The sequence below is a fragment of the Methylocaldum szegediense genome (assembly GCF_949769195.1).
GTDB classification, from domain to species: Bacteria; Pseudomonadota; Gammaproteobacteria; order Methylococcales; family Methylococcaceae; genus Methylocaldum; species Methylocaldum szegediense.
In genome coordinates, this window is record NZ_OX458333.1 from 1,613,905 (window position 1) to 1,844,590 (window position 230,686).

General features: G+C 58.1%; 204 protein-coding genes, 1 tRNA gene, 1 other RNA gene and 3 pseudogenes (2 of these 209 running past the window's edge). 108 read left to right on the forward strand and 101 right to left on the reverse strand.

What is annotated here, in order from left to right; genetic code table 11:
• The 6 genes from QEN43_RS06845 to asd all read left to right on the forward strand — a co-directional run.
• Positions 1-510 carry the end of an amidase gene (locus tag QEN43_RS06845; RefSeq protein ID WP_026610207.1) on the forward strand. It extends 810 nt beyond the left edge of the window, so only the last 510 of its 1,320 coding nucleotides appear in the window; its start codon lies beyond the left edge, outside the window; it ends in the stop codon at positions 508-510.
• Positions 511-607: 97 nt separating this feature from the next.
• Positions 608-1,792, forward strand: coding sequence for an alanine--glyoxylate aminotransferase family protein (locus QEN43_RS06850; RefSeq protein WP_026610206.1), 1,185 nt, complete (start codon positions 608-610; stop codon positions 1,790-1,792).
• A 151-nt stretch (positions 1,793-1,943) separates the two neighbouring features.
• Entirely contained in the window at positions 1,944-2,915 is a 972-nt protein-coding gene (locus QEN43_RS06855; protein WP_026610205.1) for a 2-hydroxyacid dehydrogenase, read from the forward strand.
• 4 nt (positions 2,916-2,919) lie between these two features.
• A complete protein-coding gene (locus QEN43_RS06860; protein WP_317963868.1) occupies positions 2,920-3,879 on the forward strand; it encodes a hypothetical protein in 960 nt (319 codons plus the stop codon).
• A 14-nt stretch (positions 3,880-3,893) separates the two neighbouring features.
• Positions 3,894-5,084, forward strand: a complete 1,191-nt coding sequence (locus QEN43_RS06865; RefSeq protein ID WP_026610204.1) for a pyridoxal-phosphate-dependent aminotransferase family protein — start codon at positions 3,894-3,896, stop codon at positions 5,082-5,084.
• A gap of 34 nt (positions 5,085-5,118) precedes the next feature.
• Positions 5,119-6,018, forward strand: coding sequence for an archaetidylserine decarboxylase (gene asd / locus QEN43_RS06870; RefSeq protein WP_036268220.1), 900 nt, complete (start codon positions 5,119-5,121; stop codon positions 6,016-6,018).
• 40 nt (positions 6,019-6,058) lie between these two features.
• Here the strand turns inward: asd and QEN43_RS06875 are convergent, their stop codons facing one another.
• Positions 6,059-7,660: a glycerol-3-phosphate dehydrogenase/oxidase gene (locus QEN43_RS06875; protein ID WP_235726572.1), complete on the reverse strand. Its 1,602-nt coding sequence runs from the start codon at positions 7,658-7,660 to the stop codon at positions 6,059-6,061.
• A 407-nt stretch (positions 7,661-8,067) separates the two neighbouring features.
• Between QEN43_RS06875 and QEN43_RS06880 the strand changes: the two genes are divergently transcribed.
• On the forward strand, positions 8,068-8,928 hold the full coding sequence (locus QEN43_RS06880; RefSeq protein WP_036268217.1) for a thermonuclease family protein: 861 nt from the start codon (positions 8,068-8,070) through the stop codon (positions 8,926-8,928).
• A gap of 57 nt (positions 8,929-8,985) precedes the next feature.
• Here the strand turns inward: QEN43_RS06880 and QEN43_RS06885 are convergent, their stop codons facing one another.
• Together QEN43_RS06885 and QEN43_RS06890 are read right to left on the reverse strand one after the other, a co-directional pair.
• The gene (locus tag QEN43_RS06885; RefSeq protein WP_026610201.1) at positions 8,986-9,843 is read right to left on the reverse strand and encodes an isocitrate lyase/PEP mutase family protein; all 858 of its coding nucleotides are present in this window, start codon (positions 9,841-9,843) and stop codon (positions 8,986-8,988) included.
• 59 nt (positions 9,844-9,902) lie between these two features.
• The gene (locus QEN43_RS06890) at positions 9,903-10,514 is read right to left on the reverse strand and encodes a DUF502 domain-containing protein (RefSeq protein ID WP_026610200.1); all 612 of its coding nucleotides are present in this window, start codon (positions 10,512-10,514) and stop codon (positions 9,903-9,905) included.
• 1,109 nt (positions 10,515-11,623) lie between these two features.
• Between QEN43_RS06890 and QEN43_RS06895 the strand changes: the two genes are divergently transcribed.
• From QEN43_RS06895 to QEN43_RS06915, 5 genes are all read left to right on the forward strand, one after another.
• On the forward strand, positions 11,624-12,589 hold the full coding sequence (locus tag QEN43_RS06895; protein WP_317963299.1) for an IS481 family transposase: 966 nt from the start codon (positions 11,624-11,626) through the stop codon (positions 12,587-12,589).
• 203 nt (positions 12,590-12,792) lie between these two features.
• A complete protein-coding gene (gene grxC / locus QEN43_RS06900) occupies positions 12,793-13,077 on the forward strand; it encodes a glutaredoxin 3 (RefSeq protein ID WP_026610198.1) in 285 nt (94 codons plus the stop codon).
• Positions 13,078-13,429: 352 nt separating this feature from the next.
• Positions 13,430-14,014, forward strand: a complete 585-nt coding sequence (locus tag QEN43_RS06905; RefSeq protein WP_026610197.1) for a hypothetical protein — start codon at positions 13,430-13,432, stop codon at positions 14,012-14,014.
• A 91-nt stretch (positions 14,015-14,105) separates the two neighbouring features.
• The gene (locus QEN43_RS06910; protein ID WP_026610196.1) at positions 14,106-15,866 is read left to right on the forward strand and encodes a multicopper oxidase domain-containing protein; all 1,761 of its coding nucleotides are present in this window, start codon (positions 14,106-14,108) and stop codon (positions 15,864-15,866) included.
• A gap of 14 nt (positions 15,867-15,880) precedes the next feature.
• Positions 15,881-16,756, forward strand: a complete 876-nt coding sequence (locus QEN43_RS06915) for a cupredoxin domain-containing protein (RefSeq protein ID WP_084161873.1) — start codon at positions 15,881-15,883, stop codon at positions 16,754-16,756.
• Between the two features lie 581 nt (positions 16,757-17,337).
• On the opposite strand, the gene QEN43_RS06920 is transcribed toward QEN43_RS06915, so the two are convergent.
• The 3 genes from QEN43_RS06920 to QEN43_RS06930 all read right to left on the reverse strand — a co-directional run bounded on the left by QEN43_RS06920 (position 17,338) and on the right by QEN43_RS06930 (position 19,798).
• Complete coding sequence (locus tag QEN43_RS06920) at positions 17,338-17,628, reverse strand: hypothetical protein (RefSeq protein WP_036268214.1); 291 nt, start codon at positions 17,626-17,628, stop codon at positions 17,338-17,340.
• 235 nt (positions 17,629-17,863) lie between these two features.
• A complete protein-coding gene (locus QEN43_RS06925) occupies positions 17,864-18,604 on the reverse strand; it encodes a ferritin-like domain-containing protein (RefSeq protein WP_026610195.1) in 741 nt (246 codons plus the stop codon).
• 30 nt (positions 18,605-18,634) lie between these two features.
• Positions 18,635-19,798, reverse strand: a complete 1,164-nt coding sequence (locus QEN43_RS06930) for a hypothetical protein (protein ID WP_026610194.1) — start codon at positions 19,796-19,798, stop codon at positions 18,635-18,637.
• Between the two features lie 494 nt (positions 19,799-20,292).
• Between QEN43_RS06930 and QEN43_RS06935 the strand changes: the two genes are divergently transcribed.
• The gene (locus tag QEN43_RS06935) at positions 20,293-20,670 is read left to right on the forward strand and encodes a hypothetical protein (RefSeq protein ID WP_026610193.1); all 378 of its coding nucleotides are present in this window, start codon (positions 20,293-20,295) and stop codon (positions 20,668-20,670) included.
• A 165-nt stretch (positions 20,671-20,835) separates the two neighbouring features.
• Here QEN43_RS06935 and typA read toward each other — a convergent pair whose 3' ends face one another.
• The 10 genes from typA to def form a co-directional block, all read right to left on the reverse strand.
• Positions 20,836-22,656 carry a translational GTPase TypA gene (typA, locus tag QEN43_RS06940; protein WP_026610192.1) on the reverse strand — a complete coding sequence of 607 codons (1,821 nt, stop codon included), beginning with the start codon at positions 22,654-22,656 and terminating at the stop codon, positions 20,836-20,838.
• A gap of 447 nt (positions 22,657-23,103) precedes the next feature.
• A complete protein-coding gene (locus QEN43_RS06945; protein ID WP_026610191.1) occupies positions 23,104-23,502 on the reverse strand; it encodes a rhodanese-like domain-containing protein in 399 nt (132 codons plus the stop codon).
• A gap of 50 nt (positions 23,503-23,552) precedes the next feature.
• Positions 23,553-24,140, reverse strand: coding sequence for a class I SAM-dependent methyltransferase (locus QEN43_RS06950; protein ID WP_026610190.1), 588 nt, complete (start codon positions 24,138-24,140; stop codon positions 23,553-23,555).
• A gap of 8 nt (positions 24,141-24,148) precedes the next feature.
• A complete protein-coding gene (gene trkA, locus QEN43_RS06955; RefSeq protein ID WP_026610189.1) occupies positions 24,149-25,522 on the reverse strand; it encodes a Trk system potassium transporter TrkA in 1,374 nt (457 codons plus the stop codon).
• 61 nt (positions 25,523-25,583) lie between these two features.
• Positions 25,584-26,948 carry a sigma-54-dependent transcriptional regulator gene (locus QEN43_RS06960; RefSeq protein ID WP_317963869.1) on the reverse strand — a complete coding sequence of 455 codons (1,365 nt, stop codon included), beginning with the start codon at positions 26,946-26,948 and terminating at the stop codon, positions 25,584-25,586.
• 3 nt (positions 26,949-26,951) lie between these two features.
• A complete protein-coding gene (locus tag QEN43_RS06965) occupies positions 26,952-29,138 on the reverse strand; it encodes a sensor histidine kinase (RefSeq protein ID WP_051331603.1) in 2,187 nt (728 codons plus the stop codon).
• Positions 29,120-29,677 (reverse strand): DUF4390 domain-containing protein, encoded by a 558-nt coding sequence (locus tag QEN43_RS06970; RefSeq protein ID WP_051331602.1) that lies wholly within the window; start codon positions 29,675-29,677, stop codon positions 29,120-29,122. The genes QEN43_RS06965 and QEN43_RS06970 overlap by 19 nt, the downstream gene beginning before the upstream one ends.
• 2 nt (positions 29,678-29,679) lie before the next feature.
• Complete coding sequence (rsmB, locus tag QEN43_RS06975; RefSeq protein ID WP_036268212.1) at positions 29,680-30,972, reverse strand: 16S rRNA (cytosine(967)-C(5))-methyltransferase RsmB; 1,293 nt, start codon at positions 30,970-30,972, stop codon at positions 29,680-29,682.
• The gene (fmt, locus tag QEN43_RS06980) at positions 30,972-31,895 is read right to left on the reverse strand and encodes a methionyl-tRNA formyltransferase (RefSeq protein ID WP_317963870.1); all 924 of its coding nucleotides are present in this window, start codon (positions 31,893-31,895) and stop codon (positions 30,972-30,974) included. The genes rsmB and fmt overlap by 1 nt, the downstream gene beginning before the upstream one ends.
• Before the next feature lie 120 nt (positions 31,896-32,015).
• Positions 32,016-32,555, reverse strand: coding sequence for a peptide deformylase (gene def / locus QEN43_RS06985; RefSeq protein ID WP_026610185.1), 540 nt, complete (start codon positions 32,553-32,555; stop codon positions 32,016-32,018).
• Between the two features lie 202 nt (positions 32,556-32,757).
• On the opposite strand from def, the gene QEN43_RS06990 reads away from it, so the two are divergent.
• The 7 genes from QEN43_RS06990 to QEN43_RS07020 all read left to right on the forward strand — a co-directional run bounded on the left by QEN43_RS06990 (position 32,758) and on the right by QEN43_RS07020 (position 40,662).
• Positions 32,758-33,783 (forward strand): LysM peptidoglycan-binding domain-containing protein, encoded by a 1,026-nt coding sequence (locus QEN43_RS06990; RefSeq protein WP_026610184.1) that lies wholly within the window; start codon positions 32,758-32,760, stop codon positions 33,781-33,783.
• Positions 33,780-34,892, forward strand: coding sequence for a DNA-processing protein DprA (dprA, locus tag QEN43_RS06995; protein WP_036268210.1), 1,113 nt, complete (start codon positions 33,780-33,782; stop codon positions 34,890-34,892). The genes QEN43_RS06990 and dprA overlap by 4 nt, the downstream gene beginning before the upstream one ends.
• Before the next feature lie 41 nt (positions 34,893-34,933).
• Positions 34,934-35,401 (forward strand): DUF494 family protein, encoded by a 468-nt coding sequence (locus QEN43_RS07000; protein ID WP_026610182.1) that lies wholly within the window; start codon positions 34,934-34,936, stop codon positions 35,399-35,401.
• A gap of 83 nt (positions 35,402-35,484) precedes the next feature.
• On the forward strand, positions 35,485-37,785 hold the full coding sequence (gene topA / locus QEN43_RS07005; RefSeq protein ID WP_026610181.1) for a type I DNA topoisomerase: 2,301 nt from the start codon (positions 35,485-35,487) through the stop codon (positions 37,783-37,785).
• 32 nt (positions 37,786-37,817) lie between these two features.
• Entirely contained in the window at positions 37,818-38,372 is a 555-nt protein-coding gene (locus tag QEN43_RS07010; RefSeq protein ID WP_026610180.1) for an L-threonylcarbamoyladenylate synthase, read from the forward strand.
• Between the two features lie 1,179 nt (positions 38,373-39,551).
• Positions 39,552-40,574 carry an octaprenyl diphosphate synthase gene (gene ispB / locus QEN43_RS07015; protein WP_026610179.1) on the forward strand — a complete coding sequence of 341 codons (1,023 nt, stop codon included), beginning with the start codon at positions 39,552-39,554 and terminating at the stop codon, positions 40,572-40,574.
• Positions 40,575-40,585: 11 nt separating this feature from the next.
• A tRNA-Pro gene (locus QEN43_RS07020) sits at positions 40,586-40,662 on the forward strand.
• Between the two features lie 282 nt (positions 40,663-40,944).
• Here QEN43_RS07020 and QEN43_RS07025 read toward each other — a convergent pair.
• The 6 genes and pseudogenes from QEN43_RS07025 to QEN43_RS07050 all read right to left on the reverse strand — a co-directional run bounded on the left by QEN43_RS07025 (position 40,945) and on the right by QEN43_RS07050 (position 48,325).
• Complete coding sequence (locus QEN43_RS07025) at positions 40,945-41,367, reverse strand: hypothetical protein (protein ID WP_026610177.1); 423 nt, start codon at positions 41,365-41,367, stop codon at positions 40,945-40,947.
• Positions 41,368-41,923: 556 nt separating this feature from the next.
• Positions 41,924-43,300 (reverse strand): annotated as a pseudogene (locus QEN43_RS07030) (IS1380 family transposase).
• A gap of 634 nt (positions 43,301-43,934) precedes the next feature.
• Positions 43,935-44,582 (reverse strand): NUDIX domain-containing protein, encoded by a 648-nt coding sequence (locus tag QEN43_RS07035; RefSeq protein WP_051331601.1) that lies wholly within the window; start codon positions 44,580-44,582, stop codon positions 43,935-43,937.
• On the reverse strand, positions 44,579-46,312 hold the full coding sequence (locus QEN43_RS07040) for an NAD+ synthase (protein ID WP_051331600.1): 1,734 nt from the start codon (positions 46,310-46,312) through the stop codon (positions 44,579-44,581). Before QEN43_RS07040 ends, QEN43_RS07035 begins: the two co-directional genes overlap by 4 nt.
• Complete coding sequence (pncB, locus tag QEN43_RS07045) at positions 46,309-47,622, reverse strand: nicotinate phosphoribosyltransferase (protein WP_235726570.1); 1,314 nt, start codon at positions 47,620-47,622, stop codon at positions 46,309-46,311. The genes QEN43_RS07040 and pncB overlap by 4 nt, the downstream gene beginning before the upstream one ends.
• A 10-nt stretch (positions 47,623-47,632) precedes the next feature.
• Positions 47,633-48,325, reverse strand: coding sequence for a nicotinamidase (locus QEN43_RS07050; RefSeq protein ID WP_084161870.1), 693 nt, complete (start codon positions 48,323-48,325; stop codon positions 47,633-47,635).
• A 60-nt stretch (positions 48,326-48,385) separates the two neighbouring features.
• On the opposite strand from QEN43_RS07050, the gene QEN43_RS07055 reads away from it, so the two are divergent.
• From QEN43_RS07055 to QEN43_RS07075, 5 genes are all read left to right on the forward strand, one after another.
• Positions 48,386-48,967, forward strand: a complete 582-nt coding sequence (locus QEN43_RS07055) for a nucleotidyl transferase family protein (protein ID WP_026610174.1) — start codon at positions 48,386-48,388, stop codon at positions 48,965-48,967.
• The gene (locus tag QEN43_RS07060; protein ID WP_051331599.1) at positions 48,964-49,632 is read left to right on the forward strand and encodes an NUDIX domain-containing protein; all 669 of its coding nucleotides are present in this window, start codon (positions 48,964-48,966) and stop codon (positions 49,630-49,632) included. Before QEN43_RS07055 ends, QEN43_RS07060 begins: the two co-directional genes overlap by 4 nt.
• 481 nt (positions 49,633-50,113) lie before the next feature.
• On the forward strand, positions 50,114-51,121 hold the full coding sequence (locus QEN43_RS07065; RefSeq protein ID WP_317963871.1) for an IS481 family transposase: 1,008 nt from the start codon (positions 50,114-50,116) through the stop codon (positions 51,119-51,121).
• Between the two features lie 24 nt (positions 51,122-51,145).
• Positions 51,146-51,445 (forward strand): hypothetical protein, encoded by a 300-nt coding sequence (locus QEN43_RS07070; RefSeq protein ID WP_026610173.1) that lies wholly within the window; start codon positions 51,146-51,148, stop codon positions 51,443-51,445.
• 820 nt (positions 51,446-52,265) lie between these two features.
• Positions 52,266-53,276: a class I SAM-dependent methyltransferase gene (locus QEN43_RS07075; RefSeq protein ID WP_084161867.1), complete on the forward strand. Its 1,011-nt coding sequence runs from the start codon at positions 52,266-52,268 to the stop codon at positions 53,274-53,276.
• Positions 53,277-53,332: 56 nt separating this feature from the next.
• Here the strand turns inward: QEN43_RS07075 and QEN43_RS07080 are convergent, their stop codons facing one another.
• A complete protein-coding gene (locus tag QEN43_RS07080; protein WP_268870471.1) occupies positions 53,333-53,464 on the reverse strand; it encodes a hypothetical protein in 132 nt (43 codons plus the stop codon).
• Between the two features lie 644 nt (positions 53,465-54,108).
• Here QEN43_RS07080 and QEN43_RS07085 point away from each other — a divergent pair.
• Positions 54,109-55,098: a hypothetical protein gene (locus QEN43_RS07085; RefSeq protein ID WP_026610170.1), complete on the forward strand. Its 990-nt coding sequence runs from the start codon at positions 54,109-54,111 to the stop codon at positions 55,096-55,098.
• A gap of 654 nt (positions 55,099-55,752) precedes the next feature.
• Here QEN43_RS07085 and QEN43_RS07090 read toward each other — a convergent pair.
• The 3 genes from QEN43_RS07090 to QEN43_RS07100 form a co-directional block, all read right to left on the reverse strand.
• Complete coding sequence (locus QEN43_RS07090; RefSeq protein WP_317963872.1) at positions 55,753-56,469, reverse strand: hypothetical protein; 717 nt, start codon at positions 56,467-56,469, stop codon at positions 55,753-55,755.
• Positions 56,470-56,604: 135 nt separating this feature from the next.
• Positions 56,605-56,874, reverse strand: a complete 270-nt coding sequence (locus tag QEN43_RS07095; RefSeq protein WP_026610167.1) for a hypothetical protein — start codon at positions 56,872-56,874, stop codon at positions 56,605-56,607.
• A gap of 52 nt (positions 56,875-56,926) precedes the next feature.
• Positions 56,927-57,052 (reverse strand): hypothetical protein, encoded by a 126-nt coding sequence (locus QEN43_RS07100; protein WP_268870470.1) that lies wholly within the window; start codon positions 57,050-57,052, stop codon positions 56,927-56,929.
• Positions 57,053-58,015: 963 nt separating this feature from the next.
• Here QEN43_RS07100 and QEN43_RS07105 point away from each other — a divergent pair.
• From QEN43_RS07105 to QEN43_RS07120, 4 genes are all read left to right on the forward strand, one after another.
• Positions 58,016-59,599 (forward strand): efflux transporter outer membrane subunit, encoded by a 1,584-nt coding sequence (locus QEN43_RS07105; protein ID WP_051331597.1) that lies wholly within the window; start codon positions 58,016-58,018, stop codon positions 59,597-59,599.
• Between the two features lie 76 nt (positions 59,600-59,675).
• Complete coding sequence (locus QEN43_RS07110; protein ID WP_026610164.1) at positions 59,676-60,878, forward strand: efflux RND transporter periplasmic adaptor subunit; 1,203 nt, start codon at positions 59,676-59,678, stop codon at positions 60,876-60,878.
• On the forward strand, positions 60,875-64,030 hold the full coding sequence (locus QEN43_RS07115) for an efflux RND transporter permease subunit (protein ID WP_317963873.1): 3,156 nt from the start codon (positions 60,875-60,877) through the stop codon (positions 64,028-64,030). The genes QEN43_RS07110 and QEN43_RS07115 overlap by 4 nt, the downstream gene beginning before the upstream one ends.
• 116 nt (positions 64,031-64,146) lie before the next feature.
• Positions 64,147-64,431: an SDR family NAD(P)-dependent oxidoreductase gene (locus QEN43_RS07120; protein WP_317963874.1), complete on the forward strand. Its 285-nt coding sequence runs from the start codon at positions 64,147-64,149 to the stop codon at positions 64,429-64,431.
• A gap of 10 nt (positions 64,432-64,441) precedes the next feature.
• Here QEN43_RS07120 and QEN43_RS07125 read toward each other — a convergent pair whose 3' ends face one another.
• On the reverse strand, positions 64,442-64,858 hold the full coding sequence (locus QEN43_RS07125; protein WP_026610162.1) for a hypothetical protein: 417 nt from the start codon (positions 64,856-64,858) through the stop codon (positions 64,442-64,444).
• 129 nt (positions 64,859-64,987) lie between these two features.
• Positions 64,988-65,638, reverse strand: a complete 651-nt coding sequence (locus QEN43_RS07130) for an FAD-binding oxidoreductase (protein WP_026610161.1) — start codon at positions 65,636-65,638, stop codon at positions 64,988-64,990.
• Positions 65,639-66,553: 915 nt separating this feature from the next.
• On the opposite strand from QEN43_RS07130, the gene QEN43_RS07135 reads away from it, so the two are divergent.
• Entirely contained in the window at positions 66,554-66,829 is a 276-nt protein-coding gene (locus tag QEN43_RS07135) for a hypothetical protein (protein WP_036268192.1), read from the forward strand.
• A gap of 190 nt (positions 66,830-67,019) precedes the next feature.
• Entirely contained in the window at positions 67,020-68,015 is a 996-nt protein-coding gene (locus tag QEN43_RS07140; RefSeq protein WP_317963875.1) for an IS481 family transposase, read from the forward strand.
• 40 nt (positions 68,016-68,055) lie between these two features.
• On the opposite strand, the gene QEN43_RS07145 is transcribed toward QEN43_RS07140, so the two are convergent.
• From QEN43_RS07145 to QEN43_RS07155, 3 genes are all read right to left on the reverse strand, one after another.
• On the reverse strand, positions 68,056-68,328 hold the full coding sequence (locus QEN43_RS07145; protein ID WP_156912708.1) for a hypothetical protein: 273 nt from the start codon (positions 68,326-68,328) through the stop codon (positions 68,056-68,058).
• Between the two features lie 368 nt (positions 68,329-68,696).
• A complete protein-coding gene (locus tag QEN43_RS07150; RefSeq protein WP_026610158.1) occupies positions 68,697-69,800 on the reverse strand; it encodes an enolase C-terminal domain-like protein in 1,104 nt (367 codons plus the stop codon).
• A gap of 90 nt (positions 69,801-69,890) precedes the next feature.
• Entirely contained in the window at positions 69,891-71,687 is a 1,797-nt protein-coding gene (locus QEN43_RS07155) for a thiamine pyrophosphate-requiring protein (protein WP_317963876.1), read from the reverse strand.
• A gap of 442 nt (positions 71,688-72,129) precedes the next feature.
• Here QEN43_RS07155 and QEN43_RS07160 point away from each other — a divergent pair, with 442 nt between their 5' ends.
• The 3 genes from QEN43_RS07160 to QEN43_RS07170 are packed head-to-tail and all read left to right on the forward strand — an operon-like array spanning position 72,130 to position 73,374.
• Entirely contained in the window at positions 72,130-72,588 is a 459-nt protein-coding gene (locus QEN43_RS07160) for a glycogen debranching N-terminal domain-containing protein (protein ID WP_026610156.1), read from the forward strand.
• The gene (locus tag QEN43_RS07165; protein WP_317963877.1) at positions 72,501-73,235 is read left to right on the forward strand and encodes a hypothetical protein; all 735 of its coding nucleotides are present in this window, start codon (positions 72,501-72,503) and stop codon (positions 73,233-73,235) included. The genes QEN43_RS07160 and QEN43_RS07165 overlap by 88 nt, the downstream gene beginning before the upstream one ends.
• Positions 73,213-73,374 (forward strand): hypothetical protein, encoded by a 162-nt coding sequence (locus QEN43_RS07170; protein WP_156912707.1) that lies wholly within the window; start codon positions 73,213-73,215, stop codon positions 73,372-73,374. The genes QEN43_RS07165 and QEN43_RS07170 overlap by 23 nt, the downstream gene beginning before the upstream one ends.
• A 238-nt stretch (positions 73,375-73,612) precedes the next feature.
• Here QEN43_RS07170 and QEN43_RS07175 read toward each other — a convergent pair whose 3' ends face one another.
• The 3 genes and pseudogenes from QEN43_RS07175 to QEN43_RS21725 all read right to left on the reverse strand — a co-directional run.
• A complete protein-coding gene (locus tag QEN43_RS07175; protein ID WP_026610154.1) occupies positions 73,613-73,948 on the reverse strand; it encodes an IS110 family transposase in 336 nt (111 codons plus the stop codon).
• A gap of 12 nt (positions 73,949-73,960) precedes the next feature.
• Positions 73,961-74,116, reverse strand: coding sequence for a hypothetical protein (locus tag QEN43_RS07180; protein WP_156912706.1), 156 nt, complete (start codon positions 74,114-74,116; stop codon positions 73,961-73,963).
• Positions 74,117-74,291: 175 nt separating this feature from the next.
• A pseudogene (locus QEN43_RS21725) lies at positions 74,292-74,666 on the reverse strand (IS110 family transposase); the annotation flags it as partial.
• Positions 74,667-75,126: 460 nt separating this feature from the next.
• Between QEN43_RS21725 and QEN43_RS07190 the strand changes: the two are divergent.
• Entirely contained in the window at positions 75,127-75,750 is a 624-nt protein-coding gene (locus tag QEN43_RS07190) for a TVP38/TMEM64 family protein (protein WP_162144286.1), read from the forward strand.
• 279 nt (positions 75,751-76,029) lie between these two features.
• On the opposite strand, the gene QEN43_RS07195 is transcribed toward QEN43_RS07190, so the two are convergent.
• The gene (locus QEN43_RS07195) at positions 76,030-76,356 is read right to left on the reverse strand and encodes a Uma2 family endonuclease (protein ID WP_202901099.1); all 327 of its coding nucleotides are present in this window, start codon (positions 76,354-76,356) and stop codon (positions 76,030-76,032) included.
• Positions 76,357-77,084: 728 nt separating this feature from the next.
• Here QEN43_RS07195 and QEN43_RS07200 point away from each other — a divergent pair.
• The 18 genes from QEN43_RS07200 (at position 77,085) to QEN43_RS07285 (ending at position 96,430) form a co-directional block, all read left to right on the forward strand.
• Positions 77,085-77,741 carry a cytochrome c3 family protein gene (locus QEN43_RS07200; protein WP_026610151.1) on the forward strand — a complete coding sequence of 219 codons (657 nt, stop codon included), beginning with the start codon at positions 77,085-77,087 and terminating at the stop codon, positions 77,739-77,741.
• Positions 77,738-80,761, forward strand: a complete 3,024-nt coding sequence (locus tag QEN43_RS07205; protein WP_317963878.1) for a TAT-variant-translocated molybdopterin oxidoreductase — start codon at positions 77,738-77,740, stop codon at positions 80,759-80,761. Before QEN43_RS07200 ends, QEN43_RS07205 begins: the two co-directional genes overlap by 4 nt.
• Positions 80,745-82,109 (forward strand): NrfD/PsrC family molybdoenzyme membrane anchor subunit, encoded by a 1,365-nt coding sequence (nrfD, locus tag QEN43_RS07210; RefSeq protein ID WP_317963879.1) that lies wholly within the window; start codon positions 80,745-80,747, stop codon positions 82,107-82,109. Before QEN43_RS07205 ends, nrfD begins: the two co-directional genes overlap by 17 nt.
• Positions 82,106-82,645 (forward strand): DUF3341 domain-containing protein, encoded by a 540-nt coding sequence (locus QEN43_RS07215; protein ID WP_026610150.1) that lies wholly within the window; start codon positions 82,106-82,108, stop codon positions 82,643-82,645. The genes nrfD and QEN43_RS07215 overlap by 4 nt, the downstream gene beginning before the upstream one ends.
• The gene (locus tag QEN43_RS07220; protein ID WP_317963880.1) at positions 82,632-83,195 is read left to right on the forward strand and encodes a c-type cytochrome; all 564 of its coding nucleotides are present in this window, start codon (positions 82,632-82,634) and stop codon (positions 83,193-83,195) included. The genes QEN43_RS07215 and QEN43_RS07220 overlap by 14 nt, the downstream gene beginning before the upstream one ends.
• On the forward strand, positions 83,192-84,301 hold the full coding sequence (locus QEN43_RS07225) for a hypothetical protein (RefSeq protein ID WP_051331595.1): 1,110 nt from the start codon (positions 83,192-83,194) through the stop codon (positions 84,299-84,301). Before QEN43_RS07220 ends, QEN43_RS07225 begins: the two co-directional genes overlap by 4 nt.
• Positions 84,294-84,698: a hypothetical protein gene (locus QEN43_RS07230; protein ID WP_026610148.1), complete on the forward strand. Its 405-nt coding sequence runs from the start codon at positions 84,294-84,296 to the stop codon at positions 84,696-84,698. Before QEN43_RS07225 ends, QEN43_RS07230 begins: the two co-directional genes overlap by 8 nt.
• A 4-nt stretch (positions 84,699-84,702) precedes the next feature.
• Positions 84,703-85,656 (forward strand): cytochrome c oxidase subunit II, encoded by a 954-nt coding sequence (gene coxB, locus QEN43_RS07235; RefSeq protein ID WP_036268180.1) that lies wholly within the window; start codon positions 84,703-84,705, stop codon positions 85,654-85,656.
• Positions 85,653-87,281, forward strand: a complete 1,629-nt coding sequence (gene ctaD, locus QEN43_RS07240; protein WP_317963881.1) for a cytochrome c oxidase subunit I — start codon at positions 85,653-85,655, stop codon at positions 87,279-87,281. Before coxB ends, ctaD begins: the two co-directional genes overlap by 4 nt.
• Positions 87,241-87,915 carry a cytochrome c oxidase subunit 3 gene (locus tag QEN43_RS07245; protein ID WP_051331594.1) on the forward strand — a complete coding sequence of 225 codons (675 nt, stop codon included), beginning with the start codon at positions 87,241-87,243 and terminating at the stop codon, positions 87,913-87,915. The genes ctaD and QEN43_RS07245 overlap by 41 nt, the downstream gene beginning before the upstream one ends.
• A complete protein-coding gene (locus QEN43_RS07250; protein ID WP_026610145.1) occupies positions 87,908-88,576 on the forward strand; it encodes a c-type cytochrome in 669 nt (222 codons plus the stop codon). The genes QEN43_RS07245 and QEN43_RS07250 overlap by 8 nt, the downstream gene beginning before the upstream one ends.
• 197 nt (positions 88,577-88,773) lie before the next feature.
• Positions 88,774-91,263: a glycoside hydrolase family 65 protein gene (locus QEN43_RS07255; RefSeq protein WP_084161858.1), complete on the forward strand. Its 2,490-nt coding sequence runs from the start codon at positions 88,774-88,776 to the stop codon at positions 91,261-91,263.
• A 627-nt stretch (positions 91,264-91,890) separates the two neighbouring features.
• Positions 91,891-92,553: a response regulator gene (locus tag QEN43_RS07260; protein WP_317963882.1), complete on the forward strand. Its 663-nt coding sequence runs from the start codon at positions 91,891-91,893 to the stop codon at positions 92,551-92,553.
• Positions 92,550-93,938: an ATP-binding protein gene (locus tag QEN43_RS07265; RefSeq protein WP_317963883.1), complete on the forward strand. Its 1,389-nt coding sequence runs from the start codon at positions 92,550-92,552 to the stop codon at positions 93,936-93,938. Before QEN43_RS07260 ends, QEN43_RS07265 begins: the two co-directional genes overlap by 4 nt.
• Before the next feature lie 110 nt (positions 93,939-94,048).
• Entirely contained in the window at positions 94,049-94,396 is a 348-nt protein-coding gene (locus tag QEN43_RS07270; RefSeq protein WP_317963884.1) for a YgiW/YdeI family stress tolerance OB fold protein, read from the forward strand.
• 76 nt (positions 94,397-94,472) lie between these two features.
• Positions 94,473-95,240, forward strand: coding sequence for a DUF2490 domain-containing protein (locus QEN43_RS07275; protein ID WP_317963885.1), 768 nt, complete (start codon positions 94,473-94,475; stop codon positions 95,238-95,240).
• A gap of 87 nt (positions 95,241-95,327) precedes the next feature.
• Positions 95,328-95,810, forward strand: a complete 483-nt coding sequence (locus QEN43_RS07280) for a cytochrome b (RefSeq protein ID WP_317963886.1) — start codon at positions 95,328-95,330, stop codon at positions 95,808-95,810.
• 356 nt (positions 95,811-96,166) lie between these two features.
• Positions 96,167-96,430, forward strand: a complete 264-nt coding sequence (locus tag QEN43_RS07285; protein WP_026610140.1) for a cytochrome b/b6 domain-containing protein — start codon at positions 96,167-96,169, stop codon at positions 96,428-96,430.
• A 157-nt stretch (positions 96,431-96,587) separates the two neighbouring features.
• Here QEN43_RS07285 and zwf read toward each other — a convergent pair whose 3' ends face one another.
• The 6 genes from zwf to QEN43_RS07315 all read right to left on the reverse strand — a co-directional run bounded on the left by zwf (position 96,588) and on the right by QEN43_RS07315 (position 106,936).
• The gene (zwf, locus tag QEN43_RS07290; RefSeq protein ID WP_317963887.1) at positions 96,588-98,084 is read right to left on the reverse strand and encodes a glucose-6-phosphate dehydrogenase; all 1,497 of its coding nucleotides are present in this window, start codon (positions 98,082-98,084) and stop codon (positions 96,588-96,590) included.
• A gap of 549 nt (positions 98,085-98,633) precedes the next feature.
• A complete protein-coding gene (locus tag QEN43_RS07295; protein ID WP_317963888.1) occupies positions 98,634-100,028 on the reverse strand; it encodes a TolC family protein in 1,395 nt (464 codons plus the stop codon).
• 28 nt (positions 100,029-100,056) lie between these two features.
• Positions 100,057-103,233, reverse strand: a complete 3,177-nt coding sequence (locus QEN43_RS07300; RefSeq protein WP_317963889.1) for an efflux RND transporter permease subunit — start codon at positions 103,231-103,233, stop codon at positions 100,057-100,059.
• 22 nt (positions 103,234-103,255) lie between these two features.
• Positions 103,256-104,341, reverse strand: a complete 1,086-nt coding sequence (locus QEN43_RS07305; RefSeq protein WP_317963890.1) for an efflux RND transporter periplasmic adaptor subunit — start codon at positions 104,339-104,341, stop codon at positions 103,256-103,258.
• A gap of 379 nt (positions 104,342-104,720) precedes the next feature.
• On the reverse strand, positions 104,721-105,212 hold the full coding sequence (locus QEN43_RS07310) for a hypothetical protein (protein WP_026610135.1): 492 nt from the start codon (positions 105,210-105,212) through the stop codon (positions 104,721-104,723).
• Between the two features lie 23 nt (positions 105,213-105,235).
• On the reverse strand, positions 105,236-106,936 hold the full coding sequence (locus tag QEN43_RS07315; protein WP_317963891.1) for a SulP family inorganic anion transporter: 1,701 nt from the start codon (positions 106,934-106,936) through the stop codon (positions 105,236-105,238).
• 429 nt (positions 106,937-107,365) lie between these two features.
• Between QEN43_RS07315 and QEN43_RS07320 the strand changes: the two genes are divergently transcribed.
• The 7 genes from QEN43_RS07320 to QEN43_RS07350 all read left to right on the forward strand — a co-directional run bounded on the left by QEN43_RS07320 (position 107,366) and on the right by QEN43_RS07350 (position 110,734).
• Entirely contained in the window at positions 107,366-107,647 is a 282-nt protein-coding gene (locus QEN43_RS07320) for a hypothetical protein (protein ID WP_026610133.1), read from the forward strand.
• A gap of 14 nt (positions 107,648-107,661) precedes the next feature.
• Positions 107,662-107,886, forward strand: coding sequence for a hypothetical protein (locus QEN43_RS07325; RefSeq protein ID WP_026610132.1), 225 nt, complete (start codon positions 107,662-107,664; stop codon positions 107,884-107,886).
• Positions 107,887-108,297 carry a PIN domain-containing protein gene (locus QEN43_RS07330; protein ID WP_156912704.1) on the forward strand — a complete coding sequence of 137 codons (411 nt, stop codon included), beginning with the start codon at positions 107,887-107,889 and terminating at the stop codon, positions 108,295-108,297. It abuts the gene before it with no gap.
• 10 nt (positions 108,298-108,307) lie between these two features.
• Positions 108,308-108,496 (forward strand): hypothetical protein, encoded by a 189-nt coding sequence (locus tag QEN43_RS07335; RefSeq protein ID WP_026610131.1) that lies wholly within the window; start codon positions 108,308-108,310, stop codon positions 108,494-108,496.
• Positions 108,497-108,522: 26 nt separating this feature from the next.
• Positions 108,523-108,930: a hypothetical protein gene (locus QEN43_RS07340; RefSeq protein WP_026610130.1), complete on the forward strand. Its 408-nt coding sequence runs from the start codon at positions 108,523-108,525 to the stop codon at positions 108,928-108,930.
• Between the two features lie 74 nt (positions 108,931-109,004).
• Positions 109,005-109,646, forward strand: coding sequence for a 3'-5' exonuclease (locus QEN43_RS07345; protein WP_026610129.1), 642 nt, complete (start codon positions 109,005-109,007; stop codon positions 109,644-109,646).
• Between the two features lie 467 nt (positions 109,647-110,113).
• Positions 110,114-110,734 (forward strand): glutathione S-transferase family protein, encoded by a 621-nt coding sequence (locus tag QEN43_RS07350; protein ID WP_026610128.1) that lies wholly within the window; start codon positions 110,114-110,116, stop codon positions 110,732-110,734.
• A 458-nt stretch (positions 110,735-111,192) separates the two neighbouring features.
• On the opposite strand, the gene QEN43_RS07355 is transcribed toward QEN43_RS07350, so the two are convergent.
• Positions 111,193-113,160, reverse strand: coding sequence for an AsmA family protein (locus QEN43_RS07355; protein ID WP_317963892.1), 1,968 nt, complete (start codon positions 113,158-113,160; stop codon positions 111,193-111,195).
• Positions 113,161-113,448: 288 nt separating this feature from the next.
• On the opposite strand from QEN43_RS07355, the gene QEN43_RS07360 reads away from it, so the two are divergent.
• The gene (locus QEN43_RS07360) at positions 113,449-113,769 is read left to right on the forward strand and encodes a hypothetical protein (RefSeq protein WP_036268173.1); all 321 of its coding nucleotides are present in this window, start codon (positions 113,449-113,451) and stop codon (positions 113,767-113,769) included.
• A gap of 620 nt (positions 113,770-114,389) precedes the next feature.
• Here QEN43_RS07360 and QEN43_RS07365 read toward each other — a convergent pair.
• The 6 genes from QEN43_RS07365 to QEN43_RS07390 form a co-directional block, all read right to left on the reverse strand.
• Positions 114,390-115,541 carry a baeRF3 domain-containing protein gene (locus QEN43_RS07365; RefSeq protein WP_026610124.1) on the reverse strand — a complete coding sequence of 384 codons (1,152 nt, stop codon included), beginning with the start codon at positions 115,539-115,541 and terminating at the stop codon, positions 114,390-114,392.
• A gap of 134 nt (positions 115,542-115,675) precedes the next feature.
• Positions 115,676-116,374, reverse strand: coding sequence for a PepSY-associated TM helix domain-containing protein (locus QEN43_RS07370; protein ID WP_026610123.1), 699 nt, complete (start codon positions 116,372-116,374; stop codon positions 115,676-115,678).
• On the reverse strand, positions 116,374-118,521 hold the full coding sequence (locus tag QEN43_RS07375; RefSeq protein WP_084161852.1) for a TonB-dependent receptor: 2,148 nt from the start codon (positions 118,519-118,521) through the stop codon (positions 116,374-116,376). The genes QEN43_RS07370 and QEN43_RS07375 overlap by 1 nt, the downstream gene beginning before the upstream one ends.
• 54 nt (positions 118,522-118,575) lie before the next feature.
• Positions 118,576-119,004, reverse strand: a complete 429-nt coding sequence (locus QEN43_RS07380) for an ExbD/TolR family protein (RefSeq protein ID WP_026610122.1) — start codon at positions 119,002-119,004, stop codon at positions 118,576-118,578.
• Positions 119,004-119,750 (reverse strand): MotA/TolQ/ExbB proton channel family protein, encoded by a 747-nt coding sequence (locus QEN43_RS07385; protein ID WP_036268171.1) that lies wholly within the window; start codon positions 119,748-119,750, stop codon positions 119,004-119,006. Before QEN43_RS07385 ends, QEN43_RS07380 begins: the two co-directional genes overlap by 1 nt.
• 4 nt (positions 119,751-119,754) lie before the next feature.
• Positions 119,755-120,504 (reverse strand): energy transducer TonB, encoded by a 750-nt coding sequence (locus QEN43_RS07390; protein WP_026610121.1) that lies wholly within the window; start codon positions 120,502-120,504, stop codon positions 119,755-119,757.
• Between the two features lie 349 nt (positions 120,505-120,853).
• Here QEN43_RS07390 and hppD point away from each other — a divergent pair, with 349 nt between their 5' ends.
• From hppD to QEN43_RS07425, 7 genes are all read left to right on the forward strand, one after another.
• Positions 120,854-121,909 carry a 4-hydroxyphenylpyruvate dioxygenase gene (gene hppD, locus QEN43_RS07395; protein WP_026610120.1) on the forward strand — a complete coding sequence of 352 codons (1,056 nt, stop codon included), beginning with the start codon at positions 120,854-120,856 and terminating at the stop codon, positions 121,907-121,909.
• Positions 121,909-123,027, forward strand: a complete 1,119-nt coding sequence (locus QEN43_RS07400) for a homogentisate 1,2-dioxygenase (RefSeq protein ID WP_026610119.1) — start codon at positions 121,909-121,911, stop codon at positions 123,025-123,027. Before hppD ends, QEN43_RS07400 begins: the two co-directional genes overlap by 1 nt.
• Positions 123,028-123,029: 2 nt before the next feature.
• Entirely contained in the window at positions 123,030-124,010 is a 981-nt protein-coding gene (locus QEN43_RS07405) for a fumarylacetoacetate hydrolase family protein (RefSeq protein WP_026610118.1), read from the forward strand.
• Positions 124,010-124,654 (forward strand): maleylacetoacetate isomerase, encoded by a 645-nt coding sequence (gene maiA / locus QEN43_RS07410; RefSeq protein ID WP_235726568.1) that lies wholly within the window; start codon positions 124,010-124,012, stop codon positions 124,652-124,654. The genes QEN43_RS07405 and maiA overlap by 1 nt, the downstream gene beginning before the upstream one ends.
• A gap of 175 nt (positions 124,655-124,829) precedes the next feature.
• Positions 124,830-125,765, forward strand: coding sequence for a hypothetical protein (locus QEN43_RS07415; RefSeq protein ID WP_036268170.1), 936 nt, complete (start codon positions 124,830-124,832; stop codon positions 125,763-125,765).
• Between the two features lie 46 nt (positions 125,766-125,811).
• Positions 125,812-127,767, forward strand: a complete 1,956-nt coding sequence (locus QEN43_RS07420; protein ID WP_202901097.1) for an acetoacetate--CoA ligase — start codon at positions 125,812-125,814, stop codon at positions 127,765-127,767.
• A 132-nt stretch (positions 127,768-127,899) separates the two neighbouring features.
• Positions 127,900-128,994 (forward strand): tryptophan 2,3-dioxygenase family protein, encoded by a 1,095-nt coding sequence (locus tag QEN43_RS07425; RefSeq protein WP_026610114.1) that lies wholly within the window; start codon positions 127,900-127,902, stop codon positions 128,992-128,994.
• 339 nt (positions 128,995-129,333) lie between these two features.
• Here the strand turns inward: QEN43_RS07425 and QEN43_RS07430 are convergent, their stop codons facing one another.
• Both QEN43_RS07430 and QEN43_RS07435 read right to left on the reverse strand, forming a co-directional pair.
• On the reverse strand, positions 129,334-131,760 hold the full coding sequence (locus tag QEN43_RS07430) for an AAA family ATPase (RefSeq protein ID WP_026610113.1): 2,427 nt from the start codon (positions 131,758-131,760) through the stop codon (positions 129,334-129,336).
• An 11-nt stretch (positions 131,761-131,771) separates the two neighbouring features.
• Positions 131,772-132,956 carry an ATP-binding protein gene (locus QEN43_RS07435; protein WP_026610112.1) on the reverse strand — a complete coding sequence of 395 codons (1,185 nt, stop codon included), beginning with the start codon at positions 132,954-132,956 and terminating at the stop codon, positions 131,772-131,774.
• A 766-nt stretch (positions 132,957-133,722) separates the two neighbouring features.
• Between QEN43_RS07435 and QEN43_RS07440 the strand changes: the two genes are divergently transcribed.
• The 4 genes from QEN43_RS07440 to QEN43_RS07455 all read left to right on the forward strand — a co-directional run bounded on the left by QEN43_RS07440 (position 133,723) and on the right by QEN43_RS07455 (position 137,509).
• Positions 133,723-134,661 (forward strand): thermonuclease family protein, encoded by a 939-nt coding sequence (locus QEN43_RS07440; RefSeq protein WP_317963893.1) that lies wholly within the window; start codon positions 133,723-133,725, stop codon positions 134,659-134,661.
• 617 nt (positions 134,662-135,278) lie between these two features.
• Positions 135,279-135,692, forward strand: coding sequence for a nucleoside diphosphate kinase regulator (gene rnk, locus QEN43_RS07445; protein ID WP_026608701.1), 414 nt, complete (start codon positions 135,279-135,281; stop codon positions 135,690-135,692).
• Between the two features lie 73 nt (positions 135,693-135,765).
• Positions 135,766-136,476, forward strand: coding sequence for a class I SAM-dependent methyltransferase (locus QEN43_RS07450; protein ID WP_026608700.1), 711 nt, complete (start codon positions 135,766-135,768; stop codon positions 136,474-136,476).
• A 271-nt stretch (positions 136,477-136,747) separates the two neighbouring features.
• Positions 136,748-137,509, forward strand: coding sequence for an HAD family hydrolase (locus QEN43_RS07455; RefSeq protein WP_317963894.1), 762 nt, complete (start codon positions 136,748-136,750; stop codon positions 137,507-137,509).
• Between the two features lie 36 nt (positions 137,510-137,545).
• Here the strand turns inward: QEN43_RS07455 and QEN43_RS07460 are convergent, their stop codons facing one another.
• The 7 genes from QEN43_RS07460 to QEN43_RS07490 all read right to left on the reverse strand — a co-directional run bounded on the left by QEN43_RS07460 (position 137,546) and on the right by QEN43_RS07490 (position 145,516).
• Complete coding sequence (locus tag QEN43_RS07460) at positions 137,546-138,400, reverse strand: universal stress protein (RefSeq protein WP_051331356.1); 855 nt, start codon at positions 138,398-138,400, stop codon at positions 137,546-137,548.
• A complete protein-coding gene (locus tag QEN43_RS07465; protein WP_084161533.1) occupies positions 138,397-140,772 on the reverse strand; it encodes a glycoside hydrolase family 65 protein in 2,376 nt (791 codons plus the stop codon). Before QEN43_RS07465 ends, QEN43_RS07460 begins: the two co-directional genes overlap by 4 nt.
• Positions 140,773-141,038: 266 nt before the next feature.
• Positions 141,039-141,392, reverse strand: coding sequence for a BON domain-containing protein (locus QEN43_RS07470; protein WP_051331355.1), 354 nt, complete (start codon positions 141,390-141,392; stop codon positions 141,039-141,041).
• 368 nt (positions 141,393-141,760) lie between these two features.
• Positions 141,761-142,468, reverse strand: coding sequence for a hypothetical protein (locus QEN43_RS07475; RefSeq protein WP_156912598.1), 708 nt, complete (start codon positions 142,466-142,468; stop codon positions 141,761-141,763).
• 115 nt (positions 142,469-142,583) lie between these two features.
• Positions 142,584-144,209 carry a SulP family inorganic anion transporter gene (locus QEN43_RS07480; RefSeq protein ID WP_317963895.1) on the reverse strand — a complete coding sequence of 542 codons (1,626 nt, stop codon included), beginning with the start codon at positions 144,207-144,209 and terminating at the stop codon, positions 142,584-142,586.
• A 521-nt stretch (positions 144,210-144,730) separates the two neighbouring features.
• The gene (locus QEN43_RS07485; RefSeq protein WP_026608697.1) at positions 144,731-144,958 is read right to left on the reverse strand and encodes a hypothetical protein; all 228 of its coding nucleotides are present in this window, start codon (positions 144,956-144,958) and stop codon (positions 144,731-144,733) included.
• A gap of 183 nt (positions 144,959-145,141) precedes the next feature.
• The gene (locus QEN43_RS07490; RefSeq protein ID WP_026608696.1) at positions 145,142-145,516 is read right to left on the reverse strand and encodes a VOC family protein; all 375 of its coding nucleotides are present in this window, start codon (positions 145,514-145,516) and stop codon (positions 145,142-145,144) included.
• A gap of 303 nt (positions 145,517-145,819) precedes the next feature.
• Between QEN43_RS07490 and glyQ the strand changes: the two genes are divergently transcribed.
• The 4 genes from glyQ to QEN43_RS07510 are packed head-to-tail and all read left to right on the forward strand — an operon-like array spanning position 145,820 to position 150,130.
• Positions 145,820-146,746 carry a glycine--tRNA ligase subunit alpha gene (glyQ, locus tag QEN43_RS07495; RefSeq protein WP_026608695.1) on the forward strand — a complete coding sequence of 309 codons (927 nt, stop codon included), beginning with the start codon at positions 145,820-145,822 and terminating at the stop codon, positions 146,744-146,746.
• Positions 146,739-148,814 carry a glycine--tRNA ligase subunit beta gene (glyS, locus tag QEN43_RS07500; RefSeq protein WP_317963896.1) on the forward strand — a complete coding sequence of 692 codons (2,076 nt, stop codon included), beginning with the start codon at positions 146,739-146,741 and terminating at the stop codon, positions 148,812-148,814. The genes glyQ and glyS overlap by 8 nt, the downstream gene beginning before the upstream one ends.
• 13 nt (positions 148,815-148,827) lie before the next feature.
• On the forward strand, positions 148,828-149,370 hold the full coding sequence (gene gmhB / locus QEN43_RS07505) for a D-glycero-beta-D-manno-heptose 1,7-bisphosphate 7-phosphatase (protein ID WP_026608693.1): 543 nt from the start codon (positions 148,828-148,830) through the stop codon (positions 149,368-149,370).
• A complete protein-coding gene (locus tag QEN43_RS07510; RefSeq protein WP_026608692.1) occupies positions 149,357-150,130 on the forward strand; it encodes a lysophospholipid acyltransferase family protein in 774 nt (257 codons plus the stop codon). Before gmhB ends, QEN43_RS07510 begins: the two co-directional genes overlap by 14 nt.
• 92 nt (positions 150,131-150,222) lie before the next feature.
• Here QEN43_RS07510 and QEN43_RS07515 read toward each other — a convergent pair whose 3' ends face one another.
• Both QEN43_RS07515 and QEN43_RS07520 read right to left on the reverse strand, forming a co-directional pair.
• Complete coding sequence (locus QEN43_RS07515) at positions 150,223-151,401, reverse strand: polysaccharide deacetylase family protein (RefSeq protein WP_036267572.1); 1,179 nt, start codon at positions 151,399-151,401, stop codon at positions 150,223-150,225.
• Between the two features lie 135 nt (positions 151,402-151,536).
• Positions 151,537-151,875, reverse strand: a complete 339-nt coding sequence (locus QEN43_RS07520; protein ID WP_051331351.1) for a hypothetical protein — start codon at positions 151,873-151,875, stop codon at positions 151,537-151,539.
• Positions 151,876-152,144: 269 nt separating this feature from the next.
• Here QEN43_RS07520 and QEN43_RS07525 point away from each other — a divergent pair, with 269 nt between their 5' ends.
• On the forward strand, positions 152,145-153,566 hold the full coding sequence (locus QEN43_RS07525; protein WP_084161531.1) for an alanine/glycine:cation symporter family protein: 1,422 nt from the start codon (positions 152,145-152,147) through the stop codon (positions 153,564-153,566).
• Positions 153,567-154,685: 1,119 nt separating this feature from the next.
• Here QEN43_RS07525 and QEN43_RS07530 read toward each other — a convergent pair.
• Positions 154,686-157,610, reverse strand: coding sequence for a ribonucleoside-diphosphate reductase subunit alpha (locus QEN43_RS07530; RefSeq protein ID WP_026608691.1), 2,925 nt, complete (start codon positions 157,608-157,610; stop codon positions 154,686-154,688).
• A gap of 257 nt (positions 157,611-157,867) precedes the next feature.
• Between QEN43_RS07530 and QEN43_RS07535 the strand changes: the two genes are divergently transcribed.
• Positions 157,868-159,010, forward strand: coding sequence for an AI-2E family transporter (locus tag QEN43_RS07535; protein ID WP_084161528.1), 1,143 nt, complete (start codon positions 157,868-157,870; stop codon positions 159,008-159,010).
• 58 nt (positions 159,011-159,068) lie between these two features.
• Here the strand turns inward: QEN43_RS07535 and rlmE are convergent, their stop codons facing one another.
• Entirely contained in the window at positions 159,069-159,695 is a 627-nt protein-coding gene (gene rlmE / locus QEN43_RS07540; protein WP_026608690.1) for a 23S rRNA (uridine(2552)-2'-O)-methyltransferase RlmE, read from the reverse strand.
• A 47-nt stretch (positions 159,696-159,742) separates the two neighbouring features.
• Between rlmE and yhbY the strand changes: the two genes are divergently transcribed.
• Positions 159,743-160,015 carry a ribosome assembly RNA-binding protein YhbY gene (gene yhbY / locus QEN43_RS07545; RefSeq protein ID WP_026608689.1) on the forward strand — a complete coding sequence of 91 codons (273 nt, stop codon included), beginning with the start codon at positions 159,743-159,745 and terminating at the stop codon, positions 160,013-160,015.
• 1 nt (position 160,016) lies between these two features.
• Here yhbY and greA read toward each other — a convergent pair whose 3' ends face one another.
• The 7 genes from greA to QEN43_RS07575 all read right to left on the reverse strand — a co-directional run bounded on the left by greA (position 160,017) and on the right by QEN43_RS07575 (position 167,932).
• Complete coding sequence (greA, locus tag QEN43_RS07550) at positions 160,017-160,493, reverse strand: transcription elongation factor GreA (protein ID WP_026608688.1); 477 nt, start codon at positions 160,491-160,493, stop codon at positions 160,017-160,019.
• A 19-nt stretch (positions 160,494-160,512) separates the two neighbouring features.
• The gene (gene carB, locus QEN43_RS07555; protein ID WP_026608687.1) at positions 160,513-163,737 is read right to left on the reverse strand and encodes a carbamoyl-phosphate synthase large subunit; all 3,225 of its coding nucleotides are present in this window, start codon (positions 163,735-163,737) and stop codon (positions 160,513-160,515) included.
• A gap of 60 nt (positions 163,738-163,797) precedes the next feature.
• Positions 163,798-164,958 (reverse strand): glutamine-hydrolyzing carbamoyl-phosphate synthase small subunit, encoded by a 1,161-nt coding sequence (gene carA / locus QEN43_RS07560; protein WP_026608686.1) that lies wholly within the window; start codon positions 164,956-164,958, stop codon positions 163,798-163,800.
• Positions 164,959-165,121: 163 nt separating this feature from the next.
• Positions 165,122-165,358 carry a CDGSH iron-sulfur domain-containing protein gene (locus QEN43_RS21730; RefSeq protein WP_084161526.1) on the reverse strand — a complete coding sequence of 79 codons (237 nt, stop codon included), beginning with the start codon at positions 165,356-165,358 and terminating at the stop codon, positions 165,122-165,124.
• 196 nt (positions 165,359-165,554) lie between these two features.
• Positions 165,555-166,625: a homoserine O-succinyltransferase MetA gene (gene metA / locus QEN43_RS07565; RefSeq protein WP_026608685.1), complete on the reverse strand. Its 1,071-nt coding sequence runs from the start codon at positions 166,623-166,625 to the stop codon at positions 165,555-165,557.
• A gap of 34 nt (positions 166,626-166,659) precedes the next feature.
• Positions 166,660-167,499 (reverse strand): nucleoside/nucleotide kinase family protein, encoded by an 840-nt coding sequence (locus tag QEN43_RS07570; RefSeq protein WP_026608684.1) that lies wholly within the window; start codon positions 167,497-167,499, stop codon positions 166,660-166,662.
• 31 nt (positions 167,500-167,530) lie between these two features.
• The gene (locus tag QEN43_RS07575) at positions 167,531-167,932 is read right to left on the reverse strand and encodes a group II truncated hemoglobin (protein ID WP_036267571.1); all 402 of its coding nucleotides are present in this window, start codon (positions 167,930-167,932) and stop codon (positions 167,531-167,533) included.
• A gap of 284 nt (positions 167,933-168,216) precedes the next feature.
• Between QEN43_RS07575 and QEN43_RS07580 the strand changes: the two genes are divergently transcribed.
• Positions 168,217-168,945, forward strand: coding sequence for a helix-turn-helix domain-containing protein (locus QEN43_RS07580; RefSeq protein WP_026608682.1), 729 nt, complete (start codon positions 168,217-168,219; stop codon positions 168,943-168,945).
• Between the two features lie 176 nt (positions 168,946-169,121).
• Here the strand turns inward: QEN43_RS07580 and QEN43_RS07585 are convergent, their stop codons facing one another.
• The 4 genes from QEN43_RS07585 to smpB form a co-directional block, all read right to left on the reverse strand.
• On the reverse strand, positions 169,122-169,565 hold the full coding sequence (locus tag QEN43_RS07585; RefSeq protein WP_051331350.1) for a plastocyanin/azurin family copper-binding protein: 444 nt from the start codon (positions 169,563-169,565) through the stop codon (positions 169,122-169,124).
• Positions 169,566-170,213: 648 nt separating this feature from the next.
• The gene (locus tag QEN43_RS07590) at positions 170,214-170,432 is read right to left on the reverse strand and encodes a hypothetical protein (RefSeq protein ID WP_202901058.1); all 219 of its coding nucleotides are present in this window, start codon (positions 170,430-170,432) and stop codon (positions 170,214-170,216) included.
• 100 nt (positions 170,433-170,532) lie between these two features.
• On the reverse strand, positions 170,533-171,771 hold the full coding sequence (locus tag QEN43_RS07595; protein ID WP_162144231.1) for a D-alanyl-D-alanine carboxypeptidase: 1,239 nt from the start codon (positions 171,769-171,771) through the stop codon (positions 170,533-170,535).
• 111 nt (positions 171,772-171,882) lie between these two features.
• Positions 171,883-172,362 carry an SsrA-binding protein SmpB gene (gene smpB, locus QEN43_RS07600; RefSeq protein WP_026608680.1) on the reverse strand — a complete coding sequence of 160 codons (480 nt, stop codon included), beginning with the start codon at positions 172,360-172,362 and terminating at the stop codon, positions 171,883-171,885.
• Positions 172,363-172,470: 108 nt separating this feature from the next.
• Between smpB and QEN43_RS07605 the strand changes: the two genes are divergently transcribed.
• Both QEN43_RS07605 and QEN43_RS07610 read left to right on the forward strand, forming a co-directional pair.
• Positions 172,471-173,823 carry a sodium-dependent transporter gene (locus tag QEN43_RS07605; protein ID WP_026608679.1) on the forward strand — a complete coding sequence of 451 codons (1,353 nt, stop codon included), beginning with the start codon at positions 172,471-172,473 and terminating at the stop codon, positions 173,821-173,823.
• Between the two features lie 35 nt (positions 173,824-173,858).
• A complete protein-coding gene (locus QEN43_RS07610) occupies positions 173,859-174,128 on the forward strand; it encodes an RnfH family protein (RefSeq protein WP_026608678.1) in 270 nt (89 codons plus the stop codon).
• A gap of 27 nt (positions 174,129-174,155) precedes the next feature.
• On the opposite strand, the gene QEN43_RS07615 is transcribed toward QEN43_RS07610, so the two are convergent.
• Positions 174,156-174,608, reverse strand: coding sequence for an outer membrane protein assembly factor BamE (locus tag QEN43_RS07615; protein ID WP_036268305.1), 453 nt, complete (start codon positions 174,606-174,608; stop codon positions 174,156-174,158).
• Between the two features lie 77 nt (positions 174,609-174,685).
• Between QEN43_RS07615 and fur the strand changes: the two genes are divergently transcribed.
• The 3 genes from fur (at position 174,686) to lolD (ending at position 177,114) form a co-directional block, all read left to right on the forward strand.
• Positions 174,686-175,117: a ferric iron uptake transcriptional regulator gene (fur, locus tag QEN43_RS07620; RefSeq protein WP_026608677.1), complete on the forward strand. Its 432-nt coding sequence runs from the start codon at positions 174,686-174,688 to the stop codon at positions 175,115-175,117.
• A 76-nt stretch (positions 175,118-175,193) separates the two neighbouring features.
• Positions 175,194-176,441 carry a lipoprotein-releasing ABC transporter permease subunit gene (locus tag QEN43_RS07625; protein ID WP_026608676.1) on the forward strand — a complete coding sequence of 416 codons (1,248 nt, stop codon included), beginning with the start codon at positions 175,194-175,196 and terminating at the stop codon, positions 176,439-176,441.
• On the forward strand, positions 176,434-177,114 hold the full coding sequence (lolD, locus tag QEN43_RS07630) for a lipoprotein-releasing ABC transporter ATP-binding protein LolD (RefSeq protein ID WP_026608675.1): 681 nt from the start codon (positions 176,434-176,436) through the stop codon (positions 177,112-177,114). The genes QEN43_RS07625 and lolD overlap by 8 nt, the downstream gene beginning before the upstream one ends.
• 148 nt (positions 177,115-177,262) lie before the next feature.
• Here the strand turns inward: lolD and QEN43_RS07635 are convergent, their stop codons facing one another.
• A complete protein-coding gene (locus QEN43_RS07635) occupies positions 177,263-177,904 on the reverse strand; it encodes a DUF2062 domain-containing protein (protein ID WP_317963897.1) in 642 nt (213 codons plus the stop codon).
• Between the two features lie 74 nt (positions 177,905-177,978).
• Between QEN43_RS07635 and QEN43_RS07640 the strand changes: the two genes are divergently transcribed.
• The gene (locus QEN43_RS07640) at positions 177,979-180,315 is read left to right on the forward strand and encodes a DNA internalization-related competence protein ComEC/Rec2 (RefSeq protein ID WP_235726493.1); all 2,337 of its coding nucleotides are present in this window, start codon (positions 177,979-177,981) and stop codon (positions 180,313-180,315) included.
• A 27-nt stretch (positions 180,316-180,342) separates the two neighbouring features.
• Here the strand turns inward: QEN43_RS07640 and cysN are convergent, their stop codons facing one another.
• Positions 180,343-181,995, reverse strand: a complete 1,653-nt coding sequence (gene cysN, locus QEN43_RS07645; RefSeq protein WP_026608674.1) for a sulfate adenylyltransferase subunit CysN — start codon at positions 181,993-181,995, stop codon at positions 180,343-180,345.
• A 77-nt stretch (positions 181,996-182,072) separates the two neighbouring features.
• Positions 182,073-182,981 (reverse strand): sulfate adenylyltransferase subunit CysD, encoded by a 909-nt coding sequence (gene cysD, locus QEN43_RS07650; protein ID WP_026608673.1) that lies wholly within the window; start codon positions 182,979-182,981, stop codon positions 182,073-182,075.
• A gap of 168 nt (positions 182,982-183,149) precedes the next feature.
• On the opposite strand from cysD, the gene QEN43_RS07655 reads away from it, so the two are divergent.
• The 3 genes from QEN43_RS07655 to ssrA all read left to right on the forward strand — a co-directional run bounded on the left by QEN43_RS07655 (position 183,150) and on the right by ssrA (position 185,541).
• Positions 183,150-184,268: a multicopper oxidase domain-containing protein gene (locus QEN43_RS07655; protein WP_036267566.1), complete on the forward strand. Its 1,119-nt coding sequence runs from the start codon at positions 183,150-183,152 to the stop codon at positions 184,266-184,268.
• Between the two features lie 184 nt (positions 184,269-184,452).
• Positions 184,453-184,923, forward strand: a complete 471-nt coding sequence (locus QEN43_RS07660; RefSeq protein ID WP_026608672.1) for a hypothetical protein — start codon at positions 184,453-184,455, stop codon at positions 184,921-184,923.
• A 258-nt stretch (positions 184,924-185,181) separates the two neighbouring features.
• Positions 185,182-185,541: a transfer-messenger RNA gene (gene ssrA, locus QEN43_RS07665) on the forward strand.
• A 254-nt stretch (positions 185,542-185,795) separates the two neighbouring features.
• Here the strand turns inward: ssrA and QEN43_RS07670 are convergent.
• Complete coding sequence (locus QEN43_RS07670) at positions 185,796-186,608, reverse strand: tyrosine-type recombinase/integrase (RefSeq protein ID WP_317963898.1); 813 nt, start codon at positions 186,606-186,608, stop codon at positions 185,796-185,798.
• On the opposite strand from QEN43_RS07670, the gene QEN43_RS07675 reads away from it, so the two are divergent.
• The 3 genes from QEN43_RS07675 (at position 186,607) to QEN43_RS07685 (ending at position 188,503) form a co-directional block, all read left to right on the forward strand.
• Positions 186,607-187,536: an IS481 family transposase gene (locus tag QEN43_RS07675; protein WP_317963899.1), complete on the forward strand. Its 930-nt coding sequence runs from the start codon at positions 186,607-186,609 to the stop codon at positions 187,534-187,536. The genes QEN43_RS07670 and QEN43_RS07675 overlap by 2 nt on opposite strands.
• A 333-nt stretch (positions 187,537-187,869) precedes the next feature.
• The gene (locus tag QEN43_RS07680; protein WP_317963900.1) at positions 187,870-188,103 is read left to right on the forward strand and encodes an AbrB/MazE/SpoVT family DNA-binding domain-containing protein; all 234 of its coding nucleotides are present in this window, start codon (positions 187,870-187,872) and stop codon (positions 188,101-188,103) included.
• The gene (locus tag QEN43_RS07685; RefSeq protein ID WP_317963901.1) at positions 188,090-188,503 is read left to right on the forward strand and encodes a PIN domain-containing protein; all 414 of its coding nucleotides are present in this window, start codon (positions 188,090-188,092) and stop codon (positions 188,501-188,503) included. Before QEN43_RS07680 ends, QEN43_RS07685 begins: the two co-directional genes overlap by 14 nt.
• Positions 188,504-188,563: 60 nt before the next feature.
• Here the strand turns inward: QEN43_RS07685 and QEN43_RS07690 are convergent, their stop codons facing one another.
• From QEN43_RS07690 to QEN43_RS07745, 12 genes are all read right to left on the reverse strand, one after another.
• Positions 188,564-188,878, reverse strand: a complete 315-nt coding sequence (locus QEN43_RS07690) for a hypothetical protein (protein WP_026608670.1) — start codon at positions 188,876-188,878, stop codon at positions 188,564-188,566.
• Positions 188,879-188,890: 12 nt separating this feature from the next.
• The gene (locus QEN43_RS07695) at positions 188,891-189,694 is read right to left on the reverse strand and encodes a DUF7146 domain-containing protein (RefSeq protein ID WP_051331348.1); all 804 of its coding nucleotides are present in this window, start codon (positions 189,692-189,694) and stop codon (positions 188,891-188,893) included.
• A gap of 24 nt (positions 189,695-189,718) precedes the next feature.
• Entirely contained in the window at positions 189,719-189,973 is a 255-nt protein-coding gene (locus QEN43_RS07700; RefSeq protein WP_202901057.1) for a primase-helicase zinc-binding domain-containing protein, read from the reverse strand.
• A gap of 225 nt (positions 189,974-190,198) precedes the next feature.
• Positions 190,199-190,351, reverse strand: a complete 153-nt coding sequence (locus QEN43_RS07705; protein WP_317963902.1) for a hypothetical protein — start codon at positions 190,349-190,351, stop codon at positions 190,199-190,201.
• Between the two features lie 168 nt (positions 190,352-190,519).
• Positions 190,520-190,945 (reverse strand): hypothetical protein, encoded by a 426-nt coding sequence (locus tag QEN43_RS07710; protein WP_317963903.1) that lies wholly within the window; start codon positions 190,943-190,945, stop codon positions 190,520-190,522.
• Between the two features lie 81 nt (positions 190,946-191,026).
• Positions 191,027-191,512 (reverse strand): RadC family protein, encoded by a 486-nt coding sequence (radC, locus tag QEN43_RS07715; RefSeq protein ID WP_317963904.1) that lies wholly within the window; start codon positions 191,510-191,512, stop codon positions 191,027-191,029.
• 105 nt (positions 191,513-191,617) lie between these two features.
• Positions 191,618-192,058: a hypothetical protein gene (locus QEN43_RS07720; protein ID WP_317963905.1), complete on the reverse strand. Its 441-nt coding sequence runs from the start codon at positions 192,056-192,058 to the stop codon at positions 191,618-191,620.
• A 111-nt stretch (positions 192,059-192,169) separates the two neighbouring features.
• Entirely contained in the window at positions 192,170-192,634 is a 465-nt protein-coding gene (locus tag QEN43_RS07725; protein WP_036267514.1) for a hypothetical protein, read from the reverse strand.
• A gap of 347 nt (positions 192,635-192,981) precedes the next feature.
• Positions 192,982-194,781 (reverse strand): nitric oxide reductase activation protein, encoded by a 1,800-nt coding sequence (locus tag QEN43_RS07730; RefSeq protein ID WP_317963906.1) that lies wholly within the window; start codon positions 194,779-194,781, stop codon positions 192,982-192,984.
• Positions 194,782-194,853: 72 nt separating this feature from the next.
• Complete coding sequence (locus QEN43_RS07735; protein ID WP_317963907.1) at positions 194,854-195,930, reverse strand: DUF3150 domain-containing protein; 1,077 nt, start codon at positions 195,928-195,930, stop codon at positions 194,854-194,856.
• Positions 195,931-196,053: 123 nt separating this feature from the next.
• Positions 196,054-196,791: a hypothetical protein gene (locus tag QEN43_RS07740; RefSeq protein WP_317963908.1), complete on the reverse strand. Its 738-nt coding sequence runs from the start codon at positions 196,789-196,791 to the stop codon at positions 196,054-196,056.
• 1 nt (position 196,792) lies between these two features.
• Positions 196,793-197,737: an AAA family ATPase gene (locus tag QEN43_RS07745; RefSeq protein WP_317963909.1), complete on the reverse strand. Its 945-nt coding sequence runs from the start codon at positions 197,735-197,737 to the stop codon at positions 196,793-196,795.
• Positions 197,738-197,903: 166 nt separating this feature from the next.
• On the opposite strand from QEN43_RS07745, the gene QEN43_RS07750 reads away from it, so the two are divergent.
• Positions 197,904-198,113, forward strand: coding sequence for a hypothetical protein (locus tag QEN43_RS07750; protein ID WP_026608657.1), 210 nt, complete (start codon positions 197,904-197,906; stop codon positions 198,111-198,113).
• Here QEN43_RS07750 and QEN43_RS07755 read toward each other — a convergent pair.
• The 12 genes and pseudogenes from QEN43_RS07755 to QEN43_RS07810 form a co-directional block, all read right to left on the reverse strand.
• Positions 198,084-198,371 carry a hypothetical protein gene (locus tag QEN43_RS07755; RefSeq protein ID WP_026608656.1) on the reverse strand — a complete coding sequence of 96 codons (288 nt, stop codon included), beginning with the start codon at positions 198,369-198,371 and terminating at the stop codon, positions 198,084-198,086. The two genes, QEN43_RS07750 and QEN43_RS07755, sit on opposite strands and share 30 nt — an antisense overlap.
• Before the next feature lie 312 nt (positions 198,372-198,683).
• Positions 198,684-198,815: a hypothetical protein gene (locus QEN43_RS07760; RefSeq protein WP_268870446.1), complete on the reverse strand. Its 132-nt coding sequence runs from the start codon at positions 198,813-198,815 to the stop codon at positions 198,684-198,686.
• 657 nt (positions 198,816-199,472) lie between these two features.
• Positions 199,473-200,462 (reverse strand): S49 family peptidase, encoded by a 990-nt coding sequence (locus QEN43_RS07765; protein WP_051331342.1) that lies wholly within the window; start codon positions 200,460-200,462, stop codon positions 199,473-199,475.
• The gene (locus QEN43_RS07770) at positions 200,459-201,463 is read right to left on the reverse strand and encodes a hypothetical protein (RefSeq protein ID WP_317963910.1); all 1,005 of its coding nucleotides are present in this window, start codon (positions 201,461-201,463) and stop codon (positions 200,459-200,461) included. Before QEN43_RS07770 ends, QEN43_RS07765 begins: the two co-directional genes overlap by 4 nt.
• Before the next feature lie 64 nt (positions 201,464-201,527).
• A complete protein-coding gene (gene traN / locus QEN43_RS07775; RefSeq protein ID WP_317963911.1) occupies positions 201,528-204,242 on the reverse strand; it encodes a conjugal transfer mating pair stabilization protein TraN in 2,715 nt (904 codons plus the stop codon).
• A 3-nt stretch (positions 204,243-204,245) separates the two neighbouring features.
• On the reverse strand, positions 204,246-204,461 hold the full coding sequence (locus QEN43_RS07780; protein ID WP_317963912.1) for a TraU family protein: 216 nt from the start codon (positions 204,459-204,461) through the stop codon (positions 204,246-204,248).
• Positions 204,462-204,619: 158 nt separating this feature from the next.
• Positions 204,620-205,996, reverse strand: a pseudogene (locus tag QEN43_RS07785) (IS1380 family transposase).
• A 610-nt stretch (positions 205,997-206,606) separates the two neighbouring features.
• Positions 206,607-207,518 carry a tRNA (adenosine(37)-N6)-dimethylallyltransferase MiaA gene (gene miaA, locus QEN43_RS07790; RefSeq protein WP_051331639.1) on the reverse strand — a complete coding sequence of 304 codons (912 nt, stop codon included), beginning with the start codon at positions 207,516-207,518 and terminating at the stop codon, positions 206,607-206,609.
• A 32-nt stretch (positions 207,519-207,550) separates the two neighbouring features.
• Complete coding sequence (gene mutL, locus QEN43_RS07795) at positions 207,551-209,335, reverse strand: DNA mismatch repair endonuclease MutL (protein WP_026610355.1); 1,785 nt, start codon at positions 209,333-209,335, stop codon at positions 207,551-207,553.
• A gap of 413 nt (positions 209,336-209,748) precedes the next feature.
• Complete coding sequence (locus QEN43_RS07800; protein WP_051331638.1) at positions 209,749-211,074, reverse strand: N-acetylmuramoyl-L-alanine amidase; 1,326 nt, start codon at positions 211,072-211,074, stop codon at positions 209,749-209,751.
• Positions 211,075-211,260: 186 nt separating this feature from the next.
• Positions 211,261-211,716, reverse strand: a complete 456-nt coding sequence (tsaE, locus tag QEN43_RS07805; RefSeq protein ID WP_026610354.1) for a tRNA (adenosine(37)-N6)-threonylcarbamoyltransferase complex ATPase subunit type 1 TsaE — start codon at positions 211,714-211,716, stop codon at positions 211,261-211,263.
• Positions 211,713-213,200, reverse strand: coding sequence for a bifunctional ADP-dependent NAD(P)H-hydrate dehydratase/NAD(P)H-hydrate epimerase (locus tag QEN43_RS07810; protein ID WP_026610353.1), 1,488 nt, complete (start codon positions 213,198-213,200; stop codon positions 211,713-211,715). Before QEN43_RS07810 ends, tsaE begins: the two co-directional genes overlap by 4 nt.
• A gap of 77 nt (positions 213,201-213,277) precedes the next feature.
• On the opposite strand from QEN43_RS07810, the gene queG reads away from it, so the two are divergent.
• The 14 genes from queG to QEN43_RS07880 all read left to right on the forward strand — a co-directional run.
• Positions 213,278-214,363 carry a tRNA epoxyqueuosine(34) reductase QueG gene (gene queG / locus QEN43_RS07815; protein ID WP_026610352.1) on the forward strand — a complete coding sequence of 362 codons (1,086 nt, stop codon included), beginning with the start codon at positions 213,278-213,280 and terminating at the stop codon, positions 214,361-214,363.
• Between the two features lie 113 nt (positions 214,364-214,476).
• Positions 214,477-214,863 (forward strand): hypothetical protein, encoded by a 387-nt coding sequence (locus QEN43_RS07820; RefSeq protein ID WP_026610351.1) that lies wholly within the window; start codon positions 214,477-214,479, stop codon positions 214,861-214,863.
• 120 nt (positions 214,864-214,983) lie between these two features.
• Positions 214,984-215,613 (forward strand): DUF2760 domain-containing protein, encoded by a 630-nt coding sequence (locus QEN43_RS07825; protein ID WP_026610350.1) that lies wholly within the window; start codon positions 214,984-214,986, stop codon positions 215,611-215,613.
• Entirely contained in the window at positions 215,610-217,607 is a 1,998-nt protein-coding gene (locus QEN43_RS07830) for an Hsp70 family protein (RefSeq protein ID WP_026610349.1), read from the forward strand. Before QEN43_RS07825 ends, QEN43_RS07830 begins: the two co-directional genes overlap by 4 nt.
• 50 nt (positions 217,608-217,657) lie before the next feature.
• Positions 217,658-220,450, forward strand: coding sequence for an Hsp70 family protein (locus tag QEN43_RS07835; RefSeq protein ID WP_026610348.1), 2,793 nt, complete (start codon positions 217,658-217,660; stop codon positions 220,448-220,450).
• 143 nt (positions 220,451-220,593) lie between these two features.
• Positions 220,594-221,007, forward strand: coding sequence for a hypothetical protein (locus QEN43_RS07840; RefSeq protein ID WP_156912732.1), 414 nt, complete (start codon positions 220,594-220,596; stop codon positions 221,005-221,007).
• A 147-nt stretch (positions 221,008-221,154) separates the two neighbouring features.
• Positions 221,155-221,451, forward strand: a complete 297-nt coding sequence (locus QEN43_RS07845; RefSeq protein WP_156912731.1) for a PepSY domain-containing protein — start codon at positions 221,155-221,157, stop codon at positions 221,449-221,451.
• A 90-nt stretch (positions 221,452-221,541) separates the two neighbouring features.
• Entirely contained in the window at positions 221,542-222,225 is a 684-nt protein-coding gene (locus QEN43_RS07850) for a response regulator transcription factor (protein WP_026610347.1), read from the forward strand.
• Complete coding sequence (locus QEN43_RS07855) at positions 222,222-223,598, forward strand: ATP-binding protein (RefSeq protein ID WP_026610346.1); 1,377 nt, start codon at positions 222,222-222,224, stop codon at positions 223,596-223,598. Before QEN43_RS07850 ends, QEN43_RS07855 begins: the two co-directional genes overlap by 4 nt.
• Positions 223,599-223,774: 176 nt before the next feature.
• Positions 223,775-224,986, forward strand: coding sequence for a toxic anion resistance protein (locus QEN43_RS07860; RefSeq protein WP_026610345.1), 1,212 nt, complete (start codon positions 223,775-223,777; stop codon positions 224,984-224,986).
• 134 nt (positions 224,987-225,120) lie between these two features.
• Positions 225,121-225,627 (forward strand): Hsp20/alpha crystallin family protein, encoded by a 507-nt coding sequence (locus tag QEN43_RS07865; protein WP_026610344.1) that lies wholly within the window; start codon positions 225,121-225,123, stop codon positions 225,625-225,627.
• 483 nt (positions 225,628-226,110) lie between these two features.
• On the forward strand, positions 226,111-227,307 hold the full coding sequence (locus QEN43_RS07870; protein ID WP_051331636.1) for an HlyD family secretion protein: 1,197 nt from the start codon (positions 226,111-226,113) through the stop codon (positions 227,305-227,307).
• A gap of 423 nt (positions 227,308-227,730) precedes the next feature.
• Positions 227,731-230,481: an ATP-binding cassette domain-containing protein gene (locus tag QEN43_RS07875; RefSeq protein ID WP_036268774.1), complete on the forward strand. Its 2,751-nt coding sequence runs from the start codon at positions 227,731-227,733 to the stop codon at positions 230,479-230,481.
• Positions 230,482-230,616: 135 nt separating this feature from the next.
• A protein-coding gene (locus QEN43_RS07880) for a tetratricopeptide repeat protein (protein ID WP_051331634.1) crosses the window boundary here: on the forward strand, positions 230,617-230,686 show its beginning. The gene runs 1,109 nt beyond the window's last position; 70 of the gene's 1,179 nt are visible here — the first part of the coding sequence; the start codon lies at positions 230,617-230,619; its stop codon lies off the right edge, out of view.

A 230,686-nucleotide genomic window follows, 5' to 3' on the forward strand; every position in this document is an offset into this window, starting at 1 on the left:
GATGTACCGGCGTTTCCCGATTTCGAAGAACTCTATCGCTGGCATCACTGCCTGGTCGCTGCCGAAGCCGCTCAGGTACACGCTAATTGGTATCGACATTACAAACCGCTTTACCGTCCGGAAACCGTGGAACTCATTGAACGCGGTCTCAAAGTTTCGGCCACCGATCTCGCGACCGCCCGAGCGGTTCGACAACGCCAACGTGAGCGCCTTACCGCGCTGATGCGCCAATACCAGGTCCATGCTTGGGTCTCGCCTTCCGCAACCGGTCCTGCTCCGCATGGCTTAAGCAGCACTGGCGATTCAGTCATGCAACTCCCTTGGACTCAGGCCGGCGTTCCGCTCCTTACGGTTCCCACCGGCTTTATTGGCGGGTTGCCCGTCGGAATCCAAATCGCTGGCTCATGGGGGGCGGACGAAACACTCGTCCGCTGGGGGCGCGGGATCGAGTCCTCGCTTGCCTGCCCGTCTACTTCCCACCTTGAAGGCGGCTTCCCCCCTGTGGCATGATTACTAGCTGTTTTTGGGCGGTTTTCGGCGGTCTACATCCGGTTTCTGCGCGTTTTCGTACCGTTCCAAGATAACCACGTTCCAAAGGGTGAAGTTAATGCCAGGTCGCACTCATCTCTACGTTCCCGGTCCCACGAACATACCCGACTCCATATTGAGCGCTATGCACGTGCCGATGGAAGACCACCGGCGCCCGGATTTTCCTGAATTGATCCAGCCGCTGTTGGAAGATCTGAAGAAAATCTTTCAGACCAAATCCGGCCAGTGCTTCATTTTTCCGGCCACCGGCACGGCCGGCTGGGAAATCGCCCTGACCAACACTCTGTCGCCCGGCGATAAGGTTCTCGCCTATCGCTTCGGTCAGTTCAGCCACCTGTGGATCGACATGGCGCGCCGCCTCGGCTTCGACGTGGAATACGAGGAAGTTCCGTGGGGTGAGGGCGTCCCCTTGGATCGTCTGGAGGCGCGGCTCAAAGCCGATACGAAGCACGAGATCAAGGCTCTCCTGATTTGCCACAACGAAACTGCCACCGGCGTCACCAGCGATTTGGCGGGCGTACGTAAAGCCTTGGATGCGGCCAATCATCCCGCGATGTTTTTCGTGGATGGGGTCAGTTCGATCGCCAGCATCGATTTCCGCATGGACGAATGGGGCATCGACATCGGCCTGGCCGGATCACAAAAAGGCTTCATGCTGCCCGCGGGGCTCGCATTGCTGTGCTTCAGCCAGAAAGCCTTGGAGGCGCGCCATACGGCCAAGAGCCGTCGCTGTTTCCTGGACATTCAGGATCATATAACCAACAACGCTAGCGGCTATTTTCCTTATACGCCGTCGATTCCCCTGCTCTACGGGCTGCGAAAAGCCATCGATTTGCTGCTCGAGGAAGGTCTCCAGAACGTCTTTGCCCGTCATCAACGGCTCGCCGAGGGCGTACGCCGCGCGGTCAAAGCCTGGGGACTGGAGTTGTGCGCCCGCGATCCGAAATGGTACTCGAACACCGTGTCGGCCATTGTCGTTCCGCAAGGCTATGACGCCCGTGACGTCATGCATTATGCATATCACCGCTACAATCTCTCTCTCGGCGCCGGCCTGAGCGAAGTCGCGGGCAAAGTATTCCGCATCGGACACTTGGGCGACCTCAACGAGCTCATGCTGTGCAGCGCGATTGCCGGCGCCGAGATGGCAATGCGCGACGTCGGCATTCAGGTAACGCCGGGCAGCGGGGTTGCGGCGGCTTGCGAGTACTGGCGCGAGACAGCCCCCGCCGTCAAGCCGCGCTGACCGGCGTTCGCCCAAACGCCCTCGCCTCGAAGAAACCGCGAGAGTGTCGCACAGACCGGAGCGGCCCTGCTTATGCCTCTCTCCGGTGGAAAAGCACGAAATCCGAGTTAAGGTGGGCACAGCCCACCTTACCTAGTTTGGAGCCTGCAACATGAGCAAACCGAAAGCCTTAGTGACACGGCGCTGGCCCGAGGCCTGCGAAGCCAAGCTTAAGGAGCTGTTCGACGTTACCTTCAACGAGGATAACCATCCAATGACCGCAGAGGAATTGAAAGACGCTCTGCGGAATTACGATGTCGTCATGCCCACGGTGACCGATCCCATCACCGCCGATGTGTTGAGTGCCGAACCGTTGCGTTGCAAGATCCTCGGCAACTTCGGCGTGGGCTTCAACCATATCGATATCGAAGCGGCCAAGGCGCGCGGCATCACGGTCACCAATACGCCGGACGTGCTCACCGACTGCACCGCCGACATCGCCATGTTGCTCATGCTGATGGTCGCCCGGCGTGGCGGCGAAGGCGAGCGCCACGTTCGCAGCGGCGAGTGGACCGGTTGGCACCCCACCCACATGATGGGCACCAAGGTTACCGGCAAAACTCTAGGTCTCATCGGTTTCGGCCGCATTGCTAGGGCCATGGCCAAAAAGGCGCACTTCGGCTTCGACATGCCGATCATCTTCTTCGACCCCTATCCACCACCACGGGAAGTCATCGAGTCGCTAGAAGCCGAACAATGCAGCAGCATCGAGGACGTGCTGCGCCGCGCAGATTTTGTCGCCCTACACTGTCCCGGCAGCAAAGAAAATCACCACCTCATCAACGCCGAACGCCTTGCCCTGATGAAGCCAACGGCTTTTCTCATCAACACTGCTCGCGGAGACGTGGTCGACAATGTGGCCCTACTCGAGGCTTTGAGGAACAAAACCATCAAGGGCGCCGGCCTGGACGTGTACGAAGGCGAACCCAATCTAAACAAAGGCTTCCTCGAACTGGACAATGTCGCGCTTTTGCCACACCTCGGCAGTGCTACCCTAGAAACCCGCGAAGCCATGGGCATGCGGGTCATCGAAAACGTTACGGCTTTCTTTGCCGGACAGACACCGCGGGACAAGGTGGTCTGACACCGTGTCCGCTATCGTTACCCGCTCGATCTGGCCTGCCGAGATACTGCCGCCGGCCGAATTCGACCAGCTCTGGGAGCGCATTCGGCCGGCTTTCATGGAGCGCCTGCGCACCCATCGGATCGACGAGAACTCAGCGACGACGCTCGCTGCGGTCTATCTTCCGCTTGCCGCCTGGGTGCGCCGACAGAAATCGGCCGACACGTTGGTGCTGGGCATCAACGGAGCGCAAGGGTCTGGAAAATCCACACTATGCGACTTTCTCCAACTGGTCCTTGGTACAGGATTTGGTTTCCACGTCGCCGGATTTTCCATCGACGACATTTATAAGACGCGGGCCGAACGGGAACGCTTGGCCCGCGAGGTTCATCCGCTCTTGCTGACCCGTGGCGTGCCCGGTACCCACGACACCGAACTCGGGCTCAACACCCTTCGTTCCTTGAAGACGGCCGACCCCGAAACACTGACGCCATTACCCGCTTTCGACAAGGCACGTGACGACCGCAAACCGTCTACAGAATGGCCCGTGGTACGTGGGCGCCCCGATATCATCATTTTCGAAGGCTGGTGCGTCGGCGCGCTACCACAGTCGGACGATGCACTCGCCCTGCCGATCAACGAATTGGAAAAAAACGAAGATCCCGATGGTAGCTGGCGCCGCTATGTCAACGATCAGCTGAAAGGTGATTACGCCACTCTGTTCGGGGAATTAAATCGGCTGATCATGCTCAAAGCCCCCGGAATGGACAGCGTCTTCGAATGGCGCAGTCTGCAGGAGCGGAAACTGGCGGAAAAAACCGCTTCCAATGAACCGCACCGTTTGATGGATGCCGCCGCCTTGCGGCGCTTCATCATGCACTACGAGCGCCTGACCCGACATACGCTCGCCGAAATGCCGAGTCGCGCAGACCTCACGCTTTACCTCGACGAACACCATCAGTTCACTCACGCACACATAAAATAAAACGACATAAAACCATGAGCATCCGATCCTTCCACCCGCCCGTCCGCACCTTGATGGGCCCCGGCCCTTCCGATGTCCATCCGAGAATTCTGGAGGCCATGGCGCGACCTACGATCGGCCATCTGGACCCCCGCTTCATCGACATGATGGATGAAATGAAGGCCTTGCTGCACTACGCCTTCCAGACCCAAAACGAACTGACCTTACCGGTTTCCGCCCCGGGTTCCGCCGGAATGGAAACCTGTTTCGCCAATCTCGTGGAACCGGGCGATACGGTGATCGTCTGTCAAAACGGCGTTTTCGGCGGACGTATGAAGGAGAACGTGGAACGTTGCGGCGGCAAAGTCGTCCTGGTGGAGGACGAATGGGGCATGCCCGTCGATCCGAACAAAGTCGCCGAAGCGCTCAAAGCCCATCCCGAAACCAAGATCGTCGCCTTCGTCCACGCCGAAACCTCCACCGGCGCCTGCTCGGATGTCGAAACGCTCGCCCGTCTTGCCCATGAGCACGGCTGCCTGGTGATCGTGGATGCCGTGACCTCGCTCGGCGGGTCTCCGCTGAAAGTCGACGAGTGGAACGTTGACGCCATCTACTCCGGCTCGCAGAAATGCCTTTCCTGCACGCCCGGTCTCTCGCCGGTCAGCTTTAACCAGCGCGCGGTCGAGACCATCCAGAAGCGAACGAGCAAGGTGCAAAGCTGGTTCCTCGATCTCAGCCTGGTGATGAATTATTGGGGCGGCGGCACGAAACGCGCGTATCACCACACCGCGCCGATCAATGCACTCTACGGCTTACATGAGGCTTTGGTGCTTCTGCAGGAGGAAGGGCTGGAAAATGCCTGGCGACGGCACCAAAACATGCATGCTGCGCTGAAGGCCGGCCTCGAGGCAATGGGACTTCACTTTATCGTGCCGGCAGCGGCTCGATTGCCCCAGCTCAACGCGATCGCGATTCCAGAAGGCGCGGACGACATCCAAGTCCGCTCAACCCTGCTGAAACGCTACGGCCTCGAGATTGGAGCGGGGCTGGGCGCTCTGGCGGGCAGAATCTGGCGCATCGGACTCATGGGATATAGCGCGTCCCCGAAGAACGTACTGCTTTGCTTGAGCGCGCTCGAGGCCGTGCTGACCGAAAGCAAAGCCTCTATCAATCCCGGTGTGGCCGTGGACGCCGCGCAAACGGTTTTGGCGGAACGCGGTTATTGATTTTCTCCATCCGGAGAACCGGCAGAACCCTAGCATGTCCATCTCGCAAAAACTCTTCGCGCTCGCCCAGCACGCGCTGCCCCAGCACCCGCTGTCCAGGCTGATGGGCGTGATCACCCGGTGTCGGTGCAGCGCGTTCAAGAATGCGTTGATTCGTTCATTCATCAAGGTGTACGGCGTCGACATGAGCCAGGCTCTCGAACCCAAGCCGACCGCCTATGGGTGCTTCAACGAGTTTTTCACCCGTGCCCTGAAGCCGGAAACCCGTCCGATCCCATCCGACCCCGATATCGTGGTCTGTCCCGCGGACGGCACCATCAGCCAAATCGGAACGATCAGCAAAGGGCGTGTCATCCAAGCGAAGGGAAAAGATTTCAGTGTGGTCGAGCTCTTCGGTGGGCGCGCGGAAAATGCCGAACCTTTCGTCGACGGCCGGTTTGCGACGATCTATCTTTCGCCGCGGGACTATCACCGACTCCACATGCCTCTGGACGGAACACTCAGGGAGATGATCCATGTTCCCGGCAAGCTATTCAGCGTCAACGGAGCGACTACCGCCAACGTACCGAATCTGTTCGCCCGCAATGAACGCGTCATTGCGCTGTTCGACACCGCGGCCGGCCCCATGGCATTGGTGCTCGTCGGAGCGATCTTCGTCGCTAGTATCGAAACAGTTTGGCACGGTGTCGTTACCCCGCCCACCGGCACGGCCGTACGAACCTGGCATTATCCGGACAATCCCCCGGTTCTTTCCCGCGGCCAGGAAATGGGACGCTTCAACATGGGCTCTACCGTGATCGTCCTGTTCGGGAATGACGTCGTCGAGTGGAACGAATCCTTGACGGCCGACACCATCGTCCGCATGGGACAATCCCTGGGTAGGCTTGTCCGTCAAGCGGAGCTGAAATCCGGCCAACTTCAGCGGAGAAGTTGAAAACCGGCGGTAAGCCGATCGGTTCATCGAAAAGCGGCGATTACGACCCTTCTCGGAACTTGGGACGCTGCGCCAGACACCTGTCGACCTCGAGTCGCTGTCGCGCCTTGTCCCATCCGAGAATGGAAGCGACATCGGCGGCGATGGCATTTATTTCCTCGACGGGAAAACGGTGCAGAACGAGCAACGGCAAGCGACGCCGCAGCAAATCGTCCAAATGGACGATCATTTCATTTGCGGCGCAATGATAGAGATCGGCGACAAGGAACGGCAAATCCGACAGAATGCGAGAGCCGCGCGTTTTGTCCCGTTCGATTCCTCTGAAAATCTCTTCGATCCGCCTGCCATGGCGGAACCTCAGCCAGCGGATCTCCTCCTCGCCGAGCCCTAAGTTTCGGCCTCGCTCTACGGTACCCGTAACCCATTCCGAATACGTCCGGTCCGGAGCCCAGGGGAAAGCCAAATCCGTCGTCGTGCAGGCGCGGCGGACACCCAGCTTTCGGCAAACCTTGTCGACGATCACCGCCGCGTCGTAACGCGCAGATGTGAACTTGCCACCTATCGAGACCAACATACCATTCTTCAGCTCGTGCAGGGTCCATTCGCGGCTCAGTGCCGAAGGCGAAAGTCGTTTGCTACCCCGCAACACGCGAAGGCCTGCGAATCCGCCCAGAATATCCTGTTCGCTCCATTGCACGCCTCCAAGCACCTCGTTCGCCGATCGCAGCAAATAAACGACATCTTCAGGCTCCACCGCGACATACGCAGGGTTTCCAACATAATCCGTGTCGGTCGTACCCAGCAGCGTGAGGCCATACCACGGCACGAGAAAAATCACCCGCCCATCCGTTTTCGAAAAAAACAGCATGGCATCCTTTCCGGGTAACCCGGGCAAGATGAGATGAACACCTTTGCACAACCGGAATGTCGTGGACGAGAAATCCGGTATGTCCTTCGCCCATGCGCCTGTGGCGTTGACCACGCAGCGGGCCCGGACTGGCGCCTGTTCTCCCGTTACTTGATCCTTGACGATGACATCCATCACTCGTCCGCGCCGCTGTTCATATGCAATGGCCCCGCAATAGTTGATTACGACCGCGCCTGCAGCTGCGGCGCCATCCACCAACTCCAGCACGAACCGGGCATCGTCGGTCTGTGCGTCCGTGTAAACCCATCCGCTGTCCAAATCCGTTGCGCGCAGCCACGGAAAACGCAGAGCGAAGGCCGACGCATCCAGGTGCTCATGACGCATTCCGGTCCCGGCGCTACTGCCCAACCGGTCGTAGATCCAGAGCCCCAAACGGAGCTGCCACGACCTGAAGCGGTCTCCCCGATAAACCGGGATGCCGAAACGGAGCGCTTTGACCCGATGCGGACAAAGACGCATCAGACGCTGCCTTTCGCTCAGCGTTTTTCGCACCAGGCCAAAATGCCCCTGCGCGAGGTAACGCAACCCGCCGTGGATCAGCTTGGTGGAGGCCGACGAAGTGGCTCCCGCCCAGTCCCCCTTGTCGATCAAAGCCGTCGCCAATCCACGCAAGGCCGCGTCGTAAGCGGTCCACGCGCCATAAATGCCACCACCGACGACCAATAAATCGAAGGTCTTGTTCTTGAGATCAGAAAACCGCCGCTGCATGATCATGATCGCGTTGCTCCCGGATTGACGAGGCCGGTAAAGGAAGGTCTGACATCAACGGATTCCATCCATGTCCTCTTCGACAAGCTCACCCTAGACCGAACCGGCCACCTTGATCTCTTCGACCACGCTGTGGACAGCCCTGACCAAAGACTCAACCAGAGCGTCCAAAACTCCCTTCCGGTATTTTTCTAGTCGCAGTCAGCCCCTGGCTCACGCGGCTTGCCACCGCGTTCGATCAACCCGGCCTATATTTTTAGGCGCAGGCTAGGATCGCCTTTCGATGGATTGCACATCACCATTGGGTGCTACCACTGGTGGAGATTACCGCCGCGCCTGACTGTGTACAAACAACCCGATTCCTTTCCGTAAGACGTACGGTTGCCGTTTAGCGCTACCTGTAATCGCTCTCCATGACGACATCACTTATGACTCGGCTGCGTATCGCGGTCTTTATCGTCGCTGCTTCAGTGGCGTTGTCCCCCCATCCAGCCAGAAGCAACGACGTTTTTCGCTGGAAAGACGACCAAGGTCGGATTCACTATTCGGATCACGGCCCTGAAGGCGCCGAGCCGACAAAATTAAAAGTAGCTACGGCGCCGGCGGTCCACACTGTAAAAGCGGTGTTCGACGGGGACACCATCCTGCTAGACAACGGCGAGAGGGTCCGGCTGCTCGGAATCAATACACCCGAGGCGGACGGTCCAAACAAGAAAGGCGAGCCCGGGGGCAACGAAGCCAAACATTGGCTTCGGCGACGCCTAATGGGGCGGGTAGTGCGCCTGGAACAGGATAAAGAACCACGGGATCACTACCAGCGCCTATTGGCCCATGTATTCGCAGACAACGGAGAACATATCAACCTCACCTTGGTCGAGTCGGGCCTGGCTTTTCTGAACCTTCATCCGCCTAATCTCAAGCATGCCCAGGTTTTGATTCAGGCACAGAACAGGGCGGAGCAGGCAAAGCGCGGTATTTGGGGAATGCCGGATTACCAACCACGACCGGTGGAAACGCTCAATGTCCGGCCGGTACTGCGCGGCTGGCAACGCCTCATGGGCTCACCGTTCGCCATCGTCGAGAAAAACCGTTATTTGAGTTTGCGGTTTTCCGATCGGTTCGAAGTTCGAGTCGCTAAAGAAAACCTTAAGCTGTTTCCTTCCTTGGAGACTTATCTGCACAGGCGCGTAGAAGCACGGGGGTGGCTATCCCAGCGGCGAGGCAGATACTCGATTTTTGTCAGGCACCCGAGCGCCCTCATCGTCCAAAAATGACCCGGAAGGTTTGAGCTGACCGCAGTTTCGCCACGGATAACACTGCCGCGCGGGTGATCAATACCGGTAGCGTTTTTCCTCCTCGTAATATTGAGGAAATCCGACGGCCGATTTCAGCTCCTCGAATTCCAGGATGTTCCCCGGCATCCGACCCTGCTTAAGACTGCTCAAAGCCTCGCGCATCGCGCGAATGCTCGCGTTCAGCAAAGTCAGCGGATAAACCGCTATCTTATAGCCAATCGCTTCCAGCTGGTCCGGCGGCAACACCGGCGTCTTGCCATACTCGATCATATTAGCCATTTTGGGTCCCTCGACCTCAGCGCAATAGTGCCGCATCTCTTCGACGCTTTCCGGCGCTTCCAAAAACGTGATATCGGCCCCTAATTCGCGGAATAATCGGCAGCGCGCGATGGCTTCCTCGAGCCCCAGGACCGCACGAGCGTCGGTGCGTGCCATGATGAGTATGTCGGCGCCGGCATCGCGCGCGTCGACTGCCGCACGGATTCGCATTGCGGCTTCTTCCCGGCTCACCACTGCTTTTCCCTGGGTGTGACCGCAACGCTTGGGAGCGAGTTGATCTTCGATCATGATGCAGGCGAATCCCGCACGAGCGTAACCCCACACGGTACGTTTCACGTTAAGTGCATTGCCGAAGCCAGTATCGCCATCGCCGAACATCGGAATAGAAACGGCACCACAAATATTCCGGCCCTGCTCGACCAATTCCCCGTAGGAAATCAAACCGGTATCGGGCAGGGCCAAGCGAGCCCCGGACACCGCGAAACCGCTCATAAACCCCATCTCGAAACCCGCTTCCTCAATCAGCCTGGCCGACATGGCGTCGTGGCACCCCGGCATGATACGAATGCCGGGTGCCGCAAGGAGCTCTTTCAGACGAGTGGTTACCGAGGCCATGTTTTGTTCTCCTCGAAATCAGTTGGTGAATGGAAAACCGAAAGGAGCGGAAACGGCAGCTACGAGGACACCTTCTCGGTAACCCGCTCGAGCTGCGTGGCTTCGTTCGGTCTCGGGAAATCGACGCCGAGACTGATCACGAAACTCGAGGCCTCCTCGATGCTCATCTCGGACGCCCGGACTCTCGACTCGTGAACGATGACCGTAAAACCCGAAGTTGGGTTCGGCGACGTAGGAACGTACAAGACCAAGTGTTGGTCGACGCGGTTGGTAATATAGGCCGGCACCCAAACGCCGTCCTTAGGATATTCGATGTAAACCACATCGCGCAGCTTCTCCTTTTCGTCGCCACGGAACAGATTCAGTATTTTCTTGGTAACTCGGTATATCGTGCCAAGCACAGGGATGCGGTTGAGCAATCTCTCCAGGTAGTACCAGACATGAGCCTTGTCCTGTTTGAGCAGATAGCCGAAATATGTCAGGAACAGAATAGCGATCGTAAATAACATTATGGGAATAAAGAAGTTTTCATAACGTCCGAAAATACTTAGAAAAAAATCCCGAAGCAGCCCTTCGACGGCAATTACGATCTGAAGGATGATGACAATGGGCAAAAAGCCCAAAACACCGATAAGAAAATAATCAAAGAATTTCTGGAACTTCTTCTTCATATTATTACCAATAACTCTAATGGCTTATCTGAATTCCGAAACAAACCGACCAGAGGAGTGAAATCCCCGCAGAGCTTCCTCGGATCCTACGTAAGTTCTTCGGAATAGAGTACATAAAGAATAATATCAGCCTGGCACGCAACGACAGCGGAACCTTTTTCTACGGCCGAATCAGCCTACTGCCGGGCACCTCAATAAATGTTGAGGCCCGCGATCATTGTTCAACGGAGCCCGCGGGTACCAGAACGGCTTCGGCGTCAACTAAGCTCGACCTTATCCCCTGACACCCGGTTTCCCGGGATTCTTGGAAAACGAAAGCATCAGATGTCAACCGTGTACACGTGACCGCTCTTGCCCGAACCCATTGCTCTGTTCTCATCGCGCTCGACGGGCAGGTTTTGATCGCCGCTCGGACCAGATGCTCTCTCGCTATGGCCGGGCATTCGTTGGATTCCATCTTCGAGGTTCCTTATCCGGGGATCCTTGGCTTGCTCCCAACGCCCCCATCATGACCGACCATCAGCATTGACCTAGTGTCCCCCCGATCCGACGGGATTTTCAACATTCAGGGCAATGTATACGAAGAAATCGTTCGCCTTTTATTACCATGCACACGAAGATGCTTCTTCAGTGTTGCAACAGGCCTCAGGAAACAGCGCACCCACATCCGGTGAATTTTTCCCCTTATCTTGACTGTCGAGTGCGCCGCATTGGGATCAGGATTGAACCCCGGTTATTCCAAGCCCATGGATCCCAATCTCTTCAGAATGGCGTACAACGGGCGAATGTCCGTTCGTCCGCTCTGATAAATTGGTCCCAAATACGGTAAACCCAAAGCCAGTTGTTGTTTACGAATATCGGACTCCCTTCTGTGCCGGCCGCCAACGACAGCAGGCCCAATGAAGGCGAAAATTCGCACTAAAAGTGTGTAATTTCTGTCTAGCTTATGTTAGTATTCGCTAATATATGAAGTCTGAAGCCGTGATGAGGCTCACGCTTGCTGATTGTCGCGTCTCGTATGATTATTTACCCAGAAGGAGTTATGCTCTGTTCGAAGCCCGGAGCCTTCTCCAGGAGATATTCGGTTCGTCCAAGTGAGGTTTCTCTCCATGCAGATTCGTCTTCATAAGAACGCCCGTACCACCCCGGCCGTTCGGCAGGCCATTCAAGCGTCCACGTTGAGCGAGCGCGCCTTGGCCCAAAAGCATGGCATTAGCCGAACGACCGTCCGCAAGTGGAAACACCGCTCCTCGGTCGAAGATGCCTCACACCGGCCCCACACCCTCAGAACCACGCTCACGCCCGCCCAGGAAGCCATCGTGGTCTACCTCCGCCAAGCTCTGCTCCTCCCCTTGGATGATCTCCTGGCCGTGACCCGGGAATTTCTCAATCCCGCCGTGTCCCGTTCCGGGCTAGACCGCTGCCTGCGCCGCCACGGGGTGGCGTCCCTCAAGACCCTGCTTCCGCCTACAGAGAAGGCGAAGGTCAAACCCTTCAAGGCCTATGAGCCCGGCTTCCTTCACCTGGATGTTAAGTACTTGCCCGCCATCGACGGCGAACCCCGCCGATACCTGTTCGTCGCCATCGACCGCGCCACCCGCTGGGTCTATGTCGCCCTCAAGCCCAACCGCACCGCCTTAAGCGCAAAGGACTTCCTCAAAGCGGTGATTCAGGCCGCGCCTTTCCGCATCCAGAAATGCCTGACCGACAACGGCTCGGAGTTTACCGACCGTTTCCTGACCCGAACTCGGCAGCCCTCGGGGACGCATGAGTTTGACCGCCTCTGTACTGAACAAGGCATCGAACATCGCCTGATTCCGCCGGGCCGGCCCCAAACGAATGGCCTGGTGGAACGCTTCAATGGCCGCATCGAGGAGGTGTTGCAAACCCATCACTTCGATTCAACCGCCGATCTGGACACCACCCTGCACCGCTATGTCGAGCTGTACAATCATCACATTCCCCAAAAGGCCTTACGCCATCTCACCCCGATCCAGGCTCTCAAAAACTGGCAACTGTCCCATCCTCATCTTTTTCGAAAGAAGGTTTACGATCTTGCGGGACTTGACAGCTGATGACCTTCAGGCCGTCCATAACGTATTCGATGTTGCACATGCGCCTGGAAGTAACGTCGAGAACTGACGTTTTCGGGACCGATTCGACGACCAATGTGGTCAATTTCTACCTATCAGCCCTGGAAGACACAGAATGGTCAGCGTCAAGGTGTGTTGGTGACACCCCGGAATTCCAATCAGTCGACCTGCGGAAAACGACAAATATGGCTCAGGTGATCATGTACAGCTCTACTTTCTGCCCCTACTGCGTCATGGCGGAGCGTTTGCTTTTAAAGAAGGGCGTCCAACGCATTCATAAGATAATGGTCGACCTGGAACCGGACCGCCGCGAGGAAATGATGGAAAAGACCCGGCGGCGAACGGTGCCTCAGATTTTCATCGGCGAGGTTTACGTGGGCGGTTACGACGAGCTCGCGGCACTAGACCGTCTCGGACAACTCGATCGCTTACTGACGAGCGATCAAGAGCAGGACCATGAATTGCAATGATGTCTCATGGGCTCGTTCGGCTTCCGATCGACATTCGTCCAAGGCGAAGAGCTAGCGGACAACTGTTCGAATCGGACTTACTTTTGATCTTTATCAAAACTAAATTCTGGAATATCGGTCTTTAATAAGGATTTGCTCTGCTCCCGGTCCGTGGTAATCCGAAAAACCTACAGCGGCATCGCGTCACGCTTTGACCGAAACATTGTATGGGACACCCTGCTTATGTATATTTACCTATTCCTTTCGCTCATTCGGAGGCGCGAGGAAGGCGACAAACCACGGGCTTTTTTTCGGGCTCGCATCAACGACTTTATTACAAAAATCTGATAACCCACCAAGTGAGGGAAGAGATATGCGTAAACTAATTTGCTTTAAGAATCATTTGCTCGCCTTGAGTTTGGTCATTTCGGCCGTGATCCCCGTCTCCGGCTGGGCGCACGGAGGCGCATCGGGCGTCGATGTGGACGCGTGCCGTATTCCAGTCGGCCCACACTGGGTACACTTCACCGCTTATCAACCGCAACTGACCGGTACCACGGAGTACTGCAATAGCATCCCGGAAATCGGTTCGACCACCTTGGTGTTTGACTACGAAGGCAAGGCACTGCGGAACATGACAGTTGAATTCGAAGTGACCAAGGAACCGGAAGGAACGCGCATCTTCTACAAAGAACCGTCGACCTACCCGACCGGATCCGCCAACACGACCATCAACTTCACCGAACCCGGCAGTTACCTCGCACACGTAACACTGGTCAACGAAGGGCAAAAAGTGGACGCCCACGTACCTTTCACCGTCGGAACGTCGGCAGGCGGGCCGTCGACCAGCACCTATATCATCGTGGCAGTCATTCTGATCGCAGGCGGCTACATCTTCTATCTTTCGAATGCCTCGTTCAAAGGCGCCGTGGATCGCATGCTCAAAAAACAGTCTTAAGGAACTTTCATGTGGGATCGCGTAACTAAGCGCCAAGTCGACCGGGCGCTTTAGCCGATTCTCCGAAATTTTGTTCCCAACGGTACTCAAAATGCAGACACGTCCCCTCGTATTCTTGATTGGGTCCGCCTTATTGATGTTGATGGCGTCAATGAGTGCCGGAGCCGTCACTTCTCCACCACCCAGCGCCAAAGTCCCGATGGGCAAAGCCGAACCCTTCTGCGACAACGGGGTTCCCAAAGAATGGCGCGAGGCACAGACTATTGAAGGCGTTACCATTCAAGAATCGAGGGTCTGCAACCCCGACAACCCAGCCGATATCGCGGCCTTCGTCAAAGGGACCAACAACATATCCATGGAGACTCTCATGGATACGTCTAACTTGGCCGCAGACGCGATCACGAAAACCAACGACATGGACGGAGACGGGGATCCGGACCATATCATCATCAAACTCGAGATCATGGAATTGAACGGGCGCTCGCCCGATTTCGCTGGCGTCGTGCCGACCTTCGATATCGCGCCAGGCATACAGCCTAGCTTCTGGGTCTTCACGCCGAAAACACGCGACATGTCGACAAGGAGTTTCGCTAGCGTGGAAGCGAACCCCATGTTGCGTATGCCTTCCCCGACTATCCGTGTCGAGCAGGGAGACGTGGTTTGGCTGGTTCTCGAAAACACCCATTACTTCCCTCACTCGATACACCTTCATGGCGTCGATCACCCCTTCATGGACCACGGCGGCGAAGGCAACGACGGCGTTGGCCAAACCAGTCAAATGGATGTCATGCCGGGCCAACGTAAGATTTACGTGATTCGGCCGCGTCAGCCCGGAACCATGTATTATCACTGCCATGTCCAGCCTCATACACACATTCCTATGGGGCTCGCGGGCATGCTCATCGTCGAAGAGAACCGTCCGAATAACTGGGTCCAGACTTTCAACGTCGGTAACGGTCAGGTCCGTCACCCTTCCGTGGCGGTATTGGAAAAATACACTCAGGAATACGACTTACACTACCAGTCAGTTGACAAAGAGCTGCATAGACTTCCGCAGTTAGCCAACGATCCGCGCCTGATCGCGCGAGCGATGAACCGCGAATACGACATCACCGATGCGACTGATGATTATTTTCTCTTGAACGGACGCTCCTTCCCGTACACGCTTCGAGAATCCCTGATCACGGTCAATCCGAACGAGAAGATCAAGCTGCGCATTCTCAATGGTCATACCGAAACGCTTGCTCTTCATACGCACGGACACAAGGGCACGGAAACGCACTATGACGGGGTCGAGCAGAATCCCAACGCTCAGATTACCCGCGATGTCTACATGATGGCTCCAGCTCAAAGACTGGATTTGTCGATCGACACGACCGATGACGGCTTGCATAGCTTCGGGCCTGGGATCTGGATGTTCCACGATCATGTCGAAAAGGCCTTCACTACCGACGGCGTGGGCGAGGGTGGCAGCATCAGCTTGATCGTGTACAAGTCCTACCTGGATGAAAACGGCATGCCCAAGACCCATGGCATGGACCTCGCGCCGTACTTCACCAAGGAATACTGGGAGAGAAAAATACCGATATGGCAAGACTGGGCAGATGACTGGGGCAGCTTAGGCGAACCTGCAGCCGTCCAAACCGTGGCTGCTACCAATACAAGCGAGGTAACCAGTGTTAACACCAGGGCGGATACGGTTACAACCGATACCGAAACATCGTCCAGCCCGCTCGGTAGCCTTTTCAATGGATTGCTGTTCGGTATCGCTGGTTATGTCCTCTACCTTTACCGAGAGCGCGTACTGGCTGTCATCGGCCAACTCACGTCCCAGCTCAAAGGCAAGCATTGAGGCACTCGATCGTCATGTCAAAGTTCACGCATTTAATCGTTCTTAGTGCTGTTCTGACCGCGTCTTCGGCTTATGCGGCAAAGGAGCAGGAAATCGTAGAACACAACTTATTGATGGATCACGGCGATGGCCATCTCATGGACATGGATGGCGGTATGGTGATGGGCCAGAACAAGGACAAACTGCCTGCAGGCTGCGATAAGATCAGCGAAGACGTGGAAATCACCGTACGGGCCGGCCATAAATATTCAAAGAAATTCCCCGGCACCATGTTCGCTTTCGACCAGCAGGAGTGGCGCGTCAAGCCCTGTACTCGTCTCACCGTACATTTCATCAACGAGGACAATATTCGCCATCAGTGGATGATGCATGGTCTGCCGAAGTTTATGTATGACAAGGGCATGTTCCACTTGGAAGTGACTGGCCCCGGCAAGATAAGCGGAACGCTGATACTGCCCAAGGAAGACAAGACCTATCTTGTGCACTGCGACATTGCTCAACATATGGAGAAAGGAATGAAAGGACAACTGGTCGTGGGTAAAGGTAGCGGTACGTTCCCCAGCATTCCCGGTCTAACCGATTTCGCCGTCCCCGATAATTACGCACCGATGGAGACGGTAGCGGCTACATCCGTACAACCGGTGGCGTCAGCTCAGCCAGCGGTCAACCAACCGTCAACTACACCTGAGCCCCAGTCAAACACCGGTATATTTCTTATCGGCCTAGCACTCGGCTTGTTCGGCACACCATTTGCCGTCAGCAATTTCAGACAGCGTTTCAAAGGAATGAGCTCGAAAGACGTTGTCCTCTACGGAGCCAATCTCGGCAAGAGCTTGTTTGATCAAGCGGTCCATTTCATCGTCTCCACCTACCGCAGCTTTAAAAAGTAAGAAGCGGACCGCAGTCCCCGTTGCGAGGTTCTCTTTCAGGTTAGAAGAGAACCTCGCAAACAGGTAGAGTTCTCTCGCCTTCTCCTTCCAAAGCGCAAAGCTATTGGTTTTAGCCCTTGGGCCGCATCGGCTTCGTTCATCGACAGCTGGCTTGCTTTAGCTTCTAATATCGCGGTTGCGATGGCGTAGCGCCTCCAGAAAATTTTTCAGACACGCCTAATTGATCACCCGCGGCAAGAAGCTGTGTTCGTCCGGTTCCACATCCGATAGTCCACGATCGTACCAGTGCTGGTCAGTTTCCCCGTCGATGCCATCAATTATCGGGGTGGACAAACGCCCTCCTCCGGCACACCCAACTAGCGCGCCCTATACACCCGTCGGCGATTTTCCGTATCCATCGCTCCCGAGCGGCATCGACATCACTAGTCTCGCCGATAGCATGCCGACTCGATAACGCTCCTACACGCTCGGCAACAAGCGATGCAGCACCACCGCCGTATATCGCCGAGGTGCCAGCGGAGACAGTCATTTGTTGGATATTTCCGTTAATTGAAGTGATTTTCATTGACACCTCTGATGTTTTAGTCCTGGAAGCCCTCCAGAACCTTAAGGGTTTTAGCCTTCACTGCGGCGGTGTGTCCCGTTTTTGCCAGCGTCACGCATGCACGGACGAAACCTGCTCCGATGAGCCTGGTGCCGCACGTGGCTGGCTGTTTTTGCAATAGTCCCACGAAGAGGTCAAGCGCTGACTCCGACACCTTCCAGTCATCACGGAGTCTTGCATGCGAGGCATTCAGCCACTCGCCGAAGTCCTCTGCCGATATGTCGGAACCGCTCCACTTGCGCAGCCGGGAGAGCAATGGTGAGGTCATTAATATCGAGCTGAAGCAAACCGCGTAATTTTCTCAAAACTGCAACGTCCAAGGACGCTCTACTCCGCGCCATCGGAAACTCCGAGCGGATCAGGAGATTCACCGGAGCTATGACGCCAACCGGGCGATAGCGAATTTCTTCGACAAGGCAGTCATCCATGCCGGCTTGCAGCCGCTCCCGAGTTCGGCCTTTCCGTGTGCGAAAAGCCGAACCCGAGACCGCCGCACGGCGCTGCTAGGTCACCGATACTCCGGCCTGCGCCAACGCGGACTGTTCGTGCCAGTACCGTACTTGCCTCAGATGATCGTCTTCCTCGGCTAATGCCGTCCGAAAATCGGTCGCCATTTCGTCGAGGCCCAACTCGCCCGCCAGCCGGATCAGCATTTCCCAGCCCGCGTGATCTACCAGTTCGGCGGTAAGCATCGCTTCCAACGACTGATCTACAGAGGTGCGCGGATCGCTCAAAACCTTGAGCACCCCACTTGACGCGACCGCGCTAACATCCGCCCCGGGCGTCTGAGTCGTCGGATCGGCGCCTAACGATTCCAGTGCCTTGGCCACCAGCTTGAAATGCTCGGCCTCTTCACGCCGAAAACGTTTGAGCGTGTCGATGGAAACCGGCGAACCGACCTCCGCAGCGGTTTCACACTTGTTAATGAGATAGTCATAAAGGCGTGTACCGGTACGCTCGAATGCCAAGCGTTCGCCCAGTTTATCGATCAGGACCTCCGGATGTTTGCCGGTCAGTTTCTGGAGAGTTGCCTGAGCCATTCCCTTCAGCGTACCCGGTGCCGGCACCGAACCGATGGGTTCCGATTCCCGAATGTAGGTGCTATCGAGCGCTGCAAGCGCCGATTCGTCGCCGGACGAACTCGGCGGGACCGATTGTGCTGCATCGATCATCCGCTGGCTGTCTGCCGGTGACATGGCGATGCCGGTACGATTCTTGGTGCTCATCTCCACTGATTTTTCCATAGTTCCACTCCTCCTGCGGTTTCTTGCGGTTCAGGCGACCCTTCGATTCAGCTCGGTGCCGGGAGACCACTGGTATCCCGCCGCCACCGTTTGTGAAGGCGACCCTTCCGAATTCATCTGGCGCCGGTATTCCAAGGACGCGGCGTCCTCCTGGGCCTTGTCGACGAATTGCGTACCCCGCGTGCGCAAATCGAGTTCTTGGTCGAGTACCTTGCGTACGAACTCGCGGTTGCTCTTGAATGGGATCGGATCCGGAAGCGTGTCTGAAATCACCTCGGCCGGATCCCGTCTTTCATACGTCTTGAACAGTTCCGACACATAGGCGAAGTGTCCAAGCTCATAATCCAGGAAACGCTCCCAGATCGCTTTGATACGCGGATTGGATTCCTGTTCCACGCAGCTGTAGTAGTTATAGGCTTCGGTCGCTTCGTGCAATAACCATTTTTCGAGCCAGGCTTCGGTCGGATCGATGATCGACTCATATTGGGTGACATGTTGCTCCTCGATCGAGGCGATTTCCGCGTACAGCTGCCGCGCGACCGGATCCGCATAGGTGGGTCCGATGTTGGCGTAGAAATCATGGGTTTGATATTCCGCAGCCATGATCGTAGTGGCGTGCAGCTTGCTGATCGCGGCGGCCTTGGTTCGATCGTAGTGCTCGCGCAAATCGTTCTCCGGCGCTCGATGCTCGTCCACGGTCGGCCTTCCCGGAATGATGTCCGTGTGGGACTGCAAAATGTTGTTCGCGTCCTTGCCCTCGAGCCTATCGAGCAGCGCCGCATAGCGGTAAAGGTGGTCGAAATCTTCCAGTAACCCGAAGCGGTAAACCTGAGCCAAATAGCTGTCGGGCTCGTTCTGCGCAACGGCTGCCGTTACTTCGACCGCGACTTGCTCGTAGGCGATCGTTGTCTCCAACGGCGAATGATCCGCGGAGATGAGCCAATTGACAGTTGTCTGCTGATGCTGTTCCGTGCGCCTGACCTTTGCCAAGGGTACCTGTAAGTCTTTGTTCATGCGTGCGCACATATGCTGAAAACGTAGCGCCTCGGTTTCTAATCCGTTCATAAGGATGATCCTGACCCGAGTGAATGCCTCGTCATCAAGCTTGCTGATGGGCTTCTGAACAATGTCTTTCCATGTGAACTTCTGCTTTTCAAGGGGAACTCCCCTCGAATCGAAAAGTTTTACGGCCATAACGCCTCCTGTCCAAATGTAGGTAGGTCCGTACTGAAGTATGGCGTTTCGTTTTCGAAACACTCTTGAGTATGACTGTGGTGAAATGAACGGATTCAGGCGTTTGTCCTACGTGTATTCACCTACCGGGAACGACCGACCGCTCGTTTTCGGCTGTTGAAAAGCTTATCTGTGTGGGCCGTCCGCTCTGCACCTGGCTGCTTCGGCTACCGATCCTCCGGCAGCCTGTTACCAAAGCTTCCCTCGGGTATAGGCCAACTCCTCGCCTGGCCACGTTGCACCCATCAAAAGTTCCACCACCCGCTACCTGACCGTAGCGAATTGGACCGGGTACCTGTAAACTGGCACGCCCGGGAGGAGGGGTGGCGCTTTCTTGCGCCTTAGGAGCAACGAGGAAGCTTGCTGGTGGATCCATAGGATCGACCAGACGATTAGGCAGACATTTTTGTGCGGCAGTTCGAGAACCGAGGCGCTAAAGATTTAGGGGATCAACTATGAAAAAAGCCGGGTTGATCGCTGTGGGATTGCTCGCAGCAATATTTTGGGGCGATGTACTGCTGGATGCTTTTGTTACGGCGGTCGAACTTTTGCTCGAGACCGTCGAATTGATTACCGAGCATGCCCTGGAGGCTCTCCTTGCCCTCACCCCGTACGAAGCCCAAGCGGTTACCGCATGGCTCGGGCTCGGAATCCTAATCGTCGTTCTTTTTTTCGCATTCAAGAAGCTGAATTTGGTCTATCAGCGCGCCAAGTCGTTTTTTCCCGTTTGGTGGCAAGCTCAAAGAGAGCGGGTCCGGTTCAGCTGGACCGGAATAACCTGGCAGCTCGCTCTGACAGGAATAACACTGATGCTCCTGCTCCTTTACTTTTAGGGCATTTTCATCCCGCTGTTCTGAGCAGCCAAGGCGATCACCCATCGGGTTCGACCGCCGCCGCGATACGTGATACTGCTCCAGCGGGATAATCGACTGGTGGGCTCAGAATTTTCGACCGTCTGCGCAGGTACGGGCAGCCGCGAATGGTGCCTCACGGCCACTTCAGGCTCCCGCTGCGCGGCTGGCCTTCCTGCGCTCGTGCTCCAGGAGCAGCTTTTTTCTAAGGCGGATCGATTTCGGCGTCACTTCCACCAGTTCATCGTCATCGATGAATTCCAGAGCCTGTTCCAGGGTCAGCTTGATGGGCGGAGTCAAGATAATGTTCTCGTCGCTGCCCGCGGCACGGATGTTGGTCAGCTGCTTGGCCTTGGTGGGGTTCACCACTAGATCGTTGTCGCGGGAATGGATGCCGATAATCATGCCCTCGTAGACTTCCGTGCCGTGTTCGATGAACAGCCGTCCGCGCTCCTGCAGGTTGAACAGCGCATAGCCCAAGGACTTGCCCGTCACCATGGAAATCATTACGCCATTGGTACGCTGTCCGATCTCGCCCTTCTTGACCGAACCATAATGGTCGAAGACATGATATAGAAGCCCAGTGCCCGAGGTGGCGGTCATGAACTCGGTCTGAAAACCGATGAGCCCGCGTGACGGGATCATGTATTCCAGCCTTACCCTGCCCTGCCCATCCGGCATCATGTTCAGAAGATCGCCTTTGCGCTCGCCCAGTTTCTCCATCACGGTGCCCTGATTCGCTTCCTCCACCTCGATGGTAACGAATTCATAAGGTTCGCAGAGTTCGCCGTCGATTTCCTTGATGATGACCTCGGGACGCGACACCCCAAGTTCATAGCCTTCGCGCCGCATGTTTTCGATCAGAATGGAGAGATGCAGTTCGCCGCGTCCTGAAACTTTAAATTTGTCCGGATCCGACGTCTCTTCCACACGCAAGGCGACGTTGTGCAGCGTCTCGCGCTGCAAGCGTTCACGAATTTGGCGCGACGTGACAAATTTGCCCTCCTTGCCCGCAAAAGGCGAGTTGTTGACCTGGAAGGTCATGCTGACCGTAGGCTCGTCCACGGCTAAAGGCGGCAGCGGCTCGACGCAGTCGACGGCACACACGGTATCGGAGATTTCCAGAGCATCGATGCCGGTGAAGGCGATGATGTCGCCGGCATTGGCCTCGGGCACCTCGATCCGCTCCAGCCCCTTGAACCCGAATACCTGCAGGATGCGCGCGTTGCGCTGCCGGCCATCGCGGCTGACGACGGTCACTGGGGTATTGGTCCTGATCGTACCGCGCTGAATACGGCCGATCCCGATCACGCCGACATAGGAATTGTAATCCAGCTGACTGATCTGCATCCGGAAGGCACCCTCCGTGTCGACCACGGGTGGCTGCACCTTGTCGATGATGGTTTGGAACAGGGGGTCCATATTGCCTTCCCGGATTTCCGGGCTGAAACCCGCGTAGCCGTGCAGAGCCGAGGTGTAAACCACCGGAAAATCCAGCTGTTCCTCAGTCGCTCCCAGCCGGTCGAACAGATCGAAAGTCTGGTCCAGCACCCAGTTGGGACGGGCACCGGGGCGGTCGATCTTGTTGATAACCACGATGGGCTTTAAGCCCAAAGCGAATGCCTTTTGCGTCACGAAACGGGTCTGCGGCATGGGTCCGTCGACCGCATCGACCAGCAGCAGCACCGAATCCACCATGGACAACACACGCTCCACTTCGCCACCGAAATCGGCGTGTCCCGGGGTGTCGACGATATTGATGTGATAACCCTTCCAATCGATAGCGGTATTCTTGGCCAGGATGGTAATCCCGCGCTCCCTTTCCAGGGCATTCGAGTCCATGACCCGTTCTTCCACTTTTTCGTGCGCGGCGAACGTGCCGGATTGCTGGAGTAGCTTATCGACCAGCGTGGTCTTGCCGTGGTCTACGTGGGCGACGATGGCGATATTGCGTAGTTTTTCGACCATAAATCTGGAAAGGCAGATAAACGCGGGGGAGCTAAGTAAAACTCGCTATTTTACCAGATTAGCGGCTTTCTCAGTTCCGAGCGACGTTTTTCCACATAATGCTGGAGTTGCGACCACTAGCCCCGTCCAGTTTGCGCTACGTGGGACATTACGTCGGATAAGGAAACAAACAAATACTAGATAGGGTGCTTTTCAGTTTGATAGCTTGAGTGAGCCCGGGAAGCCGGCGGCTTGCGACGATCTCCGCGGTTCCGTCGTCACCGGAGCCGACTAGGCCAAGACGGCGGTCATCGGGCGGGACGCAAAAAAATTCCCGATATCCCTTCTTCGTTCAGCGTCAACTGATCGCATGCCCAGCAGCGTTCGCGTCGGCGATGCGCCTCCCGGAAGCGGGCTTTCCCCAGCTCCGAGGGGCGTATCGTATGGAAAGTCGGGCTCCCTCCCCTCTCAGCTCTGCTCCCAGGGAAGGCCGTGATAACGCCATCCGCCCACGCTGCTCCGGTGCTTGTGCTCGTCCAGAGGACCCTCGAAGCCTTGTTCGATATTTGTCACATCCGAGTAACCGGCACTCGCTAGCACCTTCGCGGCTTCAAGCGAGCGCTGTCCGCTACGGCACAGAACGAACAGCGGCGTATCGGCATTCGGAACGGCTTGGCGGACGCGCTCGACGAAATCCGGGTCGGGTTTCCAGTCCGGAGCTCTTTTCCACGGAATATTGACCGCGCCACGAGGATGCCCCACGTAGGAAAACTCCAAGGGATCGCGGACATCCAAGAGCACAGCTTCAGTTCTTTTTTGGAGAACATCCCACGCTTCGGGCGGCGTGAGGCTTTTTACGGTTGACATCGATTCACTCCTTCTGGTTCAAACGGACCGGACACACGTCTCGAAATCCACTATGTCTTCCGGCCTACGAAAAAAGCCTGGTTGCGGGCGCCACGAGCGGGATCGCCGATTTGCCCCTCTTCTCGATAAAACACCAGCCTGAGACTTGAGAACAAGCGCAGCAATTCATTCGTATCGAGCAGGAAAGCCGGGTTTGTCGGCCCGACCTCCGCTACCTTTTCACGCGTGTAAGTCTGATAAAACAGTAAGCCGCCGGGCTTCAATGCCGCACTGATGGCAGGCGCCAAGGATCGTTCCAGAAAACGGCTGACGACGATGACATCGAACGATTCCTCCACCGGTGGGCATTCCATGACGTCCCGAATCTCGCTGCGAAGAGCCACACCAAGCCGCCGGGCATAAGCGTTCAAACGGCGGATCGCTTCCGGAGAAATATCCCAGGCATGGGTGTCCAGCCCTTGCTGCGCCAAGAATAGTGCGTTTCCACCCAGCCCACAGGCAAAATCCAAGGCAATCCCGGCAGCCGGAAGAAGATGGGCGTTGTCCGCCAGGACCGGCGCCGGTTCCGGAATTGCATCACCCGTTTCGCGGTAGATGCGGTCCCATTTATTGCGAATCGCTGCTCCGCCTTCGTTCATACAAGCGATTAAAACGGTGGTTCGGTCGCCTGAAAGATTTGTTCGACCGTGGGGATCAGTTTCTTGTCGAGCAGGAACATGATGACATGATCACCCTCCTCGATCACCGTGTCATGGTGAACCTGGATCACTTCGTCGCCCCGAACAAGCGCACCCATGACCACGCCTGGCGGAATCTTGATCTTATTGATGGGAATGCCAACCACCTTCGAACTGCCCCGCCTCCCGTGAGCGACCGCCTCAATCGCTTCCGACGCACCGTGCCGTAGCGAGTGGACCTGAACGATGTCACCACGCCGAACGTAACGCAGTAAAGCACTGATCGTCGCTTGCTGCGGGGACAGGACCAGATCTACGAGCGAAGAATCGACGAGGTCTGCATAGGCGCTCTTGTTCACCAGGCTGATCACCCGGCGGGCGCCTAGGCGTTTGGCCAGCATGGCCGACAAGATATTCGCCTCGTCGTCGTTGGTAATGGCGCAGAAAATGTCAGTGTTCTCGATATTCTCGCTGAGCAGAAGTTCCTTATCCGAAGCATCGCCGGCCAAGACCACGGTATTGCTCAGGTCGGCGGCGATCTTCTGGGCTCGCTTATAGTCTTTTTCGATCAGCTTGACCTGATAACGTCCTTCCAGCGCCTGAGCCACACGCTTGCCAATATGTCCACCGCCGGCGAACATCAATCGCTTGTAAGGTCGTTCGAGCTCCCTGAGTTCGCTCATAACCGCTTTGATTTCCTCGGACGAGGCGGCGAAGAAGACCTCGTCACCCGACTGAATGATCGTCTTCCCGTTGGGAATGACCGGCTGGCCGTTGCGAAAGATCGCCGTGATGCGCGCGTGCACATTGGGCATGTGCTGATGAAGTTCGCGAATCTCCCGGCCGACCAGAGGCCCTCCCTGATGAGCCTTGACCGACACCATCCGGACCCGCCCTTCGGCAAAATCCAGCACCTGGGAAGCTCCCGGATATTCGAGCAGCCTCTGGATGAACTGGGTGATGATCTGCTCCGGGCTGATGACCACATCGATCGGAATGGTTTCGGGCGAAAAAATGCCGGGATAGCTGAAATATTCGATGGCGCGGACGCGGGCGATTTTTCGCGGAACCTTGAACAGAATATCCGCCATCAAACAGGCCAGCATATTGGTTTCATCATCGCTGGTCACAGCAATGAGCATATCGGCCTCATCCGCCCCGGCGCGCTTCAACACCGTGGGATGCGCCGCATTGCCCTGAACCGTGCCGATGTCGAAGCGGTCCTGCAAGTCCTTCAATATGGCCGGCTGCGTGTCGACCATGACGATATCGTTCGCCTCGCTGGCCAGGCTGGCGAGCACGCTGCTTCCAACCTGCCCGGCGCCTAGGATGATGATTTTCATTATCGAGAGCAGGAACTGAGACGACGAAAACGGTTAGCGGCAAACGCGAGAACCACCGAGGCTACCGCTTTTCTCGAAATTTGATCCCCAAAGCATTGAGCTTCCGATACAGGTGGGTGCGTTCGAGACCGATCGCATGAGAAAGGCGGGCAACGCTTCCGCTGTATTTTTCCAGGTGATATTCGAGATATGCCTTTTCGAACCTTTCGCGCGCCTCCTTGAGCGGCAGGTCGTAAAAATCGGGTTGGCCGGCAACCGCGTCGGCTTCTCCCAAGGACTCGCCCAGAGCGGCTTTCACTTCGTCCAGCTCGACCTCGTCCCCGCTACCCAGGATCAACAGGCGTTGCACGAGGTTCTTGAGCTCGCGAATGTTGCCATGCCACGGATAGTGCCGCAAAAAATTCTGAACCGGCACGGGAAACTTTCGGAATGGAAGTTTCTCCCGGCTCACGAAATAATCCACATAGAACCGCAGCAGCTCCGGTATGTCCTCGCTATGTTCGCGCAAGGGTGGAACCTTGAGCGTGACGATGTTCAAAAGATAATAGAGCTCACGCCGAAAACGGCCGGCCCGAACTTCTTCCTCCAGCGACTTCCGGGTCGACGCGATGATGCGCACGTCCACGGTGATCAGCTCACTCCCGCCGACCCGCGAAAACGAGCTCGACTCCAAGGCGCTGAGAAGGCGCAACTGGGTTTCACCTTCCATGTCGGCCACTTCGTCCAGGAATAGCGTTCCGCCGTGCGCCTGCTCCAGCAATCCGTAGTGAATCCGGCCATCTTCCACCCGGCCGAAAAACTCCTCCGCGGAGTACTGCGGTGCGATCGTACCCACCCCCACGTCTATGAAAGGACCGTCGCGCCGCGGGCTGTTGGCATGTAGATAACGAGCTAGGGTTTCCTTTCCGGTGCCTGGTTCGCCCACGAACAGCACCCGCGCATCATGCTGAGCCAGACGCTTGATTTGGTCGCGCAAACGCTCCATGGCCGCGCTCTTGCCGACCGGTTCAATCGGGATGTCGACGCGCCGCTTTAGCCCGATGTTTTCCCGCTTGAGTCTGGCGTTTTCCAGTGCCCGGTCTACGGTAACCAGCAGCTTGGCCATCGACAGCGGTTTTTCGAGAAAATCGTAAGCCCCGAGCCGCGTGGCTTCGACCGCCGTCTCGACCGTCGCGTGGCCGGACATCATGATGACGGGGCACAACTGGTCTTCCTGAAGCCATTCTTTCAGTAAGGTGATGCCGTCCTCGTCCGGCATCCAGATATCCAGCAATATCAGGTCCGGCATGCGCTCCGCCCTGCACTTGCGCGCGGCGCTCGCGTTTTCGGCTACGGCAACCTGATACCCCTCGTCTTCCAGAATTTCCTGAAGCAGTTGGCGGATGTCCGGCTCGTCGTCCACCACCAGAATGTTCGCTTTGACCACCTCTCAAACCTCCACCGCCATCCCGTGCGCCGCCGTCGATTCGGTCGCTATGGGTAGTCGTATGAGGAAGCGCGCGCCTTCGCCGCGCTCCGAAATCAGCCGTATGGTTCCGCCATGTTCCTCGACGATCTTCTTCACAATTGCCAATCCCAATCCGGTACCTTTCGATTTGGTCGTCACATAAGGCTCGAAAATCCGGTCGGCTTGCTCGGGTGGAATACCGGGACCCGAGTCGTGCAGCTCGATTTCCACGTAGCAGTGGCGGTTTTCTTCGACCTTTCGCGTCTTGATGTTCATTTTACCCAACACACCAGGGGCAATGGCCTCCTGAGCGTTCTTGATCATATTGTGCAGAACCTGCCGGATTCTGACGGGGTCTACATAAATCGGAGGCAAGGCCGGCACCAGATCGAGCTCGAATTCCAAACCGGATTGAGGCGGATAAAGCGCCACTACCTCCTCGATGAGCATGTCGATATCGATACGCTGCAATTGAATGATCGACGGCTTGGCGTACTCCGAGAAAGCATTGACCATCGTTTTCATTGCCTCGACCTGTTGCACGATGGTCCGGGTGGCGCGGTCCAGCACCTCGGCTTCTGCCGTTTCCAAGCTCTTCGACAGCTTGTGCTTGAGACGTTCGGCCGAAAGTTGAATCGGCGTGAGTGGATTCTTGATCTCGTGCGCCAAACGTCGAGCCACTTCACTCCACGCGGCCTGACGCTGAGCCTGGATCAGCGCAGTCACATCGTCGAACACTACGACGGCGCCTTGTGATTCACCGTCCGGACCGAACAGCGGCGTTCCCCGGCACAATAATTCCTGGCGACCTTTTGGCCCAACAAAGGGAATTTCTTCGCGCCAGATGCTTTTCTCTTTTTCCAGCCTGTTTCCCACGATCTGCATCAAATCGGTTAGATGCGGCTGTGCTTTCGTCAACTCATCGATCGTCGCGCCGACGCTCTTGTCGAGCTCGGCGTGAAGAATGGCGTTTGCCGCTTGATTGGCGGTCAGTAATCTCATCGATCCGTCGAAGCTCAACACGCCGGAAGATAGATTAGCCAATACGGTTTCCAGATAAGCGCGCTGGCGTTCCACCTCCTGCCGGGAGTGCTGCGCCTCGTCCCGCGCCTGGGCGATTTTCTGCGTCATCGCGTTGAACGACTCCACCAAGAAGCCGAGTTCGTCCTTGCGTCTCACCGGCAAGCGCTTCTCGTAATTGCCTTGAGCCACGGCTCTCGTGCCTTGGGCGAGATAGCGGACTGGGGCGACGATGCGGCGAATGCTGAGAAAAGCCGACCACATGGCCGCCAAGAGACTCAAAAGCAGCACCAACGACAGAGTCAGCGAAAATGTCAGCTTCAAGGATCCGCGCAGAAAGGTAAGCTCTTTGTAATGAACATACGCGTCCTCCACGGTTTTCGCGAGATCCGCCACACGCAAAGGCACTGGGTAAATGCCTTGCAGGTATTGCGCATCGTCTCCGGCAACGGACACAACCGCCCTGATCTGCAAGCCGTTGCCAACGTCGGATTCGAGCCCCACGTAGGATTTACCCTGCTTGACTTGGAGTAGGACGGCGGTTTCCGGAAAATCCGGAATGATTCTTCCGGTTTGGCTCCCGATAAACGCGATGATGCGTCCTTGCTTGGAAAAAACCGTTAGCTCTCCCTCTTCCGCATGACTGCGCAGTTCCGCCAAACGTATCGGCACCAGCCCTTCCGGCGACCCTTCCAAGCGTTGGGCCATCTGTTCGGTCTGCTTCAAAACGGCGCGCATACGTTCGTCCAAAGCCGCCTGCCCCAATTGCAGAGCGTCCTCCATGGCCTGGTCGATGCGAACGTCGAACCAACTGTCGATACTCTGCTGAAGGAACTGCATGGAGTAATGAAACACGATGGTGGCCGGGGCCAAGCTCAGCAGCGTGAACAAAAAGACCATGCGCAGCGTGAGATTGTAACCGGCCGCTTTCCGCTTCAACTGCTTCAGCAGCCAATAGACATTGGCACCCACCAACCCCAAGAGCAGCACCGATCCCAGCGAGTTGATCAAGACCAGCCAGGAATACATTTTTCCGAGCTGGGAGGCGTCTTGGGTCGCGGTGCTCATAAGATGAAGCGACACCAGAAGTGCCGAAAACAGCACCAGGATCGTCAGACTCAGCGGCGGTCTCAGTCTGCGACGCGCCATCGGTACCAGGAACTCCCGAGATACCAACTTGGAGAAACGTAGGCGACCGGTCGCAAAGGAAGCGGCAAGGACTCTATATCCAGATTCACCGACAGGCTCGCGTCGTATCGATTGCCCTTGACGATGCGATCGCTTGACAAAGCGAACCAGCCCCTGACCGCCCCCATAGCTTCCAGCAGAGCCCTCAGGCTCGCAAAGCTCTCAGTGTTTCCGCCATCGTGGATGATCTGGAACGACCTGCCCAGGGGATGATACAGAATCCGGAACCTACGGCTTTCGCTTAGGATCGTCTCATCCAGCCAGTAATGGCGGTGACGTTTGATCTTCAGCCGCATGACGAGCGTTAAAGGCACTCCGTGCTTTAGGGCTTCGAGGGCGGACTCGCTGAAACGATAATCGATATCCGCATTCAACGTGTAAATTTGCCCGGACGGTACGAACTCGGCGCGTATGATGCGGAACCCGTAATCCGCGCAAACGGCATCGAAGGCCAACAACAGGCCGACAAGAAAGCCCCATTGACGCAAACGGTGGAGCACTATCAGATTTTCGCTATACGAGCATAATAAAAACCGTCCATCCCCTGGTCTCCGGTCAATATCTGACGGCCATGGCTGACGGCCTCCCCCCACGTCGCCTTGATCGGCACATCCAACGCATCAGAGTGGGTCTTAAGAAACTCGGCGATTCTCGCTTCATTTTCCTGACGTAAAACGGAACACGTCACGTAAAGCAGTCTTCCGCCGGGCGCCAACAGCGGCCAGACGGCATCCAAAATTCGCCGCTGCAGGTCTTGCAATCCGACAAGGTCGTCGGGCGTACGCAATACCTTGATATCCGGATGGCGGCGTATCACTCCGGTGGCGGAACAGGGCGCATCCAACAAAATCCGATCGAAGGCCCGACCGTCCCACCATGCGCTAGGATTTGTCGCATCGGCAGTTAGCACTTTGGCAGTCAGACCGGCGCGCGCGAGGTTGTCGTGAATCCTCACGACCCGCTCCGGAGAGACGTCGACCGCGACGACTTCTTTCAAATCGGGACAAGCTTCGAGAATATGCATCAATTTGCCGCCCGGAGCCGCACAAACGTCGAGCACACGCAAACCGGACTCCAGCTCCAGCAACGGTGCAGCTAATTGAGCGGCAGCATCCTGCACAGATACCCAACCTTTCGCGAAACCCGGCAGATTCTCGACCGGCACCGGGCTTTCCAAAACCACGGCCGTATCGCCTATCGGAGAAGCATAGGCCGAAATGCCTGCCCGGGCCAATTGATCCAGATAGGCAGCCCGCGTGATCGTCCGGCAGTTCACCCGCACAACCATGGGTGGTGCCAGATTGTTTTGCCGCAGAATCTCTGCATAACGGTCCGGCCAGTCCTGCTGTAACGCAGAAACCAACCATTCCGGATGAGCTTCCGCGATCGCCTCCCTTTCCGCTGACCGGGCTTCCAGCGTCGCTTGTTCCCGCAGATAACTACGCAAAATCCCGTTCAGAAACGGCTTCGCCCACGATTTTCGTCTTGCCGCCGATACCGTCTCGGTCACCGCAGCGTAGGGCTTCACCCGCATGTACTTCAGCTGATACAGACCGAGCATCGCCAGCATCCGGATGTCGAGATCCTTGACTGGCTTTCGAGTCAGCAGCGCGACCAGATAATCCAGCCGCCAGTACCAGCGCATGACGCCGTAGCATAGCGCTTGTACAAACGCACGGTCGTTTTCCCGAGGAATCTTGGGCAGGGTGGATTCGAGCGCCTGGTTAAGGGTTTTCCGTTCTCCGACAACCTGAACGAGCACATCGGCCGCGAGTGCACGTGAATTCAACTCCATCAGCCCAAGCGTTCCAATTTGACTGGATGAGCGTTCAAGAACGCCTGCGCCGACATCCGCTTCCCACCTGGAAGCTGCACTTCCAGTAGCCGTAGCACACCCTGGCCGGTCGCGACATCCAGCGTCCGATCGCGTTCCAGAAGCGTTCCAGGCTCGGCCGATGCTGGCTCATCCAGGCTTTCCGCCCGCCAAATTCGTAAGGTCTGCCCGCGGTAAGAGGTTTCGGCTACGGGCCAAGGATTGAACGCTCTGACGCGGCGTTCCAGCTCTACAGCCGGCATGTTCCAATCCAGACGCGCCTCATGCTTTTCGAGCTTCGCCGCATAGGTGACTTGGGTTTCATCCTGAACCTCCAGCCTCACCGTCCCGGCCTCGATCGCAGGCAATACCTCCGCCAGCGCTTCCGCACCGAGCCGAGCCAAGCGATCGTGCAGTTCTCCGGCCGTTTCCAAAGGCGCTATTCTGCAGATCTTCTTATGCAACATCGGACCCGCATCCAGCCGTGGTTCCACCTTCATAATGGTAATGCCCGTCGTCTCGTCGCCCGCCAGAATCGCCCGCTGTATGGGTGCGGCCCCTCGCCACCGCGGCAGCAAGGACGCATGGACATTGACGCAACCCAGCCGGGGAATCTCCAAAATCGGTTGGGGCAGGATAAGCCCGTAAGCCACCACCACCATCAAATCTGCTTTGAAAGATCGTAGCCGCTCCTGCTCCTCAGGGTCCTTCAGCGTCACGGGCTGATAAACGGAAACACCGCGCGACTGCGCCACCTCCTTGACCGGGCTCGGCTTGAGTTTCCACCCTCGACCTGCAGGGCGATCGGGTTGGGTATAGACCGCACAAACATCGTGCGGACTCTCCAAAAGCATTTCGAGGGTAGGAACAGCGAACTCCGGCGTACCGGCGAATACGATCTTCATAAGTGGAAACGGTGAATGGCTACGACGCAAGAGCGCGACCTACGCCGTCGCGCAGTTCATAGGCAGGACCCACTCTGCCTGGAGCGAATCCTTCTCCCGGCAAAATCGGGATATCCGGAATCAGACAGCCGCTCGTGCTTTTTTCTGCGGCTGTTGAGAAGCTCTCTGCCGCTGCTCCTTTTTCAGTTTCTTACGGATAAGCTGCCGTTTCAACGGCGAGAGATAATCGACGAACAACTTTCCATCCAGATGATCGATCTCGTGCTGGATGCACACGGCGAGAAGCCCATCGGCTTCCAGCTCAAAAGCGTCGCCATTTCGGTCCAATGCGCGAACCTTGACCGTTTCGGCTCGGGTTACCTTTTCAAAAACACCGGGGACCGATAGGCAGCCCTCGTCCATTTCCTCGCTTCCACTCTTCTCCACGATCTCGGGATTGATCAGGCAGACCGGGTTGTTCTTCTCCTCGGACACATCGATGACCACGATGCGTTTTTGGACATTAACCTGCGTTGCGGCAAGACCCACGCCGGGAGCCGCATACATCGTTTCGAACATGTCGTCCACCAGGCGCTTGATCGACTCGTCGACCTCTGCTACGGGAGCCGCCTTCTTGCGGAGCCGGTCATCGGGAAATTCGAGAATGGTTAAGATGGCCATAACAATAATTGTGGACGCAAAATGCGTAAGTCCAATTCAATGGAATTCTAACGAAATTCAACTAGACTTTGAACGCCGTCCATTAAGACTCGGTTCCTTTTTGAAAGTTGCACACACCCTATCGCAAACCGGGGCGTGCAGCGGGTCCGGCACTTCCCCACGCGAAAACGGTGGCGTACGCATGCGGCGAGCAGGAGAAAAGATGACGCTTCGAAGCTTTATGAGTATTGGTTTATCGTTCGTCGTCGGTACGGCGTTGGCCGATCATATTCAGCTCAATCCCGATCATCCCGACCGTTACACTGTAGTGCGGGGCGACACGCTCTGGGACATTTCTGGCAGATTCCTGAGCAAGCCGTGGCAATGGCCGGAGATTTGGCACAACAACCCGCACATCCAGAACCCCCATCTGATTTATCCTGGCGACGTGATTGCCCTGAGTTACGTGAACGGCGAGCCGCGCCTGCAAGTCGAGACGCCGTCCGAGGTTCGTCTGAGCCCGGAAGTCCGAGTCAGCCCTATCGAGCGAGCCATACCCGTCATCCCGATGGACGCGATTCGCCAATTCCTATCTCGACCTCGCGTGGTCAGTGAACGCGAATTGAGAGAAGCACCATACATCGTGGACTTCGTCGACGAGCATATCGTCGGCGGAAATGGAGACCGGGTATACGTGCGCGCCATCGAGGAAGGAACAACCCAGGCATTCACCGTGTTTCGACCGGGCACGCCATACAGGGACGCCGTCACCGGAGACATTCTCGGTTACGAAGCGGTTTACGTGGCCGACAGCCAACTGGAACGCGCCGGTGATCCAGCGACGCTACTGTTGACCCGCGGCGAGCGCGAAGCAATCATTGGCGACCGGCTCCTGCCGGTCGAGCAAGAAAAAATCCAGCTTCGGTTCGAGCCACATGCGCCCGATCGCCCCATGGAGGCTCACATCATCGGCGTCCTAGACGGCGTCTCGCAGATCGGTCAATACCAGGTCGTGGTGATCGATAAGGGGACTGCCGACGGCATAGAAACCGGCCATGTCCTCGACATCTATCAGAAAGGACGCCCAATACGGGACATCGTTAGCCAAAGACCCGGTGAAACCGTGATGTCACCTCCGGAACACGCCGGCACGCTGATGATCTTCCGGCCGTTTGAGCGCGTCAGCTATGCGCTGATCATGAAAGCAACGCGCGCGATTCACGTCTTGGACCTCGCTGCGAACCCTTGACACCGGGCTCTCCGCCAAACCGCGAAGAACTGCGTTACTGGTTGGCTCTGCACAGAGCGCCTCTTATCGGCAGCAGGCGGTTTTGTGCCATTCTTGCCCACGTTCACTCCCCCAGGGTGCTTTTCGAAACCAAGGCTGCCGATCTGGCCGCCTTGGGTCTCAAGGAACCAACGATCTCGTATCTCTGCCGGCCAGATTGGCAAGCCGTGGAAACTGATCTCCACTGGCTAAGCGCCTCCGGCCATGATTGCCTGATCCTGCACGATCCCCGATACCCACCACTGCTCCGCGAAATCCCCGACCCACCGCCGCTGGTGTTCGTCAGGGGCGATATCTCCGCTCTATCGACTCGTCAGATCGCGGTCGTTGGAAGCCGAAATCCTTCACCATCGGGCCGGCGAATCGCGCGAGACCTCGCCAGAGGTCTGGTTTCCGCCGGTTTCACCATCACCAGCGGACTCGCATTGGGAATCGATGCTGCCGCGCATTCCGGCGCGCTCGAAGCGGACGGTATCACCATAGCCGTAGCGGCCACCGGGCTGGATCGCGTCTATCCGCGTCGACACCAGGAATTGGCGGAGACAATCGTCGAGCGGAGCGGCGCTCTCATATCCGAGTTCCCGACCGGCACCGGTCCCAAAGCAGAACATTTTCCGCGCCGCAACCGCATTATCAGCGGTCTCTCCCTGGGTACCGTGGTCGTCGAGGCAACGTCTCGGTCGGGATCCTTGATCACGGCCCGCTTTGCGGCGGAGCAGGGGCGCGAAGTGTTTGCCGTTCCGGGCTCAATTTACAGCCCGCTCTCTCGAGGATGCAATGAGTTGATAAAAAACGGAGCAAAACTGGTCCAAACGGTCGAAGATATCGTCGAGGAATTCCAGACGCAATCAACCGTCCAAGCCTACGAACCTTCGTTTCAAACCGACTCGGAAACCGATCAGCCCTATATGGAACTCTTGAAATATATTGCGTATGACCCAACCTCTGTGGATACTCTAGTGGCAGCCACAGGAAAAACACCGGAAGTCATCATGTCGATGCTTTTGATGTTGGAACTGCAAGGCCACGTTGCCTCCACCGCCGGAGGACAGTACTTCCGGATCCAGTAAACGTCCTAGCCGCTGCTCCATCCCTTAGTTGAGACCGCTCAATGAAAGAAAACGTATTCGATGTTTTGATCTATCTGTTCGAAAACTACATGGATGATGATGTCGAACTGACACCCGACCCCGACATGATTCGTACAGAGCTCTTGGAAGCCGGATTTCCCCAGACCGAAATCAATAAAGCTTTCGACTGGCTCGAATCTTTAGCTGAGCAAAATTCGATCAAGCCTGCTTCCTCGCCCGCATTTCGCATCTTTTCTACGCAGGAGATGGCGAAACTCGATACTGAATGCCGTGGCCTCCTGCTATTTCTGGAACAAAACGGGATTCTCACGCCGACGAGCCGGGAACTGGTCATAGATCGTGTGATGGCATTCAAGGAAGAAACAATCTCCCTGGAAAACCTGAAGTGGATCGTGTTGATGGTCCTATTCAGCCAACCCAACGAGGAAGTCGCCTTCGCGCGCATGGAAAATCTCGTTTACGGAAACCTGCCTAATTATCTGCATTGATAAGCCATCCGTTTTCTTCGGCACGGAAGAAACCGAAGGATCCTTTTCTGTAAAAACGCAAGTAGTTCGCACGCTTAAGCTCCATGAGTCAAAACCTGGTCATTGTTGAATCACCAGCAAAAGCCAAGACCATTGAAAAATATCTCGGCCGAGATTTTCAGGTCTGCGCGTCCTATGGCCATGTCCGCGACCTTGTTCCCAAAGAAGGGGCTGTTGATCCCGATCACGATTTCGCGATGAAGTACGAGCTCATCGAGAAAAACGAGAAGCACGTACAAACCATCACCAAGGCCGCTCAGAAGGCTGACGCCTTGTTTCTCGCGACCGACCCCGACCGCGAAGGTGAAGCCATTTCCTGGCACATTTACGAGATCCTCAAAGACCGCAAAGTGCTCGATAACAAACCGGTGCATCGCGTGGTCTTCCATGAGATCACCAAGCGCGCCATTACCGAGGCGATTCAAAACCCCAAAACGCTCTCCACCGACCTGATCAACGCACAGCAGGCACGCCGCGCTCTCGATTACCTGGTCGGTTTCAAACTCTCGCCGTTGCTGTGGAAAAAGATTCGGCGCGGCTTGTCGGCCGGACGGGTGCAAAGCCCCGCACTCCGGATGATTGTCGAGCGCGAGATCGAAATCGAGAACTTCAAGAGCCAGGAATATTGGACCCTCGACGCTGAAGCCAATGCCGAAGGTCAGAACTTCCGCGCCCGGCTTATCAGCTTGAACGGCGCCAAGCTGGAACAATTCAGCATCGTTACCGAAGAGCAGGCGACCCATGCCCGAAACGAACTGCTTGCGGCAGCGAACGGCAAGCTCCGGGTGGAAAAAATCGAAGAAAAGGAGCGCAAAAGGAATCCCGCGGCACCGTTCATTACATCCACTCTTCAGCAGGAGGCGGCCCGCAAGCTGGGGTTCACGACCAAGCGCACCATGACGATCGCTCAGCAGCTGTATGAAGGCATCGATCTGGGCGGCGAATCCACGGGTCTCATCACCTATATGCGTACCGATTCGGTCAATCTTGCCAGCGAAGCGGTACAGGAAATTCGCGAACTGATCGCGTCCCGATTCGGCGAGGAAAATCTGCCCAAGCAGCCGCCCGTATACAAGACAAAGAGCAAGAACGCTCAGGAAGCCCACGAGGCGATTCGGCCGACCTCGGCTTTTCGGCTGCCGGAACAGGTCAAACCCTATCTCACTGCTGATCAGTACAAACTTTACAATCTGATCTGGAAACGGACCGTCGCCTGCCAAATGATCCATGCCACCATCAAGACCGTCTCGGTCGATCTGTCCTGCGGCACGAAGGGCGTTTTCAGGGCGACCGGTTCGACGGTCGTGAACCCGGGCTTCATGAGCGTCTATCTCGAGGGTAAGGACGATGTTCCGAGCGAAGACGATGAAAGTTTTCTCCCTGGGCTAAAAGAAGGCCAGTCGGTCGATTTGCTCGATATCGTCACCGATCAGCATTTCACCGAACCGCCGCCGCGGTACACCGAAGCGAGCCTGGTCAAGGCATTGGAGGAATACGGCATAGGCCGACCGTCGACCTATGCGACCATTATCTCGACTCTCCAGCAGCGACGTTACGTCGTCTTGGAAAACAAGCGTTTTCGCCCGACGGATGTAGGACGCATCGTCAACAAGTTTCTGACCGAACATTTCACCCAGTACGTCGATTACAACTTCACTGCCAATTTGGAAGACGACCTCGATGCCGTCTCGCGCGGCGAAAGGAGTTGGATTCCTCTGATGCGGGAGTTCTGGTATCCGTTCAAGTCGCTGATCGATGCCAAGGATGAAAGCCTGAAACGCGCGGACGTCACGCACGAATTGCTCGATGAGACCTGCCCCGAGTGCGGCGGACGACTTTCCATACGCCTGGGACGTAACGGTCGCTTCATAGGGTGCACCAACTACCCAGAGTGCAAATACACCCGCAACATCAACGGGGATGCTATGCCCGCCGCGTCGGAAGTCGTGGAAGGAAGGGTCTGCCCGGAATGTTCCTCGCCGCTGGTAATCAAGACCGGTCGGTTCGGGAAGTTCATAGGCTGCAGCAATTATCCTAAGTGTAAGCACATCGAGCCGCTCGAAAAGCCCGAGGAAACCGGGGTACATTGTCCGGAATGCAAGAAGGGCCAATTGATCAAACGCAAATCGCGCTTCGGGAAGTTGTTCTTCTCCTGCAATACTTACCCGAGTTGCAGCTACGCGGTCTGGAACCCGCCCATTGCCGAGCCTTGCCCAAATTGCGGCTGGCCTATCTTGACACTGAAAGTCACCAAGCGGCGCGGCACCGAGAAAGTCTGCCCCCGTAAGGAATGCGGTTATGTCTCGCCTTATGAAGGCGAGCCGCTGGCCGAAGCTGCAACCTAGCTTTTACCTGTTACCTGCGAGCCCGCAAAGCGATGCCTTCGCGATTTCGCCTGAGGCTCGCGGCGACCCATCTCCGTCGCGGCGGCATCGTCGCTTATCCTACCGAGGGTGTGTACGGGCTCGGGTGTAATCCTCTAGACCGAGAGGCGGTGTTGCGCCTGCTGGCGCTGAAAGAACGCCCCACGACAAAAGGACTGATCCTCATTGCCGCCGAATTCGACCAAATCGAGTCTTATCTCGACATCCCCAACGACGCGATGCAGAGCAGAATCTTGGCCACCTGGCCGGGCCCCGTCACCTGGATCGTCCCTGCGGCCGGATGGGTTCCGAAATGGCTGCGAGGCGAACACGCAAGCCTAGCGGTTCGCGTCACGGCACACCGGGATGCCGCCGCCCTGTGCCGCGCTTTCGGTGGGCCCATCGTATCGACCAGCGCTAACAAAAGCGGCCGCCCGCCTGCCCGCACCCCGACCGCGGTTCGGCGTTACTTTTCGACCGACCAGGTATTGGTCGTCCCCGGGCGACTCGGTGGACTGGGCGGTCCCACCATGATCTACGACGCATCCACCGGCGTTCGGATACGTTAAGAAACCTTTGGATGAGCCTTTTTCTTCTGGGCTTAGCTTTATCCACAAACCCTGGGTAGCGATGGATGATCCAGAGGGAGCGAAATGGGGTTTTAAATCCTTCGCCAGTCCTGTCCTGAGGCTTTCGACAAAGCTCAAGACATACACCCTTCGACGGCATGAGGACACGCTTGTCCAAGTCTCTTATGAACACAATCGAAGGGGCTTGACCCGAATCCTCTTGTTCAGAGCTTCCTTAACATCTAACCCCGAATCCGGATATATCGCTGTCGTCAACAATCGATTGGTCTCGTTTTTGGGGGTGCGCAGCCACTGTTGCCGCCGTGGATCGGAGTCCGGCCGCGGCCTTCAGGTCCGATTCAAGGCAATGGCCATTGCTACCATAGGTAACCGAACTGCGCGAGCCTCGCATTACCGCCAAGCCGCCGTCCACGTAACAGTAGACGCACACCTTGGGCTTTGACGTAGTGGCGACGGTGGCGGTCAACTGGAAGCCGCAAGACGGCCCCAAGAAACGGATATCGTTGTCTTTCCTACTGCGCGTTAACGCTGCTCGCGCAAAACCTGGTCTTGGAAACCACGCAGGAAGCGGACGAAGGCCGAACCGACTTACCGCGCCGTGTGGCCGATTTCCCGATCGAAGACCGTCCGATGGAACCCCTCCGGTCGCCGGGTTGCGTCATTCACGGCGGTGATATCCGTCAGCACCAGTACCTTCAGTAAGCGAGCCTAGGAGGTAGCCAAGGCACACTCGAAACGCCTCATGTTTCGGGCGAGTAGACCGCGGAATTATCTCGACGCGCAACCGCTTCGTTACCTTACGATCAAACCTCGTCCCACCAACTAACCGTTGGTCGTTCAATCCTTGGAGACCCACTTCCCCGTAGCAGTCGAGGTATCGGCGGAACGCCCGCTCACGGCCTTCCAAAGACCGCGTCGCCTCCCTTTTTCCGACATGTATACGTGTTTTCGAACCTCATCAGACTCTTCTGTAGTCGCCCCCTGTCTCTTTCAGCCGTCACCAAGCTTCGTTGAAACCGTACGGATCAGACGCTATAACCCTGGACAGGTATTGGCTTCCAACAATCCGGACGTTTTTAACTTGACACACCGAGTTCTCATCCATAGCATTCCACCATTTTGCAGGACACCGCCGCAGCGAGAGCGACTTCATACTTAATGACCATATCGACTTCGTCACAGATCACGCCGACAGCTTCACAAGATCCAAAAACAGCCTTCGCGAGTATCCGCTGTTTGGTAGAAGAGGAAACTGCGGCTGTAGATCGGCTCATTCTTCGCGAGCTCAGCTCCGATGTGCTACTCATCAATCAGATCGGCCGGTATATCGTAAACAGCGGCGGCAAACGCCTCAGGCCGATGCTGTTGCTGCTGGTCGCCAAAGCCCTGCAGTATCGAGGACAGCAACACATTACCCTCGCGGCGGTTATCGAGTTCATTCACACGGCGACCTTGCTCCACGACGATGTCGTCGACGAATCGACCCTCCGCCGAGGACGAAATACCGTTAACGCGCTCTGGGGAAACGCGGCCAGTGTCTTAGTGGGGGATTATCTATACTCGCGCTCGTTCGAACTCATGGTGAGTGTGCGGAACCTCCGCGTCATGGAGATTCTTTCCCGCACCACTACGGCGATCGCCGAAGGCGAGGTATTACAGCTACTCAATTGCAACAACCCCGCGACAACCGAACACAAGTATCTCGAAGTCATCTCCCGTAAAACCGCAATTCTGTTCAGCGCTGCGGCGCAACTCGCGACCGTATTGACAGGCGCTTCGGAACCGATCGAACTGGCGCTGAAGGACTACGGCCTTCACCTCGGAATTGCCTTTCAACTAATTGACGATGCCTTGGATTACATGGCCAATCCCGAAGAACTCGGGAAAAATCTGGGCGACGACTTAGCCGAAGGCAAGCCGACGTTGCCCCTGATCTATGCCATTGAGCACGGCAACGCGGCCCAAGCCGCAGTACTCCGCAACGCCATCGAGAACGGCGATCGTGATGCATTCCGCGAAGTTTACGAAATCGTTGAATCTACCGACGCAATCGCGTACACTGCACGGCGCGCTAGGGAAGAAGCAGACAAAGCGGTCGAACTGCTCAGCGTTCTTCCCGCATCGGAATATAAAGACGCCCTCGTTCGATTAGCCCACTTATCGGTCGAACGAAGCTATTAAAGTCCACTATTCGGGGTGTAGCTCAGCCTGGTAGAGCACTGCTTTCGGGAGGCAGGAGTCGGAGGTTCGAATCCTCTCACCCCGACCATTTAAATCAAAGTCTTATTCCGCACCCTCACACGGCATTCTCGGCAGCGTAAAACCGCGTTCGCATCCAGTACGGCTACTGCATCCCGCACTGAGCCCGGGAACAGGTGAGCATATAGCCAGTCCGTAATTCGAAGGTCTCGTTCGTGGCTTCGCTTTTCCACGCTAGGGCCGTCGAGGTACAGAACCATCAAACCGTCGAACGTCGGGCCCTTCTTTTTCGGCTTTGGCCCGCTGGGCTTCTCTCCCGCGATTTCTACAGCCCAGCTTGCTCGGATCGCCTTCACTCTCTCCTTTCACGGATCGTCTTCGCGTCGAACTTGAGTAGAGCACCGAACCGTTCGGCCGTTAGCGTCGGTGTAGGTGCACCGCCAGAACGGCGAGTCCGGACGCTCGAAGACGCCGTCTTGATCCCGTTTTCGTTGTTTGCGCTTTGGCATGTGTCATCGAGAATGACCGCGTGGTTTCCGCACTCGCCCGGTGCCGTCTCTACGGCGCCCACAGCACAGGCGCAAAGCGAGACCATAGTGTCGTCCTCGTACGTCACGAGGCCCATTTCTTCGACCGGAAAACCGTCCTCATCAGAGATAGCCAGCATGACATACCCATGGATCAAGAGCCGTGTCAGATAAGCTACTGTGGAAGCGTGTTTCAGCTTGCGCGTCTGTCCCGGCGCTCCGGCAAGAAAATCCCCACGCCCTTCCATACCCTGCAGCTGGCGTAACTTCGCCCCGACCCGAAATTCACGACCACCGAGCGGCTGTCGGCCTTGTCATGGATTTCCCCGATGATTCCGGCTTGCGGGATATCGCCCTGAGCCGCGGCGAGCCACTGGGCGAACGCCTCGGGCTTATCCGCTAGCCATACAAGGCCGTCAACGTCCAGTAGGCACGGCGCGAGCGATCGGCGGGTGGGGTCGAATCGTCCGCGTGTACGATAGGAGAGAAAGCGTTGGTTCCTTACTGTCGCCAGGCAGATCGGGTTTTTCGATCGGCTGCGAGTAGAGACGGAGTCAAAAAACGGCCGGGACTGCAATCCGGGCGATTTCAGGGCCGGATACTGGCCTCTTGGAGAGACCAACGTCGGATTAGCCCGGATATTTCATCAGCTCTTTTCGCGGGCAGGAGTAATGGGGCGGTTGGGTCAACGGCATGCGACTAGGGAAGGCGATCGGGCAAAAACGAAGGGATTTCTGAACAATCGACGCAAGTCCCCCTTACCCCATTGTTTGTCATCGTGCCGGGGACCGCACTCGGACCGGGTCAGGTGGCGAGGATACGGGCGGCGACGAGAAAGGTCTCACGCTGGGGATGATGCGAGGCGAAGAGGATAGGAATGCGGCGCGTATTGCGCACCACCGAAGCGCCGATCTTAAGGAGGTTCACCCGAATCGTCGCGGCGGTTGCCCGCGCCAGCTCGGTACCGGCGAGCGCGATCTCGCGCAGCCGCTGCATCAGCGTATACGCGAGGGCAGCCCACAGCAGGCGCAGCGCGTTGGCGAGAAAATTATGGCCACTGGCGCGGGTGCCGAAGAGGTCCAGTTGTGTTTCCTTGATCCGATTTTGTTCGCCGCCTCCCTACGGCTCACCCCTTCGGGGCTTCCGCTCCCATTCGATCCTATCGAATGGGTCGGCTTCTCCGCGCTGACAGTAGAGCGGATCGTAGAGGGCGTCGGCGTTCCCTTCAAGATTCGTCACCACGAACCTTGGATTGGCGCCTTGGCTGCCAAACTCCAAGCAGGTGATGATGCGCCGTTCGATATTCCAGGAGTCGGCCGCGTAGCGGAATTCGTGAATGCGGCGCTGCTTGAGACCGGTTTCGGCAAAGGCGGCTTTGAGCTCGTCTTCCCAAGCCGCGACGGCCTTGTGCAAGCGCGCATTGCGCACCACACCGATCACATAGCCAACAGCATGGCGTTCGCACCAACGCAAGAGCCTCTGCCGGCAGAAGCCGGAATCGCCCCGGACGATGATGCGAACCTTCGGCCACGCCTGCCGTAAGCGTGTCACCAACAGTTTGATCACCGCCGCCGAATGCTTCGCCCCATCGATCCGGCTGGGCCGCAAAAGACAGATCAGGAGCGCTTGACCACAAAAGACATACAGCGGCAGATAGCAATACTGATCGTAGTCGCCGTGAAATGGGGCGAGTTCCTGATGCCCGTGCAGCGGCACATCGGAGGCGTCGATGTCGAGGATCAGCTCGCGCGGTGTTTGAGGCTGGGACGCGATGAACTGCTCAACCAGCACCCGATTCAAGGCCACCACATCGGCACGGCTGGCACGGGTTTCCAGGCGTGAGAACGTCGGGCTGCTGGCCAGAGCCGTCACCTTGCCCACCGCCGTTTGCAGCAGCGGATCGTGCCGCAGCCGGTCATGATCATTGAGGTCCTCATAGCCGCAACACAGACCCTAAAGCCGTTGGGCGACCAGGTCTTGCAGGGCATGTGTGATGCGGTTCGGAGCCCTCGGATCGTTCAACGCCTGCGCTACCGCCTTCGATAAGCCAAGGCGTCGATCCAGCTGCCGCAAGAGCACGAGTCCGCCATCGGAACTGATCGCTCCACCCCGGAAATTGGCTTCGATGACCCGCCGTCCCAGGCGTCCAAATGTCATCTCATCAGCGCTACAATTTGGCATCGGCACAGCTCCCCACACAATCTGTTTCGCAACCTGATTTTATGCGGGTTTCAACGCTGTGCCGACCCTCCTCATGATGAAATATCCGGGCTAAGCGCAATATCGCTACGAGTGGCTGTGGGTCGTAGCTATCCACTTTGTCCGAAATCAGGTCGCTATTTCGACGACCGGAACCGGAAGTCCCTCGCGGCCGCGGAAGCGCGTGACGAGTTCGTCCGCCGGGGACCCGGGGTCCGGTGCAGGGTCAGATCGGCGACCAGCACGGAAAACTGTTAATGGTGCCGGTGGGGGTTTTCCCGCCAGCGCAGGAAATAGCGGTCCACGCCGTTCTTTACGCTCTAATCGGTGAGGTGCTCGACATAGGGATTCCCGATCGTGCACCCTTCCAGGTCCAGGACGGACAGATCGGTGAGGGGTTTTTCCGATGTCATGCGATAGCCCTGCGGGTCAGACCGCTAGCCGCCAGCGCGGTTCCTTCACCTTGTGCTCGCGCGGCGTCGCGTCCCGGGTGAGGTTGTGCTTCCAGTCTTGGAGGCGTACTGCGGCATGCTCTAAGCGAATCAGCAATTGGAAAACGCGCTATTCCGCCTGTCCAATTCCATCGTTCGCCTCAGCGGCGCTCCTGATAAAGGCGTCAATCCTGCCTGTTACTGCCGAAGCCTTCACTCGACATCCCCTCCCCTAATGCCGACGCTCTCTTCGATATCAGATAAAGCAGCCCGACCGCAGTGTGTTCGGAACGAATCTCGCCATTTCGAAGCATGCTAACGGCATCGTCGAGGGTGACTGTCGCCAGTTCGATGTCCTCATGCTCCTCCGGCACGCCGCCACGCCAACAACGCCCCTCATCCAGGTCCACGATGGCGATCAGATGGTGAATCATTTCCGTGCACGCTCCCGGCGAACTGTAAACCGTCAAGGCAAGCTCTAACGATTTTGCCTGGAGCCCGGTCTCCTCGAAGAGTTCCCGAGCGGCGGCTTGTAAGGGCAACTCGCCTTCGTCCATCAGCCCGGCCGGCGCCTCCCACAGAAAGGGCCGCTGGTCTCCCACCAAAAACGCCCCCGGCCGAAACTGACGCGCCAGCAGTACGAGCTGCTTTGCGGGGTCGAACGTATGCACGACAACGACAGGTCGCCGCTTGACCACCTCCCGGATTACGGTTTGGCGGCCGCCGTCGAAGCGGGGTTGCTCGATCGTCACCCGCGAGAGGCCGAGGAAGCCTTGGTGCAGGCATTCCTCGGAAATCACACGCGCACCTACGGGACATTCATTCGTCTTCATCCGTTATTCCTCACGATATCCGCTACGTTGGGCACAAAGCGTTGCGCCAGGGGCATGCGCCGGCCGAATCCAAAAGCCCTTCGGTGAACGCGAATGATGGGCGGGGCCTGCCAGCGCTTGAATTCGGCGTTCTTGACCATGCGTATGACTTTTTGTTGGACGTCCCGGCTGGCCTTATTGGCCAGAGCCAGGGCTTCGACTCGTTCGTCGGCAGACAGTAAATCGGGCTCCAGTATCAATTTGAGCAACGCATCGAGTACGGGATACGGCGGCAGGCTATCCTCGTCGCGCTGCCCGTCGGCGAGCTCCGCGCTGGGCGCCTTTTCGATGATGGCGCGCGGAATGATATCGCGGCCCGCCTCGGCGTTGATGTGTTCCGCGAGGGCGTAGACTTCCGTTTTCCACAAATCGCCGATGAGATTGAGGCCGCCCGACATATCGCCGTACAACGTGGCATAACCGACGCTCATTTCGGATTTGTTGCCCGTGGTCAGCAACAAATGTCCGAAGTGATTGGCGTATTCCATCAAGATACGGCCTCGAATTCGGGCCTGCATGTTTTCGCGGGTCAGCCCACTGGGCGGCGTTCCGAAAGCACGCTCGAATTCAGCGCAGGCGAGCGCATAGTCGGGTTCGATCGCACGGTAGAGAAGCGGCACTCCCAGTGCCTCACAGAGCGCTTCGGAATCCGTCACGCTGCCTTCGGAACTGTGCCGGCTAGGCATGGTAATGGCGACGACGTTTTGGGGGCCGAGCGCTTCGGCGGCGAGCGCCAGGGTAACCGCGGAATCGATTCCGCCGGAGCTGCCCACAACCACTTTGCCGAATCCACATTTCCGGGCGTAGTCGCGGAGTCCTTGGATGATTTGTGCCTTGAAGAAGCCGGAGCCGCAGGTTGGCGCGGGAGGCGGCACAGTCGAATCACGGCCAAGAACATCGAAACGTCCATCACCGACCGGCACGACATCTACATACCCCAGCCCTTCACCGAACGCCGGTAGGCGGCATACGACGCTAGCTTCGGCGTTCTGAGCGAAGCTGTTGCCGTCGTACTGGATTTCATCGTTTCCACCGACCTGGTTGACGTACACCAGAGGCAGCTTCCAATCGGCGAAGCGACGGAACACCGCCTCGCGTTCGAGCACTTTACCGACGTGACTCGGGGACGCGTTGATGCTGACCACGACGTGCGCACCGGCCGCGGCCAGTGCCTTCACGGGATCGACCGCGTATTCCACACGCCCCTCGACCCCGAGATCGTTCCACAGATCCTCGCAGATGGCGAACGCGAGATTGAGGCCACGGAAGGGGTAAATGCCGTCGCGGGTACCGGGTTCGAAATGCCGATCTTCGTCGAACACGGCATATGTCGGCAGAAGCTGCTTGTGATACTTGAAGACTTCCCGTCCGTCCTCGAACACCGCAAGGCTGTTGTGCAAGGCCTTACCGGTACGCAGCGGATTGCGGTCGACGAAACCGACGACCGCCGCCGCGCGCATTCCCTTGGTTGCAGCCGCGATACGCGCGAGATGAGCCTCTTGGGCGTCGACGAAATACGGCAAGTCCAGGAGGTCCATGGGGTAGTAGCCGGTCAGGCCGAGTTCGCTGAACACGATGAGATCGGCCTGATTCCCGGCGTTTTGGATCACCTCTATCATCTTGTCGGCGTTGCCGGCCAGGCCCCCGACCGTGAAATTGAGTTGCGCTAGGCAAAGCGTCAAGCGTGTCATGCGGCCTGCTCCTCGACACCGAAGACTTGCTTCAGATAAGCGACATAAGCGGCATCCTCGCAGACGGTCTTGCCCGGAGAATCGCTGATCTTCGCAACCGGCTGACCGTTCACCCGCACCACCTTGATGACGATATTGAGGGGGCTCGGTCCGAGGTCGTTGGTCAGGTTGGTACCGATTCCGAACCCCGTGCGCGCACGACAGCCGACGTAACGGAACAGATCGATGGCCTTGGGAACGGTCAGTCCGTCACTGAACACCAGCGTTTTCTGGCTGGGATCGACGCGGTGGCGCTTGAAGTGGCGGATGATTTCGTCCGCCCAGCGATAGGGATCGCCGGAATCGTGACGGACCCCATCGAAGAGCTTGCAGAACTTCAAGCCGAAATCGCGCTTGAAGGCCTCGAGATTGATGACGTCGGTGAGCGCGATGCCTAAATCCCCGTCGTACTCCTTGTTCCAGCACTCGAACGCCGCCTTCTGGCTGTCGACCAGACGATAGCCGAGTGCCTGGAAGGTTTGCAGATACTCGTGGGCCATGGTCCCGATCGGCGTCACACCGTAAGCCTTGGCGCAGGCGATGTTGCTGGTCCCGGCGAAGACCCGCGGGAGCCGCTCTTTCAGCGTCCGCACGACGATATGCTGCCATTGCCGACTGAAGCGTCGACGTGTCCCGAAATCGCTCAGTTGAAAACCGCTTCGAGTCCCGGTCTCCTTCCGAATGAGGTCGATCTTCTCGTTCAGGCGACGCAGTCCTTCGGCACGCGTTTCGGGCGTATCGAAGGCCAGGAAGTACAGTTCGTTGACGATCGACATCAGGAAAATCTCGAAACGCATGACGTGGACTTGCGGCCCCTGTATGCGGATCTCGAGCTGCTCGTCGCCCGCGCGCACCTCGACGAAAGGACGGTGCAGCTGGTAAAGGCGCAGGAAGTGGACAAAATCCGGCTTGATGTAGCGCAGGGTCCTAAGATAGTCGAGTTCCGCCTCGGTATAGCGCAAACGGCAAAGGTGTTCGAGCTCCAGCTCGATGTCCGGAATCAAGGGGCGCAGATCGACGTCTGGGGTCCTACAGACGAACCGATATTCCGCTTCCGCACCGGGGCAATGATGGAGCAGCGCCTGCTGCATAGTGATCTTGTAGAGATCATCCTCCAGAAGCGAGGTCACCACCGGCAGGCGTCCGTGCTCGGCATAGAACTCGTGGACGGAAGCGTGCATCTCCGCATCCGGGCTCTCGGGAACCATGCGAAGATATTGGTCGACACGCGCTTTCAATGACGGTGGGTTATTCGAGGCGGTTTTTTTCATAGTTTTCTTCTCAAACGCGAGACAATTCTGAGGCGCAATTGACGATGGCTATCCCTGCCTCAGCAAACGCATCGAGTGTTGCGGTACAACGGGCTTTGTCCACGGCTCGGCAAGCGGCGAGGTTCACGACGACATCGAAACCGCCCCGACGCAGCTGTAACGCTGTCGTCTTGACGCAGTAATCGAGCGCCAATCCGCCCACCCACACCGTGGTCACCCGTTTTTGCTTGAGAAACTCGATGACGCCGGTGGAGCGGGTTTCGGCTAGATCGTGGTAGCAGGCGCCGTAGGGATGCATGTCGGGTTCGACGCCCTTCCACACGAAGAAGTCGTACTCGACCGGTGAGGGTAGCCCGTCCAGAAGCTCGAAGCCACGAGTTCCGACAATGCAGTGCGGATTCCAGCGCACATCGACATTGGCACCCTCGATCGGGGACAGCATTGGGTGGTTTTCGTCGGCGGCCCAAATGGCCGTGGGCGGATGGGCGTCCTTGGACCCGATGCGCAGGTCCGCCATCGCGGCTTGGCGATTGAGTTCGTCAACGATTTCATGGCCGCCCGGCACCGGCAGTTCGTCCGGACAAAGCGGCGTGAAGCCTTTTTGGGGATCGACGTCGAAAGACGCGATGATATTTGTTCTGGGGAATTCCACGTTGGAGACCTCCGACTCCGGGTTGGCGTTACCGCTACGTGGAAGGATCATAGTTCATGTATAATCATTTTGCAAATTGATTTATAAAAGAGCTACACGCATACTGAGATCATGAAGACGCCACCTCGACGTATCGCCGCCTACGGCACCGCCGCCGATCCGCCGCATCTGGGCCATATGGACTGTCTCGCCCAGCTGCTGGCGCTTGATTATGACCTTGTCTACTTCTTGCTGTCAGCCGGCCATGCTTTCGGGAAAACTATGAAACCCTTCGCAAGCCGTCTCGCCATGGCGCAAATGCTCATTGCTGAGCGCTTTCCGGGCGAACAGCGTATCCGCGTCTCTGGCCTTGAGGGCGAGATCGCTCGCTCCACGCCGGACGAGCGGGTGTATTCCATTGATGTCCTCGAACATCTGCGCAGGCTTCACCCACAGGCCGAACTCCATCTTGCCCTTGGCCCCGACAATGCCGCGCCCGAGGTGCTGCGACGGTTCAAGGACTATCAACGTCTGGCGGAAGAATTCGGGTTAGTCACGCTAGAGGAGCGCGTGCACGTGCGGAGCACCTGGATTCGTGCCGAGCTCGGTCGAGCCTGTCCGGATCGGCAGGCTTTGGAAAGCGCGCTCGGAGTTGCACTGACCGATCACCTGCTGACCACGGGCTTGTACAAAAATAGTGGAATCACCGAATGAGTACCGTTCTTGTGACCGCCGACATGGTCGTCTTCGGCCTCATCAACGAACAATTGCATGTACTCTTGGTGCAGCGCGCGGCCGAACCGTTCAATGGCATGTGGGCCTTGCCGGGCGCTGAGCTACTGCCGGAAATCGATCCGAGTCTGGAGCATGCCGCGCATCGCCGACTCGAGGAAAAAACCGGGCTCGGTGACGTCTATCTCGAACAAGTGATCACCGTCAGCGGCCCCGATCGGGATCCCCGTGGCTATAGCATCTCCACGGTCTTCATGGCGCTGGTGCGTCCAGGCGAGTGCCGACTCAAGGCTGGAGATCGCGTTTCCGACGTGGCGTGGTATCCCATCGATCAAGACAAGGTCAGTGTTCCACTCGCCTTCGACCATGAGGAACTGCTCCGGATAGCCACCCGGCGCTTGCGCGCCAAGGCCGAATATTCGCTATTGCCGGCATTGCTGCTGCCGCCGTTGTTCACGGTACCCGAACTCGAGCGCCTATATCACCACCTTATCGGTGCCCCCTGCCCCAACTACACATTGAGGCGCCGATTGGCTACCGGACCATGGCTCAAAAACGCCGGCAAAACAAAGTTGGTGGGAAAAAAACAGACTCGGTTGTACCAGCTTGACCTTGCCCAACTCGGCACCTTTCTCGACGCCTTGTGATGGTAACCATCTGAACGCTGTTACCTCCCGGCGGGAATGTCTTTCCGAGCATGGTCGCCTTGATCTCGGCGTGCGCATTCACCTCTTCGATACTAGCGCGAAACGTCGCGATTTATGGATCAACCACCGAGCTGAATACGATTTTGCCCGGTCTCATTGGTTAACCGCCGCGAGTCGAATTTCAGCCTAGGGCGTGCCAGTTTATTGCCAATGTTGTAATCCTCTGGCTCGTCTTCGTAGCGAATGAAAGCACTTCGGCTATTTTGGGGAAGTTAACCTACTCCTCAGTGGTCTTCCACAGCTACATGTAAGCCAAGACTTACGAAAAAATCAGCTAATACGGACAAGCCTATTATCTGCGCTTTAGCGAGAATAAGTGTCACATCCCGTATGATTATTTACCGAGAAGGCGTGATGCTTGGTTCGAAGCCCGGAGCCTTCTCCAGGAGATATTCGGTTCGTCCAAGTGAGGTTTCTCTCCATGCAGATTCGTCTTCATAAGAACGCCCGTACCACCCCGGCCGTTCGGCAGGCCATTCAAGCGTCCACGTTGAGCGAGCGCGCCTTGGCCCAAAAGCATGGCATTAGCCGAACGACCGTCCGCAAGTGGAAACACCGCTCCTCGGTCGAAGATGCCTCACACCGGCCCCACACCCTCAGAACCACGCTCACGCCCGCCCAGGAAGCCATCGTGGTCTACCTCCGCCAAGCTCTGCTCCTCTCCTTGGATGATCTCCTGGCCGTGACCCGGGAATTTCTCAATCCTGCCGTGTCCCGTTCCGGGCTAGACCGCTGCCTGCGCCGCCACGGGGTGGCGTCCCTCAAGACCCTGCTTCCGCCTACAGAGAAGGCGAAGGTCAAACCCTTCAAGGCCTATGAGCCCGGCTTCCTTCACCTGGATGTTAAGTACTTGCCCGCCATCGACGGCGAACCCCGCCGATACCTGTTCGTCGCCATCGACCGCGCCACCCGCTGGGTCTATGTCGCCCTCAAGCCCAACCGCACCGCCTTAAGCGCAAAGGACTTCCTCAAAGCGGTGATTCAGGCCGCGCCTTTCCGCATCCAGAAATGCCTGACCGACAACGGCTCGGAGTTTACCGACCGTTTCCTGACCCGAACTCGGCAGCCCTCGGGGACGCATGAGTTTGACCGCCTCTGTACTGAACAAGGCATCGAACATCGCCTGATTCCGCCGGGCCGGCCCCAAACGAATGGCCTGGTGGAACGCTTCAATGGCCGCATCGAGGAGGTGTTGCAAACCCATCACTTCGATTCAACCGCCGATCTGGACACCACCCTGCACCGCTATGTCGACCTGTACAATCACCACATTCCCCAAAAGGCCTTAGGCCATCTCACCCCAATTCAGGCGCTCAAAAACTGGCAACTGTCCCATCCTCATCTTTTTCGAAAGAGGGTTTACAATCGTGCGGGACTTGACACCCCGTTTCGTCTTGAGAGATTCGTTTGGAGAAATCGATACCAATAACTAACCATTCATAGGCAAAGTCGCATGAAATCTTTATTTGCAGGTGTTGTTCTATCAACCTTGGCTTTCAGCGCTGGGGCGGAAGCTTTCGCCACTTTGAACGGTATTCCGGCCGACGCCATGAGCGCCGCCGAGATGCAATTGGTAGAAGGCAAAGGACTAATCGGTGGACTTCTTCTTCCCGCTGTCCTTGGACTGGACAATACGGTGGCTGCGACCCTAGAAGCGAAAAACCTGAACGTACTAGGTCTGATCACCCTCGGTGAACTGGGCCGAGTTTTCAAGGAGCCAGGTAAAATCGAATTTCCAAACATTAAGTTTTGACGTTCACGCCGTCGGCTCACCAAGAGCCGACTGTGTTTTTATCGCCAGAAATCTTCATAGGCGGCCTGACATACCGGCTCTTCTGCTGGCAACCCGACCTCGGTCTGACGATGGTCCGACAGCACGCGCCGATCGTCACAATGCACGATCTGGGACATACACTCGCACTCCGTCATTGGGACGGTAACAGGCCGCTTACGGTTTCGGAGATCTGTGCGCCGCCGGGATACACACCCATGTGCACTGCAATCACTATTAAGCTCGATCACCGCAATGGGCTCGGCCACGCCGTTCGATCTGATCGCCGAATACATCATCGATCCGTGGACACTCGCTGGGATCGGCTCTGCATTGTGATTGGCGGGCTTATTGGCACGCAGCCCGGTGATCCGATTCCCGAAGCCTTCATCAGTGGCATTCTGGAGGGAGTCCTACGCGCCTGTTCGGAGCGAGCTGGATGGATGCTCTCAAGCGCTTCGTCGATTACACCGAGGAGAAGTGGGAGAAACTTCAGCTCTAAATCGTGCACTTTGCCGCAGTGTGTTGTCGGTGTCGGGACCATCCCGCAGGCGCGATAATTCGCCAAAGCTCTCGTAAAAGGTCGCCTGCTCACTACAGGCACCACGCCGAACACGCCGGCAAACAGCAGAATGATCACATCCCGGTGAAGCGCGGTCGGCCTAGCGAGATAGAGAATCCAGGGCAAGGTGATCGTCCGGTGATGGCGCGCTTCGCAAAGCGAAACGAAATACTTGGCCGTTCTTGAGACCGGCGCGGAAACGCGGCCCGGATCATCCGTTTCAGGGTCAGAGCGTTAGTCATGGCGCCTCAGGTGCCGGACCCGTCGAATGCGCCCGCCTACGCGGCTAAGTGCAGGCACAGCAAGCCTCGGCACTTCAGCCAAGGGATTCATGACAGAGATCGTTGCCCGTTACTCCCTGTCACGGATGGATTTTGTGAGACTATCTTTTTAACAACGAAAAATCAGGAGCAAAGTTGGCATATGGCCGGATATTCGGGAAGCAATTACGTATTAGGCCGCTCGGATCAAGAAACGACTCGACTTCAAAACCAGGCTCAATTCTACAATTCCTTTACCCGTTGGATTTTCCAGCAGGCTGGAATTCGTGACGGGATGAAAGTTTTGGACATTGGAAGCGGGGCTGGCGACGTCTCTCTATTGGCTGCGGAACTCGTGGGTCCCGAGGGTTGTGTGGTCGGCGTGGACATCAATAGCGATGTGTTGGAAATAGCACGACGCCGAGCTAAGGCGACCGGTCTAAACAACGTTCGGTTTCAGGCCGGTGACATCCGGGATATTGATCTGGCTGATGACTTCGATGCGGTGGTCGGGCGCTTGGTTCTCATGTACCAAGACGATCCCGTCGCAGGGGTGCGAAAAGCAATCAACCATTTGAAGTCTGGCGGGATCGTCGTCTTCGAAGAGCTCGATGCCCGTATTCCCGTACTCGCTGATCCGCCCTCACCAATACTCGACGCGGCCATACGCTGGGTATGGGCCGTTTTTGAGAAGAGCGGAGCCCGGACTCGGATGGGGCTTAATCTCTACAAGACATTTCAAGCCGCCGGGTTGCCTGCTCCAACCATGCAACTCTTCACGCCGGTAGGCGGTGGTAGCGATTGGGCTGGTTACGATTTACTCGCGGATACACTGCGCAGCCTCCTCCCGAAAATCATGGAATACGGCATCGCCTCTGCCGACGAGGTCGACATCGACAGTTTTGCCGAACGCTTTCGTAACGAATTCGTGCGAACAGGCAGCGTTTCCAACTTGCCAGCGCATGTGGGAGCATGGGCAATAAAGCCTTAAAACGGGGTTATTCCCAATTCCCGCCAGAGAAACCCCAAGGAGACCGGTGAGCGCTGTTAGTCCTTGGCTTGCTGAAGCTCGCCATACTCATAGGTCTGCAGCGGGAACTTCATCGGCCCTAAGCTTTCCTGCGTCGTAATCGCTTCACGCGGCGTTGCGCCGTCCAGTGCGGGCAAAGGCAGGCTCATTGGATTAGACTCTAATGTCGGGGTTCGGCCTCATCGGCGAAGCTGAAAAATATTCATGCCTCCGTAACCCCCGGCTCGCAGAAGCAATGGTGTCGGAAAATAGTCGAGTTCAGCCCTTATCATCCGATCGGTACCATCCAAGACCCGTTGGGTTTCGTGGTGCGTCCATCACCTGTCACTGGAAGTTTCTCTCCCGTCTACCGCTACATAAAAGCCGAGCTGCTGGACCAACTGCCGCTCGGAGCGGATGGCGGGCAAGACTTGGATGAGACTGGCGCGCAGCAGGAGCTCTGGCAGAATCGATTCCGACCGGTCCAAGCATAGAAGGCATCAAATTCCGAACCCGGCGTGGTCAGCGGAATGTGGATTGCGACCCTGAACTTTTGAAGCGATTCGTCTTTCAGAATCTGCTCTTCTAAAGTTCGATCGCTGAAGAGCTCTTCCTGCGGGATGTTAACGCCGCGCATAGAGCCTACAAGAGAATGTCGTTAAGACCACCTGCTGAGCGGGTAGTTTTTTCGGTGGTCCCGTCTATTCTTTCTCACACGCTCTTGCAAGGAGTTCGATGTTCAACAGAAGACTCTCACTCGTAAGCAAATGAGTGACGTGACGAAAAACAATAAGCAGGAATAGGTTAAAGCTCTATGCAACTCGTCCCTATCATATTTGCCGTGACCTTGTCTCTTTTCCTGCCGATCCATGCCCAAGCCGACCGTGCTACCCCGGGCCCCATCGGCTGGGTCGGCGGCGCCGACGAAAACTGGTTCAACCCGGCCAACTGGAGCACCGGCCGCGTGCCCGGCCCTGAAGACGATGTATTGCTGGATGCCGACGACAAGGTCGTGATCGACCCCTCCCTGGGTCCAATGCCGGTTCAGATCCGCGACCTGACCATACGCGGCAGGGCGCGCCTGGAGACCCTGCCGGGCTCCCATCTCATCACCCGCGATGAGTTGGTGCAGGACCATGGCCAGGACATCGGCCGCAGCAACGCTACGGAAGGGGATACCCTCGTCATTTCGACGGCGGCCACGCCCATGTCTCGGCGTGCTGATAAGGGTTCCAGCAATCTAATTCTCAATCCAAAGTCAATATCCAGGCGCGATCTGATTCTCAAAACCGGTGCCACCGTGACGCTTGGCCTGGGCGGACGAGAGCCGGCGAGCCTGAGGCGGTCCGACGCAGGCGTAGAGATTCGAAGCGGCGAGGGACACTACGCCACCCTGACGGCGGATTTGGTGGTGCTGAACAGTGAGCCGGGCGCTGACCGCCCTGCCCCGGCCATCCGGAAGCTGCCGCCCGGCCTCCTCTTGACGCTGCACTACGGTTTCCGGCCCGTCGACGGCGACCGCTTCCAGATCATCACCGTCAATCGCCTGCTCGTGGACCACTTCCGCTATCTGCCCGAAGGCGCATTGGTGGGTTGCACGGACGATAATGTCGGCCTCTACATTTCCTATGTCGGCGGTGACGGCAACGACGTGGTGCTCTACGCGAGGAATACCCCGTACGCCCGATGCTTGTCGCTGCCTGCGATACAAAAGGTGCGCGACGTTGCCGACGCCAGCACGCACATCCGCCCTCCACCGCCTAAACTGCCGGTCGACGCCCCGAAGCCAGATAGCTGGCGATAAAAATAAATGGGGTCTCTGACCCCATTTATTTTTATCTGATTATCTGCGATCAATCTCCGCTCGACTTTATCCATTCAAGCCGTATAACCGCGAGCGAATCGATAAAGCGATTCAGTAAAGGGTTTGGAACTTTTTAACATGTCGGCCTCGTTCGGCGCGGTTGAAAGCTGAAAAACACTCGTGGCTCTATAACCGTCGGTGCGCAGACGCGACGGTGTCGGGAAAAGTCGAGATCAGCTCTTATCGCACCCAATTGACACGACCCAACTCCCTTACGGCTTTGGAACTCGGGCATCCCCGGTGACCGGTCGAACCTCCGCCGTTAGTTGCTCAATCTCTGCCACTATCACGAGATAGTCCTCCAGGCTTTTCACCGTGGCTTCCTTTGAATTCGGTACAATCCAGGCGATAGCTCGGTCATCCCCTCGCATAATCACCTTCCAAAAGGCATCCGAGTTTTTACACCGTCTTAAGTGATAAAAAATCCAGGATTCCGCCTGAAAAAAATCTCTCCGGGATGGATATTCGAATAAGGGGTAGTTTTACACTTAAAATGGCGGTTAGGATTCTCACAGTTCGGCTAGGCCGACAGTCTGACAAAGAATTTTAATGGCTGTTAAATATAGTCGGCACTGTTTCAATGTCTCAATTTAACTATTTTCTCTGGTAAACACCAGAAAAAGATACGTATAAACCGCCGCATTGGCGATTGTCTTCCGCAATGAGAAATCTTCCGACAAGCCGCATCGTAACTTTACATCCGTGTCCAGCGTCGTCGGGATCATCTATTTTGATAATGTTTCCATTCGGTTTTACTTCATAATCAAGTTCACCTTCGTGTGCGTTGTCGTCAGGGCCGTACCAGTTAGCATCACCCTTGATACTCAAAAATTCGTCGGTTTTTCCCGCGCCGATCCTGATCGTGTTTCTGATACGGCTTCTGTAGCCATCACCAGTCCGATCGACGAAATAAGTCCAATCGCCGAGCCAGTCATTTTTCGAGACATCGGTTTTCGTTTCGAGAAACTCCAGTTTATCAACCGCAATCCAACCGACCGTTTCGTAGCCTTTCTTAGGCTGATACAGGCTGCAAGCCCAGTTTCCAAAGGTACGTGATACGATTACTTCATCATCGGGAATAACGTAGCTTTTTTTTCGACAGTTTTCGTTTTCCGGACAATCAGCACGTTCACCGGCGTAAAAAAAGACTTTTTCGCCCTTTTTACCCTTGACTTTAGCAATTCGGTAATTGTCATTCTCGATCGAGAAAAGCTCACCGTTGCAAAGGTTATCCGAATTCCCTTCCAACTGTGCTAAAGCCGGAATTGTAAAAAACAAGATCGGTGTAAATAAACAGAGAATTCTCTTCATCTTACGCTCTCTTTTTCGATTCCCACACGATACTGTTGGGCGTCCCGATACAAATTGAAATTGATAAAAATTCCCTTTGGCTTGACATTCCGGCTTGCAAAATTTTTCCTCTTTCGGTCTCTATCCGTTCTCAATCTAATCGTCGCCGCTTATCTCGGAATCAGTTTCCTTTATAATTTTTTGAATAAATTCGCGAGTTTGATTTTGCGCTCCTTTTTTCGATGTCTGTTTTCGATGTTTTATTTTTATTCCTTTACAAGGACGAGCTCGTTTTTTCGGAATGAGCGCAGCATTACTTGGCCAAGCTTCAGTGTAATAGGTTCGAATATTGAAAACGCACAGCTTGGCGATCGCTTGTTCGCAAACCTCCGTTTTGCGCCCCCAAACACAAAGGACGAAATGCATCCAATGGCAGCGTCGACGGCGTACCAGAGCCAACGTGTTTTTTGCGTGTCCCTCAGCTCCACTGTTCGTGCCGCTGAACCGCTGACGCAGAGAGATGCCTGATGTCTACGGCGATTTCCTGAGACCCGGCATAACAATTCAGCGTGACCACTTCGGTAGGCTTTTTGAGTGTAGACATGACGGTGTTTTTCGCAATCTCGAGAACACGAGCCATATCTCGGATATCACTGCCATGATCAGCGCCAAAATTTCGAACAAATCCAAAGGCGGCTCTCCGCGAATCCGAAATTATGTTCCAGCGGCGTCAAAGGTAGCCCGGAGGCGATGGCGACCACTGCCCGCGAAGTCATGAAGATCAGGGATGCGGGCGGCTATCGATATGGGAATGCCAGTTCGTGACGGAGATGCAGGGTGACTTACTCGTGGTCGCCGCCGATGATTTTCTCCTCCACGCCCCTCTGCAGCAGGCGCGTCAGGGCTTAGCCCGCGTCGGGTTTAGGCGGATCGAAAAAGACGGCAAACCCGGCGAAGCCCAGCTGACTCTCGTCGCTCACGACAGCATGCCGATCGCCCTCTGCCGACGTCTCGAGAAGCGACGGCCAGCACGGGAAATCCTTGCTCGCTCAATCCGGCGAACCGCGCCGCGACCAGACTACGGGCGGCCTCGTCCAGAGGCTGGGCGGTTCCACGATTGTTGGATAGGAAGGAGGTGGACAGATTCGGTCGGAGTGCTGTCATACCGAACCCCTGCCAAGCCTGACACACGCCCCCAGGCTCATGCGGCGGGTCGCCGTGCCCGCCTATATTAGGCCGGTCTAATCAACTAGAGTGCCTTTTTTGATCCAACCAGAACATCGGCGCATAGTCCCGGAGCGCCCGATCAGTCGATCGTCACGGGATCGCCTATACACTCTTCCCGTCCGACACAAAGCCGTAGAGCGAGTTTAAAAACGCTCTATGCTCAAAACTCTGCAGCGCATTCCTGAACAAGCACCTCTGAATCAGCACCGGACCGTGGGGCAGCACAGCACCAGCCAAGGCTGAACTTTGAGACGAAACCCCAGTCATCCATGCAAAGGGAATTTCTTCGGAACGGCTTACGCCGCTTGAATACCGCCTTGCGGTCACTGAGGGAACAACCATGGGCTGGCATCTCGGCTTCGGTAGGCTGCCGACGGTTCTGCTGATTCTTTCTGCGTTTGCGACCGGATGCATCAAGGTCGGCCCGGATTACGCCCAACCTCCCGTGGACACGGCGGCGAACTGGCTGGACGCGCAGGACCCGAGGCTGAAGACGAACGCCATGGAGCAGAGGAACTGGTGGAAGGTCTTTAACGATCCCGTCCTCGACCGGCTGATCGACGCCGCTTATCGTCAGAATCTGCCCTTGCGCGTGGCCGGAATACGCGTCTTGGAAGCCCGAGCCCAACTCGGCATCGTGGTGGGCGAGTTGTATCCCCAAGTGCAGCAGGCATTCGGTGCCTTGCAATACAATCGGCTCAGCGAAAGGGCTGTACAGGGGGCCTTCTCCCGAATATTCAACTACACCCAATCGCAGATCGGCCTGACCGCCAGTTGGGAACTGGATTTCTGGGGCCGGTTCCGACGGGCGGTGGAATCCGCCGATTACACCCTACTCGCCAGCTTGGCGGATTACGACAATACGCTTGTCAGCCTGACCGCCGATGTGGCGCTCGCCTATATCCTGATCCGCACCGCCGAAAAGCGGCTGGAAATCGCCCGGCGCAACCTGGAAACGCAACGGGAAAGCCTACGCATCGCGGAAGCGAGGTTCCGGGGCGGCACGACCTCGCAACGGGACGTGGAGCAGGCCCGAACCGTATTGGCGAGTACCGAAGCCATGATTCCCGCTCTGGACATCACCTTGCGCCAGAGCACCAATGCCTTGAGTGTCTTGTTGGGAATGCCCCCTACGGATTTGACCGAATGGCTGGCGGGCGGTCCGTCGGGTATTCCGGTAGCACCGCCCGTGGTCGCCGTGGGCATTCCTGCCGAACTGTTACGGCGGCGCCCCGATATCCGATTGGCTGAACTCCAGGCCGCCGCCCAGTCGGCCCAGATCGGCGTGGCCAAGGCCGATCTTTATCCGGCCTTTTCCCTGACCGGCCAGTTCGGATTTTTGGCTGCCGACGTAGGTAAGGCATCTCTTTCGGACATGTTCGATTGGCGGAGCCGGTTCGGATCGATTGGGCCAACGGTGCGCTGGAATATCCTCAACTACGGGCAGATCACCAATCGCGTGCGGATGGAGGACGCCCGCCTACAGGAATTGCTGATCCAGTACCAGAACGCGGTCCTGACCGCGCAGCGGGAAGTGGAGGACAATCTCATCGCATTTCTGAAGTCCGGGGACCGAGCCCGGTTCTTGGCGGAGAGCACCGAGGCCGCGCTGCGCTCGCTGGACCTGGCAGTGCTGCAATACCGGCAGGGCATTACCGATTTCACCACCGTGCTGACGGCGCAGCAGGCCCTCTTGAACGAACAGGACAATCTCGCCAACACCTTGGGAGACATCGCGCGCAGCCTGGTCGGGGTGTATCGGGCGCTGGGCGGCGGCTGGGAGATCCGCGAGGGGCAAGACGTGGTGCCCGAATCGGTCAAGCGGGTCATGGCGGAGCGGACCGATTGGGGCAGAATGCTGTCCCCGGCGTTTTACCTGCCGCCCCCGGAACCGAAGCCGCTGGTACGGCCCCCGGATTGGTAGGCGTCAACCCTGAAGTCCACAGTTGTCGCGGCTGTAGGTACGAAGGCATTCCCACCCTCGAGGCGATCCCAGGGCGATGAAAAAACGAAAATCGATTCGCCAACCTAGAGATCTTGGCCTGGTCGTGGCCGGGGCGATGTTGTTGACGATTCTCACTTTTACCTTTGGATGCGGCGACCGGAACACATACGCCCCGCCTCCGCCGCCCGAAGTGACGGTCAGCCAGCCAATCCATCGGCCGGTCACCGGTTATCACGAGCTTACCGGCACCACCCAAGCCATCAACACGGTGCAGCTCACGGCCCGGGTCCAGGGTTACCTGGAAAAGGTCTTTTTCCAGGATGGCGATCTGGTCAAAAAGGGACAATTGCTGTTCCTCATCGAACCGGACATGTACGAAGCCAGACTGCGGCTGGCAGAAGCGCAAGTGCTGCAAGTCCAAGCCCAGCTCGACCACGCCGAGACCGAGCTCGCCCGTTTCAGCAACCTGGTGAAACAAAGGGCCGCGGCGCAGACCGATGTGGACAACTGCCGTTTCCAGAGGGACAACGCCAGGGCTTCGCTGCTGGCGGCACAGGCCAATCGCGATCTGGCCAAGCTCGACCTGAGCTACACGCGGGTCACCGCGCCTTTCGACGGCCGCATCGGCCGGCGGCTCCAGGATCCCGGCAACCTGGTCGGAGCTGGGGAAAATACGGTGTTGGCGGAAATCAACCAGATCGATCCCATCTACGTGTATTTCACGATCAGCGAGACGGAACTGCTGCGACGTATCCAGGCAACCGGCGTCTCGCCGACCGAGGCCGAAAAACTGAAGATACCGGTGTACTTAGGTCTCGCGAACGAGGAAGGCTATCCCCATGAAGGCTATCTCGATTTCACCGGCATTTCCGTCACGCCGACTACCGGCACGCTGTTACTGCGCGGGATCTTTCCCAATCCGGACGGCAAGATTCTGCCTGGGCTCTACGCGCGGGTGCGGGTGCAGAAGCTCGATTCGGAGCGGATTGCCGTACTGGTGCCGCAGACGGCCCTGGGCTACGACCAATTGGGCACCTACATCCTAGTAGTGAACAATCAAGACCTGGTCGAACGCCGAGGCGTCAAAACCGGCGACCAGGTCGGCGACCTCAGCGTGATCGAGGAAGGATTGCAGGGAGACGAATGGATCGTCGTTAGCGGATTATTGCGGGCTATCCCCGGCGCCAAGGTGACACCGCTACGGAAACCAGCCGAGGAGGCAACGGCTGTGGCCCAGCCAGGTAAGGGCTCGCCATGATGTCCGAGTATTTCATCGAGCGGCCCATCTTCGCCAACGTCATCGCCATCATCACAGTGATTATCGGGCTGGTGTGCTTCTATAACCTGCCGGTAGCGCAATATCCCGCCATCGTTCCCCCGACCATTCAAGTTTCCACCCGCTACCCCGGAGCCAGCGCCGAGGTAGTGGCGGCCACGGTCGGGATTCCCATCGAACAGGCGGTCAATGGGGTGGAAAACTCCTTGTACATCCAGTCCACCAGCACCAGCGACGGTTCCTATACCCTGACCATCACCTTCGAGGTGGGCACTGATCTCGATAAATCGATCTCCCTGGTACAGAACCTGGTGAACAGCGCCCAAGCGCAGTTGCCGGCCTCGGTCCAGCCCCAGGGCATCACGGTCCGCAAAGTCTCTACCGATATTCTGCTGGTGATCGGTCTTTACTCCGAGGACGACCGGTTCGACGACACCTATCTGTCCAACTATGCCGTCATCAATCTCCAGTATCCGCTGGCCCGGATACCGGGTGTCGGCCAGGTAACCGTGCGCGGCGCGGGTCCCTACAGCATGCGGATCTGGCTAGACCCCAACCGACTCCATTATTTCGGCTTGACCACCTTGGACGTGGTGAACGCCATCCAAGGGCAAAACGTGCAGGTGGTGGCGGGCCAACTGGGAGCACCTCCGGTACCGCCCGAGCAAGCCTTTCAGTTTACCGTCAACGCCCTCGGCCGATTGTCCGACGTCGAGCAGTTCGAAAACATCATTGTCAAGAGCGCCCGCGGCGAAACAGGGCAGATCGTGCGCATCCGCGACGTGGCCCGCGTGGAACTGAGCCAGCAGAGCTACGCCAACTTCTCCGCGACGCGCGGGCACCGATCGGCCAACATCCCGATTTTTTCATTGCCCGGCGCCAATGCTCTGGATGTTGCCGACAGGGTGCGCGCGGCTATCGCAGACATGAGCCGACAGTTCCCGCCCGGCCTGAAATACGAAATCCGCTACGACACTACGCAGTTCGTGCGGCAGGCCATACACGATGTCTACGTCACCTTGTTCGAAGCCGGCGTGCTGGTGCTCATCGTGATCATGGTGTTCCTGCAAGACTGGCGGGCAACGCTGGTCCCGGCGACCACCGTTCCGGTGACCATCATCGGGGCCTTCGCGGCGATGGCGCTGCTCGGGTTCGGCATCAACCTGATGACCCTGTTCGCCTTAATCCTGGCTATCGGCATCGTGGTCGATGACGCCATCATCATCGTGGAAAACGCGTCGCGTTACATCGAAGAAGGATTTCCGCCGAAAGAGGCGACCATCAAGGCGATGCAAGAGATGACCCGGCCTGTGATCGGGATCACCCTGGTGCTCACCGCGGTGTTCCTGCCGGCCGCGTTTCTGCCGGGCATCACCGGCCAGCTGTTCCGGCAGTTCGCCCTGGTAATCGCCTCCACCGCCATCATCAGCGCCATCAACGCCCTCACCCTCAAGCCTGCCCAGTGCGCGCTCTGGCTGCGTCCGCGGGAACGGCGCAAGCAACCCAACGCGTTCTATCGAGCGTTTAACGAGGCTTATGGGTATGTGGAAGGGATTTACGTTCGACTGATCACCCGGATGGTGTCCCGCCCGGTGCTCATGGCCTTACTGTTCCTGTTTGTGGTGGGCATCACCGGGGTGATCTACGCCTATCATCCGACGGGTTTTCTACCTACCGAGGACCAGGGCTACGCCATCGTGGTCGCCCGGCTGCCGGAAGGGGCATCCCAGCCCCGGGTCATCAGCGTAGTCAAGAAAGTCGACGACATCATCCGCAAAACCCACGGCATCCAAGCCTGGGTGACCATCGGCGGCTTCTCCCTAATCGACGGCGCCAATTTGCCGAATACCTTTACCACCTTCATCGTTTACGATGACTGGGACCAACGCGGTTCCGATTTGACCCAGGACAAGATACTCGGGGATCTCCGCAGCGCTCTGACGTCCTCTATCGAAGAAGCGCAAATCCTGGTGGTGGTGCCTCCGCCTATCCGAGGTTTGGGTCAGTCGGGCGGCTTCCAAATGATGGTCGAGGATCGCCAGAATCTCGGGCTTGAGGAACTGCAGAAAACCGTCATGGAAGTCACCCGCGCAGCCAACGCCCAATCGGGCCTCCGTAACGTCATCAGCACGTTCAGCGCCCGGAGCCCCCAGCTTTATCTCGAGATCGACCGGACCAAGGCGGAATCGCTGAATGTCCCGTTGCCCAATGTCTTTCAGACGCTGCAGTCCTATCTCGGATCGACGTTCGTGAATCTGTTCAACAAATTCAACCAGGTCTTTCAGGTTTACGTACAGGCGGATGCACCCTACCGCCTGACGCCGGAAGACATCAAAAACCTTTATGTGCGGAATGCGCAGGGCGAGATGGTGCCCCTGGGCACCTTGCTGGAAGTGCGTCGGACGCTCGGGGCGGAATTGATCACCCGCTACAACCTGTATCCGTCCGCCCAGATCATCGGGACCACCGCACCGGGCTTCAGTTCCGGCCAGGCCCTCGAGCTCATGGATCTGATCATGCAAAAGACGCTGCCGCGGGGCATGGGCTACGACTGGACGGCGACCTCCTATCAGGAAAAGCAGGTAGGCTATCAGGCTTATTTCATTTACACGCTGTCGATCAGTCTAGTCTTCCTGGTACTCGCCGCGCTCTATGAAAGCTGGGCCAATCCGGCTGCGGTCATCCTGGCGGTCCCCATGGCTTTGGTCGGCGTGCTCCTCGGGCTGGTGATCCGGGATTTCGACAATAATCTGTACACCCAGGTCGGGCTGGTTCTGATGATCGCGCTCGCCAGCAAGAACGCCATTCTGGTGGTGGAATTCGCGCGCCAGTTGCGAGCGGAGGGCATGTCCATCGTCGATGCCGCCGTCGAAGCGACCCGCCGCCGGTTCCGTCCCATCATCATGACCTCCTTCGCCTTCATCCTTGGCGTCGCACCTCTCCTGTTCGCCGCCGGCGCCGGAGCCGCCAGCCGGCAGTCCATCGGCACGGTCGTGTTCGGCGGAATGCTCGCTTCGACCTTGTTGGCCATCCCGTTCGTACCCGTGTTTTACGTACTGACGCAGCGGTGGAGTGAATGGTATGCAACCCGGCGGTTGGACAAAGGTCCGCAGTCAAACGGCTCGGATAGGTGATCGTCAAAGGTCTATTCGAGCAGGCCTTTCATAAGGATATCGATTGCGATCTTCGCACTGCCATCTAAGGAGAGAATCATCATGGCCGTACCAGAAGTCGGAGTGGTCCCCGGAACTTGCGCCGGCATCGGGCTGCCACCGCCGCAGAATTCGCCCGGCGAGGCGCAAGACTGGCCCTGCTGGCCCGGGGCATCGATGGGTTAGAGGCTGCACGGCGAGAGCTCGAACGGGCCGGGAGCCGCGTGCTCGTCGTACCTACGGACATACCCGATCCCGATCAGGTGGATCAGGCCACCGAGCGGGTCGAACGGGAGTTGGGGCCCATCGACATCTGGGTGAATTGCGCCATGGTGACGGTGTTCTCCCCGGTGAGCAGCATGACACCCGCGGAATTCAAGTGAGTCACCGATGTCACCTAATGACCCGGCACATGGGCGGTAGCACCGAGCCCGGATTCCCGAACCTCCCAGACAAGCCGTTCTTCCTTGGGATTATCGAACAGTTTCGTCGGTGGGGCGGCAGCATCCCGCCGGAGGACGTCCATGAGACGTCTAGCCTGTTCGTAGGCCTCCCCTTCGGAGTTTCCGCCGAACTCCACCAGCAGCCATCCGCGCCTTCCAGCAACAGGTCCAGCTCTTCGGGATGCAGACGCATCCTCTGCATGGCCTTAACCAAAAGGTCATCCATGCCTTCCCGGCCGATGGGCCGGTGCTCCAAAATTTCACGTACATGGTCGCCGGCCTGGTAGATGTCCGAGTATCCCAGAACCAGCAGAGAGCGGCAAGGCGGACTCGGCACCAGGCGCAGTTCCGCTTGCAGGACCACCACACAGGTGCCCTCGCTGCCGACCAGAGCACGGGCGACGTTGAAGCCGTTTTCGGGCAGCAGCTCTTCCAGCGCAAAGCCGGAGACGCGGCGGGGAATCTTGGAAAAGCGTGCTCGAATCAGGTCGGCGTACTAGTCGCGTATGGCCTTCAGGCCGGCATAGATTTCGCGGCGCCGGCCGCCGCCGCGAATAATCGCCTCCAGTTCGTCCTCGGAGGTTGGACCGACGGTCATGCGCAGCCCGTCGTAGGTGAGGATATCCAGCGTATGAACGTTGTCGGCGGTCCGTCCCCCCATGACCGAATGCACGCCGCAGGAATTGTTGCCGATCATCCCCCCGAGGGTATTGTGGTCGTGGGTCGACGGGTCGGGACCGAAGGTCAGATGATGTTCCTCGGCCTTGCCGCGCGGGAAGTCCAACACACAGCCCGGCTCCACCACAGCCCGCTGCCGTGCGGGGTCGAGGGATAGAACACCGCGGAGATACTTGGACATGTCGATGATCACGGCGGCATTGCAGCATTGCCCGGCCAGGCTGGTGCCGACGCCGCGGGAGGTAACGGGCGCGCCGTGATGGCGGCAGGCGGCTACGGTCTCGATCACATCATCGAGACTGCGGGGAATCACGACACCGATCGGCACCTGCCGGTAGTTGGACGCATCCGTCGCATACAGCGCCCGGCTACCGTGGTCGAAACGCACCTCACCGCGGACGCGCTTGCGAAGGTCGGCGGCAAGGGCACCTACGACCTCGGTGGGGAAGCTGGGGATTGAGTGGGACATCAAAACCTCCGTGTTGCGTCCCGTGCCCGCCCAGCTGTGCGGCTGTTAAACAGAATTCAGGCAACTCTACCAACTCGGCAGACGGAACTATTCTGCACATCGAGCGGATCGATATGCAGAACTTCAAACTGTTTGACCGGGGATCGTTCGAGTTTCATGCCTTGCGCAATCCGATTGCTGCAATCGATGGGAGCGGGAATACCTTGCTTTTTCGGACAATCGTGAAATCAGTATTCTCGAGCGCGCGGGTTTCGGGTTTTTGCCAGTACTTTTGTTAGGGAAAAGAGTATAAAAATACTCAATGGTGCGTCCATCTATGAAAGTGGTACTTCCGTTTCCTTGCAACTCCGGGAGATGGTCATGGAATCCCCGGCGCAACGGTTTGCGCGAGAGGTTTCGACATTCACCTGTCCATGATCCGGCACAAGAGGCCAACAGCGCCGAAGTTCAAGCTCAACCAGATGGGTCGTTGATACTCTATCTGCCTTGACAACCCCTGCCGCTCTCTTGGTCTGGACGCTTTGCACTATTTTGGCGCGTCCTGCCCCATTCCTGAGCACTCGTTCCGAAGTTTGGAGTCTCGATGCTTGGTATCGCGATTTTTCGCTAGTATCCAATTTACCATTCGGCAACCGACATTCCTGTATTCGCTTAGCCTGCATAGCCCTCCTGCGCAGCGGCCCGAATAATGCCATTAAATCGAAGTAGGCCAACGAACCCCCGCAAAGCTTGGCATGCAATCTGCCTGATAATCATTGAGAGCGGAGTGTCGGACAAAGAGCGTTAAGTCTTGTCTTCAAGTTCTGCGCAGCCTCAAGCGGTACTGTGATTTGGATAATCCGGCTAATCCGGAACGAGGTGACTTGAGTGCGGATGCACTCATTCTGAGCAATTCTCAAAAACCAGGTGAAACATATGAAAATCACGGCACTTGTTCCCGCATTACTAGTACTTACAGCATGCGCTTCCAGCCCTGACAAAGTGGCGATGCACGATGAAAATGACAGGTTATGCGAAAACCACAAGCATGATTTTCAGTATTTTCGAGCCGCCTTTGATAAAGAGCGCGCCGAAACGTGTTCGAATGGATGTATATATACCCCTTCGATGAACAAGAGCTCTGATATGATGGAGCGAATTGCCGGGTTATATTACTTGATGAATTGTGACTACAATCATGGCAGGCTGTGACAACAAGCCCGTATCGGCCTAGGAACGTCACTTTCCGAAGCGCAGGAAATGTCTCTTAAACTCTGCTCGGGTGGAAGTGACCTATGTGTCGCGTCTCGTGTGATTATTTACCGAGAAGGAGTTATGCTCTGTTCGAAGCCCGGAGCCTTCTCCAGGAGATATTCGGTTCGTCCAAGTGAGGTTTCTCTCCATGCAGATTCGTCTTCATAAGAACGCCCGTACCACCCCGGCCGTTCGGCAGGCCATTCAAGCGTCCACGTTGAGCGAGCGCGCCTTGGCCCAAAAGCATGGCATTAGCCGAACGACCGTCCGCAAGTGGAAACACCGCTCCTCGGTCGAAGATGCCTCACACCGGCCCCACACCCTCAGAACCACGCTCACGCCCGCCCAGGAAGCCATCGTGGTCTACCTCCGCCAAGCTCTGCTCCTCCCCTTGGATGATCTCCTGGCCGTGACCCGGGAATTTCTCAATCCCGCCGTGTCCCGTTCCGGGCTAGACCGCTGCCTGCGCCGCCACGGGGTGGCGTCCCTCAAGACCCTGCTTCCGCCTACAGAGAAGGCGAAGGTCAAACCCTTCAAGGCCTATGAGCCCGGCTTCCTTCACCTGGATGTTAAGTACTTGCCCGCCATCGACGGCGAACCCCGCCGATACCTGTTCGTCGCCATCGACCGCGCCACCCGCTGGGTCTATGTCGCCCTCAAGCCCAACCGCTCCGCCTTAAGCGCAAAGGACTTCCTCAAAGCGGTGATTCAGGCCGCGCCTTTCCGCATCCAGAAATGCCTGACCGACAACGGCTCGGAGTTTACCGACCGTTTCCTGACCCGAACTCGGCAGCCCTCGGGGACGCATGAGTTTGACCGCCTCTGTACTGAACAAGGCATCGAACATCGCCTGATTCCGCCGGGCCGGCCCCAAACGAATGGCCTGGTGGAACGCTTCAATGGCCGCATCGAGGAGGTGTTGCAAACCCATCACTTCGATTCAACCGCCGATCTGGACACCACCCTGCACCGCTATGTCGAGCTGTACAATCATCACATTCCCCAAAAGGCCTTAGGCCATCTCACCCCGATCCAGGCTCTCAAAAACTGGCAACTGTCCCATCCTCATCTTTTTCGAAAGAAGGTTTACGATCTTGCGGGACTTGACACCTATGGTGTTCCTGATTGCCAGCACCATTTTTGAAATCGGGTAAATCCTCGATTTTGAGAGGCCGTAAGCCTGTTCACCTGTTGCAGCTGTAGGCACGGGCAATGGCTACGCCATTGAAGGCACCAACGGGAATGAGCCGCTGCCAAACCACATGGGTGGCCCCCAGTTTTTCCGCCTTTCTCAGGGCGGAAGATTTGGCCAGTGGTTGCCAACCGAAATTCTTGCCGTAACCCGACGATCCCTCGACCTTGCCCAGGAAGCGGCAATCCTGTACCGCTGATTCCTGCACCTCAATGGGTTTGGCTATGCCTAGCGTGGTAAAACCGACCACGAGAACAATCGCCATCAAACCTTTCGTTACAACTTTGCGATTAGCTTTACGCGCGACAACCATAGACATGGAAATTACTCCCGTAAAAGATCTAAACATCAGTTCTGCATAGTTTTCGAATTCTGGAATTCCATTCCTTACAGGCTAAAGGCCCGGCCTAAGTAGGAAGTGGGGGGACCTGGAGAGGAATTCTTAGGTCGGGTTTCTAGGCACAGGGAACCCCGGCATCGCGTTTGTGCGGTTTTGCGTGTGCTACTACCGTGCCATACGTTAGAGCTTGGCGATTCAACGATTTATATCCAGAGGCGTGATCGAGATTTGCAGGATGTGGTGGAAATCCACCAAGCCAATGGTGCATCGGAACGTTGCGCTTTTCCCCCTGCCTACACTTTATAGCGCTCCGCCTCCCGCTCCTTCAGTTCCAATCCCATCCCAGGCCGGAACAGGTCGGGATGCAGCACGCCTCGGACCGGCCTCGCCACGCCTTCAAACAGCATTTCCTCGATCCACACATGGTCGTGGAAATATTCGCAATGGCAGACCTTCGGCGCGGCGCAGCACACGTGGAGATGCAAGGCCGGGGCGGTGTGGGCGGAGAGAGGAACATTGAACGCCCAGGCGAGATCGGCGGCGCGGAGGAATTCGGTGATGCCGCCGCAACGGCTGGCGTCAGCCTGGAGCACGTCCACCGCGCCCGCTTCCAGCATGCGGCGGAAATAGAAGGCGTCGTAGCCGTACTCGCCGGCGGCGATGTCCATCCCGGCATGGCCGCAGTCTCGGATCAGGCGGAGTCCTTCCAGATCGTCCGACGACACCGGCTCCTCGAACCAGGAGACGCCGCAGTCGGCGAAACATTCCGCCAGGGCTAACGCCTGTTTGCGGCTGTAGGCTCCGTTGGCGTCCACGAATAGGTCCGCTCCGGAGCCGATAGCATCGGCCGCGAGGCGAACCCGCTCCGGATCGTCCTCCGGGTGAGTGCCGACTTTCATCTTCACCCGGTGAATCCCTGCTTCAACCCAACCGTTGAGTTGCTCACACAGGCGCTCGATCGGGTACGACGTGAACCCGCCGCTGCCGTAGACCGCTATGCCCTCCCGTACCTGACCGAGCAGCACGACCAGCGGCACATCCAGGAGCCTTGCTTTAAGATCCCACAACGCCGCATCCACTGCGGCGATCGCCATGGAACACTGTCCCGGCCGCCCCTGGTTGCGGATCGACCGCACCATTGCGTCCCAACAAGCGGTCACCGCCATGGCATCTCGTCCAATGACGGCGTCCGCTAATGGGTTCTGGATCAACTCGCCAATGGCTCGGCTGCCATAGGTATAGCCCAGCCCGACTTTTTCCCCGCCATAAGCCTGGACGATTACGACCGTGGTCGATTCCCAGGCATACGTGCCGTCCGCTTCGGGATAATCGGTCGGGATGCGATAGGTCTGAACCTCCAGTCGTTCGACGGGAGTATCGATCGTTCTCGTGGCCATGCTTTAATCTCCCGGCACTCGATTTGAAGCCATCTGGCGCTTCGACCGATCCTCGTTTCTGTAGTTGGACATGGATACACGTCAAACCGACTACGGCTTTTCCGTCTCCGGCAAAACCGTCGAAGCGATCTCCTTGGCCGAGGACTTAACCATGCCCCAGGCGTCCGGATCGCCGCCGAACAAGGCGGATAAGTAAGCCTTGGCCTGCTCGAAAGTGATGTGTGGCGGCAAAGGCGGCACGTTGGGGTCGGTGTAAGCTTCCAAGAGCACCGGCCGGTCGGCGGCGAACGCCCGCTCCCAGGCCGGGGCAATGTCCTCCGGCTGGTCCACCTTGATCCCCAGGAAACCCAGTGATTCGGCATAGCGGGCATAGGGGAAGTCCGGCACCTTTTGTGACGCCTCGTACTTGGGATCGCCCGCCAGAGCCCGCTGCTCCCAGGTCACCTGGTTAAGGTCGCGATTGTTCAAGACCAGCACGATAAAGCGCGGATCGCGCCAGGTCTTCCAGTATTTCTCGACCGTCACCAGTTCGGCGTTGCCGTTCATCTGCATGGCGCCGTCGCCCACCAGGGCAATCACGACCCGCTCGGGATAGGCGAACTTGGCGGCAATGGCGTAGGGCACGCCGCAGCCCATCGTGGCGAGCCCTCCCGAGAGCGAGGCCATCATGCCGCGGCGGATCTTCACGTCACGGGCGTACCAGTTGGTGCCGGAGCCGGAGTCGGCGCAAATGATGCAGTTATCGGGGAGGCGCGGCGACAGTTCCCAGAAGACCCGCTGCGGATTGATGGGATCGGCCGTGTTCATGGCGCGGGACTCCAGCACTTGCCACCACTCCCGAATTTCCTGTTCGATGAAGTCTCGCCAGCTGCGGTCGGTCTTCCGTTGCAGCCGCGGGATCAAGGCCCTAAGCGTCTCGGCACTGTCGCCGACTAAATTCACCTCCATGGGATAGCGCATGCTTAGCATCCGCCCGTCGAGATCAATTTGCACGCCGCGGGCCTGACCTTCCTTGGGCAGGAACTCGGTATAGGGAAAACTCGAACCGATCATCAAAAGGGTATCGCAGTCCCGCATCATCTCGTAGCTGGGCAGGGTACCCAAGAAGCCGATGGACCCTGTGACGAAAGGCAAATCGTCCGGCAGCGCCGCCTTGCCCAAGAGAGCCTTGGCAACGCCGGCTCCGAGAATCTCCGCTACTTCGATGACTTCGTCGGTCGCCTGCAGCGCACCCGCGCCGACCAGTATCGCCACCCGCTGCCCCTGGTTCAGCACGTCCGCCGCCTTTTGTAGGTCCTCTTCTCTCGGCACCACACGCGGCGCGGAGTACCCGTATCCGGACAAGATATGACCGTGCTTTCGGGGCGGCGTGATGACCGCGTCCAGTTCCTGGAGGTCGTTGGGAACGACGAGACAGGTGACGGTCCGCTCGCACACGGCGATACGCACTGCCCGGTCCACGAGGTGGCGGATCTGGTCCGGGCTCGAGGCCAGATGAACGTATTCGTGGGCCGCGTCCTTGAATAGCGTCACCAGGTCCACTTCCTGTTGGTAATCACCGCCCAGTGCGCCTCGCGCCTGTTGTCCGACGATCGCCAGCACCGGCTGGTGGTCCAGCTTGGCGTCATAAAGCCCGTTCAGAAGGTGAATTGCACCGGGTCCCGAGGTGGCGAGGCACACGCCCACCTGCCCGGTAAACTTGGCATGGGCACAGGCCATCAAGGCAGCCATTTCTTCGTGGCGCGTCTGGATGAATTGAAACCGCTCCCCGGCCCGGCCGAGCGCGCCGAGAATGCCGTTGATGCCGTCTCCCGGATAGCCAAATATGCGCCGGATGACCCACGCGGAAAGCCGATCCAGCAGAAAATCACTCACCGTGTACGCCATGAGTCGCCTCCTTTCCCGAATGCGTTACCGCTAATTCGCCTGTCCGCCTATCGTTGCTGATCACCGATCGAGGCTGCGGCATGGACGTGAGGTACTTCAAATAAGACCCGTAAGCGTCGAAGAAATTGCCGAACCGGTCAAAATCAAGCGCCGGTTCCCGTACTGTGTCATCTGCCGCTTTTACGAAACCGCGACACAAACGACGAGGTCTTATTTCCGATGTTGGGCAACTATCCCAAGGCCTTGACCCATCTGTCGCTCATCTCCGCCATCGTCGCCCTGGCGGAAATGGAAGCCGGGGAAGAAAGCCCGGCCGGAAGAATCCGATATTGAGACAGAACACCCGCGTGAACGTCGAACAAAATCGCCGAAAAGAACCGACCGTTCGCAATCAACGGCCCGTTCCCGTTTTGTGGGCTGATCGAACCAGGGGCAATCGACGATGACCGATACTCAGCGCAATAACGACCAGTGGTACATCGCCGCAACTACCCCACGGACCCAGGAGGTCATTCGCACCCTCAAGCACGGCGACACCTTCGGCGTGTTCGATTGCCAAGGCGATATTGGCCAGACCGATACTGAAGAACAGGGGCTCTATCACCACGGAACCCGCTTTCTCTCTCAATGGGAGCTACTTATCGACGGCGGCCGGCCCATGCTGCTCGGTTCCATCGCCAGGGAAGACAACAGTCTCCTCATCGTCGATCTAACCACGCCCGACATTATCAGCCGCCTGATGGTCCGGCAGTACCGCTTCGTTCCCCGACCGGAGATGGGCTGGGTGTCAGGCGTGCGTGCTGTTCGAGCGGGGTGGCACGGAAGTGTTGGTGGAGATTTCCACCCAAAGGCGGAGAAATCGCGCTGCGCGCTCGTGGACCGGAGCGGAAAGAGCTGCTGAGCGTCATCGCGGCCGATTTGGATGCCTTGAACGACACCTTCCATGGGCTGCGGGAAAAGGTGAACATCTTGGTGCCCTGTGTGTGCACTCGCTGCCGCACTTTAGCCGAGCCGGAGTTCTTCGAGCAAAAGCGGCTGTTACAACGCAAACGGGACGGCAAGCTGAAGGTGGAATGCCCCGCCAGCTACGAGGACGTGGACGTCCTGGAAATGCTGGACGGCATACGGGTGGACCGGCTGCCGGGCTGGGCCAAGGAGGAATCCCGGCTGAAGGCACCACCGGAACCGGAAAAAGTGGAACGGACCATCAAGATTTTTCTCGCCTCGTCTTCCGAACTCCGGGCCGACCGTGACGAATTCGATCTTTATTTTCGCCAGCAGAACGACACACTCCGCAAACAGGGGATTTATCTGCAAATCGTCCGCTGGGAAAACTTTCTCGACGCCATGTCGGAAACCCGTCTACAGGACGAATACAACAAGGAGATCCGGGCCTGCGATCTTTTCGTCAGCCTGTTTTTTTACCAAGACTGGAAAATTTACCGAGGAAGAATTCGACACCGCCCACCGGCAGTTTCAGGAAACCGGCAAACCGCTCATCTATACCTTTTTCAAGAATGCTCCGGTGAATACTGGAAATATCGATAAGGAAGTTCTGTCTCTGCTGCAATTCAAAGACAAGCTCAAAGAGCTCGGCCACTTTTATACCGGCTACGACAATATCGAGCACCTGAAACGGCAGTTCAAAGATCAGTTGGAAAAGCTTATTGATAAAAAACTTATTTAATGAAAGCCCCTGAAGGTCTTTCCCAAAGAGGCGAATAAATCAGGTGAATCAAGAGCATTTTGGACAATCAGCCGGATATCTTCAGTATCCAGGTTGAACTCGCCGAGGCTCAGAAAGCCCCCGAATTGTGAAAGACCGGTGATGCAGTTGAAGGTAAATTCACAACCTTATTCCGTTTCCCAATCAAAAGGACAGATGTAGGCCGGAAAAAGCTTGTCTTGAGATTCTATGGTTCATGTCAAGCAGTCATTGCGAGCCGTGAAGGATCGAAGCTGGTGTTGTGGCGATACAGAGAAAACGCGATGCGCGCGATTTTGCGGGCGATCACGACAAGCGCAGCGGTGCTCAAAAGCCCTTTGCCTCGGTAGTACTCATACCAAGGTTTCCAGAGTTTGGATTTGCTGGCGGCGGAAGCGGCGTTGTAAAGCAATCGTCGGAGTTCTCCGGGGCCGCGCTTGGACAAACGCCGACGCCCGATCCGCTGGCCCGAGTCCTGAGGACGGGGATCGAGACCGAGGAAGGCGATGAAGGCATCGCCGTGAGTAAACGATACCCGCTCGAGGAGACTGAGCAAGCCTGCAGCGACCTAAGGGCCGACGCCGACGATGGTCTGCAAGCGCCGGTAAGCGGCTTGACGCTCGGGCTGCCGCGTCATCAAGCGTTTGAGTTCCGCATCGATGCGGGCGATCAGCTGATCCAGGTGTTGCAGAAGGGCGTTCAGGTCTGCCTGAAAATCGGCCACCCCCTGCAGGGTCTACCGGAGCGTTCCCTGAACGGTCACCCACTTGGCACGCCGCTGGATGAGCCGTGTCAGGCGACGCTGCTCGGCAGTTGGGGGGCGTGTAGGGGATCAAGTACGGGTGTTCATGTGCGACAAAACGGGCGATCAAACGGGCATCTACCCGATCGGTCTTACCCCGTTGCCCCATGGCCTTCGCATCATGGCGCATATCCTTGGGATTCAACAGAAACACGGTGAAGCCGTGGGCACGGGCCAGATCGGCGAGCCTTTCGTGATAGCTGCCCGTGGCTTCGAGGCCGAGGCGGCTGCCCGGAGGCAAGGTGTTGAGCCAAGCGAGGAGTGCGTTCTTCTCGTTGGGGAGGGACTTCACCGGCCAGGTGCCTTCAGCACAGGCGACAACGATCTCAGTTTTGGCGACATCGACACCGATGTTCAAAACGGTTGACAGGACAGGTCTCCGATCCGGTACCGTGATAGTGCTGGGTGGACGCGCACGGTCGTCAGCTTGCGTCCAAATCGGCGAGTGTGCAGGAAAAGCCGTTAAAACCATACAAGCAAAGTCGAAGTCGTGTCCTCGAATGATGCGGTTCGCTTCGCTCACCGCATCCTACGACCGGTATTTTGTAGGGTGCGGTGAGGAACGAACCGCACCGATCGTATCCGCGAATGATGCCCGTCCTGAGCTCCGCCGAAGTGCCTGTCCTGACCATAGTCCGAAGGGCGGTTCGGTTCGCTCACCGCCTCCCACGGCCTATTAGTAACCCCCGTAGCCTGGATGGAGCGAACGCGGAATCCGGGACACCCCCATTCCCCGCATTCCGCTACGCTCCATGCCGGCTACGAACTTTCTTAAATATCGGCCGGGTTAATCCGGGGAAGGGATTCCCCGGCGCGGCAACAGACCCCGTGAGCCCAGGCCGGGCGTGTACCGGCCTGGGCGGCAGCCCGTGAATACCAGGAGGGTATTTACGGGTCTGATTCATAACGAGCAGACGGGCAAGGGAATGAGCATGCAGGAGACACGAGTCCGCTGGATCATGGGATTAGCGGGTGCGGTAGTGATAGCCGCGCTGGGTGCATGGATTTGGCTTGCCTGGGATCGGGAATTCTTCCTGGCGTGGAAGCGGGAGGCAGGGTCTGGGCCGTTTTTCATCGCGCTGGCGATCATGCCCATGTTCGGGTTTCCGACAACGCCGTTTTTTTTGATGGCTGGAGCAACCTTTGGCGTCGTGGTCGGGTTGGCAGGATCGGCACTGAGCTTGGCGGTCAATCTGGCATTATGCTACTGGATCGCGCGGAGCGGACTGAGACGGGTGCTGGAGGCATGGCTGGCACGCACGCGCTATGAGCTACCCGAGGTGACGCCCGGGAGGGAGTTTCAGTTCACTCTGCTCGTGAAAATGACGCCCGGCATACCAACCTTCATAAAAAATTACCTGCTCGGTCTGAGCGGGGTGCCGTTTACGATCTACTTTGCGGTCTCGTTTACGGTGACTCTAGCCTATGCCGCGGCGTTCATCGTGTTGGGCGAGTCGATGTCTACGCATGATCTGGGCTGGGGCGCATGGGCATTGGCCGCGCTGGCGCTGCTGGGCCTGGCTTTATGGTGGTTTCGCCGCCGGCGGCACCGCTAACGTTATCTCATCCGGCATTCGAGTGAACAGTAATCGTAGGATGGGTAGAGCGAAGCGAAACCCATCGTGGGATAGCCCCTCGGCTCCGCTCAGGACAGGCCCTTCGACTACGCTCAGGGCAGGTCCGAGGTTGCGCGGTGGGTTACGGCCTCGCGGCCTAACCCACCCTACAAAATTAATGCCTTGTAGGGCCTACAGAGCATGTGCCCGACACCGCCCTGGGAGCGGCGAATCGTACCGATGCACCCAGCGTGGTTATCGGCCAAAGCCGTGGAGCCATCACAGCGTCGTGGGCTTATTCTCAAACAGATGAAACGCTACCGCCTCGAACGGCGGCGCCTGGATCGCCTGACCCGGCTCAAACCGGCCGATCGGGCGAAAACTGCCGGCGTCGAGGATCAGCGCTTCGAGCCAGGGCGCGTCCGGATCGATCAGCCAGACGAAAGGCACACTGTGACGGGCATACAGAGGAAGCTTTTCGTTCAGGTCGTAATCGCGGCTCGTAGGTGACAGCACCTCGCAAATCCAGTCGGGCACAACCCGAAACCGATGATCCTCCGGCATCGAGGGAAGCCGCTCGCGCCTCCAGCCCGCCAAATCCGGCACCGTGAACTCGTATTGAGGACGAAATGGACTTCCGGTTCGTCCAGAATCCACCAGCCGCCCGGACCTCCCACACCGTCCTCGAACGGGGCTCCCAAGCGTCGGCCAAGTACACTCGCGCTATGAATGTGTTCGCCCTCGGGGCGCGGCAGCGCGTGAAGACGACCGTTGACGAGTTCCGCCGTGTAGCCGGCCGGCACCGCTTCCAGGTCGGCGTAAGTTGCAGGGCCGGCGGAGACGAAATGGACTCGGGCGCTCATTTGGAGTCAACCATTTAAAGCGTTTTCATCATTCATTGAAAGGCAACCGAGGGGAAAGGAAGTCAGGCAGGACTAACTGGACTCCATACTGGAAGCCATCCGCGAACGGTGCGGTTCGCTTCGCTCACCACACCCTACTTCCACTACAGCTAAATGATTTCAGCAACGTAGATCTACTGTATAAACAAAATGAAAACGCTCTAAAACTTGGGCGTTAATTATTCCATTGAGGCCGGGGCTTTTTCATAGTTTTGCGGTGTCGGTCATCGCTGTTCTCCTTTGAAACACGCTCCAAACGCTAGCCCGCCGACGCATCGGGGTTCTTACCTATAGCTCGCGGAGTCTCCCTGACGCACTATTGCTCGGATGAGGATGCATCGGGCTTTGCGGCGCATCGAAGCGGTCGACCGCCGTTTCTAGGATTTTGGACCGCCGCCTGGATCATTCAGCCGTAAAAGGAGTTGCGCGCTGATGGGACAGATTTTCCGACCGAGAGCCAACAGTTTTGCACGAATCGCGCTCTTGGCGCTGTTTCTCATCATCCTGTTGCCTTTCGGCATTGGTTTCGCGCTGGTCCGCTCTCCTTATCTGACCGGCGTCGACGACGTCCCGCGTCAACCAGTACCCTTCAGCCATCAGCATCACGTCAGCGGTCTCGGCATAGACTGCCGCTACTGCCATGACTCGGTCGAACATGCGGCCTTCGCCGGCATCCCGCCGACCGAAACCTGCATGACCTGCCATTCCCAGATCTGGACCGACGCCGCCATGCTGGAACCGGTCAGGGAGAGCTGGCGGACGGGTAAACCGCTGCGCTGGACCAGGGTCTACGACCTACCCGACTTCGTCTATTTCAATCACGCTGTCCACGTCAGCCACGGCATCGGCTGCACCACCTGCCATGGCCCCGTGGGCCGGATGCCGCTCACCCGGCAAGCCACCCCCTTGTTCATGTCCTGGTGTCTCGACTGCCACCGCGCGCCCGAGAAATACGTCCGGCCGCGGGAACATGTCTTCGATCCCGACTGGATGCCGCCTCAAGATCAATTGGCTCAGGGCCGGCAATTGGTACATGAATACCGGATCCGGGTCGGACAACTGACCGATTGCTCCGTGTGCCACCGATGAAACGGAAAACGCCTGGTACCGATTTCGCCACGCTAAGCACTCTGCCGATACCGGATAACAGCCGTCCTCTGTGGCGCAGCCTGGAGGAATTGGCCGATACCGAGGCTTTCCGGGAATTCGCGAGCCGGGAGTTTCCCGAATGTACGGATCTTTGGCTGACGCCGGTGAAACGCCGCCGATGGCTTAAGCTGATGGCGGCTTCGCTGGCGTTCGGCGGACTAAGCGGTTGCGTCAGGCCGCCGAGAGAAGAAATCGTGCCTTATGTTAGGGCGCCGGAACATATGGTGCCGGGCAAACCGCTTTATTTCGCGACGGCACTGACCCACGGCGGATATGCCCAAGGCGTGATCGTAGAAAGCCATATGGGCCGCCCCACCAAAGTGGAAGGCAATCCGCTGTATCCGGCGAGCCTCGGCGCTACCGACATTTTCTCGCAAGCCGCGGTGCTGAGCCTTTACGACCCGGACCGCTCGCAAACCGTGACCAACGGCGGGCAGATCAGCCATTGGCAGGCTTTCGTCGAGCACTTATCGGCGCAGCGAGAGCAATGGGCGGCCAGGGGCGGGGCCGGGCTCCATATTCTTACCGAGACCTTCACGTCGCCGACGCTCAGCCAGCAGTTCCAAGATTTCCTCCGTGTGTACCCGAACGCGCGCTGGCACCGATACGATCCGGTCGACCGCACCAACGGCCTGGAAGGCGCGCGGCTCGCCTTCGGCCAGAAAGTGGACACGCTGTATCGTTTCGACCGGGCAGCGGTGATTCTGTCACTGGACTGCAATTTTCTGACCGATACCCCGGCCCGCACCCGCTATGGACGCGATTTCATCGAAGGGCGGCGCGTCCGGCACGGCAAGGCCACCATGAACCGCCTTTATGTGCTGGAATCCACGCCGACGCCAACCGGCGCCATGGCGGACCATCGCTTGCCGGTACAAGCAGGGCGCATGGAAGCCGTCGCGCGGTTACTGGCCGCCCGGTTGGGCCTTGCCGATGCTCCGGATAGCGAAGAGATGCCGATACCGGAACGCTGGCTGGACCTCGTGATGCGCGATCTTTCGAATCACCGCGGCGAAAGCATCGTGATCGCCGGGGATCACCTGTCGCCGCCGGTACACGCGGTGGTTCAGGCGATCAATCAGGAGCTCGGCAACTTCGGCCGAACCGTCATCCATATCGACCCCGTAGCCTCGGCGCCCCCAGATTCCGGGGGCTCTCTCCCGGCCTTGTTGGACGAGATTCTCACCGGCAGCGTGCAAACCCTCGTCATCCTCGGCGGCAATCCGGCATACGCCGCACCGGCCGATCTCGAGGTCGAACGAATCTTGCGCCGGGTGCCGCTGCGCATCCATTGGGGTTTGTACGCGGACGAAACCGCCGAGCTTTGCCATTGGCACATCCCCGCGCTGCACGAACTGGAAAGCTGGAGCGACGCCCGGGCTTATGACGGCACCGTCTCTCTGATGCAGCCGTTGATCGCGCCGCTCTACGGCGGCCGCTCGGTGCACGAACTGATGGCGCTGCTGATGGGACAGGCCGGACAGTCGGACCATAACCTGGTGCAGGCTTACTGGCGAAGCCGTTATGGCGGTCCCGATTTCGAGCGTTTCTGGAAAAAAGCGCTGCAAGACGGCATCGTCCCCGATACCGCCGCGACGCCGAAAACCGTCTCGGCCCGCGCCGATGTCGCCAAGACGCTGCCGCCGCGCAAGACTTCCGGCTCCTCGCTCGAAATACGGTTCCAGCCGGACCCGAGCATCGGCGACGGCCGCTACGCGAATAACGGCTGGCTTCAGGAGCTGCCGAAACCGCTCACCAAGCTCACCTGGGAAAATGCTGTGCTGCTCAGCCCGAATACCGCGAAGCGCCTGGATCTTGCGACCGGCGACCTGGCGGAACTCCATTACCGCGAGCGCCGCTTGACGGCCCCGGTCTGGGTCATGCCCGGACACGCCGACGATTCCGCCACGCTTTATCTCGGTTATGGCCGAAGACGAGCCGGACAAGTCGGCAATCATACGGGTTTCGATGCCTATCGGCTGCGGGCCTCCGACGCCCCCTGGTTCGATTACGGCCTAGATCTCCGCAAAGCCTCGCGGCCGCACGGCTGGCTGGGTTCGCTGCTTTCGACCGAAAACGTCGAGTTGGCCACGACCCAGCGTCATCATACGCTGGACGGGCGCGAGCTGGTGAAAGTACTCACGCCGAAGACGCTTGCGTCGGCCGGTACGGAACCCGCCGAGCCCAAGCCGTCGCTCTATCCCGAATACCGATACGAAGGCTACGCCTGGGCCATGGTGATCGACCTGAATGCCTGCATCGGCTGCAATGCCTGCGTCGTGGCCTGCCAGGCCGAGAACAACGTTCCCATCGTCGGCAAGGAGGAAGTGCGGCGCGGGCGGGAAATGCACTGGCTCAGGGTCGACCGGTATTACGCCGGAGAGCCCGAGAACCCCAAGACCTATTTCCAGCCGGTCCCCTGCATGCACTGCGAGAAAGCCCCGTGCGAACCGGTCTGCCCGGTGCAGGCCTCGATCCACGATTCGGAAGGGCTCAACAATCAGGTGTACAACCGCTGCGTCGGCACCCGGTTCTGCCAGTCCAACTGTCCCTACAAGGTCCGCCGCTTTAATTTCTTCGCCTACACGGAAGCGGCCGAAACGAATGAAGGCGCACTCAGTATCCGCGCGGTGCGGAATCCGGACGTGACCGTGCGGAGCCGCGGCGTGATGGAAAAATGCACGTATTGCGTGCAGCGCATCAGCGAGGCGCGTATCACCGCGGAACTGGAACACCGCCGGATTCGCGAAGGCGAAGTTCAAACGGCTTGCCAGGCGGCCTGCCCGACCCAAGCCATTATCTTCGGCGACCTGAATGCGCCCGACAGCCAGGTCGCCGCGCTCAGAGCCGAACCGCACCATTACGCACTGCTTGCGGAACTCAACACCCAGCCGCGCACCACTTATCTCGCGAGAGTGCGCAATCCCAATCCGGAGTTCGACGATGAGCCGGAACATTGACGAACACCCGGAAAATGAAACCGTTCTGCACGCGGACCAGGATTACGCCTCGATCAGCCGCGAAATCAGCGACATCGTGTTGCGGCCCGCGGGCCGAGGCTGGTGGCTGGGCTTTGGCCTGAGCGGCTTGGGCGTCCTGATCTTCTTCGCCGCCGCCGTCTATCTCTTTTACGCCGGGGTGGGCATCTGGGGCGTCAATACCACGGTCGTCTGGGGTTTCGCCATCATCAATTACGTCTGGTGGATCGGCATCGGCAACGCCGGCACCCTGATCTCCGCCATGCTTTACCTCGCCCGCCAGCCCTGGCGCACCTCGATCAACCGGTTCGCCGAGGCCATGACCATCTTCGCGGCCTCAATCGCCGGTTTGTTTCCCATTCTGCATCTGGGCCGACCCTACCTCTTCTACTGGCTGGCGCCCTACCCCAGCACCATGGGCGTATGGCCCCAGTTCCGCAGCCCTTTGGTCTGGGACATGTTCGCCATCCTCACCTATATCATCGTGTCGGTCTTGTTCTGGTATACGGGACTGATTCCGGACTTGGCCACCCTGCGCGACCGTGCCCGCAGCCGCGCCGCGCAACTGGTCTACGGCGCCTTGGCCTTGGGCTGGCGCGGGTCGGCGGCGCACTGGAGACATTACGAGAGAGCCTATCTCATTCTGGCGGCGCTCGCCGTGCCCCTGGTCGTTTCGGTGCACAGCGTGGTCGGCTACGATTTTGCGACCACACTCATGCCGGGCTGGCGCTCGACCATTTTCGCGCCCTACTTCGTGGTCGGCGCGATGTTCTCCGGCTTCGCCATGGTCATCGTCATCACCATCGCCCTGCGCGCCGCCTTCAAGCTGCACGCCTTCGTCACTCCGCGCCATCTGGACGCCATGGCGAAAATCCTACTCGCGGCATCGCTGATCATGGGTTACGCCTACGGCATGGAAGTGTTCATGGCCTGGTACGGCACAGACGCGGACGAATGGCGCCAAACCGTCACGACCGCCACTGGGCCGTATGCGCCCGCCTACTGGGGCATGCTGTTCTGCAACATCGTCGTGCCCCAGCTGTGCTGGTCGGCGCGCATCCGGCGCAACATCCCGGCGCTGCTCATCATCGCCATCCTGGTGAATGTCGGCATGTGGCTGGAGCGTTATGTCATCGTGGTCAACATCCTGAGCCACGGTTTCGTTCCCTCTCAATTCCGGCAGTATTTCCCGACCGTCTGGGACTGGGCCACGATGCTCGGCAGCTTCGCGCTGTTTCTTTGGTTCTTTTTTCTGTTCGTCCGCTTCGTGCCCATGGTGCCCATGCACGAAGTCCGGAGACTCGCCCATAGCCTGGGAGAGCGCTCATGACCCCGAATTCCTCATGGCTGGCCGAATTCGCGACTGCCGAACAGCTCCTTAATGCGATAACCCGAACCCGCATCGCGGGCTATCGCCGCATCGAGGCCTATGCACCGTTCGACGTACCGGGGCTAGCCGAAGAGTTGGATCTGCCCGCGTCCCGCCTGCCGCTATGGATACTGATATTCGGCATTCTTGGCGGCGTATCGGCCTTTTTGCTGCAGGCTTATCTCGCCGCAGTCGACTTTCCCCTCAACGCGGGCGGACGGCCTTATTTCAGCTGGCCGTCCTTTACCCTGGTGAGTTTCGAGTTCACGGTGCTCGGCGCTGCGCTAGCGGGCTTCTTTGGGATGTTGGCGCTCAAGGGTCTGCCCCGTCCCTACCACCCGATCTTCGATGCGGCAAATTGCGACCGGGCGAGTCAGGACCGGTTTTTCCTGATGATCGATTCCGACGACCCAGAATTCGATCCGGATTCCACTCGCCGATTCCTGGAATCGTTGAATCCGATCGCCGTTACCGAGGTGAACCGTGAGGTCAGTTAAGCGCGGCTTCCGCCGTCTCTCGATTCTTCCGGGAATGCTCGTCCCCTTGCTCCTGACCGGCTGCGAACAGGACATGGCCGATCAACCCAAATACGAACCGCTGGAAGCCGCCGCCATTTTTCCGAACGACCAGTCCGCCCGCCCGCTCGTCGAAGGCACCGTGGCGCGCGACACCGTGATCGAACCTCGCCCGGCACGTCCCCCTTTGCCGATGACCGAAGCGGTATTGAAGCGCGGCCGGGAGCGCTACGACATTTATTGCGCCCCTTGTCACGGCCGCGCGGGCGACGGCGAGGGCATGATTCCCGAACGGGGATTTCCGCGGCCGCCGTCCTATCATACCGATCGCTTGCGGAATGCCCCCGACAGCCATTACTACGATGTCATCACCAACGGCTTCGGGGTCATGTTTTCCTATGCCAACCGGGTTGCGCCGGAGGACCGCTGGGCTATCGTCGCCTACATCCGCGCCTTGCAGCTCAGCCAGCATGCGACGAGCGACGATGTTCGCGAGGCGGGATTGGAGGATAAACTCCGGGAGGCCAAGTGACGGAAACCGTGCGCCTACGGATTCGCCCTGTCCTGCTTCTGCTGATCGCAGGCCTTGCCTTGTGCGCTTGCCTTTTGAGACTGTGGTGGGCGCCGGATGCCTTTTTCCGCAGTTATCTTCCGGCCTGCCTGTTCTGGATCGGGCTGCCGTTGGGTTCGCTGGCGCTACTCATGATCCACCGCTTGACGGGAGGCGGATGGGGCGTCTTCATCCGCCCCGTTCTCGAGACCAGCGCGGGCACTCTGCCGGTCAATGCGGTCTTGTTCCTGCCTCTAGCCTTCGGCTTGGCACACCTTTACGCCTGGGCCAGGCCCGATTGGACGGTTCCGGCCACTCCGGGAGGACAGGCGGTCTATTTACAGCCGGGCTTCTTTTTGATCCGCGAAGGAATAGTTTTCGTGCTTTGGCTGGGACTTGCGTCCACGTTGGAGCTCTGGCGCAGCCGTTCCGCCGAGGTCAATCTCAACCGCCGCAGTGCGCTCGGCCTGATCATCCTCGGTCTGACCGTGACCCTATTCGGCATCGATTGGGTCATGTCGCTGGAACCCCGCTGGACCTCGGCCAACATCGGATTTCTCTCGGCCGTCACCCCGATGCTCGCCGCTCTCGCATTCGCCGTAATGGCCCGATGTCTTTTAATGCCAAACGGTCGTAATGCGGCTTTGCGGTTTCAGGATCTCGGCGGCTTGTTGCTGGCTTTCGTTCTGCTCTGGAGCTATCTGGCGTTTCAGGAGTATTTGACGATCTGGTCGGAAAACCTGCCCGACAAGACCATCTGGTATGTTCAACGGCTCAACGCCGGCTGGCGATGGTGGGCTTGGTCCACGGCCGTCATTTGCGGTGCACTGCCGTTTGTACTGCTGCTGTTCCGCACGCTCAAACGCAACCCGAGGCGTCTGATCTGGGCCGCGGGGCTAGTGCTTTCGGGCAATGCGCTCGAATTTTATTGGCTGGTGCTGCCGAGCTTTTACCGGAGCCCGGGCGAACTCAGCCCGCTCGATGCCCTGCCCTTTATCGCGGTCGGTGGATTCTGGCTTTCGGCCTTTCTCCGGGCCTTACCTCGCGCCCTGGCCCGGTCCGAACCGGAGAGAATATCCCATGGCTGAACAAGACCGCGGCATCCCGCCTATCCTGTCCCCCGAAGCGGGCGAAGCCGACATCAGCACCAAGGCGCTGATCGCCGCCGTGATCATCTTCCTGGTGGTGGTGATCGTCGCCAGTGCCGGAGCCTGGCTGTTGATCAAGCGCTGGGCGCATATCGAACCGAGTCCTGCCCTCCCGCCCTCGCCGCAGCCCACCGTCCAGACCGAGCCGCCGCTTCAGATCGCGCCGGCGCTGGACCTTCAGAGCTTACGGCAACGGGAGGATCGCCTGCTTCAGAGTACCGAGTGGATAGACCAGGGCGCCGGCATCGCCCGTATTCCGATCGAGGACGCCATGGCCTTGCTCGTCAAACGCACCGGGCGGAAAGACGAACCGCACACGGACCATCCGAGAGACTGACGCCATGGCCGGTACGGACGCCGTTTCCGATACCCCGCTGCTGCCGGCGGCCTCCACCCTGGCCGAACGGGTGGATACGCTGTTCTTTACCCTGACCGGGCTGGATGCGCTCATGGTCCTGGTCCTGAGCGGGCTCATCATCGGCTTCGCCGTTTACTACCGGCGCAACGCCCGCGTGAACCGCACCACTAACGTCCCGGAAACCAAGACCGAGATCGTCTGGAGCCTCGGGCTTTTGGCGGTCTTTCTCGCTATTTTCGTCTGGGCCGCTCACCTTTACGTCGAGGAGGCCAGTCCCCCCAACAATGCTTTGGAGATCCACGCCATCGGCAAGCAATGGATGTGGAAATTCCAGCACCAAAACGGACGGCGCGAAATCAACGAACTCCATGTTCCCTTGGGGGTGCCCGTGAAAATCGTCTTGGCGACCCAGGACGTCATCCACAGTTTTTTCGTGCCGGCCTTCCGGGTCAAGCAGGATCTCGTGCCGGGGCGCTACCGGACGGTCTGGTTCACCCCCAGCCGGATCGGCCGCTATCACCTGTTCTGTGCCGAATATTGCGGGCTGGATCATTCCCGCATGCGCGGCCAGGTCATCGTGATGGAACCGGCCGAGTACGAAACCTGGCTGGCGGGCGAGGACAGCGCGGAATCTTTGCCGGTCCAAGGCGAAAAGCTGTTTGCGAGCCTCGGCTGCATCAGCTGCCACGGCGCCGGCAGCAGGATCGCGGCGCCCTCGCTGGCCGGCATCTTCGGGAAACCGGTGCCGCTGAAGGGCGGTCAAACCGTGATTGCCGACGAAACCTATATCCGCGATTCGATCCTGACGCCGGAAAAACAGGTGGTCGCCGGTTACGAGCCGATCATGCCGAGTTTCGCCGGGCGCGTGACCGATTCCGATTTGACCCGGCTGATCGCCTACATCAAATCCCTTTCCGGGGAGGAAGGACGCCCATGACCACCGCCGCCGTCAGCCCGCCCAAAAATTACCTCAATCGCGACTACGGCATCGCGTCCTGGCTCACGACCATAGACCACAAGCGTATCGCCTGGCTTTATCTGGTCTCGATCACGGCTTTCTTTTTCTTCGGCGGCGCGGCGGCGACGCTGATCCGCCTGGAACTCGCGACGCCCGCGGCCGATGTGGTGGAAACGGAAACCTACAACCGGCTGTTCAGTCTCCACGGCATCGTGATGGTCTGGTTTTTCCTGGTTCCGTCGATTCCGGCGACGCTCGGCAATTTCTTGATTCCGCTGATGATCGGGGCGCGGGATGTGGCGTTTCCGCGGCTGAATCTCCTGAGCTGGTATTTGTACGTCGTCGGCGGAGTCTTCACCCTCGCCATGGCGGTCGCGGGCGGCGTGGATACCGGTTGGACCTTCTACACGCCTTACAGCAGCTTGTTCGCCAACGGCCAGGTGGTGCTGGCCGTGGTCGGCGTGATCATCACCGGTTTCTCATCCATCCTGACCGGGCTCAATTTCATCGTCACCGTACATAAGATGCGGGCGCCTGGACTCTATTGGACGCGCCTGCCCCTGTTCGTCTGGGCCAACTATGCCACCGCCATCATCATGGTCCTGGCAACGCCGGTCCTGGCCATCACCCTGCTCCTGATCGCTCTCGAGCGGATCTTCGGCATCGGCATCTTCGATCCGAAAGTCGGCGGCGATCCGGTGCTGTTCCAGCATCTGTTCTGGTTCTATTCGCACCCGGCGGTCTACATCATGATCTTGCCGGGCATGGGCGTGGTGAGCGAAATCATCACCTGCTTCGCTCGAAAACGCATCTTCGGCTACGACGGCATGGCCTTCGCGCTCCTCGCCATCGCGCTGATCGGCTTCCTGGTGTGGGGCCATCATTTGTTCGTGGCCGGCGAGTCGGTCTATTCGGGCGTGATTTTTTCGCTGCTCAGCTTCATGGTCGCCGTGCCTTCGGGAATCAAGGTGTTCAACTGGGCCGCAACGCTCTACAAAGGCTCGGTCTCGTTCGAAACGCCCATGCTGTACACCCTCGGGTTCGTCGGACTTTTCACCGTCGGCGGGCTGACCGGGATCACCGTGGCCGCCACGGCGGTGGACGTGCATGTCCACGACACCTATTTCGTCATCGCCCATTTTCACTACATCATGGTGGGCGGCATGGTGATGGCCTATTTCGGCGGATTGCATTTCTGGTGGCCGAAGATGACAGGCCGGATGTATCCCGACCTATGGGGGCGCGTCGCCGCGATCACCATCTTCGTCGGCTTCAATCTCACCTTTTTCCCGCAATTCATCCTGGGCTATCTGGGCATGCCCCGCCGCTACCACACCTACCCGGACGAATTCCAGTTGCTCAACGTGCTTTCGTCGGCAGGCGCGCCGGTTCTGGCGATCGGTTATCTGCTCCCCCTCATTTACCTTCTGTACTCCTTGAAATGGGGTCCCGTCGCCGGTTCCAACCCATGGGACGCCAAGGGTCTGGAATGGCAAACCCCGTCGCCGCCACCGGAACACAATTTCGACCGGCTGCCGGTCGTTACCGAGGAACCTTACGCCTATGGCTTACCGAAGCGCGATTCCGACGCCGCCCGAGGCTGAGGCTAGACCTGCCCCGCAGTTCGACAGCCTGCGCCAGCAGTACGAAGCGGATGCGCTGGGGATCTGGATTTTCCTCGCTTCGGAAATCCTCTTTTTCGGCGGCCTATTCATGACTTATGTCATCTATCGAGCCGCCTATCCGGAGGCTTTCGAAGCCGCCAGCGGCCGTCTCGATCTTTTGCTGGGCGGGATCAATACCGCGATTCTCCTGACCAGCAGCCTGACCATGACTTTGGCCGACGACGCGGTTCTGCCTCGCAACCAGAAAGCACTGGTCGGCTGGCTGGCCGTTACCGCGCTTCTGGGCGCCGTTTTTTTGGCCATCAAAGGCGTCGAGTATTCCCGGGAATTCGACGCGCATCTTGCGCCCATATTCGGCCGGCCTTTCGAATTCCCCGAGCCCCATACCGAGCAGGCACGGCTGTTCTTCAGTTTCTATTTCGCGCTGACCGGCCTACACGCCCTTCATCTTTTCATCGGCATCGTGGTGGTTCTTGTCATGCTGGTGCTGGCGATCCGCGGCGCTCCGCGGCTCGAAGCCAAGGTGACCATCGCCGGGCTGTATTGGCATCTGGTGGATCTGATCTGGGTGTTCGTGTTCCCGCTGCTGTATCTGGCCGCCCGCCATGGATGAGAGGACGCGCCGAAATCACCTCGGAATCTGGCTGCTCCTCCTGAGCCTCCTGGGATTGAACATCGCTTTGTCGTTTCTCGACTTGGGGATTTTCAACACTATCCTCACGATCGCCATCGCGGCCCTCCAGGCATTCATCATCGTCACGTTCTTCATGTACATGCGCTCGGCCGCTCCGGTGCCGAGGATTGCCGCCGCGACCGGATTTTTCTGGCTGCTGCTGATGATCGGCTTGACCCTGACCGATTATCAAACTCGCTTCGAGGACATCGCCCTCGGCCGCCTATTGCCGGAGCCCGGCTGGGAGTCCCCAGGTGTCGGCCAGGTGCCGAATCCCCTGTCCGAATCGGGGTATACGCCCGCGCCCCAACCATCGGCCCCTGGCACGGCTGTCCCCAATCCGGCTTCCGGCGAACAAGTCTATGCGTCGGTCTGCATCGTCTGCCACGGCGGAGGTCTCGGCGGCGCCCCGCGCACGGGAGACAAAGCCGCCTGGCTGAAACGCGCGGAGCAAGGCGTGGACACCCTGGTCGACCATGCGGTCAAGGGCTACAAAGGTATGCCGCCCAAAGGCGGACATCCGGAACTGAGCGAACAGGATGTCCGTAACGCCATCGGCTATATGCTCTACGCCTCCGGCATTGAATTGCAGAGGCGATGAAGCGATTGCGGGAATTGCGGCAAGCCTTCCGGAATCGAATCGGATAAGGAGCAACCGACGATGACGGATATTCAGCGAAGCGACGGGTCCTTCGATGGCGCTCAAGACAAGCCTGTCGAAGAACTCCATCAAAACGTCCCTAACGAACGCCATCCGGCCGGCGTGCCTGTCTGCGGCCGGAATTAAAGGAGCGGAAAGTGATTCGCCGCGAGCCCGTGCTACCGCCGGAATTCATCTATCCCGTCGAGGACTGGCGAATGGTGGAGCGGGAATTCGTCCCGGCGCTTTTGTCCCAAACCGAGAGCATCTTTGCCACTGCCAACGGCTACTTCGGCATGCGCGGCGGTTTCGAGGAGGGAACGCCCGCCTATGAGCACGGGACCTTCGTAAACGGGTTCCACGAGACTTGGCCTATTCCTTACGGGGAACGGGCGCACGGCTTTGCCACGACCGGACAGACGATCATCAACGTGCCGGACGGAAAAATCATCCGGCTGTATGTGGACGACGAGCTGGTAGACCTCGCACGTACGCCCGTGCTCCGCTACGAACGCGCGCTGGACTTCAGGACCGGAACCTTGGACCGCGAAGTGCTCTGGGAAACGCCGACAGGCAAGCAGGTCCTGGTCCGGTCGCGCCGTCTGGTGTCGTTTGCCGAACGCCACCTGGCAGCCATCTTCTACGAGGTGACCGTACTCAATGCCGAGGTTCCCATCGTCCTCTCCTCGGAACTGGTACAACACCCGCAACCCCGGATGCTCGGGGAAGATGATCCCCGCCTCGCCCGCCAGCTCGACAGGTCCGTGCTGATCCCAGAGGCGCGACAGGCGGACAAGTACCGGCTCCTGCTCGGCTTTACGACCCGCAGCAGTCGCATGACGCTCGCTTGCGGCTTCGACCACATTCTAGAGACGGCATGTGAATGCGCGGTCGAACAAGAGAAATCCGACGAGGCGAACCGCGTCGTCTTTTCGGTCCAGGCCACGCCGGGTAAACCGATCCGTTTGACCAAGTTCCTGACGTATCACACATCCCGGACGGTATCGGTCGGCGAGCAGCTGGACCGCGCCAGGCGCGTGCTCGACCGCGCTCTCCGTCAGGGATTCGAACGATTGCTGCTGACTCAACGGCAGTACCTGGACGACTTCTGGCACCGAGCTGACGTCGAGGTGAGCGGGATGCACTCGAGGGCGCAGCAATGCATGCGGTGGGACCTGTTCCAGTTACTCCAGGCCACCGCCCGGGCCGACGGGGCCGGCGTGCCGGCGAAAGGTCTGACCGGCCAGGCCTATGAGGGCCATTATTTCTGGGACATGGAGATGTTCATGATCCCATTCCTGGTCTACACCGATCCGCGCGCGGCCCGAAACCTGCTGCTATTCCGCTACCGCTTGCTCGACGCCGCCCGGCAACGGGCGCGGGAGGTGAGCCAGAAAGGCGCCTTGTTTCCGTGGCGGACGATCAACGGCCAGGAGGCATCGGCCTACTACGCCGCCGGGACCGCTCAATACCACATCAACGCAGCGGTCGCCTACGCCATCCGCAAGTATGTCGAGGCGACCGGGGACGAGGACTTTCTCAGGCGCTATGGGGTCGAGATTCTGATCGAGACCGCCCGGCTCTGGTACGATCTGGGGTTCTTTTCGGAGCGGCGCGGAAACCGGTTTTGCATCAACTCGGTCACCGGCCCGGACGAGTACACCACCGTCGTCGACAACAACACCTACACCAACCTGATGGCCCGGGAGAACCTGCGGTATGCGGCCGATTCGGTCGAGATACTACAGTCGACGGATCCGCTGACGTACAGCGAACTCGTCTACCGGACGGGCCTCTCGCCCGAGGAACCCAAAGACTGGCGGCGAGCGGCGGATGCCATGTACATCGCGTTCGACGAGGCGCTGGGCATCCACCCTCAGGACGATGGCTTCCTGAATCGCGAAGTCTGGGATTGCGCCGGAACGCCGGCGGACCACTATCCGCTGTTGCTGCACTACCACCCGCTGGTCATCTACCGCTATCAGGTCCTCAAGCAGACCGACGTCGTTTTCGCCCTGTTCCTGCTCGGCGAGGATTTCACCATGGAGCAGAAGCGGCGAGACTTCGACTACTACGATCCGATGACGACCGGCGACTCGTCGCTGTCGGCTTGCATCCAGAGCATCGTGGCCGCGGAACTGGGCTATCGGACCCACGCGCTGGAATACTGGAAGTATGCCCTGCTGATGGATTTGGCGGATGTCGGCGGGAACGTCAAGGACGGGTGCCACATCGCCGCGATGGGCGGAAGCTGGATGGCGGCGGTCTACGGGCTGGCGGGGATGCGCGACCGGGGTGGGAAACTATCGTTCAAGCCGCGGCCTTATGTCGAGCGACTGCGTTTCGCGCTGGCGGTCCGCGGTCAACGGCTGGAGGTCCATATCGAAAACGGCTCCGTCACCTATCGGCTCCGCGGGAAGGTCGAGCTGACGATCACCCATTGCGGCGAAACGCTGGTCCTCCGCGACGGGGAGGCGGTGACACGGAACCTTGCCGAGAGGGCCGAGGCGATGGACGGTTTCCACGATCGCGATTCGAGCGTAATGCCTCCCCGTATTCCTGCCGGCGATCGAGGCGATCCAACAGGCCCCGCGGCGAAAAGCCCCGCGAAACACCGCGGCCGGCCTCCCGGCGAAGGGACACGATGAACCGCCGGTAGTGCATGGAGACGGCCTATGTGAAGCCGGAATGCGGAGTTCTTTACTTAGAGCGCTTTCATCGCTGACGTACGCTGGAAAAGGAAGCTGCGTTTGGCAGCCGGTGAGTTTGAAGCAGGTCGCGCTCCACCGGCGAGGCACTTTTGCAAACCCCTTGTGGGGCTGCGCCCACAAGTCCCGGGAGTCCTTCCCTGGCGCCCACAAGTCCCGGGAGTCCTTCCCTGGCCCCCGCTTGCCTTGGGAGCGCCACGGCGAGCTCCCAGGATCTGCCCCTTGGGCTAGCCTTTGGCTGTCTACTGACAACGTCCTTTCCTCGACGTTGCCCTTCGGGCGAACGTTGTTCGTCTCATTCCGCTCTCGGGAGAATGGTCGCTTCCGGCGAATTTATTCAAAGCTTCCGAAACTTGATAACCTTGCTGCATGCCGGCAGCGACAGCTATGTACCCTACGATTTTCGGCAGTTGAGCTTAATGCCATTCCGCATTCGAATGAACATGAATCGTAGGGTAAGTTAGGTCGCTCGGTGGGTTACGGCCTCACGGCCTAACCCACCCTACAAAAATTAATGCTTTATTGAAAGCGATTTGGAAAAAGGCAGCTTTAATACCCTCTCCTCTCATGCGAATTCTGCTTGTCGAAGATGACCCCTCGCTCGGAGCCACACTCCAATCTTGGCTCCAACTCGACGGCTACGCTGTCGACTGGGTACGGCGTGGCGATCTCGCCGAAACCGCGCTGCGGACGCAGCCCTATCAGTGCGTCCTGCTCGATCGCGGCCTGCCCGGACTCAGCGGCGATGGGCTGCTGTCCGGCCTGCGCGCTCGCCGCAGCGACGTGCCGGTGCTGATGATCACCGCCCGCGACACTCTGCACGATCGCATCGAAGGACTCGATCTCGGCGCCGATGATTACCTCGTCAAACCGTTCGACCTGGAGGAACTATCGGCGCGTATTCGTGCCGCGATCCGGCGCGGTGCGCGACAGGCCACTGCCGTGCTGCGTCACGGCCGGATCGAACTCGATCCCGCCGCCAAACAGGTCCGCCGCGACGGCGAACCGGTCGTACTCACCGCGCGCGAGTTTGCGGTGCTGCACGCGTTGATGCTGCACGGGCAACAGACGCTCAGCCGGGCACAGCTCGAAGACGTGCTATACGGTTGGGGCGAGGAAGTGGAGAGCAATGCGGTCGAGGTACACGTCCATCACCTGCGCCGGAAACTCGGCCGGGGTCTGATTCGCACCGTGCGCGGCCTCGGCTACGCCTTGGCTCCGCCGCCATGATCCGTTTCGATCGGCTTCGGAGGTCCATAGGGAGGGCTCCCGGTCCTGGCCGCCCCTATTCGCTGCGCCGACGGCTGCTCGCCTCTCTGCTGGGCGCGAGCGCGCTGCTTTGGCTGGTCAGCCTGGGGATCATGGTCGGCATCGCCTGGGACGAAACCAACGAGGTCTTCGACGATGGTCTCGAAGACGCCGCCTATCTCATCCGGGCGGCCGCCGCCGGCCTACCGCAGCCGGGCGCGCCCATCGCCGATCCCATCGACCGGGACGGCCGCCATGCCGGGCTGTACTACCAGATTATCGCCGGCGACCGCGTCCTGCGCCGCGCCGGAACGGCGCCCGAGGAGCCGTTCGTGACCGGTTTCGACAAGCGCAAGGGCTTTCGCACGGTTCTGATCGGCGTCGTGCCGTGGCGGGTGTTCGTGTTGCGCAGCCGGGATAACAGCTTCGAAGTACAGGTCGGTCAGCCCTTGGAGGCGCGCACGGAAATCCTCGAGGAACTGGCCGAGAATCTGACCTGGCCGGCCCTGGGCCTTTTGGCGCTGCTCGGCGCGGTCATCTGGCTGGCGGTCGGCCGGCTGGTCCGTCCGATCGAGCAGACCGCATTCGCCATCGCCCAGAAGACGCCAGAGGACCTGACACCGGTGGCGGTTGCCGACCCGCCGCTGGAACTGTCGCCGATCATCGCTTCGCTCAACACCGTCTTCGCCCGCCTGGACAAGGCGCTGCAATCGGAGCGCCGTTTCACCGCCGACGCCGCTCACGAGTTGCGCACTCCGCTGGCGGCGCTACGCATGAAGATTCAGCTGCTGGAGCGCCAGCACCCCGAACACCAATCCTCGCTGCGGATGCTGCGCGACGACGCCGACCGCTGCACCGCCCTGGTCGAAAACCTGCTCGCGCTCGCTCGCCTCGATGCCGATCGCCCGGATCTTCTCGCCCGCGAGCCGGTTGCGCTGCCCACACTGCTCGACGAACTGCGCCGGTTCTATGCCGGGCAGGCCGAAACCCGGCAGATCGAGCTGCAGATCGACTGCCGGGCAGCCATGCTGTACGGCAATGCAGAGCTGCTGCGCGTGGCCTTGCGCAACCTGCTCGACAACGCGCTGCGCTACTGCCCGCCGCACAGCCGCGTGCGGATCGAGGCGCAATCCAGCGCTCAAGGGGTGCGCCTCGCCGTGCGCGACGACGGTCCCGGCGTGCCGGAAGCCCAGCGTGACCGACTGGCAGAACGGTTCTTCCGCGTGCTCGGCACCGACCAGACGGGCAGCGGACTGGGCCTGTCGATCGTCGAACGCATCGCCGCGCTGCACGGCGCTGCCTTGCGCTTCGAAGACGGGCTCGATCGTCGCGGGCTGGGCGTGATCCTGGATTTCCCGCAGATCTGAGACGAATCACCGCTTAAGAATTCCTTAAGCTCGGAGCGTTTGAATGACCCCATGCGCCGCCCCTCGCGGCGCATTTAACCCCTTCACTGTCATTCAAGAGGAGTACCGTCATGAAACGCTTACTGATTGCGGGCGTTCTCGGTCTCGCCGCCACCGCCGCGCTGGCGGAATACACCGGCCCGAGCGCCGTGCCCGCCATGACCGTCAAGCAGCTGCTGGAAACCGGCGTGGACGATCAATACGCCACGCTGCAGGGCCGGCTGGTGTCCCACGAGGGCGGCAAGCACTACACCTTCGCCGACGATACCGGCCAGTTGCGGGTGGAGATTTCCCCCAAGCGACTGCCGGCCGGCCAGCCGCTCGATGCCAAGACGCGGGTGGAGATCACCGGCGAGTTCGACAAGGACTTCGGCGAGCCGCCGGAACTGGAAGTCGAGCAGATCAAGATTCTGCCTTGATCCGCCGCGGGAAGGGCGGCCGCACCCCGCCGCCCGTCCCGGCCAGCCGTCTTGCAAAGTCTTGGGAAATCCAACGATGCGCAGAGTTCATTCGGACGCGCCAACCCACTCCGGGAAGCCCAGCCGCCGCCGTGTCCCGGCCTGGTTATTCCGGCTCGGCCTGGCCGCCGGCATGCTCCTGGCCACCGGGGCGCAGGCCGACTCGGTCGAAAGCATGGCGGGTAACTGGAGTTCGCTCACCCTGTCCGGAGATTTCGGCGATTTCTCGCCCAGGCTTCAGGAATTCCGCTGGTTTCTCATGAATCAGACCCGCCTGCGGGACGACAATCCCGATGCGTGGCGCCTCTCCGAGGACCTGCTTAGGTTTCAACTGGGCTACGACCTGAATTCATACGCCAGCGTCTGGCTGGGCTATGTTAACGAGTGGCACCATTCGCTGGGCAAGGCGGCGTTCCAGGAAAGCAGGCCCTACGCGGCTCTCCAGTTCGACTTTCCGATCGCGGGATTCAAAGCCCAGGTCCGCACCCGCATCGAACAGCGGATCAACCGCGTTACGGGCAATGTAGGCGTTCGCCTGAGGCAGGCGCTCAAGCTTCGGCTACCGCTCGAATTCATCGATCCCAAGCTGTCCCTCTACCTGGGAGACGAGGTGTTCGGCTATCTGAACACCAACACTTTCGGGCCAACCGGTTTCAGCGAAAACCGCGCCATGGCGGGATTCGGTCTGAAACTGACCCGGCGGCTCAGCGTTGACCTGGGATATCTGGGGCAAACCATTCAGAAAATCAGTGGCGACGTGACCCTCACGCACAATGTTTATGCCAACGTGAGTTATCGGTTTTGAGTCCGTTGCATGCGATCAATCCTGCATCGGCGCCGCCGGCCGATGAGCGGGCTTTGACGCCGTCCAATGCTCGTAGTAGGTGCTCTCATGAACGATGCCGTACAAAAAATCAGAAAAGCCCGATTGCCCTTGCGCATTCTGCATTGGCTAACCGCAATCGCCATCACTTTCGCGTGGATATTCGTTTACTCGAAGGGTCTGTTCGCGAAGGGATCCCCGGAACGCGTATTTCTTACCGGGGCACACGTCTTTGCGGGGCTGACGGTGCTGACATTATTGCCGCTGCGTGTCGCGGCAAGATGGCTCTGGGCATTGCCCGCGATCGAACCTAGTCCGCCATTGTGGCAGATGCGATTATCCAGCGTGGTACAGATTCTGCTTTATGCCGGCATGCTTTCGACCCCTGTGTTGGGTGTGCTGCTTATGCAAAGCAGTGGAAAGGAACTTGCTTTTCTCGGCTTGACGCTGCCAGCCCTGGTTGACGCAAACAAGACACTGTCGCACACGATTAGAGCGTTTTCATTTTGTTTATACGGCATGGCTGGCGTTGCGGAAGTCATTTACCCGTAGTGGATAGCTTCAGAATGATCGGGAAGGCCCAAGCGATCATGTGGTGTCCGAGTGTCGAGGGTCGAAGCTTCAATGGTACGCCGCCACAAAGGCTGTAATGTAGGGCCGATCAGTCAGCATGTACCGCCATTTCGCGGCATGCGGCGGGTTACGGCCTGACGGCCTAACCCGCCCTACCTCACTTATGTCAACCTGCAAGATCGTCATTCCGGCATGGATTGCCGGAATCCAGGGGCCAAGGACGGCGAAACGTTTGCATCCCTGCCATCTGGATCCCGGTAATCCTCGCCGGGGCAGCGGGTTTTGGTCCTTCACGGCTTGTAAGCGGCGTGACATAAAACCATAGAACGTCAGGCATGATCCGCGGTGTATTTGGTGCGGTTCGCCTCGCTCACCGGCACCCTACAACATTGGTTGTGGTGAGCGAAACGGGCTTTTCCGCCGCCTACGAACGGGCAAACGATCTTCACCCGTCAGACGGCCAGTCGTTCCTTCAGCGCTTTAAGGAAGCGCACGAGGCATTGGGCGTTGCGATGTTGTACCTGGTCATCGCACATGCCGCCGCGGCAGTATGGCATCATTTCATCCGCCGGGATAACGCTTTGCGGCGCGTCTTGTAATCGATTTTCACGACATCGATGCCACATGGCACCAGCCAACCGGTCGGATTCATGGTTAATCCCGCAAATTTATGGCATCACGATTCTCCCGCTTTCCATCGGCAGGAGAACCTTCCCGGTTCCGATGGCGAGGTTTTCCTTCTCAGACTCCGCCGGGTCAAAACGCCGTCAGCCAGCTGTGTCCGTCGACGGCGGTGAGAATGTTGGCCGCCTCCGGACCTCCGGAGCCGGCGGCATAGTTGGGAAAATCCGTCGGCTTCGTGTCGCTCCAGGTGTCCAATACCGGCATCAGCAAGCGCCAGGAGGCTTCCACCTGGTCGGCCCGCATGAATAAACTCGCGTCTCCGGCTATGACATCCCGCAGCAGGGTCTCGTAGGCGGTAGGCGTCGCGACCTTGAAGGCGTCCAGATAATTGAAATCCATCCGCACCCGCCTGAGACGCGCGCGGGACCCCGGCTCCTTGACAAAGAAGTGCAGGACGATGGATTCCTCGGGCTGGATGCGGAGCGTCAAGGCGACCGGGTGGGTATCCTCGCTGCCGGCGGCCGGGAAAGCCCGATGCGGAACCGGCCTGAAACGGATGGAAATCTCCGAGACATCCGCCGCCATACGCTTACCGGTGCGGAGATAGAACGGTACGTCCTGCCAACGCCAATTGTCCACATAGAGCTTGAGGGCGGCATAGGTCTCGGTGTCGGAATCCGGAGCGACACCCGGTTCCTCCCGATAGGCGGGCACCCGGCAGCCGTTGATCCACCCGGCGCCATACTGCCCCCGCACCGCGCGTTGCGCGACCTGCTCCGGCGGAATGGGGCGAAGCGCATGCATCACGTCCATCTTTCGGTTGCGGATATCGTCGGCGTCGTATACAGCCGGTGGTTCCATGGCCACCAGACAAAGCAGCTGCATAAGATGATTCTGCACCATGTCCCGCAGGGCTCCTGCGTGATCGTAGTAGCTGCCGCGGTGCTCTACGCCCAACGTCTCAGCCACGGTGATCGCCACGTGATCCACGTAACGCCGATCCCAGATCGGCTCGAAGATGGAATTGGCGAAGCGCAGAGCCAGAATGTTCTGCACCGTTTCCTTGCCCAGGAAATGATCGATGCGGTAGATCTGGTTCTCGTGAAAGTACTCGGTCAGCGCCCGATTGATCGCCTGAAAGGAGGCCAGGTCCCGTCCCAAAGGCTTCTCCACCACGATGCGCGCCCGCTTCCGGTCTCTGTGCAATTGTGCCCGTCCCAGGTTGGAGGCAATGTCGGCGAACAGAAACGGCGGCGTTGCCATGTAATAAACCTGCTGGCAAGACTCCCTCCACTCTTGTTCGCGCGCCTGCATCAGCGTGCGCAGCTGCCGGTACACCGCCGGGTCCTTGAGGTCGCCGCTGATGTAGCCCAAGCTTCGACAAAACCCGGCCCAGCGTTCGTCTTTTTCAATGTCCTCGCCGGATTCGGCCAGCTTTTCGGCGTAATGGCGGGCCAGTTCCTCGGGCCCGAGCGGCATCCGGTCAACGCCGATCAGGTGGAAGCGATCCGGCAGGTGCTTGTCGATATAAAGCCGGTACAACGCCGGAACGATCAACCGCCAGGACAGATCGCCGGCCGCGCCAAAGAGGACGAACAAAGTGCTTTGTGGATGGGTACGCCGTTCCATGAAATGTTCTCGTCGGATGGAGGATTTCAGTACTTGGACTTCGAGTCCGATGCATTAGTCGTCGGTCATTCTGAACCGGGCGGATAACGTCGCGCTGATTCGCATCGTGCATCATGGTTCGTGAACTACCATCAAGCTTGATGGTCTTGCCGAACTCACGCAGGGTCCGTTGGGGCACACCCCTGTGTTGGTGTTGCGGGCCGGTTTCCAGGCTCCGCCTGGAGCGGCTAGCTCGTAGGATGCGGTGACGAAGGAAGGGTTGCGATTAAAGCAACCGTTTGCGATTGAAACCGCATCGTTCGCGATTGATGCCTGTCCTGAGCTCAGTCGAAGGGCCTGTCCTGAGCCTGGTCGAAAGGCGGTTCGTACCTCACCGCATCCTACGATACTGTCGGCGCTTTCGTCGAAACCGATCCGCCGGACGGGCCTCATCGCCCGGTATCAGGCCTCCGGGCAGGCTACCAGATCACGGTCAGCTAGACGGACTGACTCCGTCGTCGGTCAGCGTTTCGGGATGATAGGCGCACCCCTGCCGTGCCTTGGGGACGGTTACTGCCATCCCCCGCCGAGCGATCGATAAAGATCCACAACGGCATTGAGCTGTTGCAGTTTCGTTTCAATGAGTTCCTTTTTTGCATCCAAGGCATCCCTTTGTGTTAACAATACCTCCAGATAGTCCGCACGCGCGGATTTGAACAGCTGGCCTGCCACATCGATCGATTGGGCGAGCGAATCAACCTGCTCCTTCTTGAGCCGATAAGCTTTATCCAGATTATCTATTTTCGAAAGCTGGTTGGCGACTTCGGTATAAGCATTCAGTATGGTTTGCTCGTATTCATATGCCGCCTGAATCTGCTTGGCGCTTGCGTTCTTGTATTCTGCAATAATGGCGTTCTTGTTAACTAACGGCGCCACCAATTCCCCGGCCACCATCGCCGCCAACGACTCCGGCGTATTGATCAAGTACTTGAGAGCAAAAGCCTCAAAACCTATTCCCGCCTTTATACCGAAGGATGGATAGAAATTAGCTCTGGCCACTTCTATATTTAGCTCTGCAGCCGCAAGTTCAAGCTCCGCTTTTCTGATATCAGGCCGATTTTGCAGCAATTGCGACGGAATGCCCGCGTTGAGTATTTTGGGTTTGATATCCATAAAACTGCGCGAGGCCCGCTGGATAGGCTGCGGCGCTCTCCCCAACAAAAAGTTGATGCGATTTTCGACCTCCGTGATCTGCTGCATTAACCCAGACTTTTTGCTTTGGTTTTTTGCCACTTCCGCTTGGTAACGCTTGACCGCAAGCGTAGTGGTTCTGGCATAAATCTGGAGCTGCTTCACCACCTCCAAACCGTTTTGCTGAATTGCGATATTTTGCTCCAGATTCTCAAGCTGATTGTCCAATGCCATGAGCTCATAGTACGCATGGGCAATCTCGCTGACCAAATTCGTTACCAAAAAGTTTTTCCCTTCCTGACTGGCCATGTATTCCAGCACGGCCACCTGCTTCGCGTTCCTCAGCTTTTTCCAAATGTCGATCTCCCAGGTCGAAAACAGCCCGAATTGATAATTACCTAGAAATGCTGGGAATGGCTGGCCATTAGCTAGCTTCAGATTCTCCTCGACAGCGCCATTACGCGTATACTTGCCGACTTTTTCTCCATCTGCGCCAATACCTATATTAACGGAAGGTAAATAGGCCCCTCGGCGTGCTTGAATCTCATTTTCCGCAGTGCTAATACGCTGCAGCATCATATTGACTTCCTTGTTATTGGCGATGGCGATATCGATCAGGCTCAATAAATTCGGGTCTTCGAAAAAGTCCTCCCATTTCACGGTGCCCGAGTTAGCCTTTTCCGCAAGGTTTAGCTTGAATCTATCAGGAAGTTGCGTATCTGCTTTCTTGATTGTTATTTCTGGAATTCCACAAGCATGTAACATTAATCCCATTACGCCCAATGTCATAAGGCGAAAAATTTTACTCCTCGACATCGTTCGTGCCGTACTGATAAGTTTCCGTTAGAGGGTTAATGTCTTCGTCTTTAATTAATCTCTTACCTTCCGTCATCTTGGCGAAAACGTAATAGAGCCCTGGAATAAGCAGAACGCCGAATAGGGTTCCGAAAAGCATCCCGCCCAAGGCCGAGGTGCCGATGGTTCGGTTGCCGACCGCTCCCGCCCCGGTGGCGACCGCTAACGGCACCAACCCGGCGATAAAGGCAAAAGACGTCATCAAAATCGGCCGGAAACGCGCTTTCGCGCCCTCAATCGCCGCTTCCCTGACGGACATACCCTGGGCTTGTTTTTGAACGGCGTATTCCACGATCAAAACGGCGTTCTTGCCGAGCAAGCCAATCAACATCACCAAACCCACTTGGGAATAAACATCGTTGGCGAGCCCTGTGGCTTTCAGCAGAAGGAAAGAACCGAATATACCGGCAGGCAGAGAGAACAACACCGCCAGCGGGAGAACGAAACTTTCGTACTGTGCCGCCAGCACCAAATAGACAAACGCGATCACGACCACGAAGATCACCAATGCCTCGTTACCGCGAGCGGCTTCGTCGAACGACAGTCCTTCCCAGGCAATGTCATAACCGCGGGGCAAGGTGGCGGCGGCGACTTCCTGGACGGCTTTGATGGCATCTCCGGTGGTATAGCCGGAGGCGGGCTCGGCACGGATAGCCGCCGAGTTGTAGAGGTTGTAGCGGGTAATTTCGTTCGGACCTTGCCGTTTTTTAAGGGTCATAAAGGCGGAGTAGGGCACCATTTCGCCGTTTTCGTTTTTCACGTAGTAATTCAATACGTCCGTGGGAAAACGCCGGAATTCGGGCAGCGCCTGGACATAGACCTTGAAAAAGTTATTGAAGCGGATAAAGCCTTGCTCGTAAGTACTGCCGATCATGATGTCCAAGTTCTCCATCGCTTTATCGATTGAGACGCCTTTTTGCATGGCGAGCTGGTTATCGATGATCAGTTCATACTGCGGATAGTTGGCTGCGTAAAAGGTAAATAAACCGGTTAGTTCTTTGCGCTTGCGTAAAGCTTCCATGAATTCCTGGTTGATTTTGTCAAACTCATAGTAATCCGTATCCGAAGTCTTATCCAATAACCGAAATGCCAATCCGGAAGCTGCGCCGTAGCCGGGGACTGCCGGCGGTTGGAAGAACTCGATGACGGCGCCGAAATCGCGGGTTTTTTCCTCCAATTCTCGGATCACATCTTGTACGGATACTTTACGCTCAGACCAATCTTTCAGATTGATAATACAAGTACCCGCATTGGAACCGCGTCCTTCGGTCAGTACCTCGTAGCCCGCCAAGGAAGAAACCGATTGCACGCCTTCAATTTGTCTGGCCACGCTTTCGAGCTTTCGCGCCACTTCGTAGGTGACTTCGAGCGTCGAACCCGGGGGTGTTTGAATAATCGCATAGATCATCCCTTGGTCTTCGCCGGGAATAAAGCCGGCGGGTAGGGTTTGATTCACTGCAAAAATACCGAAAGAAAACCCAGCCAACGCTAAAAACGTAACGATCCGCCGGGTGACGACGACATTCAGCAGCTTAATGTACCGTCCTGTTGCTTTCTCGAAGATATAGTTGAAGCCATCGATGAATAAGTTAATCGGAGTTTTACTCTTGGGCCTGCCGTGGGGATTTTTCAGAATCATCGCGCACAGAACCGGAGCGAGCGATAAGGCCACGATCGCCGAGATGATAATCGACGACGCCATGGCTATCGAAAACTGCCGATAAAACACGCCGACCGGGCCGGTCATAAAGGCGATGGGAACGAAAACCGAGGTCATGACCAGGGTAATCGCGATAATGGCGCCACCGATTTCCCCAAGAACTTTTTGCGCAGCAACATACGGGGAAATATGTTCGATCTCCATTTTGGCATGCACGGCTTCGACTACCACGATGGCGTCGTCGACCACGATACCGATCGCCAAAACCAAGGCAAACAGGGTAATCAGGTTGATGGAAAGTCCGAATGCCGACATCACGGCGAAGGAGCCGATTAACGAAACAGGGACCGCCAAAATGGGAATCAGGGTGGAGCGCCAATCCCCCAAGAAAACAAATACCACCAGCGTTACCAGCACGAATGCTTCCGCTAGGGTGTGCAGGACTTTTTCAATCGAGGCCTCGACGAATCTCGACACGTCGTAGTTGATTTCATAGTCCATACCCTCAGGGAACGACTCCTTCAATTCTTTCAATTTCTCCTTCACGTCCTCGATGACTTTGCTGGCGTTACTCCCATAGTTTTGTTTAAGCACGATCGAAGCCGAAGGAAAGGAGTCCTTATCGGAGTAGATATCGTAAAACTCGCTGCTTAGACTGACTTTGGCGATATCTTTAATGCGCAGCATCTTTCCTTCGGGCGTGGCGCGTATGATGATGTCTTCATACTGTTCCGGCTTGTTGTACCGCCCTTGGTAAACCAACACATACTCTTTGGATTGGGCGGTAATACCCGTACTTTGCCCGATTCGCCCCGGCCGACCGATAACACTTTGCCTGGCGATGGCATCCATCACTTCATCGATCGAGACGTTATAAGCCCTCATCCGGTCCGGATTCAGCCAAATCCGCATCGCATATTGGCGGCTGCCCAATATCTTGGCTTGCGCAATACCATACACGCGCTGGATTTCCGGGATTACATGGACGTTGGCATAGTTGTATAGAAATTTCTGGTCCGCGTTTTTGTCCGTGCTGTACAGGTTGATGTACATGAGCATACTGGGCTGTACCCGTTCGACCACCACCCCTTCCAGCTGAACCAGCTTCGGCAATCGGTTCATGACTTGGTCCAGGCGTGTCTTCACGTTGACCATCGCTACGTTAGGATCGACGCTCAGGTCGAACAGAACCTGAATGGTCGCTTCACCGGCGCTCGTTGCATCCGAGATGATGTATTTCATGCCGGGAACGCCGTTGATGGCGCGTTCGATCGTGATTAACGACGATTTCACCAGCACATCCGCGCTTGCACCGGGAAACGCCAAGGAAACGATCACGCGGGGCGGTGCAATATCCGGAAATTGGGAAATGGGCAAGGACCGGACTGCCAACCCGCCCATGAACAGAAAGAGCAGCGATAACACGATCGCCATGACAGGCCGCTTGATAAAAACATTGAACATGGCTAAATCAGTTCCGACACGATTACTCGGTATACAGATCCAGCTCTGCGACGACTTTCTCCGGTGACTTCAAGGCGATCTCTACGGCTTGCCCTGGATGTACCTTGCGCAAGCCTTCCAGTAAGACCTTGTCATCATCTTTCAGACCGTCCTTGACGATAAAAAGATGCGGCACGGTGGCTTCGATATTGATGAGCCGTTGCTCTAGTTTTCCTTCCGGGTTTATGACGTAAACATAGGTTTTGTCCAAAATCTCGAAAGTCGCTTTTTGCGGGATCAACATGGCGTTTGGATAGAGTTTCTCCATGAGGATCGTGCCGGTCTCGCCGTGTCGGAGTAGCTTGTCGGGATTGGGGAAGGTGGCTCGGAACTCGATGGTGCCCGTGGTATTGTCAAAATCCGCTTCTATGGTCTCGACCACTCCGATTTGGTTGAAAATCTGACCATTGGCCATCCTTAGCTTTACTTTGGTCGGTTCGTTGTCCTGCTTGTGGATTTTGTAATCCAGATATTCGGCTTCTGGCACATTGAAATACACCCACATCTTGCTAATGTCGGATAAAGTGGTTAACAAAGTGCCCTCTTCTACCAAGCTGCCGTTCCTCACTTCCAGGTGATCCATAATGCCGTCAAAAGGCGCGTTGATATCGGTAAAACTCAAGCGCGATTCCATCAATCTCACTTCTGCGTTGGCTTTGTCCAATTTGGCTTTCGCCAAAGCCAACTCATTGGGTGAAACGATATTTTTGTCGGCCAATGCTTTGGTATTGAGATATTCAACAGTCGCAGTATTGGCTTCGGCTTTTGCTTTTAACAGCTTTGCCTGGTAGACGTTAGGCAGGATTTTGAACATGGGATGGCCTTGATTTACCCATTGCCCCTCGTCGACAAAAATATTCTGTATATAGCCTCTTTCCAGTGCCCGGACTTCAATATGCCTTATTGCGTGAATCTGACAAACATATTCCCTGGTGACAGTAGTATCCTGGCGAAGTGGTGTAGTCGCCTCCAGCCTTGCGATTTCTTCCTGTTTGTCGGTTCCTTCGTGGTAACAACCAGTTAATAAAACGACACTTAATCCGATAGCCAAATATGTCTTGATATTCATTTCCGAGTTCGTTAAATCTGGATGGAACGAAATGTTCCGTATTAAGTACTCATTTGTGGGATTAACAGTGCGCCTAATCAGTTCCATTTACTCTTGGCGGGCACCTCGATATTCGTGAGCTTCAACAAGCTCAGTGCGAAAGTTCCAATCAGATCAATTGGTTTCGTTCTTGCTGAGCCTGTCGAAGCATGAACGTGACAGGTCGGTGAGTATGCCGGAGGAATCCTGCCTCCAGACTCTCTCAAAACAGTGACCGAACCTGTCGACTTACACCGCTCCCATCAAGCAAACGTACCAGCCATCCGCAATTTCCAGTGCATGAATAGCCATGGCTGCTTCCCGGCCATGCCTAATAGAAGTCGCTCCGTACATGCGCCATTCACCAGAAGCACCAGCTCCATGCCTGCGACGAAGAGACCGCGGCAGTGACCGAGCAGCCAAAGCGGGCGTTCGTTTTGCCGGTACCTGCGGACATAACCGGGACCGTAAGGACTCGCCGCGGCGATGCCGAGCCCAACGATTCCCCAAAAAATCCCGATAAGGAATCGAGCCGCACATGCCAGTGCAGCCAAGGCAGACCGAACGCCAGCTGGTCTACCGTGACACCTTGGCCAAGCAAGGCGGATAGCCCGCCAACCACCGCGGCTAGGCCGGACAAGGCGAGCAGACCGAACACGCCTTTTTGCAGCAACCGCGGATAAAAAGCCACGGTGAACAAGCGTTGGCGCTGTGCCGGCCATTGTTTCGAACCGGCGAGCGTAGCCAGCCCGTTCGCGGTGCGTTCCAATGTCGTCCGGTGCTCGGAAAACAATGCCAGGGCACTCGACAAAAGGGCGCACAGAACCGAGAGGTAGACCCAGAAAAAAGACATGTTTCGATCACTCGTAAGGGATATCAGCCGTGTTTGGCGGTCTTGAAGCCAAACCGCTGAGTGACATGATTTACTCCGGCCGTTTTCCGCCGGCGTGCGGCAAGTGGATGATGCGAATAGGGGCGGTGGTTTTCCAAACCGCGAATCTCGCAGCGGCCGCCCCGTTCGCTATAGTCGTGGCGGAAGTGGTCGATAAATTCCATGACCGTGTGGTCGATAAGGTAAGCGTCCGACAGATCGAAAATCACCGCCTGCCCGGCCGGCAAGGTCGACACTTCGCTCTTGAGCCCGATGAAATTGGAGAAAACCGCCGATCCGTCGACCCGGATGTGATAAACGCCGGGCGAGGTGTGCGTGAGCGTGTAGTTGATCTTGAACAGGTTCTTGAAATTCACGCCGCGAAGCGTGTGAATCATCAGCTTGACCAAAATACCGATGAATACGCCCACCAATAGATCGGTAGCCAGGATTCCCATGATCGTGATGCAGAACAGCGCCAACTGCTCTTTGCCGATATCCATGGTCTTGGCGAATTCCCGGGGCGAGGCTAGGCGGAACCCTGTGTAAACCAGCAGCGCCGCCAGCGAAGCCAACGGGATTTCGTGAATCAGTTTCGGAAAGAACACGACGAATAGCCCCAGGAACAGGCCATGGAACCAATTGGCCCAGCCGGTCTTGGCACCGTTGTGGACGTTGGCCGAGGAACGAACGATCTCCGCGATCATCGGCAACCCTCCGACGGCGCTCGACAAGAGATTCCCTACCCCGACCGCAGCGAGATCGCGGTTCAGATCCGAATAGCGTTTGTAAGGATCGAGCTTGTCCACCGCGGCGGCGCTGAGCAGCGATTCGAGACTCCCCACCAGACAGATCGAAACTACCGCGCCCCAGAACTCGACCGTCCCGATTTTGGAGAAGTCCGGAAAATAGAAGTTGGCTAGCACGTTTTCCGGAATCGACACCAGAAACTTCGGCCCTACCGTGTATTCGTGGCGCGGCAGAAATTCCTCCTGCGGCAGAAACAGATACACGTGCTTATGATCCAGATCGAAGTATTGGCCCAAGGCCATGCCGGCCACGACCACGACCAACGGCGCGGGGATCATCTTAAGGATCTGATGCTTAACCCAGGACCAGATCATCAGAATGACCAGGCCGAGCAAGCCGATCGCGGCGATTTCCGGATTGGCGTTCATGAGGCTGCGCGGAATCTCGGCGATGGCCGAAAGAATGTCGCCGCCTTCCGGCTTCACCCCGAGCACCACGTGGATTTGCTTGGCCATGATGATGATCCCGATGGCGGCCAGCATGCCGTGCACCACCGAGGCCGGGAAATAGGCGTTGAGCTTCCCGGCTTTGAAGATCCCCAAGAGGATTTGCAAGACGCTCGCCACTACGATGGCGGCTAGGGTATAGCGGTAACCCGCCATAGCGTCCCCCTGCCCCAGAGACTGCACCGCCGAGAGAATGACCACGATGAGTCCTGCGGCGGGGCCGTTGATGGTGACGTAGGAACCGTTGATCCTGGATACGATAACCCCGCCGATCACGGCACTGATGATGCCCGCCATGGGTGGAAACCCCGAGGCCATGGCGATACCGAGACATAGCGGCAAGGCGATCAGAAACACCAGAAAACCGGATACCAGATCCGATCGCCAATGGTCTCTAAGTCCAGGCAGACCGGTTCGAGGCGCCTGGCGCAGCGTTTGTCTTGAAGCCATAGTCGTCCTCGCAAAGTTGTACCGACTCTGCGGAGGCGACTTCCGTGCCAATTTTTTTGTTTTTCTATATCAATGATCTATAAAGAATTTTTTGACCGTGCGATTCCCCGTGACTCGGACCGGTTGAAGATCACCGGTGGAACCGGCTTATTCAAACCATCCCCAAAAGTTGTTTCCGTTCCGCGCTCTCCGGCGATATCCCTGATATACCAGGCCAAGATAACAGTGGTCATCCATAGTTGCTTGGGTTCCAAGATTACGAGAGAGAACATGCACGTCGCGCGCAATCCGACGCGTGTTCAGGCGTGCAGCAAGATGTACCTCCCGGCGGGGAAAACCCGATGCGCGCAAGGCGATTTCGGGTAGCCGTGACTGAGCTACGGGCTTTCTTGGGTGGTAAGAAGCGCAGGTCCCTTCAAACGACCCGCTATGCGAAACGAACGCTCGGTGTTCGCCGAATTCCGGGACATCTATCAGATGGAGACAGACTTCGTGAAGAAGATTGAAGCGGAGTTTGACGAAATGATTGAAGAGGCTTTGATCGAGTCCGAAAGCGCACCGCGATTGGCCGGACTTGGCGGAGCCGAAACCGCGACTCGAACCCATGTCACGTTGCCGTGGTGGAACCGAGCCGTAATTCCATACGGAAGAGTGATCTTTGCACGGCAAGCTCACGACGAAGGTACACTATGCTCGTGTACGCAGGCTTAGAAGGAGTCTGAACCATGAAAAATATTACCTTGAGTGCAGATGAAATTCTGATCGAAGCTGCCCGTGAACGTGCGCGCGCCGAGCACACGACCCTGAACGAACAATTCCGCCGCTGGCTGTCGGACTACGTGCGGCAGGAGGGACGAGCCGATGCGGCCGTGGCATTGATTGAGGAACTACGTGGCCGCGTGCGCACCGGTGGCCGTAAATTCACGCGGGACGAAATGAATGAGCGGTGAATTTATCGATACCAAGTCTTTGTTTATCCGTTCGACGAAACCGACGACCGCAAACGCAATATCGCCGAACGGCTGATCCGCACGGCCCTGGAAAAGCGCGGCGCCCGCATCAGCTACCAAGTCGTTCAGGAGACACTGAAAATCTCAACCCGCAAGTTGCCGTCACCCATGACAGCGGAAGAGGCTCAGCGTTTCCCGGACCTAGTATTGGCGCCATTATGGAAAATCATGCCGAGTCCGGCGCTCTACCAGCGGAGCCTCGACCTCCAGGCACGCTACGGCTTTAGTTTCTACGACGCCCTGATCGTTGCCTCGGCCCTCGAATTCGACTGTACCCGCCTCTACAGCGAAGATCTGCAGCATGGCCAGCGGATTGGAGGGCTGACCATCGAAAACCCGTTCAGGGATTAAGAAACCCCTCATGGCAAAAAAGCAAACCCAACTCACCGTCGAACCCATCACCCACGACGAAGCCACCCGCAAGAACACCCCCACGGCCGAATACCAGTCGGTCCTGCGTCAGGATGAGCAAAGTCCTATCCGCGTGGCCTATGAACGCCGCAACCGCGGCCCGGACCCGCAAGCGATCACGACAAGCTGTTCAAGATAACGACAGCCCGCAGAGCGGACAAAACCGTGCAGTTCGATGCACGCGACAAGGCCGAGTTCGAATACCTCTACGACAAACGCTACGAGGACAAGAAAAAAGTCCGCTTCGCCGGGCCGTTCACGGTGGAAAACCTTTCGCCCCACCGCGTGCTGACGGTAGACGAGAACGACGAACTGGTCGACGGCGTCGCTGATCCCGACGGTGCCTACAGCGAGGAGCGAGATTTCGTCCAGATGATCCTGGAAAACCTCAAAACCGCCGGCGTCCAGCAGGCGCACAAGGAGGACAAGATCAACTTCACCTCGTTTACACCCTGGCCCGGTGAGCTGATCTGCGCCGAAGGACGTTATTGGAAGGTAAATCCTCAGAACCTTCTCGATCTTGGCAGGGGCACAGTGAGGGCGAAATCGAAAAGCCCGCCACCATTTTCATAGGCCTCGAGTTTTGCACCGTTTCCCGCCCTGATCTAGTCACTGCTGCCCGTGAAACTACCGGTGCCGGGTTCGACGTGTTCATCGCCTGTACCTTCAATTACGACGCCGATTCCTCAGAATTCAACAGGTTCGGTCGTTTCCCCTTCCTCAAGGCCCGCGTGAACAAGGACCTCTACATGTTACTAGGACCGGAACTATCCGACGTTGACGGCAATGTCGAGGAACGGCGCGGTACGATTTCCGTATTCAACGGCCCCGCCCCTGCCATCTTGACGTTCGATACCCCAGAAGACGAAATCGAAGCGGTCGCGGAGTGGCTTTTGGCCCGAGTCAAGGAAGGTGTCAATCTCCACGAAATCGGCGTTTTCGTCCGGTCGGCGAACGAGTTGGATCGCGCCAAAGCTGCTATTGAGCACGCCCGACTTGCTTTCAAGATTCTGGACGAGCACGTGGAAACAACGAGCGGTCATGTCTCCGTCTGCTCCATGCATTTGGCGAAAGGACTGGAGTTTCGAGCCGTCGTTGTAATGGCCTGCGACGACGAAGTCATTCCGTCACAGGCAAGGATCGAATCCGTGGCCGAGGACGCCGATCTTGAGGAGGTCTACAGCACCGAACGGCATCTCTTGTATGTCGCCTGCACTCGCGCCCGGGATCATCTACTCGTAACCAGCGGCGGCGTTCCCTCAGAGTTTCTCGACGATTTGCGGGGCTGACTGCGGATCTAAAAAACTGGCCCTCAGGTCCTCTTGGCCAGTTCTCACGCAGGACTAAAGCGCCGGACACGCGTGTAAAGCGTGTTGCTTTGTCGATCGAGAATGCCACACCAATGGCGATGACTTCTTCATCCGCAAAGCGTAGATCGGCACGAGGCACGAATCGCTGTCACGGCTACAGCGGCCATCGTGGTAATGATCACACACCTTCAGATGCATCGTATTCAGTTGAGTCTGCCCGTCCTTGGTCGTCTGCCCAAAAGTGTTGCAGTACATTTCTCTACAGAGACACCAGTGGGCTGGCGTCGTCTCTCCGTTAGCCCTTATTTCGCATACAATCCGGAGTCCATGTTTAATACCCGCGACTCACGTACGCCCGGAGATCCACGCATATGTCTGGATGCCGGCGGGCTCGCGAGTTGCCGGAATCCAAGTAACGTTCCACCAATATCATGCAGGAGCACGCTATGAAGCTTTATTACCACCCCTTCTCGCCTTTTGCCCGCAAACCGCGGTTGGCGGCAGCGCTACTGGGAATCGAACTGGAAACCGAGAAGGTGGACTTGTTTGCAGGCGAGGGGCAAAGGCCGGAGTTTCTGAAATTGAATCCGCAAGGCAAGGTGCCGACGCTGACGGACGGCGACTTCTCGCTGTGGGAGTCAAACGCCATCGTCCTGTATCTGGCGTCAAAGGCGGCGAAAAGCCCTCTTTGGCCTGACGACGCCCGTAGCCGTGCGGACATCCTGCGCTGGCAGTTTTGGGAAACGAGCAGTTGGGCGCCCGCTTGCATGGTCTACCTCTACGAAAACATCTTGAAGTCGATGTTGGGCCGCGGCGATCCGGATGCCGAAGAACTGAAAAAGGCAGACGAAAAGTTTCACCGTTGCGCCAAGCTACTGAACGACCACTTGGCGAAGCAGGCCTGGCTAGTAGGCGATTCGATGACGCTCGCGGATATCTCCGTTGCGCCGACGCTGATGCACGCCGAGTCCGCTAAATATCCGCTGGCGGGTTACGACCATATCCGCGCTTGGTTCGACAAGATCCGTCAACTGCCCGCCTGGACGTCGACGGAACCCTCCGCCTGATCAAAGCGGCCGGAACTCTTTCCGGGCTTTGCTGCGGCGGAGAAAAATGAAACCGGCCATACACCCTGCCCGAGCACCCGAGCCAGAAAAAACGTCGGAGAGTCAGACGGCACATCCATGTGCCGTCCCCTTCGGGCGCTTCGCATGCACCCGTTCGCCGGGAGCGAACAGGAACGTGAGAAGAGTGAGCCTCAGGGATGAGGCGAACAGATCGGCCTCGCCACGTTGTGCCTCGCCCTGCTGATGCGTCTGGCGCCCATAGAATGCCGTCGCGCCCCGAAGCACCTTGACGGCATCGGTCACGGCAACAACCGGCGGGAACCGACGACAACGTCAGTCGGGCTGTTACCCGAAACGCTTCGTTATTCGGGCACGCATATCGCTATCGTTCAAGCTCTGGGGATATCGTTTTTTCGCGGCTGCTTTGCGGAGTGTTCGCCGAACGGAAAGGAAAAGCTTTACCGCCGTTCTTGCTGCTTTCGTTCTTTTTGCGGAATTTTCTCTTTGGATGTCGCCGCATCGACCAGCGCGTGGCACTCGCTGTCCTCCGCCAGGCCGAGCTCGATCCAGGGAATCAAGGCCGCGGCCGGGGTCAGCAGCGCACCCAGCGCGATGGATGCCGCACCGCGAGCGATCAACGGCGCAGGCTCGGGATAGGGCCTAGGCTTTTTCAGGCTTCCTTTAATCTTGATCGGATTTCTCGCGCTGAATGGACTCACATCCTTGGGATGGGCTGACAGGCGAAGGTCCAAGTCCTCGGTGGCCAGATTCACCTGGCCTTCCATCAAGACATTGGTATCGGTGGTATCCATCAGGAACAACTGTGTTTTCACCACGCCGTCGCTGACGATGAAATCGGCGATGGTGCAACGGACCGGGATGCTCGGATCCTTGCCGATAAGTTTCTGGAGACTCTCCGCGAAATCGATGCCGAAAATTTCCATCATCAGATTGCTGATGCGACCCTGCTCCATCAGGATCAGAATGCCGCCGTCGGAGTGGGCGGCCATCTCCGCGACCGAGTTCCCTATCGTCGTGAGATGAATCCGGCCGAAAAAGGTACCGGCCGCTTCCTCTTCGAACGGGGTTCCGGCAAGCAGGCGTTTGAACGGCACCTTGTCGATCTTGCCTTTGACTTCGGTTTGTAAGGTGTCGCCGCGCGCATTCAGGGTCACGTTGGAATCGATCGCCCCGAAACCCACGGTGAGCTTTACCGGCTGGATCGTCACCATGCCCCGGTCCATTTTGAGGTGGACGGAAATATCATCCACCGGCACCCATGGCGTCACGATATTATCGCTTCGGAACGTGATCTCCCCGTCGGCACCGCGCAGCCCCTCGACTGGATACGGTTTGTCCGGAAGCAGCCTGGGGCGTTCGGGTTCCTCGGGAGACGGCGTCGGATCGGCACCGAAGATGCCTACGAAATCCTTGAAGTCGAGCTTGCGCGCAACCAAGTCGCCCTGCACATAAGGCCGCTCGTCACGCATCGTGAACATCAGGTCGCCGGTGAGATCGCTGTCGCCGAGACGGCCTTCGAATCCTTTCAGCAACCAACGCTCGCCGTCGCGAGTGATTTTGCCGCTGAACCGATACGGCGGCGTTTCCGGTATCCACATAGGCGCTACGGCGGCCAGTGCCGCGAGATCCGGCCCTTTCGCCTCGAACCGCAAATCCGGACCTTGGAGTTCTAAAGGCTCGGCTACCGTGCCGGATACCTTGGCTTCCGTCTTGCCGTATTTGAGCTCGACGTTAACCGGGAAGGGCCGATCTTTCTGCCAAAGGTCCAGCACCGATCCGCCTCTGACCTTGAGGATGAAGCGTTCCTGCTGCAAACGACCCTCGCCGCTCAGTTCAACCGCCTGCTCGTCCGATGCGCCGACCACCGTCGAGACCTTCATGTCCAGCCGGGTATCCGTGCTCGGATCGAGGAACATCAAGCGGCCGTCCTCGATGGCCAGGCGGTTGATTTTCGGGATCCAGCGTTCGCTGATTTGACCTTCGGCCCGGTCCGGCTCTTTCTTTCGGTCGCCGAACTCCCAATTGGCCATACCCTTGGCATTCCTTTCCAACAGCACGCGGGGTTTTGAGACGCTGACTTCCGGAAGCACGATGCGTCCTTTGAAGAGTTCGGGAATCCGGACCGCAAACGCCAACCGATCCAGAACGAACATATTGGGTTCGCTTCCCCACCGTGCATTGGCCAGTTTGACGTCGTTGATCGTGAAGCGCGGCGTCCACGACCAGTCCGCGGTCAGATCGCCCCTGATAGCGAACTCGCGCCCCAAGGACTTGCTAACCGCCGCGGACAACGGTTCGCAGAGCCTATTAAGATCGAAGAAGGCCAGGACAAAGACGACGGTCAGCACCAGGATCCCGATCAGGGCTCCAAATGCAATAGCGATCCATTTCAAGAAGCGCAGCATGATCGTTCCCTAGAACTCGCGTGACAGGCCATTCAACCATCCGTGCGACCTTAAGTTTAGGACCGCCTTTCTGCAAAAAAGGTCTTGGAACCACGCTTTTCACACAACGATGAAGGCGATTGCTGTCCGACGCGTCACCTTCGAGATAAACATCCTGTAGGGAACTTTTCGTATAGTTTCGAGTCAATACTATTAGCCTCGGTCCACCACAACGGAACAGTTCACACGAGGCATTGCGAAACAAACAAGGAGATAAATCCCTGCTATTGAAAGACTTGGAGACGACTCATGTTTAAGCTTTTCAAGCCGAAAGGTGGTATCACGGCACCCGCCATCCTAGCATTGAGCGCCTTTACGTTGTCGGCAACGGCGGATGAGCTTCCCGTAGAGGCAACCGCCGATATGGTCGAATACTGCGAATCGCTCGGCATGGTGACCGGACACTCAGGCTACGGAAAGCACGGCGGCGTCCATTGGGAGCGAATCGCGAAAGGCCGGGCGCTTCGAAAAGCCGATAGTCTCGGAGCCACCCATATCATTTGGGAAAAGGCCAGACCCAACGGCGCGTTCAACGGTCATGTGACCGGCAGTATTTACGAATGTGAATAAGAGCTCGCCGATTGCGTCGCCATTTTTTGCAAAACCTTTTGGGACTTCCGAGTCACCAAAAGGAGCAAAAAATTGGCGACGCGTGATTGCCTTCGGCGCCCCGGCCGTCCCCGCTCGTCTGGTCCGGACCCAACGAGGGGTCCGGACACCGCTCGCAGATAACTCGACGCCCGGTCGCGATGCCTTGTGTAAGACCTACGACCGCCGCTATCGCGTCGACCTTCGGTCTCACACCCGGCGCTCGGGCTTCCGGGGGCTACTCGACTCGCTCGCTCACTCGCTCCATGTCTCGCAGCGTCCGTGGGCGGTCAAGCGCCGCTCGCGGGGCCCTGTTTTTCCTATCCCTCAAGCCCAAACATCAAACCCACCTCAATAATCTCGAAATACCGGGTTACACGCCAGACCGCCTGATCCGCGCGCCGCGCGAGACCCCGGCGGCTCGATAGAAGACGTGCACGAAAAGGCCAAGTCCGTCCGGCGTTCGCCCGAAATCGAAAAATCTAGGTCCTTATCCTCGACCCGGTTGGCGAGTTTGTCCCGGCTTTCGATAGTGCCGTACGTGTTGAATTTGGATGTCCACGGCAGCATCCTCTTACCCGGACTTCCTGAACAATCCGACCTCAGTAGCGGTAGATCGCGGCAACTCCTGTTCCAGTGGGCATGCGCGCCGAGGGCACGACGACGACCTGGCCGCCGGTCCTCATGACCCACTCCGCCAGATCGTCGAGCAGATCGTCGATCTCGGGGTGAGCCAAATCTTCAAACTCAACCCGGCCGGTCGTGGATTCGATTCGCCCCGGAATTTCGTAGTCGGCGTCGATCAGCAAGGTCATCACCCGACCGGCGACCGCCGCTTCGGCGACCCGGGCCGGATCGTCGCTTCCAAGTCCTTTGGCTTTCGCGGCACCGAACGCCTCCGTCATTTCGGCCAGTCGCGCCAAATAATAAGGTTCGATCGCCCGCCACGCGCGCTCGCGCAATTCCTCAGCCGGCACCGAGTCCGGATGGACGTCGATGCCTTGCTCGAGCAGGAACGGGTTATGGCTGACCCGGCGGAAGAGATGATGGTGTTCCGGCAGCGCCGCCAGCAGCAGGGGCAAGCCGGAAGGCCGCGAATGATGCTCGAGCACGGCACGGTCTACGACCCGAAAGAACCGTTCCGCGTCGAGGTCCACATCTTCCTTTCTCGAGCCCTGGCCGTGGTAAATCGCGGGGCCTGCAGCTCCGGAGCCGGAGGTGGAAGCCGTCAGATGCGGTTCGGTCACCTCCTCGCCGAGAGCCTCGGTAATGGTGCGCGGAACCTCGTCCGCCGGTTCGATTTCGTCCAAAGCGTCGCGGTTTCCCTCGAAAAGCTTGATTTCCTTGCGGTTCAGACCGAGGATCTGATAGCGATCGGCCGACTGAAGGATGCGCAAGAGAGGCTTGGTATGGAAGCTGTCGGCCACCACCGCCAGCTCCGGGACCGGTCGCTGAAGTCGATAGACCAAAAACAGGCCGGGCGAAGCCAGCACGGCGAGTCCGTCGAGGGAATGATTCCAGAACTCGCGGTCGGCGGCCAGATTGCGAAACGGCTCGATGAGCGGCTGAATCTTCTCTTCCGGATAGCCCCGCCGCAAGGAGTCTTCCAGCGTTTTCACCAGATTCCTGAATCGGATCCGGTCCTGCTGGTTATCCGGATGGGACCGGTGAGTGGGCTGGTATAAGGAAAGGCATGGGGGTTCTTGAACGTCGAGGAAGAGCCCGGCGGGGTAATCATGTGCCGTTGAATCCATAAAGCCTCCGAAAACACGCCGAAAATTCCTGGGAGACGCAAGCCGCGTAAGTAGCTAAAGACCAGGACTCGTCGTGATTCGTTCCCTTACCGGCGATTCTACGATACTCGTTCCTTACGGCTTTCCCGCCGCAGCTATAACGCCTGCCAGACGAACCAAAATCCCAAGCCGAGAGAGCCTAAGGCGAGGCCGGCGGCAACCAGCCTGCGGCCGTGCAGCCGGGTCCACAAAAGCACACCGGTCAGACTGAGCAGAATCAGTCCCCCGGCGAGCGTGTCCGCCAGTAGAATCCAGCCGACACCCAGCCCGGCGCCGCGGTGCAAGTTGGTGAGAAAGGCGAAGAAATTCGCTTCGGAGCGTTTTATCGTAACGAAGGCGTTGCCTTCCCAATATTCCGCTTGGACGAAGCGCTGCGGCGTGCGCATGGACACCTGCCAACGCGCCGGCTGGCGCACTTCCATGTCGTTCCAGATGACGGTTTTGCTTGGCTCCTGTCTGATCCTCACGTCCTCCGATGCGAAGTGCAGCGCTTCCGCCAGCCACTGCACCAAAGCCTCGGGGTCGGCAGGACGCGGCTCGGGCAAGCGCAACTGGACCTCGCTCTGCGCCATACGAGCGGCCGGAATCTTCATCTTCTCGTGGTGATTGAGCAGGATACCGGTAGTGCCGAACAACAACCCCAGCGCGGCGCCCCATAACCCTGTCCAAGCGTGCGTTCGGCGCAGCCACTTGATGAACGCCCCGCGCGCGAGGCGCCTCGGAAGGAACAAATAGCCGCCCGAGGGTTTGACGCGAGGCGAGTGAGGCGGAAGACCGAGTTCCGCAGGCTTCATTAAAATCTCACCCTCAGCACAGCATTGGCGGCAATGGGCGAGCCCGGCATGATGTTATTGTTGTTGTGCGCCGACGCATAGTACTCCTTGTCGAACAGGTTTTCGACGTTGACCTGAAGCTGGACGTTGTCGTTGAACGTGTAATAAACGGCGCCGTCGAAGCGGAGGAAGCCCGGTAGTCTGACCGTATTATCGGTGGAGGCATACATTTCGCTGCGATAGACCGCACCCAGACCGACGCCCCAATGCGGCGTGATGTCGTAGCGATTCCAGATCGAAAACGTATGTTCCGGAACCTGCGCCGCCTTGTTGCCTTTCGGAGCGTTGGCCGACAAGCTCTCTGTGATCTCGGCATCCTGGTAGGAATAGCCGCCGATCACACGCCACTGATCGGTGATTTCGCCGGCCAGTCCCAACTCAATGCCCCGGGTACGCTGACCATCGACCAAGAATGACACCGTGGGGTCGTTGGGATCGGTAACTGCGACATTGAGACGATCGAGCTGATAGAAAGCGAGGGTAGCCGACAGATTGGGAAGGATATCCCACTTCGCGCCTACCTCGTAGTTCTTGAACTCTTCCGGCTTCAACGACTGATTGCTCAGCGTGAGCGAAGCCAGCTGGTCGCCTGCGCGCGGCACATAGGCCATGCTGTAGCTCGCATAGATGGAGAGCGAATCCATCGGCTTGAAGATCAAACCGCCGCGCGGCGACCACAAATCGTCATTGGAATAAAAGCTTTGGCCGTTGCGCTTGTTGCGGAACTCGACCTCGAAGTTGTCATAGCGCAATCCCGCCACCAGCTGCCAGTGCTTGGTGATCTCGATCTGATCCTGGAAATAACCGGCGGCGATGGTCGCAAGACCGTGGTTGCTCGCGTCCGTCGCGCTCTGCCTGAAGGTCACGGGACCGGTATATCTCGGATCCGACACCGGAACCCTGACCGAGGTCGCATCGGGACCTACCGCCGTGAAATAGCCGGTCTGGCGGAAGTTGTCGGTTTCCTGATGCCCGAACTCGGCGCCGGTCAAGACCGTGTGCTTAAGCGGTCCGGTCTCGAACTCGAACGTCAGATCGGTCTGATTGAAGAAATTGTCGCGATGGGTCGCGTTGCTATAGGCCGAGATCGAGACCTGGTCGCCTGTAGCATTGACCGCTCCCGGAAAGATGTTCTGGTAGAACTTGTCGTAGATGGCGTAACGGGTGCGGTTGCGGAATTTGATCCCGTTCCCGAAGTCGTGATCGATCAGAGCGCTGAACGCGTCGACGTCCACCCAGGTCGGGCTGCGCCTGGGATCGCCGAAGAACGTGGATACGTCGGTGTCGATGGGACGGCCCCGGAACGAAGGAATGCCGCGGTCTGCGACACGGTCGTCCTCGAAGCGTTCATAACCCAAGACCACTTGGGTGTTATCGCCCAGGCGCAAGGCGATCGTCGGATTAACGCCCCAGCGTTCGGCATGGAAACCCTCGCGGTAACTGCGAGAACTCTCCCACATGCTGGTGAGGCGAACCGCGAAATTTTCGTTGATAGCCTGACCGAAATCGCCGGTCAGACGGAACTTATCCCAGGATCCGATCTGAAAACTCGCCTCGCGGGGATTCTCCCAATTCGCCTGCTTGGTGACCCGATTGATCAGACCGCCGGCGGCGCCACGGCCGAAGATCATCGCATTGGGACCTTTCAGTACCTCGACTCGATCGATGTTGTAAAGATCACGGAAATACTGGACATCGTCGCGTATGCCGTCGACGTACAAATCGCCGGTTGTCTGGTTGCCGCGAAAAATCACCGCATCCCGGTTCCCTTCGCCTTGCGACATCACGACGCCAGGCACATAGCGGACCGTATCGGCGATGCTCTGCATGTTCTGGTCCTTAATCAGCTCCTGCGTGACGACGGTGATCGACTGCGGAATATCAATCAACGGCGTTTCGGTCTTGGTCGCCGACCGGATACGCTTGGCCACATAACCTACCGTTTCGCCGTCTGGCTCTGGCGCTTTGCCGACCACTTTGATTTGGTCGAGCGTCGTAATGTCCTCCTCGGCTGCCAGGGCACTATCGGCCGCGCACGCCAGGGCGAGGGCGAGAGGCGTTCCCGCAAACGCCGTGTATCGAAGCCGGTATTTATTTTTTCTTGTCATGGATGTTTGCCCCCTGAGATATGGATTCGAATAGTTGAGTCATCGAGCTGTCCATTAATGCTCGGTTTCGTTCGGATCGGAGATGAAGCCGATACGTGTCACACCGGCGTTGGCCGAGGCGGCCAAAACTTCGGCGATGATCTGATATGCGGTCGTTTTATCAGCCCTGAGATGCACCTCGGGTTGAGGCTGCTGCTGCGCTGCCGCGGCAAAGCGATCCCGCATCCCTGCCCGGTCGATCGCTTCGTTGTTCCAGAAAATTTGTCCGGCCGCATCGATCGACAAATCGATGTGTTCGGCCCGGTCCGCACTCGGCTGGCTGGCCGCTTTCGGTAGGTCGATCTTGACCTGGTGGGTCAGCAAAGGCGTCGTGATCATAAAAATGACCAGCAAGACCAGCATGATGTCGATGAGCGGAATCATGTTAATCTCGGCCGAGGGGCGCACACCGCCCTGCCCCTGGTTGAAGCTTCCGAACGCCATCAGGCACCTCCTACGATCGCCTGGCCGACCTCGTCGCTTAGCGCATGGGGTTCGGTTCCGACACATTGCGCGCCGGTCGTCAGGAAAGCGAACAGATCGTGAGCGAACGCATCGAGCTTCGCCAGCAGCACCCGGTTGGAACGGGCGAAGGCGTTGTAAGCCAATACCGCCGGGATGGCCACGGCGAGCCCGGCACCGGTCATGATCAAGGCCTCCCCTACTGGACCCGCGATCTGATCGAGGCTCCCCTGCCCGCTCATGCCGATTTTCACCAGAGCGTGGTAAACACCCCAGACCGTACCGAACAGACCAACGAAGGGCGCAGTACTGCCGACAGACGCGAGTACGGTCAGGCCCCATTCGAGCGCCGCGGTTTCTTCATCGATGACCCGGCGCATGGAACGCGTCAGAAACTCCGCCGCCGTGCCCGCCTCGTTCAGCCGCCCCGCACCATGCCGAGCATATTGACGGGACGACGCTAGCGCGTGATGAGCGAGACGCGAAAACGGTTCGTCGGGACGACGCTTTTCCAGCTGCGATTCCACGGCATGGAGGGACGAGGCGTTCCAGAACGACTCCAGAAAACGCGCCGTCCGCCGGCGCGCGATCAACCCCTGCAGACTCTTCGCCACGATGAAATACCAGCTCGCGACCGACATGGCGACAAGAATCGCGAAGATCGCCTTGCCGACCGTGTCGCTCTGCGCGAGGAAATGGGTCAAACCCAAGGTTTCTGTCGTCTCCATAGGACTATCCTTCGAGTGTGAACGAAATCGGGACCAGCACCCACGCCGGCACCGGCCGATCGCCCTGGCGGGCAGGAACGAATTTCCATTGCTTGACGGCCTCGAGGGCAGCGGCATCGAGCCGGCCGAACCCGCTGGAGGTGTGGACGCTCACCGTCTCGGCGCTGCCGGCGGCGTTCACCAAAACACGGAGAACCACTTTGCCCTGTTCCCGCTGACGACGGGAAAGAGCCGGGTAGACCGGCGCCGGTTTGCGGAGATAGGCCACGTTGAAATGCGGTGGAGTGACGGGAGCCGGCGCCGGTTCGGATCTGGCCGATGCCGCTGCCCTCGAGGTCGGCGCTGTTTCGGTCGAAGCTTCAGGTGGAGGCGGCGTTTGTGCCGCGGTCGCGTGGTGCACGGCGGCTTCACTGGGCGCCGACAAAAGCGGTGAACGCTTGGCCGGCAGACGGATCGGTTTCGGTTTAGCTTGCGCTTTCGGTTTTACGGTCTTGGGCTTGACCGGTTGGGCAGGCGTCCGTACCGCCTGGCGCGCTTCGGTCTGCGGCTCCGCCATGGAAATCAAATCGATCACCACAGGTGTCGCCCGAGGGCCAGATGCCGCCGGCACCGCCTCGCCTTTTATCAAAATCGGAAGCACCGCGGCATGCACCACCACGGCCCCCAGTACCCCCACGGTGCGGATTCCGCGATACCGACCGGCTTTCAAAATACCGGGCGAGAATAGACCCGGTGCCAAAGCGGCTGCGCACATGGTGTTACCTCACAACAAACGCGTAACTGAACCGAATCCTCGGCTGGCTATGTACGCCATGAGGCTCGCTGGCTGGCGACGATGGTCTGCAATCGGTAGCTTAGAAGCATAAGTGTTCCCTCTTAGTGTCTTTCAGCGGCGGAACGGATATCCTCTGTTGCAAATGATAGACATTATCATTTGTATTGACAACACCGTTGCCTAAAACGGATTCCGGCTGGGAAAAGAATGGCCTTTGGACGTGTTGAAAGAAGTCGGGCCCGAACCAATGGGCCCAATGGGAATCTTTAGGCGATCTGTAGGGTCATAAGGAACAAAGAACCCAAAAATCCGCACTGGGGTAACCAAGATGATCAGCGAAGACCTCCCCCCGATCAGGACTGATGGATTCGAGTTCATCGAATACACCGCCCGGGACACCCAAGCCTTGGCGCGACTTTTCGAGCGGATGGGATTCGAGGCTGTGGCCCACCACCGCTCAAAGGATGTCGTGCTGTACCGTCAGGGCGAAATCAATTTCATCGTCAATCACGAACCGGGGAGTTTCGCGCAGCGCTTTGCCGAACGGCACGGACCTTCCATCTGTGCCTTCGCGATCCGAGTCGAAAATGCCGCCTGGGCGTTCCGGCGCGCGCTCGAACTGGGCGCGAGGCCGTCCGCAAGTGAGGCCGGGCCCATGGAGCTCAATATTCCGGCGATTCGCGGCATCGGCCGGAGTCTGATTTACCTCGTCGACCGCTACGGGGACCGCTCGATCTACGACGTGGATTTCGTCCCGATCAATGATAAGTTTGAGGCGCCGTTCGGCGTCGGTCTGACCCGCATCGACCACCTGACCCATAACGTGCGGAAAGGCCATATGGACGAGTGGGCCAAATTCTACGAGCGCATCTTCGGTTTCCGGGAAATCCGCTATTTCGACATCCACGGAAAAGCGACAGGGTTAAAATCGCGAGCCATGGCAAGCCCTTGCGGCAAGATTCGCATTCCCGTCAACGAACCCTCCGATCCTAAGTCGCAGATCCAGGAATACCTCGACCTCTATCACGGCGAAGGCATACAGCATGTCGCGCTGGCCACGGACGACATTTACACCACCGTCGAACGGCTTCGTGAAAACGGTGTCCGCTTCATGGACGTTCCCGACAGCTATTACGAACGCGTGGACGCCCGCGTCCCCGGTCACGGCGAGGATATCGAACGACTCCGGCGGAATCGGATTCTCATCGACGGTCTGCCGGGAGGGGGCATCGGGCTGCTTCTCCAAATCTTCACCGAAACCGTGATCGGGCCGATTTTCTTCGAAATCATCCAGCGCAAGGGCAACGAAGGATTCGGCGAAGGCAATTTCCAGGCGCTGTTCGAAGCGATCGAGGACGATCAGATCAAACGGGGGGTAATCTGATGTTCCGTTGGATTTCGTTGCCGAGAGTCGAGGGTGTCGCCGCCCGTCAGGCTCATACCGATCTGCCCGATGGCACGTTCGAGCGCGAATTGGGACGGGAAGGTTTTTACGGGCCTTCCACGCAAATGCTCCACCGCCATCCGCCGACCGGGTGGGTCAACATCGAAGGTCCGCTACGGCCGCGTGCATTCGACACCAACCAGCTCACCGAAACCAGCGTTTCGCCGTGGGACGCCACACCGATACTGGGCAATCTGCACGTCAAGATTCGGTGCTGGCACACCTATTCCGCCATGGACCATCTGGTTCGGAACGCCGACGGCGACGAGTTGCTATTCGTCCACGAAGGCTCCGGGCATCTCTATTGCGACTACGGCCATCTCGCCTTTTCCGAGGGTGATTATCTGCTGATTCCGCGAGGTACCCTGTGGCGCATCGAAACCTCCAGAATGGCGGTTTTTCTCGTGATCGAAGCGTCGAACAGTAGTTATCGGCTGCCCGAAAAAGGCATCGTCGGCGCCCACGCCGTGTTCGATCCGGCGATCCTGGACACGCCTAAGATTGACGAAGCATTTCGCGCCCAGCAATCCGAGCGGGCCTGGCGGGTGCTGGTCAAACGGAGGGATCGGCTCAGCGCCGTAACCTATCCTTTCAATCCGCTCGATGCAGTCGGCTGGCAAGGCACGCTGATGCCGGTCCGTCTCAATTGGCGAGATATTCGCCCGCTGATGAGTCATCGCTATCATCTTCCGCCTTCGGCCCATACCACGTTCGTCAGCGATCGCTTCGTCGTCTGCACGTTCTGTCCGCGCCCGCTGGAAAGCGATCCGGGCGCGCTGAGGGTGCCCTTCTACCACAACAACGACGACTATGACGAAGTCATCTTTTATCACCGAGGACAGTTCTTCTCCCGCGACAACATCCATCCGGGCATGATGACCCTCCACCCCGCGGGGATTACCCACGGCCCTCATCCCAAGGCGCTGGAAGCGGCGAAGACGCGCTCGCGCGCCGAAACCGACGAGGTCGCGGTAATGATCGATGCCCGAGATGCCCTCGAAGTGGCCGACCTGCCGCGGGGAGTCGAGTGGGAAGGCTACGTGGATTCCTGGAAATAGACATGAAACTCGCATCGCTGAAATCCCATGGTCGCGACGGAACCCTGGTGATCGTCGACCGCGACCTGAAAACGGCATTCCCCGCCTTGGAATCCGGTTTCGCCACTTTGCAATCGGTATTGGAGAACTGGGAGGATGCCGCTCCCGCTCTGGAAACCACATACCGTGCCCTCAATCAGCGCGACCTCGATGCGCTTCCCTTGAAACTGGACGAACTGGCGTCACCCCTGCCGCGAAGCTATCAATGGCTGGACGGCAGCGCTTATTTGTCCCATGTCGAACGGGTGCGAAAGGCGCGCGGAGCCCCCATGCCACCCAGCCTTTACACCGATCCTCTGATGTATCAAGGGGGCTCGGCGGCTTTCCTCGGGCCCCGAGACCCGATCCGACTGCGCGACGAAAGCTGGGGATTGGATTTCGAAGCGGAAATCGCCGTAATCACGGACGATGTGCCCATGGGCGTCACCGCAGAGGAAGCGGCTTCACACATCAAGCTGCTGATGCTGGTCAATGACATTTCGCTGCGCAACCTGATCCCGCAGGAACTCGCCAAAGGCTTCGGGTTCCTGCACGGTAAACCCGGCCCCGTCTTTTCTCCGGTCGCGGTGACGCCCGGCGAATTGGGAGACGCCTGGGACGGCGGCAAGATCAACCTTCCATTGCTGACCTACCGGAACGGAACGCTTGTCGGCCAACCGGAGGCCGGCCAAGGCATGCAATTCGACTTCCCTGCTCTGATCGCCCACGCCGCCAAAACCCGGCCGCTGCCCGCCGGCACGATCGTCGGCTCGGGTACCGTCAGCAATCAGGACGTCGGCCGAGGTTATTCTTGTATCGTCGAAAAGCGCGTCCTCGAACAAATCGAATTGGGCGAAGCCAGGACGCCTTATCTTCGGTACGGTGAGACCGTTAGGATTGAAATGCTGGACCGGAACGGCCGCTCCGTTTTCGGCGCCATTGAACAGCAAGTGCTGCCGTCGTGATGGGCGTGGAGCTATATACCTATTTCCGAAGCTCGGCCGCTTACCGGGTTCGCATCGCCTTGAACCTCAAGCGGCTGTCTTACGGGCCACGGTTCATACATCTCGCAAAGGGCGAACAGCATCGCCCCGACTATCGGGCGATCAATCCGCAGAAGCTGGTGCCAGCTCTGGTGGATAGAGGAACGGTATTGACCCAATCTCTGGCGATCATCGAGTATCTGAACGATACCTACCCCGAGCCGCCGCTGCTGCCACGCCGCCGGGACGAACGGGCTTATGTCCGCGCACTCGCCCAAATCATCGCCTGCGACATCCATCCCTTGAACAATCTTCGGGTACTCCGCTATCTCGAGCACACGATGGGCCAGGATGAAGCGGCCAGGATCGCCTGGATTCGGCACTGGATCAGGGAAGGTTTCGAAGCCTTCGAAGCCCAGCTCGAGCGCCATGAACTCAGTGGCCGCTTTTGTTTCGGCGATATGCCCACGCTCGCCGATATCTGCCTCGTACCGCAAGTCTTCAGCGCCCGGAGGTTCGGCTGCGATTTGAGCGATTTTCCGAAAATTCGGGCGATCGACGAAAACTGCCAAACGCTCGCCGCGTTTCGCGACGCGGCACCGGAACAGCAGCCGGACGCTGAGTAAGGCGTCCGCAGACTTGGCAGGTATCTGCAAGCGTTGTCGTTACAGCGCGGGCAGTACCGGATTGGCACGGCGACCGATCAACTCTGTATCCCACATGGAACGACGTCTTCAGAAATTTGGAGTGTTCTTCACGGTCAAATAAGTAATTCCCCTTCTTATCTCGTGCGGAGGTCCTATGATAGCCGTCGCCGACTCCAAGCTCGCGCGCTACGCCGAGGAGCATCATCTTGCGGGTCTCACCGCTCCGACGCTGGAAGCACTTGCGGCAAACCGGCCCGGGTACTCGGTCGACAAAGCTCATCGCTTTCTCGCGTTCCAGAGGCGCATCAATACCGAATTGCTACAACACCGCATCATCACCGAGAACCGCTACACCGCCTGGTTCCGGCGGGGCGAACAGAGTTTCGAGCAAGTCCGCGCGTTCATCGTCCAGTTCTCGGTATTCTCGAACCAGTTCCTGGTAGCCCAGTTGCACAAGATGATCAACGCCGACACCCTGGAAGGCATGCGGGCTTCCAAGGAAATTCTCGCCAACGAAATCGGTGTCGTCTTCAACGCTGGTCGGAAACCGTTCTCCGCGCGCGATCCCGACCAGGAGGTAGATCCCGAACTGGTGTCCACCGAGGGTACGGTGGAAGGCGGGGTGTTCCATTTCCGTGCGGCGCATTTCGAATGGCTGCTACGAATCGCCGAGAAAGTTGGGCTTGGATTCCAGGACCTGGGAAGCCGCAGGCATGGCACCCTATCCACTCTCCATTTCTGCGATGAACTGATCCGTCTCTACGGCAACGAGAGCTATGCTATCGCCCAGGCCGCGAGCTATGCCGTGGAAAACTGGGCTGCGGCCGGCTTCTGGCAGGAGCTGATCGATGGTTTGAATCGCTATAACGCCCGCACCGGTTCGAAACTGCCGCTCGCCTTCTTCACCTGGCACGACCGGCTTGAAGCCCAACACGCCCAGCATACCCAGGAAGAGCTGGAAGAACTCTATTTCACCCGAGATATCGACGAGGACGACTTCATCCGCTACGGCAACGAAATGCTCGACGGCGTGGCAATCTTCTGGGACGGACTGGACGAACAACGGCGGGAATTGGCGAACTTCGCGTAGTTCACACCCGACGGCGGCGGCAATGCACTCATCCGGAGCACCCTTTTTGGACCAAACGCTCTGGCAGCCGGACCGGAGGCGCATCGAGAGCACGAATCTCTTCCGATTCATGCACATGCTGCGCGAGCGGTGGGGTGTCGACGTGGAGGACTACGCCACGCTTCACCGCTTTTCGGTGGAGGACATGGAGAAATTCTGGCTGAGCCTGTGGGACTACGCCGGCGTCGTTGCGGAAACCCGTGGCGAACGGATCCTGGTCGATGGCGATCGAATGCCCGGCGGGAGGTTCTTTCCCGATGCGCGGCTCAATTTCGCCGAGAATTTGCTGAAACGGCGGGACGATGAGGACGCCATCGTTTTCTGGGGCGAAAACAGGGCTCGCCGACGGCTCAGTTGGCGCGAGCTTTACGAGCAGGTCAGCCGTCTCGCGCAGGCTCTGGAAGCGGATGGCGTCAAGCATGGCGACCGCGTTGCCGCCTTCATGCCGAACCTCCCGGAAACCGTGATCGCTATGCTCGCCGCCGCGTCGCTCGGAGCGGTCTTCACCTCCTGCTCGCCTGATTTCGGCGTACGGGGCGTGCTGGACCGGTTCGGGCAAGTAACTCCCAAGGTACTGATCGCCGCAGACGGATACTTTTACAACGGCAAGGCCCATTCCGCTCTCGACAAGCTCCGCGCGATTGCGGCCGAACTGCCCGGACTCGAACGTATCGTCGTCATTCCCTATGTTTCGGAGCGGGCCGAGATCGAAGCTCTGGGCGCATGGGCGATCCGCTTCGACGATTACCTCGCGTTCTACCATGCTCGAGAAATTCCATTCGTCCGCCTGCCCTTCAATGCGCCGCTCTATATCCTCTATTCCTCCGGCACGACCGGCGTTCCTAAGTGCATCGTGCATGGTGCCGGCGGTACCCTGCTCAAGCACCTGGAAGAGCACTTGCTTCAATGTGACGTGCGGCCGAACGATCGGGTGTTCTATTTCACCACCTGCGGCTGGATGATGTGGAACTGGCTGGCCTCCGCCCTCGCCTGCGGCGCCACGCTGCTGCTTTACGACGGTTCGCCTTTTTACCCCTCTGGCGAAGTACTGTTCGATCTCGCCGATGCCGAAGGTATGACCCATTTCGGCACCTCGGCCAAATACATCGATGCGCTCGTCAAGGCCGGGCTGGAACCAAAGCGCTCGCACCGACTGACGGCACTCAGGACGGTTCTTTCGACCGGTTCGCCCTTGGCCCCAAGTGGCTTCGATTACGTTTATGAAAAACTGAAATCCGAGGTCTGCCTGTCCTCGATCTCGGGCGGGGCCGATTTGATCGGTTGTTTCGTGGGCGGCAATCCGATAGGGCCGGTCCGACGCGGAGAGATCCAGGCCAAAGTCCTCGGCATGGCGGTCGACATCTTCGACGAAAACGGCCGATCTATCGTAGGCCACAAAGGCGAACTGGTCTCCACCCGGCCGTTCCCGTCTATGCCTTTGGGATTCTGGAACGATTCGGACGGAAGCAAGTACCGCGCGGCATATTTCTCGATATACCCGAATGTCTGGAGACACGGCGACTGGGCCGAGATCACGCCGCAAGGCGGCATCGTCATTTACGGCCGCTCCGATGCGGTATTGAATCCCGGAGGCGTCCGCATCGGCACGGCGGAAATCTACCGGCAGGTCGAACGACTCGACGAGATCGTCGAAAGCCTGGTGGTCGGGCAGGACTGGGAAAACGACGTTCGTATCGTGTTGTTCGTGCGCTTACGACAAGGTTTGACGTTGGACGATACGCTGACCGAGAAAATCCGGAAACAGATCCGAGACAACGCGAGCCCGCGCCATGTTCCGGCCAAGATCGTGCAGGTCGCCGACATTCCCCGCACGTTCTCCGGCAAGATCGTCGAACTCGCGGTACGCGAGATCATTCATGGCCGGCCGGTGAAGAACCGCGATGCGCTCGCCAATCCTGAAGCGCTCGAGCTCTTCCGGAACTTGCCGGAACTCGCAAGGTGAAGCTGGCCCGCCCGTTGCCCATTCTCGTGAGATCCGCCTGGAAACGGCGTACTCGGAAAAGTTTCACGCTATCGGGCCGTCAGGAATCGGCGAACCTTTACGCCACAACGGCGTTCAAGAGGAGACCAGACGATGAACGAGCGCTCTAAGACCCAAGAACTCTATTACGCCGATTATCTGCAGCTTCCCCGCCTCCTCGACTCGCAGCTGCCGGAAAGCCGGCGCCATGGGCGCGAAGCGCACGACGAGATGCTGTTCATCGTCACGCATCAGACCTACGAGCTCTGGTTCAAACAAATCCTGCACGAACTCAAGTCCGTGCTCGCGGCCTTCGCGGTCGCGCCCCTAGACGAACACAGCATAGGCGTCATCGTCGCCCGGCTCGAGCGCATCATCGCAATACAAAAGGTCTTGAACCAGCAAATCGATGTCCTCGAGACCATCACGCCGCTGGATTTCCTCGACTTTCGCGATTATTTGATTCCCGCTTCCGGGTTCCAGAGCGTACAGTTCCGCGAAATCGAATTGCGTCTCGGGCTGGGCGTCCACCTTCCACAGCCGGTAACCGGACGGCTAAGGTCCGAGGATGTCGCCTACCTCGGGAAGGTCGCTGGCGAGTCTAGTCTTTTCCAACAGGTGGACGCCTGGCTGGCTCGCATGCCGTTCCTCAAATTCGAAGACTACGACTTCTGGGAAAGCTACCGCGAGGCGGTCAAGGTAATGCTGGCCAGGGATAAGCGCTCGATCGAAGAAAATCCGCTATTCTCGGAGGCCGAACGTCGCGCGCAGCTCATCGAGCTCGACAACACCCGGCGAAAATTCGAATACCTGCTCGATCCGACAGGATTCGAGCGACTCAAGGCACAAGGCCTGTTTCATCTGCGCCAGACATCGGTGCTATCCGCTCTGTTCATTCAGCTTTACCGCGACGAACCGATCCTACACCTCCCGTTCCGGCTGCTCAGCCATTTGATGGATATCGACGAACTTTTCACCGCCTGGCGCAGCCGCCACGCCTTGATGGCGCAGCGCATGCTGGGCAGCAAAATCGGCACCGGGGGCAGCAGCGGCCACGATTACCTCCAGCAAACGGTGGACAAGAAACGCATCTTCAAGGACTTGTTCAACCTCTCCACCTTCCTGATCCCACGCTCGTCCCTTCCGGCCCTGCCCCGCCGGCTGAAGCAGAGCCTCGATTTCCATTTCACGGGAGAGCGGTGCGTTTGAACCAAGGCCGTTTTTGTAACGATATTTCGGCAGCATCAGGCCCAATTTGGCGCCCTCTACCCTACGGATTCGAGCGTTCGCCTAGGTGATTCATTCGGCAATAGGTCTGTAGAGCAGGTTATTCCATTCGGCATTCGAATGAACATGAATCGTAGAATCGTAGGATGGGTAGAGCGAAGCGAAACCCATCAATGGTGGGTTAGCCCTTCGACGATACTCAGGACAGGCCCTTCGTCTTGGCTCAGGACAGGTTCGAGGTCGCTCGGTGGGTTACGGCCTCGCGGCCTAACCCACCCTACAAAAATTAACTCCCTATTGAGCGCTATTTGGAATAAGGCGTCATAGCTCGGCTTCCAGCTTTAACGCCTGTTCCAGAATTCTGCGCTCCTCCTGATTGAGGTTCAGGAGGATACCGCGATCTTTGCCAGCGGCCTTGAGAAAATCGATGCCCGTCCGAAAGATGCGCAGAGGCACCCGAAATGCATCTATATCGCGACCCGCCTCTTCCCAAGCCGAGGCCCAAAATTCCAGGCTGTCCGAAGCGGGCAAGTCTTCCCCGGTGCGATAGAGCCTGCCCAAGTGGCTGGTCAGGGCTTCCCCCAACTGGAGGATAGCGTTATGGTCCTGGTAGACCTGTACCAATTCGGAAGTTCGCTCCCGGCGAATGCTCGGAGTCAGGGTGCTTTCGAAAAGGGCAGCGATGATATCCTCCGAATCGCCCACATAAGGCTGCTCCTCGGTGGTGCCCAGCGCCAGACCTCCCGCGAGCACGGAGACGCCAGAATCCCACCGCCCGGTAGCGATGCAGATCGTCGCGAGGGCGAAATGTGCAGCTACACGCAATGCAATCGGCGCTTCAGTGAGTCCGAGAACTTTCTCGAAGTCTTGCTCGGAGTGCTTCGTATCATTCACATGCCAATAGGTCCAGCCCCGGTTAACGAGCGCCATTGCAACTGGCTCGACGGGTGCGTTCGGCAAGGCGATGACAGCGCTGTAGTCGGCAAGGGCCTTCTCGGACTCGCCGAGCTCTCCGTAGACCACGCCCCGGTTAAAGAGCGCCATTGCGACTAGCTCGACGGGAGCATTCGGTAACACGATGACAGCGCTGTAGTCGGCAAGGGCCTTCTCGGACTCACCGAGCTGTCGGTAGGTCCCGCCCCGGTTAAAGAGCGCCATTGCGAGTAGCTCGACAGGCGCGTCCGACATTCCAAAGATCGGGTTCAACGCCTCGATCGCTCGTGCAAACTCCCCCTCTTTGAAGTAAATCTCGCCGGCAAGCAGACAGGCCCAAGCTCTCACGGACACGGACTGGCCGCTGCTTTCATCGGCAATCTCCGCAAGCAGGCTCAACGCCTGGTCCTTGTTGCCTTTTGCCAATTCCCCGCACGCCAGGGCCAATGCTTCGGATTCCTGGGCATAGGATTCAATGAGCGAAAGCCACCGCTCACCCTGTTCATCGCCAAGCTCAGCCCGAAATCCCTCTACCAAGAGTTGCGCCCGCAAATCGCCCAACTCCGAATTCTTCTCGATTGCCCCTTGCAAATAAGCGCGGGCTATACTGCCCGTGTTGCCCCCTTGCAGACGGGCCGTGATATCGCGAGCGTCATACCAGACCCTGAGAAAGTCCACCAGCAAGCGCATGGGCTCGCTGGTCTGGTTCTCCTTCACCTCCACGCAGATGCGCATCAAAGGTTCGGCGATCTCGTAGAGGGATTCGCGTCCTCGCTGGGCGGATTGGACATAGCCTTTATCGCGCAAATCCTTGAGTTGGCTGGAAATGGTCTGATGACTCGCGAAAAGCCGCTTGGCCAAATCTTTGACCGGGGTGGGCCGCTCGCAAGTGCAGAGGTACTCGACGATCTTCCGCTGCTGGGCGGGAAGCCAGCGGATGCGTTCCTGATAGTAAGGCGTCATTTCGTCAATCATCTTGAAGAAAGGCCCTACCAGGGTGTCGACATTGTCACGCGTGATGAACTGGGACAGGACGATGTAAATCCGGTGGTTACCCCCGGACAGATGATGCAATGCACGAATGCGGGCACGGCCGGTCGGACTGCACAGAAAAGCGGCCACTTCGGGCTGCCCGTTCAGCATTGCGATCTTGCTGAGTAATTCGGCGGCCTCTTCCACCGAGAGCGTTACGAGCTGCTCGGTCTGAAAGAATCCGAAGAAAACACTTTTGCGCTTGGTAATATCGTCTACAAGACGCTGCGCTGTGGCGACGATGGTCAGCACCGGGTGCTCCTGGATGAAAGCCCGCAGCCGCTGTTGGCCCGACTGGCCTAAACCTTCGAACAGGGCATCCAGGTTTTCCACGACTACCAACAGAGTCCGATCCTTCAATTGCTCCAGCAGCAAGTTTGCAAGCCAGTGTTCGGCAGCATCCGGTCCCATGTCGTAGACGAGTTCTAGAGACTCCTCGCTGTAGTCATCCGGATAGCGTTTGACGAGCGCCAGATAGATCCGGCGCAAGAATTCGAGCAGTGTGGTACTGGTCTCATCCTCATTGAGCCAGGCGATATGCAGGCGCTTTTTGAGTTCCTCATCCTGACCGAGGCGGTGGACCAACAGCGTGACCAAGTGAGTCTTGCCGGTACCGCGAGGCCCGACAAACAATAGATGGTGCTTGTTGCCGGTAGTAGCACTCTCGCGCACCCGCTCCACGGCATCGGCCAGCATCGCCTGGCGCTGCACGAAGATCGCTTCAAGATCTTCCGGCGCGGTGCGACTGGGGGTGAAGACGGAGAGAAATGCACGATCGTTCATGCCGGCTTATCTCAGAGTCCTCGGGAGAGCATCCACCAGCGCTTCAGCAGCGGAAAGCGGAATTGGTAGGAGCCATGGTCGTCGCGCGACAGATAATGATCTTGCTCGACGAGTTTGAGCAGGCCTATCAGTTGCTCGCGGTCGGAGAGAGTGCCCGTGCCTTTCAGTTCGGCCAGCAGTTCATTGACGGAAACCGGCTGCTGGCGAGCCGCGATACCGTCGAGGATACCCAGTACGGCTGATTCGTTGTCCTTGCCGTAGTAAACCGGGATGCGCTCGCGGAAGTGATTTAGCTCCCAAGGATCGTTGCTATCCCGCAGTTGCCGGGACACGATCGCTTCGACGGCATCCGGCGTTGCCTCCCGGCCGGCAAGCTTGAGCGCCTTGACGATGTGGTGGATGTAGAAAGGAAACCCATCCGAAATTCGGGCAATGGCTTCGACGACAGCCTTCGGAGTCTTGGTCGGAATAAGCTCGCCTGCGATCAGTTTCGCGGCCAACTCGGCGGCGGCTGCGGAATCCAAGGGCGGAACCTCGAGAGGGTAAAGGTCATTCAGTGGCGAATTGGCATAACTCTGGCGCTTGAGGCTATGAATGACATGATGGAATCCAATGGAACCGGTGAGAATCATCCGCAGTCCCTTGTCACCCAGACCTTGACGTAGCGCGCGCAGAGTATCGAGTACCTCCATGGCCACGGGCTCCCCCTCGCGATCGCTGATGCTTTTTAGCATGTAAGGGACTTCATCCCACAAAAAAAGCGGGCGTTCGTCGTGCTTCTCTCGTTCTTCGACCAAGTCTTCGATCGCCTTGGTAAGGATCTCCTTCCACGGCGCCTGAGCTCCAAACGTAGGCAGCTTGAACACGCCTTTGACCTCGGTCCCGCCCATAGCTTTGAGAAAGTCCCGGACGCGTCGGGCCGTCCTTTGACGAGCCGAGAGAAAGCCATCGACTTCTTGGTATACAGCGGTAGCGAATTCCTCGGCCGTATGGCACTTCTCCAGATCCTGGAAAATGGGAACCCAACCGCTAATCGGCTCTGCGCAAAGCTTCTTGATGATCGTTGTCTTGCCGATGCGCCGCTCGGCATTGATACGAATCGATTGTCGATCGATGGTGTCCCAAATTTGCTTGATGATCTCGTTACGACCAACAACCTCGTTTAGATCGATCTGCCCGCCCGGATTAGCTTTCATATCAGTCCTTTACGCGTTAATTTTTTCACTATTGTACGTCGTAATTAACGTACGTATATTCAAACGTACTCTTATGGACTCAAATCAACTCCACATTTCAGAGTTTCCTTCTGTGATATCGTCGACCTACGGCAAGCTAAACGAAAACTTCGGATAGTTGTCGATCCTACCCCCTCAGTCTGACTCACCTTCTTTGGATACACCCATACCGATATTTCCGGAAGCGGACCGGCATACTTCGAGCGCAGGTTGCTTGCCTGCCCCATCATACATACCCCGTCTGAACTGAGGGAGCTTCTGATACTGGCGGCGCATGTCGCGAAAGCGGGCTGGAAGTAGGCACGGCCTTCCACTCTGGAACAGGGTTCGTGGCTTTGGATGAAGATGAACTACCGACAAGCTTCCTACGCCTTTGCCGGAAACACTTCGCCCTTCCTGATTCCCCGCTCGGCCCTGCCGAGACGACTGAAGCAAAGTCTCGACTTTTATTTCACGGGGGGCCGGTGTGTTTGAGCCGGTGCCGGTGTTGGCAACGAGGTACCGGCGACACTGAGAGCCGAAGCCGTATTCACCCGCCGCTGCCCTCTGTTAGGGAACGAAACGCATTCCTTGTCGTTTACATGGAATTACGGAAATTTGTCATAGGCCGTCCATATCTCTTCGTTATATATTCCAGAGCGTGATCGTTTAGCCTGTCGCCAGTGTCCATGGCAGCAATTATCTGTAAGACAAGCCGTCACTATATTTCAAGCAGAAGGAGCTCTACATGACGGAAGAAATCTGTAACCATCGCCTCGCGGCAAAGGTCGAACGCCCGGTTGACGGAGACACCGTTCGCGTCACCGTTAACGGCCGCTCTGAATCAGTGCGCATTCAGGCTCTGGATACCGAGGAATCGAAAGCGGGCGGCGACAAACCGGTAACCCCTTGGGGCAAGAAAACGGCCGAATACTCCGCCACTCTGTTTACACCGGGTCGCGAGATCATACTCGACTTTGATGCGCCCAAAACCGATGCTCCGCCGGATACCGCTCTCTCCCGTTTCCGTGATAACTACGGCCGATTGCTGGCTCTCATATTCATCGATGACTTGGATTACCAGGAGCACCTGATCTCGCTCGGCTACAGTCCTTATTTCCCGAAGTATGGGAACGTCCGCACCGAGGCGCTGCACAGGCGGTATCTGGCGGCCGAACGCAAGGCGCAGGCCCAAGGTCTGGGCGTATGGAACCAGGTCGAGGTGAACGGCTCAGTAATGCGGGATTATCCGGCGCTAACGGCCTGGTGGGCACTCCGGGCGGCGATCATCGACGATTACCGGCGGGCACGCGCGGCGGGAACCGAGATCTTGAACCCGCGTATCGATTTCGAAACGATCACAAAATGGGCTGAAGAAGGCCGGCAAGCGACAGTCTTTACGGAATTTCAAGCCTACCGCCGTTTAGGTTCGCGTAAAGCTGTAATCGATATCGGTTCTCAGGCGCAACCGTTCAGCATCTTCATCCCGGACATCGAAACCGTCCAGGCGCAAGAGCTAATCGAGCTTCTCCAAACACGCTATATCGCCGGTGGCACCGAAGGCGGGCGCACGGTAACCGAGCCGCGGCGTGGCTACGGATACGTGCGCGGCCATCTGAAGCTCTTCAACGGACGCCCAGAAATCGTCGTCGACGGGCCGGACGACGTCTTCGACCATCCGCTCTAAACCTTGTTTGTTGGACGCAGCCTTTGGCCACAGAGACTCATTGAACCCCACTGTCCATTGCTGAAACCGGTGCTACGCCGGTTTAAATTGACTCGGCAAACCTGTACCGCTTTTGTCGGCTCCGAGCAGCATTTGTTGAACAATAGGAGGATATCTTATAAGGTAGCCTCAGATCGGGCGAAGCTGCTGCCGGCGCGAAGCGCTGGTTTTCGGTGCCCGACTATAGGCAGGAAGCCGGTCTGCGTGCCTCACACTTTCCAGTTCGCGCCGAACGTACGGGCGCGGGCACGGCGCCAGAAGGCGGACGGTCGTACCACGAGACCCGTTAATGCGTGTTTCGATCTACGAGACCGCTTCTTCGAAAGAGACATGGAGCAAGACCAAGCCCACTTTGCCCCTCCTTCGCCAAAATAAGTCGTCTCTCGCAGCCACACTGCGGAACGACTGTTCGCTTCTCGGTCTCAATATTCATGAGGAGCGCGCACTCGGCGAACCGTAAGTGAAGCCTAGGCTTCTACCGGATGAGCCCACGCTTAAACGACGCGCACGTTCGTGATGAAAAGCATCGCTTCGCGCGCAAACGACTTTACTCAGAACGAGGTGACGAGGATACATCAATGGCCAAGAAACCCAACATCATCGTGTCATCAACGGATTTGGAACGCCTGGAGGACCTGCTCGATTCCCTGCCTGCAGATGCTTTCCCGGGCAAAGCGGATTTGCAAGCGGAGCTGGAACGCGCCGAGGTGGTCGACCCGGATCAGGTGCCACCGTCCGTGGTCACGATGAACTCCACTGTCCGCTTCACCATCGAATCAACCGGTCAGGAATTTTCCCGCACGCTGGTCTATCCCAAAGACGTCGACAGCAAAGGAGATAAGATCTCTATTCTTGCCCCGGTAGGCAGCGCGCTCCTCGGGCTTTCCGAGGGAGACCAGATCGAGTGGCCCAGCCCCGGCGGCGGGATGCTCAGGGTGCGCATCATGGAGGTCTCCCATCAACCAGAACGAGCCGGCGAAACCCATTCTTGAGCAGGAGCACAAGCAGCTCCCTCCTGTGCCGGTACGAGTGCGTTTTCCTTCGACACACGCGAGCACGGTAAAGATGGCTTTTCAACTTGATCAGGTTGTCCCCTGGGGACGCTCTTTCGACGAGTATGTGGCCATGTTCGCATTGCAGCCGGACGACCTCGGAAAGCGCATCCTGGGCTGCGGAGACGGACCCGCCGACTTCAACGCCGAGCTGACCGCGCGCGGCGGTGCGGTGGTTTCTGTCGATCCGATTTACCGGTTTACGGACGAGCAGATTTGGTCCCGTATCGACGAAACCTACCCCATCGTCCTGGAGCAGACCCGAAGGAACGCCGACCAATTCGTCTGGTCGCATATCCGCTCCGTCGAAGACCTCGGTGAAATGCGGCTAGCCGCTATGCGGGCCTTCCTGGCCGATTACCCTGCGGGAAAACGCGAGGGGCGATATGTCGACGCCGAGCTACCGTGCTTGCCGTTCGCCGACCGTTCCTTCGATCTCGCCCTGTGCTCGCACTTTCTGTTTCTCTACAGCGCTCATTTCGACCAGGCGTTCCATTTGCATGCCTTGCGCGAGCTTTGCCGCGTGGCAGCGGAGGTCCGCGTGTTCCCCCTGTTGGAACTCGGCGGGGTCAAATCGCGACACCTCGACGGTGTCATGGCGCAACTGACCACCGAGGGTTACCGGGCCGCAACCGTCAAGGTGTCCTACGAGTTCCAGAGGGGCGGTAATGAAATGCTGACCGTTCGTCTTCCGCACCCGGAAACGAACTCCAACTACCGCTGAGGAAACTCTGATTCAGTCCTTCGAACAGCCCATCCCGGCCTGACCGACAGGGCATGAGCCAATGTCACGCCACTCGTTCCAGGTCCCTTTAGCAGACATCAGGGGAGCAATCCGGCAGCGCATTGGTCACGGCACTCATCGGGGTCCCTCTCGGACTTTTTGCCCTGCAATGTAGCGTTTCTCCGGCCTGGTATACGTCTTGCCGAATTTTCGATAATCCGAGGTCCAATAGCGATGCGGAAGTCTTGACCGTAGACATCACGGAGGTCTCATGAATACCCAAACGGCACAACACGTCCTCAGACGGAGCGATTACGACGCCGTTATTTTCGACCTCGACGGCGTCATCACGCAGACCGCGACGCTGCACAAGCTCGCGTGGAAAGCTCTGTTCGACGATTTCCTGGAAAGCTATGGGGCTCGCCATGGCGAAACCCAGCCTTCATTCGACGCTGATTCGGACTATCGGCGCTACATCGACGGCAAAGCCCGCTACGATGGTGTGGCGAGTTTTCTCGCCTCGCGTAGCATCGAGCTTCCGTACGGCGATCCCAGCGACGGACCAGAACTCGAAACCGTCTGTGGGCTGGGCAACAAAAAAAATGAGCTCTATCGAGAACTCCTCGCCCGCCTGGGCGTCGAGGTCTATCCTTCGACCGTCGACCTGATCCATGCACTGAGAGCAAAAACGTTCGCCACGGCGGTCGTGTCGGCGAGCCGGAACTGCGCGGAGGTATTGGAAGCGGCCGGCTTGACCAACCTCTTCGACACCCGGGTCGACGGCATCGACTTGGAGCGCATGCAATTGCGCGGCAAACCCGAGCCGGATTCGTTTCTCGAGGCGGCCCGCCGAATCGGCGTCGAACCGGCCCGTGCGGTGGTTGTGGAAGACGCGATCGCCGGCGTCGAAGCCGGCCGTAAAGGCGGATTCGGCTGCGTCATCGGCGTCGACCGCACAGGCCACGCGGAAGCCTTGAAAGCCGCGGGTGCGGACTTGGTGGTGACGGACCTCGTCGAACTCAGCGCGGATTAGGACCTCGTGTCGCCGAAGACAAACGACGTGGCCTGCTCATTCGTGACTCTCCGGTAAGACCAGAATCGGACAAGGCGCATGCTGCAACACGTACCGAAGCGTGAGCGCGCAACGAGGCGCCAGCTCACCACGCCAAGACAGGACGATCAGATCTGCTCGATGGCCACGGGCGAAACGCACGATCTCGGGGCCCGGCTCGCCGTGCGCCATACACATCTGGATGCCGCCTTTCACCGGATGTTCGCCGGACAAGCTTCTCACCCGATCAAGAAATTCACGGGCCCAGGCCGGCCACTCATGCTGGGGTTGATCCACGTATCGAGGCGCAGTCAAGCTGCCGGGCTCCTGCGGCGAGACGGCATGTGCGCCAGACACGTGCAAGACTAGCAGACCGGCACCAGCGCGGCCGGCAAGCGCAATCGCCGGCGCCGCCGCACGAGCAGTCACCGGCGTGCCGTCCTGGGGCAGCACTACCTGGCGAACGCGCCACGGCGCAGCCCCGCGCTCCGGGGGTACCAGAACGACCGGACACGGCATCTCACGGAGGACCTCTTCAGCTATGGCATCCAGCCCGGTGTCGGCCTTTTTCTGCCCTTCGTGCATCGCCATGACGATGCAGAGGCTATGGTTTTCCGTCGCCGCGCGGATGATGGCTTCTGCCGGATTCTCTCGCGGCGGAGCGATGATGGCGTGTTCGAGGAGGGTCTTCAGCCCGGGAAACTTATTTTTCAGTCCTGGGATCGGGGTTGGGGGCATTTCGGTTTGCACGACGCACGGTATCGCTTGCGCAAGCCGAATGACGGTCTCCGCCACGGGTAATACCGCAGCCGACCTGGCCGTGCTGTCCAGCGGCAATACGACTGTGTTCTTTTCCACTGGCACTTCGCTCATGATGAAACCTCCTTCCAGACTTCGACTCCTTCCCCTCGTTTCCAGCGTATGCGCCGGCCGGGTGTGAGTCGCGCGGGTTCCCCATTTCCTATTTGGACCGTTAAGGCCCCTCCTGACTCCGCGGCGACCTCCATAGTATCGGGCCGCAACTCTACCCGCAGTCGGATCCCGCGCCAGATCAGGGGAAAGCGAAGCGCACGCAATTGAGGTGGGCAATGGGGCGCGAAACCCAAGCCGTCCGGCAGGAGGCGGAGGCCAGCGAATCCGAAGATCACTGCCTGCCACAAGCCTCCAAGCGCCGCCGCGTGGACACCCCCTGCCGCATTGCCCATATTGTTGGCGAGATCGATTTCCGCCGCCTGCCGGAAATAGCGCAACGCAGTATCGGTATCGCGCAATCGAGCTGCCACGGCGGCGTGTATGGACGGACTCAGGGAGCTTCCGTGAGTGGTGCGCGTCTCGTAATAGCGGAAATTCGCTTCGCAGGTCTCGGGGGCAAAGCGATCCCAGAACAGATGGAGCAGCATCACCACATCGGCCTGCTTGACGATCTTGCTAAGCTGTGTCCGCTCCCGACCCAGGATAACGTCCAGCGGCATAGCGTGGGGACCGTATTCGGCGATGTCGATCTCCTCAAGGTCGAAATACCCCTTGAACTGCTCGAATAAGCCGGTCTCCGGGTTGAACCCGGTATACATGCGTTGCGCCAAGTCCCGCCAGATCTCGGGTTCGTCCGCGCCCAACTCCAGGCGGTGCATCAGTTCCTGCCATCGATCCGGCCATCGCTCGGCAAGAAGCCGTGCCGCTTCGGCGGCACACTCCAGATTCCATTGCGCCATCACATTGGTGAAGGCGTTATCGTCGACCCCTTCGTGATACTCGTCGGGTCCGATGACTTCCCGAATGTGATAACAGCCGTCATCCTCCAATAGGCCTCGACTCGCCCAGAACCGAGCAGTTTCGAACAAAATTTCGGCGCCGGCATGCTGAATAAATCCTTCATCTCCCGTGGCTTGCCAGTATTGCCACACGGCGTAAGCGATGTCCGCGCTGATATGGTGCTCCCAAACCCCGTTTAGGATGGGCTTGATATCGCCGTCGGGAGAAACGGCATAACCGGGCGTGACTTCTTCGCCGGTGTCGGTCGACTCCCAAGCGTACAAGGCTCCACTGTAGCCCAACCGCTGCGCCTTTCTCCGCGCCGCGGGCAGGGTGTGGTAGCGGTACATCAGGAGCGCCCGCGCCGAAGGTGGGTGGGTAAAAATGTAGAAAGGCAGCATGAAGAGTTCCGTATCCCAGAACACATGGCCTTTATAAGCAGACCCGGTCAGAGCGCGCGCCCCGACCGATACCCGCTCATCCTCCGGGTTAGCCGCGCTAATCAGGTGATAACACGCGAACCGTACGGCTTTCTGGAGCGATTCGTCCCCTTCGATTTCGATATCGCTTTCCCGCCAGCGCTCGTTCCAAGCCCGCGCGTGGGCGTCGATGACCTCGTCCGCATCGACCCGCAACAGTCTTCGTAGATGTTGAGCGGCCACGGTGGTCGGTTGCTCGGTGTCGCGCGAGGTGTAAATAACCACCAGCCGATCGAAACGGTAGGTCTTCCCCGCCTCGATATCAAATTCCCAGGACTCGATGCGTCTACCCGGTAACCTTTCTAAGTTGGGCGGTATGACTGTACCGTCTATCCGCAACCGACCCGCAGTGGCGATCGCGACTTTGATCCTCGTGGACCGCGTGCAGAACTCCAAAAGATTAGCCGCGTCGTCCCCTGTATCCAGCGGTGGACAGGATTCCGATATCAGCCGCGCCTGGTCGGGCTGCTCAATGCCAGACTCGGTAGAGGCGCGGAGATGAATTCCAGGAACCCGGCTTTCAGCTTTGATCTGTACGCATTGAAAAAGAACATGCCGATCCGCGAGCGAGGCCAAGCGGCAGGCACGGACCTGAATCAGTCCGCCGTTCGGCGCACTGTAATCAAACTCCCGCCATAAAATACCGTGGCGCAGGTCGATGGTGCGGCGATGCCAGAGATAACCACCATCCTCCAGCCGAAATTCCCTTTCACCGGCCAGCAAAGTGAGCCGCATCCAGTCTGGCGCGACGGCCAGTTCCGGAACGGGATCGCCCTGGGCCGATGAATTGGTATCGTAAACGCCTGCGATGAAAGTGGCAGGGTTGGACAAAGGACTCCCTTCGGCGAGCGATGCACGGGAGCCGACATAGCCATTTGAAACCGCGAACAGGGACTCGATTTCGTGCTCCCGAGCTAGATTGAATCCTTCTTCTTCGATTCGCCACAACGGATCGTCGATAGGACTAAAGCGGAAAGCGCCTGATTGTGTCGTGTTAACCGGATGAGCTTTCATGACCAGCAAAACCAGACATCGGCGAGAATACTTACACCGAATCGGCCGCGCGGCTCAACGGCAGCCGGGCTTCCGGACGGGTGCCTTTCCAACGTCGCCACCTGCCGGTGACAAACTCGGAGGCGCGGGCCCATAAACCGAGGAATGCGCCGACCGCGAATGGTCGGTGCTCCGAGTTACGACCGGAATCGAAGGCGATGAGCCGACAACTTCGAGCCGGTCGAAAACGATGTGCGACGGCGCTCCGCTCGTTCGGCGTCGACGTTCTAAGGCGTACCGGTACCGCCCACCCTGATGTCATTCTTCACATCCTTTACGCCTTCGATGCCGCTAGCGATTTCCGCCGCCCGCTCCTTTTCAGCCGCACTATCAACGAATCCGCTCAACTGCACGACACCGTCCTTGGTTTGGACCTGAATGGCGAAGCCACTGGTGGTCTGGTCCGCCAGCAGCGCCGACTTGACTTTGGCGGTAATCGCCGTGTCGCTCATGTATCCTCCGGTGGTCTCCGCCAGTACCGCTTCGAGCGGATCGTCAGGCGCGGCGATGAGCTCCGCTCCGAAATAACCACCAGTACAGATGGCGACGAGAGATGTCAAGACCGATTTTCGCGTGATCATGATCCTGGCCCCTCCTTGGGAATCGAAAAACAGCTTTCTATCTCCCGAGGCTTTGCTACCAATAGCGACCTGACCGTATCGTATCGTTTCCGATACCGCCTATTTCACGATCGGACGATTTTGCCTCATCAAAAACTACGACAAAAAATTCGTCCAAAAAATCGCGGGGCGCTCGGCTTACTTACCACGGTGCGGATGGCCGGCAAGATTCGGCCTATGTCGAAGCAGCGATCCGGAGCTTCGAACCGATGAAGGGTCTAAGAGCCGATCCCAAGCGGCTTAAGGCCCCTTCGTCAAGCTTGTCCCGAGCTCGGTTGAAGGGCTCAGGGTGGGCAGCCTATTGGGATGGTTCTAAGGGCGGAGCGATTTTAAAATGCGAAAATCATGCGCCAGACGGCCTGCCATTCCGTATGCTTTCCCTGCATGCGAGACGGTCCTACGCCGAGCTGAAGCGTGGCATGATCGGTAAGGTCCAGGTGTATTTGCGGTATCAGAAAATATCGCCAGCGCGAATCGATCTCGTTGTCCAGTTCAATACCGAACGTCAAATGGTCGGAAACATTGTAAAACCAACTGGTATTCACGATGCCGGCGAACTTGTCGCGCCGGTCGATACCTGACCACCTAACCCCGGCCATATTGAAGGTGCTTGACACGGCGTTCCAGCGATAACCCGCGAGATAAAGCGCGTCGGCGGAATAGTCCCGGTGTTCCCGGTCATAGCGTCCAATGACCTGCCAACCGTGAATGTAACGCTGTCCGAGCAACGTTCCCAGGGTTCCCTGCACCGCCAGCTTGTATTGGGCGATTGAGAGATTTTCAAACGGCAGTTCGAATTCAATCGCGAACCCGTCCCGGACCGCGTATTCCAGCTCTGGCGCCCACTCCGTTTCGCCGTTCTTCAACGAATGCCCCGCTAGGACATTCATTTCGAACTCACCCCGTTGCACCCCCAACGGCCTGACCAGGTCGAACACCATGGGTTCGGGAATATGAGGGAACTCGCTGCTCAGAGCCGCATCGCCATCCTCGCCGTCATCCAGGATGTTGCCTAAAGCTGAGTCCATAGTAGTCATCAGAAAAAATATCGAGGCCGCGACGAGGCTGGCCGAAAATCGCAGCTGCCGCGGTACAGCTCCGCTCGATTCCGTTCGTGTTCTCGACTTCCGACCAGAACGATTAGCGGTCGGCCTAGGCATGGCCGACCTGTGTTCTTCTACCGCTTCCCTCGCGGACGAAAGCATCCACCGAAACGACCGTTTTCGGCGGTATCAGCCCCGAATTGCCATTGAGGTTCTTTAGTTCCACGGTGATGTTGTCGTCTGAAGCGGCCGCCACGAAGTCATAGATGGTCTCAAGGATGTCCTGGTCGATGAACTGCGCCCGACTCGCATCAATGATGACATAACCGTTTTCCTCGACGCTGTCGAGATACCGCCGCAACAGCGCCTTGTTCAAGAAAGACACGTCCTTGTGCAGCCGCAAGAGATAGTTGTTGCCGTGCCGGGTCAAGGTGATCGCCGCATGGAAATTGCTGCGAATGACGTAATACAAACCGACCACCATGCCCACAGCAATGCCCTTCAGCAGGTCGGTCATCAGGATCGCCACGATGGTGACCACAAACGGCACGATCTGGCTGGCCCCTTTGGCGTACATCTCCTTGAACAGCTTCGGCTTGGCCAGCTTGTAGCCGGTCAAGAGCAGGATCGCCGCCAGGCAGGCCAAAGGAATCAGGTTCAAATACTCGGTAATGAACATCACGCTCAACAGCAAGAGAACGCCATGCGTGAAACACGCCACCTTGGTGCGCCCACCGGCATTCACGTTGGCGGAGGTGCGCACGATTACCGCCGTCATCGGCAACCCGCCGATAGCCCCAGAGATCAGATTGCCGAGCCCCTGCGCCTTCAATTCCCGATTAGTCGGGGCAACCCGTTTCAAGGGGTCGATCTTGTCCGCCGCTTCCAGGCTCAAAAGCGTCTCCAGACTCGCGATGATGGCGATGGTGACGGCGACCGTATACACCTCGGGGTTAGCCCACTGCGTGAAATCCGGGAAGGTGAACTGCTGAAAGAAGCCTTGCACACCTTGAATCTCCGGCAGCTTCACCAGATGTTCCTGCGCAATCGCGTAAGCCGGTGCGAACTTCATCGTGAGCAGGTTGTACGCCACCCCCCAGAGCACCGCGACCAACGGCCCCGGAATCAGGCCTAACACGGCATTGCGCTTGAACAGCGAGGTCTCCCACAGCAGCATGATCCCGATCGCTACCACACTCACAATCACCGCACCCGGCGAAATGGCTTCTAGCGAATAGGCGAGTTCCGAGAAAGTCGTATGGCCGTCCGGTTGAGAGTAAGCTTCGTTACCCTCGAAATCGGCGTCGTAGCCGACCGCGTGCGGAATTTGTTTGAGGATCAGGATCAAGCCGATGGCGGCGAGCATGCCTTTGATCACGGCCGATGGAAAGTAGGCGCCGATCACCCCGGCCTGGAGGAAGCCCAGGACCAATTGGAGTCCACCGGCGATGACGACGCTCAGCAAAAAGGACTGGAAGCTGCCGAGCTTGTCGATGGCGTTCAGCACGATGACAGTGAGCCCTGCCGCCGGACCGCTTACGCTCAGCTGTGAACCGCTGGCCCAAGCGACCACCACGCCGCCGACGATGCCGGTGATGATGCCGGCGAACAGTGGAGCACCGGAAGCGAGCGCGATCCCCAGGCACAGCGGCAGGGCAACCAGGAACACGACGATGCCTGCAGGAATATCATTCCGCAGGTGACTGAAATAATAGTAAAAATGCTTACGTATCATAGGCAGCACCTTATTGTCTGGTTCACTAAGCTCGCAGAGTCCTATGGATGCTGTGTCCCATACATCGGTACGGCATTTGCCGGACTTGGGGCTCGGCCGCCGTCGCGTTGGACGTAGCTGCCCGAGAGGCAATGAAGTGCCGATGCATCCTGCCCGTTCGTATCCCTATCGGAGGCATCGAGCCTAAATAAGAAACATCCAGGCGATTAACCACTAACCCGACTCGCAACCGTCACGGCTGGGATGCCGGCCCAAGTCGTAATGCACCGTTCTGCGGACTGCCACACTCAGGTGCGAGCACTGATGATTGCATTCTATCGTCCGAACCTTTCATTAACCTTTCAGCCGTCGATACGGCCCGTCCTAGGAGCAGAGTTCAGCCGTGGTTCGGCAAAGAGGACCGGGATCCAGAGTTGTTTCCTAGAAAACGGCGACTGGCTATCTGGAAGGCATGGATTAAGGCTTCATAGATTCCGACCGCCTTCCCTTCCGGCGAGTAACCGATTGAATGAAGCCGCTGCCTACCCGATTGCGGGCGTGCCATCCGGTGGCGTTGCGCTGCTGTTGCGGATCAAAAAGGTCCCGCGACGTACAGTGACGCCGACAGGGGCACCGATCGGGTCCCAGCGGCGAAACTCGCTCAACGCTAGCAGTTCGGCCGCTGCAGCGGCACCTGGAAGAACCTCGCCCGCTCGGAGAAAATCGGTCGAGAGCCGCCGCACCAGAATTACGAAACGCTGGCGGACCATGCGCTTCTGAACTTCACGGCCCCTCTTGGCTGATTCTGTTTCGGGGGGACGTAACGATTCTGAAGGATTTTCCCGAAATGGGAGTTGCCCCAATTTCGGGCACCGGGCGCAAGCCCTTGTGGCCGATAAGGACCGCCGCCGGAAGGGATCGATCTCCCTTCGTGGCGGCTCGAGATAGGAAATCTAGGCAGGCATTTCGATAAGCTCGAAGGTATTGTTGTCCGGGTCCCGGCAGAACAGCGCACGACGGCCGGACTTACTCACACTGTAGGGCACTCCTGCTTGTTCGAGGTCGCGCTTGATCACCTCGAGATCTGCGACATTCAAAGCCACGTGACGGTCGAGCCCGCCGTGTTCCGGCCGTTCCGCACCCTCATCGGGATTCGGTACCTGAAGCAAATGGATCTGCTGCTCGCCTATCTCGTACCAAACGCCGTCGAAAGGCATGCGGGGGCGTTTGTTGCTGGGCGTCAATCCGAGAATACCTTCGTAGAACCGTCGCGAAACGTCCAGATCCTTGACAATCAATGAGGCGTGATTGAAACCGACGACTTTCATATGTCCTCTCGAATTAGTTCGTGAAACCTTCACGACTTACGCACTTCGCCCCTTCTTCCTCTGGGAGAAGGTCAGGATGAGGGGATCGAGAAGGAAGTTCCTTCATTTCATCCCTTTCACCTTAACCCTCCTCCCTGAGGGAGCGGGAACCGAAAGCGCTTCTGCGTAAGTCCTGACCTTTATAGATGCGGTATTTTGTCGCCGCCATCCGGGCGGCGCAATCGGCTACCACGGTGATCGGTCCAATACTCGTTTCGGGATATAATCGACGACTTTAATCAACCATCCGAAACCGTTGTGGCCATTCAAACCATAGCTAAACGCGACGTTTCCACTTTTCAGGGATTGATCTTGGCGCTGCAGGAATACTGGGCAGCACAAGGCTGCGTCATCATGCAGCCTCTGGACATGGAAGTCGGGGCGGGGACGTTTCATCCCGCGACATTCCTCCGCTCCATAGGCCCGGAGCCTTGGAACACCGCCTACGTACAACCTTCCCGCCGGCCGACCGATGGCCGCTATGGCGAGAATCCCAATCGGCTCCAGCATTATTACCAGTTTCAGGTCATTCTCAAGCCGAGCCCGCTCAATATCCAAGATTTGTATCTGGACTCCCTGCGCTTCCTAGGGTTCGACTTGCTGGAACACGATGTTCGTTTCGTCGAGGACAATTGGGAATCGCCGACCCTGGGGGCCTGGGGCCTCGGCTGGGAAGTCTGGTTGAACGGGATGGAAGTCACCCAGTTCACCTATTTTCAGCAGGTCGGGGGACTCGACTGCCGGCCGGTCAGCGGCGAGATCACCTACGGGCTGGAACGCATCGCCATGTATCTCCAAGGTGTCGAAAGCGTGTTCGATCTGGTGTGGACCCAGGGGCCGAACGGCCCCGTGACTTATGGCGATGTTTATCACCAGAACGAGGTGGAAATGTCCGCCTTTAACTTCGAGCATGCCGATACCGACTTCCTGTTTAGCTGCTTCGACACTTACGAGCGCGAATGCCAAAAACTGATCGCCCAGGATCTACCCTTACCGGCTTATGAAATGGTTTTGAAAGCTTCGCACGCCTTCAACCTTCTCGACGCGCGCCGGGCGATTTCCGTCACCGAGCGCCAGCGCTACATCCTCCGTGTCCGCGACTTGGCCAAATCCGTCGCAGAAGCCTATTACCAGCGCCGTGAGAAGCTCGGTTTTCCGTTGCTGAATTCGAGGAGTGCCGGCGATGAGTGAGACCCGCGATCTATTATTCGAACTGGGTACCGAGGAATTGCCGCCCAAGTCGCTGCTCACGTTGAGCCGAGCCCTGAAAGACAACGTCGAGAGCGGTCTCACTAAGGCGTCGTTGAGATTCGATGCAATCGTACCGTATGCGGCGCCGCGGCGGTTGGCCGTGTGGGTGAAAGGCTTGGCGACTTCCCAACCCGACCAAACCATCGAAAGGCGAGGCCCCGCGCTCAACGCCGCCTATCAACCCGACGGCTCGCCGTCCAAGGCATTAGAGGGTTTCATGAGGAGCTGCGGCGCCACGCTCGAGCAGCTTACGACCATTGAAACCGACAAGGGTACTTGGGTCGGCTTTCGACAAGAGGTCAAGGGCGGACGGACCGAAGATTTGGTTCCGGACATCCTGCGGCAGGCGCTGGCCGCTCTTCCCATCGCCAAACGCATGCGCTGGGGAACCGGAACCGCCGAATTCGTGCGTCCGGTGCATTGGGTCGTGCTGCTGTTCGGCGGTGAGGTAATCGATACCGAGATCCTAGGCGTACGCTCAGGACGCATCACTTATGGCCACCGGTTCCACCACCCCGACGGACTGGTTCTGAACGAGCCCGGCGAATATGCCGCAAAACTCCTGAACGAAGGTTTCGTCGTCGCCGACTTCGAGACGCGCAAGGCGAGAATCCGCGAGTCGGCCGAATCTATCGCGTCAACAGTCAACGGTTACGCGCACATCGATGCCGAGCTGCTGGACGAAGTCGCGTCCCTGGTCGAATGGCCGGTACCGGTTCTGGGCCGGTTCGACGCCCGCTACCTGTCGCTTCCGCCGGAAGTGCTGATCACCACCATGCAGGCGAATCAGAAATATTTCCCGGTGAAGGACAAAGAAGGCGGCCTGCTGCCCTATTTCATCGCTTTCAGCAATCTGGATAGCCGCTCCCCGGACATCGTACGCGCCGGGAACGAAAGAGTCGTGCGCCCTCGCCTATCGGATGCCGAGTTCTTCTGGAACCAGGACCGCAAGCACACCCTCGAAAGCCGCGTTCCGGATCTGGCGCAGATCACCTTTCAAAAAACCCTGGGATCGCTGCTCGACAAGACCGAGAGGGTCAAGAAGCTGGCTGTCACCATCGCCGAGCGGCTCGATACGGAAAGCGCCTGGGTCGAGCGTGCGGCTCTTCTCGCCAAGGCCGATTTGCTGAGCCTGATGGTTGGTGAGTTTCCCGAGCTGCAAGGTACCATGGGCCGCTACTATGCCCTGGCCGAAGGTGAACCCGAAGAGATCGCGGCCGCCATTGAGGAACAGTACCTGCCCAAGGTATCGGGCGGTCCCTTGCCGAAAACGACGACCGGTCTGATGCTCGCGCTCGCCGACAAGATCGACACCTTGACCGGCATCTTCAGCGTCGGCCTGATCCCGACCGGCGACAAAGACCCTTACGCTTTACGCCGAGCCGCTCTGGGGGTGATCCGTATCCTCCTCGAAGCCCGGTTGGACTTGGATCTTCCGGCCCTGCTCGATGCGGCGCTGGCTCAATTCGCCCATGACTTCGACGCCGAACGCGTGCATGCGGAGGTTTACGACTTCATTCTTGAAAGGCTTCGCGGCTACTGTCTGGAGCGCGGCGTGCGTCATGACGAGTTCGAGGCGGTTCTGGCCGTGAGACCCAGCCGATTGCCGGATTTCGACAGCCGCCTGAAAGCCGTGCGCGAGTTCCGCCAGTTACCAGAAGCCGAAAGCCTTTCCGCGGCCAACAAGCGGATTCGCAATATTCTGCGCAAAGCGGAAGAAGAGATCGTCGCCAACGTGGACGATCACGTTTTGACAGAAGCGGAAGAAAAGCGCCTTTTGGAAACCGCTCGTCATGCGAAGGAAGACATTCTTCCGCTGTTGCACGAACGGGACTATACGGCGGCCCTATGTCGTCTCGCCCGACTCCGGGAGACGGTGGACGCCTTTTTCGACAGTGTCATGGTAATGACCGAGGATGCGAACCTTCGCCGCAATCGGCTGGGTCTCCTAGCCATCGTGGAGGGGCTGTTCCTCAACATCGCCGATATCTCGAAACTACAGGGGTAGGCGGTCCGTTACCATGTCGAAGTTCGTCATACTCGATCGTGACGGCGTCATCAACGAGGACTCCGACGCCTATATTAAGTCGCCGGACGAATGGCTGCCCATCCCCGGTAGCCTGGAAGCGATAGCCCTCCTGACCCAGCAGGGCTACCGCACCGTCGTGCTGACAAATCAATCGGGTATCGCCCGAGGCTTGTTCGATTTGAGCACGCTGGATCGAATCCACGACAAGATGCGCGCTGCCGTGGAAGCGACGGGCGGGCGAATCGACGACGTGTTCGTCTGTCCGCATGGCCCCGAAGACGGCTGTGCTTGCCGAAAGCCCAAGCCGGGTCTGTTCCATGCCTTTGCCGAGAAATACAAGGTCGATTTGAAAACCGTTCCGGCCATCGGCGATTCCTTCAGGGACATCCAGGCCGCACAAGCGGCCGGGGCACAACCCATCCTGGTCGAAACCGGTAAGGGTGCGCGGACCCTGGCCCGCTACCCCAACCTCGACATTCCCATCTTTCCGACTCTTTATGCAGCGGTCCAATACATCCTTTTTGAAGCTCGTTAGCGTCTTCCTGCGTTCGACCGTCTATTTTGCCGGTCAAGTCTTGTCGACCCTGGTGCTAGGGCCGGTGTTGTTGGCGGCCTATCCGCTAGGGTTCGAAACCCGCTATGCCATCGCCGGCTTGTGGGTGCGATTCAACCTGTGGATGCTGGAAACCGTCTGCGGCTTGAAGTACGAGGTACAAGGACTCGAAAACATTCCCGAACGAAACGGGATCATTCTCTGCAAACATCAGTCGGCCTGGGAAACCTTAGCCTTACAAGCCATGTTCCCGCCTTTGGTGTTCATCCTGAAGCGCGAATTGCTGCGCATCCCGGTATGGGGCTGGGCAATGGCGACCTTGCAACCGATCGCGATTAACCGGCAGGCGAAAACTGCTGCTTTGAAACAAATTCTGAGGGATGGCGAAGAACGGCTGAAAAACGGCCTCTGGGTGGTTATTTTCCCGGAAGGAACTCGAGTTGCGCCCGGACAGAAAGGACGTTACGGACCTAGCGGCGGACTGCTCGCCCAGCGCGTCGGCTGCCCGGTAGTGCCGGTCGCGCATAATGCCGGCGAATACTGGGCTCGGCGGGCCTTTCTCAAATTTCCGGGCATCATCCAGGTGCGTATCGGCCCGCCCATCGAACCGGCCACGCTGAGCGCCGCCGAAATTACTCATCAAGCGGAACAATGGATCGAAAGCCAAATGGCCAAAATCAGCGGCTTTGGCCCGTACGCGGGGAATCTTCCGGAGCGTGACGTGTCCACGATATCGCAATAATCGCCGGCCATCCTTCGCCGATCGGCCGGATGGCTCGATGGCACCGTCGGAAATCGAAGTCCAAGCTGAGCGTACCTGGGGTCTGTGAATCCCTAAGAACCACCGGTTTCGTAGCGCCAAAGACAAGCCTCGGCCCCGTCGAGATCCGCGTGGCAGCGGTGTACCCAATCTTCGCCCCAATAAAAATTGCAGCTCGTTTCCCCTCGCAGCAATCGCCAGAACGCTTCGTTCAGATCGCTTGTGTCCGCTTCGCTAAGTCCATTCGCCCTGGCGGCATTCCAGGCTCGATGCACCGCCTCGCTCACCGCTCGCACTCGAGCCAAGGCGTCCTTCTGTGCCTGCGAACCGGTCCATTGCGTGAAATCCCGCCCGTGATGCCAACCCGTATTCCAGGCTCCGGTTTTAACCGTGACCTCACCGTACACACCGAACCGATCCAGATAATCCTTGATGAAAATCGGTTGGATCAGACCTTTCTTGCGCGCTTCGCCCAGTAGTTCACGGTAGAACGCGCCCCAGAAATTCACCTCATTGGTCGTATTCCGGAACCAGCCGCCGTTTTCACCGTCGGTGCAGGTCGTAACCAGAGGCTCGAAATCGCACCACTGGGTACGCTGAACAAGTTCTTTCGTAAACCACACGTAGTCCATGCCCGATTCCTGGGCATCCGAAAGCTCCCGATCGCGGACGACAACGATGATTTCTTCGCCGTTGTGGCGAGCGATGTGGGGACGATAGCGCAGTTCGTGCCATCGCATGGGCGTCACCGGTTCCACGTGTTCGCTGTCGACGATCACATAGCGGTAACCGAATTGCTTGAGCAGCGGAATCAGTTCCATGGAAAACCCCATCTCCGGGGGCCAAAAGCCTTGGAACGTATTCCGCCAAAACAGGTGCCTCGCAATGCCCTGCCACCGTGCCAGATGCTCGCCGCGATCGGACTCGGGGATCAGAGGCAAAACCGGGTGGTAATAGCCTGTGCCGAGAATATCGATGATCCTTTCGTTCTGGTAGTGCCAAAGCATCGACCCGCAATCGACGATCCCATAGACGCGGCTTTGGAACTCCGGATTTGACAAGGTCTCGAGAAGCGTGCCGGAAAACGAGACGTGGACCCGCGCGATATCCTCGTACCCCCAAAGAAACCGCGGAATACGATCGTAAGCATAAAGAATCTCGTGCGCTTCCCACGGCTGCTCTGACAGCAGATGCTCGAGATTCCCGGACGGCTGGTGCAGGTTCAATACCAGGGCGTGATGAATGGCAGACATAATCCCTCAACGGTGTTCAACGCAGTCACGACGAACTTGTGACGCTTATTATGCCTTCCGGGAAATGCGATTGGGATTCGTGAGCAAAGGAGATTTTTGCCCGAACGAACCCAAACGGGAATCAACGTTCCGCTGTCAGGGATCAGGTCGTCTCTCCACCCCGTCCACGAAAAGCTTCTTGACGGAACCGTGAACGGTATATTTCACGACCGAATTTTTCCCTACCGTGCCATAGGACACACCGTTCACCGTCAGCTTGCCGTCTCTGACTTCCACGCGATCACCGTTGAGCGAGATCGTCCCGTGCGGTCCGCTGATCACAGCCTCCGCATGTGAACCGCCAACCGAAACGGACGATACCGATTGGATGACGGTCGAACTCGAGACTGTGGCTGCATGAGCCGATCCGCTCTGTTTCGTCGAGCACATAAGCGCAAACACCGCAACGAAAATCAAAAACTGTTCCCTGTTCATGACGCATCCTCCCTGTCGGACTTCACGGTCGTCATCATGCTACCGCTGCCGATCTCGGGAATCCATTGACTTTGGAGAAGTGGCCGTACTGATTTAGCCGTCCCGTAAGACAATGCCTTTTATCTAACGGGCTCATAGGTCTAGGTGCAAAACGGCAAAATGCGGCACTTCGCGCGGATAGCGTTCGGGACACCGCGACCGGCGTTGATTTTGTTAAGCCGTTGAACGGCGCCCGCCCGTATAATGGCCGAAATTCTCAAGGAAATGCCATGCGCGACATCGAGACACTGATTGCCACATTATCCGGCTGGGTATGGGGGCCGCCCATGCTCATCCTGCTGGTCGGAACCGGGCTGTACCTAACCATACTCCTGCGCGGCCTGCAGTTCCGTGCGCTGCCTCGAGCCTTGCGCATCATCTTTCAAAAGGATCACGGCCACGATGGCGACATCAGCCATTTCGCCGCATTGATGACGGCGCTGGCCGCGACCGTCGGCATAGGCAATATCGTCGGCGTGGCGACGGCTATTAGCCTGGGCGGCCCCGGGGCGGTGTTCTGGATGTGGATGACGGGCTTGGTCGGTATGGCCACCAAGTACTCGGAGGCAGTCCTGGCGGTCAAGTACCGCGAAAAAGGAGAGTACGGTATGCGCGGGGGGCCGATGTACTATCTAGCCAAGGGCGCCGGCTTGCCCTGGCTGGGAAAGCTGTTCGCCGTCTTTACCGCGCTCGCGACTTTCGGAATCGGCAACATGACGCAGGCCAATTCCACCGCCAAAATCCTCGAAGGCACCTTTCACATCGCCCCACTCACCACCGGACTGGTCCTGATGGTTCTGACGGCGCTGGTGATCCTGGGCGGCGTGCGCTCCATCGGCCGGTTCACCTCGCTGCTGGTGCCATTCATGATCGTCGGCTACTTTGCCGCCGCGTTGGTGGTGTTGTTCCTCAATGCCGCCGAAATTCCACACGCGCTGTACCTGATTGTCTACCATGCCTTCAATCCGATCGCCGCAACGGGCGGCTTCGCCGGCGCCACCATCGCCGCGGCCATGCGCTATGGTGTCGCACGCGGCGTATTCTCCAACGAATCCGGACTCGGTTCCGCGCCCATCGCAGCGGCGGCCGCGCGCACCGATGGACCGGTCAGGCAGGCGCTGGTCAGCATGACGCAAACATTCATTGACACTCTGGTGGTCTGCACCATGACCGCCCTGGTCATTCTCACCGCAACCCCATGGACGCAGGCCGTAGCCCCCGGAGAGCTGACCGCCGCCAGCATGGCGGAGACGTTGGGCGGTACCGGGACCATCATCGTCGCGCTCGCGACCGCCCTGTTCGCCTACTCCACCCTGATCGGCTGGAATTACTACGGCGAAAAGGCCGTGGAATACCTCTTCGGTCCACGCTCCATACGCATCTATCGCGTCTTCTTCGTCGCCGCCGTCATCGTAGGCGCCACCACCAGCCTGGAATTCGTCTGGAACTTCTCCGACCTCATGAACGGCATGATGGCCATTCCCAACCTCATCGGCCTCTTGGTGCTGTCGAAAGTTATCAAGGCGGAAACAGACCAGTATTTCAAAAACGAAAGACGCCGGATTCGCGGTCCAGAGACTGAGCCAGCTGTCAGGACGTCTTCAAAGGTACGACGGTCTGCTCGGGTGACATCGGGAGACTCCCACTCTTAAAGCGTTTTCACCTTTAGTAAAAGGCGACCGAAAAAAGGAAAGTGAGTAGGGCGGGTTAGGCCGCAAGGCCGTAACCCGCCGCATACCGCGAAACGTCGAGCGGTGCGCGCACCCTGCGCCATATAGACAGCATTGGTGAGAACATGCCGTGGAAGCTTCGACTTTCGACATTCGGGTTTCGCTCGATCGCTTGGGTCTGACCGTTAGCATTCCAGACTACCGAACGGTACGTAATGGTCGCCTCCGTTGGATATTCGAGCGTGGGATGTGGAGTGACGGGTACACCGCGGAAGGCGGGTTACGCTCTGCTAACCCGCCCTATGACTGTTACGGTAAATCTACCGTAAATTGCCGCTCGGTATTACCTGCGTTTACCAAGTGACGGTAGTCCTCCGGAGACTACCGGACTACCCTTTTTCACCTGAGGATCCTTACCGAACGGCTTCAATTTTTTCCATTTATTACGGGATATATTCGCAAGTGCTGACTCGAGAGATTTTGGCTGCTTGAACTTTTTTCGAGATGTGTTCGCAAGTACCTTTTCGAGTTCTTTATTAGTTGGATAATGATTATGACTTCTAAGAAAGTGTGACAAAATTACCTCTTTAACTGGAAGCAGATTCGATAAACATCTAGTGCACCACACCCCAGACGGAAGCTTTAAATTTTTCGCTTTTTTTTTGTTTTAATCCATGGGACCCTACATTTTCGGCATGGGATGAGTTAACGCCTCCTTTTTCACGATTCCTGACATGATTCTCGTTCAATCTAACCATCCGCTTAGGTTTCATGACCATCCTCGCGAGTTATGCTCGAAAGTCGTGGATGAGGAATAAAGTAAGCTGCGTATTCTGGACGATCTTCGAGATCATCCATTCCTACAAGAGGAGTGAACACGCCATGAAAGAAGACTAGCTTATTGTGCTTGAGAATCCAGGGGCGTTATATCGCGTGTGATTATTTGCCGAACTTGCTGCAGTAGATTGGCTATGGGTCGAAAAACTCACAACAACTTGAAGCCTCGCGAAACGAAACTTTTTTGATTTTCCCTCACCCTAACCCTCTCTCACAGAGAGGGTTAGGGAACTGACGGTCATTACTCAGAGAGGCGGGAATAAACTACTGACACGCCTCACATTCCGGATCATCGATCGAACACATCTTCACTCCCGAAGCTGCCGCTTCGGTATAGGCGGTAGCCGCCTGATGGTTCTTCATTCCGGGAATCGCGTCGTCGATCGGACCGGCCTTCACGGCGTTGAGTTTGCCGTCGAACGCGGTGCTTTTCTCCACGTGTGTGGCGCCCAAGGTGCGGAGGTAGTAGGTGGTCTTGAGTCCGCGGATCCAGGCCAGCTTGTAGAGGTTGTCGAGCTTTTTGCCGGAGGGCTCGGACATGTACAGGTTGAGGGATTGCGCCTGGTCGATCCATTTCTGCCGACGCGAGGCAGCTTCCACCAACCAGCGTGGATCGATTTCGAAAGCGGTAGCGTAGAGCTGCTTGAGATCGTCCGGTACGCGCTCGATCTTTTGGACGCTGCCGTCGTAGTACTTGAGGTCGTTGATCATGACCGGGTCCCACAGGTCGAGCTTCTTGAGGTCCTTAACCAGATACGGATTGACCACGGTGAACTCGCCGGAGAGATTGGATTTGACGAACAGGTTCTGGTAGGTCGGCTCGATCGACTGCGACACGCCGCAGATATTGGAGATGGTCGCGGTCGGTGCAATCGCCATGGTGTTGCTGTTGCGCATGCCGACGGTTTTCACCCGTTCGCGGAGCGCGTCCCAGTCCAGGGTGAAGCTGCGGTCTTGCTGTAAATAACCACCTCTGCCCTGCTCGAGCAGCGCCATGGAATCGTAAGGTAGGATACCCCTGCTCCACAATGATCCTTCGAAGGTGGAATAGCGGCCGCGTTCTTCAGCGAGATCGGTGGACGCCTTGATGGCGTAGTAGCTCACCAATTCCATGCTTTTATCGGCGAAATTGACCGCTTCGTCCGAGGCATAGGGAATACGCAGCTTGTACAGCGCGTCCTGAAAGCCCATGATGCCGAGTCCGACCGGGCGGTGGCGCAGATTCGAGCGGCGCGCCTGGGGCACGCTGTAGTAGTTGATATCGATGACGTTGTCCAGCATGCGCATAGCGGTGGAAATGGTCCTCTCCAGCTTGCGCGTATCGAGAGTGCCGTCCTCGGTAATGTGATTCGACAGGTTCACACTGCCCAGATTGCACACGGCGATTTCGTTGTCGTTGGTGTGCAGGGTGATCTCGGTGCAGAGATTGGAGCTGTGGACCACGCCCACGTGCTGATTGGTATAGCGCAGATTGCACGGATCCTTGAAGGTGATCCAGGGGTGGCCGGTCTCGAACAGCATGGACAGCATCTTGCGCCAGAGCTGCACCGCCGGAACGCGCTTGTACAGCGTGATTTCGCCGCGATCCACCTTGGCTTCATATTCCAGATAACGCTTTTCAAAGGCTTCGCCGGTGAGGTCGTGCAAATCCGGCACATCGCTAGGCGTGAACAGAGTCCACTCGCCCTCTTCTGCCACCCGTTTCATGAACAGGTCCGGCACCCAGTTGGCGGTGTTCATATCGTGAGTACGGCGGCGATCATCACCGGTGTTCTTGCGGAGTTCCAGGAACTCTTCGATATCGAGGTGCCAGGTTTCCAAATAAGCGCACATAGCGCCCTTGCGCTTACCGCCCTGATTGACGGCGACGGCCGTGTCGTTGGCGACCTTGAGGAAAGGAACGACGCCCTGCGATTTGCCGTTGGTGCCTTTGATATGGGAGCCCATGGCGCGAACCCGGGTCCAGTCGTTCCCCAGACCACCGGCATACTTCGATAAAAGGGCGTCGTCCTTGATGGCACTGAAAATGCCGTCCAAATCGTCGGGCACAGTCGTGAGATAGCACGAGGAGAGCTGCGGGCGCAGCGTGCCGGAGTTGAACAAGGTAGGCGTCGAACTCATGAAATCGAAGCTGGAAAGCAGGTCGTAGAACTCGATGGCTTTCGCTTCGCGATCGATCTCGTTGATGGCGAGCCCCATCGCGACACGCATAAAAAACGCCTGCGGTAGCTCGAAGCGGATACCTTTGCAGTGAATGAAATAGCGATCGTACAAGGTTTGCAGGCCCAGATACGTGAACTGGAGGTCGCGTTCGGGTTTGAGCGCTGCCCCGAGGCGCTGCAGATCGAATCGGGTCAACTCGGGCGACAGGAGTTCAAGTTCGGCGCCGCGCTTCACATAGTCCACGAAATATTCCGCGTAGCGTTCCGCCATTTCGTCCTGAGTGGCTTCGAGAAAGCCGTGGCCGAGAAAACTCAGCGCTTCGCTGCGCAGGCTGTCCAATAGCAACCGCGCGGCCACGTAAGAGTAATTCGGTTCCTGTTCGATCCGAGCTCGGGCCGCCATCATCAGCGCCGGAGCCACATCCTTCTCGGGCACGCCGTCGAACAGGTTGCGCTGGGTCTCTTCGAGAATCCAGCCGCCGTCCACGTCGGCGAGGCCACGGCAGGCTTCCTCGACGATCTTTTGCAAGCGCGCCATGTCCAGCGGTCTTTGGCTGCCGTCAGGCAGGGTCACATGAATGACCTGCGCCCGTTCTTCCTGCAGCTCGGCGGCTTTCTGGGCAGCACGAGCCCGCGCCCTCTCCTCGCGATACAGCACATAAGCACGGGCGACCTTGTGATGCCCGCCACGCATCAAGGCCAATTCGACCTGGTCCTGGATGTCTTCAATATGGATCGTTCCGCCGGAAGGATTGCGCCGGAATAAGGCACTGGTGACTTGGCGAGTCAGTTCCTCGACAGTCTCGTGAATACGCCGGCTAGCGGCGGCCGTATTACCTTCGACAGCCAAGAATGCCTTGGTGATGGCGACACTGATCTTACCGGCGTCGAAACCGGTCACTTTGCCGTTGCGCCGGATGACGCGCATCTCACCGGGAGCGGTCACGCGCAAATCGGCCGCAACAATCGACAAATCTGAAGGGATTACGGTAGGTCGGCTGGTAGAAACAGCGGATTCGGTTTCCATAGATGCGTGTCCTCAAGGATGAGTGATTTAATTAACAATAACACTATAGAATGTGGTTAGAGAGACCGTCAAGCACAATATACTGTGGTTTACTCTGTTGAGGACCTGTGGATAAGTTGTGCAAGAAAGGCTCGAAATTCCATTCGAATCAAGGTACTTGGCGAGTGTCCATTATTCGTTCAGCGGGTTTGTTGTACTATTTGTGCGGTTATGCACCATAACAATTAAAACAATTCAAAAAGGGGCGACTTCTCACCATGCAAAGCGTGCGCGAATGGTTGAGCGACTGGGTCAAGCGGGTGCTGCCCAACTCGCAGGCGGTGTCTTTCGCAATTTTGTTGATTGTCGGCTCCGTGCTGGTGGTCAGCTTGGGACATATGCTCATGCCGGTGTTCGCGGCGGGCATCATTGCTTATCTATTGGAAGGCATTGTCGATGTCGGCGTACGGCACAAATTGCCCCGTCTGGCAGCCGTCATCATCGTCTATGTGCTTTTTCTGGCCTTTCTGCTGTTTCTGTTCGTTGCACTCCTGCCGCTCTTGTATCAGCAAACCGTGCAACTGATCGAACAGTTGCCGGCTTGGATCAACCGCGTACAGATGCTGGTCATGCAGCTGCCGGAGCAATATCCAAACTTCATTACCGAAGAACAGATCTACGAGTTGACCGCCACTGTACGGCGGGAACTTCTCGCCTGGGGCCAGGCCATGCTGACGTATTCCTATGCATCGTTGGTCAGCGTGATCACTCTTATCGTCTATCTGATCCTGGTTCCGTTGCTGGTGTTTTTCTTCCTTAAAGACAAGGACAACATCCTCGCTTGGTTCGGCCAGTACATGCCCCGCGACCGCTATCTTTGGACGCGTGTCTGGCGCGAGGTGGACGTACAGATCGGGAATTATGTGCGAGGAAAATTTTTCGAGGTTACCGTGCTACTCGCCGCGAGTTACGCGACGTTCTCCTTTATGGGGCTCAATTATGCCTTGCTGCTCTCGGTTCTGATTGGACTTTCGGTGATCATTCCTTATGTCGGCGCAACCCTGGTTACGTTTCCGGTGATGATTGTGGCTTTTTTCCAATGGGGACTCACCGACGATTTTTGGTATCTACTGCTGGCTTACGGCATCATTCAAACCCTCGATGGCGTCGTGCTCGTGCCGCTCTTATTCTCCGAAGTGGTCAACCTGCACCCGATCGCCATTATCGTCGCCATTCTGTTCTTCGGCGGTTTTTGGGGATTCTGGGGCGTATTTTTCGCGATCCCGCTGGCGACGCTGGTCAAGGCGGTGTTGGCGGCCTGGCCGCGATTGGGAGAACAAGAGGTTCCGCTGAAGGAGGCGGTTCCAGCTGAGTTGGTGGAAACCTCCAAACCCATACCTTTGAGTCGCGAGCAAGTTTAGAGGCCGGCTCGGCCGGGCCGTTCGCGCCGAGCCTTCGCGGCTTACCGGGATAGACTCCTTAATCTACGGCCTTTCTCGATCTGCCGACCAGATAGACCTCGGGGCTTCGATCACGCGACGCTTTGGGTTTCCGCACCGAAACCTTGGCGAACATTTGGCGAGCTTTCCGCACAAAATCGTCAAAATCCGGGCCTTGAAAGAGCTTGGCGACGAAGCTCCCGCCGGGCTTCAGGAGTTGTTCGGCGGTATCCAACGCAAGTTCGGCGAGATACATCGCCCGCGCCTGATCCACGACGCGCGTACCGCTCATGTTGGGCGCCATATCGGACAGAATCAGATCGACCGGCCTACCCTCCAGCGCAATCTTCAGCTGCTCCAAAACGGATTCTTCCCGGAAATCGCCCTGAATGACGGTAACGCCCGGAATCGCTTCCATCGACAGTACATCGAGCGCTATAATTTTGCCACTTTTACCGACCCGTTCCGCTGCGTACTGAGACCAACCGCCCGGCGCGGCTCCCAGGTCCAACACGACCATGCCAGGCTTGAACAAGCGCTCCCGCTCGTCCAATTCTTTCAGCTTGAATACCGCCCGCGAGCGGTAGCCAAGTGCTTGAGCTTGTTTCACATACTCGTCGGAAAAGTGTTCGGCCAGCCACCGGCGGCTGCTTCGACTGCGTGGCATCTTGTAATGTGCGGTTAAATTGAACCCCGTTCTCGAGGAAACTCAAATTGAAATCTGATCTCAAGAAATTTTTGCGCGCCAAAGCGCACTCCCTGAAACCCGTGGTCATTACCGGTCAAGCAGGAATCACGCCCGCCGTCTTGAACGAGATCAGTCTAGCCTTGGACCATCATGAATTGATCAAAGTGCGTGTAAACGCCCCCGACCGCGAAGAAAGGCGCGAGATGACTGCCCAGATCTGTGCAGAACTGGGCGCCGAACTGATTCAGTCGATCGGCCATATCATCACGCTTTATCGGAAAAATCCGGAAAAGAAATAGGTTAAATATATTTAACCGAGCAAACTTCGAACTCTTTAACGCCACCCGGCGCCTGCACCGTCGCGACGTCGCCTTCTCGCTTGCCGATGAGTGCCCTCGCGATGGGCGAAGTGATGGAAATCAGTCCTTCCTTAATATTGGCCTCATCCTCGCCGACGATTTGATAAGTCACCGACTCGCCGCTCTCAATATCCTCGAGCTCCACCGTGGCGCCGAAAACGACCTTACCCCCCGGATTGAGGGTCGTCACATCGATGATCTCTGCGCGCGCCAGCTTCGCTTCCAGTTCTTTGATCCGGCCTTCGGTAAAGCCCTGTTGCTCGCGTGCCGCATGATATTCGGCGTTTTCTTTCAAATCACCGTGTGCCCGCGCCTCGGCAATGGCCGCGATGATCTTCGGGCGTACAACCGTTTTCAGGTGATTGAGTTCTTCGCGCAGCTTTGCTGCTCCACGGGCGGTAAGAGGTACCTTGTTCATACTCGTGTTTCCTCACAAGTCAGACTTTGCTGAGTTCCCGGTGTAAGTCCTGTAAACGATTGACGTCGCCTGCATCCAGTTCGTTCAGGGCAGCACAGGTTGCGCGGGCACCGGAAATGGTGGTCGTGTAGGTAACCTGCTGTTGCAGTGCCTGGCGCCGAATGGTGAACGAATCGGCAATGGCTTTCTTACCTTCGGTTGTGTTGATGATGAACTGCAGTTCGTCATTCTTGATCATGTCCACGATATGCGGTCTGCCTTCATATACCTTATTTACAGTAACACAGGGTATGCCGGCTTCTTCAAGCACCCTTGCCGATCCGCGCGTAGCCACCAATCGGAAGCCTTTGGCCAAAAGATCTCGAGCTATCGGAATGACCTTCGGTTTATCGCTCTCACGGACGCTGATCAGCACATTGCCGGAACGCGCCAGCTTGACGCTGGCGGCACGCTGGGCTTTGGCGTATGCTTCGCCGAACGTGGCCCCCACTCCCATCACTTCGCCCGTTGACTTCATCTCCGGACCGAGTAACGGATCGACTCCGGGGAACTTTATGAACGGGAACACCGCCTCTTTGACCGAGTAATATTTCGGAACGCGTTCCTCGAAGATACCCTGTTCGTCCAGACTTTTCCCTACCATGCAACGCGCCGCGATCTTGGCCAACGGATATCCGGTCGCCTTGGACACGAACGGAACGGTGCGCGAGGCGCGGGGATTGACTTCCAGAATAAAAATCTCTTCTCCCTTGATGGCAAATTGGGTATTCATGAGCCCTACCACGCCGAGCGCCTCAGCAAGCTGGCGGACCTGTTGCCGCACCCGCTCTTGAAGCTCGGCACTCAACTCATAGGGCGGAATCGAGCACGCCGAGTCGCCGGAGTGCACGCCTGCCTGCTCGATGTGTTGCATCAGCCCGCCGATCAGGACGCGCTTGCCGTCGCAGATGGCGTCGACATCCATCTCGATGGCGTCGTCCAAAAACCGGTCCAACAGCACCGGCGATTCGTTGGAAACGCTCACTGCCTCGCGCATGTAGCGAGCGAGCTCCTCGTCGTTGAACACGATTTCCATGGCCCTTCCGCCCAATACATAAGACGGCCGAACGACTAGTGGATAGCCGATTTCGTTCGCGCAGCGCATGGCTTCATCCAGCGAGCGGGCGGTTCGGTTGGGCGGCTGTTTGAGATTCAAGCGCTCGATAAGCTTCTGAAAACGCTCGCGGTCTTCCGCCAGGTCGATGGAATCGGGCGAGGTGCCGATAATGGGCGCGTCCGCCGCTTCCAGCGCCCTCGCAAGCTTCAGCGGCGTCTGCCCGCCGTACTGCACGATCACGCCATAGGGTTTTTCCAGATGAATGATCTCCAGCACGTCCTCCAGTGTGAGCGGTTCGAAATAGAGCCGGTCGGACGTGTCGAAATCGGTGGACACCGTTTCGGGGTTGCAGTTGATCATGATGGTCTCATAACCATCTTCCCGCAGCGCCATCGCGGCGTGCACGCAGCAATAGTCGAACTCGATACCTTGGCCGATGCGATTGGGTCCGCCGCCCAAAACAATGATTTTCTTCCGCTCGGTCGGATTCGCCTCGCATTCTTCCTCATAAGTGGAATAAAGGTAGGCCGTTGCCGTGGCAAACTCCGCCGCACAGGAATCGATGCGCTTATAAACCGGACGGATGCCATGCTTGTGACGGACCGCTCGTACTTCCGACTCGGCGCTGCCCAACAGCGTCGCGAGACGCGAGTCGGAAAATCCTTTGCGCTTCAAGGCAAACAGTTCTTCCGGAGACAGCGTGGCGAGGGTACGCTTTGCGAGCCCCATCTCCTCGCGCACCAGATCCTCGATCTGCGCCAGGAACCACGGATCGACCCGGCTATGAGTGTGTACCTCGTCTAACGTCCAGCCTGCCCGGAAAGCGTCGGCGATGTAGAAAATACGCTCGGGCCCCGGATGACGGAGCTCCCGAAGCAAAACATTGCCGGCTTCTTCGGCGGAAACGTCGAGCTTTTCGACCAGACCGTCCACACCGGTTTCCAGGCTGCGCAGGGCTTTTTGCAGGGATTCCTGGAAAGTGCGGCCTATAGCCATGGCCTCGCCGACCGATTTCATTTGAGTCGTCAGGCGATCGTCAGCCTGCGGAAACTTTTCGAACGCAAACCGGGGCACCTTGGTGACGACGTAGTCGATCGTCGGTTCGAAAGACGCCGGCGTCGCGCCTCCAGTGATCTCGTTCTTGAGTTCGTCCAGCGTGTAGCCGACGGCCAGCTTGGCGGCGACCTTGGCAATCGGAAATCCGGTCGCCTTGGATGCCAGGGCCGACGAGCGGCTCACGCGGGGATTCATCTCGATGACGATCATGCGCCCGTCCTTGGGGTTAATCGCGAACTGTACATTGGACCCGCCGGTGTCGACTCCGATCTCGCGCAACACCGCGATGGCGGCGTCGCGCATGATCTGGTATTCCTTGTCCGTCAGTGTCTGCGCCGGGGCGACGGTGATGGAGTCGCCGGTATGTACCCCCATGGGGTCCAGATTCTCGATGGAGCAGATGATGATGCAGTTGTCCTTGCGATCGCGCACCACTTCCATCTCGAACTCTTTCCAGCCCAGCACCGATTCTTCGATGAGAAGCTCGTGAGTGGGCGAAAGTTCCAAACCCCGTTCGCAAATCTCGACGAATTCCTGTCGGTTGTAGGCGATGCCTCCGCCCGACCCGCCCAGCGTGAACGAAGGACGGATGATGGCGGGAAAGCCGATCTCGTCGAGACACGCCAAGGCTTCTTCCAGACTATGCGCGACGCCGGAACGGGCCGAGCTAAGACCGATTCTGGTCATCGCCTCTTTGAACTTTTCCCGGTCCTCAGCTTTGTCGATTGCCTCCTTGGAGGCACCGATCATCTGCACGCCGAATTTTTCCAAGATCCCGTTACGGTCCAGGTCGAGTGCGCAGTTCAGCGCGGTCTGTCCGCCCATGGTAGGCAACAGTGCATCCGGACGTTCCTTCTCGATGATCTTGGCAACGGTCTGCCAGTCAATAGGCTCGATGTAGGTCGCATCGGCCATCTCCGGATCGGTCATGATGGTGGCGGGGTTGGAATTGACCAGGATCACCCGGTAGCCTTCTTCCTTTAATGCTTTGCACGCCTGTGCGCCGGAGTAATCGAACTCGCAGGCCTGCCCGATGACGATAGGGCCGGCACCGAGCAACAGGATGGACTGAATGTCGGTTCTCTTAGGCATGAAGCGTTGTATCGTTGATGTAAACCCCAGCGTCAGCTGGTTCGGGACCGCGAGATAAACTCAACCCGCGGGTGCCGTGCGCGCCCGCCCGCCAGCCTCGCGATAGGCCATGCTTTCCATGAAGCGGTCGAAAAGCGGCGTCAGATCGTGTGGCCCCGGACTTGCCTCGGGATGGCCCTGAAAACCGAAGGCGGGGCGATCGGTCAATTCAATGCCTTGCAGGCTGCCGTCGAAGAGCGAACGATGGGTCGGCCGCACATTTTGCGGAAGGCTGCTTTCGTCCACAGCGAAACCATGGTTCTGACTCGTGATCAACACCCGCCCGGTATCCAGTTCCTGAACGGGATGGTTGGCACCATGGTGACCGAATTTCATCTTCACCGTCCTCGCGCCGCTCGCCAACGCCAGCAATTGATGACCGAGGCAGATGCCGAATACTGGAATCTTGATTTCCAGAAACTCCCGGATGGCTCGAATCGCGTAATCGCAGGGTTCTGGGTCCCCCGGCCCGTTCGATAAGAAAATACCGTCGGGCTCCAACGCCAGTGCCTCCTGGGCCGGCGTCGTGGCAGGAACGACCGTCAAACGGCAGCCGCGATCGGCGAGAAGGCGAAGGATGTTGCGTTTGACGCCGTAATCGTAGGCGACGACGTGGAATCGACCTTGGTCGCGTTCGCCGTATCCCCTTCCGAGCCGCCAGGAAGTTTCCGCCCAGTCATAACGTTGCCGCACGGTGACCTCCCTGGCTAGGTCCATGCCTTGCAATCCTGGAAATTCTCTCGCCTTGGTCACGGCGTAATCCGCATCGACCTCCTTACCGGCCATAAGACAGCCGCGTTGGGCCCCTTTATCACGAAGAATGCGGGTCAGCTTTCGGGTATCGATTCCCGCGATGCCTACCACCCCGTTTTTTTTCAGATACTCCGGAAGAGTTTTCTCAGCCCGCCAATTGCTCGAATGTACGGGCACATCGCGAACGACCAGACCGCTGGCGAATACCCCCGCAGACTCCACATCCTCGCGGTTGATGCCGACATTGCCGATGTGCGGATACGTAAGCGTGACGATCTGACGGGCGTAGGATGGATCCGTCAGGATTTCCTGGTAACCGGTCATCGAGGTGTTGAAGACCACTTCACCGACGGAACAATCCTCTGCTCCGATGGAGATACCCCGAAAAACCGTGCCGTCTTCCAAGGCCAATAATGCGGGCGTGTTCAATTTGTGTCACCGTAGACATGCAAAACGGGAAGAACCGTATGGTCCGTCCCGTCGCCGTTATTCGTCGATATCGTTAAATTGACGGAAATTTTACGAAAAATCGTCATCCACTGTCTATGTGGGCCTGTCGTCCATATGGCCAACGTTGCGCCGCTCCGAAGCGTCACAAGCGGTTATGAGTTCCGTCGCACATAGGCTTTTTCTCACTGGACTTGCAGCCGCAAAGCCAAACTTTCTTTGTCTCACTGAGTTCGAAGGGTACCGGCGAAAATTCCGTTCCTTTATGTGATCCGTCGCAGAACGGCTGCTTGGCGGACCGTCCGCACGAACACCACCAGTATTTACCGGGTCGTAGCTCTAGGGCATAAGGCGCTTTTTGGGGGATCATTGGTTCGGGCATCGTCGTCTCCTTTCGTAGTTTATCGTTTTGTGTCGGAAATAAGGGGCCACTTTTTAGACCTAACCCGTTACTGACCGGCTATGCCACAATCGCCATTTCCACACCATCGGGATCACGGCACGAACGCCATAACTTTCGCCGGTTCCGCGATACGACTCGAACAGAACAGACCGAGTTCCGTTCGCCACTTTACGGATCATATCCGAAGACCGAGCGGATTGTCCGGATCGATATGGTCCATGAACGGCTTGCGCCGATCCTGGTCGGTCACCTGGTAGATACACCCCAGCCAATTGTTGAACACCGCCTTCGCGGTATCCCGCCAGGTATTGTCCAAATACCGGATCACCGCTTCCTCGGGAAAATCTGGAGGCGCTTCGCCCCGCCGCCTCGCACGCCGGAGATGCTGTCCGTACTCGTTGAGCAGTTCGCCTACCTCCTGATTGAAATAATGCTCCGGAAAGGGAGGATAGTCCTCGCGTTCACCGTAATAATGGCGCATCACTTCGCGCTTGTACTCTTTCAGCAGACTGATCGTGTCGTACTCGGGATGACCTTGAAAGTAAACGACGCGTAACAGGTCTGGGCTCACCGCCAAATGTACACCCGCCTCCGCACTCTCGACCAGAACCTTGAGTCCCGCTGTTTCCATGTCTTCCCTAAAAATTTCGTTGTACCGGGAATGAGGCACGTCGAAACGCGTATTGATATCGGCAACCAGGGGATGCCGCCGCTCGACCACCCGGTGCGAATACACTCCCCAACGCTTGAAGCCCAAATGAGTGCGTTCTACTCCATGGCAATACTGAAACAGCGCGTGGGTCGCGAGACATGAACACAAAATGGACGTAACGTTCTGTTTCGCCCAGTCGAACACTTCGGTCAAAGGTTTCCAGAATGCTTCCTCGGGAAGATGAGGATGGGTGACGTTCGCGCCACTCACGATCAATCCGTCGAGCCCGTCATGTTTGATCTGCTCGAAAGTCTCGTAGTAGCGGTCGATGTGGCTTTGTGCCTGATCGCTACGCTGTATGCCATCGATCGTAAACGGATGCATATGAAACTGAACGATCGGATTGGCCGCCCCCACGAGACGGAAAAACTGCCGTTCGGTCGCTTCCAGAGCCGAATCCGGCATCATGTTAAGGAGCCCGATATGCATTTCCCTGATGTCCTGGTGCCGAGCACGTTCGACCGAAAGGATCTCCTGCCCCTCTTCCCGCAAGCGTTTAAACGTGGGCAGGTCGGTATGGGCTACCAAAGGCATGTCTTTCAACTCCCCCAAGAACGGATCGACTGAATCAGCGCGCCAAAGCGTTCATAACCAGACGAATGAAATCGTCCTCATTCCGAACACCCGCGACTTCATCGGCGTCGACGGTATAGCCATACTCGTCGGCAATGGCTTCGTAATTGGGCAGGCGTGCGCGGAACAGCCGCGGAAACACCCACGATACGAAATCGTCCGGTGGAATCTCCTCAACGGCCGAATAGCCCCGCTCCGCCATGAATTCGGCGAGCTGCTGATCCAGGAATTCCTCTCGGTAATACAGCGGTTTGGGCTCGCGCTGTGCGCGTTCGATCAGAACGTGCTCCAATTCCGGTGTAGTCCTGATGTACAGGATAATGGTGTGCTCCGCGAGCGTCCTGATCGTTTCCGGATCATCCAATTCGGACACGCTACCGCCGGCGTCGTTGATGAAATGCTTATACCCGTAGATGGACTGAGCTTTCTCGATGAATGCGGGCACGTCGCGCATAGCGGCGATTTCGGCCTGTCGGTGCAAGGCTTGACGGCGCTTGAATTCCGCAAGGGTAAGGCCGCCTTTTGCCGGGTCGCCAATTTTTCCGAGAAAAGTCGAAACCGGAGCCAGGTTGTTCACGGTGATGTTGCTGCGGATATAAATCGAGTCGGACCGCAACAAATCGCGCAAAAACGGCACGTCCATGGCTTGCCGCTTGATGTTGTCGAGAATCGGTTCATCCAGATATCGAGTTCCGATCCGATAATCGCCGGAGTAATGGAACCAAGTGTCCTTGGGCAGACTGTTGGCCAGCGTTGTCTTGCCGACGCCGGACATACCCAGCAGCGTGATACGCTTGGTCTCCCACTCAAAGAACGCCTCGGGACTCATTCTCATGGTATTTTCCGTATCCGAATGTAATGGGCGCCTATTCGCCCTGATTGATCATGTGATTCGCGAGTTGCGCGAATGCCCGTGCTAGCCCTTCGCGCAGCGCGGGCTCTAAAGGCATATCGTCAAGAGCCTTGCACATGCAAAGCAGCCACTGGTCCCGTTCCTTTATGCCTATCGGAAACGGAAAATGCCTCATCCTGAGCCGCGGATGCCCGAATGCCTGCTGATAAAGCTGGGGTCCACCCAGCCAGCCGGACAAGAACATGAATAGCTTCTCTCGAGAACTGGTCAAGTCCACCGGATGCATCGCGCGAATATCGCGAGCCTCCGGCAATGTATCCATGTATTCGTAAAACCTGTCCACCAATTCTCGTACCGCCTTCTCTCCGCCGACCAGCCGGTAAGATGTCACTTCGTCGGGATCATTCGCCATCATTCCGAACCACCATAAGTTGCTCGAATTTTACCAGGTTCGGACCCCGAACAGTCCAGTTCGATCCGGGTGTTGACTCCCCAATCCGGGAAGTTATGTTTAATATAAAAAGACGGTGAGCCGCGCTTAGCCGCTCGACAACTTGACGCAAGGCCGCCGCCTCGCGATTGTGGGTACCAGTGCAGGGAAGTATGTGTCCTTAGCCTCTTGTATCCACCTCCGATTTTTACTAAGTCTTGAGAATTACAAACCGCTAATCTCCGCTGACCAGTTTCCTGACCGAACTCGTGACCACAACCAATCCACTCGACCTCAAAACCAAGCTGCAAGTTACCTGTCAGAATTGCAGTCTGACATCCCTATGCATTCCTCGGGGATTAGCCCGAGAGGACATCGAGCGCATCAGCCGCATTGTCGCCCGAAAGAAAACCTTGCAACGCGGCGAGCATATTTTTCGGGAAGGCGATAAATTCCGCGGTGTGATAGCGATAAAAGGGGGTACGGCCAAAACGGTCATTTACGATACCCAGGGGTATGAATATATAACGGGCTTCCTCTTACCGGGAGAATTGTTGGGGTTGGATGCATTAGCCACCAATCACCACAAATGCTCTGCGATTGCCCTCGAAACCCTGAGCTACTGCGAGCTTCCGGCAGACCAACTCGATCAGCTGTGCCACGAGGTGCCGAACCTGCTACGGGAGCTATTTCGCCACGCCAGCGCCAAACTCGATGAAGAAACTGACCAAATAATCGTCAACAAACGTGCGGCGGAAGACCGGGTTGCCATGTTCATTCTGAACCTTTCCGACCGTCTTAAGAAACGCGGTTTCTCTCCTGTGGATTTCAATCTCACCCTAACTCGACAAGAGATAGGCAATTTCCTGGGCTTGGCACTCGAAACCGTGAGCCGGACCTTGCGGAATTTGGAAGATGCAGGACTGATTAAAGTCCGGCAGAAACACATCCGTATTCTGGACCTGGAAACGTTGAGGGCAACCTATACCCACCGCTGATAGGGTATGAAGCGGGTTTCCATAGACCAGAAATTTTAGGAATCCGTATACGGAACGAGGCTATCGCGAACGATATCAGCCGTAACCGGATAACGGAAAGATTTTATGTGGGAATGTACAGAAACAAGGCGTGCCGCGTTAATCCCGGCACGCCTTTAAGAGAGTCAAAGAAATACTTACTTCTGAGACTCTTTGAATTTGTTCAGAAGACCTTTTGCGGGCTTCGCTTCTTTAACGGTATCGGCGACCTGAAGATATTTGTCTATCGTAGCGCTCAGGTCGGCCGGTTCGCCTACAACCATAATGCCGCCCATACGAGCTCCCCAGTGCGGCGGGCATTTAAAAACGTAAAGACCTTCTTTCTCGACGGTGTAATCGTAATCCGCGCCCATAGAGGACAACATCTTAGGCGCATCTTCCGGCCACATGCCTTCCACGCTCTCCACGAAGTGGGTCGCCATATTGCGGAACGAAATAACGTCGCCGACTTTCGCGTGAATAACATCGGGCACGAATTTGACGCCTTGGCCTTTTACTTCAATCGTTTCCGCATTGACGGCAGCCGATGCCAACATCGCCGCACCCGCTACAGCAAGCATCGCTTTTTTATAAAAAGTCATTACATAACCTCCAACACTACTGTTTTTACTTCTCACGGATGGCAGGCAAATCGGATAACAAACCCTGTCTTGCCTAACGCTTTTCCTAAACTTGATCCGATATTTCACCGTACACCGCAGTGTCAGATGATACACGAATTTAGCTTAATGGGCCATGAACGAAGTTTTCGCAGCGGACAGTGCTGCGATGTATCTAGGGTTCGTTAACCGAATTGTCCGGAACTTTTCTCAGATACTTCGCCGCCATTGCCGTTATACAGTTCTCTCATTTTATAAAAGCCGTGGATATGCCGAGCCAGCACCATGATCACCGAAGCAGCCGGTAAGGCCAGCAATACCCCCCTAGAAACCCGAACAATTGTCCGCCTGCCAAGTCGGCAAAAATGACAGCGACGGGAAGGAGCCCGATCTTGTTTCCAATCAACCATGACGTCAACCAGATTCCCACGAGCATCTCGCCCACACCGAACACGACCAAAACCGGAACGACCGACCACAGATCCCCGACTTGAGCCAGCGCAGCTAGAGAGGCCCCACGACACGGGAAATGGAGCCCGCGTAGGGTATGAAGCTGACCAACCCGGAAAACATCCCGATAAGAAGTACCAAATCCAGACGGCTGGCTAGCCAGCGGGAAATATGGGAACGTTAGCGATAAACCGGCTGATCTGCTCCTCCAGCAACGGGATGATCAGCAGCAGCACAATCCCAATCGCTAAAGCGATGACCGCGAAAAACGACGATGACGGCATTCTGACGTTTCAGCCAAAGTGCCTTCAAACGGTCAGCAAGGGAATCGCTGAGATAAGCCATCGGCGCGCTGGAAACGAAAGACATCAAAATCGGCGCTAATAAAAAATCAGCCAACTCGTACCCACAATGCCGGCTACCGCCATGCACTTGCTTAACTCAGCCCCGCCCACAATAGAAATCTTTCACGAACACATCAGGCAACCGTCCGCGCGAATCAGCTCGAAGACTTCCCTGAAATGCACTCTATGCGTTTACGCTTGAGCGCTTTGCAGGCCGCAACCGCATCCTCTTTCTTCATGCCGTTGAAGACGGCCAGATAGAGCTTCTTCCCGCCCTTCGTACGCGCGGCAACCATCGCCCGTGCATGGCGGAGAGGATAGGGAGCCGCCTTCAACGCCTGCGTCAACCGCTGTTCCGCCGATTTTTTGGCGGTAAACGAGCCTACGCGAACCTGCCAAGCGTCCTTCCTGCGCTCGTTTTCTCCCTTATTCGAGGGACTGGTATTGTCGGCCAGTTTAACTTTCTTTTTCGAACTCGGTTTCTGACCTGAGCGTTCCGGCAGTTTCGGACGAGAAAGCAAGGCAGGAGGTTCCGGTTCATCAAAGGAAACTGTGCGTATGGTGTACTCCCGCCCATCGAGTTGAGCAAAACCATAATCAAGTATGTCCCGCATATGGGCATCTCTAGCCGATGCGCTGGTTCCGCCGAAAACCACCCCGATCAACCGATACCCGCCGCGTCGCGCCGAAGCGACCAGATTAAAACCGGATGCATTAACGAAACCGGTCTTGATTCCATCCGCTCCCGGATAGGTTTTCAAAAGATGATTGTGGTTATGAAAGCTGCGGCCTTGGAATTGGAACTGGGTCGTGGAGAAATAGGGATAATACTGCGGGAAGTCTTTGTACAAGGACTTCCCGAGGCGAAATTGATCCCAGGCCGTCGTGACCTGATTAGGATCAGGCAAGCCGGAAGCATTCCGGTAGACGGTGCGGCTCATTCCCAGTTCGCGTGCCTTTTCGGTCATCAACTGTGCAAACGCGGACTCCGAACCGGCCATTCCCTCGGCTATCACCGCCGCCGCATCATTTGCGGACCGCGTGACCAACGCCAAAATACCCTGCTCGACCGTTATCGAATTGCCCGCTTGTAAGCCCAGCCGCGACGGGGGACGTAAAACGGCGTAACGCGATGCCCGAAAAACGGTATTCGACGTAATTTCCCCCTTGGCAAGAGACTCGAACACCAGATAAAGGGTCATCATCTTGGTAAGCGATGCCGGATACCTCAACTCATTGGCATTTCGCTCGAACAACGGGCGTTCACTCTCCAATTCCGCCACCAGAGCGGCATAGGGACCCGCCTGGGCTCGATGGCAGAAGAAAAAGCTGCCCGCCAAGATCAACACAGCGAGAACCAAGAGATGGTTGTGCTGAATCCAATGCATCGTCATCGTCAAGTCGTCAGAAAGGGTGCTTTCATCCTTGAGCCGAAGAGCGGCGTCCAACTCACCGATATTCCATCCTGCGCCGGCAAGCCGTGACCGGCCGGAAGAACTTCGGTTTCAACGTTGTTTCAGGATACGTTGTTTTTCGCGCTGCCAGTCCCTTTCCCTTTCAGCGGCGCGCTTATCATGCTGTTTCTTGCCCCGTGCCAAGCCGATTTCCAACTTGGCACGCCCGTTTTTCCAATACAATGCGAGCGGGATTAAAGTATAACCTTTGCGTTCCACATGACCGATGAGCTTGCTCAATTCTCGTCTGTGCAAAAGCAACTTTCGCGTCCGGATAGGATCCGGAGAAACGTGGGTAGATGCCGAACTCAAGGGAGAAATGTGCGCGCCCAGCAGCCAAGCTTCGCCGTTCTTCAGTGTGACATAGCTCTCCTTCAGCTGCGCCCTTCCCGCACGCAAACTCTTCACTTCCCATCCTTCGAGGACCAACCCGGCCTCAAAGCGCTCTTCGATAAAATAGTCGTGGGCGGCTTGCCGGTTGAGGACGATGATGCCCGTTCCGGCGGTATCCTTGTTTTTCTTTGCAGCCATGTACTTAGAACCGGGTTGCCTGACTCGATGGAAAAATCCTGCTATTTTACCCCATCCTCAGGCCACCAGGACCTTGTGATTGGTTCACCATAATAACTCGGAGAACACATGACCGATCAACGTTCTTTGCATAACCAGTGGTCATCGCGTTTAGCCTTCATTCTCGCGGCAAGCGGCTCGGCCATAGGACTCGGAAATATTTGGAAATTTCCCTATTTGGCGGGCGAAAACGGCGGGGGAGCGTTCGTCTTGGTTTATCTATTGTGCGTTGCCGCTGTCGGCGTTCCGATCATGATTGCAGAGACGATGCTGGGGCGCCGCGGCCGGCAAAATCCCATCAATACCATGCTATCGCTGGCACAAGAAGCGAAAGCCAACCCTGCTTGGCACTATACCGGATGGCTCGGAGTCATATCCGGTTTTTTGATTCTGTCCTACTACTCGGTCATCGCGGGCTGGTCGATGCTCTACATCTTCAAGATGAACAGCGGCTTGATGCACCATATCAGTCCGGAAAGTGCCAGCCGCATATTCGAAGAACTCAAATACTCGCCGGAAATCCAGTTTATTTGGCACACCATTTTCATGGCTGCCACCATGTTCATCGTTAGCCGCGGCGTCAGTGGCGGACTCGAACGTGCGACACGATTCATGATGCCGGGCTTGTTCGTCATGCTCATACTTTTAGATGGTTACGCACTGAGTTCTGAAGGATTTAGCCAAGGGATATCATTCCTGTTCAAACCGGATTTCAGCCGCATTAACGGCGAGAGCGTGCTGGTCGCGATGGGGCAGGCCTTCTTTTCGCTGGGATTGGGCATGGGTGCCATCATGATCTACGGCTCCTATCTCCCTGATCATGTATCGATTTCAAAATCCACGATTTTCGTTGCCTCCGCCGACACGCTGGTAGCTTTGTTGGCGGGCGTCGCCATTTTTCCGATCGTCTTCGCCAATCATCTGGAGCCGACCATGGGTCCTGGCCTGATCTTTCAAACACTGCCGATCGCATTCGGCCAGATGCCCGGCGGCTCAACGTTCGGTGCGTTGTTTTTCCTTCTCGTATTCCTCGCGGCCATCACGTCCGCGATTGCGCTGATCGAACCGGCGGTCGCTTGGCTATCGGAAAATCGGGCAATGCCCCGCGAGACCGCATGTCTTTGGTCCGGAGTGGCTTGTTGGCTATCGGGACTAGGGACCGTATTCTCGTTCAACGTCTGGTCGGATGTAACCTGGTTCGGAAAGAATTTCTTCGAACTTGTGGACTTTCTTACCGCCAATATCATGCTTCCCGTCGGAGGCATTCTGGTGGCGTTTTTCGCCGGCTGGATTATGCGGCGGGAAAATTCCGAGGAAGAACTCGAAATGGGATCGGCTTACGCTTATTGGCGTTTTGCCGTTCGTTACGTCTCACCTTTCGCCGTCGCCTTAGTCCTGCTTAGCGCTATCGACGTGATTTGATCGCCTCACACTCCACTCGAGAAGCAGCAGCCGCAATGAAAGTGGAAGTTGCCTACGCGAAACCGGACACGCAGGTGATCTTAACGGTGGATGTGCCGGAAAACGCCACCGCAGAAACGGCCATTGCCCTATCCGGTATCCTGAACCGTTTCCCGGAAATCGATCTCACGAGAAATAAAATCGGAATTTTCGGAAAGGTTTGCCCTTTCGATCGTGTGCTGAGACAAGGCGACCGAGTGGAGATTTATCGCCCGTTAATCGCGGACCCCAAAGAAGCGCGCCGCGCTCGCGCTGCGAAGAAATGAGGCCGGATCACACCGATTGTTGGCCCCTCAGTCGTTTTTTCCAAAGAGTCCCGTGATCTTTTCCCAAAGGCTTTTTTCGCGTTCGATCTTGGGGATATCGATGGTTACATCCTTACCTGGTTCTATCTCCGGAAGATTGCCCGGTCTAAAATCACCTTGAAGACCGATCAATTCGTCCTTGTCGAAAACCAAGGTGATCCGTTTCTGAATCCGCGGCTTGCCGCCGGGCTCGTTGGAATAGAGATAGTCCCAGCGATTGTCGTGAAACGGGTCGACGAGCAGCGGCGTGCCCATGATGAAGGCCACCTGGCGCTTGGTCATACCCGGGCGAAGTTGGTCAACCATTTGTTGGGAAACAATATTGCCTTGATGAATGTCGATCTCGTATACGCCGGGAAGATAATCTTTTAACTTATTGACGGAGCAACCGGCCAAAAACAGACTGAGGCAGTAGGTTATTACGGTTACGCGCTTCACCATGATATGATTGTTTCGATCGGACCCATCGTCCAATCATACCCGATCAACAGACTCAAAACACTGCGTAGGTTGCCGCTTTGGAAAGTCAAGACATACGAAACGCCGGGCTCAAAGTCACGCTCCCGCGCGTCAAGATTCTGGAAATGCTGGAAAGCCGTAGCGGGTCGGACCGACATTTGACAGCGGAAGAAGTCTATAGATCTCTACTTAACGAAGGGGAAGAAATCGGCTTGGCCACGGTTTACCGAGTTCTCACCCAATTCGAGGCAGCGGGCTTGGTCAAGCGCCATCATTTCGAGGGCGGAAATTCGATCTTCGAACTAAATCGCGGCGACCACCACGATCACATCGTATGCGTCAAGTGTGGTCGAGTCGAAGAATTCAGCGATGAGTTCATTGAGCGCCGCCAAAAAGAAATCGCGCAGGAAAAGCAGTTTAAACTGACCGATCATTCGCTTTGTCTATACGGCGTCTGTATCGATTGCCAAAAGGGTCAGGGGACGCTGTAGCTGTAAAAGAATTTCCAAGAATCCTCTTCTTTCCCTATGAAGCTCACTTTCCGCCGAGCGTGTTCGACATCGGCGCATGTTTAGACCACTGATTTTTTTCATCGGCCTGCGCTATACACGGGCCAAACGTCGCACGCGCTTCATTTCGTTCATTACTTTCACCTCCGTCTTGGGAATCGCTCTGGGCGTAACGGCCTTGATCACCGTACTCTCGGTGATGAACGGATTCGAAGCGGAGTTGCGTGAGCGCATTCTCGGCATGACGTCTCACGCTTCCATCTCCGGTCTGGACGGCCAGCTTCGAAACTGGCGCTCGCTTGAAAGTGCTCTGCAACAGGATCCCCGGATCCTCGGCTGGGCGCCTTACATCGAAGGACAGGCAATGCTCAACTCGGACCGCCGGGTAAGCGGAGTGATGCTACGCGGCATCATGACCGACTACGAGCCACGCGTTTCCGAAGTCGCCAACCGTATCGTAGAAGGACGCCTCGAAGCGCTTCAACCCGGTGAATTCGGCATCATCCTCGGCTCGGAACTGGCGGACTATCTAGGCGTCATCACCGGCGACAAGATTACGGTCATCACTCCTCAACTCACGGCGACGCCCGCCGGCATTCTACCGCGACTCAAGCGCTTCACGGTGGTCGGGGTTTTCCAGGTGGGCATGTACGAGTACGACCGGAACCTAGCATTGATCCAACTAGAGGATGCCGCCAGGCTGTTTCGTTTCGACGACGCCGTATCGGGACTCAGGCTCAAACTCGAGGACGTATTCTACGCGCAGCGCGTGGCACGAGATCTCGGCCCCAAACTCGACGGGCCGTATCAAATCGCCGACTGGACGCAGTCTCACAGCAACTTCTTCAAAGCCATACAAACCGAAAAACGGGTGATGTTCATCATCCTTCTGCTCATCGTCGCGGTCGCTGCCTTTAACATCGTCTCGACGCTGGTCATGGTGGTCACCGACAAGCGCGCGGATATCGCCATCCTCAGAACCCAGGGTATGACCCCTCGGGACGTGATGGGGATATTCATAGTACTCGGCACGATCATCGGCACGTTCGGTACATTGTTGGGCGGCGTCGGCGGGGTTTTGCTGGCGTGGAATGTGGAGACAATCGTACCGGTGATCGAGCGACTGTTCGGTATCCAGTTCCTCTCCGCCGACGTTTACTACATCAGCGAACTGCCGTCGAAATTGCTCTGGTCCGACGTGTACCGCATCACCGGCATGGCTTTCCTGCTTTCCGCTTTGGCCACGATTTATCCGGCCTGGCAAGCGTCTCGAATTAAACCGGCCGAGGAACTCCGTTATGAGTAAGCCGGTGCTCGAGTGCCGCGACCTGCACAAGCGCTATACCCAGGGCAACCTGAGCGTCGATGTACTGCAGGGTATTACGCTTTCCGTAGAAGCCGGACAGCAAGTCGCCATAATGGGGGCGTCCGGCTCGGGCAAGAGCACACTCTTGCATTTGCTCGGAGGGCTCGACGCACCGACCCGCGGGCAAGTTCGGTTGGACGGCGTGAACATCGAAACGCTGAATGAACGCAAGCTCGCGCAACTGCGTAACCGGGTATTGGGTTTCGTCTATCAATTCCACCACCTGTTGGGCGAATTTACGGTGCTGGAAAACGTTGCCATGCCGCTCTTGATCGCAGGACTGCCGATAGCCGAGGCGAGAAAACGCGCCGCCTCGATGTTGGAGCGGGTCGGGCTCGGCAAACGCCTGGAACACAAGCCTGGAGAATTATCGGGCGGCGAACGCCAGCGGGCAGCGGTGGCGAGGGCGCTAGTTACGAAACCGAAGTGCGTGCTGGCCGACGAACCGACCGGAAACCTGGATCGGAAAACCGCGGAACAGGTGTATCAGCTGATGCTGGAATTGAATCAAGAAAACGGCGTGAGTTTCGTCGTGGTCACTCACGATCCGTCCTTAGCCCAACGAATGGATACGATTCTACGCCTAGAAGACGGGCGCATCGTCACGCCTTGAGATGCCCCCATCCTGACCCGCATTGTAAGCGAACCATGGCCAGAAACTTTTGAGTTTCCATCCTCCGGTGTGGGGGCAAATTCATTCGTGCGTTTCGCGCGCCGAATGTGAATGAATTTGCCGCCCCCACACCCGATCTAGAAACACGCTAGGTCAATTTCTTTCTGGCGGACCTCGGCAAGCTAGCCACTCGACCTTTTTCGTGCTTCTGTCGGTGTTCCAGCAATTTCTTATAGGAGGAGTGGCTCTCCCGAACCAAAACCGCCGTGTTTAATTTCGAATTCCGAAATTTCCGCAATTCCCACTGATGCCGTACGGACCGACGCCATAGGAAATCGATGCCGAAATAACCTAAAACGGCGCCGACATGCATCAAAATGGCACAACCTACCAGAAGCGGAGCCCCCAACTCCAGCGCTTTTTCGACTGTGAACAGCTCCGAGAATTTATCAAAGCTGAAAGCCGTTTGCCCCATCACGATAGCGCCGATCTTATAGGCAAAATAATACATTGGCGCCCACGTCAGTGGATTGGTGATCCAAACCAAGGTCACAGCGATGGGTAAATTGGCGTTGAAGTAAATCGCGAGCACTGCGGCGATGATTTGTTGCCAGGGCAGTGGCGGTGTATACATGGCCCACAGCCCTATGGCGAAAGCCCGTGATACCGAGCGACGATTCAGATGCAATAGATTCGGCGAGTGAAGCTTATCCCCTAAAAACTCCAGCGCTTTAATCTCTTTTATTTTTTTTGAATCCGGTAAATAACGTCTAAGAAACTTTTTAGGCATGGCCCTTGATTGGGATGATTGTGAACTATTTTTATAATAAAAGGCGAGCTATTGTACGGACTTGAAATTCAAAGTTGAATGAAATTTTCCATCCACGAACCCGTAGCCCGTCCGTTCTTCCGCTCGCCATAGGTGTCGTCGGCGGAATCAGCGCGGTCCAGCTGCTTCAGGATTTACCCGGCCGCTGGGTTTATCTCGTCCTAAGCTTCGCACTCGGCCTGCTCGCATATTATAGGCTCCGCTTTCCGACGGCATTTGTGTTCGGTGTCGTTTGGGCGCTCGCCTTTGCCGACATCCGACTCAGCCAAAGTCTTCCCTCAACCACCGAAAGACAAGCAGCCATCGTCGAAGGCGTCATTCGAACCATTCCCCAGCCGATGGATCAAGGCTTCCGCTTCTATTTCGATATCGAACGAACGGTCGAGCCCGACAATCTCACCCTCCCGTCGCGCGTTCGGCTGAGCTGGTATGACCTCCGGATCTCGCCGAGAGCCGGCGAGCGATGGCAGCTCAGCGTCAAGCTCAAACCTCCGCACGGAATGTTGAATCCAGGTGGTCTCGACTACGAGCGATGGCTGTTTGCCCAAGGCATCCGCGCCGTCGGATATGTCACCGAGTCTTCGCACAATCGACGTCTCGATACGGCTGACAGTCGGTATTTCTTCGAAGTCTGGAGACAAGCCCTCTACGACCGTCTTTCAGTAACGCTGAACGGCGAACCATTAGCCGGAATTATCAAGGCCTTGATCATGGGGGTCGATGAAGACATTACATCTGATCAATGGGATGTGCTGAGGCGCACCGGCACGACTCATCTCGTCGCGATTTCCGGCTCGCATATCGGTTTGGTGGCCGGATTCGTCTTCTTTCTCGTGCGCCGAACTTGGTCCGGCTTAGGCTCTTTGCGCTGGTCGCCGCCGAACGTGGCGGCCGTTTCCGCTTCCATCGCCGCACTTTTTTACTCCGCATTAGCGGACTTCGCGATACCCACTCAGCGCGCCATGATCATGATCGGAATCGTCATGGGTGCCATCATCAGTCAGCGCCACCTCAACGGCTTTCATGTCCTCGCAACAGCCCTGCTGGCGGTCGTGCTCTACGATCCGTTGGCCGTTCTTTCGCCGGGATTCTGGCTTTCCTTCACGGCCGTCGCGCTGATTTTTTTCACTGTTTCTTACCGGAGAGGAAAACTCGCGGGTTGGCGGGCGATGCTGAAGGTGAATTGGGCCACTTCACTGGGACTTGCACCCCTGCTGATACTGTTTTTTCAACAGGTCTCCCTGATTTCACCGATCGCGAACTTTTTCGCCGTACCCGTGGTCGGCTTGCTGCTGATTCCAGTTTGCTTAATTGGAGCCATACTGTTGCCGGTCTTGCCGACGATAGGCGAAGCATTGCTTATCTTTGCATCACGCTTGCTCGAATGGACCTGGCCGTTTCTTCAATGGATGGCCGATTTGCCGGCGGCGCAATGGACTCACGCCGAACCGCCGTTTTGGACTATTCCGCTCGCGCTGCTCGGCTTCGTATTGTTGCTGTCTCCCAAAGGCATTCCGGCACGCTGGCTCGGCCTCGTCCTGGCCGTACCGGCAATCACCTTTCAGCCGAACCGGCCGCCACAGTCCGGTTTTTACCTTACGCTGCTCGATGTTGGCCAGGGGCTAGGCGCCGTCATCGAGACCCACGAACACATCCTGATTTTCGACACCGGAGCCCGGTTCGGAAGCGGATTCGATATCGGTTCCGCCGTCATCGAACCCTATCTTCGTCATCGCGGGATCGAACGCATCGATACCTTGATCGTTAGCCATGGCGACAACGACCACATCGGTGGCGCGAACGCTTTGCTCCAGCGATTTGCCGTGGGTCGCACTTATACCAGCGCGCCGGAGAAGTTGCCGAATTTTCCGACAGAAAGCTGTAAAGCAGGACAAGCTTGGGAATGGGATGGCGTCAAGTTCGAAATGCTGGCGCCCATCAAAAAAAGTGAGCGTGAGAACGATAACTCGTGCGTGTTGCGGGTGAGTGCCTCTGGGGGTAGCGCGCTCCTGACCGGCGATATCGAAAAAACCGCTGAACGACTCTTGATCAGCCGTTACGGGCAGGATCTGGCCAGCGACATCCTAATCGTACCTCACCACGGCAGCAATACGTCTTCCAGTTCCACCTTCCTCGAGGCCGTGAACCCACGCTACGCCCTCATTCCCGCCGGTTTTCTAAACCGATACGGGTTTCCTCATCGAGCGGTATTGAGGCGCTATCAAGCAAAAAGCATCCCCGTTCTGAATACGGCGGAAACCGGAGCACTCTCTGTGCTCGTCGGTAACCGACAGGGGGATTTGAAACTGGAAATTTACCGCACGGAAAACGGCCGGTATTGGAACGCCCATCCTACGGCCAAGGCAGAATGAACGAAAACGCAAACCCGCGGTGAACGATCAGAACTCGAGAATCCCGTTTTCCTTCAACAACGTAAGCACCTCGTCGGCGCTCATATCGTCGGCCGAAATCCGGAGCGCGGTCGGACCGTCGACATCCAGACTCGCTTCGCAAGGGCATAAGCAGATTAGCCCAGCGCGGTTGATTTGGTCGACGATAAGGCGGACCTGCTCGGCCGGCGCCTCGTCTTCCAGCACCGTACTAGCGTGTCCGACGTCGAAGAGCTTCCGTTCTAACTCGTAGGCTATATCGTGCCGGCGCTCACCCGTTATCCACAATGTCACGGCCTTTTGGCCGAAGCGTGCACTCCGCTCTTCCGCAGTCACGCGCCGCAAGCCGCCTTCGCCGTCCGCCTGACTGACGATCATGCCGGCACCGACGGTGACATTGGTCAGGCGATCGATAACGATGAACGAACCGGTGCTCTTACAGACTTTGTAAGGATCGAAAGCGATCGGCGCGCTCAGAGCGACTTCGCACAAGCCGATTTCGTTCAACTTGAGCTGATCCGCCGGAAGCTGTTCCAAGGTGTTGATATCGACCCGGTGATGGATCCTGGAGATCGAGCCGTTGACGACCTTGGTGGTCTGTTTTACGTAATACTGCCGGCCGGGAACCAAAGGCGCTTCGGTCATCCAAACGATATGGGCTTTGAACCGGGTGCCAAGCATCGGTAAATCGTCGGAACGCACCAGCATATCGCCACGACTCACGTCGACTTCATCCGTGAGCGTGATGGTGACGGCCTGCGGCGGGAACGCTTCTTCCAACTCGCCGTCGTAAGTCACGATGGATTTGATTCGGCTGGTCTTCCTCGACGGCAGTACGGTTACCGAATCTCCCTTGCGGAAAATACCGGCAGCCACGGTGCCGCTATAACCGCGAAAATCCAGATTCGGCCGGTTCACATACTGGACCGGGAAGCGCGGATTCGTGAAGTTTTGGTCCTTGGCGATCTCGATGGTATCCAAAAGCTCCATGAGCGCGGGACCTTGGTACCAAGGCATTTCTTCACTGCGGCTGACGACGTTGTCCCCTTTCAAGGCCGAAAGCGGAATAAAGCGAACGTCGTGGATGTCCAGCTTCTCGACGAATGCCAGATAATCGCTGCGTATGCGCTCGAATACGTCACGGCTGTAACCGACTAGATCCATTTTATTCACAGCGACCACGACATGCCTGATCCCGAGCAGGGATACGATGAAGCTGTGACGCTTGGTCTGCGTCATCACGCCGCGGCGCGCATCAACCAGAATGATGGCTAAATCGCAGGTGGACGCGCCGGTCGCCATGTTCCGGGTATACTGCTCGTGTCCCGGCGTGTCGGCGATGATGTATTTCCGCTTCGCCGTGGAAAAATATCGGTAGGCCACATCAATAGTGATGCCCTGCTCTCGCTCAGCCTGGAGCCCGTCGACGAGCAGCGCCAGGTCGATATCACCGCCTGTGGTGCCCGATTTGACACTGTCTTTCTTGATCGCGGCCAGCTGGTCTTCATAAATCATTTTTGAATCGTGCAGGAGACGCCCGATCAGGGTGCTCTTACCGTCGTCGACATTTCCGCAGGTCAAGAAACGCAGCAATTCTTTGCGTTCATGCTGGGCGAGATAGGCGTGGATATCGGAACTGATGAGCTCGGACTGATGTGACATAGACTAATTCACTGGATGAATGGGTCGGACGCAACCGCTAGCGTCGAACGGACGCTCGGCACCTTCCATAGAACGGATCAGAAATAGCCCTCCTTTTTCTTCTCCTCCATCGAACCCGCCTGGTCGTGGTCGATAACACGCCCCTGTCGCTCCGATGTCTTAGTCAGCAGCATCTCCTGAATAATTTCGGGCAAGGTGGTTGCACTCGATTCGACGGCTCCGGTCAAGGGATAGCACCCGAGGGTCCGGAAACGGACCATCTTGAGGATCGGTTTTTCACCGGGCTCTAGCGGCATGCGATCGTCGTCCACCATGATCCATATTCCGTCACGCTGAACCACCGGCCGCTCTTTCGCGAAATACAGCGGGACGATCGGAATGTTCTCCAAGTGAATGTACTGCCAGACATCCAACTCGGTCCAGTTCGACAGCGGAAACACGCGGATACTTTCGCCCTTGTTGATCTTGCCGTTATACAGATTCCATAGCTCCGGACGTTGGTTCTTCGGATCCCAGCGATGATTTCGGTCACGGAAGGAATAAACCCGCTCTTTCGCTCTCGACTTCTCTTCGTCCCGCCGTGCCCCGCCGAAAGCCGCATCGAATCGATATTTGTTCAAAGCCTGCTTGAGGCCCTCGGTTTTCATGACATCCGTGTGCTTCTTACTGCCATGGGTGAACGGGTTGATGCCCTGCTCCACGCCCTCCATATTGACATGGACCAAGAGGTCCAGTCCTAGTTCTTGGGCGCGGCGATCGCGAAACTCGATCATTTCCCGGAATTTCCAGGTCGTGTCGACATGCAGCAGCGGAAAAGGCGGCTTTCCGGGATAAAACGCCTTCATCGCAAGGTGGAGCATCACCGCGGAATCCTTGCCAATCGAATAGAGCATCACGGGACGCTCGAACTCGGCGGCCACTTCGCGGATGATGTGGACGCTTTCGGCTTCCAGTTGCTTGAGATGGGTAAGTGTGTGTTCGTTCATGGACAACGCGTGACGGGCCCGAGACCCGAAAAAGGGGTTAATCCCATATATAGCGCTCAAATACTACCACAAAAGCCAGCCGCCTCTTTGCGTCGGACAAACACTGGTGACTTTGAATGATAGTGATTATCATTACCTATTCGTCCATAGACATCCTGATTCAGATTTATGATCACTCCTCAAAGCCGTCGCCTACTCGCTCACTTAGCCGCGTTACTCCTGTTTTCCGGAACAGCTACGGCTGGCGAGACGCGGACCTATTACATCGCCGCTGAAGAAGTGTTGTGGGACTACGCCCCGTCCTATCCCATCAATCCCATGCACGGCGAAGAATTCAATGAGAATGAGAAAGTATTCGTCGAGGGGAATAAAACCGATCGAATCGGCCGACAGTATTACAAAGCGCGCTATTTCGAGTACACCGACGCCAACTTTACCAAAGTCAAGGAGCGTCCACGCGAGTGGCAACATTTAGGGATATTGGGCCCCGTCATTCGCGCCAACGTCGGCGACACTATCAAGGTGGTGTTGAAAAATAAGTTAGCCGATATGCCGATCTCACTCCATCCACATGGCGTGCTCTACCGAAAGGACAGCGAAGGCACCCATTACGCCGACGGCACATCCGGCGACGACCGCAAGGACGATTCGGTCGAACCGGGCGAAACTCACACCTATGTCTGGCAAGTGCCCGAACGCTCAGGTCCTGGGCCCAAGGACCCGAGTTCGGTCGTTTGGCTCTACCACTCCCATGTCAATGAGGTCGCCGATACGAATACCGGCTTGATAGGCCCCATCATCATATACCGCCCGGGCACTCTGCAAAGGAACGGTAAGGTGAAAGGCATCGACCGGGAATTCGTCGTCCTTTTCACGGTGTTCGACGAAAACAAAAGCTTCTTTCTCGACAAAAACATCGGCGCCTTCGCACCGGCCGCCGCCGATAATAAAGATGATGAAAATTTCATCGAAAGCAATTTGATGCATAGCATGAACGGCTACGTCTTTCACAACTTGCCGGGACTCACAGCGACAGAAGGCGAAACGGTACGCTGGTATCAACTCTCCCTCGGAACCGAGGTCGACCTTCATACTCCCCACTGGCATGGAAATACGCTCACCGAATCCGGGCACCGCGTCGATGTCGTCAATCTGCTTCCGGGTACCCATGTCACGCTCGATATGAAACCCGACAATCCCGGCATCTGGATGTATCACTGCCACGTCAACGATCATATCGACGCCGGCATGATGGCCAGCTATCAGGTCATTCCCCGACGACGGTAGATAAATCGCGGCGGTCTGCCGCAGGCGATTTCTTAGGAAAATCAGTACTGCCAAAATTTATTCGAACGTTGCAAGGTGGCCCGTCCGGCAGTCACGCGCCCCCGTATTTCCACTCTTGCCTTGTTTTCTCAAAAGAGCGATGCTTCGAAGCGCAAACCGCCGAATTTCGTTTTCGGAGTGTCCTATGGAACAACAAATGCACAACTTCGAGCAGGTTAAAGACGTGCTCGACTACGGTATTCACCTCCACAACCAGCTGACGGAACTCTACGACTCACTCAACCAGCAAAACGACCAGGCTCGGGTAAAAATGCTCTTGGATTACCTGAGCCGCCACGAAAAAAATCGCGAAGAAGCGATGCAGCGATTCGAAAATGGGTCTCGCAAGAGCATCCTAAACCTCTGGCTCCAATACTCTCCTGGCTCCAACGTTGAACAACTGCTGAAGAATTGCGCCGTTCGACCCAATATGTCCGTCGACGACGTCATAAAAATCGCTATGGCCTTCGACGATGCGTTAATCGAACTCTACAAAGATGCTGCGAGCATCGTCGACGACCCGCACGCCAAAGAAGTGTTCACGAACCTCGCGGAAATGGAAGAACAGGAGAAGCACCGCTTTATCCGCGATGCAGAATGGATGGACGATCTCTGAACCCCTGAAGACCACCCGCCTCTGGGATTGCATCTGCGCTAAAGGCCGGAACATTGTTCCGACCTTGCGCAAACCGAAGCTCCTCCGCGAGGAGCTATGGGGCTTATGCCTTGTTCGTCGTACACAAGCCTTTTGGGCAGGGGGCGGCAGCTATTCGGTTTGCTCCAACAGAAGCTGCCCTAAAAAACAATTGCCGTGCACTTAGAAGCCCGTTGCTCGAAACTTTTTTGCCGGTATACTGTCTACTCTCTTGACCTTGGGGGCGACCTGGCTTCGACGGGGATCGCAAAACCGGAGGTGCATGCCGAGGTGCAGATAACCTCGTAAATCAATCTGCAACCAATATAGTTGCCAACGACGACAACTACGCTCTGGCCGCTTAATCCGGCCAGCCTCTGATCCGAAGCCCGCTTACAGGCGTCGGCTTTCAGGGGTGACCCAATTGTAAGCTCGCGATGAGGTTTGTCCGGGACCGATTCGCTAAAACCCAACCGGAATCGCCGGCCGTTTTCCCTGCCGCTCGGGTAGCGACCGGTTAAATCAATAGAGTCGGATAAGCATGTAGAGCCGAAGGCGGAGGATTCGCGGACGCGGGTTCAATTCCCGCCGCCTCCACCAATTTCCTAACGTCCTCGATGCTACCGAGGCCATTCCAGACCGCGCTATACGCGGGGTTTCCCAGCATTTCCCCAATTCTTTTCAGAATCAGCATTTGGTCTAGATGGGTATAAATTGGGGCTCCGTTTGGTCACAGGATGGTCACAAAGTAGCTGTCTGATTTTGTGACCTGCCGCCGGATCGACCTCCGGAATCCAACGACCGTACACTTTACGGATCATGGCCCAATCTTTGTGGCCGATCTGCTGCGCCACTCACATCGGATTTTCGCCCGCTGACAGTAAAGTGCTCGCAAAGGTGTGTCGCGTCTGATAAGGATTGCGGTATCGCACTCCTGCCTGGCGCAAAATGTGCGTCCACGCCGTTTTTCGGATCTGGCCATCGGTTTCCCAAGGCTCGCCCGTTCTTGGGTTATGGAACACCCGTCCGTGGCGCAACTCGGTATACGGTCGTTGCGCATTGAGCGCTTCGAGCGCAGGGGACAGTAACAACACGTCCCGCTCTCCTGCGCGGATCTTCGCGCCTTTGATGCGCTTTCTGACGCTAGCACGCATCACCCGCACCACACCTCGCCGCCAGTCGATGTCCTTCCATTCCAAAGCGATCATTTCCGATGTTCGCAGCCCTGTCCAGAAGGCGAACTGGAACAGATTGCGGTGTTGCGGATCGGTGCAGGCGGCGAGGATGGCGTGTATTTCCTCGGGTGTGAATGGATCGGGCTCCTCTGTCGGCACCGCAAGGTTCCGAATCCGGTCCATGGGATTCCGCTCGATAATACCGTCGGCGTATGCTTCCGCCAGCATCCCGCGTAACGGGATGAGAATATTGTTGATACGCTTTGCCGAAATCACCAGTCCGGCGATCCATTTGCGAATCTGACGGGTGCTAAGCTCGCGTAACGGAATGTTGCCGAAAACCGGTTTGAGGTGATGCCGAATCGCGCTGTCGTAATCGCGGTAAGTGTCACGTCCCGTATGATTATTTACCCAGAAGGAGTTATGCTCTGTTCGAAGCCCGGAGCCTTCTCCAGGAGATCTTCGGTCCGTCCAAGTGAGGTTCCTCTCCATGCAGATTCGTCTTCATAAGAACGCCCGTACCACCCCGGCCGTTCGGCAGGCCATTCAAGCATCCACGTTGAGCGAGCGCGCCTTGACCCAAAAGCACGGCATTAGCCGAACGACCGTCCGCAAGTGGAAACACCGCTCCTCGGTCGAAGATGCCTCACACCGGCCCCACACCCTCAGAACCACGCTCACGCCCGCCCAGGAAGCCATCGTGGTCTACCTCCGCCAAGCTCTGCTCCTCCCCTTGGATGATCTCCTGGCCGTGACCCGGGAATTTCTCAATCCCGCCGTGTCCCGTTCCGGGCTAGACCGCTGCCTGCGCCGCCACGGGGTGGCATCCCTCAAGACCCTGCTTCCGCCTACGGAGAAGGCGAAGGTCAAACCCTTCAAGGCCTATGAGCCCGGCTTCCTTCACCTGGATGTTAAGTACTTGCCCGCCATCGACCGTGCCACCCGCTGGGTCTATGTCGCCCTCAAGCCCAACCGCACCGCCTTAAGCGCAAAGGACTTCCTCAAAGCGGTGATTCAGGCCGCGCCTTTCCGCATCCAGAAATGCCTGACCGACAACGGCTCGGAGTTTACCGACCGTTTCCTGACCCGAACTCGGCAGCCCTCGGGGACGCATGAGTTTGACCGCCTCTGTACTGAACAAGGCATCGAACATCGCCTGATTCCGCCGGGACGGCCCCAAACGAATGGCCTGGTGGAACGCTTCAATGGCCGCATCGAGGAGGTGTTGCAAACCCATCACTTCGATTCAACCGCCGATCTGGAAACCACCTTGCACCGCTATGTCGACCTGTACAATCACCACATTCCCCAAAAGGCCTTAGGCCATCTCACCCCGATTCAGGCTCTCAAAAACTGGCAACTGTCCCATCCTCATCTTTTTCGAAAGAGGGTTTACAATCATGCGGGACCTGACACGTAAGTTCGGCGGTTCTTATCAGTTAACAAGGCCAGGAAAGAGGCATGGGTTTATTGCCAAAGTTAATGAACGTTGCCGTTTGTATCGGTTGCGGGTGCGACGATCTCCACGCCTGTTGGGACGACAACACTCAGCAGCCCTGCCATTGGACCCGTGTGGACTATAACATCGGCCGAGGCGTGTGCTCGTGTTGTGAGGATCTCGTCTCGGAGTGGGATTCGGGTTGTCGGGAGTTCCAGGTACCGGTCGAAATCGCGGTTTCCGACGTTCCAGCTTGAATCTCGGGCACATGGATATACAATGGCGTTTGTATATCCTTTGCGTATGGAGACTGCGATGCAAGTTGCAAAATGGGGGAACAGCCTGGCGGTCCGCCTGCCCGCAGCCGTCGTCGAGGCGCTCGATCTCAAGGAAGGCGATGAAATTGAAATCCAGATCGCGGGCGATCGGACCTTCGAAATCAGCAAAAAACCCGATGCGCGGGAGTTGTTGAGCCGACTCAGGAAATATCGCGGCCGGCTTCCCCCTGATTTCAAGTTCGATCGACTCGAAGCCTATGCGCGGGACTAAGGCGTCGTTCTTCGATACGAACGTCCTTCTGTACTTGCTGTCAGGGGATGAGGTCAAAGCCGATCGTGCCGAGGCGGTTGTCAGCCAGGGCGGCGTGATCAGTATTCAGGTACTCAACGAATTTGTGTCCATCGGCGTCCGCAAGCTCGGCATGTCGTACGCCGAGATTCGCGATGTGCTCACTCCCATCCGGCTGATCTGCAGAATTGAGCCGCTGAGTCTGGAGACGCACGATCTTGGCGTTCAGGTCGCGGAACGCTACGGTTTCTCGATGTACGATGCTTTGACCGTCGCGTCTGCACTTCTCGCTGGATGTGATGTCTTGTACACCGAGGATCTGCAGAACGGTCAATTGATCGAAGAGCGACTCGAGGTGAGAAACCCGTTCGCTGCCAGTTAAAACGATAAAAACCGGACCCTGCCATTCGGCAGGCATCCGGTTTTTTGCTCTTTCGACTCATTATTCGTCGATGGAGGCATCCTCCTCCACTCGACTTCGTTCCAGCCGCCGGCATACCGCAGCGATGATGCCTACCATGGCTTCTCGCCAAGGGCCGACAACCCGGTACGGTCGTCCGTTACGGTGATAGAAAGCGACCATACCAAGCCACTGCCGCAACCATGGGGCCCGCTGAAAGCGTTCCCGCATCAACTGGACGTAGGCCTCGGCATCGCCCTCCCAACCAGCAGGCGGCGCGAACGGATTGCTCGGATAACCGCCCGGAGACGTGTTGACCAGTGTCGTGTCGACGATGAGCGTTGGATTGGTGCCCATACTCCGCACTTCCTAAGCAGCACACCGATCCACCAACCGCGAAAACGGGAATCCGGCCGGACCTTGTGTAACCAAGACGTCCAACCAATCGACGCCCTTCCCTTCCGCTGGTAGGAACCCGTCTGGCAAGAGGATCTCCGTCTCAAGTCCGCGATCGGACACACGCTTTCGCAACGCCTCCGCCGCATTGAGGCCGGCCTTCTTTCCGTTTCGGATCGGATCGTTGTCCGCCCAGATTAGGAGTCGTTCGACGCCTTGTGGCGGCTCGAACGACTGCATGAGCGACGCGCTGATCGTCGCCCAGCACCGAAGTCCCGTTGCCTGCTGAACGGCAAGAGCCGTCTCTATGCCTTCTGCGACCCCGAGCACGCGGCCCGGCGCGCCTAGCCGAATGGCAGCTCCGGGTAAGGATTTTCCTGCCGGGACAGACATCAGCTTTTTGGGGGCTTCGACCGGAGCCTTCTGACCTTCAGGCGTTAGAAAGGTCCGGTGAATCGTCACTGGCTTCCCATCGGGTGACACGACCAAAGCGAGCATGGCCGGGAACACACCGGCCAAGTAACCCTCCTCGCTCCAATACTGAAGCGAAGGATGGTACTTGATCACCCCGGATAGGCTGACCGTCAGCCCCCGATGCACCAAGTAGCGGCGCAGGGGTTCCGCATCCGGATGGTCGACCGGGCGTGCGGCTCTCCAGATGGCCCTGAGAACGCGCCGGGTTCTCGCATCATCCGTGCGAACGGTCGGACGTGCGGCCGGGCGTCGGCGGACCGGCGCGACCGGTTTCGTGCCGACCAGTCCCAAAACACCCGCCACGGCTTTAAGTGCGTCAGGGTACTGCTATCCCTTGAGCCACATCAGAAGCGAGAAGCCATCCGGATAGGCCCCGCAGGTATTGCAGATGCCACCACCGGTTTTTTCGGCATCCGGATATAACCGGAAGCCGTCCCGTCCTCCGTGGACTGGACACGGCACATGCCGTCCGGGTCTTGCTAAGGCGGCCTCCAGTTCTGGCGCGAGATCACCCAGGATAGCCACCCAGGCGCCGCGGGCCGCGTTCCGCACATCCCGCGATTCCAAAGATGATCTAGTCATGCTGTGTCTCCTCCTGAAAACGAAACCCCGCCATCGGGATTTCCCTCAACGTCCGCCGGGGGCGCTGAAGGAAACCCCGACGAACGGGGCGGATGGCAGGACATCCACCCGAAGGAGACAGATTTCCCCTGACGGGGAGCGCGTCTCCCCCCAGGGGGATCAGATTGGAAACGTGTGGTGTGTGACCACACAAAGCTCGTTTGGGAATCTGCCGGCAGGTCCGGCTTAGCAGGAGATTCCCATCTCTTTCAATTTTTTCCGAAGCTCTCGCCGAGCCTCGAAATAACCGTAGGCGTAACCATAATGCCTGAGCGTCAGTATTCGAATGACGGCCGCTTTTTCCAGCAGAGGCATCCGGTGCGAATAATCTCTCAACATCGCGACGAGACCCTCATTCGAGACTTCACGAACCTTCAGGAGATGCTGAAAAAACGCTCGCGCCGCTTAGAAAGCATGACATCCTCCTTTTAAAGAGTCCGAGGACGTCATGCCCCTTCCGGGAATGTACGGCCCCGGACGGGTGAAATAGAGTGACGATCGGTTCGGTTAGCCGGTCCTCTTGAAAAAGACGGCGGTACCCGGCTTGCCTCGACCGACGAACGTTTTTCCGTTTCGGCGGAAATAGATCCGGTTCCCCGTTCGAGTGGCCTCGGCGACACGGTCACCGATCCAGGTGGACACGATGAGCGTCCCATCCGGAGCCTCAACGGGGTAGAACACGGCGCCCTGACCGATCTCGCAGGTCTCATCAAGCCCCTGGATTTCAGCAGCACTGAGAGCGCGGTTGTGCAGTTCAGCCTCTTCAGGGGTCACATCGATCCGCCCGAAGTTAGGCTCGAAAACACCGTGACCGGCGACGACCAGGAGATAGCCGAGACAGCGCTCGGTTCCATGGTCGACAAACGTAATCAGGGACCCCAGATGATTCAGCTGGGCTCGTGTCGGAGCCCGGCATTTTCTTGATCTTTTCACAACGCTTCTCCATGAAAAACCGGAGAAGCGTTCCACCTGGGAAAGCGCTTCCCCGGTGGGGTGAATGACAATGGCCGTCGGTCACAACAAACGGTGTTCCGCGAAGGAATACACCTCGTCGGCGCCGACGATGAAATGGTCGAGAACGCGGATGTCCAGCAAGCTCAATGCGTTCTTGAGCCGCATAATTAAAGCCTTGTCCGCCTGGCTGGGTTCCGCAAAACCAGACGGATGGTTGTGACAGAAAATCACGGCTGCTGCCTGGCAGTCCAGGGCCTTTTTGATGACTTCACGCGGATATACGGCGGCGGCGTCTATCGTGCCCTCGGCCAACACTGAAAATTCAATGATTCGGTGTTGGTTGTCTAGAAAAAATCCGGCAAAGACCTCATGGTCGTACTCGGCCAGATGCAGTTGTACGGCATCTCGTGCCGCATTCGGCGAGGTCAAGGCGGCTCCCCGCCGGAATTTGGCGGCGATGCGGCGTTTGGCCTCGGCGATGATGAGATCGGAATCGGCAGGAATGTAGTCCCCTATCCGATCGCGGATATATAGCGTTGTGCTCATGGGATTCTTCCTCAAAAATCGGAGAAACCCCTGCCCCGTCGGGGAGTGGGTCTCCCCGATGGAGATTGAACATCCGTCCTGCTTACCAGAACGGAGGATAAGGACTTACCGGGTCAGGCCCAGTAGAGTTCCCAGCAGAGTAATCGCATCCTTGTTTACGATCAGAATGGCGAACAGGAGCACCAGAAAATAGATGGTGAACTTCTTGTCCAACTGGACCAGGTCCGCCTTGGTCGCCATGCGCGGCTCCCAGCCGTCGATTCGGGCATCGACCCGACCGATTACGGCAAGTAATTCCCTGCGCAAGGATTCAATGTCCTGATATAGACTTTCCTTTAGCAAGAGGAGATCCTCCTTGCTCGCCAGCTCCTTCCGCAGTTCCTCGATGATCTCCAGCTTTTTCTGCTGGGCAACCTCGATGCTGCGGGTTTCGATCAGCGTGAGGCTCGCCTCGATGGCTTGCGCCACTTTGCGGCTGTCCTCATGCCCAAAGTGGTGCTCCAAAATGTCGTAGATTTCGATCGGCAACGTCATAGTCGTGCTCATTGTTTGTGCTCCTGTCAAAAACGGGAGCACAGCTCACCTTCGGGAAACCGGCTCCCGAAGGGATGATGAAAAAAAGTTTACCAACGCTACATCTTGCACGCGAGCCCTAGGTCAGGCCGCACGTGCATTCCGGCGTTCCTGCCGCCGGAGATATGAAAACAACCGCTCCCGCAACGTGTCCGGGTCGCACCCGCAGACGCGGGCGCACATGACGAAGCTGAACGGCTGTTCGTCGTTCGATGCAATCCACTCGAATATGGATTGCCGGGTTTTCTGGCCCACGCGACCATCGTCTAGCGTACTCAACGTCCGCTGCAAAATGTCTTCGTGGAGCTTGAAGACCGCCTCCTCCGTAAGGTCCTTGAACAGCTCGGCGGGATCTCCACCATTGAGCCCGCCGACGAGCAGCTTGGCCAGCTCGGATTCGCCTTTTCCCGGCCAGCGGCGAAAGACGATTTCAAGCGGCGGCAGCGTAAGGCCATAGTAGCGGCAGATGGCCTCGTATTCGCTCTCCGTGACGCCGAAAAGGTCATCGGCGATCGCTTCGAGCTTCTTTTGAACTGTTTTAGGTCTCATGATCCCTCCGCGAACAAGCCGAAGGGATCAACCCCCGTCCGGGAGCGACCCCCCTTCGGCGGGTTGAGATCGATCGCTCCGGGGTATGCTGGTTAACCGAACAAACCACGGAACCCATAGCGAAAAAGACGTGATATCGCCCTCGGCGATTCGACCCTGTGGATTACCGGGCTTGACGCACCCGGCACGGAGAAGTCGCAGCTCCCCCGCCGTCTTGTGGCGGAACGCCTGCCAATGGCAGGATCAGCGCTCGTCGAAACGAGCGCATGAAAAATGCGCTTTTCCGCTGGCCTCGCTACTGGCAAGGACAGGGGAAAAGGCGCCGGCACAAGGCCGGCGCATGGGTTTCAAGCCGCGATCAGGAGATCGCTGGACAACTCGAACAATCGCTCTCGCAGCTCCTGGATCTCCAGAATCGAAATCGACCGTTCGAAAAGATGTCCGACCGTGATCCCGAGGCCGATTCCCACCACTTCGATACCGCTCGCGGTGCACCGGTCGAGAATGTCGCGCACCGCCGCCTCGCTGTCGGGTTTTCCGTCCGTCAACGCCAAAATGACCTTGCGCGGTTCCCGACAGGCCAGCACGCGGCTGGCGGCATACCAGAGACCTTGAGCCAACGGTGTGCCGCCGTCGGTTTCAAAACCGAGGTAGGGCGCCCGCTGCCGAACCCGTTGACCGTGGTCCATCACCCGGTAGACGCTGTCGGCACGGCCCTCGTGTCCTGGAAAGGCCGTGATTGCCGGATTCACACCGGGTATACCTTCCAGCGCCAGCGCCAACGCCACGCACGCCTCCCAGGCGATGTCGATGCGCCGCTGGTGAACCACCGTGTCCCTCATTGATGGCGACCGATCCAGCAGCACATGCACGGCGGTATTGGGCGCCGTTTGTGGCAAGCGCTGCTCGAAAACCCGCGGATCACCGGTTGCGAGCCGGTGGAGCCGGTTACCCGATATTTTGCGTCCCAAGGACTTCAGGGCCGGTCGTTTGAGACGACTCGCTTGCACCAGTCCCTGTAACTTGGAGCGGATGCGGGTCGATTCCAGTACCGTCTTGTCGAGGAGCGCGCGACCGTTCTCCGGGTTTTCCGGTGGCTCATCAGCCGCTGGAAGGACCAGATTCGAGGCTTGGGATGTCGTGAGACTCAAGGTCTTCCGAGCACACTCGAAGAGATCCTGACCGACATCCTCGGCTCGCGCTGACAGTACCGCCCGTAGGACACGGACCGAATCGTCAGCCTTGCCGTCTGATGGGACCGAGGCCGGAGAGACACCGTTTCCATCGGTTGCTGGATGCGGATCACCCGCTGGCGCTGCGTCGGCAGGTCCGTTCGGGACGTCCGCCGGAGCGTTCTGGTCCGAATCGCCCACCGGTGCATCGGCCTTTGGCTGGGCGATTTCGTCTGGATCTCCCGTAGGAGAATCGGTGTTGCCAGGGTCGGCTTGGGTGTTGTCGGAGGCGCCACCTGTTCCAGATTCACCGCGTGGCGGTTTTTCCACTTCCTCTTCGGCCTTCGCGAGTTCCTCCTCGATCATGCGGAGGATTCGATCCGTCAGGATCAGGCAGTCCCGTGTGCTTCCCAACCGTGGAACCTCCGAAAGGAGTCCGAACAACCGAGTCACCGCGCCGGTCGGAAACCGTTCCTCCAGCAGGCGTTCCGCCTCGTCCGCCAGATCGGACAGGGCCGTTTGTCCGAGTTCCCGTGTCCGAAGATGGAACAACAGAAAACTCTCCAATACGGCGGCCGGATGCGCGTTGGGTGGCTGCATCGCAAAATCCCCTTGGTCGATCATCTTGCGAATCGTCTTCTCGATCGTCAGCCGGGTACCCGGATACATCTCGGCAAGTTGCCTTTCGATTCGCACATCTTCCAAGACATTGAGGATGGCTTTCCGTATCGGCACCTGAGACGCCTGTCGAAAACATTCCATGTCTGTGAAACGGACATGGCCCGCCTCGTGGGCGAGGTAGCCCCAGGCGACGTCCCGGTAATCCGGATCGTCCCCGTCGTAGGCCGGTATCTGGATCGTGTCGCCGTTGGTTCTGGCATCCTCTCCGCCCACGATGACCTTGACGCCCAGATTGTTTCCCAACGCCGCGGCGACGATGGGGAATGCGTTGTTTAAAGTTCTATTCGTTTTCATGGTTAACCTCGAGACAGAGGAGGCCAACCGTACTCCCGAAGGGATCAGGTTGGCCCCTTCGGGGTTGTTGACCTAGAACCAGAAATCTTCTGCCATTGCCGGTTCGGGAACAGGCTTTGGCAGCCCGATCTCATGTACCATTGCCGGTACCGTCTCTTGTTCTGGAGACGGAGCCAGGTCGACCTCATCCAGAAGGTCGCCGAAAAGGTCAATCGGGGAAACGTTTTCTGGTTCTGGCGGATTGTCTTCTGGCACAGAGACCGAAGCGCTCTCGACGTTCTGATGAGGCGTCACAGCAAACTCCGCCTCATACAGTCCTTCCCCGTGACGCTTGGTCTTCTCGGGGTCGGACAGCAACAATGCGGTCGCTACCAGTTCACTGAGAAACTGCCCTTCGATCGGTCCGCTTTTCGGTGTCCGGGCCAGCAAGCCGTCGATCGTTTCAACCACCGGCTGAACTCGATGGTCGAGAAACGCCAACCCGTCCAGTTTGTCCCGAATCCGTTTGAGGGGACTCAAGGCCTTGCGGGTGACCTTCTCGCGTCCCAGAAGGGAACTCTCCACGAGTTCGTTAGCCTCTTGAGCGATTTCTCGGAACAGAGTTTCGCTTAGTGAGCCAACCTTGCGGTTGAGCGTTTCGTCAGCCTTGCCGCCGGCATCTGTCGATTCCGGGTGAGATACCCGGAACACGACGTACTCAAAGCTGATTCCAGCAGCGACCGCCTCGATCGGCTCCACCGCACGGCGGATTGCGGTCTCAAAACGGCGGTGCCGATCTATCCACTCCTCTACCGTTTGGTCGTAACGGGAGAGGAATGCATCCCGGGCCGCTTTGAACTCCGAAGCTATCGTATCCAGTTCGGAGCGGATCGCGTCGATCGATCCTTCCGGGACGGCAAAGCCACCAAGGAAGCGCGTGCCAGCCTTTAGGCACGTTCTTTCTGCTTCCTTTTTCAGGCGGTGGAAGACAGCCAGTTCCGCAGGGTCGACGATCTTCTTCGACCCCAATGAGGCTAGATCCTCGGGCGGCAACTCGCTGCCGGCAGCCAAGATCAGATCCTCCTTACGGAGTTTCTTTCGCCCGCCCCAAATGTGGGCATCGATTTTGACCACACGCAGGCGGTCGAGAATTTGAGTGGTTTCTTTCATGGTGGTGCGTCTCCAAAAGAGAAGGGACGCACCACGCCCCAGGGGCGAATTGATGCGCCCCTTCGGGGTCACTCAGGATGCTCCGATGTGGAATCACAACCGGAGCGTTAACTCATACATAGGTCAGAACCACCAGTCGTGATCTGACTGGATTGCCCGAGACAGGTTTATGCGGGGTTCAATTAGCCCCAGTGCCTCGGCCAATGGCCTGACGCCCTCGAGGTCTGTCCCGAACTGGGCTAGGAGCCTGGCTTCGGCTCTAAGATCAGTCCCGACCTCGATACCGTCTTCGGTCGCGACCGACATGGTCGTACCCTCTGGAGCGAGCCGTTTCATGGCCATCAGCACAAGCAAAGGGACGACGCTTTGTGTGATCGGAATCTGGCCCGCTCCAGAGGTCCGTGTTCCCGGAATCCGCCAGTTGCCGATGGCGCCCGGCTCGAAATCGGAACGTTCGCCACGTGCCCATCCGAGCACCTCGGCCAGGCGGTCAGCCGCGTCACTTACTGCCTTGGCCCAATCGGCCAATGCCGCATGAGGGACCGATACGCCAACCCGGATGCGCCAGTAGAGTGCGTCTTCGGGTTTCTGTTCGGGTTCTGACCTGGTTGCGGGCGTCGAATCCACGGCATGGACCCGGCCTTCCTTGTCGATCCGCACGGTGCCGACGGGGACGTAGCCTTTCCTCAGCTTGGCCTGAACCAGGTTACGTTTATCCCCTCGCCGCGTCTTGCTCTGCGGCAGGACCGGCCCAGTTGGCCCCCAGCGGGTGGTCACGGTGCCATTGGCGTTCTGCCGTACTGCCCAGTCTTTGGACGAGCCGTCCGCGTGCGTGAAGCGGTACAGGTCGTATGTGTCCATGTCAGGTACTCTGCCAATCCTGGCCAAAGACATCGGCCGCAATCCGGTGGATCGCCAGGCGTTCCTCGGGTTCGGCCCGCAAGGCCAAGGCCCGGTCCAGGGCGTACTCCAGGGCGTTCGGCGCGCCCTTGAACGCCACGGTCAACGAGGCCCAGCGAATGAGTCCACGCGTGGACATGGTGACGCTGAGCATCCCGGCGCCCGCATCGCCCCCGACAAAGAGTTTCCGGATCTCGTTCGCGACCCGGATCATCTTTTCCCGGATGACGGCCGGCATTGCCGGCACCGTTTTTGCGAGCACCGTGTCTTCGAGTTCCGGCTCCGGATAACCGATCTCCAAGATCCGGAAACGGTCCATAAAGGCGAGGTTCTGTCTAAGCACGCCCTGGTAGAGCCCATTCCTGTCGCCGCTACCGGCGCTGTTGCCCGTAGCGATCAGGCGGAACTTCGGATGGGGCCGAATCACTTCCCCACCGTTTTGAGGAATCACGAGGGGTTGTCCCTCGACGATGTCATTGAGCCCGGCCAGTTCGGACGGGTCCATTAGGTCAATCTCGTTCAGGATGAGCAGGTGACCGTCTCGGACCGCCTGGGCCAGGGGACCATGCACGAACTGCATGCTCCCGTTGACCAGCGTGAACTGGCCGAGCAAGTCGTTCAGCTCCAGTCGGCCGTGGCAGGTCACCGCATGCACCGGCCAGTTGAGCCGGGCCGCGACCTGGGTAATCAACGAGGTCTTGCCCGCCCCGGTTGGACCGGTGATGTACAGGCCATCACCGTTCGGAACGTTCAGGAATGCCAAAACATCCCGCAAAGGTTCCTTGCGGAATACGTAGTCCCGTTTGGCCGGGATCTTGGGATGGTTGGCGTCGGCGAAACCCTCGACCGTCATCTTGGGCGGAGCCTGGATCCCGAAGGTTTCCGCGATTGGAAAAGATTGATACATCTCTGTTCTCCTTTTCAGGGTTTCACCCGAAGAGGAGGCGCAGGATCCCCAAAGGGGATGTCACCTCCCCTTCGGGGTTGCATATCAAAATCAGCGCCGTCTTTGCGTTGTTCCACCGCTGCGGTACGATGGCACACAACGGTGGAATCGAATTTACGGAGACGACATGATCCGATCAGGCAATCGCCTCAAGCTGACTCAAGCCGAACTCAAGGCTTTTCGAACCATGACCGGCGTGATGAAGCCTCCCCGAACCGTCGACGAACACAATGCCGCACTGGAAAAGGCGGCATTGGCGTTGCGGGACGAGGACGGGGGTCCTGCGTCCCGCTTGCTTCAGGCCGTTCTACTCGCCGAGCGCATTCCGAAGGAGTAGCTCGGCAAGTAGGGCCGACTTGCGGCGGCCGATCGATTTGGTTGCCAGGAGTCGCCCCAGCGTACCGGCCTGGCCGCGGTCGATCAGCGACAAGACGATGGCCTTGGCCAGATCGTCGTCCAGTTCCCGGAACAGCTCCGGGTTCTGGACAAGTACACCCGCGACGGTCGCGGGTTTGAGGGCCGCCATCTCCAGGAGCTTATCCTGGGCGTCGATGCGGGCGGCGATTCTTGAAAAAATTACGTCTCCTCGTTTCATGGTGTGTCTCTCCTCTGAAAAAACAGGGGAGACACGTCCCGCCAGGGGATGAGTCTCCCCTAACGGGTTGTTGATGGAGGTAGTTGCTTGACCTTGACCGTTATCGCCGGACAACGAGAGTTATTGGAGCGGACAGCTATCGAAGCCTTTTATCGGAACGATATGCATCTTCTCGGACAAACACTCGCCGTCCTGGAACCGAAGGGACGCCTACGGCTCCTCCGAGGGGAGCGATATGCTGTGGATGGGGAGTCAAACAACACGTTGCACGCGCAGCCCGATGCATCCGCAGCAGGCCGGTGTCTCGAACAATCAGTTCGTCAAGAGGTTGATTCCCCTCTCGACGAGTGACCAGAACCGCTCCTCGATCTCCGGGATCAGTGACAGTCCCGTCGCGCAAAGGACCAGGAAACCGAAAAGAGCCCTGATGACTTCCTTAGCCATGGAGCCTCCTTTGAAAACACGAGGCGCCATGCCCCCACGGGGCATGACGCCCCAATGGGGTTGATGAAGGGCTGCGGATTGTCCGCAGCGGTTGCCTTACCGGGCTTGACGCACCCGGCGCGGAGAAGAGCCTCTTCCCCGCCGCCTTGCGGCGGAACGCCTGCCAAAAGCAGGATCAACGCTCGTCACGTCGGAACGAGCGCATGAAAAGTCCGCTTTTCCTTTGGCCTCTCCGAAGAAAGGACAAAGGACAAAGGAAAAGGGACCAACGTATTCGGATTGAATCCTGGGAAACGGTCAGGCTTTGACCTGGCCGCTCGGTCAGATCGGGATTGGCGAATGGCGGAACGCCGACTCGCGAGATGGAGGTCTTGGACGGTTACGTAGCCGTAAGGAACAATTCCCCTGCGGCTGGCATCGGGCTGTTTTATTAGAGACCCCAGCTAGGTCTGCCGCGACGGTGAAGCGTCGAGACGGTTCTAATTTTTGTCTCTAAATTGATCGGCTGTCAATCGCTCCAAACGCCGGGTTAAAGCTATATCCCCGATAAAAACAGAAGACCAATGGCTATCCGGATTTGGCTGTTGATGCGAACATCCCGAGCTTCAACCGAGCGAGCCAAGGTGCTCGAAGGGACACGGCTTAGGCGTCGATCCTTCAAAGTAACCTCGGTCCCTCAACAAGCGAAATAAGGCTAATTAATCCCTGGAGCAAACCGGAAACCTCCGCGCGTAACTTGTTCACAGCCGTCCAGAAATCCTCCCGCGGCGTGTAATCCAGTGACGTGTCGAGGTTCAGGACCGTTTCCGCCACATGCCGAACATCCCCATAGCCGTCAATCAGACCCAGTGTCCGGCCCTCCTCACCAGACCAAAACATCCCGGTGAAGAGGTTGGGGTCGTTTGCCAACCTCTCGCCTCGACCTTCCTTCACAACATCGATGAATTGCCTATGGATGGTCGCGAGCGTCGCATGAATCTGCGCCAGTGCCTCCGGTTCAGGTTCGGTGAACATATCCAGGATTCCTTTGTATTTCCCCGCCGTATACAGCCTTCGCTCGATGCCGAGCTTTTCCATCAGGCCGGTAAACCCGAACGAATCCATCCGTACGCCAATCGAGCCCACGACACTTGCCCGGCTGGCGTAGATTCGATCGGCCGCCGCAGCGATGTAGTAAGCGGCGGACGCGCCAACATCGTCGATAACTGCAGTAACTGTTTTTTCCGGATACTTGATCTTGAGAGCTTTAATCTCGTCGTAAACCATGCCGGCCTGGACAGGACTGCCGCCCGGGCTGTTAATCTCAAGAATGACCGCCTTCGCAAACTCGTTCGAAAACGCCCGGCGGACCCCCTGAATGATTCGATCGGCGTTGGCTCCTGATTCGGCAGAAATTTGCCCCATTATTTTGATTACGGCAGCGTGGGGACTGCGCTGCGCTTCGAACGTCCGCCACCCGGAATAGGCGGTCATTACCAACATCAACGCCACAAAGCTGTACGATAGCGCTTTGAAGACGAAACGCCATCGCCTGGACCGGCGCCACTCTGCCATATTTTCCTCGACGATCCTGAGCAGAGCCTCGCGCGCCCAGGTATCGTCAGATACCACCGGGTTCTTCGCATCGGAATAGGTCGTGTCGGTCATGATGCCTCCTTGTCTTTTTGGTTCTTGGATTCGTTCTCGGGCTCGATGAAATACAGCGTCTCGCCCCGGTGGAAGATGACGGGATACGGCCGTTCGTTCGTGGGCGCGCTGTAGATGTACACCCAGTCGGGCAATAGTGCGCTCATCTTTTGGAGATGTTCCGCTTCGCCGGCTAAAGGTAAGTCTCTAACGTTGATTGGATTTCCGGCGTCATCGTAGTCCGCGCAATAGGTCCGAATAGTTGCACCAGGGCAGTCGCCAGTGTGTCCCGGTAAACAGTTATGCCAGACATAGACCGGCCCAGGGCTCTGCCAGGATGGGCCACGATCTACTTCGTAGGGCTCGTGAACAGACGGCGTTAATGCGCATTTGGTTTTGCCTATATCGCACACGCCTCCCCGGACCAAGTAATGGGTCTCAATCTTGTCCTCGCCAAATAGGAATGGATACAGCACGGTTTCAGTGCCTTTTATGGTGTAGGGACTTGGAAGAGTGTCGAGATACGCTTTGAGCAAAAGCTCCTCCAGTTTGTGGATTGCGTCCTTCCGTGTAGCGGCCTCGCTTTTCGGCATCCACACCAGAAAATGATTCGACAACGCAGGGTGCTTCACTGAGGGGGGGGCCGTAAGCACGCCCAGAATCGACATGACGCCCGCGCCGGCCGGCGAAAACCCGGGCGGCGCGATTCCTGCCCCCGTCAGTTTGCGGACGCCGGTCGCAAGTCCCGCTGCATGAAGTAGCTCTCGGCCGGCGGCGCCGGACCCCGTGCCCTTCAACGCCGCGGCCAGCTGCGCCCGCGGCACATCGTTGATCGGCTCGGGTTTCCCGGTATAGACGTTCGGCCTTGTCAGTCCGGTGGCGAGCGCGATCTGAAGTGCCAGGCTGTATTTCGGATCGCGTTCGTAAAAGTCGACCGGGTCAAACCGGCCAAACATCGCGCATCCGGCGTGCGCCAAAGACAAACCGATCAAGATGGCTCCCCGTAGTAGCGACCTTTCCACAGTCGTTCTCCTTTTGTCGATTACAATTCACTTTCACTTTGCCCCCAGGGTTAGGAAACGCACGTCACTTCGGCCCCAAGGCCCAGCCTTCTTCCTCCGCTTCTCGGCGGATCGCTGGCACGTCAAGCCCGTCGAGTCTCACCCGGTTGCGGTCGAGCGTATTCAGGCGCGTACCGTCGACGTTGAGCCGGCTGCCGGCACCGGTCAGCCGCTCGAGATTCAGTTTCGCGGCGGCGCTCGATACGTCCGGCAGATGACCCGTCGAGGCCAGGATGGCCAGCCATTCGTCCAGGTTGACCCTGGACCAGTCGACATACTGCAACTTCTCGACCGGAATACCGCTGCAATCGGGGTTCTCCTTCTTACCGAAGCTCATGCCGAGTTGCGGGCGGATCTGTTCCTGCAGGATTCTCGCGAGCGGCGACGCGAAGCAGCAGTAGCTCTCCTTGTGCAGGAAACAGACGCCGAACTCGTTCTCCTCCTCGCAATAGGTGCCCAGGTTGGTACAGCTCTTTAGTGCCTTCCTTGCCACCAACTCATACTCCGATTGCTCGCACTCGAAGACGATCTGGACGACGATGACCACGATCATGTAGATGGTATAGGCCATCATGATCACGTTCAGCGCGGTGCCAATATAGGCACCGCCCCCGCCGAGTTGAACTCCGTTTTGGCCTGCGGCGGTTAGTTGGCCTGACGCATCGAAAGCCTCCATTCCGTTCGCGGCACTGAACAGCAAGTTCCCCGCTGCGCCCCCGAACGTCTGTCCCACCCAGGTCGCCACCTCCTTCATCAGCATCGTCTGGAACTGGCTGATCAGGCCCTCCTTCGCCACCGTGCTTGCCGCGGCCTGGGTCGATCCGGTGATCGCGTCCACCGCCCGATCGTAGAGCCCGGTAACCGTATCCCAAACGTTGACGACAGGTTGTCGAAGCTTTTCCCAGGCGGCAAACAGACCATCGGACTTGTGGAGCCGCATGATCGCGCTGTCCAACTGTCCGACGGCGAACAACAGATCGATATAGTCGCCCAGCCCGGTCGAGGTCGGCGCGTTGCAGCAATCGACCAGCGTGACCAGGCCGCCCGCGATTTTGCACGCACGCGCCTCGCCCTTGAAGACCTGGCAGGTCGTGAACTCGAAGCCCTGCCCTTCCTGTTCGTTGATCTCGGTCTCGCACACCGTGTCCATGGCCATCTGCTGGCTCGCATGGAGGGCGGCCACCGCACGCACGAAATCCTGGCTCTGGGTCCGATCCACGGTGACGCAGTCCTCGCCCATGCAGCGGACCGGACCGGCACAGGTCTGCTTGCTCGCGCCGCGGAGCGTCGGAATGGTCTGCGTCGTACCGCAGTCGTAGAGGTCGCTGGACCGCCAGCAGGTCCCGGACGTCTCCCCTTCCGTACCGTCCACACATTCGGACCGAATAAAGGCGCAGCCCTGGGCCTCGAGGTCCTCACAGGTCTGCCCTCCTCCACCCGGCGTCAGGCAGTGTACGCCCGCACTATCGGTCCAGCAGGTTCCGGCCCCGCCGGCGAAATCGCATTGCGCGTTGATCGAGACCGCGCCGCACGTCTTCGGAATCTGTGGCAGCAACGGCTCTGGCAGATCCGATTCGCAAATCCGGACACCATTGTATTCAAAGCACTTCTGATCGAGCTTCGCGTTGTAAACGCCGGGGTCGTTCGTGCAGCTTACGCTCGCGCTCGAACACAAGTTGTCCCGGACTGCGTTGACCAACTCGGGACATTTCGCGTTCGACCAGAGCCACTCGACCTTGTCGACGCGCTCGACGCTGAAATACAGCTTCGCGGCCATCACCCAGTTTTCGCCACCGACGTCGTGCTGCCAGAACGTGCCTACCAGCCCGTTCTCGCAGGACGGCATCTGCGCGATGCCCTGCGAGACCGAATCGTCGACCTGAAACCCGCCGTCGTTGCTCCAGAGACCGGAATCCAGCCATCCCACGGTCTTGACATGGCGAATTCGGTAAGGCGCCGAGGCGTCGCAGATTTTCGCGTAGTCGAGCTTGGGCACCTCGACGATGCCGCCCGCGCCGATATCGCTCCACCAGGTACCGGTGCCGTTCTTCAGATCGAAGCTGAAGGACACGTCGTGCTTGCCGATCGTGCCGAGCTTCACCTCGACCGTGTCCTGCGACACGGTGTAGTTCCGCGTCGCGGTGCAGGTGGACGGCGGGTTCGGTACGCGCAGGCAGGTCTTGTAGTCGGGGAGGCGCGCCTCGAACTCGTGCTCCGTGAAGACCGTGCTGGCCGTGCAATCGGCGAACGTTTTTGCAAAGAGGTCATGGTTGTCGAGCACCTCTTCGGTTTTCGTCCAGATCGGATCCTTCCGAAGATCGGGATGGGCGCGACGGGCCGAGTGGATGACGGTCCGGTACGCTTCGCCGGTATGAGTCGCTTCGGTCTTGAGCGCCGTTTGGGCGTCGAGGCCTGCAGCCACGGTCGCGGCGTTGTCCCCGTACAGTCCGGTCAGATCGTTCAGGTTCCCCTGATCCGAGTCGGGGAAGAGGTCCTTGAGTGGCAACGTGCTCTCCTGTCCGGTACCCGGATTCAGGGTCAGCGCCCCGGTCGGCTCGTTCAGGTCCGGAAACCGGAAGTCCTCGACCACGGCTCGGCCAGTCGCCTGGCCCTGACGCGCGGCCTCGCCGAACGCATCGCCGTAGGCGAGACCGAACGGCGTCCAGGCGACCGCGACGTTGAGCACGGCGACGAGCGGCCAGGCGAACACGGGATGGCGGCGGAACCAGGATGTGGACATCGGCTATATCCCCGCGCAGCAGTCCTGCCAGCGCCACAAGAGATAGACATGATCCTCCCCCGGCCCTGGAAAGGCTTTTGCGCCTCCCCAACGAAACGTGCTTTCGCCGATCGCATGCGCGCGGGTGGTTTCGGCCACCGGGTAAAAGAGGGTCATCCTGTACTGGTTTTTCGGAATAAAGGGGTAGATGTGGCAACCGCATAAGGCCGGATATTTCATCAGCTCCTTTTCGCGGGCAGGAGTAATGGGGCGGTTGGGTCAACGGCATGCGACTAGGGAAGGCGATCGGGCAAAAACGAAGGGATTTCTGAACAATCGACGCAAGTCCCCCTTACCCCATTGTTTGTCATCGTGCCGGGGACCGCACTCGGACCGGGTCAGGTGGCGAGGATACGGGCGGCGACGAGAAAGGTCTCACGCTGGGGATGATGCGAGGCGAAGAGGATAGGAATGCGGCGCGTATTGCGCACCACCGAAGCGCCGATCTTAAGGAGGTTCACCCGAATCGTCGCGGCGGTTGCCCGCGCCAGCTCGGTACCGGCGAGCGCGATCTCGCGCAGCCGCTGCATCAGCGTATACGCGAGGGCAGCCCACAGCAGGCGCAGCGCGTTGGCGAGAAAATTATGGCCACTGGCGCGGGTGCCGAAGAGGTCCAGTTGTGTTTCCTTGATCCGATTTTGTTCGCCGCCTCCCTACGGCTCACCCCTTCGGGGCTTCCGCTCCCATTCGATCCTATCGAATGGGTCGGCTTCTCCGCGCTGACAGTAGAGCGGATCGTAGAGGGCGTCGGCGTTCCCTTCAAGATTCGTCACCACGAACCTTGGATTGGCGCCTTGGCTGCCAAACTCCAAGCAGGTGATGATGCGCCGTTCGATATTCCAGGAGTCGGCCGCGTAGCGGAATTCGTGAATGCGGCGCTGCTTGAGACCGGTTTCGGCAAAGGCGGCTTTGAGCTCGTCTTCCCAAGCCGCGACGGCCTTGTGCAAGCGCGCATTGCGCACCACACCGATCACATAGCCAACAGCATGGCGTTCGCACCAACGCAAGAGCCTCTGCCGGCAGAAGCCGGAATCGCCCCGGACGATGATGCGAACCTTCGGCCACGCCTGCCGTAAGCGTGTCACCAACAGTTTGATCACCGCCGCCGAATGCTTCGCCCCATCGATCCGGCTGGGCCGCAAAAGACAGATCAGGAGCGCTTGACCACAAAAGACATACAGCGGCAGATAGCAATACTGATCGTAGTCGCCGTGAAATGGGGCGAGTTCCTGATGCCCGTGCAGCGGCACATCGGAGGCGTCGATGTCGAGGATCAGCTCGCGCGGTGTTTGAGGCTGGGACGCGATGAACTGCTCAACCAGCACCCGATTCAAGGCCACCACATCGGCACGGCTGGCACGGGTTTCCAGGCGTGAGAACGTCGGGCTGCTGGCCAGAGCCGTCACCTTGCCCACCGCCGTTTGCAGCAGCGGATCGTGCCGCAGCCGGTCATGATCATTGAGGTCCTCATAGCCGCAACACAGACCCTAAAGCCGTTGGGCGACCAGGTCTTGCAGGGCATGTGTGATGCGGTTCGGAGCCCTCGGATCGTTCAACGCCTGCGCTACCGCCTTCGATAAGCCAAGGCGTCGATCCAACTGCCGCAAGAGCACGAGTCCGCCATCGGAACTGATCGCTCCACCCCGGAAATTGGCTTCGATGACCCGCCGTCCCAGGCGTCCAAATGTCATCTCATCAGCGCTACAATTTGGCATCGGCACAGCTCCCCACACAATCTGTTTCGCAACCTGATTTTATGCGGGTTTCAACGCTGTGCCGACCCTCCTCATGATGAAATATCCGGGTTAAGAGGGATTCCAGGATGGATATCGGGAACTTGCCGAGATGGGAGTCATCAGAGCTTGATGACTCCCTATTCCATATATCCGATGCATCCCTACCCGGACTCTGTGCGTAGCCAGATCCCGCTACAACCGCTTCAGCCTAACGATTGTTGACCCACTCCCCATTTCGCCCCATGCCGGAGAAGGCCGGCGCGGAGAACACGCGGCGATGGATTCACAGCGGGAAGCATTTTTCAACTCGTGAGCTGGGCATCGCTTGCGCACAATTCCCTTTATACGCTACGCTGCTATCGCCGCGTTTTACTGTGCCTCCAACATCAGTGCATGCGGCAGGGGACCCGGCAGAAATGCCGGGTTTCCTTTAACCGAAATCCGTCACCGCCCTTCGGTTCGGCATGGAGATCTCACTTGGTCTTTTAGACAGAATTCCCGAGCCGGTTCCGTCGGGATTCGGAAAAATCCAGCGCAGTATCGGTCTCTTACCACCTCAGCCGGTGTTTACCGTGCGAAGCGATCGCCCTTATCTCCTCTTCAAACGCGCCGTGAGGTCCCTCAACACAGACTCGACTAACTGTTCGTCCTCACTGACATACCGCAAGGCGTCGTTCTCGCGCCTCAGCCAGGTGAGCTGACGTTTGGCGAATTGGCGGGTGGCGACGATGCCGCGCTCGATCAGCGTGTCGCGGTCGTATTCGCCTTCGAGATACGCCCAGACCTGCCGATAACCCACGGCACGGATGGAGGGAAGATCGGGATTGAGATCGCCCCTTTCGTACAGGGCGCGAACTTCCTCGATAAACCCGCCTTCAATCATGGCCAAGAAGCGCCGCCGAATCCGCTCGTGCAGGGCTTCGCGGCTCGCCGGTGCGACGATGATTCGGATGGCGTCGAACGGTAACGGTGGTGGCCGGGTCTCGGCGCAGAGTACGGTCAGCGGAACACCGGTCACGCGATAGACTTCCAGAGCCCGCTGGATACGCTGCGGGTCGTTGGGATGAATGCGCGCCGCCGCTACCGGGTCGACTCGCCCGAGTTCCGCATGCAGTTTCGCCCAGCCGAAACGCGCTGCTTCGTCATCGATTTGCCGCCGGACTTCGGGATCGGCGGCAGGCAGGCTTGAAAGCCCGTATAACAAGGCATTGAAATAGAGCATCGTGCCTCCCGCCAGAATCGGTAGCTTGCCGCGTGCGACGATGTCCTGCATTAGGGCGAGTGCGTCCTCTCGAAAACGACCGGTAGAATAAGACTCGGCCGGATCCAGAATATCGATCAGATGGTGCGGGACACCTCCCCTTTCCTCCCGGCTAGGTTTGGCGGTGCCGATGTCCATGCCGCGGTAAACAAGAGCCGAGTCGACGCTGATCACCTCACCGTCCAGCGCCTTGGCCAATTCGATCGCGAGCCGCGTCTTGCCCGAAGCGGTCGGCCCCATCAGGGCAACCGCTGGAAAGGATATATATTCGCTCACTGGCCTCGCATGAACAAACGGTTCAAGTCCTTAAGGCTCAGTTCGACCCAGGTCGGGCGGCCGTGGTTGCACTGGCCGCTGCGCTCCGTCGCTTCCATTTCGCGAAGCAGGGTATTCATTTCCGGCACGGTCAGCTTGCGGTTGGCTCTCACCGAACTATGACAGGCCATGATTGCCAGAACTTCGTTCAGCGACCGCTCGATTCGGAAGCTCTGTCCGTGCTGGTTGAGATCGGATAGCACGTCGCGCACCAAACGCTCGCCGTCGGCGTCCGCTAGCAGGGCGGGCAAGGCTCGCAACATGAGCGTTTCCGGGCCGGTTCGACGGAGTTCGATGCCCAAGGTTTCGAACAGAGCGGACGCCTCCTCCGCCAAATCGGCTTCGGCCGAACTGACCTGAATCCGTACCGGGAGCAGCAAGGGCTGGCTCGGAACCGATCCCGCGCGGACCTGCTCCTTCAGCTTTTCATAGGTGATGCGTTCATGGGCGGCGTGAGCATCCACCACGATCAGCCCGTCGCGGCTCTCGGCCAGGATGAACGCGCCATGCAGATGTGCGACCGCGAAGCCGAGCGGCGGCAGGTGTTCGTCGGGTTTAGGCTCTTGTGGCGGTTCCGGTTTGGCCGGAGGCGCGGAATAAAGATCGGCGTAATTTCGAATCGCGTCCGCCACTTGCAAGGGCAACGCCGACTGCCGGTAGGGTTTGGTGAACCTGGCTTCCGCCGCCGCACCCGCCACTCTCCGTTCCGAAAGAGGTGTTATCTCGGCTTCGGAGGCCTTTGGCTTGCTCTCGGCCAAGACCCGGTGTAAAGCACGAAACAGAAAATCGTGCACCATCCGGGAATCGCGAAAACGCACTTCCAATTTCGCCGGATGAGCATTCACGTCGACCAGCGCGGGGTCCAACTCGAGATACAACACGTACACCGGCTGGCGCCCGTGATAAAGGACGTCCTGATAAGCCTGCTTCACGGCATAGCTCACCAGCTTGTCCCGGACCAAACGCCCGTTCACATAGAAAAACTGCATGTCGGCCTGACTGCGGGAAAAGGTCGGAAGCCCTACCCAACCGGAAAGCTTTAATCCCGCGGCAGAAAACTCCACGGTCAGCGCGTTCTCCAAAAATGCGTCGCCGAGCACGAGGCCGAGCCGTCGCTCGATTTCGGCTTGGGTCTCCGCCGGCCGCAGGTTCAATACCGTCCGCGAATCGTGCTTTAAGGAAAACCCGACGTCAAACCGGCTCAGCGCCATGCGCTTGATCAGCGTCTCGGTATGGGAGAACTCGGTCTTTTCCGAACGCAAGAATTTACGCCGCGCCGGCGTGTTGTAGAAAAGATCACGAACCTCCACCGTCGTTCCCTCGGGGTGGGCCGTCGGCTGTACGTCAAAATCGGTTCCCGTGCCGTCCGCCGTGACGCGCCAGGCACAGCGCTCGCCGCGGGTCCGCGAGGTCACGGTCAAACGCGCTACGGAACTGATGCTGGGCAGGGCTTCGCCCCGGAAGCCCATGCTGGTTACCCGCTCCAGATCCTCCAGGCTCGCGATCTTACTGGTCGCATGCCGAGACAGAGCGAGCGGCAACTCCTCCCGAGCGATACCGCAGCCGTCGTCACGAATGCGTATCAGGCGCAAACCACCCTGCTCCACTTCGATATCCACCGAACGCGCGGCGGCGTCGAAGGCGTTTTCGACCAATTCCTTCACGACCGACGCAGGGCGCTCGACGACCTCGCCGGCGGCGATTTGGTTGATCAATTGGGGAGGGAGAACGCGAATAGGCATGGCGGACCGGGCTGACGAATCGAGAAAAGATTTTGCGCTTAGACCAAATCCGGAGGTCCGGATTCGGTAGGCCACTTATTCTCGGGAAAATGGAGGACCGATGAAAGCCCGCGTGCTCGAATCGGTACCTGGCGCAAGCGCTCTATTGCTCGCGAGAAAACCCCTAGCTCTGCCAGGGAACTCGCAAAGTTTGGCATTTCCGGGAGTCAGGTCTTTTACCAATTTCGCTGAGCCGTCGTTCCGGCAGGGATTGCCGGAATCCAGTTCACAGGGATTGTGAACGCTCGCAACCATCCGTAGTCACTGGACCCCGGCAATCCCAGCCGGGGTGACGGGATGGGCTTTATCGTAAGGCGATCCGGCCCATTTGAGGGAACCAGACTTCGAAAGCCACGGACTCTTCCGATAGAGCGTTACTTCTTGGCAACCGGCTTCTTGCCGTCTGATTCCGCGACACTTTCCTGGGCGTCGGCGACACGCAGGTCGACCGGCACCATCGGCCGAATCTCGGCGAAATAACTGCGGATGCCGTCGAAGATAGCGCGGGCCAGCCTGTCCTGATGCTTAGGGTTGCGCAAATTGCGCTCCTCATCGGGATTGGAAATGAATGCCGTCTCGATCAGTACCGAGGGTACGTCAGGCGACTTGAGCACCACAAATCCCGCTTTTTGCACATCGCGATGGTGAAGATGGAAATCCTTTTTCAGTTCTCCCAATATCTTTGCAGCCGCGCGATTGCTGGCTTCGAGCGTCGCCGATTGCGACAGATCCAGCAGCACCGAGGCTAGGATCTTGTCCTTACCCTTCAGCTGAACGCCGCCCACTAAGGCGGCGTTTTCCCGGTCCGCCAGCCAACGCGCGGCTTCACTGGATGCGCCATGTTCCGAAAGGGTGAACACGGAAGATCCCTTTACGTCGTTGCTGACATAAGCGTCCGCGTGCAAGGAAATGAACAGATCGGCCTTTGCTTTGCGCGCGCGTTCCGCCCGCTCGCGCAGATCGACGAACTGGTCACCGTTGCGCACCATGACCGCCCGCATGCCTGGCTCGGCCCGGATCAGCCGTTCAAGCTTGCGCGCGATCGCCAACACCACGTCTTTCTCATAAGTTCCGTTTGGACCTATGGCCCCGGTGTCCTTGCCGCCGTGACCGGCATCGATGACAACCACCCGCACCTTGTCCGGCGCTGGCTTCAACAAACGGACAGGCCTCGCTGGGCCCGCCGAGCTTGCGGACTTGACGGAAGACGGCTTTGCGACCGCTTTTGGTGGCGCCGAGGCGCCTTTCGGTTTTGCTGAATTTACCGGCACCGCGGAAGCCGCTTTTTTTCCTGTCTTGGCGGCCGCAGGGGTCAGTTCGAGTACCAAACGGACACTTCCCTTGACTGGGGTGACATAAGCCTTGTAGTCCGCCGGACGTTTGAGATCAAGCAAAATCCTCGGACTATCCTTGGCTTTGCCCTCGATGGGAATGAGCTTCACGATCAGGGAATGGGAAGCCGGCGGCTGCCCCAGCTTTCCAAACACGGAAATCTTTTCGAAATCGATTTGCAGCTGATTCGGCTTGCTTGTCCGGGAAATGCGATATTTCGGCGCCGCCGAGAAATCGAAAATCAGACGCGACTTCTGCGCGGCGGCTTCGAATTTCACGGCGTTCATCTGTACCGGCGCGCCCAGAAGCAAAGGCGCGTAGCCGCAGAATGTGAGTGCCAACCATGTGATCAACGTTTTTTTTTCCATGGTTCGTGTGCTCGTTTTGTTTCAATCCTCGCCGGCGTCCCTTCCTCCGAGCTTGTCTCCATGAAGGACGAGCGTTCAGCTCCGCCGCTTCGAGTCGGATCAGGGAAATGTTCTGATGAATAAAACTGCCCAGCGTGAAAGCTCTGGGCAAACATAGTCCGAGCTGCTGAAAACCGCAAGAAAAGGCTATTCGGCGTGCAGCCGGGCTAGCGCCGCTGCGCCGCGGTCGGTACCGGCCGATATCTCCGCGATGCGCCCAGTACCCGATATTTCCAGACGGATCTCAAGGTCGGCCCGGGGCAAAAGGCCCGCGCCACGCTCCGGCCATTCTACGAAACAAACGGCGTCCGCCCGAAGATAATCCCGGAAGCCCGTCCATTCCAGTTCTTCCGGGTCGTTCAGCCGGTACAGATCAAAGTGGTAAACGATCCGGTCCTCGAACGGGTACTCTTCGACCAGCGTGAAAGTCGGGCTCTTCACCGGCCCCGAAAAGCCTGCAGCCCGGAGCCAGCCTCGCACAAAGGTGGTCTTACCGGCACCGAGGTTTCCATGGAGAAAGACGAGAGCCCCCGATGGCAGGGCACTATGGACGCGCTCGGCCAATGCAAGCGTTTCCGCCTCGTCCTTAAGCATCACCCTCATAAATTGATCAACCGGCGCAACGGATCCATCAAATCGCAGGCCAGGAGTCCCCGCTCCCCGCCTTTTGCGGCCTCGTCCCCAGCCGCGGCATGCAATTGCACCCCCAGGGATGCGGCATCGAAAAGATCTAGTCTTTGTGCCAGGAGTCCCGCGATGACGCCGGTCAACACATCGCCCATGCCGCCGCTGGCCATGCCGGGGTTTCCAGCGGTGCAGACACGAGGCAATCGATCCGGGCCGCAGACCAAACTCCCGGCGCCTTTCAATACGATCACGCCGCCGAACTTCGTCTGAAGTTTCAGAACAGCATCGAACCGGTCTTTTTGTATTTCCTGAGATGTCGCGCCGAGCAGCCTCGCCGCCTCTCCAGGATGTGGCGTCAAAACCCAATTGTCCCGGGTTCGGGTACTTTCCGCCAGAAGATTCAGCGCGTCGGCATCCACCACGATCGGCAAATCGGTATTCAAAACCGCGTCGAGCAGCATCTTGGCCCATTCCGAACGTCCGAGCCCTGGGCCGATAGCGACGACTGTGGCGCGTTCTAAAGGCGCACGCAGGTCATCGATGGTTTCGACGCCGTGGCACATCAGCTCCGGACGGGTCAGGTTGAGCAAATCCGCATGAGATTTCCGCGTGGCGATGCTGACCAAACCCGCGCCGACCCGAGCCGCGGCCTCGGCAGCCATACGGGCGGCTCCGCTATAGCCGCTATCGCCCCCCACCACTAGCACGTGACCGAAATGGCCTTTGTGAGCATGGCGTGGACGCGCCGGCAAACCTCGCTCCCATGGAGGCAGCAGCATGGCCGAAGGCTTGACGGAATATCGCACTTCCGGCGGCGTATCGAGGTCGGAGAATACGATCTCGCCGGCGTATTCCGGACCTTCGCCGGTAAAGAGGCCCTGCTTGAGACCGATGAAAGTCACGGTCAAATCGGCTTTGACGGCGACACCCAGCGCGGAGCCGGTATCCGCATGGAGTCCGGAGGGAATGTCCAGTGCCACCACGTGACCGGAAAACCGGTTGATGGCCTTGATCACATCCGCGTAGTACCCGCCGACCTCCCGATCCAGGCCCGTTCCGAAAATCCCGTCGACCAGGACTTCCGCGCCCTCGAAATCGGCCGGAATAAAATCCAATGTCTCGCCGCCCGCTGCCCGATAATCCTGGTAAGCGGTCAGCGCATCGCCCTTCAAATTCGTTGGCGGCGCAACCGGATAGACCCGCACATCCATGCCTGCGTCGTGGGCCAAGCGGGCGACCACATAGGCATCTCCCCCGTTGTTGCCGCTGCCGCAAATGGCCGACAGCGTGCGCGCTTCCGGCCAGCGTTGGCGCAAAGCGGCAAAGGCTGACGCGCCGGCGCGGCGCATCAATTCGATGCCGGGGATGCCGACTGTCTCGATCGCATAACGATCCATCGCGCGCACGTCTTCGGCGCGATAAAGGTCTCTCGGGAAACTTCGGCTGTATCGTTCGCTCATAACCCAGTAAGCTGTATCTAAACTACGCTTGCTCCGTTTACATTCTGGCTTAAACGCCGTACCGTCTCCACACTTCTGTGACTTCGTCCGCTCCCGATTACTCCGCGCTCGCCGCGAAAATCAAGACCTGGGGCCGAGAGCTCGGTTTTCAGCAAGTCGGCATCACCGATACCGACCTGTCCGCAGCCGAAAAGCGGCTTGAGGACTGGCTGAAACACGGGTTTCACGGGGAAATGGATTACATGGAACGACACGGAACCAAGCGCAGCCGTCCGGACGAGCTCGTCCCAGGTACGCTAAGGGTCATCAGCGTGCGCATGGATTATCTGCCCGAGGAGAGGACCGCGGTCCGGGAACGGCTGGAAGAGCCCGGCGCCGCGTTCATCTCCCGCTACGCCCTCGGCCGCGATTATCACAAGGTGCTGCGCAAACGCTTGCAGCGACTGGCCGAGCGCGTGGCGGCCGAAGTCGGCCCTTTCGGTTACCGTGTCTTCGTGGACAGCGCGCCGGTGCTGGAAAAAGCCCTCGCCGCCAAAGCCGGCCTCGGCTGGATCGGCAAGCACACGAATCTCGTCAACCGCCACGCGGGCTCGATGTTTTTCCTGGGAGAGATCTATACCGATCTCCCCTTGCCTGTCGACTCCGAAACAAGCGACCACTGTGGAAGCTGCACGGCCTGCATCGACATCTGCCCAACCCGAGCCATCGTCGCGCCATATCGCCTGGATGCAAGGCGCTGCATTTCCTACCTGACCATCGAGCTGCGCGGGCCGATTCCCGAAGAATTCCGCGCCGCTATGGGTAACCGAATCTATGGCTGCGACGATTGCCAGCTCGTCTGTCCGTGGAACCGCTACGCGCGCCTGACGGAGGAAACGGATTTCCTGCCACGTCACGGCCTAGATACCGCCGGTCTGATCGAACTTTTCCGCTGGGACGAAGCGACGTTCCTGCAAAAAACCGAAGGTTCCGCCATACGCCGCATCGGTTACGAATGCTGGATCAGAAATATCGCGGTGGCTTTGGGCAACGCGCCCCCATCCATCGAAATCCTCGAAACCTTGGCATCCCGGATGGACGATCCGTCACCCCTGATTAGGGAACATGTTCGCTGGGCCCTTTTGAAACACGAAACCGTGCTCCACCGGAACTCTCCTGCGTGACGATTTTCCGGAGGGAAAGGACTCCCGCGCGCCGTTTTCCGTTCCGCCGATCCTCAACATCGCGTAGAATCGAACGGATAATGGTCATTCGACGAACACAGGAGTCACAGGTTATGAGACTTTTTCCCCGTGCGCTGATTGCCGGAATCCTTGTTTCGGCCTTGCCGCCGGCTCTCGCCGAGGACGAATGGCGTGGCACTACGCTTTCCGACCAGACCCTGGAGAAGGTCAACCTGGCTTTGGTCGCCTATCAAGGCTGCGTCAACACCGAGGCTCGGGCGCATATCGGCGAGCCGGTGGATTCGCGAGCGATCACCGACAGTGTCCTGAAAACCTGCGAAGACAAGCTCTCGCAAGTGAAAGCCGCGTTCGACAGCGAAAAGGTCCCGGCCGCGATCTCCGAACGCTACATGCGCGCTCGTCGTACCCAGGTCGCGCGTCAGATCTTGCGCACGTTCATGGCTACCCAGGCCGCCCAAACGGCGACCAGGCAGCCGTAACGCGACTATCTCGAGCTCGTATTCTCGGCCGGTCGGTTGCATCATCCACGCAGCCGCCCTTGCGTGTCGCGGCGACACGTGGTTTCAGAGAATATCATCCAACGAATAAAGAGGAACCGAATGCAATTCGACCCAACACTCATACCCACCACGTTTGACGCCGTCCACATCGGGCTTGCGGTTCTGGTGGTCATTCTGCTGATTCTTCAGATCCTGCTGCTGTCGGTAGCCGTCATCGCCCTGTTGCGACGCGGAAAACCCGCAGCCGAGCCGGCTCGCGTCGAGGTGGCTCCCACCCCCGTCCCGGAAGCACCCAAGCCACCGGAACCAAAAAAACTGGAACGTCCCGAGCCCGTCGTTGTCAAAGAAGCCACTCCCGACGCGGCCCTGCAGCTTCTCGGGCTCTTGCAGAAAGAAGCCCGTTTCGTCGATTTCGTACAGGAAAACATCGCAGCCTATTCCGACGCCGAGATCGGTGCGGCAGCCCGCGTCGTGCATGAAGGGTGTCGCAGGGTACTGAGCCAACATTTCGAGCTCGAACCGGTGCGCAAAGAGCAGGAGAACTCGCGCATCACCCTGCCGAAAGGCTTCGACGCCGCGAGCATCAGGCCTACCGGCAACATCGTCGGTGAGCCGCCCTTTACCGGCACCTTGATACACCGCGGCTGGCGCGCCACTGCCGTCAGACTGCCCAAGGTCGCCGAAGGACATGACGTACGTATCATCGCCCAAGCAGAGGTAGAATTGTGAGTGAGCCCCAGTATTCCGTAGGCATCGACCTCGGCACGACCAACAGCGTCGTATCCTATGTCGATCTCAGCCGGTGCGACGGCGAAAAAGCGCCGATCGAGGTCTTGGATATTCCGCAACTGACGTCCCCCGGCACGATCGGAGAAAAAAAACAACTGCCTTCTTTTCTTTATCAAGCCCACGAAGCCGAGCTTGCGCCCGGCGACATTGTCTTGCCCTGGGACGAACATCCGGAAGCCATCGTCGGCGAGCTGGCCAGGCAACTCGGCAGCAAGACCCCCATACGCCTGGTGTCGAGCGCCAAGAGCTGGCTATCTCACTCCGGCGTCGACTGCCGCGCGCCTATCCTGCCGATCCAGTCTCCCGAAGAGGTCAAGCGGGTCTCGCCGCTTCAGGCATCTATCGCATACCTCCGTCACATGCGCGACGCCTGGAACGCCCGCTATCCCGACGCGCCTTTGAGCGAGCAGGATCTGGTGATCACGGTGCCGGCGTCTTTCGATCCTGCCGCACGGGAGCTTACAGTGGAGGCCGCCCACGCCGTCGGCCTACGCCAGGCGATTCTGCTCGAAGAACCGCAGTCGGCGCTATATAGCTGGATCCAATCCAGCGACGGAAAATGGCGTGAGCAAGTAAAACCGGGCGACATCATTCTCGTCGTGGATGTGGGCGGTGGCACCACCGACCTGTCGTTGATCGCGGTGACCGAGGAGGAAGGCAATCTGGTCCTCAACCGCGTCGCCATCGGCGATCACATTCTCCTCGGCGGGGACAACATGGACCTGGCGCTGGCTTATGTCCTCAAAATGAAGCTCGAGGCCGAAGGCAAACGGCTTGAGCCGTGGCAGATCCAGGCGCTCATGCACAGTTGCCGGGACGCCAAGGAATCCTTGCTGTCCGATACGGAAACGGATGAAGTCGCAGTGGTCGTGCCCAGCCGCGGTTCGTCGCTCATCGGCGGTACCCTGCGCACCAGCTTGACGCGCAGCGAAGTCGAGCGGACCCTAGTCGAAGGCTTCTTTCCGCGGGTACAGATCAGCGACCGCCCGGCCGTTCAGGCTCGCACCGGCTTGACGACGCTCGGCCTTCCCTATGCCAAGGATGCGCGGATCACCTGCCATCTCGCCGCCTTCTTGAGCCGACAGATCGGCGCGACCGGCGAATTGCAGGGATTCGACCTTCCTGCTGATGCACGCTTCCTGCATCCCACTGCGCTGCTCCTCAACGGCGGCGTGTTCAAATCGCCCGCACTCGAAAATCGCCTGCTCGAGGTGCTGAACAGCTGGCTCGAGGCCGACGGCGCGCCCCATGCACGGCTGCTGCACGGCGCCGATTTGGATCTGGCCGTGTCGCGCGGCGCCGCGTATTACGGCTATGTCCGCAAGGGTCGCGGCGTCCGCATCCGTGGAGGCACTGCCGCCGCTTATTACGTGGGCGTCGAGAGCGCCATGCCTGCCGTACCGGGCTTCCCGCCGCCGATCGAGGCCTTGTGCATCGCACCGTTCGGCATGGAGGAAGGGACCGAGGCGGATCTGCCGCCCTACGAGTTCGGATTGGTCGTCGGCGAGCCGGTACGTTTCCGCTTCTTCGCATCCACCGTCCGCCGCGACGACGTGGTCGGGACGCGCCTCGACTACTGGTCGGAGGACGAGTTGGAAGAACTCGACGAAATCGAAGTCACTTTGCCGGCCGGGGAGCACCAGACCGGCGATATCGTCCCGGTCCATCTGGCGGCCCGTGTGACCGAGGTCGGCACGCTGCAGTTGGAAGCGGTCGAGAAGGACGGCGAAAAGCGTTGGAATGTCGAATTCGACGTCCGTGCGGGCGAGAAACCCTTGCCATCGGATGAGAATGTCGCGCCGGAGGAACCGATCCTGGGCGATGTTTCAGCCGCTGCGAGCGAGGACGAGCCCGAAACCGCCGTGGAAGAAAGCGCAGCGCAAACCTCCGGCAACGAAACATCGTCCAAGAAAGGCTTTTGGCCATTCGGTTAATAACCCTTCGAACCGCAGGGGACATACCCCTGCGGACACCTCCCCGACCCATGCCCGAAAAACCCAGCCAGACGCCTCGTTATCTCGTCGGCATCGACCTCGGCACGACCCACACCGTGGTGGCCTATGCCGATCTCGTCAAAGCCGCACGTGCCGAGATCCGGCTTTTTCACATCGATCAGTTGGTCGCACCGGGCGAAGTCGCGGCCGAACCGCTCCTGCCCTCGGTCCGCTATCACGCCTCCTTGGAGGAATTGACCGAAGCGGACGCAGGCCTGCCCTGGCCATCGTCCGAAACGCCATCTGGTTACCGTCCAGTCATCGGCAAGCTGGCACGCGCCTTGGGCGCGAAAACCCAGGGCCGTTTCGTGACCAGCGCCAAGAGCTGGCTGTCCCATGCCAGCGCGGACCGCACTGCGCCCATTCTGCCCTGGGGCGCTCCCGAGGAAATTCCGAAGATCTCTCCGGTCGAGGCCAGCGCGAGTTATCTCCGCCATGTGCGCTCGGCCTGGAATTACCGCCATCCGGAAGCGACGCTGGAAAATCAGGAAATCGTGGTCACCGTGCCCGCCTCCTTCGACGAGGCCGCGCGCACTTTGACGCTGGAAGCGTCCCGGCTGGCCGGACTTCCTAACGTGCGCCTGCTCGAAGAACCGCAGGCAGCCTGCTACGACTGGCTCTGGAATCACCGCGCCTCTTTGCGCGAGGAACTCGGCGACGTCCGCCTGCTCTTGGTCTGCGACGTCGGTGGCGGCACAACCGACTTGACTCTGATCAAGGTGGAGCCGGGCGGGGAAGAACCTAAGCTCACCCGGATCGCGGTCGGCCATCATTTGATGCTGGGCGGCGACAACATCGACCTGACCCTGGCGCATCTCGCAGAACGCCGGCTGGTGGGTGAAGACCGCAAGCTGTCCGCGGCCGAACTTTTCCAGTTGGTCGAACAATGCCGGCTGGCCAAAGAACGGCTGCTCGCGCCCGACCCACCGGAATCTGTGACCGTAACGCTGCTCGGCGCCGGAGCCCGGCTCATTGGCGGCGCACGCTCGGTCGAACTGACCCGAGACGAGGTCCGCGACGTCGCGCTCGACGGCTTCCTGCCGATGACCGGTCTCGCCGACCATCCCGATCGAAAACGAATCGGCGTGGTCGAATTCGGTCTGCCCTATGCCGCCGATCCCGCGATCAGCAAACACCTGGCCGCTTTTCTCACACAACACTCCGAAGCGGCACGTGAAGCGCTCGGCGCAGAGGCCGCCGAGCCGGTCCCGGATGCCGTGCTGCTCAATGGCGGCTTATTCCGCAGCTCGGCCTTGGCCGAACGTGTGGTAGACCTCCTGACCTCATGGGGACACCGACGCCCGGTTCTGCTAAAGAACGAACGTCCCGATTTGGCTGTGGCCTACGGCGCGGTAGCCTACGGGCTCGCGAGGCGTGGCCATGCGGTTCAGCGCATCGGCGGCGGCTCGGCCCGAAGCTACTTTCTGATGGTGGAAACGGGTCCCAACGAAACGCCCAAGGGTGTCTGCATTCTGCCGCGGGGAACCGAGGAAGGCCGCGAGATCGTGTTGACCGACCGCAGTTTCCTGCTCAGGCTCGGACAACCGGTACGCTTCAATCTGGCATCATCCAGCGAAGACCGACGCTTTGAGGCGGGTGAGCTGACCGAAATCGACGACGATCGTTTCGTCCGCTTGCCGCCGCTTGCCGCGATTCTGGACCGGGAAAGCGCGCAAGGCCGAACCGAGCAAGCCGTCCGTATTGTCGCTGCCCTAACCGAGATCGGTACGCTCGATTTGCATTGTGTCGCGGCCGACGATACCGAACGGCGCTGGAAGATCGAATTTCAATTGCGGCAGGCCGCCCCGCAAGCGGTCTTGCCCGAAGCTCACCGACATCCGCGCGTTGATCAGGCCGTGGAGAAAATCCGACTGGTTTTCGGCAAAAAATCAAAGGCTGCCGATACCAAGCTTGTTAAGGGGCTGCGTTCGGAACTTGAAAAGATTCTAGGCCCCCGAGCCGGCTGGGAGACCGCCTTATTGCGCGATCTGTTCAGCGCTTTGCTGGAAGGGCTGCCGCACCGGCGGCGATCCGCCGAACACGAGCGCCTGTGGTTCAGCCTGACAGGGTACTGCCTCCGTCCGGGGTTCGGCTATCCCCTGGACGACTGGCGGGTAGAACAGGTCTTCGCCGTCTACCGGCAAGGTTTACAGTTCGTCAACGAAATCCAAAATTGGGCCGAGTGGTGGACCTGCTGGCGGCGGCTTGCCGGCGGCCTGAACGAAGAGGCACAGCTTTCGATATTCGAGGACCTGGCCGACTTCATCAACCCCGAGACTGCCCGGCGCGGCAATCTTCCCGCCCTTAGCAAGAAGCGCAGTTACGAGGACATGGTGAGACTTGCGGCCGTGCTGGAACGGCTGCCGGTGTCCAAGAAGATCGACCTCGGAAATTGGCTGCTGCAGCGCCTGGCCAAGCCCGGCGAACCCACCGAAAGCTGGTGGGCGCTCGGCCGCGTCGGGGCGCGCGTACCGTTCCACGGCAGTGCACACAATGTGGTTCCCCGCGCCGTTGCCGAGGAATGGCTGGACCGAATCCTGAACTACGACTTCAAGAAAGAGCCTCACGCGGGCTTTGCCGCGGCTCTCATCGCGAGGCTCAGCGGCGACCGGGAACGAGATATCGACCCGATGCTTCGATCAGAAATCATTGAACGGCTGAAAGCCGGCAAAGCGCCGGAGTCGTGGATCGCCATGGTGTCCGAAGTGAAAGAACTTACCGAGGCCGATGAAAAACGCCTCTTCGGCGAGGCGCTTCCGCCGGGGCTGAAGCTGATTGCCTGATTCGGCTCGGGATCCCGTTCGGTCGAGGCTTACCATCCTGTTCAGCGTGCATTCAGGGACGAAGGACTATCTTCATCCTGCCGGCAAACATCACGGGTTTGGTTCCGGCGCCAGTTTTAAGTGTTTGAACGGGGGATCAAGTCATGAGACCACTGTATAAAATGATGATTGCCGTATTCGCTACCGGCCTATTCGCTTTCGCTTCCGGCGCCGAAGCTGGAGGCCGCCATGGGGGCCACGGGCATCATCATCACCATCACCACCATGGCCACCACCATCATCATGGCCCCAAAGTGATTCACCATTACCACGCGCCTGCGCCGCGCCATTACCGTCCGCCGCGGGTAGTACATCATTACCATCCGCCTCGGGTGGTCTACCACAACCATTATCCCGCCTATTACGGTCGCGGCAGCGGTTTAGCCGGAGCCTTGCCGATCGTCGCGGGCGGCGTGCTCGGCGGCCTGGTCGGAGAACAGGTTGGATACGGCAATCATGGAGCCATCATCGCGGGTTCAGTGGCCGGAGCGGTATTGGGACATGAGATCGCACACTGAGTCCAGGCGCTACCTCGTTGCTCGGTGACTCGGTAGCGTCCGTTGTCGCTATGGAACGGAGAGTGATATTCTGCGCCTACTCAAGAGCCGGGCGGCGTTTCGCCACCCGGCTTGCTTCTCGGAAACGCCCCACTCGCATCGAGCCGCGTGAGAAACAAACGCTTTTCTTCCGCAATCCTGGGCTGCCTGCTGCTGGCGGCATCTCCCGCCTATCCACAGCCACCGTTCGGGCGGGACGCTCCGGTCACGCCTTTCATCGCGCGCCAGCCACAGGCCCGGCCCGGCATCAGCCTTGACCAGGCCATCCAGCGTATCCGACGTGAAACCGGTGGCCGTATCCTCGCGGCCGATACCGTCCGAAACGGCGGCGGTGTCACCTATCGCATCAAAGTGCTGTTGCCGGACGGCCGGGTGAAGATTTTCCACGTCGATGCCCGAGGATGAGGGTTCGGAAGTCGCGCCTGGAGCGATTCGTTTACATCATGGGGTTTGGCCGCTGAAACCGTTTGAACAACCCTCTTCGGAACGATTCTCATGCGCCTGTTAATTGTGGAAGACGAAGCCGAATTACGCGCCCAGCTCAAATCTCGCCTACAGGCCCTGGGCTATGCCGTGGACACTGCCGCCGACGGCAAGGAAGCGGTCTTCATGGGTAGCGAATATCCGTTCGATCTCGCGATCGTCGATCTAGGGTTGCCGTTTATCTCCGGCATCGACGTTATCAAACGCTGGCGCGCCGACGGCCTCAATTTCCCCGTCCTGATCCTCACCGCCCGCGACCGCTGGCAAGACAAAGTCGAGGGACTGGACGCCGGAGCCGACGACTATGTGAGCAAACCTTTCCATTTCGAAGAACTGCTCGCCCGAACCAAGGCCCTGCTAAGGCGCTCCGCGGGCATCGCACAATCCGTGCTGCGCTGCGGCCCGATCGCGCTCGATACCGGGGCGCAGACCGTTCGAGTTAATGACCAGCCCGTGGAATTGACTGCCCAGGAATACAAGGTTCTGGAGTACCTGATGCTGAATACCGGCAAGGTCATTTCCAAAACCGTCCTTATCGAGCACATCTACGATCAGGAATTCGACCTGGACAGCAATGTCATCGAAGTCTTCATCGCCCGCCTGCGCCGGAAACTCGACCCGCAGAACACCCTCCGTCCCATCGAAACGCTTCGTGGGCGCGGCTACCGGTTTACGCTGGAACGTACCCCCGGATGACCTATTCCCTTCGAACGAGGGGGCTGCTCGTCGCCAGCGTGGTACTCGTCGCTTTTCTCAGCGCGACAGGCCTGGTCCTCGACAAGGCGTTCCGTGACAGCGCGAAGGCAGCTATGCGCGACAGACTACAAGGATTCGTCTATACCCTGCTGGCAGGGGCGGAACTGGATAGCCGCGGCATCATGAGGGGCCCCGAAAACCTACACGAACCCCGTTTCAATCAAACCGGTTCCGGACTTTATGCCGAAATCCGACGAGGGAGACGCAAGCCGGATTGGCGGTCCCCTTCCGCAACGGGCATCCAGATTCCCGCAACGCCGGTCCCCCCGACCGGCACGGCCCTGTTTACGCAGGCCGTATTGGAGGACGGCACGCCCGTTTATGTGCTCACCTTCAGTGTACTCTGGGAACAAGAAGGGCGTCGGAAGCCAATCCGCTTCGTTTTCCGGGTGGCCGAAACCTTGGACGGTTTCTATGCGGAGGTGAATCAATTCCGGCGCAGTCTCTGGGCTTGGCTCGGCGCTGCGGCGCTGGTACTGCTGCTGGTTCAGGGCGCCATATTACGCTGGGCGTTTTCACCGCTTCGCCGGGTCGCCGCCGATCTTGCGGCTATCGAGGCAGGACACGCGGAAAAACTCGTCGGTGACTACCCGGAGGAACTTCGAGGGTTGACTGACAATCTCAATGCGTTATTGGACAACGCACAGTCTCACCTCACCCGCTATCGGGACGCCCTGGGCGATCTCGCGCACAGTCTGAAAACCCCGCTGGCTGTATTGCGTGGCGCCATCGAGGGGCAGAGTTCGAATCCCGATGCCGATATTCGTGCGGTCGCCCAGGAACAGATCGACCGCATGACTCGTATTATCGAATATCAGCTGAAGCGCGCCGCCGCTTCCGGACGAACCAGTCTGACCCCGCCGGTCAGCATCGCGGAAAAATCCCGGCAGGTCGTGGCCGCCTTAACCAAGGTCTATGCCGAAAAACAGGTCGACTGTCGAATCCTGGTCGACGATCACGTGGTCTTTCACGGAGACGAAGGCGACTTGCTCGAGATTCTGGGAAATCTTCTCGACAACGCCTTCAAATGGTGTCGGAGTCGCGTCGAGCTCAGAGCCCGAATGGTGTTGGAACCGCTGGGGAAGAGTCCCCATCTCGAATTGAGGGTCGACGATGACGGCCCAGGAGTCGCCGAGGAGGTTACAGAACGCGTCACCCGCCGGGGCGAGCGCACCGATAGCTCGGTGCCTGGACACGGTCTGGGCCTCGCCATCGTGGATTCCATCGTGCGAACCTATCTCGGCCGGCTCATGATCGAACGTAGCCCCCTCGGTGGTGCAGCCATCATCGTCCGGGATATCGGACAACCGTAATCGGCTCGAATGATTCGATAAATCGCAGCGAATTGGATCTAATTGAAGGGTCATCCAGACTGGAATCGCAAAAGGCCCAGCCGCGCCCCTTCCCGGATGACCATCTACGGTTGCACTGCGAAATCGGCTTTTGCTTACTATTACTATCTTTATCCTATTTCACCCCGGAGATAACCATGGCTGATGCCAACGACACCTTGACCTTGACGCCGCCCCAGCCGGTCCCCGAAATCAAAGAGGAACAAGCGACCAGCATGGTCAAACTGGATGAGGCAACCATTTCCAAACTGGACCAAAAAATCACTGAATTCCTTCATGCGGTGCTAGAGGCCGACGTTAACGACCCCGTATTCCGGGAGCGATTGTCCGGCGTGCACAGTATGGGCAATCGCGAAATCCGGGCCGCCGCGTCGGTATCCAACCGACTCCTTGAGCGCCCCGTGCGAGCCATGAAGTCCGGGGTTTACGACGAATCGTCCACCATTTCGAGGTCGCTTCAAGAACTGCGCGCGACCGTGGAACAGCTCGATCCATCGCGCCAGGGCGATCTTCTCTCCCCGCGGAAGCTGCTCGGCATCATCCCGCTAGGCAGCAAGCTGAAGAACTACTTCGAGAGCTACCAGTCTGCTCAGACCCATCTGAACGCCATCATCCAGGCGCTATACAACGGCCAGGACGAACTTCGCAAGGACAATGCCGCCCTGGAACAGGAAAAAGCGCATGCCTGGGAGATCATGCAAAAGCTCGAACAGTACATCTATTTGGGCAAGAAATTGGACGAGGCGATCGAAAGCCGCCTCCCGGAAATCGAGGCCAAGGATCCGGAGAAAGCGCGCGTCATCCGCGAGGAAATGCTGTTTTACACACGACAGAAAGTCCAAGACCTCCTGACACAACTTGCGGTCACGATCCAGGGGTACTTGGCGATGGACATGATCCGCAAGAACAATCTGGAGTTGATTAAGGGCGTCGACCGAGCCACCTCGACGACGGTATCTGCGCTTCGAACCGCGGTCATTGTGGCCCAAGCCCTCACCGATCAAAAGCTGGTGTTAGATCAGATTTCCGCCCTCAACACCACAACCGGCAACCTCATCGCCTCCACGTCGCGCCTCCTCAAACAACAGGCGGCCCAGACGCACGAGCAAGCCACCAGCTCTGCCGTTTCCCTGGATCAGCTGAAACAGGCGTTCGAGAACATTTACGAAACCATGGACGCCATAGCGACTTACAAAACTGAAGCGCTGGCCAATATGAAACAAACCGTGGACCTTCTATCGCACGAAGTCGACAAGGCCAAGACCTATCTCGACCGAGTCCGCAGCGAGCAGCAAGCCGAGGTAATCAAGGAACTCGAGTTGGGCGAAACCGACGAGGTTCGTCTCTGAAACCGGGTGTGGAAGGTTCTAAGAAATCCTTTTGAACCGAAGTTCGTATTCTCGCGGTGAAACAGGCTCGAAACGGAAGTGTCGAACTATGCGAACGGCTCTTTAGCCGGCCTAGCGAATCAAGGAGGTGAATCATGGCTGACGTTCCGGTACGCAGAGAGGAAACCACACCATCCCACGCGCTCACTACAATCGAGGAGATGGATCGGTTTTTCGAGCGCATGGAGCAGGCATTCGAGGATTTCTTTCCTAGAGGGTGGCTGACGCCTTTTCGCTGGCAAAGGCCATGGTGGCGTCGGGTCCTTCCTCCCATCGAGGCTCGCTTGCCGAACATGGACCTTATCGACCGAGACGAGGAAGTCGTGGTGCGAGCCGAACTTCCCGGCGTGGAAAAGGACAAGCTGGATGTGAGCCTTACCGACAACGCCCTGACGGTCCGCGGAAGCACCGGTTACGAGGAGAAGGAAGAGAAGGGTGACTACTACCGCTGTGAGATCGGTCGCGGCGCTTTCAGTCGCACCATTCCCCTGCCGGCTGCTGTGGACAGCGAGAAGGCAAAGGCGAAGTTCCAAAACGGCGTGCTAGAGATAACCCTGCCCAAAGTGGAAAAGGCCAAGCGCCGCACTGTTAAGGTTGAGTGAGGCGTTCGCGTCCCTCAAAGAACGGTCTCCCGTATTCCGCACGCATCATCCGGGCGTGGCTAGGTAACCAGCCTGCAGCGTGGCGAAATGCGGGGGACCATGACTGCGATCTGTTGCAGCACAAGATTCCTCTATGCTAGAACGACGGTCGCGATCTGTGCGGTGTTTCGGCGCCATCGACGCGCTCAATGGCCGTAAAGTCATGGAGAACGCGCGTATGGCACGTGGGTCGGCACCCCTTCGTTCACGCGATGGACCGTGCTTGACAGTGTTTCACCTCATGTCCATCATTCGCACGCCATCGGCAAAATCGCCCCTTGGATTTTCGATCCGCCCTAGCCGCAAGATGAAAATTTTTGACGTGGCGCAGCACGTCCAGCCGTACGTCGATGCTTTCAATAGGTATCGTGGTTCCGGTCGGATGAAGGCATCCGCGTGGAGCAGGCGGAGAAGCTGCGGCTATTGATCCACTGAATCCACCCTATGCCCGCTTCCTTCGAACGTACTTGGCGCGCCCTCGATGCCGACTCTCCATGGCCTAGAACCTTCGGCATCGGGCTTGCAAGCCTATTGTTGGGAGGATGGCTGATCTGGTTCCTCGGCGGGCAAGTCAAGGTTTACGAAGTCTCGGATAGAACCAGCCTGGAAGTTGCGATCGCCGCGCATCCGATCGCAACCCGGATCGACGGACGGGTGGTGAGGGCCCAGCTGGAACTGGGCCGCCGAGTCAAGAAGGGAGAGGTGCTGGTCGAACTCGATGCCGAAGCTGAACGCCTCGCCCTCGCCCGCAGTGAAGCGCGCCTGGCCAGCTTCAAGGCCCAAGCCGCTGCCTTGCGCCCGGAAATCGAAGCACGCGAAGCCGGTCTTGCGGCCTATTTCGGCGCCAAGACGTTATTGGTTGCCGAATCTCGCGCTAATACCGAGGAAGCGATGGCGCAAACCCGATTCGCCGAATCACAGGCAGCCGCCCGGCGGATGCTGGCAAGCCGTAAACTCGTGTCCGAGGAAGCTCTTCAGGAAGCCGAAGCCAAGGCCAAAGCCGGCCATGCGGCGGTCCGCGCGCGCCAGGCGAACACAGGTCGCATGAGCCGGGAAGCCGAGGTCGAAATCGCCGACCGCCGGGCGAAGATCGCCGAACTCCAGCGCAAGCTAGCCGATCTGGAAGGTCGAGCATCGGCCGAGGAGGCCGAGGCGCGTACCATTCAGCAGCGGATCGATGCACATTTCATCCGGGCTGCCATCGACGGGTACCTAGGACGGGTCGAAATTGTGCGCGCCGGCACTGTGGTACAGGCCGGACAGGTATTGGGCGCAGTGGTTCCCGACGGCGAACCGCATGCGGTAGCCTGGTTCGGTAGTTCCGCGGTGGGCCGAATCCGACCGGGCCAGAAGGCCCGACTGCGGCTGGACGGATTTCCTTGGACCCAGTATGGCACGCTGGCGGCAACGGTCGACTCGGTCGGCAACGATCCTCTGGGCGACCGTGTTCGGGTCGAACTTGTTCTCCGCCCCGAATCGACGCCTTCCATTCCCTTGGCGCATGGCCTTACTGGCACGACGGAGATCGAAGTGGAGCGAATATCCCCGGCCCGGCTGGTACTGCGGGCCGTTGGGCGCTGGTTGACCACGCGAACTGCCAAGGCCGAGCAAACGAGCGTGGACATATCGAAAGGGAAATGAATCGCAGTGGCAACGGGTATTTTTTCACTTCCGGCTTATAGGGAGTTCCGCTATGCTTTTTCGCGATGCTGGAGATTGTCACCCCGCAGTTACATGTGTGAAGTCAACGTGTCGGAGAACGACATGAAAGTAAAAAGCAAAGTCAGAGCCGGCGGTCCTGTCCTGCAGCGCTGCGAGACCTTCCGCCGCTGATGTTCAGCGAGCGGTGGAAAAACCGTTCCCGCTATCCTGAAAAATGCACGATGAGGTAAATCGCATGAAAGTAAAAAGCAAAGTCAAAGCCGGCGGTGCTAAATTTAACCGCTGCGAGACCTTCCGTCGCTGATCCTCGCTGACCGGCGATAAAGACCGTTCCCGCCATCTAAAGCGGGAACGGTTTTTTTCGTGCCGGCATTCGCCCGATCCACGTTGGCCGATTCCGCGATGAAAACGTTCCCGCGCCGCTTTCTCGTCCCCGAAGTCGTCCAAACCTCGCTCATGGACTGCGGGCCGGCGGCGCTCAAGTCTTTGCTCGAAGGTTTCGGCATCCGGGTGAGTTACGGGCGATTACGGGAAGCCTGCCAGACCGACGTGGACGGGACATCCATCGATACCCTGGAAGAACTCGCCAAGTTCCTGGGGCTCGATGCCGAGCAGGTCATGCTGCCCCCGGACCATTTGCTGATCCCCGAGGCCGGCGCCTTGCCCGCGATCGTCACGGTTTGCCTGCCTTCCGGGCTGCCCCACTTCGTGGTAGCCTGGCGCCGGCACGGCGGCTGGGTACAACTGATGGACCCCGCGTCCGGCCGCTGCTGGCAGACCCGCAAGTACTTTCTTAGGAATCTGTACATCCATCGCATGAACGTGTCCGCCGCCGATTGGGCGGAATGGGCGCGTTCGGACGATTTTCTCATCCCACTGAATCGCCGCTTGCGCGAATTGGGACTCGAGAACACCGCCTCCGCCCTATCCGCCGAGGCGGCGGAAACACCCGGCTGGCAATCCCTGGCGGCACTCGATGCCGCTACCCGACTGACCGCTTCGCTGGTTCGCGGCAAGGGACTCAAGCCCGGCCGGGAAGCCTATGCCGTGCTGGAAGACGTCTGGCATCGGGCGGCCTCGTCGCCCGAAGAAGCGCTCCGGTTCATCCCGGAAGCTTATTGGTCGGTGCGCCCGGCGCCGCCCGAAGACGAGACGGAAGAAGAGGAAATCCTGCTCAAGGGCGCGGTCCTGATCCGGGTGAAAGGACACCTGGCCGAGCGTCCCGCGGCGGAAAGCGAGGATGAGGAAACATCCGCGCCGCTCAACATCGAGCTCGCCGCCGCCCGCGCCGAGGCCCCGCCGCGCCCGTTGCGAGAATTGCTGGAGTTGATGCACGGCGACGGATGGTTGTCCTTTACCGCACTAGGCGGCGGTCTGCTGCTGACGGCATTGGGCTTTGTCCTCGAAGCGTTGTTGTTGCGCGGCGTACTCGATCTGGGCCACGACCTTCAATTAATGCCGCAGCGGCTTGCCGCCTCCGGCTACTTGCTGCTGTTCGTCCTCGCCCTGCTCTGGCTGGAACTGCACGTCACCGATGGGTTGCTTCGGTTGGGTCGCCGCCTCGAAACACGCCTCCGCATCGCCGTGCTGGAAAGGATACCGCGCTTGCCCGATCAGTATTTCCGCAGCCGCCCGGTTTCCGACATGGCCGAGCGCAGCCATGTTGTGCATCGGCTCGGGCGCCTGCCGCAACTGGGCGGGCAATTGCTCCGCGCAGTCATGACTCTCATCATTACCGGTGCGGCCATCGCCTGGCTCTATCCCGCCGGAGCGCCGATCGCCGCGCTGTCGGTGGTACTCGGAGTGGGATTGCCGCTGGCTTTCAACGGCAGTATCGAGGAACTGGAATTGCGGGCGCGAACCCACAACGGCTCGCTCATCCGCTTTTATCTGGATACCCTGCTGGGGCTCTCGGCGATCCGTTCCCATGGCGCTGAAGCGTCGATACGCCGGGAACAGGAAGACCTCATGGTGGCCTGGGGCGACGCCCGGGTGCAATTGTTCCGTGTCCAATGGCTGGCGGAGGGACTACAGGCGGCGGCCGGTTTCGGTCTGGCGGTCTGGCTGCTGTTCGATTATGCCGCGAGCGTTTCGGACCCAGCCGGCGCGCTACTCCTGGCTTACTGGGCGCTCCACATCCCGGCGCTAGGCGAGGAGATCGCCCTTCTGGCGCGGCAGTATCCGATGCACCGTAACCTGGCCTTGCGCCTCATCGAGCCTCTGCGCGCACCGGTCGAATGGGATGCCACCCCGACGGTACAGCCACCCGAAGCTTCCTTGCCCGGGGTCGAAATCGTTCTGGAAAATGTCACCGTCCATGCCGGTGGCCAAACTTTGCTACACGCTATCGATCTGCATATCCCATCCGGCTCCCACGTAGCCATCGTCGGTCCATCCGGCGCAGGGAAATCCAGCCTGGTGGGGCTGCTGCTGGGCTGGCATCGAGCAGCGGAGGGCGAGGTGAGGATTGACGGCGAGCTTTTGGACGCCGCTCGTATCGATCTCCTGCGGCGGTATCTGGTCTGGATCGATCCTGCCGTCCGCCTATGGAACAGAAGTCTCCTCGACAATCTCTTCTACGGCGCGCAGCCGGGAGCGGACTTGTCCTGGACCCTGGGCGCCGCGGAGCTGCTCGGCATTGTCGAGCGCCTGCCGGACGGCTTCCAGACTCTCCTCGGCGAGGGTGGTGGAAGGCTATCGGGAGGCGAAGGGCAGCGGGTGCGGGTAGGCCGAGGCCTATTGCGTTCCAATCCGCGCCTGGTGATCCTGGACGAGCCATTTCGCGGCCTGGAGCGCCCGCTCCGGCGCACCTTGCTGGAGCGGACCCATGCTCATTGGCGGGACACCACCTTACTGTGCATCACCCACGATGTGGGCGAAACCCTGGGATTCGAGCGGGTGCTGGTAGTGGACGGCGGACACATCGTCGAGGACGGCGCTCCGGCGGAACTCGCGGAGAATCCGGAATCCCTCTATCGCGCCCTGCTGGACGCGGAAACCTCGGTACACGAAGAAATCTGGGGAGACCCACGCTGGCGGAGGCTGCGGGTAGAAGATGGAAAAGTACAGGAACGGCGGATACCGGAAGCGGAGAAAGCCGCCGCTTTCCCAGTAGGCTGGGGCAGAGATGTGGCGGGTTTCACGGAGAATTGAACGGCCGTTCGCTGATGGGCTGCACCATTCGGAGGTCGACCGAACGTTATAACGAGCCGTTTCCCGCTTTCTTTTCGTCCGGATGCCGGCTATCTTCCCACACACCCACCGCTCGGAAAAAAAAGAATAACAACCATGAACCAAACCGAACACCAATTACGCGAACGTATCGCCTCGCTCGAAAAACAACCGGATGCGGAGGAAG

What these genes read in the sequence shown, in the direction of transcription:
- QEN43_RS07230 (WP_026610148.1), top strand. Translation starts at nt 84,294, where the DNA reads ATGGCTGAACAAGACCGCGGCATCCCGCCTATCCTGTCCCCCGAAGCG.
- QEN43_RS07335 (WP_026610131.1), top strand. Translation starts at nt 108,308, where the DNA reads ATGGCAAAAAAGCAAACCCAACTCACCGTCGAACCCATCACCCACGAC.
- QEN43_RS06850 (WP_026610206.1), top strand. Translation starts at nt 608, where the DNA reads ATGCCAGGTCGCACTCATCTCTACGTTCCCGGTCCCACGAACATACCC.
- QEN43_RS07820 (WP_026610351.1), top strand. Translation starts at nt 214,477, where the DNA reads ATGAGACTTTTTCCCCGTGCGCTGATTGCCGGAATCCTTGTTTCGGCC.
- QEN43_RS07415 (WP_036268170.1), top strand. Translation starts at nt 124,830, where the DNA reads ATGATAGCCGTCGCCGACTCCAAGCTCGCGCGCTACGCCGAGGAGCAT.
- QEN43_RS07325 (WP_026610132.1), top strand. Translation starts at nt 107,662, where the DNA reads ATGAAAAATATTACCTTGAGTGCAGATGAAATTCTGATCGAAGCTGCC.
- QEN43_RS07205 (WP_317963878.1), top strand. Translation starts at nt 77,738, where the DNA reads ATGAAACGGAAAACGCCTGGTACCGATTTCGCCACGCTAAGCACTCTG.
- zwf (WP_317963887.1), bottom strand. Translation starts at nt 98,084, where the DNA reads ATGGAACGGCGTACCCATCCACAAAGCACTTTGTTCGTCCTCTTTGGC.
- QEN43_RS07130 (WP_026610161.1), bottom strand. Translation starts at nt 65,638, where the DNA reads ATGTCCCACTCAATCCCCAGCTTCCCCACCGAGGTCGTAGGTGCCCTT.
- QEN43_RS07705 (WP_317963902.1), bottom strand. Translation starts at nt 190,351, where the DNA reads ATGTTGAGAGATTATTCGCACCGGATGCCTCTGCTGGAAAAAGCGGCC.
- QEN43_RS07430 (WP_026610113.1), bottom strand. Translation starts at nt 131,760, where the DNA reads ATGAACGATCGTGCATTTCTCTCCGTCTTCACCCCCAGTCGCACCGCG.
- ctaD (WP_317963881.1), top strand. Translation starts at nt 85,653, where the DNA reads ATGACCACCGCCGCCGTCAGCCCGCCCAAAAATTACCTCAATCGCGAC.
- QEN43_RS07320 (WP_026610133.1), top strand. Translation starts at nt 107,366, where the DNA reads ATGCGAAACGAACGCTCGGTGTTCGCCGAATTCCGGGACATCTATCAG.
- carB (WP_026608687.1), bottom strand. Translation starts at nt 163,737, where the DNA reads ATGCCTAAGAGAACCGACATTCAGTCCATCCTGTTGCTCGGTGCCGGC.
- QEN43_RS07530 (WP_026608691.1), bottom strand. Translation starts at nt 157,610, where the DNA reads ATGGAAACCGAATCCGCTGTTTCTACCAGCCGACCTACCGTAATCCCT.
- QEN43_RS07515 (WP_036267572.1), bottom strand. Translation starts at nt 151,401, where the DNA reads ATGTCTGCCATTCATCACGCCCTGGTATTGAACCTGCACCAGCCGTCC.
- QEN43_RS07280 (WP_317963886.1), top strand. Translation starts at nt 95,328, where the DNA reads ATGAACGATGCCGTACAAAAAATCAGAAAAGCCCGATTGCCCTTGCGC.
- QEN43_RS07105 (WP_051331597.1), top strand. Translation starts at nt 58,016, where the DNA reads ATGGGCTGGCATCTCGGCTTCGGTAGGCTGCCGACGGTTCTGCTGATT.
- QEN43_RS07055 (WP_026610174.1), top strand. Translation starts at nt 48,386, where the DNA reads ATGAAGACGCCACCTCGACGTATCGCCGCCTACGGCACCGCCGCCGAT.
- QEN43_RS07380 (WP_026610122.1), bottom strand. Translation starts at nt 119,004, where the DNA reads ATGGCGTTCGGAAGCTTCAACCAGGGGCAGGGCGGTGTGCGCCCCTCG.
- QEN43_RS07010 (WP_026610180.1), top strand. Translation starts at nt 37,818, where the DNA reads ATGCCTTCGCGATTTCGCCTGAGGCTCGCGGCGACCCATCTCCGTCGC.
- QEN43_RS06965 (WP_051331603.1), bottom strand. Translation starts at nt 29,138, where the DNA reads ATGGCGCGTCGCAGACTGAGACCGCCGCTGAGTCTGACGATCCTGGTG.
- radC (WP_317963904.1), bottom strand. Translation starts at nt 191,512, where the DNA reads ATGAGCACAACGCTATATATCCGCGATCGGATAGGGGACTACATTCCT.
- QEN43_RS07745 (WP_317963909.1), bottom strand. Translation starts at nt 197,737, where the DNA reads ATGTATCAATCTTTTCCAATCGCGGAAACCTTCGGGATCCAGGCTCCG.
- QEN43_RS07535 (WP_084161528.1), top strand. Translation starts at nt 157,868, where the DNA reads ATGCAAAGCGTGCGCGAATGGTTGAGCGACTGGGTCAAGCGGGTGCTG.
- QEN43_RS07260 (WP_317963882.1), top strand. Translation starts at nt 91,891, where the DNA reads ATGCGAATTCTGCTTGTCGAAGATGACCCCTCGCTCGGAGCCACACTC.
- QEN43_RS07440 (WP_317963893.1), top strand. Translation starts at nt 133,723, where the DNA reads ATGACGGAAGAAATCTGTAACCATCGCCTCGCGGCAAAGGTCGAACGC.
- QEN43_RS07310 (WP_026610135.1), bottom strand. Translation starts at nt 105,212, where the DNA reads ATGTCTTTTTTCTGGGTCTACCTCTCGGTTCTGTGCGCCCTTTTGTCG.
- greA (WP_026608688.1), bottom strand. Translation starts at nt 160,493, where the DNA reads ATGAACAAGGTACCTCTTACCGCCCGTGGAGCAGCAAAGCTGCGCGAA.
- QEN43_RS07750 (WP_026608657.1), top strand. Translation starts at nt 197,904, where the DNA reads ATGATCCGATCAGGCAATCGCCTCAAGCTGACTCAAGCCGAACTCAAG.
- QEN43_RS07700 (WP_202901057.1), bottom strand. Translation starts at nt 189,973, where the DNA reads ATGACTAGATCATCTTTGGAATCGCGGGATGTGCGGAACGCGGCCCGC.
- QEN43_RS21730 (WP_084161526.1), bottom strand. Translation starts at nt 165,358, where the DNA reads ATGCCCGAACCAATGATCCCCCAAAAAGCGCCTTATGCCCTAGAGCTA.
- QEN43_RS07725 (WP_036267514.1), bottom strand. Translation starts at nt 192,634, where the DNA reads ATGAGACCTAAAACAGTTCAAAAGAAGCTCGAAGCGATCGCCGATGAC.
- rlmE (WP_026608690.1), bottom strand. Translation starts at nt 159,695, where the DNA reads ATGCCACGCAGTCGAAGCAGCCGCCGGTGGCTGGCCGAACACTTTTCC.
- asd (WP_036268220.1), top strand. Translation starts at nt 5,119, where the DNA reads ATGTCCATCTCGCAAAAACTCTTCGCGCTCGCCCAGCACGCGCTGCCC.
- QEN43_RS07375 (WP_084161852.1), bottom strand. Translation starts at nt 118,521, where the DNA reads ATGACAAGAAAAAATAAATACCGGCTTCGATACACGGCGTTTGCGGGA.
- QEN43_RS07835 (WP_026610348.1), top strand. Translation starts at nt 217,658, where the DNA reads ATGCCCGAAAAACCCAGCCAGACGCCTCGTTATCTCGTCGGCATCGAC.
- QEN43_RS07490 (WP_026608696.1), bottom strand. Translation starts at nt 145,516, where the DNA reads ATGAAAGTCGTCGGTTTCAATCACGCCTCATTGATTGTCAAGGATCTG.
- QEN43_RS07405 (WP_026610118.1), top strand. Translation starts at nt 123,030, where the DNA reads ATGAAACTCGCATCGCTGAAATCCCATGGTCGCGACGGAACCCTGGTG.
- topA (WP_026610181.1), top strand. Translation starts at nt 35,485, where the DNA reads ATGAGTCAAAACCTGGTCATTGTTGAATCACCAGCAAAAGCCAAGACC.
- QEN43_RS07460 (WP_051331356.1), bottom strand. Translation starts at nt 138,400, where the DNA reads ATGAGCGAAGTGCCAGTGGAAAAGAACACAGTCGTATTGCCGCTGGAC.
- QEN43_RS07140 (WP_317963875.1), top strand. Translation starts at nt 67,020, where the DNA reads ATGCAGATTCGTCTTCATAAGAACGCCCGTACCACCCCGGCCGTTCGG.
- QEN43_RS07485 (WP_026608697.1), bottom strand. Translation starts at nt 144,958, where the DNA reads ATGGTCCGCCAGCGTTTCGTAATTCTGGTGCGGCGGCTCTCGACCGAT.
- QEN43_RS07450 (WP_026608700.1), top strand. Translation starts at nt 135,766, where the DNA reads ATGGCTTTTCAACTTGATCAGGTTGTCCCCTGGGGACGCTCTTTCGAC.
- cysD (WP_026608673.1), bottom strand. Translation starts at nt 182,981, where the DNA reads ATGAACGAACACACACTTACCCATCTCAAGCAACTGGAAGCCGAAAGC.
- QEN43_RS07425 (WP_026610114.1), top strand. Translation starts at nt 127,900, where the DNA reads ATGAACGAGCGCTCTAAGACCCAAGAACTCTATTACGCCGATTATCTG.
- QEN43_RS07370 (WP_026610123.1), bottom strand. Translation starts at nt 116,374, where the DNA reads ATGAAGCCTGCGGAACTCGGTCTTCCGCCTCACTCGCCTCGCGTCAAA.
- QEN43_RS07110 (WP_026610164.1), top strand. Translation starts at nt 59,676, where the DNA reads ATGAAAAAACGAAAATCGATTCGCCAACCTAGAGATCTTGGCCTGGTC.
- QEN43_RS06930 (WP_026610194.1), bottom strand. Translation starts at nt 19,798, where the DNA reads ATGGCCGTAAAACTTTTCGATTCGAGGGGAGTTCCCCTTGAAAAGCAG.
- QEN43_RS07860 (WP_026610345.1), top strand. Translation starts at nt 223,775, where the DNA reads ATGGCTGATGCCAACGACACCTTGACCTTGACGCCGCCCCAGCCGGTC.
- QEN43_RS07720 (WP_317963905.1), bottom strand. Translation starts at nt 192,058, where the DNA reads ATGAGCACGACTATGACGTTGCCGATCGAAATCTACGACATTTTGGAG.
- QEN43_RS07865 (WP_026610344.1), top strand. Translation starts at nt 225,121, where the DNA reads ATGGCTGACGTTCCGGTACGCAGAGAGGAAACCACACCATCCCACGCG.
- QEN43_RS06865 (WP_026610204.1), top strand. Translation starts at nt 3,894, where the DNA reads ATGAGCATCCGATCCTTCCACCCGCCCGTCCGCACCTTGATGGGCCCC.
- QEN43_RS07050 (WP_084161870.1), bottom strand. Translation starts at nt 48,325, where the DNA reads ATGATCCTTCCACGTAGCGGTAACGCCAACCCGGAGTCGGAGGTCTCC.
- cysN (WP_026608674.1), bottom strand. Translation starts at nt 181,995, where the DNA reads ATGTCACATCAGTCCGAGCTCATCAGTTCCGATATCCACGCCTATCTC.
- QEN43_RS07740 (WP_317963908.1), bottom strand. Translation starts at nt 196,791, where the DNA reads ATGGACACATACGACCTGTACCGCTTCACGCACGCGGACGGCTCGTCC.
- QEN43_RS07685 (WP_317963901.1), top strand. Translation starts at nt 188,090, where the DNA reads ATGCGCGGGACTAAGGCGTCGTTCTTCGATACGAACGTCCTTCTGTAC.
- QEN43_RS07755 (WP_026608656.1), bottom strand. Translation starts at nt 198,371, where the DNA reads ATGAAACGAGGAGACGTAATTTTTTCAAGAATCGCCGCCCGCATCGAC.
- QEN43_RS06875 (WP_235726572.1), bottom strand. Translation starts at nt 7,660, where the DNA reads ATGATCATGCAGCGGCGGTTTTCTGATCTCAAGAACAAGACCTTCGAT.
- miaA (WP_051331639.1), bottom strand. Translation starts at nt 207,518, where the DNA reads ATGGGGCCGACCGCTTCGGGCAAGACGCGGCTCGCGATCGAATTGGCC.
- QEN43_RS07670 (WP_317963898.1), bottom strand. Translation starts at nt 186,608, where the DNA reads ATGGAGAGGAACCTCACTTGGACGGACCGAAGATCTCCTGGAGAAGGC.
- QEN43_RS06905 (WP_026610197.1), top strand. Translation starts at nt 13,430, where the DNA reads ATGCGTAAACTAATTTGCTTTAAGAATCATTTGCTCGCCTTGAGTTTG.
- rsmB (WP_036268212.1), bottom strand. Translation starts at nt 30,972, where the DNA reads ATGGAGTTGAATTCACGTGCACTCGCGGCCGATGTGCTCGTTCAGGTT.
- QEN43_RS07875 (WP_036268774.1), top strand. Translation starts at nt 227,731, where the DNA reads ATGAAAACGTTCCCGCGCCGCTTTCTCGTCCCCGAAGTCGTCCAAACC.
- coxB (WP_036268180.1), top strand. Translation starts at nt 84,703, where the DNA reads ATGGCCGGTACGGACGCCGTTTCCGATACCCCGCTGCTGCCGGCGGCC.
- QEN43_RS07270 (WP_317963884.1), top strand. Translation starts at nt 94,049, where the DNA reads ATGAAACGCTTACTGATTGCGGGCGTTCTCGGTCTCGCCGCCACCGCC.
- QEN43_RS07680 (WP_317963900.1), top strand. Translation starts at nt 187,870, where the DNA reads ATGCAAGTTGCAAAATGGGGGAACAGCCTGGCGGTCCGCCTGCCCGCA.
- QEN43_RS06890 (WP_026610200.1), bottom strand. Translation starts at nt 10,514, where the DNA reads ATGAAGAAGAAGTTCCAGAAATTCTTTGATTATTTTCTTATCGGTGTT.
- pncB (WP_235726570.1), bottom strand. Translation starts at nt 47,622, where the DNA reads ATGAAAAAAACCGCCTCGAATAACCCACCGTCATTGAAAGCGCGTGTC.
- traN (WP_317963911.1), bottom strand. Translation starts at nt 204,242, where the DNA reads ATGTCCACATCCTGGTTCCGCCGCCATCCCGTGTTCGCCTGGCCGCTC.
- QEN43_RS07000 (WP_026610182.1), top strand. Translation starts at nt 34,934, where the DNA reads ATGAAAGAAAACGTATTCGATGTTTTGATCTATCTGTTCGAAAACTAC.
- QEN43_RS07595 (WP_162144231.1), bottom strand. Translation starts at nt 171,771, where the DNA reads ATGACGATGCATTGGATTCAGCACAACCATCTCTTGGTTCTCGCTGTG.
- QEN43_RS07190 (WP_162144286.1), top strand. Translation starts at nt 75,127, where the DNA reads ATGCAGGAGACACGAGTCCGCTGGATCATGGGATTAGCGGGTGCGGTA.
- QEN43_RS07315 (WP_317963891.1), bottom strand. Translation starts at nt 106,936, where the DNA reads ATGGCTTCAAGACAAACGCTGCGCCAGGCGCCTCGAACCGGTCTGCCT.
- QEN43_RS07100 (WP_268870470.1), bottom strand. Translation starts at nt 57,052, where the DNA reads ATGTCTACACTCAAAAAGCCTACCGAAGTGGTCACGCTGAATTGTTAT.
- QEN43_RS07070 (WP_026610173.1), top strand. Translation starts at nt 51,146, where the DNA reads ATGAAATCTTTATTTGCAGGTGTTGTTCTATCAACCTTGGCTTTCAGC.
- QEN43_RS07160 (WP_026610156.1), top strand. Translation starts at nt 72,130, where the DNA reads ATGACCGATACTCAGCGCAATAACGACCAGTGGTACATCGCCGCAACT.
- QEN43_RS07135 (WP_036268192.1), top strand. Translation starts at nt 66,554, where the DNA reads ATGAAAATCACGGCACTTGTTCCCGCATTACTAGTACTTACAGCATGC.
- QEN43_RS07360 (WP_036268173.1), top strand. Translation starts at nt 113,449, where the DNA reads ATGTTTAAGCTTTTCAAGCCGAAAGGTGGTATCACGGCACCCGCCATC.
- QEN43_RS07585 (WP_051331350.1), bottom strand. Translation starts at nt 169,565, where the DNA reads ATGACTTTTTATAAAAAAGCGATGCTTGCTGTAGCGGGTGCGGCGATG.
- QEN43_RS07625 (WP_026608676.1), top strand. Translation starts at nt 175,194, where the DNA reads ATGTTTAGACCACTGATTTTTTTCATCGGCCTGCGCTATACACGGGCC.
- hppD (WP_026610120.1), top strand. Translation starts at nt 120,854, where the DNA reads ATGATCAGCGAAGACCTCCCCCCGATCAGGACTGATGGATTCGAGTTC.
- QEN43_RS07660 (WP_026608672.1), top strand. Translation starts at nt 184,453, where the DNA reads ATGGAACAACAAATGCACAACTTCGAGCAGGTTAAAGACGTGCTCGAC.
- QEN43_RS07060 (WP_051331599.1), top strand. Translation starts at nt 48,964, where the DNA reads ATGAGTACCGTTCTTGTGACCGCCGACATGGTCGTCTTCGGCCTCATC.
- QEN43_RS07615 (WP_036268305.1), bottom strand. Translation starts at nt 174,608, where the DNA reads ATGGTGAAGCGCGTAACCGTAATAACCTACTGCCTCAGTCTGTTTTTG.
- QEN43_RS07385 (WP_036268171.1), bottom strand. Translation starts at nt 119,750, where the DNA reads ATGGAGACGACAGAAACCTTGGGTTTGACCCATTTCCTCGCGCAGAGC.
- QEN43_RS07095 (WP_026610167.1), bottom strand. Translation starts at nt 56,874, where the DNA reads ATGCATTTCGTCCTTTGTGTTTGGGGGCGCAAAACGGAGGTTTGCGAA.
- QEN43_RS07090 (WP_317963872.1), bottom strand. Translation starts at nt 56,469, where the DNA reads ATGAAGAGAATTCTCTGTTTATTTACACCGATCTTGTTTTTTACAATT.
- QEN43_RS07355 (WP_317963892.1), bottom strand. Translation starts at nt 113,160, where the DNA reads ATGCTGCGCTTCTTGAAATGGATCGCTATTGCATTTGGAGCCCTGATC.
- QEN43_RS07525 (WP_084161531.1), top strand. Translation starts at nt 152,145, where the DNA reads ATGCGCGACATCGAGACACTGATTGCCACATTATCCGGCTGGGTATGG.
- mutL (WP_026610355.1), bottom strand. Translation starts at nt 209,335, where the DNA reads ATGCCTATTCGCGTTCTCCCTCCCCAATTGATCAACCAAATCGCCGCC.
- QEN43_RS06950 (WP_026610190.1), bottom strand. Translation starts at nt 24,140, where the DNA reads ATGAACGAAGGCGGAGCAGCGATTCGCAATAAATGGGACCGCATCTAC.
- QEN43_RS06920 (WP_036268214.1), bottom strand. Translation starts at nt 17,628, where the DNA reads ATGACCTCACCATTGCTCTCCCGGCTGCGCAAGTGGAGCGGTTCCGAC.
- rnk (WP_026608701.1), top strand. Translation starts at nt 135,279, where the DNA reads ATGGCCAAGAAACCCAACATCATCGTGTCATCAACGGATTTGGAACGC.
- QEN43_RS07455 (WP_317963894.1), top strand. Translation starts at nt 136,748, where the DNA reads ATGAATACCCAAACGGCACAACACGTCCTCAGACGGAGCGATTACGAC.
- QEN43_RS07690 (WP_026608670.1), bottom strand. Translation starts at nt 188,878, where the DNA reads ATGGGCACCAATCCAACGCTCATCGTCGACACGACACTGGTCAACACG.
- QEN43_RS07475 (WP_156912598.1), bottom strand. Translation starts at nt 142,468, where the DNA reads ATGACTACTATGGACTCAGCTTTAGGCAACATCCTGGATGACGGCGAG.
- QEN43_RS06925 (WP_026610195.1), bottom strand. Translation starts at nt 18,604, where the DNA reads ATGGAAAAATCAGTGGAGATGAGCACCAAGAATCGTACCGGCATCGCC.
- QEN43_RS07635 (WP_317963897.1), bottom strand. Translation starts at nt 177,904, where the DNA reads ATGCCTAAAAAGTTTCTTAGACGTTATTTACCGGATTCAAAAAAAATA.
- QEN43_RS07730 (WP_317963906.1), bottom strand. Translation starts at nt 194,781, where the DNA reads ATGAAAACGAATAGAACTTTAAACAACGCATTCCCCATCGTCGCCGCG.
- QEN43_RS07400 (WP_026610119.1), top strand. Translation starts at nt 121,909, where the DNA reads ATGTTCCGTTGGATTTCGTTGCCGAGAGTCGAGGGTGTCGCCGCCCGT.
- QEN43_RS06910 (WP_026610196.1), top strand. Translation starts at nt 14,106, where the DNA reads ATGCAGACACGTCCCCTCGTATTCTTGATTGGGTCCGCCTTATTGATG.
- metA (WP_026608685.1), bottom strand. Translation starts at nt 166,625, where the DNA reads ATGCCTTTGGTAGCCCATACCGACCTGCCCACGTTTAAACGCTTGCGG.
- grxC (WP_026610198.1), top strand. Translation starts at nt 12,793, where the DNA reads ATGGCTCAGGTGATCATGTACAGCTCTACTTTCTGCCCCTACTGCGTC.
- QEN43_RS07155 (WP_317963876.1), bottom strand. Translation starts at nt 71,687, where the DNA reads ATGGCGTACACGGTGAGTGATTTTCTGCTGGATCGGCTTTCCGCGTGG.
- QEN43_RS06895 (WP_317963299.1), top strand. Translation starts at nt 11,624, where the DNA reads ATGCAGATTCGTCTTCATAAGAACGCCCGTACCACCCCGGCCGTTCGG.
- QEN43_RS07570 (WP_026608684.1), bottom strand. Translation starts at nt 167,499, where the DNA reads ATGAGAATGAGTCCCGAGGCGTTCTTTGAGTGGGAGACCAAGCGTATC.
- QEN43_RS07200 (WP_026610151.1), top strand. Translation starts at nt 77,085, where the DNA reads ATGGGACAGATTTTCCGACCGAGAGCCAACAGTTTTGCACGAATCGCG.
- QEN43_RS07850 (WP_026610347.1), top strand. Translation starts at nt 221,542, where the DNA reads ATGCGCCTGTTAATTGTGGAAGACGAAGCCGAATTACGCGCCCAGCTC.
- QEN43_RS06990 (WP_026610184.1), top strand. Translation starts at nt 32,758, where the DNA reads ATGACGCTTCGAAGCTTTATGAGTATTGGTTTATCGTTCGTCGTCGGT.
- QEN43_RS06945 (WP_026610191.1), bottom strand. Translation starts at nt 23,502, where the DNA reads ATGTCAACCGTAAAAAGCCTCACGCCGCCCGAAGCGTGGGATGTTCTC.
- QEN43_RS07465 (WP_084161533.1), bottom strand. Translation starts at nt 140,772, where the DNA reads ATGAAAGCTCATCCGGTTAACACGACACAATCAGGCGCTTTCCGCTTT.
- QEN43_RS07735 (WP_317963907.1), bottom strand. Translation starts at nt 195,930, where the DNA reads ATGAAAGAAACCACTCAAATTCTCGACCGCCTGCGTGTGGTCAAAATC.
- QEN43_RS07780 (WP_317963912.1), bottom strand. Translation starts at nt 204,461, where the DNA reads ATGAAATATCCGGCCTTATGCGGTTGCCACATCTACCCCTTTATTCCG.
- QEN43_RS07480 (WP_317963895.1), bottom strand. Translation starts at nt 144,209, where the DNA reads ATGATACGTAAGCATTTTTACTATTATTTCAGTCACCTGCGGAATGAT.
- trkA (WP_026610189.1), bottom strand. Translation starts at nt 25,522, where the DNA reads ATGAAAATCATCATCCTAGGCGCCGGGCAGGTTGGAAGCAGCGTGCTC.
- QEN43_RS07870 (WP_051331636.1), top strand. Translation starts at nt 226,111, where the DNA reads ATGCCCGCTTCCTTCGAACGTACTTGGCGCGCCCTCGATGCCGACTCT.
- QEN43_RS07800 (WP_051331638.1), bottom strand. Translation starts at nt 211,074, where the DNA reads ATGGAAAAAAAAACGTTGATCACATGGTTGGCACTCACATTCTGCGGC.
- QEN43_RS07150 (WP_026610158.1), bottom strand. Translation starts at nt 69,800, where the DNA reads ATGGCCACGAGAACGATCGATACTCCCGTCGAACGACTGGAGGTTCAG.
- QEN43_RS07605 (WP_026608679.1), top strand. Translation starts at nt 172,471, where the DNA reads ATGACCGATCAACGTTCTTTGCATAACCAGTGGTCATCGCGTTTAGCC.
- fmt (WP_317963870.1), bottom strand. Translation starts at nt 31,895, where the DNA reads ATGAAGATCGTATTCGCCGGTACGCCGGAGTTCGCTGTTCCTACCCTC.
- QEN43_RS07265 (WP_317963883.1), top strand. Translation starts at nt 92,550, where the DNA reads ATGATCCGTTTCGATCGGCTTCGGAGGTCCATAGGGAGGGCTCCCGGT.
- QEN43_RS07115 (WP_317963873.1), top strand. Translation starts at nt 60,875, where the DNA reads ATGATGTCCGAGTATTTCATCGAGCGGCCCATCTTCGCCAACGTCATC.
- maiA (WP_235726568.1), top strand. Translation starts at nt 124,010, where the DNA reads ATGGGCGTGGAGCTATATACCTATTTCCGAAGCTCGGCCGCTTACCGG.
- ispB (WP_026610179.1), top strand. Translation starts at nt 39,552, where the DNA reads ATGACCATATCGACTTCGTCACAGATCACGCCGACAGCTTCACAAGAT.
- QEN43_RS07520 (WP_051331351.1), bottom strand. Translation starts at nt 151,875, where the DNA reads ATGAACAGGGAACAGTTTTTGATTTTCGTTGCGGTGTTTGCGCTTATG.
- QEN43_RS07025 (WP_026610177.1), bottom strand. Translation starts at nt 41,367, where the DNA reads ATGGAAGGGCGTGGGGATTTTCTTGCCGGAGCGCCGGGACAGACGCGC.
- QEN43_RS07085 (WP_026610170.1), top strand. Translation starts at nt 54,109, where the DNA reads ATGCAACTCGTCCCTATCATATTTGCCGTGACCTTGTCTCTTTTCCTG.
- QEN43_RS07245 (WP_051331594.1), top strand. Translation starts at nt 87,241, where the DNA reads ATGGCTTACCGAAGCGCGATTCCGACGCCGCCCGAGGCTGAGGCTAGA.
- QEN43_RS07075 (WP_084161867.1), top strand. Translation starts at nt 52,266, where the DNA reads ATGGCGCCTCAGGTGCCGGACCCGTCGAATGCGCCCGCCTACGCGGCT.
- QEN43_RS07825 (WP_026610350.1), top strand. Translation starts at nt 214,984, where the DNA reads ATGCAATTCGACCCAACACTCATACCCACCACGTTTGACGCCGTCCAC.
- QEN43_RS07295 (WP_317963888.1), bottom strand. Translation starts at nt 100,028, where the DNA reads ATGGGATTAATGTTACATGCTTGTGGAATTCCAGAAATAACAATCAAG.
- QEN43_RS07765 (WP_051331342.1), bottom strand. Translation starts at nt 200,462, where the DNA reads ATGACCGACACGACCTATTCCGATGCGAAGAACCCGGTGGTATCTGAC.
- QEN43_RS07080 (WP_268870471.1), bottom strand. Translation starts at nt 53,464, where the DNA reads ATGAGCCTGCCTTTGCCCGCACTGGACGGCGCAACGCCGCGTGAAGCG.
- QEN43_RS07145 (WP_156912708.1), bottom strand. Translation starts at nt 68,328, where the DNA reads ATGGCGATTGTTCTCGTGGTCGGTTTTACCACGCTAGGCATAGCCAAA.
- QEN43_RS07065 (WP_317963871.1), top strand. Translation starts at nt 50,114, where the DNA reads ATGCAGATTCGTCTTCATAAGAACGCCCGTACCACCCCGGCCGTTCGG.
- QEN43_RS07760 (WP_268870446.1), bottom strand. Translation starts at nt 198,815, where the DNA reads ATGGCTAAGGAAGTCATCAGGGCTCTTTTCGGTTTCCTGGTCCTTTGC.
- QEN43_RS07655 (WP_036267566.1), top strand. Translation starts at nt 183,150, where the DNA reads ATGATCACTCCTCAAAGCCGTCGCCTACTCGCTCACTTAGCCGCGTTA.
- QEN43_RS07810 (WP_026610353.1), bottom strand. Translation starts at nt 213,200, where the DNA reads ATGAGCGAACGATACAGCCGAAGTTTCCCGAGAGACCTTTATCGCGCC.
- QEN43_RS06915 (WP_084161873.1), top strand. Translation starts at nt 15,881, where the DNA reads ATGTCAAAGTTCACGCATTTAATCGTTCTTAGTGCTGTTCTGACCGCG.
- tsaE (WP_026610354.1), bottom strand. Translation starts at nt 211,716, where the DNA reads ATGAGGGTGATGCTTAAGGACGAGGCGGAAACGCTTGCATTGGCCGAG.
- QEN43_RS07040 (WP_051331600.1), bottom strand. Translation starts at nt 46,312, where the DNA reads ATGACACGCTTGACGCTTTGCCTAGCGCAACTCAATTTCACGGTCGGG.
- QEN43_RS07275 (WP_317963885.1), top strand. Translation starts at nt 94,473, where the DNA reads ATGCGCAGAGTTCATTCGGACGCGCCAACCCACTCCGGGAAGCCCAGC.
- QEN43_RS07840 (WP_156912732.1), top strand. Translation starts at nt 220,594, where the DNA reads ATGAGACCACTGTATAAAATGATGATTGCCGTATTCGCTACCGGCCTA.
- QEN43_RS07285 (WP_026610140.1), top strand. Translation starts at nt 96,167, where the DNA reads ATGATCCGCGGTGTATTTGGTGCGGTTCGCCTCGCTCACCGGCACCCT.
- QEN43_RS07435 (WP_026610112.1), bottom strand. Translation starts at nt 132,956, where the DNA reads ATGAAAGCTAATCCGGGCGGGCAGATCGATCTAAACGAGGTTGTTGGT.
- QEN43_RS06885 (WP_026610201.1), bottom strand. Translation starts at nt 9,843, where the DNA reads ATGGCCTCGGTAACCACTCGTCTGAAAGAGCTCCTTGCGGCACCCGGC.
- QEN43_RS07390 (WP_026610121.1), bottom strand. Translation starts at nt 120,504, where the DNA reads ATGTGCGCAGCCGCTTTGGCACCGGGTCTATTCTCGCCCGGTATTTTG.
- gmhB (WP_026608693.1), top strand. Translation starts at nt 148,828, where the DNA reads ATGTCGAAGTTCGTCATACTCGATCGTGACGGCGTCATCAACGAGGAC.
- typA (WP_026610192.1), bottom strand. Translation starts at nt 22,656, where the DNA reads ATGGTCGAAAAACTACGCAATATCGCCATCGTCGCCCACGTAGACCAC.
- QEN43_RS06935 (WP_026610193.1), top strand. Translation starts at nt 20,293, where the DNA reads ATGAAAAAAGCCGGGTTGATCGCTGTGGGATTGCTCGCAGCAATATTT.
- QEN43_RS07675 (WP_317963899.1), top strand. Translation starts at nt 186,607, where the DNA reads ATGCAGATTCGTCTTCATAAGAACGCCCGTACCACCCCGGCCGTTCGG.
- glyS (WP_317963896.1), top strand. Translation starts at nt 146,739, where the DNA reads ATGAGTGAGACCCGCGATCTATTATTCGAACTGGGTACCGAGGAATTG.
- QEN43_RS07610 (WP_026608678.1), top strand. Translation starts at nt 173,859, where the DNA reads ATGAAAGTGGAAGTTGCCTACGCGAAACCGGACACGCAGGTGATCTTA.
- QEN43_RS07470 (WP_051331355.1), bottom strand. Translation starts at nt 141,392, where the DNA reads ATGATCACGCGAAAATCGGTCTTGACATCTCTCGTCGCCATCTGTACT.
- smpB (WP_026608680.1), bottom strand. Translation starts at nt 172,362, where the DNA reads ATGGCTGCAAAGAAAAACAAGGATACCGCCGGAACGGGCATCATCGTC.
- QEN43_RS06855 (WP_026610205.1), top strand. Translation starts at nt 1,944, where the DNA reads ATGAGCAAACCGAAAGCCTTAGTGACACGGCGCTGGCCCGAGGCCTGC.
- QEN43_RS07305 (WP_317963890.1), bottom strand. Translation starts at nt 104,341, where the DNA reads ATGAATATCAAGACATATTTGGCTATCGGATTAAGTGTCGTTTTATTA.
- QEN43_RS07250 (WP_026610145.1), top strand. Translation starts at nt 87,908, where the DNA reads ATGGATGAGAGGACGCGCCGAAATCACCTCGGAATCTGGCTGCTCCTC.
- QEN43_RS07215 (WP_026610150.1), top strand. Translation starts at nt 82,106, where the DNA reads ATGACCCCGAATTCCTCATGGCTGGCCGAATTCGCGACTGCCGAACAG.
- QEN43_RS07035 (WP_051331601.1), bottom strand. Translation starts at nt 44,582, where the DNA reads ATGAAGACGAATGAATGTCCCGTAGGTGCGCGTGTGATTTCCGAGGAA.
- QEN43_RS07575 (WP_036267571.1), bottom strand. Translation starts at nt 167,932, where the DNA reads ATGATGGCGAATGATCCCGACGAAGTGACATCTTACCGGCTGGTCGGC.
- nrfD (WP_317963879.1), top strand. Translation starts at nt 80,745, where the DNA reads ATGAGCCGGAACATTGACGAACACCCGGAAAATGAAACCGTTCTGCAC.
- QEN43_RS07365 (WP_026610124.1), bottom strand. Translation starts at nt 115,541, where the DNA reads ATGGATTCAACGGCACATGATTACCCCGCCGGGCTCTTCCTCGACGTT.
- lolD (WP_026608675.1), top strand. Translation starts at nt 176,434, where the DNA reads ATGAGTAAGCCGGTGCTCGAGTGCCGCGACCTGCACAAGCGCTATACC.
- QEN43_RS07350 (WP_026610128.1), top strand. Translation starts at nt 110,114, where the DNA reads ATGAAGCTTTATTACCACCCCTTCTCGCCTTTTGCCCGCAAACCGCGG.
- QEN43_RS06880 (WP_036268217.1), top strand. Translation starts at nt 8,068, where the DNA reads ATGACGACATCACTTATGACTCGGCTGCGTATCGCGGTCTTTATCGTC.
- QEN43_RS07855 (WP_026610346.1), top strand. Translation starts at nt 222,222, where the DNA reads ATGACCTATTCCCTTCGAACGAGGGGGCTGCTCGTCGCCAGCGTGGTA.
- QEN43_RS07300 (WP_317963889.1), bottom strand. Translation starts at nt 103,233, where the DNA reads ATGTTCAATGTTTTTATCAAGCGGCCTGTCATGGCGATCGTGTTATCG.
- def (WP_026610185.1), bottom strand. Translation starts at nt 32,555, where the DNA reads ATGGCCATCTTAACCATTCTCGAATTTCCCGATGACCGGCTCCGCAAG.